We start from the raw sequence: 230,686 nt of genomic DNA on the forward strand, positions 1-230,686 counted from the left end.
AACTGCGTTAGTACAAGTATATATACCTGCCTCCAGGTTTATGAGAGCTTTCGTCATCTTCCTTACTATTATTGTACATGCAAAATCACCTAATTAACAGATTTATCAATTACGCAATTCGCTAAAAAAATAAGGCAGAACGGATAATTCCGCTCTACCTTATTGTGAGTTTCTCTAATTATGATTGCCATCTTTCGGTTGATCGCCGTTCTTATTCATCTTGTCCTGGCAACGGTAACAGATGCCCTGGAAATCAAGACGGTGATCGAGTACCGTAAAATTAAATTCCTTCTCCAGACGTTCTTCTAATGGCCCAAGCCAGTCCTCACGTATCTCATCCATCGCGCCGCACTGCACGCAGATCAAATGATGGTGGTGATGCTTGCTTGTATCGGTTCGCAAGTCGTATCTGGCGACACCGTCTCCGAAGTTGATCTTCTCAACGACATGAAGTTCACTAAGTAACTCCAAAGTCCGGTATACGGTAGCCAAACCTATCTCGGGAGCTTTATCTTTAACGAGCATGAACACATCTTCAGCACTAAGATGATCCTCTTCATTCTCGAGCAATACGCGAACCGTGGCTTCCCGCTGGGGCGTCAATTTATAGCCATGGGATTGTAATTGTTGTTTGATTTTCTCGACTTTCACTTCCACGTTCTCCCTCCCCCAAGCATCGCCGACATGAACTAGCTTTAATAATTCGCTTCTTTCATTATAGGGGGAGTTAAAGTACAAAGTCAAACATTTTACTAGAGTGAGAACCTATATCAGCAGCGGGGTCACCCAACTCATAATCTCGGGAGATATCCAAGTCTCAAAGGTGGAAATCGCCAGCAAAATCAACGCCATCGTCAGCGTCAACGAAGTGTAAGAGAGGAATGGCCGAGCCGCATTTCCCGTCCGGTGCAGCAGCACCCTGTTGCGGATAATACCGAGTGAGAAACCGACCGCCGCCACGCTGGCGATCATAAGCGCCGGGATAACCACCAGATTATGCGGTGCCACCGAGACAATCGCGAAAAGCAGCCCCTTCCATGTGAACTGCCCGACCAGACAGCCTACCGTAAATCCGATCAGAACTCCCTTGAGAAAATCGAGAATCAGGATCCCCGGCAGCCCGATTACCGAGAGTCCGAGCAACCAGATCAGCCCGAGCCATTTCAGGTGCAGACTGGCGATCGCCCAGAAGGATAGCGGTTGAAATGCCGCTCCCCCATCATTTACAGATACGAAGAAATCCCCCAGATAGTGGGATAAATCCTGCTGCTGCTCTAATGTCAAGGCATTAACCATCAAGGCGCCAAACACGACTCCCATCAAAAATAACACACTCACGAACACATACAACGGCGTCTGATCCCGTAACGAATGGCGTATCGGTTGCAGCATAGGCATAGGCAGCCCCCTTCTTATCCAGCTTCATTAAGAGTAAGGCTTCAAGCTTATAGGCCTGAATCTCCTGATAATACAAGCTATGAAGAAGTTGGCTGCCTTATGCTTCTTGCTTCGAGTTTCCTGTTGCCGTGCGGGCGGCAAAGCCCTATTCCTTCGCTACTTTACCGTAGATTCCACCACCGCCGGCTTGCAGATGCAGCGTCCCGGCCCGGGCAGCACTGATCTTATCGGCCAGCTCCTCGCCAACCACCTCGGATAACTGTGAGCGCGACACTTTATGCAGAATATTCATCTCCGTGCCGAAAGCCGCTAACAGCTGATTCAGCTTCGCCGGTCCCAGACCCGGGATAAATTCCAGCGGTACCTGATAGTGATATGGCGGGCGACATGCAGGAACGCTCGGTTCCGGACGATCGGCGAGCGACAGAATCCGGTCCAGGACGCCGCGTACAAGCTTGCTGCTACCGCAATATGGGCAGCGTTCCACCGAAGCCTCCGCTTCATCGATAATATAGCTGCAGTTCCCACAGTAAGTCCGGTGATATTTCCCGAGCCGAGGGTTAAGACCATAATTGCCCGCGACTCGCCGACCATTGCGACCGCCTAACGCTTGCTCGAACTCACGGTAAGTCGGCGCCTGCAGAATCAATTCATTGTATTCCCGGCCGATCTTCCCGAGGGAATGTGCATCTGAATTGGTCAGGATCGTATACTGGTCCAGCTCGCTGATCAGCCCGGCCATCTCCGAATCCGCGCTCAAGCCAAGCTCGACCGCACTGATCAAACCGGGATCAAGCACATCGGCCATCCGCGGGGCACAGCTACCATATATACTCCGATGCGGGGTGAAGATATGCGCGGGGATCACGAGGCCACCCCGGGCGTACACTTCTGCTTGTAGCTCACGCGCAGGCACATACACTCGCTGCGAGCTGAGCTGCACATTCTTCATCCTCGGCTGCAGCCATTCTGTGAAGGAGCGCATCGTCTCGAAATACGGGAAGAACACGAGTAAATGCGCTGGCCCCATGCCAGGCTCCCGGATCTCCAGTTCGCTCCCCAGCAGCAGTGTCGTTCCCTGGTAAGCGATGCCTCCGTCTTCCAGCTCCCGCATCTGCCCCTGTTCCAGACTATCTGCAATGTCGGCCTGAACCCCGGGGGAATGGCAATCGATAATACCAACCAGTTGAATGCCCTTGCGCTCGGCAGCCTCTTTAGCGATATTGGCGAAGGTCAGATTACGGCTGCCGCTAATTTTCACCGGGGCACCTTGTTCGGTTCTTCCGATATGAATATGCAAATCCGCAAAATAGGTGGACATACCTGTATTCTCTATATTTTTTTCACTCGTGCTGTTCGTACTCTTCATGCTGTTCATGGTGTGACGATCCTTTGATTGAAGTGTTCCATATCGGCTGCTCATCAGTTATTACTTCCCGGCAACTTGGCTTAGTCTTTGCTGCCAAATATAGAAGGCCACCATCGTCTTGGCATCGGCGATCCGCCCTTCAGCGATATATTGCTGCGCCTCTTCAAAGCTGACCTCATAGACCTCCAGGAACTCATCCTCATCGGGAGACATCTCCCCGCTCGTTAGTTCCTCCGCCAAATACAGATGGATGATCTCGTTCGAGAAGCCGGGCGCGGTATAGAACGAATGCAGATGCGTCATCCGCTCACAACGATAGCCGGTCTCTTCTTCAAGCTCGCGAGCCGCCGCCTCCATCGGGTCCTCGCCCTTCTCCAATTTACCAGCCGGAATTTCCAGCTCACAGCGCCCCATCGCTTGACGGTATTGATCTACCATCAACAGCCGATCCTGATGAAAAGCGAGCACAGCGACAGCCCCGGGATGCTTCACGATCTCCCGTGTCGCCTTGCTTCCATCCGGCAGCTCCACCGTATCCACCTGCAAAGAAATGACCTTGCCCGTAAATACAGGCTCTGTCGAAATCGTGGTCTCTATCAGCTTATTTGTCATTTATAAATCATCCTCTCCTGAGATTCACTATACATAACTTGTCCGTCTCGAACATATGGTGTTATTATACCAAACCTCCCGGAAAAGGAGCAGCGCCTATGAAGAGCTATTTCTCGGAAAAATCGATTCGCGTGCAGGGCAAGGCCTGGCAGGTCCGCATCCTGCTGAATCAATGGCAGAGACAGGCCGATAAATCGGCCAAAGTCACGGATCTGATACAATCCCGAATCAACAAATCATAGTAAAATAATTAACGAGGTGACTAATATGGTACCCCCTGAAGCAACTCATATCCACGATTCAAGCGGTACACCGCAAAATGACGATGATATCGCGTCGCTGCTAAGCCGTCTGGAAGCGGATGGCGACCCCGCCGAGGCTCAGCAGTATAGCTATTTCGAGCGTGCAGAGTGGATCTGTCGTTCCGTATCCGCTGGTATGCTGAATGCAGCTGCCAAGCTGGCTGGGAAGTCGGATGCTGCGCTTCACTGTGCCTTCATCCACAGTCTGTACTGTGAAGGATATGTGGCCTTGGCTGAGCAAAACCTGTCCGAAATCCCCCCTGCCCTGCTTCGTAAACCCAAGCCGCCATATCAAGAAATATCCAGAATCTATGGTGAGATTCTATACGATCAGGCTCGATATGAAGAGGCAGGCTCCTTATTTATAGCCTTAGCCGAGATCTGTCCAACTATGCCCACTGTTCGCTATGCCGCCACTGCCTGCCATCTTCAGGAGAAAATTCAACGACTCAGAAGGCGGATGGAGCTATACCATCCTGACCAGGAAGAGGTACGGAAGATCGAGAAGTATATTCATGGGTTCATGAGCATGATCGAGATCATCGCGATGACCCAATGGCATACGAGTTGGAATGAAGCGCAGAGTCGCAATCTGCCTGAATATCTCAAAACTGATCCACGTACAATAAAACCGCTCGTAAGCCCGTAGGCTGACGAACGGTTTTATACGTTTACTTGATAGTCTGGGCGATGATCTCCAGTGCCATCTCGGCGGTTTTCACAATATCCTCGCTCTTGATCCGCTCGCGTGTCGTATGAATATCTTCATAGCCGACAGCCAGGTTCACGGTCGGAATTCCGAGCCCATTGAAGGTATTGGCATCACTGCCGCCGCCGGACATGAATGTATCTCCTGACAGGCCCAGCTCAACCGCCGCCTTCTGCGCAAGCACGACGACCGGCTCCTGCTCCGATAGACGGAAGGACGGATAGACAATCATGCTATTGAACTCTCCACGGGTATGATAATCCTGACAAGTGGATTCCACCGCTTCTTTCATGCTGGCGATCTGCTGCTCCAGCTTCGTCTGAGAGGTGCTGCGAGCCTCTGCATACAGCTTCACATGATCGGGAACGATATTGGTCTCTCCTCCGCCTTCAAACTTGCCGATATTAGCCGTAGTCTCTTCATCAATCCGTCCCAGCGTCATCCGTGCGATCGCCTTGCCCGCAACTTGGATGGCGCTGATACCATCTTCCGGATTAACCCCAGCATGAGCCGATTTGCCATAGATATCTATAGTAATCAGGGCACGGGAGGGCGAAGCTACACAGATGGTACCCACATCTCCGTTGGAATCGAAGGCGAAGCCGAATTTGGCATCCAGCAAGCTGGCATCAAGTTCTCTGGAGCCTGCCATGCCCATCTCTTCACCTACAGTGATTACAAACTGGATTTGACCATGCGGCAGCTGGTTCTCACGCAGCACCTGGATCACTTCCAGCAATGCAGCCACCCCTGCTTTATCATCAGAGCCTAGGATCGTAGTACCATCGCTGCGGATCCATCCATCTTCTCCAACGATCGGTTTGATTCCGGCTCCTGGAGCTACCGTATCCATATGGCTGGTGAACAGGAATGGCTGCGCATCCGTCTGAACGCTCGGCTTCAAGGTGGCAATCAAATTCCCGGCGCCATGCCCCGTTCTGGACATGGAATCATCCTCAACCACTTCTAGTCCGAGTTCCGTAAATTTATCGATCCAATAATCAGCAATTTGCCGTTCATGCTTCGTCTCACTATCAATTTGTACCAATTCCAGGAAGCTGTGAATCAATCTTTCCTTGTTGATCATTGGACTTTCCTCTCCTTCACGTTTACGCTATTATAGAAGATAACTAACCTGACAAATTTATTGTAAAAAGGAGTTAAGGTATGTCTAAAAAATGGTTAAAAATCGTAGTCTATCTGATGTTATTTGCCATGGTAGGTTCTACAATATTCGCGCTGCTTGAGCCTTTACTCATGCGTTAGCATCTTCCCATATCGTTTCATAGCCAAAGACTTCATTAAAGTAGGGTACGATGTCGCGGGCTACCTGTTCTACGGTGAACGTCTGGCCCGTGACATCCTCCAACGAAGTTACCCCGTACTCTTCAATACCACAAGGAATAATCCCGCTGAACCCTTCATTCTGAATGCCTGATTTAATATTAAAAGCAAATCTATGACTCGTTACAAAGCCACGGGCATGACGGCATTTATTAAATTTGACGCCGATCGCGGTAATCTTGACATCCCCGACCCATACACCGGTGTATTCCGGTTTCCTAGAGCCTTCAACGCCGAACTTGGCCAGATAATTGATAATGACCTGCTCCAAATTGCGTAAATAGCCGTGCAAATCAAGGCCATGCTCCCCATTAAGCAGCAGCAGCGGATATCCGACCAACTGTCCTGGTCCGTGATATGTAATATCTCCGCCACGGTCGATCTGGAATATGGAGATTCCTTGCTCTTTAAGCTGCTCCGGACTAAGCAATAGATGCTCTGGATGCTGTTGGGAACCAATCGTATAAGTCGGCGGATGCTGAAGCAGCAGCAGATGCTCCTGCTGCTGTCCGTCGCTGATCGCTTTTACTAATTCCTTCTGTTTATCCCAAGCTTCACCATAATCTATCATAGGAGTATAGCTGACTAATAATGATCTGTTCATGATGATTTCCCCCAAAGAATCAATAAACTTGCGTATCCAACGTATAACCTTCCAAGTTATCCTTCACTCGCTGCATAAACCGTCCACAGATAACACCGTCCAAAATCCGGTGATCCAGGGAAAGACAGAGGTTAGCCATCGAGCGTACTGCTATCATATCATTAATCACGACAGGCCGCTTCACAATCGATTCAAAGGTCAGGATTGCCGCTTGCGGATAATTGATGATCGGCTGGGTCAGAATCGAACCGAAGGAACCTGTATTATTGACGGTAAAGGTTCCGCCCTGCATATCATCCAGCTTCAGCTTGCCCGCGCGCACCTTGGAAGCCAGATCTTCTATCGATCGAGCAAGGCCAGCGATGCTCTTCTGATCGGCATTCTTGATGACTGGAGTCAGGACAGAATCCTCAGTGCCTACCGCGAGGGACAGATTGATGTCGCGCTTGACGATAATTTTGTCAACCGCCCACACGGAGTTCATGATCGGGTAATCCTTGATCGCTCCGACCACTGCTTTAAGAACGAAGGCCAGATAAGTCAGATTGATGCCTTCTTTTTGCTTGAATTCATTCTTAAGCTTATTGCGCAGCTGAACGAGATTGGTCACATCGACCTCAATCATCATCCAGCCATGAGGAATCTCCGACACACTTTGACGCATCCGGGTGGCAATCGTATTGCGAATCGGCGTTACATCGATGAAGTATTCAGAACGTCCGCCCTCGACTTCAATCGTCGGAATCCGCGGAGTCTCGGTTAAGTGTAAGCCGGAATGGCGCACTGGCTCTGAAGACGGTACAGTCGGGATCACGCCTGGCGTGACGATCGCTTGAACCGGAGCTACCTGTGGCTGCGTATTAAGCGGCGGCGTTTGAACAGCCGCTGGGGCAGCAGATGCCGAGTTGGCGGAGTCTTGGTTCTCAATATATCGCAGGACATCCTTGCGTGTCACTCTGCCCCCAAGCCCCGTGCCGGTCACAGACTGCAGATGAATGCCATGTTCAGCCGCCAGCGTCTGAACCGCTGGTGAGTATCTGGCTCGTAAGGAATCATCGCCATGAACTTCAGTATCCGGGGTCTCGGCAGATAACACTGCGCAGGCTTCATTTACCGGAGCAGTAGCGGCTTGTTCTGTTTCGATCCGGCAAATGACCGTACCTACGGCGATTTCCTCCCCTTCCTGAACCAGCAATTCTCCCATAATACCATCCAGCGTCGACGGTATCTCCGCATTTACTTTATCAGTAATGACTTCGCAAATCGGCTCATACTGCTCGACAGGATCGCCTGGCTTCTTGAGCCATTTGCCCACGGTAGCTGATACGAGCGATTCCGCTAATTGCGGCATGACGACATCATTTAATGTTCTATTGGATAACATGCTCTCACTCCCATTTAGAGTTGTTCAAAAAGATCCACTTCTGAACAGTTGCACTTTTAATATAGTGCTAATTGAAGCATGGCTTCTTTTAACTTGTCTTTGTTCAGCATGAAGAACTTCTCCATCGGCGGACTGATCGGCATCGCCGGAACATCCGGCCCGCATAGCCGCTGGATTGGAGCATCGAGATCATATAAGCATTCCTCTGCGATGATCGCCGATACCTCAGCCCCGATCCCACCGGTTTTATTATCTTCATGAACTATCAGCACTTTTCCTGTCTTCCTGACCGCAGCAATGATCGCCCCGCGATCGAGCGGCTGGAGTGTGCGCAAGTCCAGAATATGCGAAGTAACGCCTTGCTCGGCCTCTAATTCCTCGGCGGCTTGCATCGCGAAATGAAGTGGCAGACTATAGCTAATCACCGTAATATCCTCACCTTCGCGGAGGAGATTGGCTTTACCGAGCGGAACCGTGTAATCCTCCTCTGGAACATCGCCTTTAATGAGCTTGTAGCATTTCTTATTCTCGAAGAACAGCACCGGATCAGGATCACGGATCGCAGCCTTAAGCAGCCCCTTCGCATCATAAGCAGAATAAGGAGCCACGATCTTCAACCCCGGCGTTCCGAAGAAGATCGATTCCGGACATTGCGAATGATACAGACCGCCGAAGATCCCGCCACCAATTGGCGCTCGTACGACCAGCGGACAGCTCCAATCATTGTTGGAGCGATAGCGGATTTTGGCCGCTTCACTAATAATCTGGTTTGTGGCTGGCAGCATGAAATCGGAATACTGCATCTCAGCGATCGGCCTCATGCCGTACATCGCGGCCCCAATCGCCACCCCAGCGATTGCCGACTCCGCAAGCGGCGTATCAATGACCCGTTCCTCGCCGAATTGCTCCTGCAAGCCTTTAGTTGTGGTGAACACGCCGCCCTTAACGCCAACGTCCTCACCTAATACGAACACCCGCTCATCGCGCTCCATCTCTTCCTTCATCGCAAGGCGAAGTGCGTCTACATATTCCATTACCGGCATATCATTGTCCCTCCCCATCATTCGCGTATACATGCAATAACGTATCTTCCGGGTTCGGGAACGGATCGTGCTCGGCTTCTTCAATCGCAATCTTAAGCTGCTGCTTAATCTCCTCCAGCAGAGCCGCTTCCTGCTCCTCGCTCCATAGGCCGCATTCCATTAGATAAGCCTTCATTCTTGGGATGCCGTCCTTCTTCCAATTCTCATCGACCTCTTCTTTGGTACGATAAGCCAGATCGTTATCCGAAGTCGAGTGTGGAGATAGTCTGTACATCATCGCTTCAATCAAGGTCGGTCCTTCACCGCGAACCGCACGCTCACGCGCTTCCTTTACAACGCGGTATACTTCAAGAGGATCATTACCATCCACGCGAACTCCCGGGAATCCATAGCCTAAGGCGCGATCGCATACCTTGCCGCCGAGCTGCTTCTTAATCGGAACCGAAATGGCATATTGATTATTCTCACACAGGAAAATAACCGGCAGTTTCTGCACGCCGGCAAAATTAAGCCCTTCATGGAAATCCCCCTGGTTACTGGAGCCTTCACCAAAGGTTACGTAAGAGACGATATCCTTCTTCTGCATCTTAGCGGACAACGCCACGCCTACTGCATGTGGAACTTGCGTTGTCACCGGGCTGGAGCCCGTCACGATCCGTAGCCGTTTACAACCAAAATGCCCGGGCATTTGGCGCCCGCCGCTGTTCGGATCACCCGCCTTGGCGAAGGCCGACAGCATTAATTCCTTCAGAGTCATTCCAACGGATAGCACGAACCCATAATCCCGATAATAAGGGAGAAAATAGTCGCGCTGCCGATCAAGCGCAAATGCCGCAGCAATCTGCGTGCATTCCTGACCGATGCCGGAAACGTGAAAATTGATCTTACCTGCCCGCTGTAGCAATAAGCAGCGTTCATCGAATTTGCGAGCGAGCACCATATATTTGTACATGTCGACTACTTCGGTTTCTGATAATCCGAGCTGCTCATGTTTTAGCTTCGTTTGCATTGAACTTTTTGCGTTCATGGAGTTACCTCCCTAATTAGGTTCCCATATCTTCAGTTCTTCTGTTCTTATGTTGTCTAATCTTAACACCTGGTACTAAGACTTGGGTTAACCTTATTATAAACCTTTTGCTTACAAAAAGAAAATATCGCTATTGTGCAGACTGATGGGTATCGCTATTCGAGCAAATAAAGGGCTAAATAGCGGATTTTCATCCAAATAGCGATATGATGTTTCGTTAGATTTGAATTGATGCTGATTTTGCGGAAATAACGATATAGTGTTTCGTTAGAGTTCGGAAGTCTTGCCAGTGCGCTTGCAACAGCTTGATTTCTGCAAGGATTCCCAATAACAGGTAAGCTTGAGCGAAAAAGCCTAATATATTGGACAAATTTGATCATTTTCCATCAAAAGTTAATATTCTGTCCGTCCACAGCCAACGCCGCTTCCCCGATAATTTCCGACAGCGAAGGGTGAGCGATGACCGCCTGGCCCAATTCCCAAGGGGTAGCATCAAGCAATGTAGCCAGAGCAGCTTGGTTAATCAGCTCTGTAACTTGATTGCCGATCATCTGCACGCCAAGAATGTCGTTGCTCTGCGCATCGGTCACTATTTTTACGAAGCCTTCCTTCTCACCATGTACCAACGCTTTGCCGATAACAGAGAATGGCGCTTTGCCGATCTTGACCTGATGTCCTTTGGCTCTGGCATCCTTCTCTGTTAAACCAACCGAAGCCACCTCCGGACGGCTATATACACAGCGTGGTACCTGGTTCTCGTCATAATGGGCCACTTCGTCCGCGATATGATGGGCAGCGACCAATCCCTCATGGCTGGCCGCATGAGCCAGCTGTAGTCCGCCAATACAATCGCCAATCGCGTAAATATGCGGTTCCGTTGTCTGCATATGCTCATTTACTCGAATAAAGCCATGATCCAGCGCGATATCTGTATTTTCCAAACCGATATTCTCCACATTAGCCTGTCTGCCGATCGAGATCAGCAGCTTATCGCCACTCAGTTCAATCGTCCGATCGCCTTGCAGAGCCGAAATATGTACTTGGCCCTCCGAGACAGAGTAGGTATCCGATAATACCTTCACCCCCGTCAGCACAGTAATTCCACGTTTCTGCAATTGCTTCTGCAGCTCGCGAGCGACCTCTTCATCCTCAGCTGGCAACAGTTGATCCGCAGCTTCCACAACCGTTATTTCCACTCCAAAATCATGAAGTAGAGAGGCCCATTCAACACCGATCACGCCTCCGCCGACAATAATCATAGATTTCGGCAGTTCCTCCAGCAGGAGTGCTTCATCACTGCTCAGAAGATACTGCCCGTCAGGAGTTAGTCCAGGCAAGATGCGCGGACGCGACCCAGTAGCAATGATCAGGTTAGCTGGAACAACAGTTTCCATCTCGCCGTCGCTTAATTCAACCGCTACAGCACCGCTCTTTGGAGAGAAAATCGATGGCCCGATCACACGCCCTTTACCTTGGATGACGGTGATTTTATTTTTTTTCATCAAATATTGAACGCCCTTATGCAATTGCTCCACAATCGCTTGCTTTCTCTCCTGCACCTTCGGGAATACGAGGGTCAAGCCGCTCGTCTCTATACCATAGCTCGCGCTCTCCTTCATTTGTGCATACAGCTCCGCACTTCGCAGTAGCGCCTTGCTCGGAATACAACCGCGGTGAAGACATGTCCCGCCCAGCTTGTCCTGCTCAATAATTACGACTTCCTTGCCGAGTTGAGCAGCACGAATCGCGGCAATATAACCGCCTGTACCTCCACCAAGCACAGCTACATCGCATGTAATCGCCATAAATCCATCTCCACCATTTCTATTTCAAATAATTGCTTTTACTATTAAAATTTCTATCTTTATTTTACCTTGTTTTTGAATGATTACAAAGGTATGATGATAATAATTCCAATTCATTACTTTTCGCGAAAGGAAAGGGATACATACTATGAAGCTTATGATTTCCCGCTTTATTGCGATTATCCTTCTCGTCATCCCCGGCATCGCAGCTGTGACCGGTTTCTTGAAAGTCAAGGACGCCGTCTTCCACTATTATTCCCAGCACGGTAATAGCGCGCTAGTGCAGCCTTCCTTCGAATGGCTCAATTTCATAGTAGGCATCCTGTTATTCGCAGCAGGTATGAGCTTCCTAGCGGGCTGGATCTATTTTCGCGACCGTAAACGGGGCTATGGCAAACGTAACAAGCAGAGAACCGTCAGTGAATAGATGCTCAATCACAAAAGACCCTTTCCCCGCCTTTAGATCATACAACGTGGAAAGAGTCTTTTTCTATTGTTAGTTAATTGCTCATTCATATAGTGCATCCTTCAACTTACTAGACATCCGCGGACTACTCTTGGCTGAGATCCGGAGAATTGTTTTCTTTAAGCGGATATTTTCCTCTTCTAGACTTTGCAATTGTTCGATCAGTTCTCCGACCCATTCCCTACGGCTGTCCGCCTCATCCATCTGCCCCAGCAATTCTTTATATTTTTCGAGCTTTAAATTTACGTCCTTGGTGTCTTCCAGCATTCTTCGTCCTCTCCAATCACGTTAGATACTACCACTACACCCATGTCCGCTTCTCATTAATCTTCATCTTCTGCTTAAAAGCCTGTTCCAGATCAATGTCCAGCTTATTAGCCAAATCGAATATATTCCACACGACATCATACATCTCGAAACCGAGATTCTCTTTCTTTGTTGCAGCAGGATCAAAGGAAACCGCTAATACTTCCTTCGACAACTCGCCGACCTCAGTCATCAAATAGAGCATTCTCTGTTCAATACTGCTCGTATCGAAGCCCTTCTCCTTACTGTAATCTCTAACATATTGCTGAAACTGTGCTGTATTCATTCCATGATCCCTACCTTTTATTGAAAACAGTGGTACATAAGTACATGACACAGTATAGACCGGAGGGGTCAAATTGGCAAATTAGTTTTGATGTATACTGGCTGAGTTGCAATCAAAAATGAGTGGCAGAAAACGCCACTCATTTACAAATTATGGTACAATCAAACAAGCAATAGAATAGGCTTATATGGGCGGTCGGCTAGCCTCTCGGAAGGGAGGTGACGCCTACCTCTATTTCTTATCCTTTCACGACACCTTATGCTCAATTCTCAGCTTATCTGCCACCATCGCGATGAATTCGCTATTGGTAGGTTTGGACTTGCTAATATTGACGGTATAGCCGAACAGGTGGCTAATGGAGTCGAGGTTGCCACGCGTCCAGGCGACTTCGATCGCATGGCGGATAGCACGTTCAACGCGGGAAGGCGTTGTTTTGAATTTCTCGGCGATCGCCGGATACAAGGTCTTAGTGATGGAGCCAAGAATCTCAATATTGTTGTAGACCATGGTGATGGCTTCCCGCAGATATTGATATCCCTTAATATGTGCTGGCACACCGATTTCATGTATGATACTTGTTATATTCGCGTCCAGATTTTTACCTTTGCCAATCGGCACAACGTTCGACTTGCTAAAGGATGAAGATTGCGCAGTTCCCGAGGTTACAGTCGTTACGCCCACCAGTTGACGAATCCGATTGACGAGAACCTCCATATCGAATGGCTTAAGGATATAGTACGATGCACCAAGCTGTACTGCACGTTGCGTAATGTTCTCCTGACCAAAAGCGGTCAGCATAATAATTTGGGGCTGCGGATTTAAATTCATTTCGCGTAACCTTTCCAATACGCCCAGACCGTCCAGATGCGGCATGATAATATCCAGAATCAATACATCTGGAATTTTAGAAGCGTTGTCGATCATCTCCAGCACTTCTTCGCCATTATAAGCAATTCCCGAGACGATCATATCGTCCTGCTCCGAGATATACTCAGCGAGCAAATTCGTAAATTCCCGATTATCATCCGCCAACAACACTTCAATTTTCTGCACTGACGACGTCCTCCTTAAGAAACTCGAATAAATTTTACTATTCTCCCTTTCCAGAATAAGGATTCGACACGCAAAAGTAAATTCCTTCTGTCGAAAATTTTTTTTCTTTAATTTTTTATTGGTTTAAGCTATAATTAATTGTTTACTTACACATTACGTGTTGTTTCATTTTAATTCGACAATCACTAACAAAAATCATCCCTCGCCGGCGACAATTTATTTAAACAAAAGATCCTAAGGCTTAGCTAGCCTTAAGATCCTGAAGAGTTGATTTATGGTTAAGAACTCCTGCATCCTGTAGCATCCACTCGATAAAGCAGCCATAGCCCGAACGCGGATCGTTCACAAAGACATGGGTCACTGCACCAATCAGTTTACCATTCTGGATAATCGGACTACCGCTCATCCCCTGTACGATCCCGCCAGTCTTCTCAATCAAACGGGAATCGGTAATTCGCAGCACTAATCCTTTGGTCTCTGGAGCACTCTGCCTGGATACATGGATGATTTCAACTTTAAATTTCTCCACCCGCTGGCCTTCGACTACTGTCAGAATTTCAGCCGGACCTTCTTTCACTTCCTCAGCAAAAGCGACGGGAATTCCATTCTTATATACACTATGTTCAGGATTCTCCGTCATCTTACCGAAAATGCCAAATGGAGTGTTTCGTTCAATCGTGCCGAGAGTTCTTCCTTCTTTGATAAAATGCGCTCTTTTCTCACCGGGTTCTCCGCTCTCGCTCTTGGAGATCGAGGTTACGCTGGACTGCAGAATTTGACCGCTGCCCACAACGATCGGTGTCTGAGTATTCATGTCTGTAATAACATGCCCCAGAGCCCCGTAAACACCTTTCTTCGGATCATAAAAGGTCAAAGTTCCCACGCCCGCTGCCGAATCACGGATATAGAGCCCTATCCTCCAGGAGCGATCCTCATTGTCAAAAGCGGGAGTTAATGTAGTGGTATAACTCCTGCCGCCACGCTTATAAGTAACCTGGATCGGCTGCTTGCTCTTGCCCGCCTGATCAGCAATGCCGGCGACATCCTTAACATCCTTCAGTTCAATTCCATTCAGATGTGTGATTAAATCCCCAATCTTCAAGCCAGCCACTTCTCCAGGGGACAGCTTCTCATTGTCAGTCGCCACCTGATGATGGCCGACGACCAGAATCCCAGCAGACTTCACTTTAACTCCAATTGTCTGCCCTCCGGGGATGACCTTCAAGTCGGGAATAACATTCACTTTCACGGTTTTGAGAGGAATTTGACCGAATAATTTCATGCGGATGTTGGCTTCACCGCTGCCTACAGAATCAAGCTTGAGCGGTTCGCCTAATGAGACAGTCATCGTAGGAACCGCCTGTCCATTCAGCGTAAGTACATCAGGCCGATCGATGCTGACAGAAGCTTGTACGGGCAAAGCTAAATGCAGCTGTGTCCCCTGCCCTTGGAACAATCGCAATTCATCAGGCAAATTGAAAGACTGTCCATTGGCTGCAGTGGCACCGAAAAAACATAAGAAAAAAGCAAATAAAAGACCGAGTAATCTCTTGGTGAGGTTCGGGTTCAATGGCTGTCACACTCCCTTAGCTTCTTCGCTTGACGAAAAGGTGGTCGCCAATTGCGTACCTATAAGATACCCCGGGGCAGGTCTTTTATTACTGTCAATCATTGTTCCGGCCTCAAATTGAATCCTTTTGGGCGACAGCCAGCTTCAGCATTTCCTGAGCATGATGCTGCGTCTTCTCAGTAATCTCCACACCGCCGAGCATACGTGCTAATTCATTCACACGACCGTCTTCGTTAAGCTCCTCAATCTGCGTCATCGTCCGGCCATCCGCAACAATCTTCTCAATTAAATATTGCCGCTCCGCCATACATGCCACTTGCGGAAGATGGGTAATGGAGAAAACCTGACAGGTTCTCGACAAACGGAAAAGCTTCTCCGCGATGGATTGGGCTGCCCGTCCGCTGACACCGGTATCCACTTCGTCAAAGATAAGCACGGGCACATGGTCATGGCGGGCGAAGATACTCTTAAGCGCGAGCATAATCCGTGACAGTTCCCCGCCAGAAGCGATCTTGCTAAGCGGTCGCAAGGGCTCTCCAGGATTCGCAGATATTAAAAATTCGGCATTATCGATACCTTGCTTACCCGGACGAATTTTCCGTCCATGCCATTCAACACCTTGAGCATCTTCATTCCAGGCCAGCCGCACCTCGAATGAGGTTCGTCCCATCTGCAGCTCCTTAAGCTCATTCTCGATTTGAACAGCCAGCTCATCGGCCCTCTTGCGGCGTTCTGCACTAAGCTTCTCAGCCACCTGGAACAACTGCTCTAACATCTGCTCACGTTGCGCCTCCAGCTTATCCAGTAATTCATCCTTATTCTCCAAGGTCTCGGTCTCACGGAGTATTTTATCGTAATAGGTCAGAATATCCTCTGAATTATCTCCATACTTACGCTTCAAGGTTGACAGTAAATCAAGCCGTTCCTCTACTTCCTCCAAACGCTCCGGATTAAACTCGATGTTATCCCGGTAAGTCCGTAGCCCGAAGGAGACATCCTCCAGCTGATAATACGCATTCTTCAATTGCTCCAGCATGGGCTCGATTCTGCGCGGATCGAAGCCTGTGACATCGCTGAGCTTGGCTATGGCCTTGGCTACAGCCTCCAGTCCCTGTTGACCATACAGCAAATCATATGCTTGAGAAACCGAGTCCATCATTTTCTCACTATGGGATAGCTTGTTCTTTTCCTCCAATAATAATTCATCTTCACCAGGTTTTAATCCGGCGGCAGCGATCTCTTCGATTTGAAATCGGTAAAGATCAAGCATCTGTAGCGCCTGCTGGCTAGTATTGCGAAGCTCATGATATTCTCTATCCACTTGAATATAAGCGGAATATGTATCCTGATATTTCGCCTTAATGGGACGGATTGTATCAGCACCATAAGCATCCAGCAGTTCAAGATGCTTCTCGGGCTTCAGCAATGTTCCATGCTCATGCTGTCCATGCAAATTAATCAACTGCTCGCCGACTTCGCGCAGCATGGACAAATTCACAAGCTGGCCGTTAATTCTGGCCGTACTCTTGCCTTGGGCGCTGATCTCTCGACGAATGATTAACAGTTCATCCGTGGCCGCGCTAATGCCAAAATCCGCAAGTGTCGTCCACACCGAATGCGCTGCAGGCAGATCGAAAGAAGCCTCCATCTCGGCCCGCTCACACCCATAACGAATCAGGTCCGCCGAGCCCCTGCCTCCAGCGATAAGACCAAGGGCATCTATAATAATTGACTTACCCGCTCCGGTCTCCCCAGTAAGAACATGAAACCCGGAATGAAACTTAACGTCAACAGCTTCCACCACCGCCAAGTTCCGAATCGATAAATGGACTAACAACGAACGACAACCCCTTCCCAATTAAAGCAATATTACGAAATCAGGAAATAAAGCCCATAATCTGATCGATTACATAATGGCTATAAGCTTCATCGCGACAGATCAGCAGGATGGTATCATCCCCACAGATCGTGCCCAGAAGATCAGGCCATTCCATATTATCAAGCAGAACTGCAACCGAATTAGCCGTCCCTGGCAAGCATTTGATGACGACCAGATTCCCCGTATGATCGATGCTTACAAAGCTGTCGACCAATGCACGCTGCAGCTTCTGAATCGGGTTATAGCGCTGTGCGGTCGGCAATGAATATTTATAACGCCCGTCATCCGTCGGAACCTTAATCAGCATTAGTTCCTTGATATCCCGCGATACGGTAGCTTGCGTGACCTGGAATCCAGATTCCCTAAGCGCTTCCACTAATTCATCTTGGGTCTCCACTTCCCGATTTGATATAATCTCTCTTATCTTAATATGTCGTTGACCTTTCATAAACATCCTCCATGTTCCTTCATTGGCTTATTTCATCCTCTTCGGATTCTCCTGCTGTCAAGGCGATCTCCCGTATGGCCCCCTGCTCCAGATCAATATACAATACTCCGGCGCAGTCCGGATACAACAGCAGAAAACTAAGAAAATCCTTACGCATGCCGCTGCCTGTCCATTCGATGGGTAATCGCTCGCGGGATGTTCTAACTATATAGAATTCCCCATTCTTGACGACAATATAGTCGATAAAAAGGCGGCTATGCAGAGCCTGATCATCAACTTTGAAGGTTAATGGAACCTTCAGCTTGTCGCTGACCACCTCATATCCTGCCTGTTCCAGCAAGTCAACCGCCGGATGCTCCAGAATCTCTTCATTCATCTCAAAACCAATACCTGATCTGAGCGTAAAGGGCTTGCGCACCCAAGAACGAAAAGTCCGGTAAATTAAATACAGAATAATTCCCGTAATCAGCAGCATTAACAGCCCGTCAGAGTAATCTCCCATCGAAATCACCTCAAGAAGATTAATTCGACGAATGAAGGCCAGCTCCTGTTCATGAAGGCAACATTTTATTCACCTTCTATTATAGGGAACGTCTGTTCTATTTTCAAGACATGCTTATCAAAAAAAATCATGACCACCCGTCCAACGGGTGGTTTGCACTTGGGGTATAACCCCCTGTTGCCAAACTGCGCCTAAAGACGCTAGCCTGACCACAAATCTGTTCAGGCTCAGTGTAATTTGTCACTTTCACTAACCAGTTAAACTGGTTTATTTCTTTTTGCTCCTGTTACTGCTAAACGGATCTTCGTACTCTTTTACACTCAACTTATCTATTGCTTGGTCATGTGCTTCTTGTTCACGAATGTATTTTGCTACGGTTGCTTCATTTAGGCCCACTGTACTTACATAATAGCCTTCTGCCCAAAATTTTCGATTCCCATATTTATACTTTAGTTGCGCGTGCTTTTCAAAGATCATTAGCGAACTTTTCCCCTTCAGATATCCCATGAATGTGGACACGGCTATCTTTGGGGGGATCGCTACCAGCATGTGTACATGATCTGGCATCATATGACCTTCCAGGATGTCCACTCCCTTATACTTACATAAACGTTTGAAAATTTCGATTAAGTCTTTCCTCACTTGATTATAGATCTCTTTCCGTCTATACTTCGGGGTGAACACAATGTGGTATTTGCACATCCACTTCGTGTGAGCTAGACTATAGCTCTTGTTTGCCATCTAAGACCATTCCTTTCAATTGAGCCTGAACATCTCAATTCTATCGGGATGGTCTTATTGGTCAAACCCTCGATCCCTCCACCCGCATAGCGGGTGGTTTTTTGTTTCGCGCGTTTCACGCACTCAACTGGCTAAAGCCATAATGAAAAACCCGTCATTTCGACGGGTTCACACTGAATATGGCACCAGCTTCCTCTACAACCTGACGCACAAGCTTGGAAATCGCCGCTGAATCAACCTCAGCAGCCCGTTCCTCCTCCAGGCGAAAATGCGCCAAAAATTCCACATTTCCCTCTCCACCCGTGATCGGCGAGAACGTTAAGCCCTGAAGCTTGAACCCAAGACTTAGTGCTTCCTCCAGTACCTGCTCCAGCACCTCAATATGAACCTTCGGATCACGCACAACTCCGGATTTGCCAACCTTCTCGCGACCGGCTTCAAACTGAGGCTTAATCAATGCGGCAATGTCTGCCGGACGCTGAAGCAGCTGCAGCAGTGGCGGTAAAATAATTTTGAGGGAAATAAAGGAAACATCAATGCTAGCGAAGTCAGGGGCAGGTCCATCCAGATCTTCCGGGGTCATGTACCTGAAGTTGGTTCGTTCCTTGACATTCACCCTGGCATCATTACGCAGCGACCAATCGAGCTGATTGTAGCCTACATCAATGGCATATACATAGCTGGCCCCGTTCTGCAGAGCGCAGTCGGTGAAACCGCCTGTTGAAGAACCGATATCGAGCATGACCCGGTCCTTCATATCGATCTGGAACCATTTCAGCGCCTTCTCGAGCTTCAAACCACCGCGCCCGACATAAGGATGAACAGCTCCCTTTACCGACAGTGCCGTATCCCTGGGAATCTTCGTGCCTGCTTTCTCAAGCCGCTCCGTTCCGCTATATACTAGGCCTGCCATGATGGCTGCCTTTGCTTTTTCCCTACTATCAAAATACCCCTGCTCCACCAGCAGGACATCTATTCTTTCCTTAGAAACAGACATGTAATTCTCCTGACTGAAACAATCTCATCAGCACAAAGTTGGATCATCTTCCATTGTTACTGATTTTTCTGCGTATATGCAAATTTCTGAGCGGCTCTGAAGCCTCTAATATTCTCCACCAGCTTATCGGCGGTCAAGCCGACCTCCCTTAGCTGATCCTTGACACTGCCATGCTCGATGAACCGGTCAGGGATGCCCATTAAGCTGATGTCTAGTCCAGCGATCCCTTGCTCGGCATAAAACTCAAGTATAGCGCTGCCCAAACTACCAGCCACGCTGGCTTCTTCCATCACGATCATCTGTCTATTGTATTTGGCCAATTGCAGCAGCATCTTCTCATCCAGCGGCTTAATAAAGCGCGCATTGATAATATTCAGATAGATGCCGTCCCGCTTCAAAGTAGTCGCCGCTTCTTCAGCCACTTGGACCATAGGACCGACTGCGATGACGATAGGTCCCTCTCCTTCGCGTACTGTCTCCCAAGTACCGATCGGAATCGGTGCCAGCACTTCATCAAGCTGCACACCTGGTACGCTGCTCCTTGGATAGCGGTAAGCAATAGGTCCGTCATTATATTCTAACGCTGTCTTCATCATATGACGCAGCTCATTCTCATCCTTCGGCATCATCACCACAATATTCGGGATATGACGCAGGAACGCGATATCAAATACCCCTTGATGCGTCTCGCCATCAGCACCGACAAAGCCTGCGCGGTCAATGGCGATCATGACATTCGCATTCTGACGGCAAATATCATGCACAATCTGATCATAGGAGCGCTGCATAAATGTCGAATAAACTGCGAATACAGGCTTCAAGCCCTCCATAGCCAGCGCAGCACACATCGTCGCCGCATGCTGTTCAGCAATTCCGACATCGATCATTCGATCAGGGAAATGCTTGGAGAATTTAATCAGACCTGAACCGCTCGGCATCGCCGGAGTAACAGCGACAATCCGCTTATCCTCTTCGCCCAGCTCGATCAGGGTCTGGCCGAAGACATCGGTATAAGTGGGATTCCCCACCGCCTTCAATACTTGACCGGACTCAATTTTGTATGGGCTAATCCCATGCCATTTGATCGAATCCTTCTCCGCTGGCGTATAGCCCTTACCCTTTGTTGTTAAGACATGGACAAGTACAGGACCCTTCACATTATTGGCCTGGGTAAATGCTTCGATCAAGCCTTCTACATCATGTCCGTCTACCGGCCCCAAATATTTAAATCCGAGCTCCTCGAACAATATGCCGGGAACCATCATATATTTCAGACTATCTTTAACTCTCTCCGCCGTCTTGGCTAACTTTCCGCCGATGGCCGGGATTTTCTTAAGCAACTGCTCAACCTCGTCCTTGGCCCGCAAATAATTGCGATCCGAACGAATTTTCGTCAGATAGTTATGCACCGCACCAACATTCGGAGCGATCGACATTTCATTGTCATTTAGAATAACCATCATATTCTTCTGCTCATGACCGATATGGTTCAACGCTTCGAACGCCATTCCTCCGGTCAGAGCGCCGTCGCCGATAATCGCGACGACCTGATTGTCCTCGCCCTTCAAATCCCGGGCCAGGGCCATCCCCATGGCAGCGGACAGCGAAGTGCTGCTGTGTCCCGCCTCCCATACGTCATGCTCGCTCTCGCAGCGCTTTACAAAACCGCACAAGCCGTTATGCTGACGCAGGCTGTCGAATCGATCCATCCGGCCTGTTAATATTTTGTGGACATATGCCTGATGGCCTACGTCAAAAATAAATTTATCTCGTGGACTGTTGTAGCAATAATGAAGAGCGATCGTCAACTCAACTACACCCAAATTGGATGCCAGATGCCCGCCGGTCACCGACAGCTTCTCAATCAGAAATTGTCGAACCTCTTCAGCCAAAATCGGCAGCTCATCTACAGTTAACTTCTTCAGATCGCTCGGATCATTTATTTGCGAAAGCAGCATTACTCTTCCCCGCTTCCTTCATGGATTTCTCACTATTGATAATAGTCTACATTATATCACACGATTGACGAATTAATGAAACAAACCTGCAATTTAATGATCTCTGCGCAGCAAATAATCCGCAATCTCCAACAGCATTTCAGGCTTGGTAATCAAGCCTCCCGACACCGTCTGCTTGGCTTCCTCAGTAAGCCGCTGCATCTCTGCCCGTGAGGCCTCCAGCCCGATGAAGTAAGGATAAGTGACCTTCTGCTGCTTGACATCGCTCTGCGTCCGCTTGCCAAGCTTGCCTTCATCCCCGACAAGATCGAGGATGTCATCCTGGATTTGGAAGGCCAGACCGATGTTGCGCCCGTAGGTCTCCAGCGCTTCGAGCTGAGCTGCCGAAGCTCCAGCGATCCGTCCGCCTGCCTTGAGACAGAATACGATCAAATCTCCGGTTTTATGCTTATGAATATATTGCAACTGCTCCAGACTGGTGAGTCCCTGTTCGCCTTCCATATCGGCAGCTTGTCCGCCGACCATGCCGGCAGGCCCGGCAAACAGCGACAGTTCCTCCACGATCGAGAGCACGGCCTCGGCCGGAATCCCATGCTTGCGCTGGGCCTCAACAACACTGTAAAAAGCATGAGTCAACAGCCCGTCCCCGCCCAAAATCGCCATCGCTTCACCAAACACCTTATGATTGGTAGGCTTGCCGCGCCGGAAATCATCATCGTCCATCGCTGGCAGATCATCATGAACCAGGGAATAGGTATGTACCATTTCTACGGCACAGGCCACGGGCAGAGCCGCCTCGCGGCTTCCGCCCAGCGCCTCCGCCGCAGTGATGACAAGCAGCGGACGAAGCCGCTTGCCCCCAGCCATCAGGGAATACTGCATCGATTCCCGCAAATTCACGGGAATATCCCAATCCGCCGGGAAGATCGTCTGCAAGCGGGAGGTGACCAGACCGGAAATTTCTTCGATATATTGTGTGATCAACGTGTTAGCCAAGCGTCTCGCTCTCCTCTGTCTGCGGAATGAACGGCTGCTTTCTCATCTCGCCGTCCTCCTCCACAATCATCTCGATTTTGCGTTCTACCTGGGCCAGCTTCTGGCCGCATAATTGCGACAACTGCATCCCTTGCTGGAACAGATCGATCGCTTTCTCCAACGGAACATCGCCATGCTCCAGCTGATTCACGATCGTCTCCAATTGATTCATCGCTTCCTCGAAGCTCATTTCCTGTTTATCTGCCATGATCGTCCTCATCTCCTTCCCGTCTCATGCCCCAAACCTGGCAATCGAGCTCGCCATCGGTTACCTTCACCTTCACCATATCTCCCGGTTCAACATCATTCAAAGACTTGATTATCGATTCATGCTGTTCATCATAGACCAAGCTATAGCCCCGAGCCATCACCTTCAACGGACTGAGCGCATCCAATTGGCGTATGCCCGCCTGAAGCCGCTGCGTATTCTCCTTAAGCAGCCGGGTCATCGCCTGCCGGAGCTGCCGCTCCATCTCACTCTGCCTGCGCGCAGCGAAGATCAGAGTCTCCTGTGGGTGATAACGAAGCAGGCGTCCGCTCAGGCGGTCATGCGCGCTGGCCGCCAGCTCCTTGCGAGCCGACGCGCGCGCCTTGAGGCGCGTCGTCAGCATGTCCAGCCGCTCTGCGTGCTGGAACAGACTGCGGCGCGGCTGCAGCAGCGCCGGCGAATTGGCCAGGCGGCGCAAGCGCTCGCCCGCCTGGGCCAGCTGGTGCTGCAGGCTGCGCTGCAGCACGCGCTCGCATTGGCCGAGCTGAGCCTTCAGCTCGGCGCGGTGCGGCACGGCGAGCTCTGCCGCCGCAGTGGGCGTTGCCGCGCGCAGGTCGCTGACGAAATCGGCGATCGTGAAATCCGTCTCGTGGCCTACGGCCGAGATGACCGGGATTTCCGAGGCGTAGATCGCCCGCGCGACCTGCTCCTCATTGAACGCCCACAGCTCCTCGAGCGAGCCGCCACCCCGGCCGACGATCAAGACGTCGGCCTCACCCATCCTGTTCAGCGTGCGAATCGCTTTCACAATGGAAGGGGCCGCTGCCTTGCCCTGCACCAGCACCGGATATAAGACGACCGCTGCCTGCGGATAGCGGCGCCCGAGCGTCGTAAGAATATCACGCACGGCCGCTCCGGTAGGCGAAGTAATAACTCCGATCACCCGCGGATAGCGCGGAATCGGCCGCTTGCGTTCCGAAGCGAACAGCCCCTCCGTCTCCAGCTTGCCCTTCAGCTGCTCATAGGCGAGATATAGACTGCCGATCCCGTCCGGTTGCATATGTGTCGCGTAGAATTGGTACTGCCCGTCCCGCTCATAGACAGATACATTGCCGCGGGCAATGACCCGGGCACCTTCCTTCGGAATGAAGGGCAGCCGCTGGTTATGCGAAGCGAACATAATCGTCCGGATCCTACTGTCCTTATCCTTCAGGGTAAAATACATATGTCCGCTGGAGTGATGTGTGAAATTCGATATTTCCCCGCGAATCCACACGTCCCGCAGCAAGGAGTCCGATTCCAGCTTCATACGAATATAACGATTCAGTTCCTTGATCGATAAAATACGCTGCTCCATAGGAAGGACCTCCCCCTTTCCAGCCTGAGATCACCTCTAACGATACGCAGTATCTCTATTTTACCCAAAAAAGGCTCCGCAAAATGGCAACGAAACAGAGTACCGCTATCTGGGCGATTCAGAAGCTTTAAGCTCGCTTTTCCTTGAATAGCGATATGGTGTTTTCGTTTGATTTCATTTACGGCTATTTTTGATAAAATAACAATCTGCTGTTTCGTTAGAGATTGAAGCGAATGGTCTATTAAGCCAACCCAGCTAACCGCTTGGCGGCAATCAGCGTATTATGCATCAGCATCGTAATGGTCATAGGTCCAACTCCGCCTGGAACCGGAGTGATCGGCCCGGAAATCTCCTTGACACTCTCGAAATCCACATCTCCAGCCAACTTGCCATTATCAAGTCGATTCATGCCTACGTCAATCACTACTGCCCCCGGTTTAACATAAGAAGCGTCCACGAAGTTAGCTCTGCCGATCGCTACGACGAGAATATCCGCCTGCTTCGTGATTTCCTTCATATTCGCCGTGCGGGAATGACACATTGTAACCGTCGCGTTCTCCCGCTGCAGCAGCAAGGATACCGGCTTCCCGACGATATTACTGCGACCGATAACAACAGCATGCTTGCCAGACATTTCGATGCCTGTGCGCTTGATCAATTCGATCACGCCTGCCGGAGTGCAAGGAAGCAGACTATCATCGCCGATGACCAAATTGCCGACATTGACCGGATGGAAGCCATCCACATCCTTCTCTACAGCAATCGCGTTGATAACAGACTTCTCATCAATATGCTTCGGCAGAGGCAATTGTACAAGAATCCCGTGAATATCGGCTTGCTGATTCAGCTTTTCTACCAGCGCCAGTAGTTCCTCCTGAGATGTAGAGGCAGGCAGACGATGAACCTCAGAATAGTAGCCTAGATCGTGGCAAGCTTTCTCTTTATTGCGGACATATACTTGCGAGGCAGGGTCCTCACCGACAAGAATAACCGCCAGACCCGGTGTCAAACCTTGCTTCACCAGAGACTCAACTTCCTGGCGCAAATTCCCGCGAATCTCTTCGGATACTTGTTTACCGCTAATAATTGGTGCTGTCATCTATCTATCTCCTTTTCCACGCAATACTATAATTTCTGTTTAATCTGATCAATCTCGTGAACCATCTTGCCCAGTACGCCATTGACAAATTTACCGGACTCGCCAGTTCCGAAATGCTTGGCCACCTCGATCGCCTCATTCACAGCTACCTTGCCAGGTACATCATCGCGATAGACCATCTCGAAGACAGCAAGCCGCAGCACTTGACGATCCACCTTGGATAAGCGGCTAACTTGCCAGCCCTTCAGATACTCGGTTAGAACGCGGTCGATATCTTCCTTCCGGCTCCAGGTTCCCTTGACCAGCTCAAGCACGAAGGTCTCCGCTTCATCCACATTAGTGATTTTCACTTCGCCTTCGTTCTCCCCAGTGGCTTCAGCGATCAGCATGCGCACCGCTTCTTCCGCTTCTACCTCATTCATTTCCATATGATACAGACTTTGTACGGCAATTTCTCTTGCTAGTCGACGTTTCATGTATTTCCTCCTTGATTAATGGCCTCCTTCTCCCCAGCTTTGCCAAGGAGAGCGATCAGCCTCATATCCTGCATATCCCTAGATTTATTATGAACTAAATTACAACCGATTCTCATTATATTTCTTATAATCTTCTCATTCAAACAAAAAAAACCTGTGACGTGCTTTCTCCACAAAAAATAATACACAAACTCTTTTCCGGAGAAAACATATCACAGGAATCATTTAAAAGGGCGCCAGCGCGTATCCAGCCATTCTCTTACTTCTTTCCACGGAATAAGCGGACCTTCATCTAAATCTTTGTATTTGCCGAGCGTATAGCCTACAAATAACAGAAGCGCGCAGAATAACATATTCCAAAATCCGAAAAACAGATAGATCGGGCATAGAAACAAAGCCGACGCTACACCCAGTAGCCGTCCCTTATGACTCTCCCATAATTGCTTCCAGAACACAGCCACTCCCCCTATTCGACCCGACTTTTAATAACAGGTGAATGGACAAGGTTAGCTATATACACTGAAACATAGGCTACCGGAATACCTGTAATCTCCTCCACGTGATCGTGGACTTGCTTCTGCACTTCCTCAGTCATAGCCGGTATCGACGATTCACCATCAACGACAGCTCGAATCATAATCTCCAGACCCGACTCCGCGATCCGAATTCTCGTCTTGACCTCTCTAACCCCGCGCACCCGTGAAGCTGCCTTGTAGGACAGGTTCTCGATCGTATCGACGGAGATTTGAATATCCCCATAGTCCGTACGCTGATCAATCGAGGATTGATGATTGCGCTCGCGGCGCACAGAGATGTAGAAGAAACGGATGCTGAGCAAGATCAGTACAGCAGCCACCACTATGGATGATATCAACAGGGTGTGCCCTTGCTCTTTATTAAGGGTTAATGTGTACGAGCCAGTCATTAGTAGAATAGATAGTATAGATAATACTCCAACAACTAAGCTGTAAATGAGCAGCAAGATTCTGTCCAAAATTTTGGCCACGACAGGAATAGCCTCCTTCTCAGTGCTGAAAACCGACCTTTTCGAACACACTTTCATATACAAAAAAATTATAGTAAACCCCTGACACATACGGTCGGGGGTTCGTTACTTGATATTATTTCACCCTGTGGTTAGGCTCTACTTCCTCAGGTTTCTCGGCTGCCTTGAAAATAACATCGTGAATCTGAACGTTCACCTCAATCACCGTCAGACCGGTCATCGTCTCGATCGAACGCTTCACATTACGTTGAATTTCAGTAGCAACCTCCGGAATACGGTTACCATATTCCACGATTACGGATACGTCAACAGCCGCTTCACGCTGGCCAACTTCCACCTTAACGCCTTTGGATAAATTCTTCTTGCCAAGCAATTCGGCAATGCCTCCAGCAAATCCACCGCTCATGCCGGCGACGCCCTTCACTTCAACTGTAGCAAGTCCCGCAATGACCTCAAGGACTTCTGGTGCAATTTGAATCTCGCCAATCTCAGTCCGTTCGAACTCCGTAGGCAATGCACTCATTCTATTCATCCACCTCTCAATAAGTCTTGCGCTATTCTCTAAGTCTTAGAAACTGCGCACTTATTATACATACTATATCATTTCAAGAACATTATGACAAACTCGGTTCCGAACTAAATCTCGTGTTCTTCCAGAAATTTAATATCAAAGTCACCGCGGCTAAATAGCGGATGCTCCAGCAGCTTCTGGTGAAAAGGAATGGTCGTATGAATCCCTTCGATCACGAATTCAGACAGAGCCCGTCTCATCTTGGCAATCGCTTCTTCACGGGTCGGAGCCCATACAATCAGCTTGGCGATCATCGAATCATAATGCGGCGAGATCAAATAACCCGGGTAAGCGGCGCTATCGATCCGCACTCCTGGGCCACCCGGCGCCAGGTAAAAGCCGATTTTGCCGGGAGATGGCATGAAGTTGCGCGACGGGTCCTCGGCATTAATCCGGCATTCGATCGCCCAGCCATTCAATATGACATCTTCCTGTGTGAAAGAGAGCGGATTCCCCTCAGCCACGGAGATCATTTCCTGGATCAGATCGATCCCGGTAATCATTTCGGTCACGGGATGCTCGACTTGAATCCGCGTGTTCATCTCCATGAAGTAGAATTGTCCGTCAGGACCGAGCAGGAATTCCAGCGTGCCCGCCCCGGAGTAATCCACGGCAAGCGCAGCTCTCACTGCTGCCTCTCCCATTTCTACGCGCTTCTCGGCAGACAATACCGGGCAAGGCGCTTCCTCTACGAGCTTCTGACGGCGGCGCTGTATGGAACAGTCACGCTCGCCCAAATAGACGGCATTACCATGCTTATCGGCCATAATCTGGATCTCCACATGCTTCATGCCTGTCAAATATTTCTCCAAATAGACGCCAGCATTGCCGAAGGCCTTCTCCGCCTCCTGCTGTGCGGTCGTAATCTGCTGGATCAAGGATGCCTCATCTTCAGCGATGCGGATACCCTTGCCGCCTCCGCCGGCGGTTGCCTTGATAATGACCGGATAACCGATATCGCGGGCGATCATCACAGCTTCCTCTACATCCTCGATGAGACCGTCCGAGCCGGGAATCACCGGAACCTTCGCATTCTTCATCGTCTGCTTGGCCACCGATTTATCTCCCATTCGAGTGATGGCATCCGGGGATGGTCCGATAAAGGCCATATTACAGGAGCTGCAGATCTCCGCGAAATCCGCATTCTCTGCCAGGAAGCCATAGCCTGGGTGGATCGCATCACACTCGGTCAGGGTAGCTACGCTCATCAGATTGGTCAGATTTAAATAGCTGTCCTTCGAGGCCGTAGGTCCGATGCAATAAGCTTCATCCGCCATGCGGACATGCAGGGACTCCTTGTCTGCCTCAGAATATACAGCTACTGTTGATATACCTAGCTCGCGGCATGCGCGAATGATTCGAACCGCAATCTCTCCGCGATTCGCGATTAATACTTTATTAAATTTCACAGTCTTCCATCCTCCTTGGAAAAGCTAGCTGACACACCTATAGACTACAAGGTGCAAGTGGGCCGCATTTACTCAGGCTTCACCAAAAAGAGAGGCTGTCCATATTCCACTAGCTGTCCGTTCTCAACTAAAACATCGGTGATTTGACCCTTAACTTCGGCCTCCAGCTCATTCATCAGCTTCATCGCTTCGATGATGCAGACGACGGTCTTTTCCCCAACCCGGTCTCCAATGTTGACATAAGGATTGGCGTCCGGGGATGAAGCGCGATAGAAAGTTCCTACCATCGGCGACACAATGGTATGTAGATTAGGATCCTGCTCAGCCGGTTGGGCTGGAGCCTGCTCACCGGAGGCCGGAATGCCCGCAGCAGGGCTGATGGACATTGCTCCCACCGATTGAACTACAGCGGATTCGGCAACGGGCTGAACATGCACCACTTCACTCTTGCCTGGTTTACGGATGCAAAGTCTGGAGCCTTCATTCTCAAGCTCTAATTCATGTACGGACGTCTTGTCCACCAATTCAATCAATTCTTTGATCTCATCCAAATTAAACATCATCTTCATTATCACTCCTTCAGCTTCGCAAAGCCTTGGCCTTATTCAGCATTTAACTTTATGTATTATATCACAATCAATCAAAATGGAAAGAGTCCAGGCTCCCCTGGACTCTCCCGGCATCATCTGTAGAAATTTGCGGGATTTTGCCGTTTTTTCGCTTATTTCGTCACGTATTGAACGCTTACTTTATCCTGGGAAATGCCCAGTTCCTTGATGACCAGATCCATGATGCTGACAGCATCCTTGGCTTCCAGCTTCTCACTGGCGACGAGCACTTGATAGTTATCGCCATTTTCAGCTACCACCGCATTGGAATATTTCTGTTGCAGCTTCTCCTCGATGTCGTAAATTTTATCTGCTTTCTCCTCAAGCGCACTGAGCTCCTGCTGAGCCATCGCTGCTTCTTCCAGCGGTTTGGATTCATCATTGATGATCTTCATCAGCTGATCGTACTTTTTATTGTTGCTGTCATTACGCTGAAATTGATAAGCCGTCAAGTTGTCGAGTCCGGTAGTCCCTTGCGACTCCAATTGCTTCAATACGTCTTCATCGCTTGAATTTTCCTTGGCCGAGCTGTCTTTCGTCGATTTATCGTCTTTATGATCCGGCTGCTGGCCTTTGTCATTCTCCTTGCCCTGCGGAGCAGGCTCCTGTCCATCATCGGCGGCGTCGCCCTTAGTAGCATCGTCAGCGATGGTTCCGGCGGCCTTCTCGTCTGCGGCAAGCTTGTCATCCTCCGTCTGTCCCGGCTCCACTTCAGTAACGAGCATATCATCCATATCTTCTGTAGTATCCAGCCCACCTGCTGCATCTGTTTTGCTATCCAGCGTCGCTACTTGGCCATCCGGATTCTTTCCTTTCGTCGAGCTGTCCTCGGTGAATAAATAATAGGCGGACAAGATCACCATCAAGCTAAGCATAGATACGAGCCATATCGTCTGTCTTTTCGATTTCATACTTTAATTCCTCCTAAACATTTTTTATAGAAAATAGGACAAATCTACTTTGCAATCAAAAGCAACTACTTGAACTTCCTCTATTCAAATCGTTGTTCAAAAAAGTTGGTTTTCAGTACCGAGAAGCTTGGATGAAGCTAGGCATGAGGAGCGCAGCGTACGTTGTTTGTACGTGAGCACCGGAAGGCCTAGCTGAATTCAAGATTCGACGCCGAGTTCACTCCCAGAGATGCTTCGTAATCAAAAGCGACTTTTTTTGACTTCCCCTACTGGGATTGTTTGCGAGGGACGACGGATATACGATAGGCCGGCACATTCAACCCCTTCTCCACCGCATCGACAATCAACCCCTTCACGGTCTTATTCTCGGCACCTTTCGCGACGATTAATACCCCGCGCACCTTGGGCTTGATTTTCTTCGTAACGATCGGCTGCTCATTGCCCCCAGCTTCATAGGTCATAATCTGTCCATCTCGCGTGTATTGCGTGACGTGGCGCTTGCCGCCATCCTTATCCGTCTCCTCGGTCAGCTCCTGTGTATCCTTGACATTGCGCTGCACGACGACCTCCTCGGTGGAGTCTACAGTAACCAGCACATCGACTGCGCCAACTCCCACGATTTTCTCCAGGATCTCCTTCGTCTTGTTTTCCAGCGAAAATTCAATCTCGGCAAAAGGTCCTTCACCAGCACCCCCGGGTATTACCGGAGCGGATACATTCTGCGATGCTGGTGGTTCTCTCCCCTCACCTCCAGTATCAATCTGCTTCACATTGACAAAGGAATATAGCAGCATCAGCGCCAGTCCGACCAGCCCAAGAATCAGTACGAGACGGAAGGTCTGAGTTCTCTTCTTGCCATCTGCTCCCTTGCCGAGCCATTGCTCCAATTTCTTAAACCATCCGGGCACCCGCTTCACCCCCCACGATATAATGTTCTATCATTGATCTAGCACAGTTACAGCTTCGCGTGGAACGCCCCACTGTCTGCTCAGCAGTTCCTCGATCTGTCGCTTGATTCCGGCTTCAGCCTGCTTCGGTTGCTCAGGCTCTCCAATGGCAAGCTCAGCTCCTGGAGCATCTTTATTAGCGATCACCGCTTGAGTCTGCTCCTCCTGCTGTCCCATGCTCTCAGGGCTAGTAGCGGTTTGTCCGGTCTTCAACTTGACATCGATGTTCACCTTATCTACCGGCTGCACCGATATTCCATTCTTCGGCTGCTGTTCTCCGCTGCCCGCTTCCTCTGTTCCCGCAGCGGCCATCACAACCTCGACCATGGAATAGGCTAGCTGGTTCGTCTGTGCAGCCGGTACAGAAGGAGTTCGGGAATCCTGCGCTTCACTGATCAGCTTAACGGTCACGCGCCTCACAGCCTGGCCGGTCTCCTGCTCAATCGACTGCTTCATCTGTCGGGCCGCTTCCTCCGCCGCATACTGCAACGCTTCAGCCTCTTGCTTTTGTCTTAACTTCTCACCCTGCTTCAGAATGGACTGCGTGCTCTGGCCCGTATCCTGGCTGCCAGGAGCGATGAACTCATCCATAATAGCTGTCTCAAGCTTCTGTTTGGCCTCAGGGGCAAATATGCGGACAACCGGAGCGATTAACGTTAACAGGATCAGCAGGCTGACGACAAAACGCACATATCGTTCCATCGCCCGATTCGGCAGCAGCAGGTCGACAAAAACCGCGAATAGCACGATAATTATAATTTGCTTAAGCCACTCTCCCAGAAAACTCACACTTGCCTCACCGCCTTACCTCAATTAACGTCTAACGTCGCTGGTAAACCGCTACTGCCACGGTTAGCGCATCATCACTGTAACGTTGCCTGCTGTCAGCATGATCGTAATTGCCAGGAAGAACATTAGTCCCACGGCGGCCAGAGCCGCGAATACGTAGATCATGCTCTTGCCGATGGTGTCCAGACAGATGACGATCGGTGTATCCCCTAATGGCTGCATTACAGCAGCGGATAGATTAAAGATCAAGGCCAGAACTAATATTTTGATCGCTGGAAAAGCACATAAGAACAACAGAATAATAACTCCGACCAGACCGATTGAATTCTTGACTAGCAGGGAAGCCGATATCACGGTGTCGGTCGCATCCGCGAACACCTTACCGACGACCGGAACGAAATTTCCGGTTAAATACTTCGCAGTCCTGAGCGTAACTCCATCCACTACAGAGCCGGCGATCCCTTTTATCGATATGACTCCGAGGAAGACGGTCAGCAGAACACCCAATAGACTCATGCTGAGCGTCCGCAGCAGATTCCCGAGCTGGGTCAATTTATATTTGTCGGACAAGGTGCTGACGATATGCAGGATACCCGAGAAGAATAACAATGGGAAAATGATCGTATGAACCAACGTGCCTACGGTATGAACCATGAATACGACGAGCGGATGGGTAACCGACACGGTCGCCACATTTCCCATGGAAGCAAGCAAGGTGAACAACAGCGGAACCATCGCCATCATAAAGTCGATCATTCCGGTAATAGCCCCCGTGGCATAACTGATCGCTACATGGAAGCTGTTGATCGCCAGCACCAGAATCACCATGAAGCAGATGGAATAGGCTACCTTACTTACCTGCTTACGCTCAAATGCCGATTGCAGCGTCTCCAGGATCATACTGAAGATCGACAGCAGGACAATTGTGACGAGAATATGACCGTTGTACAGCACTTCATGCCACATATATCGCATCAGACCGAGAAAGCCTGTCTTCATGGAGAAGCCCTGACCTTCCTGAACCAGCATGTCCATAAAGGAAGGAACGTCCCGATCCGGAAAAAAGCCTCCATACTCCTTCATCAGATTATGCCAGTATGTCTCCACTTCATCGGTTGGCAACTGTTCAGTCTGCCGCTCGATCCACCTACTATCAGGCCCTTCGGCCATGACCCGGACCGGCCACAGAATTAGAAAACCAAGGACGAGCAGGATCAACGTCCTATGTTGATAGCTCAATTGGATTGATCTCATCTCGCACCCACCTTAGCTATGTCGGCAGCAGCTTGATGACTGTCTCGATAATAATGCTGATGATCGGAATCGCCAGGACCATTATCATCACCTTGCCCGCCAGCTCAATCTTTGAAGCGATGCCCTCTTGCCCGGCATCCTTGACGATCTGTGCTCCAAATTCAGCGATGTAGGCGATTCCGATGATCTTGAGGATCGTCTTCAGGTAGATCATCTGCACGCCGGAGGAGGTTGCCAGTTCCTCCAACACATCAATAATTCCGCCAATTTTACCGATCAGGTACAAGAAGATATATATTCCCGTGCTTGCCCCTATCAGAAAGGCAAACATCGGTTTCTGTTCTTTAATAACGAGGATCAGCACCGTCGCCAGCAATCCGATGCCTACAATCTGAATCATTTCCACGGCTCTTCACCTACTGGAATAGAAAGATCGATTTGATTTCCTGGAACAAATTGTCCAGCAAGCGGATGACCATGAACAGCACAACGACAAATCCGATCAACGTCACCCAATGGGCCATGTCTTCTTTTCCCATCTGCTTCAGTACCGTATGGATCATGGCGATAATGATTCCGATGCCTGCAATTTGAAAGATCGCGTTCACTTCTATGTTCATTGAAATGGCACCTCACAATTAGTTTCACCGGTGACAATTGGATAAGAGGGATGCTCTTCAATAGAGGATGATTACGATAAAAGCGCCGAACAGCAGCCCCAAACTTCTGAACATTTTCTCGTACCGATTCTGTTCTTCACGCGCTTCATGCTCCTCACTCTCCAACTGACGGACCGCTGTGGCAATATGTCCAAGCTGGTCCTTACGATCGCTTGTCCCGAGCGTATAGCTGAACTGCCTCATAATATCCTGCTCTACCGCTTTCATCGCCGTGGTCTTCCAGCCAGCCTCCAAGGCTAGCTGCAGCGCCTCCTGTGCGGTTCGATTATCCGGCGGCTTCATATTCTGCGCTGCCCTATGAAAGATCGAGCCTACCGCCCCTCCGCTCTGTTCCCCGATTCTATCCAGTGCGTCCGGCAGCGGGGTGAAACCATACATGATCTCGGTTTCCAGCCGTTTCAGCGCGAGAATCAGACGACGGATCTGTTGCGGCCGGTTCGCATACTGCCTGGCTTGAAGCCATCCGGCCAGCGTCGTAGCTGCGATGACGAGTACAGCTCCCAGCATCTTAAGCATCCGCTTCCCTCCCCTTCATGCCTGGGGGAATCAGTGGAATCCCTCTCCGCTTCGCATCCCAGAGCCGGAAGGTCAAGCCTTGATCGCTGCGCCGCAGAGTGACATACATTTGAAAGAATCCGGAGTCTACCAGCTTCGAGAGTACCGGACGGGAGCCGATATCATCGATATCCGCACCATGGGCGGTAGCGATCACGCGAACTCCCGCATGCAGCGCTTCGACGAGCGCCTCGGCATCCTCCGGCCTGCCGATTTCATCCACCACCATGACCTCCGGCGACATCGAGCGAATCATCATCATCATGCCTTCCGCCTTCGGGCAGCCGTCCATCACATCGGTTCGCGGCCCGACATCATAGCTCGGGACTCCGTCCCGACAGCCAGCGATCTCGGAGCGCTCATCGACGATGGCCACCTTCAATCCCGGCCACCTCGCTTCGGGATGCCGCCAGGTTCCGCTGCTGATCTGCCGGGCCAGATCACGGATCAGGGTAGTCTTCCCTTGCTGCGGCGGAGACAGGATCAAGGTGTGCAGCACGCTTTTCTGCTTGAAATCGAGTAGAAGTGGCAATACCTGATCGGCAGCCCCGCATACCTCGCGTGCAATGCGGATATTGAATCCGCTGATGTCACGGATATGCTCTACCTTACCGCCACCGAGCACCGTCCTGCCAGCTAGTCCAATCCGGTGGCCGCCGGGGATTGTAATAAATCCCTTACGAAGCTCTTCCTCCATCGTATATAAGGAATGATTCGTAATCAGATCGAGCAGGCGGCTGCTGTCCTGCTTGTCTGGCTTGAACGCCGCTTCGGCATCGCGCGTAATCCCGCCGTCAGCCGTCAGGAAATAGAATCTTCCGCCTGTATTGACCTCTAGCGGACGGCTTTCCCGAATGCGGACCTCCTCCAATCTCGTAAAGACAGAGGGCGGTAGTTTCTGCAGCAAATGTCGAAGTCTGTCCGGAAATACACTTAACCAGTTCGGGTCCATTCTCGTACCCCCAACGCCTTTTCTCTTTCATTTCTTATATGTTGTGAATTGTCATATCTCATGTGTATGCCTGTACTTGATGTTTATGACGGGAAATCTATCATTTTTTCAAAATACCGATTAAGAGACAAACAACTCCGATAGCAATCCAAAGTATCTTCCCCCACGACAGCTTGTAAGCCATCCCGGCTAGTCCAATTGAAGTCGTCAGGATCAATACGGTTGGCCCGACCAGAGCCAGCGCCGAATTGACGGCTAATGCCCGGTCGACCCGTCCTAACCTTAGCATCAGCAGGGCCGCCATAATTTCAATCGATCCTGACATCAATCGGATGAACGACATACTGCTTACGTATTTATCAAGCATATGAACCTCCTTCTTGTCCCATTTACACTCTCTTATCTATATGCCCGAATATCTTTTTTTATTAAAAAAAGAAAGAAGCCGCACAACCGTCTACCGGTCATACGACTTCTCCCTCTATTTCACTCTCGATTTATAAAAATAGCTACTATGGATGCCTATCGGCGATCCTGTGGACCGCCTACGAATACTTGGCTCTCCGTATCCAAGCCATAAGCGGTATGCAGAGCTCGAACTACCTCGTTCAGCCTGGAGCCTTCGATCACACAGGATACCTTAATCTCGGAGGTGCTGACCATCTTGATGTTCACGCCTTGCTCCGAGATCACCTTGAACATTTCCGCCGCCACCCCCGGGTGACTGACCATACCAGCGCCTACAATCGATATTTTGACCAATCCATCCTCTGAGGTAACATCATCATAAGGAATCTCGTCGCGAATGCCGCCCAGCACTTCCAGAGCTCTCTCCCGATCATCCAGTCCAACCGTGAAGGAGAAGTCTGCTTTGCCAGCCTGTACACCGCTCTGTACAATAATATCTACGTTAATCTTCGCTTCTGCCAGAGAGCTGAACACTTTCGCCAGCACACCCGGTACATGGGATACTCCCAAAATACTAATCCTTGCTACATTCTTATCATAAGCGATCCCGCTTACAACTACGCCTTGTTCCATTGTAGCCTCCTCCTTCACAACAGTACCTTCATTATGATTAAAGCTCGAACGAACAACGAGACAGACCTGGAATTGCTTCGCATATTCTACAGCGCGCGGATGAAGCACGGCGGCGCCTAAATTGGCCAGCTCCAGCATCTCATCATAGGAAATCTCATTTAATTTACGGGCATTCTTCACTATTCTTGGATCTGTTGAGTAAATGCCATCGACATCGGTATATATTTCGCAAAAATCCGCAGACGTTGCAGCCGCTAATGCCACTGCCGTCGTATCGGAACCGCCACGTCCAAAGGTCGTAATCTCGCCCTCATCTGTCATCCCCTGGAAACCGGCGACGATGACGATATTGCCTTCGCTCAGCGCAGCTAGTACGCGCTCCGGTTTGATATCTGTAATCCTCGCCTTACCATGCTCCGCTTCCGTACGAAATCCGGCTTGCCAGCCTGTAAAGGAGACTGCTTTGCGACCGAGCGCATGGATCGCGATCGATAATAGCGAAATTGAGATTTGTTCTCCCGTAGTGAGCAGCATATCCATCTCACGCAGCGGTGGGTTACTGTTGAGCAAATTCGCCTGATCGATCAAATCATCAGTGGTGTCGCCCATCGCCGACACGACCACCATCACCTGATGGCCTTCATCCTGTTTCTCTACTACCCGGCGAGCGACACGCTTCATGCGCTCAGTATCCCCAACTGAGCTGCCCCCGAATTTCATAACATATACAGCCAAACTGATTCCCTCCCTGGTATCCAAGCCACTTAATCTGAACTGCTTCTCATTTCTCTTGCTTCACTAATGCTTTAAAACAGTATAATACGGGAAACCCGAATGAAGTCAATGCTTTTTACATACATATTTCAGAAATTTCCGTACAAAAGGACAAACATTGCCGTTAATATTCGATCCTGAGCCCGCCAATATCTGTATATGTACAAAAAACTCTCCACCTATTAATTTAGATGGAGAGGCAAATAAGCGATACATATCCAAGCTATAGCCCTTGCAGATTATTGCAATACGACTACGCGCGGGAGATGTATTTACCTTCACGAGTATCGATGAGCAATACGTCGCCTTCGTTAATGAACAGCGGAACTTGAACATTCAGGCCCGTCTCCACCTTCGCATTCTTGGTAGCACCGGTCGCCGTATTCCCCTTGATCCCAGGCTCAGTCTCAACTACCGCCAGCTCTACGCTATTAGGCAGGTTAATCCCGAGAATTTCGCCTTGATAGCTAACGATCTTAACGCCCATATTCTCTTTCAAGAATTTAAGCTCCCATTCCAGTTGCTCTTCAGGCAAGCTGAATTGATCGTAAGTCTCGTTATCCATGAATACATGCTCTTGACCACTGGAATACAAATATTGTACATCGCGGTTCTCGATCATGGCCCGTCCAATAGTTTCACCGGCACGGAAGGTCTTCTCCACGGTATTCCCGTTGCGGAGGTTTTTCAATTTAGAGCGTACGAACGCTGCGCCCTTACCAGGTTTTACGTGCTGGAAATCAAGCACCGTATAAATATCGCCGTCCACCTCGACGGTCAAGCCTGTTTTAAAATCATTTACTGAAATCACTAAAAGAACCTCCTCAAATAGGGTTAAAGAATAATCTACGAAATTATCGTAAAGTCTTTGCTCGATTCCGTCAAACGGCGGTTCCCGTTCTCCGTCATAATGACATCATCTTCAATCCGTACCCCGCCAAAACCCGGAATATAAATCCCCGGTTCAACGGTAACAACCATACCTGGCTGAAGTACGGTATCGCTTCTTAGAGACAGGTTAGGAGCTTCGTGAACCTCCATGCCCAGTCCATGACCTGTACTATGGCCGAACTGTTCTCCGTAGCCGTAGCGCGTGATCACATCACGGGCGAGAGCGTCCGCTTCACGTCCGGTCATACCTGGTCGTAAATGCTCCAGAGTATGCAGCTGAGCTTCAAGCACAATGTCATATATTTCACGTTGTTTGGCATCAGGCGTGCCTACCATTACCGTGCGGGTAATATCCGAGCAATATCCGCCCAGCAGCGCCCCGAAATCGAGGGTGACCAGATCCCCGCTCTCAATCACCTTGTCGCTAGCGACACCATGCGGCAGTGAAGAGCGAACCCCGGATGCTACGATCGTATCGAAGGAGCTTGAAGTCGCTCCATTCTTGCGCATGAACATCTCCATTTCTAGCGCCATGTCATGCTCCGTGACTCCCGGCTTAATTACGTCCAGCATATGAACGAAGGTCCGGTCTGCCAGATCGGCAGCTTGCTTCATAATGGAAAGTTCATCGGCATCCTTGAATGTACGCAGACCTTCAACGAGTCCTTTGACAGGAACGAACTCACAAGGAGCAAATGCTCTCTCATAAATGCGATAAGCTGAATAGACCACATTATCCTCTTCAAATCCAAGCCGATTGATCTGTTCTGCCGCAAGCAATTCCTTGATTGTATCCGTAACAACCGGGGCATGCTTCACGATCTCAAATCCTTTGGCTTGCTCTGCTGCTTGCGCTGTATAACGGAAGTCTGTTAACAGATACGCCTTCTGCTGTGTAACCAAGACATAACCAGAGGTCCCGGTAAAGCCCGTCAAATAGCGGCGGTTCACATCACCGGTAACTAAAACGGCTTCCACATGATGGGTTTCCATCGCTTCGCGGAGCCGAGTAACACGTGTGCTCACCATAATTAAACTCTCCCTTTAATATCAGCTTTCTTGTACTAATCCATTCGTCCTTCATCACTTGCTTAGATGACGCTTCAGTGCCAGCAAGCCCATCTCATAGCCGAACGATCCGAATCCGGAAATCTGTCCAAGCGCAATCGGTGCGATCACCGAATGATGCCGGAACGCCTCCCGCGCGTGAATGTTGGATAGATGCACCTCGACTACCGGCAGCTTCACTGTCGTCAAGGCATCACGCAGAGCATAACTGTAATGGGTAAGTGCCCCGGGGTTAATCAAGATGCCCTCGCATGACCCATAAGCCGCATGAATCTTGTCGATAAGTTCGCCCTCATGGTTCGATTGGAAGAACGTAAGGGACAAATCCTCTGCTTCAGCCAGCTTGCTCAGCTTGATCTCGATATCGCCTAAGCTTTCGGAACCGTAAATGCCCGGCTCGCGAACACCAAGCATATTCAGGTTAGGCCCGTTCAGCACCAGGATGTTAAACATCGCTGATCACCCTTCCTTTGATATAACCAGTACGATACCGTCCAAAAAGAGATTACCCGTACTTTTCGAACATGAACCAAAAGTAATTTTAACATAGGAGGGAGTCAGTTGAGAAGCTTTTTGTCCTTAATGCCGCGGATTCTCGGCCGGAATCTTCATAGAATTCTGCCCTTGCTTGTCTGATGATTTCTCGGGCTCTCGCTTTCTCTCATCAGTAAATTCATGGGCTGTAGAATAACCGATGAACAGGCCCCAGAGCAAGTAGAGGCAAAATTCACTGATGATCGTAGTCGTTGACAGCTTACGAAGCGGCTCGATCATATGAAAGGTCGGACCAACGAGCATGAATATAATTCCCCACCAGACGACACCGTAGAGCATGCCGGGATACGGTCCCCTAAGCTTGCGTAAGAGAAGCACGTACAGGAGGGTTGCCAGCAGCGAGAAGAGAACGAAAAACCCCCATCCGACATAATAACCAGGCTGGCTGTTCAGAAATTGATGCTTAAAGAAGGGCTCCACCAAATACCCGGGCACGACCGTCGTTAAGTGCAAAAAATATAAAATAGCCTTTATCCCTCCCCAGATGAGTCCGGCAAATAAACCCACCTCCAACGTAAACAGCCACATATTCGTTCCGTTCTTTGGATTATGTCCCTGTGGATCCATATTACATTTTCCTTTCTATAGAGGTAATGAACCTCTAACGAACGTGGTAACGTCTTAGAAGAAATAACGATAACCCGTTTCGTTAGAAGAGAAACATGATCAGTTTGTAGATTAGTATGTACAATTTAGAAGGCGCTAATCTAAAGCAAACTAGAATTTGACCGCAAATTCCTATACAATGGAATCATTCCAGTTAGACCCTTTCGTCCTCCGGAACGCAGATCGATGATCTGCAGCAAATAATTATTACTTTAGGGAAGGTGAAGTATTTGCCTGAAGAATCAAAACCCGCAATATATGGCGGTCAGGCCGTCATTGAAGGAGTAATGTTCGGCGGTAAACACGTCAATGTTACGGCGGTCCGCCGTAAGAGTGGAGAAATTACATTTCTAGAAGTGCCGAAGCAGGAGAAGAACTGGGTGAGGAAGCTCCGCAAGATCCCACTGATCCGCGGCCTCGTCAGCATAATTGATTCCAGTGCCAAGGGCTCGAAGCATCTGAATTATTCAGCTGAAGCGATGGCCGATGACGAGATGGAGCCGGAAGAACGCGCCAAACAGAAGGAAAAGGAAGAATCCGGCCTGTCCATGGCTATGATTTTTGGCGTCGCCGTCGCCGGAGTGCTGTCTTTTATTGTCGGTAAGATTATCTTTACGGTTGTCCCTGCGATCGTGGAGGAATTTCTGTTCCAGCACGCCTTTGACAATCAGACGCTGCACACGTTGGTAGAGGGGGCAATCAAGATCATTCTCTTGCTCGCCTATCTATGGATCATGTCACAGACACCCGTGATCAAGCGATTATTCCAATATCATGGGGCTGAGCATAAAGTCATTAGCGCTTATGAAGCCGGCGAGGAGTTGACTCCTCAGAACGTGCAGAAATACAGCCGCCTCCACTATCGTTGCGGCAGCAGCTTCATTATTTTGACTGTGATTATCGGAGTTATCATTTATTCCCTGCCGATCTTCAGCTGGGATACGCTATGGGAGCGGGTCTATATCCGTCTTCTGCTACTTCCTCTGGTAATCGGTGTTTCCTTTGAAATGCTGCGGATTACGAATGCGATGAGAGACATTCCTGTCCTTCGTTTTCTCGGATATCCCGGACTTTGGCTACAGCTGTTAACTACCAAAGAGCCGAATTTGGAGCAACTTGAGGTATCGATCGCCTCCTTCAACCGGATGCGTGAACTGGATGCAGTGATAGAGCGCGAAGGAGCGATGGATACTTCCCTGGAGCATTCAGCACTGGATCCCGTGAAAGGATGATGATCAATGAAGAAGCAGGCCATCGTGTTTTGGCTTCTGATCGCTTTTGCAGCTTTTGGTATAATAGGTGGATTATTGGACGGAGGAGGGGCTCACTGGAGTACGATCCTGGTTCCCGTACTTGTCGTGGGGATTATATTTATACTCTATAAATATCCACCACGCAAATATAGAAAGCAGAATCCGAAGGTGAAGCCCTCTGCCCGGACGATGTCCAAATTAGCAGCAGAACGCCGCGCGGCCTCATCCGGACAGAAACGCAAATCTTATCCTTTTCAAGTGATCGATGGTCAAAAGGGTAAAAATGAAGATGATATCCCTAAATATCATTAAACTTCTAAAATTTCATATTAAATGATGATAGCCTGTTGGTACTTTTTGAATTGCGCTTCATAATACTGGGTATTCCAGTCTTTGAAGAAGCGCTCCCCGGATCTGAGTCCGGATTCATAAAGCAGCAGGCTTTCTTCTTGTGTAATATTGAACTGGGTCGTGCCGATGCCAAGCGTAGGGATCTTGATCGTCCGGTAACGATTGGTCTGCTCAATATACCGCTCATCATGTGCGGATAGCATCGTCGCTACCATAGCCTCCAGCATAGAGAACGGGCCGCGGATCAGATGGGGTTGGTTGCTGTTCTTGCCGACCATTTGGAAGCCGACCGTCGGAATTTTTTTCTCCCCGGGCCGCGTCATCTCACGGTCAAACAGCCATAACGGAAAATTACTCAGCAAACCGCCATCGACGATATGGAGAAATTGATCTGCAAACGGCTTGCCCTTGGCTTCCCGAGGGGACAGCCTGAGCAGGACTGGATCGAAGAAATAAGGAATACTGCAGCTCATTCGCACAGCCCGCGCTACCTCAAATCCTCCCGGCTGAATACCGATTTTCTCCAGATCATCCGGCAGCACCAGAATTCTCCCGCTTGTAATATCCGAAGCGATGATTCTGAGCCGCCCTTTCTCCAGATCACTGAAGGTCCTGACCCCTTTTTTGAGCAAAATTTGTCTAATCCAATCTTCTAAGGCTTCGCCCGAATACAAGCCTTTCTTTAATAGCACTCGCAAAGCCGGCCCGATCAGAGCAATATTAAAAATAGGCGCTCTCTTCAGAAACTTGCTGAAGGAGGTCTCTAAAATAAGCTCTCTCATCTCTTCAGCATTATATCCGGCTGCAATGAGAGAAGCGACGATAGAGCCTGCCGACGTCCCTGCGACTTTATGAAATTTCCCGCCGTGGAGCTCAGCTGCCCGGACTGCTCCAGCCAGCGAAATGCCCCTGACGCCTCCACCTTCAAACACGCCGTTAATCAGCATATAAAAAGCCCCCATCCCATACACAAGTCTAATGCTTATGTATGATGATGAGGGCTGTTCGTATGACTATGAATTATATCTATAACCCATAATATGATTGCAAAAGAGGTATAAGACCTAATGGATTCTTGCGAAGCTCCTTGGCGCTGAAGAAGATGCTTCCGCTTACTTCTGATACGCCGCGATTATAGTTCAACTGATTGATAATTTCCTGAGCACTGTTCCAGCCCGCTTCCGAGGTTCCCAGCTTATAAGGGGCATGGCCGATATACAGCTTGACGCGGCTACCAGCGACCTCCTTCGCCCACCAGTCTACCAGAGTATCATATCGAGCGACATTGAAGCTCATACTCCAATAAATCTGCGGGGCTACGTAATCAACCCAGCCGTTCTGAATCCAGGCTCTTACATCGGCATACGTACTATCGTAAGCGGTGATGCCAGCCTTCGTATCCGAGCCGGTCGGGTCCGTGCTCTTGTTGCGCCAGACCCCAAAAGGACTGATCCCATAGGATACCTTAGGCTTCGCCTGATGAATGCTACTGCCCAGTTCCCTCACGAACTCATCGATATTGTCACGACGCCAGTCCCCTTTATCATTCAGCTGCTTGGAGTTGAACTGCTTATAGGTGCTGTCATCGTTGAACTTGCTCGATTTCGTCTCTCCCGTCGGATAGAAATAATCATCCAGATGTACCCCGTCGATATCGTAGCGGTTGACTACTTCCATAATCGCATCGATCACATGCTCGCGTGCTTCCGGGATGCCCGGATTGATATACAGCTTATTGGCGAACTTCACGATCCATTCCGGGTGGCTGTTCGCCACATGATTGTCCGCCAGCTTGGCCGTATTGGTATCCGTGCTTGCCCGGAACGGGTTGAACCAGGCATGGAATTCCATACCGCGCCGATGCGTCTCTTCAATCATGAACTGCAGCGGATCATACCCCGGGTCCTTGCCTGAGGTTCCTGTCAGATAGGTGCTCCAGGGAACGAGCTCCGATGGATAGAACGCATCTGCCGAGGGGCGCACCTGCACGAAGACGGCATTGATCCCCATCCCTTGCAGGTCATCCAGCAGCTTCGTAAATTCTTGCTGCTGTGATTCCACTTTCCCATTGGCAGCACTGCTTGGCCAATCCAAATTATATACCGTGGAGATCCAAGCACCGCGAAGCTCACCGCTTGTCTGCGGCGGATTCACAGGGGGCTGCGGTTGCGGATTCTGTCCTGTCTCTCCCGGCTGCTGGGTTCCTCCGTCCTGCGAAGTCAGTGAGATCGTCTTCGATGCTTGATTCCAGACGACTTCCAGCCCCAGCTGCTCACTGACAAAACGAAGCGGCACCATCGTCCGCCCCTGACTATTCTCCACCGACACATCCAGGGTGACAGGATTTCCATTCACCTCAGCTACACTTTTGCCTGTAACTAGCACGAGCTTGTTGCCGTCCTTCTGGATTGTCGCCGTTCTCGAAGTCTGAGACCAGAGCACATTCGCCCCCAGGCCTTCGCTGACAACTCGAAGCGGCACCATCGTCACATTTTCCTTAGGCTTCAGATAAGGAGCAGTATCGCTCGGAAGCCTCTCTCCGTTCAGGAAGATCTGAATGCTGCCCGATGCTGCCGCCTCGGTCTGCAACGCTCCGGCGAATGGCCAGGCGATCAATAGAACGAGTAGCGGAATAAACCATGTTCGTAATTTCATCTGTTACCTCCGATTAATAGATTGTGACGCAAGAATCGCTCTACCATTCTAACGCACAACCTATGACCGGAGTTGCGGTCTGCTGCAAAATTGGTACTAAAGAAACAAAAGACATCTGCCTAATGAGACAGATGCTAATGTTATGATTCGCCTAACAGCTCCTGATGAAGTTCACGCAATTCCCGGAGCCTAGACTCATCCCGTTTGAAAAATTCTACCAATGAAGCTATACAGGTGATCGAATCCCAGCTAAGATGATGTTCGATTCCTTCTACATCTGTATAGATATTGCTGTCGTCAACGCCGATTAGCTCCAGGAACTCTTCCAGCAGTTGATGGCGATCAACTAGACGTTTCCCTACTCGTTTGCCCTTATTCGTCAATACCAGACCGCGGTATTTCTCGTAAATTAAATATTCGTCCTTGTCCAGCTTCTGAATCATCTTCGTAACGGAAGAAGGATGTACCTCCAGACCTTCCGCTATATCGGACACCCGTGCGTATCCTTTCTCATCTATGAGCTTATAGATACGCTCCAAATAATCCTCCATGCTCGGCGTTGGCATCTAACTACCTCTTTTCCCTGAGTTCACACGGGCTAATTCACCCGTTACTCTGTTAATGATACATGTTATGCTCGTCTATTGGCAAGTACATACCTCCTATTACTGAGATGCTTAAAATTTGAGCCATTCGGGTGTAATTTGCTGGAGCCAAATTGTAATCTTCGTCATTTGATCCGTAAATAGAAGAATACCCATCAGCAACATCAAAACTCCGCCGACTTTCATAACGATTCCGGAATAACGGACAATCCAGCGCGTCTTCCCGATGAAGAAGGCCAGGATGAAGAAGGGCAGAGCAAATCCCAAGGTATACGCCGTAATTAGACCTAGCCAGGCACCCGGCTCGCTGACCGCCATCGCGATGATCGCCGCTAGTATAGGGCCGACGCAAGGTGACCAGCCCGCCGAGAAGCCAATACCGAAGATAAAAGAGCCTATGTATCCCGCTTTATTTAATTTTAAGTCCATTTTGCGCTCTTTTAATAGAAACTGAGGTTGGAAAATGCCTAGCAAGAACAAGCCCATCGCGATGATCAATACGGCAGAGAGCTGCCGGATCAAATCACGATTCTGATTGAAGAACTCGCCGAACATCCCGGCACCGAAGCCAAGGGTATAGAACACAACTGAGAAACCAAGGATGAAAGCCAGTGTATGAGTCAAGGTCCGGAAACGGACATCCCTTCGCTTCTGCTCCGTCTTCAGCGTCTGCACTGACATGCCTGTAATATAAGACAAGTAAGACGGATACAATGGCAAGCAGCAGGGAGAAATAAACGAAGCCAAGCCCGCCGCGAAGGCGACCCCTAAATGGATCTCGGTCATAACATCCTCCCTATTTCATCTTTTCTATTAATAGGTTGCGCTCAAGCTGATAAACCGCGCTTGCCGATAATCGTCAGAATCAGCATGGCGATCAGGAATAGCACAATCGTCGCGCCGGGAGCGAGATTCCAGATTCCGGCGATAACGAGACCAACCACGACAGCAATCTCGGAGATCACTACCGAGAATACGACCGATTGCTTGAAGCTTCTAGCTAGAAGTAAGCTAGTCGCCGCCGGTATAGTCAGCAATGCAGAGACTAGCAACGCACCGACTATCTTGATCGCTGTACTGATTACAAGGGCGGTAAGCACCGTAATGAGCATATTCAGGAACTTGACAGGCAAGCCGCTGACAGAAGCCGCATCCTCTTCGAAGGTGAGTAGGAAGAACTCTTTAAATAGAAGAGATATAGCAACGATGACGATCACGGTAATCGCACCGACGACATATAAATCGACCTGATCAAGCGTATAGATACTCCCGAATAAATAACTGTTAACATCTGTATTGTAACCCATTCCGAGGGTAAAGAACAATGAGGCCAGCGCAACTCCTCCGGACATGATAATCGCAATAGATAGCTCGGCATAGCCTTTATAGGCTTTGCGCAGCTTCTCGATGGCAAACGATGCCGCTACAGCGAAGGCCAGCCCCACCCCGATCGGATAAATATTGATCAGGAGGCCAAGCGCTACGCCAGCAATCGTCACGTGAGCCAGAGTATCGCCGATCATAGACAATCGCCGCAAGACAAGAAAAATGCCGATCAGGGGGGCGGTAAGACCGATGAGCAGCCCGCCTGTCAGCGCACTAAGAAAGAAATCCGCAGTTAATATTTCCAAATAGAACATCTCCTCTTTACATTTCAAACTGCATGGGCGGTTTTATTCATAATATTGAATGACTCAAATCAGGGATAGCACATTCAGGATCATGAGAGTGGCGGACATAGAGATCAATCGCACCACAGCAGCCTTTGGGCTCAAAGCCCATATACCCATGAATGAAATCGAGATCATGAGACACCATCAGGAACGTCATTTGGTGATGGGCATGCAGATGGCAGATCAACTCGAAGAAGTCGGCCTGTGTCTGGGCATCGATCCCGACCGTCGGTTCATCAAGGACGAGCAGGTCAGGATGATTGATCATCGCTCTTGCCAGGAAGACACGCTGTTGTTGTCCGCCGGATAGCTGTCCGATCTTTTTGCCAGCCAGATCACTTATCTTCATGACTTCAAGTGCGTCATCACACTTCTGCTGCTCCGCTGCCCCAATTCGTCGGAACATCTTCTTGTTGCTGTACAGCCCCGATAGTACGACTTCGCGAACTGTAGCCGGGAACAGCGGGTTGAAGGAATTCTTCTGAGGCACATACCCGACCCGCTCCCAATCACGGAAGCGGCGGATCGGTTGGCCGAACAGTCTGATTTCCCCCGAGCTCGGAGGTAGAAGCCCGACCATCATGCGCATTAACGTGGTCTTGCCTGCCCCATTAGAACCGATAACCCCTACGAAATCCCGTTCTTTGACTACAAAGCTGAAATCGGTTATTACCTTTTGATCCTGATAAGCAAATGAGACATGATCCATTTCTATTATATTGTCATGGCAGTATTCTTTGGATATAGATACTTGTGGTTTCATAGATAAATCCCTTTCTGCTGCAATCTTATGACTTCTTTTATTGTAGAGCGAGAAGCAGATTTTGCAGATTTTTCTCCATCAAAGTGAAGTAGTTCTCTCCAGCCTTGTCCTGCTCTTTGGTCAAGCCCTCCACCGGGTTAAGCACTAAAGTCTGTACTCCCGCTTCACTAGCCAGTGTCTTGGCCAATCTATCGGATACCAATTCTTCAAAGAAAATATATTTAATGCCTTCTTCCTTCACCATGTTGGATAGAGCCACGATATCTTGCGCTCTCGGCTCCGCCTCTGGAGATAATCCCATGATCGCATGCTGCGTTAATCCATAGTCACGGCACAGATAACCGAAGGCTTGGTGGGATACGACGATTTCCTTCTTGCTTGTATTCGCCAGCTCGGTAGTAAATTTACTGTCCAGTTCATCCAGCTTTTTAGCCAGCTCTGCGTATCTGTTCTCGTATTCCGCTTGATGCTCCGGATCGACTTCAATGTAACTGTTCTTGATATTCTCGGCGATGATCTTGGCTGATTTCGGACTGACCCAGGTGTGGGGATCGATATGATGACTGCTGTCATCATGATGTTCTTCTTCACCATTCTCAGCAGCTTCCTCGCCGTGATGATGCCCATCATCCCCCTCTGCGGTAATCAGCGAAACGCCATGGCTCACTTCAACCGGCTTCACCACCGCATCACTGCCCAGCCCTTTCAAGAAATTCGGAACCCAGCCCTCAAGCCCGGCGCCATGGTACAGGAATAGCTGCGCTTTCGATGTATTCAGTATTTCCTTGCTGCGCGGCGTCCAATCATGCGGCTCGACCCCCGTCGGCAGCAAATTAGTTACATTCGCCTGATCCCCACCGATCGCCTTGGCAAATTCATAGATAGGATAGAAGCTCGTCACAACATTAACCTTGCCTGGAACGATGTCAGAACTACTGTTCTTTCCACAGCCTGATATGACAACAATAAGCATTAGCATGATCAAGATAAATCCCTTGTTCACCCATCTTCGTTTGTTCAAAAACATATAATATACAACCCCTCGCCTTAATCGTAATAATTACTATTAGGATTATATGTTCTCTTTTAAACTTTTGTCAACTATATTCTTTAAAAATTTTGCTAATGACCCGAAGTGGGGTACATGAAAAAACCGCCAGAGTATAAATCTCATGGCGGTTTAATCTCAAGTCTCTTACTTCACAACTGCTCCGTTCAGCATGGAATCCGACACTGTAGCCAATGTAAGCTGCTCCCCTTGCGAAGCTGCAAGAATCATACCTTGCGACAGCTCGCCGCGCAGCTTCACCGGCTTCAAATTCACGACGCAGATGACTTTGCGGCCAACCAGCTCTTCCGGCTTATAGAACTTGGCAATCCCGGACACAACCTGGCGTTGCTCAAAGCCCAGATCGAGCTGCAATTTCAGCAGCTTATCCGCTTTTGGTACCGGCTCGCAAGCGAGTACCTCCGCCACTCTCAGCTCTACCTTGGCGAAATCATCGATACCGATCTCCTCTTTTAATTCCGGCTGCTCCATTTCTGGCTTATCAGCTGTAGGTGCGCCTCCAGTCATCGAGTTATCGATGTACTCAATTTCCTTCTCCATTTCCAGACGCGGGAAGATCGGCTCACCCTTACCTAGCTTCGTTCCCGCCGGAATCAGGCCAAAGCTCTTGATGCTATCCCAAGCTGTTAATTCTCCCGGAGTAATGCCGAGCTGCTCCCAGATCTTCGCAGGAGCCTTCGTCAGGAACGGCTGCAGCAGGATCGAAATGATCCGCAGCGCTTCAACCAGGTTCACCATGACGGAAGCAAGCTCATCACGCTTGGCTTCATCCTTGGCAAGCACCCACGGCTGCGTCTCATCGATATATTTATTGGTACGGCCAATGAATGCGCTGATCGCTGTTAGAGCAACGGAGAATTCCAGCTTCTCCATCACTTCCTCTACCTTCTCAACGGTACGCTGTGCCATATCAGCCAGATCCGCATCATAAGCTGTTACATTCGGACGATAGGCAGGTACGACGCCGTCAAAATATTTTCCAACCATCGCTACGGTACGATTGAGCAGGTTCCCCAAATCATTAGCCAGATCGGAGTTCACCCGCTGTACGAAGCTCTCCGGTGTGAACGAACCGTCAGCGCCAAACGGCACCTCACGCAGCAAATAGTAACGGGTCGCATCCAGGCCATAGCGATCAATCAGCACATTCGGATCGACGACATTGCCTTTGGATTTGGACATTTTGCCGCCCTTCATCAGCAGCCAGCCATGCCCGAATACCTTCTTCGGCAGAGGAAGATCGAGCGCCATCAGCATGATCGGCCAGTAAATCGTATGGAAGCGGACGATTTCCTTGCCCACGAGGTGAACATCCGCAGGCCAGTAGCGATTGAACAGCTCTTCGTTATCGCTGCCATAGCCCAGAGCCGTAATATAGTTCGTCAGAGCATCGATCCATACATAGACAACATGCTTCGGATCGCCTGTGACTTTAATGCCCCAATCGAAGGTCGTACGCGACACCGCCAGATCCTCCAGCCCCGGCTTGATGAAATTGTTGATCATTTCATTCTTGCGGGATTCCGGCTGAATGAAGCCAGGGTTGTCCTCGTAGAACTTCAACAGACGATCCACATATTTGCTCATGCGGAAGAAATAAGATTCTTCCTTCACTAGTTCTACCGGGTGGCCACTCTCCGGACTTTTGCCGCCGATGACCTCGCCTTTCTCATTGCGGACTACGTCCACCAACTGCGACTCCGTATAATAAGTCTCATCCGGGATGCTATACCATCCTTCGTATTCGCCTTTGTAGATATCGCCCTGCTTCAAGAGGCGATCGAATATTTCAGCGACGACCTTTTTATGACGAGGCTCAGTGGTACGAATGAAATCATCATTCGAAATGTCAAGCTTCTTCCACAGCTCCTTGATCCCGACAACGATATCATCGACGAACTGCTGCGGAGTTTTTCCTTTTTCCTGGGCCTTCTGCTCGATCTTCTGCCCATGCTCATCGGTGCCAGTCAAATAGCGGACATCATATCCGCGCAGCCGTTTGTAGCGCGCTATAGCATCGCCAGCTACGGTCGTATAAGCATGACCGATATGCAGCTTATCGCTCGGATAATAGATCGGTGTGGTGATGTAGAATGTTTTCTTGTCAGACATACTGTCATCTCCTTAGATATAATAAAACAAAAAAACTCCCGCCCCATCATGGGACGAGAGATCTCTCACGTGTTACCACCCAAATTCCCCGTGCCTTCACAGGCAAACGGACTCAGTTGGTTGCTGCCGCAACCTTCCGTTAACGCCGGAACCCGCGCCGCTCCCTTATCGGCTAAGCTAATCCACAAGCTACCCGACTCGAAAGCAGTTCCTCCAGGACCATATTCCAAAGGTGTTCCAGACCGGTTCTCAGCTCCCCCGGCTCTCTGCAGCTGGACGCGACACTTCGTACTTATCCCTTCACTGGATATATTTGAGTACATGCATATAGAACTATATTAAGAATAGATGTATCGGTTGTCAAGTTATACCCGCCCGGTCTTATCTTTAACCTCGCTGCGCACCTTCTTCGGAGGTACCATATCAATTCCCCCCGGATGAAAAGGATGACATTTCACGATCCGCTTGGCTGCCAGCCAAGACCCTTTCAAGGCGCCATGTACTTCGATCGCTTCCAGGGCATACGCCGAGCAAGTCGGATAGAAGCGGCAGGTTGGAGGTTTAAGTGGCGAAATAAACTTGCGGTATACATGAATCGGTGCTTGAAACACCTTGCGAACAACGCTCATATTATGCGCCTCCGCCTTGATCCTTACCCGCCTGCGCGTCTTGACCCGAGCATTTGTCGGGGCGGCAATTTTTACAATAACCGAACACCTCGAATTTATGCTTCACAATCTGGAACTCCTCCGGAGCATCCGTCATCGGCATCGGGCAGAAATGGATCGGGTACGTCTTCTCACACTGCAGACAAATCATATGGTGGTGGTGATGGCCATCCTTGTCGCAGCCAACCCGGAACTTAAGTCCATCTTCAAACACGACCTGCTCAAGCACTCCGAGCTCTTCCATCACTCTAAGATTCCTGTACACGGTATCAAAGCTGAGCCCACTGTATTGCTTGCCCATATATTCATAAACATCCTTAGGTGTCAAATAACCTTCCCGTTCTGCGAACAGTTTGGCCAAGCTTTTGCGCTGGTCGGTGATTCGCAAACCTTGGGCTGACATCACACCGATAATATCCTCTGTCGACAGCATGTGACATTCCTCCCGTCTGAACTACCCTTCCATGCGTCTTCACACTCTATCTCTCTTAATAATGCCGCAAAAATTTAACAACGTCAATGTGAGTTGGTGTACCCGCGTGTTAAATGTACTTAAATATGATATTATTTTCCTTGTAGTCGACCTAATGGTCATTCTAAATCAGGAGGTTTTATGATGAAAAGAAAGCTAATGATCACTGTCTTACTTATTTTTACACTTACCTCTTTGCTAATCGGCGGAGCACTCGCTAGCGGAAAAATCTCGATCGTTGTGAATGGGCAAACCATTAAGACTGACGTATCCCCCAGAAATGTGGATGGACGGGTCATGGTGCCTATTAGTACAATCTCCAAAGCATTAGGTGCAAATGTAAGCTGGGATTCCAAGACTCAAACCGTAGTGATCAATCAGAAAAACGCTGCATCAGCTTCTGGCTCTGATTTATGGAAGGAAGAACTGGATTTGACTGGAGGAGATTGGGCAGAAATCGCCTCCCCCATCTATCAATATCTGGTTGCCTATAATATCCGAGACGAAGCGTCTGAAGAAGTTTGGAACAAAATTGTATCCCCAGATTACAAAGGGATCTCTTTTCCAGGAGGCGGAGTCTATCCTTCCATCTTAGACATCAAATTCATAGATGCCAAAAAAGTGGAAGGTGCAGAGCAATACAAAGTTCGTGTAAATGTAGTCCATTATATGAACTTATCCACGCCATTTATAGCCGAATGGGAATTCCTGATAACGTCCTATGTTGGAAAAGGAAACTTAATTGATGATGCGAACATCATTAAAGACACCCAATTAAAGAATTATACCGTTTTTCCTGGTTTAACGTTCGTTGATGTTTCGGAGGAATAAATACACTCTTGTAGGAGGAAAATAAAAAAAAGAAGAACGCAAGTGAGGATTAATAACTCATTTTGCATTCTTCTTTTTTTAATAATTATTCAGTAATAATATCAACAGTTTGATTTTTTATCGAATGAGACTTGAGCTCCTAATGCCTCGCTTACAAAGCGTAATCCGACAAGCACAGTACCCTTTGCATGAATTGGCCCTTGAGCTAAAAGGGCCTCCCCTGTCATCTTCGATGACTTACTGGGAGAGCCCGCTGGTTAATTTAATTTAAAAGAATAATTGCAATTATTGCTTCACTTCTGGCAGTGGTTGGAGCAACAAGTTGACAGACAAGTTACTGCCCGGTGCAGCTGTGAATACAAATTCAACTGTCTGCTCGCGATCCCCTGTGCGGAACAAAACATTATTGTCATTCGGCCCGCTGAGCGAGCTTAATTGCACAATATCGCCATTCACCATAATAGAGCCAGAGTATCTTCCCCCACGTGGGTTAAATGTGATTAGTGTATTTGGAGCGACACGATTCAATTTAATCTTGTACAATACCCCAAAGTTACCAGCATTCAGCTTATACTCATTATTCTTAAGTGGGTCATGTCCTATCAGGTACGGGTCACTTGAATTATCTCCAATAAGAAGTCTAGTACGAGTAGTCCCCACTAGATCATTGTATTGGAAATAACGAGTTGAATCCTCATACGTCCCTCTGTTGTGAACATCCGTCTCTAAATTTACAAGCGTTGGCTGTGCAGTAAATGGATCCTTATTAGGATCTATCATAATTACATCAAATTCTAACGATTGATCGCTATACATATCAGCAAATAGAGATATTACATCACCTTGCTTCATCGTAATAGCGTTAAGCTCTGTCAAGATGATTTTACTTTCACCTGGAGCAATCCAGATATCTTTATATTTATCACCAGACTGTAAAGATTTATAGTAGCGTTCAACCGAGACCTTGCCTGCAGCCGTAGCGTACTGACTAGGTCCACCAAAGCCAAGACTGGTTTGGGTTAGGCGAGTTGTCGTCTCATTCTTATTCGTAGCAATAACATACATCTTCATGTTCTTACCAGTAGAGTTTACATGGTGAACCATGAAACGCATAGAACCGCTCGCTGTTTCCTTATAAACTCTCCCCTCCGAATACACCGTCTCCGGGCTATTGCTGCGGATCAAGGTTACGGGATCGGAAGAAATGGAGTAGTTCACTCTTTCCCAGGATGGAACTGAGGAGCCATCGAATGTGAATTTCTCTCCGACTGGAACGAATAACTTATTGAAGTCATCACGTTCATACAGGGTCTCGTTCGTAATCATAATCGTCTTCTCTACAGTGGATGACAGGCCGAAGGGGTTCACAACCTTCAAGCTAATTGTCTTAGGTCCTGGAGTAAAGAAGGCAAGCGCCTTGTTATCCCAAACCCGTTCCTCAATACTCACTTCATCCGTACTTAGGTCCGTATAAGTGATCAGTTCCCCCATCTTATACGTATCCTTGTCAGTCGAGAAGTTAGCTACCGGTGGGGTATGCGGCTTAGCAACTTTAATCGTCATGGAGAACGGGTCGCTCCATTGTCCATTGGAATCCTGTACTCGGTAGGTTACCGTATAAGTTCCCGGCTCCATGAACATATCCTGACGACCAGTCCACTCTTCATTCACAATCGGAAGCCCTGAAGGTGAAGATGAGCTAGTCACATATTGAACCTCTGTCTCTCCAGCGACTACTTCCTTATTGCCAATTGAGAAAGAAGCTACAGGCTTCGTGGACAGGTTCAGAATGACGCGCTTCCCTACATTATCGACACTATATGGAATACCAAGCGCCTTCGTGATCGCCGTCAATGGCACCATGAAATTGTTCTTGGCAGAATAAGACTTACCTTTCATCTGAGTCACAACGCCATTAACCCGATAGTTCGTGGTATCTAGCTTGAAGCGAAGCTCGTCCGTGCCTCGCGTAATAATCGTCTCTTTGGTCTTATTGTCAAAAGAAAGCTGTAAACCGGCACGCTCCACGATCGCACGGATCGATACGTAGGAGACACCCTCCTTCACTTCCATCGGATAGCCGGCTTTGTACTCCTTGCCATTCTGGTACATTTTATTGCTATTCATCATCAGGACGAGTTGGCCACCTGTGCTGGTCGCATTCACGCTGTTGTCTGGGGATGTAACAGGCTCGGTAGAGCCATTGTCTGAACCATCGGCAGCATTACCATCCTGGCTCTCCTCCGTTCCAGCTGGCTGTTCCGCCTGGTTATCATCGACTGTTCCTTCCTTGTCTGTCCCCTCTGTCTTGCCGTTCTCTTCCGTAACAGATGTATCTTTATCGGACGACTCACCCTTATTCAGACCATCCTCTTGCGTGGGATCAACCGAATTGTTGGCCTGAGCCTGAGTATCCGCTGCATTCGCTCCTGCATTATTCGATGTAACAGCAGCCCGCTGTTCAATTGCACTAACCGGATCCTGCTTAACCACTTCTTCAGCACTTACAGGAATAACCATTGCTAATTGTGAAGCAATAAAAATCGTCGTTATAATTAGTCTCTTGAAATTCATGTTAAGCTCCTTCTACTCCCATTTTGTCTCTTTCGACAATCACATAAGGTTAAACGCATATAAACAGAAAAAGTTGCTTTTTGTCTGAAATTTTAAAAAGGCAGCAACGAAATCATTGTATCTGACATTCCAGCACTTTTCCAGCCTTAAGATCTCTAACGAAACACCATATCGTTATTCTAGCAAAAATGAAGGAGATGGGATTCTAACGAAACTCCGTATCATTATTCTGATGAAATACGGGGATAAAGGCTTAGATTGGTCTCAATAGCGATATCCAGTTTCGTTAGATTTCTAAATTGGCCTTTTTGGCGCAAATAGCGCTACCCAGTTTCGTTACAACTTACAACCAACCATTTCTCGCAAATAAAAAGGCTGGCAAAGAGAATTCTCTGCCAAGCCCAGATTAGATTATGAAATTATTTGGTGACTTCATCCAAATTCAAGCTGACTGGAAGTTTTCCCTTGGCTGTGAGCTTGCCCATCAATACTTTGGCAACAGCATCCAGAGAGAACTGGCGATTCTCATACAAGCAAATATAAGTGCCTACATCCTTGAAGGACTTCAAGTCATATGGATTCCGAGTAGAGACCACAACTACCTTGGAGCCATGCATACGGATCAGCGCATTCACCAGATGGCTCTGTCCCTCTGGAATTTCGCCTTCCGCTGTATAGGTGACCACCACGATTTGTTCAAAATCAGTGCTCCGCTTAAGCACCTCCAGCACTTCCTCTTCTTCTGGACGTGTTCCAATCACGGATAGGCTGATATTATTGCTATAAGGCTGCAAGGCGTTATACAAAGTATATTGATGTACCGAAGGCTCATCCACTTCGGTGCGATGCCGCAGCTCCGGCCAGATCACGAGCGTGGATTCATCCTTGCTAAGCGGCAGATTACCGGAATCATGCACAAGCGTCACACTGCGCTCTGCAGCTTCCCGCAACAGCGCCTCGCTCTCAGCTTGCGGTGTAAGTGGAACGGATACGCTCAAACGGTTCGTCTCTACCTCTGCATCCGCAGCAGCTGCAATCCGCTTAGCCTTCAGCTCCAATACCCGCTCTAGCGATTCATTGATTCTGTCCTCGCTGATTCGACCGCTAAGCACCGCTTCGCGCACGGCTTCTAAAGCCGCAACCTGATCAGTTAGGGTATGACTGACCAGAATAAGGTCAGCACCTGCTTCAATCGCCCGTACCGCTCCTTCGGCAACGCCGCAGCTCTTAGAGATGGCATGCATCTCAAGGCAATCTGTTACGATGACGCCTTCGAAGTTCATCTCCTCACGCAGCAGTTCAGTTAACACACGGTGCGATAAGGTAGCCGGAATTTCCTCCGGTTCAAAGGCCGGAAATATCACATGCGCTGTCATGATCGCATCGGCTCCCGCTTCGATTGCTCTGCGGAACGGCAGCAGCTCGATATTACGTAGCCGCTCCTTGTCATGAGGAACTACAGCTAGGCCAAGATGCGTATCTACCGCTGTATCTCCATGACCCGGGAAATGCTTAACCGTCGCGCTTACGCCCTGATCCTGGTACCCTCGGGTCGCCGCCACCCCATGCTCAGCTACCTTCTGCGGGTTCTCGCCGAAGGATCTCACCCCAATTACCGGATTCGACGGATTATTGTTCACATCCACACAAGGAGCAAAGTTCATATTGATGCCTAATGCCAGCATTTCTTCGGCAGCTAGCTTGGCTACGTTATACGTCAAACGAAGATCATCCACGGCTCCAAGCGTCATATTTCCCGGAATACGGCTGATTCCATCATGATCGAGCCGGGCGACCATCCCGCCCTCCTGATCGATCGAGATGAACAGCGGAATATCGGAATGGCTGCGTGGAAGCTTCTGCAGATCGCGGGACAGCGCTGCAAGCTGCTGAACCGATTCAATATTGCGGCGGAAATAGACGACTCCGCCAACATGATATTTCCCTGTCAATGTAGTTATTTGCTCATCAGGAGCCAAGCTCTGAAATCCACAAATAAATAATTGGCCAATCTTCTGCTCGAGGGTCCACTGGGTCAAATCCAACATTATTCACCTTCCCATTTTGATGTAATTCAAAAAGCATCCGGCACTATAAACCGGTCTTTTTGAACCCATAATTTTAAGATGCGGGTGAATCCTTCAGGCGATATTCCGAAGGAGTCATTCCGGTATATTTTTGGAACACTTTCGTAAAATAACGGCGTTCCTGATACCCTACCTCAGCGCCGATCTGTGTGATCGACTTCTCACTGCCGCTTAACATAAACTTGGCTGTCTCGATTCGCTGTCTGGTCAGATACTCCACAAAAGTCTCCCCGAAATGATTCTTAAAGAGCAAACAGAAATAGCTGCAGCTGATCCCCAGAAAATCGGAAATCTCCTCAATGCCAAAGTCGGCCCCCAAATTCTGTTGAATAAAGTTCTGCGCCGACATCATCAGTACCTCCGATGATTTCTTGGTGGAGAGTGAATCCTTAAAGCGCTCGATCATCGAGACGATCAGTGATATTAATTCCTTCACACTCAGCGATTCCTGCAGTCTTAACCAGACGGCTTCCTCTTGTTCCCCAGGGAGCATCTGCATCTCACGCATCTCACGCAGTAGATGGATGAGCAAATAATATAGCAGCTTCTCAGATCTGCCGACTGAGGTCTCATTCAGACGACCGACATAAGCCTTCAACTCGCCAATCATTTGCGTCATCGCCTCATAATTACCGTTGCGAAGCCCGCTTCCGAATTGTTCAATCCAGTGCCACTGCGCGTCGACAGCTCCAAGATCCTCGCCAGGAATCGGCTTAAGCAGATCCGATGTAACGGACTGCACATCCGTAAACCAGCCTTGCGGTGGATCGAGGATCAAAATTTGCTGCATACGCTGGTATACAGCAGACATTTCAGCCAAAGTAAGCGGTTCTTGTTCCAGACACATACGTATATGCATATGCAGCTTATCTGCAACTAATGTCTGCAGACTCTCATAGACCAGACTCAGTTCATCCTGCGTCAACTGTGGATTAATTACCGTATCGTAGACGACACACCATTCCCCTTCACGTACCTGCAGCACCGTAAAATCGCGGAGAAGCGGGAGGAACAGCTCCTTCAATTTCTGCTTAATGTCCAGGTTCCAGGCTTTCCGCTCAGGAAACGGCCAAGAGATAGACTCGTGGGCGTAACCGTCCATATCGAGCAGCAGCACAGCATAGCTATGCGGATGGTCTGATTCCTCTTCATCCTGCCATAATATATCCTCTTTCGCGGTCTCTTGACCGAGCAGAGAGTGCAGCAAATTGTTCTCATTGGCCAGATTGGCCATCCGGTTCAAGAGCTGCTCCTTATTCTTCTGCTTCTTCTTCTCGACAATTTGCTTCGCCAGCTTCCGCACCGTATCTTCCAGCTCATAATAATTGATCGGCTTGCAGATATAATCGCGAACTCCGTAGCGAATCGCCGTACGGGCATATTCGAACTCCTGATAGCCTGTCAGAAGGAGAATCTCCCCGGTTAGTCCTTCCTCTCTGACTTTCTGGATTAAGGTGAGCCCATCCATAACCGGCATGCGGATATCGCTTAAAATCAAATCGGGTTGATGCGTAATGGCCGCCTCCAGAGCATCCACACCATTCTTCGCCAAGCCGACGATCTCAAAGCCCAAATCCTCCCAAGGCAGCACTTTGGATAGATTGTTCAGGATATGGACCTCATCATCAACCAATAACGCCTTCAGTCTCATTTATATCACCCAATTCATATTTAGGAATCACACATTGGATTACCGTACCCTGTCCGGGATGCGAACAGATGAACAGCCCGTATCGATTCCCATATTTAAGCCGCAGACGATCATAGACACTTCGTAATCCTAAGCCCCTTCTCTCATGATTAGGATAAGAACCGGACTCTTGATGGACGGGATCATCCAAATCTACATATTGGATCTTGGACAGCGCTTCATTCGTCATCCCAATTCCATTATCTTCAACCCGAAGCGTGATCCGATCCGCCTCCATCCGTCCTGTCACCTTGATCATGCCATGATACTCAATTCCTTCAAAGCCATGCTGGATGCTGTTCTCTACAAGCGGCTGCAGCGTGAGCTTCAGAAGCTGACAGCTCATCATTTCATCCGGTATGTCGATCTCATAATCGAATAACTCGTCAAATCTGAATTTTTGAATCTCCAAATAATTCCTTAAGTGCTCTATCTCCAGGCTGAGGCTAATCTCTTCCTTATCCTGAATACTAATCCGCAAAATATTAGCCAGCCTAACTACCATTTCGCTAACCTTGCGGCCTTCGTTCTGAACAGCCAGTACATTGATAGATTCCAGTGTATTGAACAGAAAATGCGGCTTGATCTGGGCCTGTAGCACCCGCAGCTCGGCATTCGCCTTCTGGAACTGCTCTTTCTTGACCTGCTCGAACAATTCATTGATCTTAGCCATCTGATTGTTGAAGCCCTGCTGCAGAAGCAACAGCTCGTCATCGCCTTTCTCCTCCACGCGCGCGCTCAAGTCTCCATCCTCAACCTTACGCATAAATCGGACGATAACGCCGATGGTGCCGGTAATCCGGTTCATGAACACCAGATTGAACAGAAGAGCCGTCAGCACACAGACGAAGAAGATCACCACGAACCAGTTCGCGAACGTAACCACCTCGCGTGATAAATAACGCCATGAGGTTACCGATACAAGCTTCCAAGGATACTCCTTCAAATCATACGCGGAAATTACGCTCTCTTCCCCGTTGAACTTGGCTTTAAAGCTCTGATAGCCCGCATCCTGCTCCAGCTTCTGCAGAATGCCCGGCTCCAGAGATTGGCCGACCATCTCGGACTGGAAATCATATAATACCTGACCTTTGTTATTAATCAGCATAAAGCGTGTATCCTTCATGCTGCTGCCGAGCCTAAGATTCTGGAATATTTTCTCAAATTCCCAATTTTTGATCTGAACAACCAAAATCCCGACGCTGCGCAAATTGTTCAAATCCTTGATTAAGCGAATTTGTGTGAACACATTGTCCGAGCCGGTAAACTCCGGATATTCATGCGGGGCAATCCACAGCGGCACTCCCCTGAGAGAAACGACCTCATTATACAGTGGATGCTCCTTGAATTGCTCGTAGGGCAAGGTCTGGAAATTCTCCTTATTAAAAATCGTGATCACATCCGAGCCCGCCCGCCCATGTACATTGTACAAGAACGCATAGTCGATCGCCGGATGATTGTATAACAAAGATCGGAAATTCTTCTGGTTGGCATTAAGCTCAAGCTGGGTCGTTGCCGTCAAATCCTGCGAATCCGGGTCCTTGGCGATCAGCGCCTGCTGGAATACCCCTTTGGCAATCCCGTTATCCGTCACATTATCCATCTCATGGAACACATTCTTGATGCTGTATGCAATCGCCTTCAGTGAATATTCCGACTGTTGGCTGTATTTCGATTCGATTGAGTTGAAGCTGACGAAGAACGTAATAAGACCAAGGATAAACAGAGGGATAATCACCAGCCCCAGAAAAGCCGTAAACAATTTAATTCGCAGATTCATATGCATGAGCTCCCGATAAATCTAGTAATTAGCCCTTAACGCTGCCCGCCGTAACCCCTTCAATAATTTGCTCTTGCAAAATAGCGTAGATAATCATGACTGGCAGAACGCTAAAAACAATCCCAGCGGACATTTGTGCGTAGTTCGTGTTGTAGGCGTCTCTAAAGCCTACCATACCTACCGGAAGCGTTCTCAGGGCATCATTGGACAGGAAGTAGTTCGCAAGCAGGAACTCGTTCCAGTTGCCCAGGAAGTTGATGATAAAGACGGTTACGATTGCCGGTATAGTAAGCGGTACTATTATTCTAACAAACAGTCCGGCAGAGCTCAATCCATCCATGACCGCCGCTTCTTCAATTTCTCCCGGAAGCGAACGCATAAAGGCTGCTAGAATAATAACCGAGAATGGAATGGCGTTAGCTATATAAGGGAGCAGCAAAGCCATATGTGTGTCGAGAATGCCCAGCTTACTCATAATCCCGTAGATCGGAAGAAGCAAGGAGTTGTTCGGGATCAGCATCCCCAGCAGGATTAATTGAAACACGATGGCACTAATTTTATTATAACGCATTCTTGTTACCGCGAATGATAGCATGGCCGCAAACAGGATCGATACACAGGCAGCTAGAATCCCGATATACAAGCTGTTAAAGAAATAAACGCTGATCTTTGCATTGACCCAAGCATTTACATAGTTATCGAATGTGATCGAGCTTGGAAGTCCAAATGGATTAGAAGCAATGTCCTGATTGTTCGTCTTAAGCGAAGAGAAAATAACGAACAGAAATGGATACAGGATGACCAGCAAGTAGCCCATTAGAAATATATGTGGAATGACCTTCTTTGTTGCTCTCATCAGTATTCAATCCTTTCTGTCCGTTTTGCAATCAAGACTTGATATAATACCGTGATGATAATCGTAAATACAAAGATCAATACAGCGATGGCATTACCGAAGCCGTGTCTAAAGCTTGTAATCGCATAACGGATCATATATGTCGCCATAACATCCGTCGAGCCTGCAGGACCGCCCTTGGTCATAACAAGCACAATATCTGCAGCCTTCATCGCACCAGCGATGGACAACATAATAACGACCGATACAATTGGCATAATGAGCGGAAGAGTAATTTTCATCGCTCTTTGGACTCCGGTTGCACCGTCGATCGCCGCCGCCTCATCCAGTTCTTTAGGAATGGAGAGAATAGCTGCAAGCACCATGACGATGTAGAAGCCAGTCCATTGCCAAGCATTCGTAATCAGAATCGAGATCATGGCCCAGTTCTTGTCAGACAACCAGTATATCGGCGACACGCCGAACAGTCCCAACACTTCATTGGCTAAACCGAAGTCCGGGTTGTAGATGAAGCCCCACAGAATCCCGATGACTGCGGTAGACATAATCGATGGCATGAACACTGCCGTCTTATATAGCCCTTTGAATTTCTTCACATTCGCGATTAACAGCGAGAATATAATGATCAGTGGAACCTGAATCAAACAGGAGAAAAGAATAAAATAAACATTATTCCTCACCGATTTCCAAAATGCGTCATCATTGAACGCCTGCACATAGTTATCGAATCCGATATAATTAACGGTTTTGGATATACCGTTCCAGCTGGTGAAGCTATTATTGATCGCTGTAAATACCGGATAGATAAAAAAGGCCAGAAACAGTATGAAGGCAGGCAATATGAACAGAACATAAACCACTGGATTTCTTAGCGCTTTATTCATGGTAACCTCCGTTGTAATCTTTTATCATCGTTTCTTCTGCTCCTAAATTTCTATCTATCATTCATTTAACAGAAAGGGCGCCCCCACAAAGTCGAGGCGGGTGGCGCCCTTTCTTAACTACAAGAGGATGTTCAACAATTCATTACTCGCTTGCCGCGTTAGCTGCATCTTGAGCGGCCTGCACATTTTCCAGCATCTTCTGAGGTTCAATTTCTCCTCCGATGATTTGCTGGATACCCATGCCGAGCGCCGTGTTAACTTCTGCTTGAACAAGGGCGTCAAAGGCAGGGAACGCATTTCCGATTTCACTTACAGCTTTGAAAATATCCTGCATCAAAGGATCGTCAGACGCTGTCTTCATTTGCTCCAGATCCATCTTCATTGCAGGAAGCACGCCGTCTTCCTTCAAACCGCGAAGCTGCATTTCGTCCGTCCACATGTTCTTGATAAATTCCTTAACCGCTTCCAATTTACGAGGATCTTCGCCAACAGCACTGGAGAAGCCATAACCGTTATTCGAGTCCTGCATGACTACAAATGGGTCTCCTTCTTTCAGAGGAGGCATATTGAAGTAGCCGATTTTACCTACCATCTCACCAGCTTGTGCCGGGTCTCTAAATACGGAGTTCGCCCATGATCCGTCCATCATCATGATCGCTTCGCCGGTAATCACTTGGTTTCTCATATCTGCATATTCAAAACCGAGCTCGCCCTTCTTGAAGTAACCTTTTTGCACCCATTCCTGATGCTTGGCAATCGCCTTAACCATGTTCTCGTCCGTCCACTTCGTCTCACCACTCTTGAATCCGTAAGTGATATCTGCACCAGCGTAGTAGGACCACAGGTTGTTCGTCGTCATCAATGGAATCCATGCATCCTTAGATGCTTGAGCGAATGGAATCTTGCCGTCAGCTTTGACCTTCTCAGCAATCGCTTCCAATTCATCGAGCGTCTTAGGAACTGTCAGACCTTTTTGCTCAAAATATTCTTTATTATAGAAAATACCTTCGATCGAGCCGCCGATTGGCAGACCATAAATTTTGCCGTCATGTGTAAATGGACCTAAGTCACTGAACTTATCTTTAATACCTAATTCATCCAGAATTGGTGTAAGGTCAAGCATCAAGCCTTCCTTCGCATACAATTCTGCGTCCGGGCTACCGAATACGTCGAACACTTCTGGCGGCTTGCCCGCAGCCATTTCGCCTCTCAGCTTCTCCTTGCGGTTAACCTCGGAATCAACGCCGTCCAGCTTGATCGTCAGACCAGGAACAGCCTCCTGTGTCTTTTTAACCACATCATCCAGAATGGCCAAACGGAACTTCTTCGCTTCCCCGATCTGTGTGTGACGAATCGTAATTTCAAACGGTTCATCACTGACCTTTGCTTCGTTGGCAGGTTTGTTGTTCGCCGCGGTGTTTCCTTCATTTGCCGTGTTTTTGTCATTGGAACTTCCACAGCCTGCGAGCAATGTCGAAGCTACAAAAAACAGGGAAAGTAGCATTGTCACACTCTTTTTCATATTTCTTTGGACCCTCCTTAAGATCGGTTTGTCTTACATCTTCATTATAGAAAGCGATTCCATTTTTGATAAGGAGGACATTTTTCTATAATGGGGATAATATCATCTAGTCGTAAATTGAAAAAACGGTTAAATCTGACAAACTGCGTCAAATTTAACCGTTTTGTTTTGGGTTAGTAATATGTTAAGTCATGTTTACTGACATCATTATTACTTCGCTGAAACTACCTGCTGCCGACCCTCTTCAATCAGACGATTCGCCCGTTCAATCTCCTCTTCTGTCGGAGAAGGAACGCCTTCCAGAGGGTAATCCCAACCAAGCTCCTGCCATTTAAAAATACCCATGGTATGATAAGGGAGAATTTCGAACTTCTCTACACCATGCAGCCCGCCGATGAACTTGCCGAGATTGATCAGATCCTGTTCATCGTCATGAATCCCCGGAACAAATACGTGTCGAATCCACATTTTACGGTCATGCTCAGATAGCCAACGGGCCATATTCAGCATCCGCACATTCGGCTTGCCAGTTAATTTGATATGCTTCTCATTATCGATATGCTTCAAATCAAGCATGACCAGGTCGGTCACATCCAGCAAATCGCGGATTTTGTCACCTTCATTGTATCCATTCGTATCCAGACAGGTATGCAGGTTCCAGCGCTTCTTCACCTCACGGAATAATTCGGTGACGAATGGAGCTTGTAAAGTCGCTTCTCCACCAGATACCGTCAACCCTCCGCCTGACGAGCGGTAGTAGTTGATGTAAGGCTCAATCTCAGCCAATACCTCTTCCAAAGTTACTTCTCGGCCTTCCGTCAGGCTCCAGGTATCAGGGTTATGGCAATATTGGCATTGCAGCAGGCAGCCTTGCATGAAGAGTACGAAGCGTATACCCGGTCCATCTACTGTGCCGAATGTTTCTAATGAATGAATACGACCTTTAAGCATATTGTTCGTCACCCTTTCTCATTGGGCTGCCTGATGTATAGCCACAATCTTAAGCTAATTAGATTACGCTATTACATCGAACCGTGGAAAGTACGGTGAATAACGTCAAGTTGTTGTTCGCGAGTCAGCTTGATGAAGTTAACGGCATATCCAGATACACGAACTGTCAATTGAGGATAGTTCTCTGGATGATCCATCGCATCGATCAATTGTTCACGGTCGAATACGTTAACGTTCAAGTGGTGAGCGTCGCTGCCGAAATATCCATCCATCATCGATACGAGGTTGGATTCACGAGAATCGATGTCTTTACCAAGAGCCTTAGGAACGATCGAGAACGTATTGGAAATACCGTCCAAGCTATGTTCGTAAGGAAGCTTAGCAACCGAGCTCAAGGAAGCAAGAGCACCCTTCTTATCGCGGCCATGCATTGGGTTAGCACCTGGTGCGAATGGTTCTCCGCCTTTACGTCCGTCTGGAGTGCTACCTGTTTTCTTACCATACACAACATTGGAAGTGATCGTCAGGATCGATTGTGTTGGCAAGGAGTTACGATAAGTTTTATGCTTGCGAATCATGCCCATGAAGCTTTCAACGAGCTTGACAGCGATTTGGTCAACCTTGTCATCATTGTTACCATAGCAAGGGAACTCGCCTTCGATTTCAAAATCAACTGCGATGCCTTGTTCGTTACGGATCGGTTTAACCTTAGCGTATTTAATAGCGCTCAAGGAGTCGGCAGCTACCGACAGACCAGCGATACCGCAAGCCATCGTACGCAGAATGTCACGGTCATGCAATGCCATTTCAATGCGTTCGTAGCAATATTTATCATGCATATAGTGAATTACATTCAAGGAGTTAACATAAGTCTTGGCCAGCCATTCCATCATCGGAATATAACGTTTCATCACTTCATCATAATCCAGATATTCGGAAGTAATCGCTGGGTATTCAGGACCCACTTGTACGCCGGATTTCTCGTCCTTACCACCATTGATAGCGTACAGCAATACCTTCGCCAAGTTAGCGCGAGCACCGAAGAATTGCATTTGTTTACCGATTCTCATCGCGGATACACAGCAAGCAATACCGTAGTCATCGCCGTAGATCGGACGCATCAGATCGTCATTCTCATATTGAATCGAACTGGTCTCGATCGATACTTTTGCCGCAAATTTCTTGAACGCTTCAGGCAATTTCTCGGACCACAGTACAGTCAGGTTCGGTTCTGGTCCTGGTCCCAAGTTGTACAGTGTGTGCAGGAAACGGAAGCTGTTCTTCGTGACGAGTGTTCTGCCATCTTCGGCCATACCGCCGATCGATTCAGTCACCCAAGTTGGGTCACCGCTGAACAAGTCATTATATTCAGGAGTACGCAAGAATTTCACGATACGCAACTTCATTACGAAGTGGTCAACCAATTCTTGAGCACTTTCTTCATTCAATACGCCTTCAGCCAAGTCGCGTTCCACATAGGTATCGAGGAAAGAAGATACACGGCCAAGAGACATCGCTGCACCGTCTTGCTCTTTGATTGCAGCCAGGTAACCGAAGTATACCCATTGGAAAGCTTCTTTAGCATTTTCAGCTGGTCTGGAAATGTCGAAGCCGTACATTTGGCCCAATTCTTTCAATTCTTCCAAAGCGCGGATTTGCTCAGACAGCTCTTCACGAAGACGGATTACATCTTCATCGATAACATCGACTTCAAGGCTAAGCTTTTCTTGTTTCTTTTGCTTGATCAGGAAATCAACGCCATAGAGTGCTACACGACGATAGTCGCCGATGATCCGGCCACGGCCGTAAGCATCTGGAAGACCTGTGATGATCCCTGCTTTACGGCAAGCTCTCATCTCAGTGGTATATGCATCGAAAACACCTTGGTTATGCGTTTTGCGAATTTTTGTAAACAGATCTACGATTTCGCCCGGCAGTTCAAATCCATAAGCTTTACAGGAATTGAGAACCATGTTAATTCCGCCGAATGGGTGAATCGTACGTTTGAACGGCTCATCTGCTTGCAAGCCAACGACTTGTTCCTTGTCTTTGTCCAAATAACCTGCAGCATGAGAAGTGATTGTAGAAGGTGTGTTCACATCTACATCAAGTACACCGCCAGCTTCGCGTTCTTTCTTGGACAGATCGGAAATGATATCCCAGAGTGCTTTAGTATTGGCTGTAGCGCCTTTAAGGAATTTGTCATCTCCTTCATAGGATGCAACGTTCTTTTGAATAAAGTTACGAACATTAACCTCTTTCATCCACTTGCCAGCTTTGAAGCCTCTCCATGCGGATGGAACTGCTTGACTACCTTGTACTTCTCTTTCAATCACCGACATCTTTATTCCCTCCATATATATAGTTTGGAGCACGCGGTTGAAGGATATACTCGCGCCTCGTGATCCCTAAAATTTGTGATAATTTTCACATTTCATACACTAATAAATCTGTGAGTGTTGTGAAAACATATCACCTATTTCAAAAATTTATGCGGGATCATTTATGTCATAATCATACCTCAATCCCCCATAAATGATTGTGACAAATATCACAATCGAGGTGATATTTGTCACGAATTTCCTTGCGTTTGTTCAATTATTTGTCAAATCTTCCGTAGAAGGCATCGCGGTAAATTTCAGCCAATTCCGTAACGAGCGGCAGCTTAGGATTCGCCGTTGTACATTGGTCTTCAAAGGCACGGTCTGCCAGATAATCTACCTTCGATTCGAAATCCTTCGGATCAAATCCAAGCTCTTGGAAGGTCTCTGGAATTTCGAGTTTTCTGTTCAGTTCGCGAATCGCATTGATCAGGCTCTTCACGCCTTCTTCCGTAGTGCGAGCCGGCAATCCAAGAATACGAGCGATCTCCGCATAGCGTTCGTCAGCGATGAAATGTCTGTATTTAGGCCATGCTGCGAATTTGGTCGGCTTCTTGGCATTGTAGCGAATGACGTGCGGCAGCAGGATCGCATTCGTACGACCATGCGCTGTATGGTATTGTCCGCCCCATTTATGCGCCAAGCTGTGGTTAATTCCCAGGAAGGCGTTAGCAAAGGCCATACCAGCCAATGTCGAAGCATTATGCATTTTCTCACGAGCCAGCTTGTCGCCGGTAAGCGCCGATTTCTCAAGGTTCTGGAATACGAGTTGGATTGCCTTGATGGCAAGACCATCTGTATAGTCATTAGCCATTACTGAGACATAGGCCTCGATCGCATGGGTCAAGACGTCCATACCCGTGTCGGCAACTGCGCTCTTAGGCAAGGTATATACGAATTCAGGGTCGATAATGGCTACGTCTGGAGTCAGCTCATAGTCAGCCAAAGGATACTTCGTATTGCCTTTTAGCTTATCGGTAATTACTGCGAAAGAAGTTACTTCAGAACCTGTACCCGAAGTGGTCGGAATCGCTACGAATTGAGCTTTTTGACCGAGATGCGGGTATTTGTAAATCCGTTTGCGGATATCCATGAATTTCTGCTTCAGGTTATTGAAGCTGGTCTCTGGATATTCATAGAACAACCACATGCCCTTCGCAGCATCCATTGGCGAACCGCCGCCAAGTGCGATGATACAGTCTGGCTGGAATTTGTTCATCAGATCCGTACCGCGTTCTACCGTAGTTGTCGATGGATCGGGCTCAACATCCGAGAATACCTTGATGGCTACTGGATTTTGACGCTGATTGAGGTAATGCACTACACGATCCACATATCCCAGTTTAACCATCATCGGGTCAGTAACGATCAGTACACGGCTGATGTCAGGCATTTTAGCCAGATATTGAGTCGCACCCTTTTCAAAATAAATTTTGCTAGGAACCTTGAACCATTGCATATTCACAGTACGGTGGTTCACCCTTTTCACGTTGATCAGATTAATAGCTGTTACGTTCGACGATGTGGAGTTACGTCCATATGATCCACAGCCTAGTGTCAACGATGGCAGGTTCGTGTTATAGATGTCACCGATACCGCCTTGCGAGGATGGCTGGTTGACCAGAATCCGGCAAGTAGGCATACGATCCGAATATTTTTTAATAATATCTTCATTATTGGAATGGATTACCGAAGAGTGACCCATACCGCCGAAGGTTACTACTTCATGAGCCAGCTCGATACCTTGCTCTGCAGTCTTCACTTTATAGCAGGCCAGGATCGGGCTCAATTTCTCAGCAGACAGAGGGAACTTAGGACCGACACCCTCGATTTCTGCAATGAGAATCTTAGTACCCTCCGGTACATCAATACCGCACATTTCAGCGATTTTCACAGCAGGTTGACCTACGATCGCCGGGTTCACTGCACATTTATCTGCAATGATCGCACCCTTAGTCAGCTTAGCTGCCTCCTCTTTATTTACGAAATAGCATCCGTTAGCTATCATTTTTTTCTTCACTTGGTCGAAGATCGGTTCTTCGATAATTACCGCTTGTTCGGAAGCACAGATCATACCGTTATCAAACGTTTTGGACAGGATCAGGTCATTCACCGCTTGGTCAATGTCAGCGCTCTTCTCAATGAAGCAAGGAACGTTACCAGGGCCTACACCCAGAGCTGGCTTACCGCAGCTATATGCTGCTTTTACCATGGCGGAGCCGCCGGTTGCCAGGATACAAGCGATGTCTTTATGATTCATCAGCGCATTTGTACGATCCATGGACGGATTCTCAATCCATTGAATACAGTTGGCAGGAGCACCATGCTCGATCGCTGCGTCCAGCAAAATCTTCGCTGCTTCAGAGCTACAACGTTGAGCGGATGGATGAAATCCGAAAATAATCGGGTTACGAGTTTTAATCGCGATAAGAGCTTTAAAGATCGTCGTAGATGTCGGGTTCGTTACCGGAGTAATCCCCATGATGGTGCCGACTGGCTCAGCGATTTTCTGGAAGCTGTCATATTCATTGTCTTCAATCACACCGACGGTCTTATCATACTTGATGCTGTGAAAAATGTACTCGGTAGCGAACATGTTCTTGATGATCTTATCTTCGTACACACCGCGGCCTGTTTCTTCTACAGCCATCTTCGCCAGATACATATGTTTGTCCAGACCGGCTAATGCCATGGCTTGCACAATAGAATCAATTTGTTCCTGATCCAAACTCATGAAGGCTTCTTGTGCTTTTTTCGCTTTGTCGATCAATGTTTGTACATACTCTTGCGCAGTAGGTTCTTGTACCTTGGTCGCAACTTCGTTTTTAACGGCCATGTCTCTCATCCTCCTAAAGATTATGGATTCGCCTGTCTTTTAGATCGTGAAATAAGATCGTGAAATATTTCACTTGAAGGTTCATCCCTTGGAAGCTCTGTGCTTCTCTTTTATGATTTGATCATAGCATATCGATTTTATTTTGTATAGTGAATTTTTTCACAAACTATAAAGTGGTTGAAAACTTTCATGTTTCGGTGTATATTTTCATCATGTTCTTACATATAAGTGTTTATTTTTAAAGCTACTTTCGACCTTGAATGATAAAATAGACGAAGTTTGTTCTCCTAAAATTCCCGGTTGACAAGTGGCAGCTGGGTAACGCTTCCAAAGTGAAATTAGTCACAATGTTAAAAATTAGACACTTTTAGACGTATTAGAGACGACCCAAAATCAAATAATCGTTATATAATTAATTTAAAATAATTTAAAATTTTCAGAAAATTAAAGACAAATTCGGATACAAAGGGGAAATCGATGATGAGTGAAAGTGTAAATACCACCATGCCCCGCGGCAATACAAGTTGTTTCTCCGAGCAAAACTTCAACCGACTTCTGGTTACTATGAAGGATAAGTCTTATCCCGAGGGGACGCATCTGTTCTGGGAAGGTGATCTTTCCGATAAATTGTTCTATATTAAGCGCGGGCGTGTTAAATTAACCAAATCAACGGATGAAGGAAAAGAACTCATTCTATATATGTATGGTCGTGGCGATCTGGTCGGACAGGCCGATCCGTTCTTTAGCATGAAGCATAGCTTCACCGCTGAAGTGATCGAGGATAGCGAGGTCGGCGTAATCGAGCAAAAAGATCTGGAAATTATGATTTGCCAGCATTGTGATTTTTCAATTGATTTCATGAAATGGATGGGGATTCACCATCGTCTTACCCAGACCAAATTCCGTGACTTGATGATGTATGGTAAGCCCGGTGCGCTGACCTCTACTTTAATTCGCCTTAGTAATACTTATGGTGAGCCGTATGGCGACTCTATTCTCATTAATAAGAAAATTACACATACGGATCTTTCCAATATGATCGGCGCGACTCGTGAGAGCGTCAACCGCATGCTCAGTGACCTTCGCAAGAAGGATGCGCTCGAGTACGTGAATGGCATGATCGTCATTAAGGATCTGGTCATGCTGCAGGATATGTGCCACTGTGAGCTATGTCCGAATGAAATCTGCCGGATCTGATGAGTCAGTCCGGCGACCATCCCCTACCCTTCGATTTCCTGAACCGGAATATCGAAGGGTATTTTTTTGCCTAGCTAAATGGTTAATCCCTCCAGCCCAGTGCATTCTTCTCCACCAGCCCAGCCAGAAATTCCAGCCAATCGGCTTGATCATTCAAGCAGGGGGCTGCAGTGAATTGCTGCTCCTCTCCGCCTCCGGCGGCAAATTGCTCTCTGCCCTCGATAGCTAGCTCATGCAACGTTTCCAGGCAATCTGTGACCAGCCCTGGTGAGAAAATCAGGGGCCTCTTGATCCCCCGTTCCGCTAATTGTCCTAGCACCTCATCCGTAGCTGGCCCTACCCATTCCTCTGGCCCAAAGCGCGACTGGAAGGTGACTTGGTAACGGTCTGAGCTCCATCCCATCGCCTCCGCCAGCAGCCTGGCTGTCTCCATACATTGCAATGGATAAGGATCGCCAGAATCTACATATCGCTTCGGTATGCCGTGGAAGGTGAGAACATAAAAATCGGGGTCAAGCTTGTGATCTTCAATATAACGGTGCAGATGCTTATGCATAGCAGATATGTAATCAGGTTCCTTGTAATATGCGTCCACAAACCGCAGTGCGGGAACGAAGCGCTTTGACACCGGCCCGCCGACACTCCTTCTTCCGAGCGCAGCGAAGCAGGCTTGATCATATACGGACGCGCTCGTCGTCGACGAATATTGCGGGAACAAAGGAACAATAATAATGCGTGTGACCCCCGCTGCTTCCAGCTTAGCCATGGTCTGCTTCATGCTCGGCTCACTATAAGCCAGCGCCAGCTCCACCTGATAATCGGTGCCAAGCAAGGCCTGAAGACCCGACTGCTGCGCCAATGAATGAATCAACAGTGGCGAGCCGTCCGCCTGCCAAATCTCACTGTACAGCTTAGCCGATTTACGCGGTCTCGTGCGCAGAATGATCCCCCGCAGCAGCGGCTGCCAGAACCATGGAGAATAATCGATAATCCGCCGATCCGACAGAAATTTGCGAAGATATGGGCGTACCGCTTGGGCTGTTGGCTCCAAGGGCGTGCCGATTTGCGATAATATAACTCCGATCGGAGACATTCCAGAAGACTCCTTCCTTGTAACATAAGCTCAACGTAGCATATAAGCCCCGAAATATACAGTATATGAGATCACAGGGACTTGTCGCCGCCAAAAAGAAAAGGCCTTCAAAAACTGAAAGGCCCCTCCCATAGTAATTTGCTTGTTATTGTTTATTTTAAAATATCATGGTCAACATAACGTTCACCGTTCAATTCGCTAATCAGCTCAATCGCGACCTTGGCTCCGTCACCGGCAGTTATAATAGTATGAACGCTAACACCGGCTACCGTCCCTGCTGCCCAAATCCGTGGCTTGCTGGTCCGTCCATCGCCATCGGTCTCAATGACTGTCTTGATCCGCGGCTCTCTTCCATCCTTAAGTGTAATCCCGATCGACTTGGCCAAATCCGTAAGCGCGCCTGTTGCCAGGATAACATGAGAAGCTTCATAGCTGCGTCCTGATTCGGTCTTGACGGTCACCTTGGTCTCGCCACTTGTATCCACAGCGATCACCTTCTCTTCGATGAACTTCGCGCCGAATTTCTCGGCCTGTTCACGGCCTGTCTGCAATAAATCAGGTCCGGTCGCTTCCTTCACGCCGTAATGATTCTCAATCCAGGCTCGTCTCGTCATACTCGCATTACTGTCCAGAACAAGCGTCTCTTTACCTGCCTTAGCTAGAAACAAAGCTGCACTTGCTCCCGCAGGTCCTGCTCCGATTACTATTACCTCAGCCAAAATTACACCTACTCTCTGAAATATTAGAGGTTGTTCAAAAAGTTTTGAACACACACTATTAGTGCCGCTCCCCCACAGGCAGCGGCACAACAGCTTTACTCAATCCATTCTTCCGCCCAGCACTGAACCTGATCCATAACAGGACGTAGCGCACGTCCCTTATCCGTCAATTCGTATTCGATCCGAACCGGTGTTTCTGGGTACACATGTCGTACAAGAATGCCTTCGTTCTCAAGATCCTTCATCCGTTCGGATAGCATTTTATCACTCATCGACGGAATACCATTGGAGATATCCTTGAATCTTTTTGGCCCGTCCATTAAAGTTCGAATAATCAATCCATTCCAACGTTTACCTAGCAAGGAAAAAGCCGATTCAAAGCGCGGACAGAGCGGACATATGGATGTACCGTTATCATCCATTACATTTCACCTCTTACATAATTAGAAACCATAACTCCATGACCAATAAAGTCAGTATGAAGCTTACGATAAGTTAGTTTGTTTCAGTTTATCATATTTTTAAATAAAATAACACTGAGATTATAATTAAGCGCAACATTCTTTACAAATCCTGTCCTCCCCTGGTATTAAAATAACCTCGGCTTCGCAATCTATACCCCGAATGAACTCTTCGATCTCTCGGATGAACCCTAAGGAAACTAGGTATCGCTATTCAAGCCAAAAAGAGCCTCGGAAAACTGTAACGAAACGGGGTAACGCTATCAAGTGCAAATAGTTGCTTAAAGTGTGGATTTAGCCCAAATAACGTTATGGTGTTTCGTTAGAATCAGAATGGGCCTGTTTTGGAGTAAATAGCGATCTGTAGTTTCGTTAGAGCACACGGGTGGGCAAATGTCCTGCTGCGCCCCGCTAATCGCAAAAAAATAACGACCGTCTAAACAGACAGTCGTTATTTCCTAATCTATAATTATACCCACCACATATCAGCGGCCGAGTCTTCGATAATGATCTGCTGCAGATTGCGAACCGCCTTGGTGAAGCCTTCGTCGATCGACATCAGTCCATCTTCATGCTCGATGCTCACGGCATAGTCATAGCCATACAAGCGAAGCGCGCTAATAATATCGGCCCAGGTCTTCATATCATGTCCATAGCCTACCGTGCGGAACTGCCATGCACGATCCTGCATCAAAGTGTAGGATTGCATGTCGGTAATCCCGTGCATATTGACATTGATCGGATCGATCGTCGTATCCTTCGCATGGAAGTGATGGATCGCGCCCGCTTTACCCAAGATAGCTACGGCCTGAACAGGGTCGATGCCTTGCCACCACATATGGCTAGGGTCCAGGTTCGCCCCGATGACTTCGCCAGCTGCTTCGCGAAGACGGAGCAATGTTCCCGGCGTATGCACGGAAAAGCCGCCATGCAGCTCAAGGCCGATCTTGACATGATGCTTCTCAGCGTAAGCACCCCATTCCTTCCAATAAGGAATGACCTTGTTCTCCCATTGCCATTTCAGCACTTCCTGATAATCATTCGGCCAAGGAGCCACCGGCCAGTTCGGGTATTTCGCATTCTCATGGTCACCTGGGCAGCCAGAGAAAGTATTAACCACCGGTACTTCGAGCAGCTCAGCCAACCGAACTGTCTTAACGAAGTCATCGTGATCCTGCTTCGCCAGTGCCTTCTGCGGATGAAGCGGATTCCCATGACAGCTCAAGGCACTGATGATCAGGCCGCGGGATTCCACCGCTTTCTTGAACTGCTCGCGAGCTGTTTTATTCTCCAACAGAAGATCCGGGTTGCAATGAGCTTTACCAGGATTACCGCCTGTTCCGATCTCTACAGCCTTCAACCCGCGGGATGCCGCCATATCCAACGCTTCTTCGAACGAACGATCTCCAAACAGAACCATAAAGACGCCTAATTTCATTTGTAACTCCTCCTACCTGTATTTCTTCAATTTATCGTAAATAGAGCGTAAATAGATGCTACCCGCCTACGCATGAATTAATCAAAATAAACTGCTTTACCCGTCTTCGCCGATTCATAAATCGCTTCAAGGATCTCCGTAACCACGAGAGCCTGCTCCGGTTTTACGACTGGCTCCTTATCTTCGATAATCGCTTCAATCCAGCTCTTCGCTTCACGTACTGCTTCATTCTCTTCCTTACCATCATAGAAAGCTACACCGCCAGCACCGAGATCGATCTTCGTGTCGTACAAACGGCTGTTCTTCTCGCCGTTAATACGCAGGCCGTTCGTCATATCCGCTCCGCCTTCTGTGCCGCACAACATCGTTCTAGCTTCGCCGATATCGACCATATTGATCGCCCAGCTCGATTCAAGAATGATCGTTGCACCGTTCTTCATCGTAATGAATCCGAAGGCCGAATCTTCAACCTTGAATTCTTCCGGATTCCATGGACCGAAGGCATTCGCTGCATTTTCACGGTCGCCCAGCTTATGGAATACCGACCCAGTCACACTCTTCGGCTCATAGTTATCCATCATCCACAGCGTCAAGTCCAGAGCATGGGTACCGATATCGATCAACGGGCCTCCGCCTTGCTTCTCTTCATCGAGGAATACGCCCCAGGTAGGAACGGCACGGCGACGAAGAGCCAGCGCTTTACCAAGATAGATGTCCCCCAGCTCGCCTTCTTCGCATAATTGCTTCAAATACAAGCTGTCATTGCGGAAGCGGTTTTGATAAGCGATGCTCAGCTTCTTGCCTGTGCGCTTCGCAGCATCAAGCATTTGACGAGCTTGCTCGGTGGTCTTGGCCATCGGCTTCTCACACATCACATGGCGACCAGATTCTAATGAAGCGATCGTAATCTCCGCATGGGAATCATTCGGCGTACATACATGAATCACTTCTACGTCGGTTTCGGCAAGCAGCTTGCGGAAATCCGTATATACCTTGGCATTCTCTACACCATATTCAGCGGCTGCTTTCACTGCGCGTTCCTCAATAATATCGCAGAAAGCGACCAATTCAACCTGCTCCACCTGCGACAAACTTGGCAAGTGTTTGCCGTTCGCGATCCCACCGCATCCGATAACTGCTACTTTTAATTTCTTAGACATTCAATTTTCCTCCCTTTTGTGCATAAGCGCGTATAAATTCCATACTTGTCGCAATGCTCTCTAACGAGTCATTCGCGCAATAATCCTGTTCAACGACCAGCCATTCGACTCCGGCCTGAATAGCGGCATCGGCGATGGAGCTAACCTCTACCTCTCCTGTGCCAAGCTCCACCGTTTCCGGAGATCCATCCGCCTTCTTAATCAGGTCCTTCCAATGAAGCAGCGGCATACGTCCGCTATATTTAGCAATATACTCAAGTGGATCAAAGCCGGCGAAATACACCCAGCATGAGTCCAGTTCTACCTTGAGCAGATCTTCAGATACCTCGGAGAATAATGTATCAAGTACAGGCTTGTCCCCTAATTTCTCGGTTAATTCAAAATCATGATTATGGTAGAACAATACCATTCCTTCGTCAGCGCAGCGCTGACCGATCACTTTCAAATCCTCTATTACTTCACCCCAGCGTCCGCGATCCTCTTCGGCCAGATAAGGCATAGCCAGATAGCGATTACCGATCGCCTTATTAAATGCGATTTCCTCATCGAGTGCGTGAAGCAAGCGTTCATAAGGGGTATGCGCACCCAAAGCGACAAGTCCTGTCTCCTCCAGAATAGCCTTCACCTGCTCAGATGTACGCCCGTAGAAGCCGGCGAATTCTACCCCTTGATAGCCAAGCTCGGCTATCTTCCGCAGCGTCCCTTCAAAATCCCGTTCCAAATAATCTCGAACCGTATAAAGCTGTAATCCTACTTTCGCCATTATGATACTCACCTCGTATGAATGATTGTGGCGGTAATTTCAAGTTACTGCAAATTTGTACTTTATAACTTGTAACACTTCCGGACGCGCCGAGTTCAAGGGCATACTAACTTATCTCTTATCTCGACATTCGGCCAAAGACACCACTCCTGAAAAGGATTTTTTATATAATGACTACAAATCCATAGTATTTCAAATCGCTTTCATTTAAAATGAATAATATGATTCAAACATGAACAATCTGGTCATTATTTTAATTACTCACAAAGGAGAATCATCAATGGATTGCCGAAACTTGCATATGTTTACTGCCAACCCGTCTTCTCAGCCCAAGCAAGAAACAGCGGCAAAAAACACGAACCTGCAAATATTAACTGCCGATTATTCGTCTCATCGCAAACCATTTCATATGGTCAATCCCGAAGGATTGCAGAGCTATCTGATTCGTCTGCAGTCTTTTGGACGCTGTCGGGCACGTCTGGATGGCAAGCTCGAGCTCCTTGAGCCAGGCGATCTGCTGCTGTTCAAGCCAGGGGAGCCCTATGAGCTCAGAATCGAAGCGGAGCAGAATCAGCTTGGCGAGAAGATCGTCTCCAGTGCTGACTATCATATTTTCCTATATGGAGGCTGGATTGAAGATTGGTGGAAAAAATACAACCGTCCGCAGAAAATCAAAGTGCCCCTGTCCGAGGGAATGATCGGTGCCTTCCGTCAAATCATGCTGGAGCAGCGGCGGATCTCCAACCCTACGCCTGAAATAGCAGAGTATTACTTGAAAATATTATGCCTGGATATCGACCGAAACTTTCTGCAGCAGCCGCTGCCCACCTATCCGTCCTATCTCGCCCATCGCATCAAGAACTACATTGAAGAGAATGCCGCCTCCCCTTTCAAGCTGGAGGATGCTGCGGGCCATGTCGGTATCAGTGTGTCGCGCGCTGTCCATTTATTCAAGGAGACCTTCGATACGAGCATCATTCAGTATGCCCTGGAGGTGCGGCTAAATATGGCGCGGGAGCGAATTACTTTCAGTCCGATGTCACTGGAGCATGTCGCTGAGAGCTCGGGATTCCCAAACTACAATTATTTCCATAAAGTATTCCGCAAGAAATTTGGCATGTCCCCGAAGCAATACAGACAAGAATCGCGAAATCATGGCATGCATTAAAAAAACGCTGCTCTAGGCCCATTTAACGGCTTATAGCAGCGTTCTATTATGGTCGAAAATTCAGGGCAATGCATCCGCCTGAACCATGATCCAGAAGTTATCCGTTCGCCTGGCCGCTCTGCTCCTCTCCGGACTTCTTGCCTGACAGGAACCAGGCACAGACCGCGATCAGCACCAAGACGATATAGAATGTCATCTTCCACCCCGTACTCTCCGCGAAGGCTTCAGGAATAATGTGGAGCGACGGATGCGCCAAAGTATGGACAGCCAGCTTGATACCTACCCAGCCCACGATCAGGAAAGCAGCGATCTCCAAGCCCGGACGGGAATGCAGCAATTTCACGAAGAAGTTAGCGGCAAAGCGCATAATAATTAACCCGATGAAGCCTCCGAGCAGAATCACGATGAATTTACCGCCATCCAGGCCGCCGATATTCGGCAGACTGGTAGATGGCAAGGCAACAGCCAGTGCGACCGCCGCCAGAATGGAGTCCACCGCGAATGCAATATCCGCTAGCTCCACCTTCAGCACCGTTCCCCAGAAGCCGGAAGTCTTCTTCTTTTTCCCTGCGTTATCTTCGTCCTTCTGCTCCGCTCCATCAGCGGTCTTGTGAACCACCAGTTTGCGGACAATATGATTAATTGCCATATATAAGAGATAAAGTGCTCCAATGGCCTGAAGCTGCCATACATCGACGAGGAATGAAATTATAAACAGCGAGGCGAAGCGAAAAATAAATGCCCCTGCCAATCCGTAAAATAATGCCTTCTTCCGCACATCCTCATCCAGATGCTTCACCATAATCGCCAGGACCAGCGCATTATCTGCAGCAAGCAATCCTTCCAGCACCACCAGCACAATGAGCACCCAACCATACTCCATAAGCAAGCCGATATCCATCTTTTTTCCCCCAATTAGTTTAGTGTTGTTGTTATTTTGGCTTATTGTTAAGAAAAAAAGACCTTTACCGATTGCGGTAAAGGTCTTCAATGGATAAACCTTTACCCTGCAATGGTAAAGGTCTCGCTAACAACCGTAAGTTGCCAATAAAGCCGGAGATGGTAATCTCGTAATGACGACTTTACTGAAAGCAGCTACTCCCCTTTAATCATTCAAACCAACATATGTTGTATTTCATAATATTATAGGATATAAATTTGCCTGTCAATATATAACTTCGGAAGCCATGTTTATTTCGAATTTTATCTAAAAAAGTTATAATAAATATCGGAACAACGGATACTTACTATTATTGAAACGGAGGGAACTACATGAACCAAGCATCTAATCTGGAATTGGCTACTTTTGCCGGCGGCTGCTTCTGGTGTATGGTATCCCCATTTGAAGAGCTTCCGGGTATTCACGGGATCATCTCGGGATATACCGGTGGCCATAAGGAAAATCCAACCTACGAGGAGGTATGCGCCGGGAGAACAGGGCATTACGAGGCTGTGCAAATTACTTTTGATCCGGCCGTCTTTCCATACCGGAAGCTGCTTACTCTATTCTGGCAGCAGATCGATCCGACCGATGCTGGGGGACAATTCCATGACCGCGGGGAATCCTACCTTACGGCCATATTCTACCATAATGAACGCCAGCGCGAGGAAGCGGAACAATCCAAGCTGGAGCTGGAACAGAGCGGACGCTTCGATAAACCGATCGCCACACAAATTCTTCCGGCTAAGCCCTTCTATCCAGCTGAAGATTACCATCAGGGCTACCACAAGAAGAATCCGCTCCATTACAAGCGTTACCGGCTTGGCTCTGGCCGCGAAGACTTCATTGAACGCCATTGGTCCGGGCCTGCTGACCGTGAGCAATTGAAGCTGGCTCTGACACCGATCCAATATGAGGTTACCCAGAACAGCGCTACTGAAAGACCGTTCACCGGGGAATACTGGGATCATACGGCGGATGGCATCTACGTGGATGTCGTCTCCGGCGAGCCTCTGTTCAGCTCACTCGATAAATATGATGCTGGCTGTGGCTGGCCGAGCTTCACGCGTCCACTGCAGTCCTATAATATCAAAGAGAAGCTGGATAAGAGCCATTCCATGGTCCGTACGGAAGTCAGAAGTCGGCAGGGCGACTCTCACCTGGGACATGTATTCGATGATGGCCCTGGCCCGACTGGACACCGCTATTGTATCAACTCCGCTGCGCTCCGCTTCATACCGAAGGAGGAGCTGGAGAAGGAAGGTTATGGAGAATATCTGCCGCTGTTTGAGGAGCAGAGCTAATTCAGAGTTAATCGCTTTTATATGGAAACGGCGGCGCCTTATTAGGATTAGGGCGGCGCCGTTTTTTATATTTTTATATGTGACAAATTTAATTGCATATCCCGCAAGTTCACGGTTTGTAAATAATTGAAGTGACGGCAATCACAATTAGCTCTATTTCGGTGCGCCTATACTTATAACTGTAAGATTTATCACACAGAGAGAAGGTGCCCCCTATGCTAGATCCCAAGACAATTGAAATCATTAAATCAACGGTTCCTGTACTAGAGGTTCATGGGCAGGCAATTACCCGGAAATTTTACGAGACCATGTTTAAAAATCATCCCGAATTACTCAATGTGTTCAACCACGCAAACCAGCGTCAAGGCAAACAGCCTACAGCTCTGGCCAACGCAGTCTATGCTGCCGCCGCCCATATCGATCATCTCGAAGAAATCCTCCCTGTCGTCCGAGGAATTGCCCAAAAGCACCGGGCGCTTGGCATTCTGCCTGAACAATATCCGATCGTCGGCGAGAATCTGCTCGCAGCGATCAAGATGGTGCTCGGCGATGCCGCGACCGATGAGATCATCGAGGCCTGGGGCAAAGCTTATGGCGTCATCGCTGATGTCTTCATCCGTGTTGAAGCGGAGATATACCAGGCGGCTGAACAAGAGCCCGGTGGCTGGCGCGGATTCCGCCGCTTCATCGTGGATCGCAAGGTTAAAGAGAGCGATGTTATCACCTCTTTTTACTTGAAACCGGAAGACGGCGAAGAAATCGCCAGTTACCTGCCCGGACAATACATCACGGTACGGGTTAAACCGGAAGGGCAAGCCTTCACCCATCTGCGCCACTATAGCCTGTCCACCTCACCCGGCCACGCTTATTACCGCATCTCCGTAAAACGTGAGGAGGCCGAAGGCGATAGACCAGCCGGGATCGTATCCACTTATCTGCATCACGATATTCAGGAAGGAGACATTCTGGAGCTTAGTGCGCCAGCCGGTGAATTTACACTCGATCCTGCTGTCCAGCTTCCGGTTGTGCTCATTAGCGGCGGCGTAGGCCTGACACCGATGGTCAGCATGCTTGAGACCTTGCTAGAGCAGGACCCCGCCCATGATGTCGTCTATATCCACGCTGCTCGTGACGGCAGCCACCATGCGATGAGAGAGCATATTATCCAATGGACGGAGGCGCATTCGTCCTTACGTTCCTACGTTGTCTATGAATCTCCAGCCGCAGGTGAAGAATGCGACAAGATCGGCTATATCGATCTTCCTTGGCTGCAAACCGTAGCTAGTGCCAACGCCGATTTCTATTTCTGCGGGCCTACTCCGTTCATGAGAGCCATTCATCAAGCGCTTAAGCAATGGAAGGTTCCTGAAGAGCGAATCCATTTCGAGTTCTTTGGGCCAGCCGATAGTTTGGATTAGTTGTTGGACTAAAAGGCCTTGTATTATGGTGCCCGAGCAACTCTAACGAAACGTGGTAACGCTATTTGCACCAAAATGGGCCTCCGCCGATTTTAACGAAACTGGGTATCGCTATCGGGGCCATTTTGGCGTCTAAAGCCGGGAATTCCCTGAAATAGCGATATGGTGTTTCGTTAGAATTTTTTGACCGCTGTTTTCGCGGAAATAGCGCTCTGGAGTTTCGTTAGAGCTAACTTCTGTCACGCCACGCCCCTGCGGGACCAGGTCGGTGCTTCACACACACCACCAGATTCGTGGGGGTTTTATATTTTTAGATTAATCCCTGTTCATCTCTCGTAGCAAGCGATTGACCGTCTCACGCCGAATCCCGATCAGTTGACCGATCTCCTCCTGCGTCAGATAATCCGTCAACGGAACACCATTCGCATGCTGATTTAACCATTTATTCAACAATTTCAACCGCTCAGCAGGCGTTCCTACCGTTAAATGATCCAGCCTTTCCTGCATAAACCTGATCTTCTCCTGCAATAGCTTGGCGATCTCAAGCGCCTTCTGCGGATCTTCCTCCAACTCGCGGTACCATCTCTGTGCAGGAATAATCTCTACTTCGCTGCGCACAAGCGCAATAGCCGTGCCATGCGTCTCCTTCGGAGAAATTAAGGAATGATGCGGAACCAGCTCCCCCGGATAAAGAATATTAAATAACACCAAATTCCCGTTCTCATGCAGCCGAGTTACCTTGAACAATCCGCTCTTAACATGATATAGATTCAGGCCTTCATCCCCTTGATGAAACAGAACCTCCCCCTTATGTAAAATCATATGTGATCCCCCCATTCCCGCGAACAACTATATTCCATATTATAGCAGAATCCCCCAGAGCCTGTACTCATTCACCAGCCTATAAGCCTTATAAAAAGAAAAACGGCGCTGCAGCCCGGGGGCTCACGCCGTTTTCTGTTTCATGCCGTAAGAAACCTTGCGCGATGCCACATCTTCACGACCGTATTGAACCGTCCAGGTAATCATCTTACCCGCGATCAATACCGCCATAATGGTGAACATCGTCTCTTTAAATGGCAGGTAGAACAAAGATACCATCAGCACGACCGCATCCATCAGGATGAACATCGTACCAATCTTGATGCCTGACCACTCACTTAACATTAGTGCCAGAATATCGTCTCCGCCTGATGCTCCGCCAGCACGTAGAACAAGTCCGGCGCCAACCCCTGTCAACAGACCCGACAGCAACGCTGCCAGCGGCAGATTGCCCGTTAAATCCATCGTCAATGGGGAGAATTGCTCGAACAGCTCATAGAATGCCGAGAATAGCAACGAAGCGAATAATGTATTTCCAATAAATTTCCAGCCTCTGAAAAATAAAGCCACAATCATCACGAGGACATCCAGCACGAGCATCGACAGCGCCGGGGACCAATTTAATAAATACTTGCCCAACAGCGCCAGACCGACGAAGCCGCCCTCTGACAGACCATTCTGAAAATTAATATGATAATACGCAAATGCCAATATAAAAGAACCAAACATCAAAATTAATAACTGCTTACCTTCAAATTTCCTTCTTGCTGCTTTCTTCCTCATAAAGAATCCCTCTTATCGCAGATTGGTTGACCTTACGCCAACACCCTGCGAAGAAGATCCTGGAGGACTTCGTACTTCGCATCATCACTCGCTTCTTTCGTAGGGTATTGTCGTAAACCGACGTTCCACGTAAGAAGCTAAGTGTAAGAGAGATCACAACGTTTCCAAATCGTCCTTTGGGGATTCGTCCTTAAGGGACACATGGTATCCTGATCCTTTCTGTTTTTTTAATTCTATAATTATTATAGCACAAATCCGTTCATGACAAAAAATGTTTTATGAACTAATGATTGTGTAAATAAAGGCAGCCAGGCAAAATAGTCCATTCACAAAAATGAACCTTAGCCTAGCGTCTTAAGCAGGCGATTGACCGTCTCGCGTCTAACTCCGATCAGCTGACCGATCTCCTCCTGCGTTAAATAATCGGTTAAATGCATGCCTTCGACATGCTGACTCAGCCAGTTCCCCAGCAGTTTCAGCCGTTCGGCTGGCGTACCGACAGACAGATGATCCAGCCGCTCCTGCATAAACCTCAGCTTCTCCTGCAGCAGCAGGGCGACCTCCAATGCCTTATCCGGATTATTCTGTAATTCCCGGTACCATACCTTCGCCGGAATGACCTCTACCTCGCTCTGAACGAGGGCAATCGCCGTTCCAAGCATTTCCTTTGGTGAAACCAGAGAATGGTGCGGAACGATCTCATCGGGATACAAAATATTAAACAATACCACATTTCCGTTCTCATGCAGTCGTATTACCTTAAATAATCCGCTTTTAATGCGATACAAGTTTACACATTCATCCCCTTGGTGAAATAAAACATCACCTTTGTGCAAGATCATTAACTATCTCCCCATTCACTCCAAAATGCTGTAACCCATATTATAGCATAATATGCCTGCAGCACCATGGGACGACCTTACCATACTTCAACTGGAAATTCGTCATTCCCCTCCATATTCTTCCGCGCATTCAGCGCTAACAATATCACGCCACAAAACCCATATCTGTTCGGAGCCCGCCCGCAGACAAATCCGCCGCCGACCAGAATCTACACGGATCACCGTTCCGCGAAGCTCCTGATCTTCATACTCCCCAAATAAAAGGAGCTTCACCTCTCTTCCTTCCTCCAGAGATTCCATTAAAATCCGCGAGACTCTCTCCAGCTCCTGCTCATCCAGCTCTGCCCGCAGCTTCTTCTTCAGAACGCGATTGCTGCTCAGAATCGCTTCCTTATGCTCCGGCAGCATCATTCGCGAGGATTCCCACAGCCCGTTACCATATAACTTTCCTGTTCTCGTCATCTATAATGTCCTCCAATCTTGCCGGCCCGGTCTCTGGCCTGACCCGAAGCTGTCACTGAAGCTGCTCTAAGGATCGCGGATTCTCCGTACCTCCGCTTGATCTCATCCGTCGCACGCTCTAAGGCCTGATATTTGGGGCGCTCATCGAACAGAGTCAGTTGATATTCATCCGCCCGGGTCAGGTCCGACAGGCTCACCCCCACTTTACGTACAGGCAGATCATCCCAATGCTTGCGGAACAGCGTCATCACCGCATCATACACTTGATTAGTCACATTCGTTGGATCAGCCAGCTTCCATTGCCGCGAAAATCCGCTAGGACGGTCAAAATCGGCTCCCCGGCAGCTTACATGGACCACACTGCCCATAACCCCTTTATCCCGGCAGCGGCGGCAGACGAGTTCGGTCAACTCTAGAAGCGGGATCGCAATCGTCTCCAGAGAATAGTAGTCGCGCGGCAAGGTCATTTCATGGCCGATCGACTTAAGCCCCTGATGACTGTTCGGGTTCACAGGGGAAGGATCGATCCCGTTGGCCAGCCGCCATAGTACCTCTCCATTCACGCCAAAGCGGGCTTTGAGCCTGGACAGCGGCGTATTGGCCAGATGACCAATCGTCGGCAGGCCCATGTTGAGCAGATGCCGCTCCATCTGGGAACCGACCATTAGCAAGCTGCGGATCGGCAGCGGCCAGAGCGCCTCCTCCAGCTTCTCTCTCGGCAGCAGATAAATGCCGTCGGCATTCTTTTTCGCGTAATTATCGCAGGCCATCTTACTGACCGCCTTGTTATAACTGACACCGAAGCGGCAATATACTCCCGTCTTACGTGAAATCTCGGCCTGAATCATACGGGCCAATGTATCCGGGTCCCCGAACAAGGACAGACTACCGGTCACATCCAAATGCTGCTCATCGATACTATAAGGCTCCACCAGATCGGTAAACTGCCTCATAATATTCGTAATCTGCATCGACACATGAATGTATTTCTCCATTCTGGGCCGCATCACAATAAGCTCCGGGCATTTCGCCAGCGCCGTACCTACGTTCTCCGCCGTCGTCACCCCGTACCGCTTCGCTATCGGGCAAGCTGCCAGCACAATGCCGGAGCGGCGTTCAGGATCACCAGCAACGATTAACGGACGGTCTTCATACTGCGGATAATCCGCCTTCTCCACACTGGCGTAGAACGACTGGCAATCCCCCATCATAATGACACGCTCTCTCTGCTTCATGAGCGATTCCCTTCTTTCACAGGCTGGATCTTCAAGTACCTACGAAGCCGCTGCAGAATTTCCGCCTTGACGAGCCCCCATAGCATGGAGAATTCATAATGATATCCGCGGCATAGATAACTGGCTTCAATACCAAGCGTCGTCCTACGTTCCTCATATACCTTCATGCCATGCTTACGCATCCTTTGACGAACCAAGGACAAATCCGCCGTCGCCCTATTCTGCAACACTTCAATCAGTTCGCCGTACAATTCAGGCAGCTTCAATTCCGCCCGAAGGATCGCCGCACGGTCTCTCTCCAGCACATCCAGCAGGATCGGAAGCAGGACGGATTCTTTAATGAACTCCGCCTCTTCCGGCGTCTGCCAAGGAATTGGATTCATACCGGGTCACTTCGCAAGCTATAATTCATACACTCACCTTCTACAAGAACGTTTGTTCTTATTATATTCATAATACGAACAAATATTCCCCATGACAACAGGTGATTACTGGATATTCAGGCAAATTGAAAACCGGCCAGAGACCTGGAGGTCCCTAACCGGTTCAAGTTACCTATAGCGCTATATTAGCTTTGCAGCTATCTTAATGTGCTGTGAGAATGATTGGCCCATCTGCGGTTAGCGCCAAAGTATGCTCGTATTGAGCAGAGAGCTTGCCGTCAGCTGTTCTGGCTGTCCATTGGTCATCATCGATCGTAATCCGGAATGTACCTTGGTTAATCATCGGCTCGATCGTAAATACCATGCCCTCTCTGAGACGCAGGCCTTTGCCGGCCACGCCGATATGCTCGAAGTTCGGATCTTCATGTAAGCTACGCCCGACTCCGTGCGCCAGCAAATCGCGTACCACCGAGTAACCATTTGATTCCGCATGCTGCTGAATAGCCGAGGTCACATCGCCAAGACGATTGCCAGGCAGCGCCTTACTAATGCCAATATCGAGGCATTCCTTCGTAACCCGCATCAGACGTTCCGCTTCTGGACTGATCTGGCCGATGGCATAGCACCAGCAGGAGTCCCCGAACCAGCCTTCATATTCAGCGACGATATCCAGCTTCAGCAGATCCCCTTCCTTCAGCGGCTTCTTGTTAGGGAAGCCATGGGCGACGACATCATTGACCGAGGCACAGGTTTCAGCCGGGAAACCGTTATATCCCTTAGTGAATTGTTTACCGCCAAGCTTGGTAATATGTCTGGCTACGAAATCGTTAATCTCCTGGGTCGTGATCCCCGGCTCGATCAGCTTGGCAACCTCTCGGTGACAGTCAGCCACAATTTGACCAGCGGACTTCAATTCTTCAATTTCTCGCGCTGATTTCAGTATAATCATCTTACTTCCACCCTTCTTTTCCTAAAAAAGCACATTTTTTAAAATTTCCAAACCCGGTTTACATCAGCCCTGCGCATAAAAAGCTGGCGATCCCCTCCGCCTCAGAGCGCAGCGTCCCCCGCCTAAGAGGCAACAACGTACATCCGCACATCGCAGATAGCAGCATTTGCGCCTTGTTCTCTGCATCTATAGTCATCATATCGGATGGCACTCCTGCTTCACCTTGCTCAAGCACAGTGGACAGAGGAGCGATAATATACTCCAGGTACACCTTGGCCAGGGGAGAAGCCTGTTCCTCGGGCAGTTGACGGTAGGCCTCATTCCCCAGCTGACATACCAGATACGCGGCATGATCCTTTGACCAAGCCTTCAAAATACCGGAAACCAGCACCATCAGCTGCTGATTCTCCTGTTCACTTTCTATCGGTCGGTCTCCAGTTCCGGATACCCTAGCTTCCTCATAAGGAAGTTTGCCACCTGAGAGCCCCTGTGATTCATCAATCAACTGCTGCACGGTCATAGCCATCCGTTCCATCGCCTGCCACAACAGATCATGCAGCAAATCGATTTTGTTCTTATAGTAATGGTACACCGTCCCATACCCCAGTCCGGCCACGCGGGCAACATCGCGGATCTCCATCAGCATGCCCTTGTCTAAATACACATCCGCCGCCGCCGCGACGATTTGGGCAATTCGCCGATTTCGAATTTCTTCATTTTGCGCTTTCGTTCGTGGAGTCATGTCTGCCTCCTTTTTTGACCTACTATCATGTCAATATAAAAATACAGCAATTTCTGTAAAAAAGCAAGCCGGAGAGGTAAGATGATGAAGCCCCATTTCCATAAAAAAGAGGTCGCCTGTTGAACCAGGCTAACCCCTTATCCCTCCCCTGCGGATCACGTCCGTCTGCCGATTAATCCGTTTGCGGAGCAGATTTAACAAGAATTTTTTTACAGTGCCCTTAACATTGTTATGCTTGGCGAAGAATTCATCAGGATGGTCGAAATACCCTAAATCCTCGGTGATCGAGAAGCTCTGAATATAGGTGCTCTCACCGCGCCAGCATAGATTGATGCTCCCCTTATCCTTAATGGCGATTCCGTAGCCGATATACCCTCCATTATAGCTACAGAGTCTATCCTGCACCTGCTTGAGATAAGGGTCATCGATAATGACCCCCTCCAGAGCGACCCATTTCCCTTCGAACCATACTTCTGTCCACGCATGAACGATATTCGCAGGGGCAAAGGTATAGACGATACCGGTAAGCGCGCCCTTTTGCATTTTTTTATCGATATAAAAACCATGAATTCGGCACGGAATCCTCGTGCCCCGCAGCAGCGCCATCAACAGAATGCTCTTCGTGTTACATTGCCCGTAGCCGTCAGCAAGCACCTCCGATGCAGCGATATCATCGCCGCGGTTGTATCCGAATTTGATCTGATTTCTTACGTAATCGTAGATTTGACGGATTTTTTCGTAGTCGCTAAGCTTCTTCCAGCCCTTCTCCGCAATGAGCTGCTGAATCGATGGATGGTTATAGTCGACTAACGCTGTCGCTTGCAGGAATGCTTCCATGATCATCACCCCTTTTGCTTATAAGTATAAGGTAGAGGGGAGCGTTACACTTTCAAAAATCTGCTATTCTGCACGATCACACGCGCGGGCATGCCCAGCTTATCTCGGACGGTTCTGGAGAAATGCGAGGAACTGCTGAAGCCAGCCTCCATCGCCGCCTCGGTCATCGACACCCCATTGAAGATCGCCTGGAACGCCGTTCTTAATTTATGATGCACGATGTAGCTTGCGAGGGATGTACCTACCTTTTGTTTGAAAATATGAGATAATCGGCTCTCTGAAATATACAGATGCTGACTGAGCGCTCTCACGGTTAGTTCATGGGGCGGAAATCTCTCAATAGCAAGCAATACGTCACCAATGCGGTCATCCTCCGGGTCGGGCTCCAACTCATGCTCCTGTTCCTGCAGCCGTAGAATTCGCATAAACTGGCTCATGCTCTGATTGTAATTATCCTGGCTAAATACCGAATATAATTGCTGAGTAGCAAGCTGTCGAAGTTGATCGACCTGATCTTGTCCGAATAAAAAGACATTTGAATCCTGCAGGTACATCCGCTTCACTCGCTCACCCAAGCTGGATTCAGGATTGATCAGCATATACCATTGCCACTGCTGGTTGCCCTGCAATTGATGGATGATGCTGGATTGAAGAATAAGGCCCGGAGCTTGTATGGGTCGGTCTTCTAGTGCAATACACACTGGTTGCTCCAATCCTACGGTAAACTGTATGTAGTAATGGCTGTGATCGGCGGCATCTACCTTGTTCGTCAGAAAAGAGATATGGTCCTCGCTAAAATACAATATAAGCTCATAGGGGGTACCCATCATGTGCAATTCCGGCCTCTCCTTCTCGTCCATAGAGTAAATTATCCATATAAGTGCTCATTGGTTCGAATTATACCGATCGACCACTATGAAGTAAAGCCTGTACTAAAAGCGGAATATGCAGGTGTGAGTGTCACAGTTAAATGGCCTGGGTGCTCATTAAATATGCAGTACCTCGTTCGGTGAAGGGCGGCGGTGGAGATACCCGTAATACGAAAAAAGGTGAAGGCTCTTTATGCAAGAACCCTCACTTTTTGTTCATAGACTATGCTGAGGCTGCGGAAAACCGCTATCGGAACATGCCCCACAGTTTAATCAGGTGAAATGTATTGCGTGGATCAATCTTCTGAGCTATGACAAAATGTACGATCTGCTCCTCCTGTACCCCCGTCAAGCGCTCATTCAGAATACCTGCTGCCGATTTCACCAGTCGGCGTACCTTCGAGCGATCCTGCAAATCCGATTTCGTTAAACCATCGACCAGAGCCTTGATCCGCTCTTTCGTCGCCGGATTTTTCATTTTATGCTTCACCCGCTCCACCAGCTGTGGGCTAATGCCAAACTGTTGGTAACTCAAACGCTCATTGCACCTCCCTCATTCACACCTACTCTCTAGATATATGATGGGAGGCCTGTACAAGTGTCTCGAAAAATGAATTAAGGACGCAGGCATTCGTTTATTCGTGCATATGGCGAAGGTTTTGGCTCGAACCCGTGCGCTAGTACATCCCCCGCCCCGCCCGCTAGTCCCTCTAGTACTGATAGTTCCGCTAGTACCTACCTAGTGTCGTACTAATCCTGTGCTTGGAAAGGACCCGTACCTCAGAAAAAGCCGCGCACCTCGAAATAAGCCTGCAATTTTGCAGAAATTTAGCCCATATTTCGGCCTGTGAGGATAATTCCTGCGAAAATCAGGCTACTGAAAACGCATTGAGAAGCCCTTCCGAGCTCTAACGAAACTCCATATCGCTATTTCCCCGAAATCAGCCCCCATTCAAATCTAACGAAACACCATATCGTTATTCGGGTAAAAATCCGCCTTTTCGCCCCATATCTGCCCCAATAACGATCCCCAGTTTCGTTAGATTCTGAAATGGCTCCTTTTGACGCAAATAGCGATCCCCAGTTTCGTTACAAAGTTAGGGCAGCTTAGATCAGCCTCTGTCTCGCGTTCTCCAAGTCATATCTTCATCAACAACCTGCATATTTGGAAAACCTGCATCGCTCTCCCGGCCACCACCATCGTAAAAACATATATTAAAATAGGCCAACCCGAAATCTCTGGCTGACCTAATAGGAGATCCTGAATATTTGCAGCTTTGGAGCGGGCAGTGGTGGCGGTGGGCGGAGCTCAGCAAGCTTACGGAGCTTGCAAGGCTACACGGCCTGCGAGTACACGGCCTGCAGGGTGCATGGCCTGCGGGGCGCACGGCCTGCGAGTGCACGGCCCGCGGGGTACACGGCCCGCAGGCCGTGCACCGATCGATTGCCCCCCGGCGGGGGGTCAATCGATCACTTCGCCCTGCAGCACCTGCTCCCGCTGCAGGTAGCCGCGCAGCGGCCCATACGCAGGCGAGGTCCAGAAGGCCTCGCCTGCGACCAGCCGGGCGGCGTCGTCACGCGCCGCCTCGAGCACCGCGAAATCGCTGACCATGTCCGCGATTCGGAATTCCGGCACGCCGCTCTGCTTCGTGCCGAAGAAATCCCCGGGACCGCGCAGCTCCAGGTCCCGGCGCGCCACTTCGAAGCCGTCGTCCGTCTCGGTCAGGACCTTCATTCGCTCCTGACCTACCTCCGTCTTCGGATCGGCGATGAGCACGCAGTAGGATGCGTGCTCCCCCCGCCCCACGCGGCCCCGCAGCTGATGCAGCTGCGACAGGCCAAAACGGTCGGCGTCCATGATGATCATCAGCGTAGCATTAGGCACATCCACGCCGACCTCTACAACCGTGGTCGACACGAGTAGTTGCACCTCGTTCGCATAGAACGCCCGCATGACCTCATCCTTCTCGCCCGGGGTCATTCTGCCATGCAGCAATCCGACACGAAAATCCGGAAACGCCTGCTGCATCGACACATACAGATCAATCGCATTCTGAACGTCCAGCTTCTCCGATTCCTCAATCAGCGGCGTAATCAAATAAGCCTGTCTGCCCTGCATTATTTCACGGGAAATAAAACCGAGCACGCGGTCCATCATCTCATGCTTCACCCAATAGGTCGAAATCGGCTTGCGGCCCTTCGGACGCTCCGAGAGCGTGGAGACATCCATATCGCCGAAGGCGGTGATCGCCAGCGTTCGCGGAATCGGCGTGGCCGTCATCGTCAACACATCGGGATTGAACCCTTTTCTCCGCAGAACACTACGCTGATTCACCCCAAAACGATGCTGCTCATCCGTAACTACGATGCTGAGCGAACGGAAGAACACGTCCTCCTGAATCAGGGCATGGGTACCGATAATAACATCGGTCAAGCCCATTTGCAGCGAGGCGAGCAGATCCTTGCGCTTACGGCCCGTCACACTCCCGGTTAATAAGCCTGCCGAAATACCGAACGGCTCGAACATCGCCGCCAACGAACGGGCATGCTGCTCAGCCAAAATTTCAGTCGGCACCATGAACGCCCCTTGATGCCCTGACTTCACCGCAGCAAACAGCGCGATCGCAGCAATGACGGTCTTCCCGGAGCCAACATCACCTTGCAGCAGCCGATTCATGCAATAAGGAGAGCGCATATCCTGCAGGATCTCCAGCTCTACCTTCTTCTGCGCATCTGTCAGCTCAAACGGAAGGCTGCGCACAAATTCCCGGATCGCAGAATTCTCAACGACATGGGCCACCCCATCCATCCGCTCATGATTAATCGCGCGGTAAGCCTGCAGCTTCAGCTGGAATAGGAATAACTCTTCATATACCATGCGGCGACGAGCCTGCTGCCCTTCGGCCTGATCCTGTGGCAGATGAATCCGTTGGATCGCCCGCTTCCTGGACATCAGATTATAATGCTTCAACAGCTCCTCAGGCAGAATTTCGGGAATCAATTCCCCGTATTGCTGCAAGGCCTGCTTGATCGTCTTGCGCATCCAGCTCTGCGTTATTTTGCCGCCAACCGAATAGACCGGCTGAACCGTACCGCTTCGCTGCACCCCTTTATCCGGGAACTCTGAATCTGATACCGTGAGTTGATTACGCCTCAGATCCCATTTCCCGGTCAATATAATCTCCCGACCAGCCACCAGCTGGTCGCGCAGGAAATGACGATTGAACCATGTCGCTGTGAACATCCACTCCTCGGCCACCATTTTGCAGGTCATTCTTGATTTGCGCCCATAACGCTGCAGAACAGGAACACCCATAATTTTGGCCTGAACCGTAATTTTGTCGCCGTCCTTGACCTCTGTCAGCGATTTAAGCCGATAATCTTCATAACGGAACGGGTAATATTCAATTAGATCATTCACCGTAAAGATGCCAAAGGCGTGAAGCTCTCCTGCCTTGAGAGCACTCACGCCGCTGACTTGTCTAACGGGGATTTCATGCAAATCCATCTGTTTCAAACCCCTTATTTTAAGTACATATTCAAAAAGTCAGCTTTTCATCATTCCAAGCAAAGCTTAACGATGTGTGTCCTCTAAGCAGCCTCAGCTCAGACTAAGGTGCTGCTTCATGATCAAAGGCGGACTTTTTAAAACGACTTCTTTAAGCAGGCCATACGAATATAGCCACGGTACCAGGTCCCACATGCGTCCCGACTACAGAACCGATGCTGTTACGGACGATCTCATGCAGGGTAAAATGCTCTGACAACAATTGAATAATCTCTTCCGCTCCTTCAGGATTCACACAATCGCATACAGCGACGTTCAGATCCTTGTGGTTCGGAAAATCATTCCTGAACAGTTCAATCACGCGGGATACCGCCTTCTTGCGGCCCCTAACCTTATCTACCGAATAGATAATGCCTTCATGGTCTACAGACAGAATCGGCTTGATGTTCAACAGTGTGCCAAGAATGGCCGCCGCTTTGCCGATCCGACCACCTTTCTGCAAATATTCCAATGTATCGACCAGAAAATAAAGCCGGCGCCCCTGTCCGAGACGCTCTAACTCCGTGCGAATCTGCTCAACGGAAGCCCCTTGCTTCGCCAGTCTTGCCGCATGCACGACCAGCATGCCAAAGCCGTAGCTGGCGCAGAGCGAGTCAATCACCGTGATATTCACCGGCTCCGCCGAATCCTCCTCGACCATCGACTTGGCCAGCAGAGCGGATTGATAGGTGCCGCTCATCCCCGAAGAAAGATGTATCGAGACGATAGGAGAACCGGGGTACTGCTTCATTAGATTCTGATATACCTCGACGTACTGAGCAGGCGAGGTCTGCGAAGTCGTCGGCAGATCCTTGGACTTCGCCAGCCTGTCATAGAACTCTTCTACCGTGATGTCGATTCCTTCCAAGAAAGACTCATCCCCAAAGGCAAGCCGCATCGGTATTATATGAATACCGTATTCAGCAACCAGCGCTGCAGGAACATCGCCCGTACTGTCTGCTACAATAACGATCTGACTCATAGGTATCTTCACCCTTTCATCATTCCTCTTTTGCAAGAGGTTGTTCAAAAAGCTCATTCCTGATTACGCAGTGAATCACGGAGTAACTCGGTACTGAAAACCAAACTTTTTGAACTCAAACTATTAGACGATCAGGATTCAACCGAGAATAAATAATAATAGATCGGTTGTCCGCCATCATGAGTCTCTACTTCGACATCTGGATAAGTCTCATTGAGCCAGTTCACCAAAGACTCGGTAGTCTCCTTGGCAGCGTCCTCTCCAATTAAAATAGTAACGATCTCATCTCCGCCAACCAGCATTTTGGTCAGCAGCGCCTGACTTGTCTCAAGCAAATGTTCTTCCGTAGCCACGATCTTGGAATTCTCGATCCCGATATAATGGCCTGCCTTGATTTGCAGATCATCGAACATCGTATCGCGAATCGCATAGGTAACTTGTCCAGTTTTGACATGGGATACCGCGTTCAGCATATTCTCCGTATTAACCTCTGCGCTCTCATCTTCCTGGAAAGCAAAGGCAGCAGCAATCCCCTGCGGGATACTCTTGCTCGGGATTACCGTTACGCTTCGCTCGTCCTCCAGTAAATCACGAGCCTGCTGAGCGGCAAGCACGATATTCGAATTGTTCGGCAGCACGAATACATGCTGTGCAGAGATCGAATGGATCGCCTTCACGAAATCCTCCGTGCTTGGATTCATCGTCTGCCCACCGGACAGAACTACATCCACGCCGAGGCTCTTGAAAATATCAGCAATCCCTTGGCCGGAGGCTACAGCGATAAATCCATAAGGAGCCAGCTCATCCGCTGGAAGCTCAGCCGGATCTTCAGAGCGCGCCGGTTCAGCCGGGATATCAGCGAACAGTTCCGGCATCGGAGCGGCGTCCAGTCCGGTCGACAGCAATTCACGATGCTGTTCACGCATATTCAGAATATGAATCTGTGTAATCTCCCCATATCTCAGCGCCAGATTTAACACTTCACCCGGTGCTTTGGAATGCACATGAACCTTAACAATTTCATCATCTGCGATAACGATAATCGAGTCTCCATTCACTGATAACGCTTTCCGGAATTGATCCTCATCAAAATTCGCATGCGGTACGCCGCCTAAAGTACGATTTATGAAAAATTCCATATCATACAGAAATTCAATATCCTCAGTAATCAGCTTGGCCTGAGCGGAGACATCATGATGATCCTCTATATGAGGCACTGCGATCGCAGAGACGGCCCCTGTAGGAACCTGTGCTGGCTGTGCAGGCATCGAATCGAGCGGTTTGACTTTCCCCGTCAATTGCTCTACGAAGCCTTCGTAAATATAGACGAGCCCTTGGCCGCCGGAATCGACAACTCCGACCTGCTTCAATACAGGCAATTGCTCCGGTGTATTCGCCAGAGCCTCCTTGGCCTTAGCTAATACATCCGTCATCAAATCTACGATATCTGTAGTGCGTCTGGCCTGATGAACCGCATGTTTGGCAGCTTCCTTCGCTACCGTAAGGATCGTGCCCTCTACCGGCTTCACAACCGCCTTATAAGCGGTGTCGACCCCGCTCTGCAGAGCGGCAGCGAACTGCATAGCATTCAGCTCTTCATACGAAGCAGAATAGCGGGCGAAGCCGCGGAATAATTGGGACAGAATAACGCCAGAGTTCCCTCTGGCCCCCATCAGCAATCCCTTCGACAGCGTATTTGCCCGGCTGCCAAGCCCGCCCGATCCGTTATTATTCAATTCGGCCACTCCGGCCGTCATCGTTAGATTCATATTCGTTCCGGTGTCTCCATCAGGAACCGGAAAGACATTCAGGGAGTTAACATGCTCGGCATGATCTCCTAATCGCTTCGCCCCGGCTAGTACCATGGCTGTAAAATCTGTTCCGTTAATAGAACGCTTACTCAATGAGAATTCCCCTTCCTAGCTTGATACACGAACGCCTTGAACTACAACGTTGACCTGGGCCACCTCGAGTCCAACGACTTCATTTAATACGTATTTTACTTTTCGCTGTATGTTGTAGGCAACCTCGGAAATTTTCGTACCATAACTGACTATGATATAAAGATGAATTGCCAATCGCTTATTATCGTGTCTCACTTCCACACCTCGGGCTAAATTCTCACGCCCCAGCAATTCAGCAATGCCGTCCTTGAATTGTTTCCGGCTTGCCATCCCTACCAGTCCATAACATTCCATGGCGGCCGATCCGGCGATCACAGCTACTGTTTCCTCCGAAATATCGATTCTTCCATATTCGGTCTCCAGTTGTATAGTCACGCCTACGCTCACTCCTCCCTTGAAATTATTATGGGCTAAACCATATTGTACTATAAGAACAAAGATAAATAAATAAACAAAGCGCAACAAGCACACTATAGAAATAAAGTTTGTCGATCGGTTGACGGACGTTTTTTTACTGTGATATTATATGTAAGTATTGTTTTATGCGGTTTCCTATACATTTATAGGTTTACAAGAAGGAAATCGACCGGCTTATGCCGGCTTGAACAATAACTGTTAACTTCAATAATAAACTGTTATTTTCAAGACAGGTGTATTGGAACAGGAGGTGTAATGAATGTCTCGCAAATGCTATGTAACTGGCAAGAAACCAAGCAGCGGTAACCATGTATCCCACGCAAACAATCGCAATCGTCGTTCTTGGGGCGTAAACGTGCAAAAAGTCCGGATCTTGGTAGACGGTAAACCAAAGCGCGTATACGTCAGCACTCGGGCTTTGAAATCCGGTAAAGTGACTCGCGCATAATGGTGAGAATAAGCATATAGACAAAAAGCACCTTTTCTTAAATAGAGGTGCTTTTTTCGTATTCTTCCGCCGCTTTTCTGCAACCATGAAAACAGCTATTCGCCACAAACCGCGTGATGGAAGGCAGGATTTGCGTAGCGCCGTAATCCATGGTAGCGGCAGCAGTTGTCACTGCTTAGTTTTTGTGAAAAGTATTCAATACGGCCTTAACGAATCCTCCCAAAAACTTAGGCAGCTTGAATGTATAAAATTTCATCGTTCACCCTCCCCATCATTCTCATGCCCTCAACCATATTGTATGTTCTGCACCCTTTTCCTGTGTATTCCCCGTCAACAAAAAAAGGCCACATGAGAACCCGCTCATGTAACCCATTGTATGCGCCTTAGTGAATCACTATGCCAATCAGACAAGACGAAGCCATGCAAATATCCTGCTAACGTGCAAACTTTACTAGCAGGCCTACTATTGTAAACTGCTGCGAATCTCTTGAATAGCCTCGCTCCGGTCACTGCGGCCGAATACCGCATTGCCCGCTACCAGCACATCCGCTCCTGCCTCCACGACAAGCGGCGCCGTAGCTGCCGAAATTCCACCATCTACCTCGATTCGAAGCTGCTTCAGTCCCAGCTCTTCCCGCAATTCCTTCAATTCCTTGATCTTCCGCAGCGTTGACGGAATGAAGGCCTGTCCTCCGAAACCCGGGTTCACCGTCATGACGAGCACCAGATCTACATCCTCCAGCACCTCGCGAATGGCAGATACCGGAGTCGCCGGATTGATCGCTACGCCGGCCTTAACCCCATGCTCCTTGATCAGATGCACAACGCGATGCAGATGGATGCAAGCCTCCTGATGCACTGTAATGAGATGTGCTCCCGCCTGAGCAAAGGCCGGAATATACTGTTCGGGATTCTCGATCATCAGATGGACATCCAGTGGCAGCTTGGTCAGAGGGGCAATCGCTCCCATCACCGCTGCTCCGAATGTAATATTAGGGACGAAATGACCGTCCATGACATCGACATGAAGCCAATCGGCGCCACTACGCTCTACCTCGACCACTTCTTCACCTAACTTGGCAAAATCAGCTGACAATATAGACGGTGCAATATAGATGTCGTTCATGAAGTCAATACCTCCGTTTTTTCTCTTTCATTTCCTCATAAAATTGTACGTAGTGCTCATAGCGCCCTGCCGCAATAGTCCCCTCATCAAGCGCTTGCCTTACCTTACAGCCAGGCTCATGAAGATGGGTGCAGCCTCGGAATTTGCATCCTTCCGCGAAATCGCGGAACTCACGGAAGCAGGTGGAGAGCTCCTCGACTCCAAGTTCCAGGAAATCAAGCTGGCTAAAGCCAGGAGTATCCGCCACATATCCGCCATTCTCAAGTTCGATCAGTTCCACATGACGAGTCGTATGTCTGCCGCGGCCCAGCTTCATGCTGATCTCGCTCGTCTCCAGCGACAAACCGGGGAACATCGCGTTCAGCAGTGTCGATTTGCCGACCCCGGATTGACCGGATAACACACTGATCTCCCCAGCCAGCCGCGACTTCACCGCTCCCGTTCCTTTTCCAGTAATTGAACTGGTAATGAATACTTCGTATCCAATCTGTTCATATAGCCGGGCTACTTGCGCTGTGATGCTGGCCGCATCCTCTTCCTCGGCTTCGAGCAAGTCCTCTTTGGTCAGACAGATCAACGCTTGCAGCCCCGCATGTTCGATATGTACCAGGAACTTGTCCAGAAGCTGCAAATTCAGATCCGGCTCTTTCAGAGAGAAGAGCAGAACTGCCAGCCTGGCGTTGGCGATCGGCGGACGAATCAATTCTGTCGTACGCGGCAGAATCTCATCCACCATCCCCTCGCCATTCTCGGTCGGGCTATACATTACCCGATCTCCAACTAGAGGTGTTATTCCCTTTTTCTTAAAAATACCGCGTCCCCGGCACTGGACAATCTCATCCAACGCCGGGTCAGCAGGTTTCACATAGTAATATCCGCTTAGCGCCTTAACGATCAAGCCTTTAGGCATTCTTGGCAGGCCTCGCTTTCATATCTGTCTCTTGTATCGATTCAAGCTCTGCTGTTTATTTTTAACGATGTCTGGATCCTCTCATCTTGCTATTATCCAATTTCCCGTTAGCTAATTTCCCGGTATATTTAGAGGAATCTGACAGATTCGATCTAACTGAGCTATCATTCAACCCGGTATCAGGAACACCCTGATCAGCATCCCCGTTGCCGTTATTGCCATCGTTAGAGTCCGTATTTGAATCATCCGGGTTCGGATTCGTTACAGGCATCGACGGTACCGGTACCGTCCCCTGCTTGGCGTCAATATACGAGATCGTGTAGTTCGTTAATGCCCCATCACAGTACACATTGACAAAGCCGTCCTTGTTCGGCGCCAGTACCAAATCTACCGACATATATTGCGGCTTGGAAATTGTCCTTGTGTCCCCTTCCCGATTCTCACCGCGGGCATCCGCGTAGATGATGCGAATCTTGCTCTTCTCACCATCCGTTGCCGGAACTACCGGGAACTCGAAGGTATACTCTATCGCTTCCGGCGGATATCCTGAGCTGACGAATATCGTAACATCGGAGTTTGGCGCTACATCATGGCCTTCAGGAAATGGCCACTGCTCCATAACTTCGCCCGCTTTAACCTCATAGCTCGATTTCTGCTTAATTCCATCCTTGGCGAGCTTCAGTCCCGCCCCCTCGATTGCCTTCAGCGCTTCGTCCTGAGTTAATCCGGTTAGCTTAGGCATCTTGATATTTTCCGGCCCCTTGCTCACCTTCAGGGTGATCTCAACCTTCTCTGGATCAAACGAAGAATTAGCGGCTGGATCTTGCGAGATGATTCTCTCTGCTTCCACCTCATTGGAGGGTTCATCAACCCTTTTAATCTTGTCCCGTGACACCCCGAGCTGCACTAGCTGATCCACAGCAACGTCATAGGTAATATTCGAATCCGTCAGCAATGGCATTTTCGCCAGCTCTTTCTCAATGCTTACCGTTAAATCAATCGTTGAACCCTTTTTCACCAAGGTTCCCTCAGGCTTGCTCTGATCGTAGACGATTCCTTCATCCACGCCTTCTTTGTATTTCTGGATAATCTCGCCGACAACAATGCCCACGTTAGAGAATTCCTCTGTCGCCTCTTCAATAGATTTATTAATGACATTTGGTACTGTAACCTCAGGCACTGTGACGAGCTTATTCACATACCAAGCGATACCCAGCATCGCGACCAGAACAATCAGTGTAATACCAACCCACATTTTAACTTTGCTGCTTGACGGCTTCTGACTCGCTTTCTTTTTCTGCCGTTCATCCGAGCCTTGATCATCACGGGACAGCTTCGAGCCCCCGCCAGACTGTCTGCCCTGAGGCTTAATGGCTGGAACGATGCGAGTGCTATCCTCATCATCATCCTCGGCAAAAATAAGCTTGGACTCCGTCCTCCGCTCCGGTAGCAGGCTAGTCTCCAGATCACGCCGCATTTCCTTGGCAGATTCATATCTTTCCCCTGGATTCTTGCGCATAGATTTCAATATAATATTCTCTACGCTCTGAGGAATCATCGGATTCACGGAACGCGGCTCATCAAAATGCTCCTGCAGATGCTTCAGCGCAACGCTGATCGGGCTTTCTCCCAGGAATGGAAGACGTCCGGTTAGCATCTGATAGAGTACGATCCCGAGGGAATATAAATCGGACTTCTCACCGGTGGCCACTCCTTTGGCGTGTTCAGGCGAGAAATAATGCACCGACCCGACGACCGAGCCTGTCTGCGTAATCGTGGTTGAGGTCACAGCCCGCGCGATCCCAAAATCCGTTACCTTAACCCAGCCATTCCGGCCGATCAATATGTTATGCGGCTTAATATCGCGATGAATAATATGATTCATATGCGCATGATCCAAAGCATCGGCAATCTGCGAAGCGATCCGAACCGCCTCATCCACCTGCAGTGGGGCACGCTCTTTAATAATTTCATTCAGGTTACGGCCTTCAATATATTCCATCACAATATAATGCACATCGCCCTCTTGTCCTACATCATAGACGCTGACGATATTCGGATGTGATAGAGATGCAGCTGATTGTGCTTCACGGCGAAAGCGGCGAATGAATTCCTCATCATTCACAAATTGCTGACGCAGGACCTTGATAGCCACATTGCGGTTTAGCAGAATATCCTGTGCCCGGTATACGAGGGCCATTCCTCCCCCGCCAATTCGTTCAATAATTTGGTAACGACCACCTAGCTCGTGACCGATCATAAATTCCACCCCTTTGCGCTTGACTCAGACTCATCATGATATTCCAATAATGCGACAGTAATATTGTCATCGCCCCCCGCATCCAGGGCAAATTGAAGTAACTGATTCGCACGATGGTCAAGAGGAAGCTCACTGGCTTCAAGCGTATGAATCATTTGTTCCGGGGTTACATAATTGCTGAGACCATCACTGCAGAGCAGCAATATATCCCCTTCATCCAATGTCACCGGATACATGTCGGCGGCAACCTGCTCATCTGTCCCCAATGCCCGGGTAACGATATTCCGATGCGGATGCACATTCGCTTCCTGCTCACTGATCTGATTACTCTTAAGCAGTTCATTAACTAACGAATGATCCTCAGTAATCTGAGCAATATCGCTTTTTCGGAATTGATACACTCTGCTGTCGCCGATATGGCCAATTACCCCTATCCGTTCCTGCAGGAGGACGGCTACGACCGTAGTGCCCATGTTGTAATATTCCACATGCTCCTTCGCCTCGCGAAATACGATTTCATTCGCATGCAGAATCGCCCGCTGCAATTCATCTCCGAACTCCTGCGGAGAGAGACCAGCAGGCAAGGACCGCAAATCCTGAACAATCGTCTCGACTGTCAGACGGCTGGCTGTATCTCCAGCTCGATGTCCTCCCATACCATCAGCAACGATAGCAAGCGTATATCCTTGTTCCAGACCTGCCACCCAACTGCTGTCTTCATTTACAGAGCGAACTCGCCCTACATCACTTACATAAGCCGTTTTTATCAAAACTTATCACCTCGTACCAGACTGCATATGTTTGGCCCGCAGTTGTCCACAAGCCGCCGCAATATCATGTCCTTGCTCCCGGCGAATCGTCACATTGATGCCCTTATCCGCCAATGCGCGCTGAAACTGAAAAATATCGTTTCTTGAGGTTCTAACATACTTGCGTTCCGGAACATGGTTCACCGGAATCAGATTTACATGGCAGAGCATATCCTTGAGGACCTCCGCCAGTTCTTCCGCATGCTCCACCTGGTCATTAACCCCGCCAATCAGAGCGTATTCAAACGTTACCCGACGTCCAGTCTTGGCGATATAATATCGCAGCGCCTCAATAACATCGGCAAACGGAAACCGCCGGTTGACAGGCATTAGCTTGGAGCGAAGCGCATCATTCGGAGCGTGAATCGAAATCGCCAGATTGATCTGAGTATCCTCATCAGCAAATTTATATATATTGGGAACGATACCGCTCGTTGATACAGTAATATGCCGTTGTCCAATGTTCAAGCCCTTCTCATGAATCATAATTCGCAAAAATTTCATCGTTGCCTCATAATTCTCGAAAGGTTCACCTGTGCCCATGATCACAATGCTGCTGACGCGCTCGCCACGGTCATCAAGAATCTTCTGTGCTTGAACGACCTGAGCAACGATCTCGCCTGGAGTAAGATTACGCTTGAGCCCGCCCAAGGTAGACGCGCAGAACGTACAACCGACTCTGCAACCGACCTGCGTAGTAACACAGACACTGTTACCATAGTTATGCTTCATGATGACCGTCTCGATCGCATGATCATCATGCAGACCGAACAGGAATTTGACCGTCCCATCCTTGGATTCGAACTTCGTAATTTCCTTCAAAGTGACGAAAGAGAACTGTTCGTCCAATTTTTGACGGAGCGTCTTAGACAAATTGGTCATCTCATCAAAAGAGTTTACGCGCTTCACATAAAGCCAGTCAAATATTTGCGCACCGCGAAAGGCAGGCTCCCCTTGCTCAACCACCCATTGCTGGAGCTCTTCCAAAGTAAGATCATATATAAAAGGTTTCATCTTCACACACCTATTCTTATAGTATCAATTACACCATCATACTCATTCCACCTATTTTAGCATAAAATATAATAACACTAAAGAGGAAGCCCTTGACAAGGCTTAACGTCTTAAAAAGATAGGACCAGGCCCTCATAAAACAGCTATTGCCCGGCATTAATCTTCAGATTGCTAAAAGCTAATGAGTCACCATCGATTGAAAACCATCTTGGCTCGATTGGTCCGGATGGTAGAATACCACACCCCCGTCTAGTAATGCAAAATTACGTCCCTGCAGGTCTGTTAATCCTGCGCCGCGTCGGAAGCCCTTCATTTGCTGCCAATGGTCCATCAGCGGAGCATGGATATACGGTAGATGCGACTTGTCCATCTGTCCTGCACGGAACTTCTCCATATTAAAAATCACGACAATATACCCCAATTATATTATTTCTCTTTAGTTCCAAGAATCATCCTTATACGTTCTCGTTCTTCGTATTTATCCAGATACTCAAAAAATCCAAGACGATTTCCCCAAAGATCTGTAAAAGTCCCCCATTTAACTGGAACCTCTGGTCTTGAGTAAATTTCAAAATCATCGATCTCTAACACTTCAACAAGTCTAACTTTTTCAGCTTCAATATTCGTTGTTCCAAAACGTAATGGTCCATTGCCTTCAGTAGGCATTCCTTCTGCAATCTGTAACCAACATCCGGGAACCAGTTCCCACTCCGCAAAGCCTTCATGTGGTATAACATCAGGCTTTCTATTTAAAAGTGCCTCATACCATTTCTGCCCCTCTTCAATGTTTGATACCCGAACTTGAGTGGTCATTTCAAAAATCATTGCTATCCCCCTCCAGAATAAGTATGTTCTACTATTTTCTCATATAAACAGTAACTCCAATCCCTTATGTATACAAAAAAGCACACCCCTATTATCGCTTCACAATAGTAGAAGTGTGCTTCACCAAATTCCAGTATATAACATTTATAGATGTCTAGCAAAGGATGGCTTTAATCCACGTAGGATGCGACATTAAATCGTCCAGAGAGCGAAACTGGTTTGCCATTTCAATCCACGCATCCGCGTAGGATGCGACGCTCCAGCTATAAAGCTGATAGCCAGGGCTGGAACCTTTCAATCCACGCATCCACGTAGGATGCGACTACATACCCGATTCATTTCCATCCGTCTCCCCTATCTTTCAATCCACGCATCCACGTAGGATGCGACGACTTACATACTTCGGTTTCTGATCTGAATCTACTTTCAATCCACGCATCCACGTAGGATGCGACGACATTCCGTATTATGACAACGAAATTATCGAGCACTTTCAATCCACGCATCCACGTAGGATGCGACCGTGTTGCCCGCGAAGACATCGTATTGATCGAGCTTTCAATCCACGCATCCACGTAGGATGCGACGGTACAACGTCGGGACCACGATGACCCTCGCAAAGACTTTCAATCCACGCATCCACGTAGGATGCGACGATCTTTTTTATTATGTTTTACGGAGTCATTGCTTTTGCTTTCAATCCACGCATCCACGTAGGATGCGACCCGTAATCGTCTGGGCAGTGCGTCGGTGAAAATGCTTTCAATCCACGCATCCACGTAGGATGCGACGAGCGCAGTATACTAAAAAGGTTAAACGGTTCACTTTCAATCCACGCATCCACGTAGGATGCGACAAATAACTTATCGGCAAGACGGTTGGTGGATACATCTTTCAATCCACGCATCCACGTAGGATGCGACCTGATCCATCGTATTTTATTCCCCGCAATGATAAAGCTTTCAATCCACGCATCCACGTAGGATGCGACCAGGGGAGGAAAACGGTGTGTATGGCTAAAAAAACTTTCAATCCACGCATCCACGTAGGATGCGACGTAATGCTGGCTGCCAAAAAACATTTAACCTAGAACTTTCAATCCACGCATCCACGTAGGATGCGACGTATTTTCCGAGTACCACGCGGCATCCTTGCGTCTTTCAATCCACGCATCCACGTAGGATGCGACATGAACAGGGCGATGACGTTTTAAACGGTGTTCATGCACTTTCAATCCACGCATCCACGTAGGATGCGACTCGGAAATTAAGACGAAGGTATATTGTCATCCATCTTTCAATCCACGCATCCACGTAGGATGCGACCTTAGCCGCTAGTTGCGGGAAAGTATCGCTGCCTCTTTCAATCCACGCATCCACGTAGGATGCGACGATTCGATCAAGACGTTACACTGTCTAGACTACATCTTTCAATCCACGCATCCACGTAGGATGCGACTGCCAGCTGCGATTGAGCCAAACATAGGTTTAAACTTTCAATCCACGCATCCACGTAGGATGCGACCTCAAAGCTCAGGAATACTTGAGCAAAGGGTACACTTTCAATCCACGCATCCACGTAGGATGCGACGAATAGGTATTCGCCAGAATCGACATCCTTATCACTTTCAATCCACGCATCCACGTAGGATGCGACTGTCAGTCAGCTCACGGATAAACCCGTCAGCGCGGCCTTTCAATCCACGCATCCACGTAGGATGCGACGGCCAGCTGCCTGGTATCCATCGCCAAAGTCATCCACTTTCAATCCACGCATCCACGTAGGATGCGACTGTCGCTGTGCTGACTGATTGCATAGCAGCTCCAAACTTTCAATCCACGCATCCACGTAGGATGCGACTACGACGTGCGCCCTTTTCAAGTTGTTCATTAAACTTTCAATCCACGCATCCACGTAGGATGCGACAGTAGCAGCGACCGGGATTTCTTTGGACATATTGCCTTTCAATCCACGCATCCACGTAGGATGCGACGAGATCACCATCTATGCCAGCCTTGTCTACGTAAAGGCTTTCAATCCACGCATCCACGTAGGATGCGACTGGTCATGATGACGATCAAGGAGATCGAAAAAAGCTTTCAATCCACGCATCCACGTAGGATGCGACGAGGTTGGTTTTATGACGAACCAGTTGAGGAGGTACTTTCAATCCACGCATCCACGTAGGATGCGACGGATCGCCGGATGGATCGCTAGAAGCTCTAGTATCTTTCAATCCACGCATCCACGTAGGATGCGACGCTAACGGATAACGAAAGAGACTGCTACAAAATCTTTCAATCCACGCATCCACGTAGGATGCGACGAAATGATCATTCTGGAGAGACCGGTTCATTTCAACTTTCAATCCACGCATCCACGTAGGATGCGACGCCTGAAATGGCTCTCTAAGCGATTTTATGCATTAGAGCTTTCAATCCACGCATCCACGTAGGATGCGACGGCGCATGAAGGTGATGCTAAACCAACAGCAACTTCTTTCAATCCACGCATCCACGTAGGATGCGACCAGTCTGTGAACAAAACAGTATGCATTCACAACATCTTTCAATCCACGCATCCACGTAGGATGCGACAAAGGACCTGACATATGCCGTAAATAAGGACGGACTTTCAATCCACGCATCCACGTAGGATGCGACGACTGGCAAGCAGAGACGCTAATGGATATTGCTGACTTTCAATCCACGCATCCACGTAGGATGCGACAGTTCCAAAAATACAATGCAGCATCCACTTTCACACTTTCAATCCACGCATCCACGTAGGATGCGACATCAAATATGTTTGTCTCTCCCGTTTCCTTGTTACTTTCAATCCACGCATCCACGTAGGATGCGACCGGATTGGGATTACGAAAACGGACGACCAAAAACCTTTCAATCCACGCATCCACGTAGGATGCGACTTGACTGCCCGGATTACACCTTCGAAGACCTTTTCGCTTTCAATCCACGCATCCACGTAGGATGCGACTATTATGAGGATCATGACCGTTTCATGGAAAGTCTTTCAATCCACGCATCCACGTAGGATGCGACGGGAGACTTTGGGGCTGATCTCGTTATTTCTAAAAACGGCTTTCAATCCACGCATCCACGTAGGATGCGACGTAAGGTGCTGTCATCTTTGCGTTAGCGTGTATCCTTTCAATCCACGCATCCACGTAGGATGCGACATGATTTCTCGTCGTGGTCTGGGCGCCATTTTTGGGCTTTCAATCCACGCATCCACGTAGGATGCGACGCGGAGGCAAACGAATAATTATGTACAGGGTAGAGCTTTCAATCCACGCATCCACGTAGGATGCGACTAGCAGGCATTTTGTCACGACCAATTGAAAAGGACTTTCAATCCACGCATCCACGTAGGATGCGACAACGCGCTTTATTGCTATCACCGTTTGGATCACACTTTCAATCCACGCATCCACGTAGGATGCGACTGGTTCTTTTCCCTCCCTCTGCAGCCGGTGATGTCTTTCAATCCACGCATCCACGTAGGATGCGACTCCGAAATTAGGGCGGATAAGCCCAGAAATCGGTACTTTCTTACTGAAATAAAAATATTGATAGTTTGAAAATATTCTTTATTTTCCATTTATGGATAAAAGCCAAGAGATTCTTGGTGCGAATCCCCCGGGGATTTCATGTTCGCTTGGGGTTCGCACCAATCAACGTTACAGTCTATATTACGTCCTTTGCTCTTATTTTAGCAAAATTTCCTCTTGAAATCCGAAAAATCTGCTGTCAGATGCCTATGAATTTTATCAGCCATCTCTAACGAAACGTCATGTCGCTATTCGCGTTCAAAAGGGCTGTTTCTAATTTTAATGAAACTGGGGATCGCTATTGGAGCTAGTTTGGGGACTAAAGTCGAGATTTCCAGCGAATAACGATATGGTGTTTCGTTAAAATTTTTTTACCGCTGTTTTTGGGAAAATAGCGATCTGTAGTTTCGTCAGAGGTTCGGGGAACGATGGTTGATCCAAATGATTGGTTCAAACGTTGCAAAATTCCGCTAAGAAGAGCTCCGTAATTGCAGAAAGTACAGTTAAACCCGCAGCAATCAGTATGAAAGCAGATTTTAATGCAGAACATGCAGTTAGAATAGCAGAGTCCCCCCAATTTACAGAAATGAGCTAGTTTAAGTGTACTAAATACATTAGTAAAAGAAATTTACCTGCTACTTGAGACTTTAAATGTATATATTGCAATTACCCGATCATTAATCCATCTAACATGCCAAGAATGGCAGCTATGATTGGGCACATTCGAACACTAACAACTTACAGTGAACTAACATGAACTAACTACAACTAACTACAATATTCAACCAATCCGCTCAATTCTCCTCTATTTTAACCGATTAACAATGGAAATGGTCTCGATCCAACTAGTTCAATAATGCATGGTCACAAAAAAGCACACCTCTACATCGCATAACTTTAAAGTAGAAGTGTGCCTCATTCATCCAACGCATGGTAACGCTGACATGACCAATCATTATTTACTTAGTTTGATCACTGGTCTTCTTCACAAGGCGGGCAATGTAAAAGCCATCGGAGTGAAAGTCCTGCGGCAAGATTTGCAGGCCCGTCTTCTCTCTGACATTTGCCTCCCTTAAGTTATCCCCGTCTTCCGGGAGATCATCAGCAAGGGAGAACTCTGGATGTCGCTGCAGGAAGGCTTCCACCATCCCGGCATTCTCGCTTCGCTCGATCGTACAGGTACTATAGACGAGAACCCCGCCCGGCTTGAGCAGCCCGCATACCGCATCCAACAGAGCATGTTGAATCGCGTTAATCTCTGAAATATCCCCAGGGGTTTTCGACCATTTTAAATCTGGTTTGCGACGGATAACCCCCAGACCAGAACAAGGCGCATCCAGCAAAATACGATCGAACGACTCTGGAGCAAAATGCTCAGACAATGTGACAGCATCGCTGGTCATGGTCTCCACAATCTGAAGACCCAGACGCTGAGTCTGGTCTGCGATCAGCTTCGCTTTATGTGGATGGATGTCATTGGCAATCACTTGGCCACGCCCCTCCAGCCTCTCAGCGATATGGCAGGTCTTGCCTCCAGGAGCCGCGCAGCAATCCAGCACCTTCATCCCAGGGTGAGCATTGACCGCCGCACCAACGAGCATCGAGCTCTCATCCTGAATGGAGATCAGCCCCTTGCTATACCATTCAGTCAGCGCCATGTTACCGCCGCTCTGCACCAGAATGCCGTCCGTCGTTACAGGAGAGGGAGTAGCCTCCAGCCCCTGACCTTGCATAATTCCCAGCATTTCCTCCCGGCTGATCTTCGACCGATTCACTCGGACGCTGACCGAAGGCGGTTCATTGTTCGACCGACATATGGCTTCAGCCACAGCTTCACCATACTGCTCAATCCAACGTGCGACCAGCCACTCCGGATGGGAATACGCTAGCGATATCCGGGCTGCCGCTGGCAAATCACTAGGCAGGATCAATTCCTCTTTGCGGCGGAGCACATTGCGAAGCACCCCGTTCACCATTCCAGAGATGCCTTGATGACCCCGCCGTTTCGCGATGTTTACCGCTTCATTCACTGCCGCATGAGCAGGGATTCGATCGAGATAATATAATTGGTAGAAGCTTAGCCGCAGTAAATTTCTGACCCACGGCTGCAGCTTGGCCAAGCCCTTGCTTACGAAAGACTCCAGGAAGTAGTCAATTGTATTTAAGCGGGATATCGTACCGTACACCAGTTCAGTAGCCAGTCCCGCATCCGGGCCGCTCAATCCAGACTTCTGCAGTGCTCCGTTAAGCAGCAGATTGCTATATGCCCCTTCCTGCTCAACAGCGGTCAGCACATCCAGTGCAGTATCCCGCGCCGTAGGGTGCGTCTTCTTGCCTCTTTGTCCTGCGTTCGCACCTCTACCCGCTCCTGCCTTATCCCCTTGTCGTCCCTTGCTGCTGCCAGCCTGACTGGAACTACCTTTCTTGTCACTCATGACAATACCGTACCTTTCTTCATCACGCCGCCGCGAATAAATTCGGAAGCTTCCATTGCTTTTTTGCCGGCGGGCTGCACGCGAGTCAGCCAAACCGACCCATCGCCAGTCTTCACTTCGATCCCTTGCGCGGACAGGTCAAGCACCGTTCCAGGAGCCACATCAGAGCTCGAAGCCGAACCAGATGGCTTGGCTATAGACCATATTTTGAACACTTCATCATTCCACAGTGTAAATGCACCCGAGAAAGGAACTAACCCTCTAACCCGATTAAAAATATCCCGGGAAGAAGCCGTCCAATCGATCCGTTCATCCTCGCGCGATAAGTTAGGAGCATACGAAGCCTCCGCATCATTCTGCGGAATCCGTTTGGCGGTGCCGTTCAGAATCAGCGGCAGCTGCTCCATCAGCAGCTTTGCCCCAGCTACGCTTAATTTCTCGAACATCGTTCCTGAATTGTCTTCATCCTCAATCGGAACTACTACTTTCTCAATCATATCGCCCGTATCCAGGCCTTCAGCCATATACATCAGCGTGACACCCGTTTCCTTCTCGCCGTTGATGATCGAACGCTGGATCGGCGCTCCACCGCGATAAGTTGGCAGCAGGGATCCATGCACATTCAAGCAGCCAAGCTTCGGCAGATCAAGCACCGCCTTCGGCAAGATCTGTCCGTAGGCCGCGGTTACAATGAGATCCGGACACAGCGCAGCCAGTTCCTCCACAGCTTCCGGCGCGCGCATCTTCTGCGGCTGCAGCACAGGTAGCCCATGACGTAAAGCCGCTTCCTTTACAGGAGTCGGGGTTAGTATTCTTTTTCGCCCTTGCGGACGATCCGGTTGTGTTATTACACCTACTACTTTATAGCCTCCTGCAAGCAACGCCTCCAGAGATGGTACGGCAAAAGCGGGCGTGCCCATAAATACGATATTCACCCTATACTCACACCTTTTCTTCACCCTCAGGGGTAATTTCATATACTCTTTCTGCAACATCCGTATATAGAACACCATTCAGATGGTCAATTTCATGCTGAAAAGCTCTTGCCAGCAGATCCGTTCCTGTATAAGTAACTTCATTACCGTTGCGGTCGAGACCTTTTACAGTTACCTTCTGGGCACGACGCACATCACCGCGCAGCCCCTGAATGCTCAGGCAGCCCTCGGCTCCGAATTGCTCTCCTTCCTTGCTGACAATCTCAGGGTTGATCAATTCAATCAAGCCATGCTCATCCCCAACATCCACCACGATGGCACGCTTAAGAATGCCAACCTGGGGAGCCGCAAGTCCGACTCCTTCGGCGTCATACATTGTATCCGCCATATCTGTAAGCAATTTTTTCACGTTAGGGGTTATTTTCTTGATCTCTTTTGCTACCTGATGCAGCACTTCGTCCGGTTCTTGGACGATAATCCGCAACGCCATACTTCACACCATCCTTTTATAGAGGTAATTCAAAAAACCCACTTTTGATCACGAAGTAAATCAAGGGAGCATATTCGACTTCGAATCTTCTTTCAATTGGTAATTCAATAATTTCACTTTGGAGCTCGAACCAAACCAAGGAGCGTTCTCGACATAGAATCTTGAATTCAGCCGGATCCTCTGGCGCTCTAACGAAACTCCATATCGTTATTGCCACGAAATCAGCACCCATGTAAATCTAACGAAACACCATATCGTTATATGAGTGAAAACCCGTCATTTAGTCGCTTTTTGGGCCCAATAGCGATGCCCAGTTTCGTTAGATTTTGAAATCGCCCTTTTTGGTGCAAATAGCGATACCACGTTTCGTTACAATTTAGGGCATCCGAAAAATCCCCTGTTTCGCACCCTTCAAGTCACATATTTATCAAAAACCTGCACTTCTTCTGCAGGTATTTCGCATTGCTTAGGTTTCTGAGAGTTAAAGCCTGCACTTTTGCTCGCTTTTTCTCACTCTTGCTCACTTTAGCAGCTTTTCACTATACTCGCTCCTGGCATCCATACCATACTTACCATACTCACCATACTTATGCCACCCAAGTTACTACCACTCGTCCCCCGCATATTACATTAGCATCTGCGGGTCGACATCGATACTGATCTGAAACGACGAGTCGCGCATATCGTTCAGCATGGTCTCGGCTACACTGCGTACCAGCTCGGACGCGTCCAGCGAGCCGCGATACTTCACCATACATTGGAATCTGTAACGGTTCTTGATGCGGGGGATCGGCGAAGCGACAGGCCCTAGAATGTCCAGGACATCCCTCGTAAAACGGTCCATATTGCCGAACCATCCCAACTGCTGAGCCTTGCCACGCAGGTTCGCCGTGAAATTCTCGGCCATGCGCAGCAATAAAGGCAGCTTCTCATGGGACAGTGTTACGAGAATCAGGCGGCTGTATGGCGGATAATGCAGCGCCTTGCGATGCTGTAATTCCTCACGCACGAATGAATTATAATCATGCTGACTCGCATGGATGATCGAATAATGATCCGGTATATACGTCTGGATCACCACTTCACCCGGAAGCTGGTGACGGCCAGCCCGCCCGGCGACCTGTGTCAACAGCTGAAAGGTCTTCTCCGCAGAGCGGAAATCCGGAAAATTAAGCGATGTATCCGCCGCAATGACGCCTACTAATGTAACATCCGGGAAATCAAGTCCCTTAGCCACCATTTGCGTGCCCAGCAGCACATCCGCCTTCTTGTCGCGAAAAGCCTTCAGCAGCTTCTCATGGGAGCCCTTCTCTGTCGTCGTATCCACATCCATGCGGATGACCCGAATGCCCGGGAAGAGCTTGGAAAGCTCACTCTCCACCCGCTGGGTGCCGGTGCCAAAATAACGGATATGCTCGCTGCCGCACTCCGGGCATACCGAAGGCGCGGGAACGGCATAGCCGCAATAATGGCAGCGCAAATTATTCGATTTCTGATGATAAGTCAACGAAATATCACAGTCCGGGCAGCCGGCCACATAACCGCAGGTGCGGCACATGACAAAGGTCGAGAACCCGCGCCGGTTCAAGAATAGTACGCTCTGCTCTCCGCGTTCGAGCCTGGCGGCGATTCCGGCATGAAGATCCCGGCTGAACATCGAACGGTTCCCTTCCCGCAATTCTTCCCGCATATCTACGATCTGTATACCTGGCAGCTTACTGCCTGAAGCTCTGGCATTCATTTCAAGCAGCATCGGCGCATATTGCTCATTATTCAGGGATCTGGCAGCGTGATAGCTCTCCAGCGATGGCGTGGCCGAACCGAGAATCACAGCAGCATGATGCTGCTTAGCCCGGCGAATCGCTACATCCCTTGCATGATATTTAGGAGTCTCCTCCTGCTTATAGGAGGTCTCATGCTCCTCATCCATGACGATCAAGCCGAGATCCGAGAAAGGGGCGAAGACAGCGGATCGGGCACCGATCGCAACCTGTACACGTCCCTCCCTGATTTTGCGCCATTCATCATAGCGTTCCCCGGTTGACAGTCGGCTGTGCATAACAGCCACCTTATTGCCAAACCGTCCTTTGAACCGCTCTACCATCTGCGGGGTAAGGGAAATCTCCGGCACCAGTACAATAGCCTGGCGACCCAGCGAGATACACCGCTCGATCGTCTGCATATAGACCTCTGTCTTCCCGCTCCCGGTAACCCCATGCAATAAAAAAGCGCCATAGGCCCGGTTATCCAGCACTTCGCTGATCTTGCCATAGACCCATTCCTGTTCCGGGGTCCGCGGCAGCGGGTCCGTCCGTTTGAAGCGTCTATCCTGATAAGGATCACGGAATACCTCCGCATCCTCCATCACGACAAATCCCTTCTCCACCAGCTTCTTGACCGTTCCTGCTGTGACATGCAGAGTCGACAGCACCTCCTGCAAAGAGAGCGTAACGCCGACCTCAAGCAGAAACTGCAGAACCTCCTTCTGTCTCCGCGCCTGGGCGCTGAAGGAAGCGAGCACCGCCTCAGCCTGCTCTCCGCTCACTGCTGCGGTGACGGTCTTGACCGTCTTCTTGCGAACCTTGTCCTTGATCATCTGCGTCTCCGTCAGGACACCCGTCCGCAGCAAGCCCTTGATCGTCTCTCCCTGTCCCGGAAAATGAGCACTCAAATGAGCGGTCGTCATCAGCATAGAACCATTCGCTTTAATGTAATCGACGATCCTCTCTTCCTCTCCGGTCAATAGCGGAGGCGCCGCATACACAGCTTCCTCCGTCTGCTCGGGATCCGTCGTCGATTCAGAAGGCTCATTGAGCTGAATATACCTCTCCGCCTTGCCTTTTAGCGCAGTTGGAATCATCGCCTGCAGCGCGGAAATCATGCTGCAGGCATACCTGTGGCTCATCCACTCGGCAAGCTTGACGAGATCCATCGGAAGCGGAGGAATAAGGTCAAGCAGCTCCTGGATCGGCTTCATACGAGCAAAATTCAACTCGGAATCAGGACGTAAATCGATGACGAACCCCTGCACCGTCCGATGTCCGAAGGGGACACCTACCCGGCTGCCGATCTCAATCCAATCGCGCATCTCATCTGGAATAATATAATCGAAGGGCCGATCCGTCTGACGGCTCGGAACGTCAACGATGACCCTGGCGATTTTGAAGTTCATTTGCCAGCTCCCGCCAGTCGTTCAGCGGCCAGCTCCATAATGCGAAGCCCCGCCTCCTCCTTAGTGATCATAGGCAGGGATTGTACCAGCCCCGCTGCGTCATAGATATTGACTATATTCGTATCGGTTCCGAATCCAGCCCCCGTCTGTGTCACATCATTCGCCACCAAGAGATCGCAGTTTTTGCGCTTCAGCTTATCCTTCGCATACTGCTCCAGATGATCGGTCTCTGCTGCGAATCCAATCAGGAACTGCGTTGTCTTCTGCTCACCTAGCGTCTGCAAAATATCGATATTCTTGACCAATTCCAGCTGTAGCTCGTCGCCTGATTTTTTTATTTTATGCTGCGCAGGGCTCTTAGGTCGGTAGTCCGCCACAGCGGCCGCTTTCACAAGAATATCTGTCTCCCGCCATCGAGCAGACACAGCCTCGTACATTTCCACAGCTGATTCAACATGGACCGCATTGATCTGAACCGGAGGGTCCACCTGAGTACGGGCAACAATCAGCGTTACATCCGCCCCCAGCTCCTGTGCGGCCTTCGCTACAGCGAAGCCCATCTTGCCCGATGAATCATTCGTAATATAACGGACCGGATCGATACGCTCTATAGTACCTCCGGCGGTAACGACAACCTTCTTGCCAGCAAGCGGCAGAGCAGCCCGTTTCGCCTGACGTGCAAAAAAGAGCTTCGCCTCTTCCACAATCGCTTCCGGCTCCTCCATTCTCCCCTTACCGGTATACCCGCAGGCTAGCAAGCCTACACCCGGTTCAATCATATGAACCCCGCGTGATCTCAGTTCAGCCATATTCCGGGTTACTGCCGGATGGGTATACATATGCACATTCATAGCTGGAGCAAGCATAATTGGGGCCGTAACAGCCAGAAGCGTCGTCGAGAGCATATCATCGCCGATCCCGGCAGCCATTTTACCGATCATATTCGCCGTAGCCGGAGCGACCAATACCAGATCAGCCCAGTCGGCTAATTCGATATGAGCGACTTTCTCAGGTATTTTCTCGTCAAAAGTATCCGTATATACCGCGTTCTTGGACAAGGCCTGCAATGTCAACTCACTGATGAACTTCGTAGCGGATTCGGTCATGATGACCCGAACCTCCGCCCCTTCCTTCACTAGCTTGCTACACAGAGACGCCGCTTTGAACGCTGCGATCCCTCCCGTTACGCCGAGCAATATTTTTTTGCCGATTAACATCGTCTTATCCCCCGCTTTCAAGTTATCACGAAGTCAGATTTTATCCTGCTGCGCCTTCATGATCGAAGTAACAGCCCACCGCAGACGAAACTTGCAGAAAAAAATAACAACCTCGCGGTTGTTTCTAAAGAGGTTGTTCAAAGTCAACAATGACCACGAGGTCGATCTATTTTATTTCTCGATTGTTTCCGGCTCTTCTGTGACCGGTTTAAGCTTGATGTAACCGCCATAAATCTCTTCCAGAGCAAGCCCTACTTGCTTATGGGATCTTGGATGCTCCAGTTCGCTCTTGGAGCCCTCTCTAAGCTGTCTAGCTCTGCGGGAAGCAGCTACCACGAGAGAATACTTACTACCGACAATACCTAGCATCTTGTCAATGGATGGATATAGCATGAAGCAACACCTCTTCTATTAGACTCATTCACCGAATGTTTATACTTCGGCAGGTTTTCTTATTTTGCAATGTTCCGCCGTAATGATCGCCTGGATTCTCTGACATGCCAGATCGATCTCATCATTAACTACAGCGTAATCATACTGTTCGAGCAAGTTTATCTCATCGGCTGCCACTGACATCCGGTGATCGATCGTCGCCTGGCTCTCCGTACCCCGGCCTTGAATCCGGTCCTTCAGCTCATCCAGGGATGGGGGAAGCATGAACACGAATACACCCTCCGGGAACTTCTCCTTCACCTTGAGCGCACCTTGCACCTCGATCTCAAGAATGATATCGCGACCGCTCTCAATCGTCTTCTCAACGAAGTCACGCGGGGTACCGTAGAAGTTACCCACATATTCCGCATATTCGAGCAGTTGATCCTTCTCGATCATATCGAGAAATTGTTCACGTGTCTTGAAAAAATAATTAACCCCGTTCTCTTCCCCTAACCGGGGCTGGCGCGTCGTAGCAGAAACAGAGTATACAAGCTCTGGCATACGTGCCCGTAATTCATTACAGACCGTCCCTTTGCCTACACCGGACGGCCCTGATAAAACAATTAATAACCCTTTAGCCATAGTTCTCTCCATTTTACTCGTCGTTGTCATCATCTTTGGTGGATAAGCGATGCGCAACCGTCTCCGGCTGCACCGCCGACAATATGACATGATCACTGTCGGTAATGATTACCGCGCGCGTACGACGTCCATAGGTCGCATCGATCAGCATATGCCGGTCTCTTGCCTCCTGAATAATCCGCTTGATTGGAGCAGACTCAGGACTCACGATTGAAATGATTCGGTTGGCTGACACGATATTACCAAAGCCAATGTTAATAAGTTTGATTGCCATATTCAGGTACTTCCCCCTAATTTACTTGACTCTAAGTTTCGTTATTCGAGATTGGCCGCCTGTTCACGAATTTTCTCCAGTTCTGCTTTCATCTCGACAACATGGTTGACCAGAGCCAGGTGATTGGCCTTAGAACCAATCGTATTCGTCTCCCGGTTCATTTCCTGTATCAAAAAATCCAGCTTCCGTCCAACCGGCCCTTCCGATTGCAATAATCCGCGGCACTGCTCGAAGTGACTCTTCAATCTAATTAGCTCTTCGTCGATATTGGACCGATCCGCAAATACGGCGACCTCCATCGCGAATCTCTGTTCATCAAAAGCCCCCTCCAACAGTTCGGCGAGTCGCCCTCGGAGCCGGTTGCGATAGTCCACGACTACTTCCGGCGCCAATCTGACGAGGTCTGCGTGAATCTCCTGCAGCCTGGACAATCGCTGTTCCAGATCAGAGACCAGATGAAGACCTTCTCGCGCCCGCATAGCGATCATGCCGTCTAAGGCTTCTGCAAGACCTTCCATGAGAACCGTCTCCCACTCTTGATCCGTTGCAGCTCCGTCCATTAGAGGGTCCGGAGAAATCACCGCCTCCGGTAGCGAGAGCAAATCCTTGGCGCTGAGTGAGGAGTCAAGTCCATAATTCTGCTTCAGCTCTTCATTCGCCCGTAAATAAGCTTCAATGACCGGACGATTTAGTACGAAGGGTGAGGAGGTGTCATCTTCCTTCTCCTTACCTATGAACACGTCAATTCTACCACGCTTGACATGTTCCTGTACTAATCGTCGCAGTTTATCCTCATAGCACGTCCACTCTCGGGGCATCCGAAGTACAACCTCAGAATACCGATGATTGACAGATTTGATTTCAAATTGAATGTTATAGCCGCCGTAATGTCTGGCGGAACCACCGTACCCAGTCATACTGTGAGACATGAACATCACATCCGTTACCCTATTGTAATTGATAATTATGAACGAGACAAGTGGGAAGCCCGGTGTAATGACTTCTCATGAACATAATTTGTGAGAGCTACCGTCATTTCATAGAACATGAACGGAGTCATCAGATAAATACCATTAAAATGCTGCAGCGCCGTATCCAACAGTTCCTTGGCTATCTCAACGCCCATGGCGCGTCCTTCCGCTCCCTGCAGGCCTTCCATCCGCTTGAGGATCGACTCAGGCAAGGTAATGCCCGGGACCTCATTATGGAGATATTCAGCGTTCTTGCCACTCGCAAGCGGCATAATGCCAAGGAAGATCGGAATATCCAAATGAGCGGTCGCCTCGCGAATCGCCACGATCAGCTCAGGATTATAGACCGGCTGAGTCATGATGTAATCCGCACCAGAAGCGATCTTCTTCTCCAACCGCTCCACCGCCTTGTTCAGATGCTTCACGTTCGGGTTGAAGGCGGCGCCGATGATGAAATTGGCCCGATGCTTCAGCGGCTTGCCCGAGAAGGCAATCCCTTCATTAAGCTGCTTGATCATGCGTATAATTTCAAAGGAAGTAAGATCATAAACCGAGCTTGCTCCGGGCAGATCCCCGAAGCGGGCCGGATCTCCGGTCACGGCAAGGATATGATCGATGCCGAGTGCGTCGAAGCCCATCATATGCGACTGTGTACCGATCAGATTGCGATCCCGGCAAGCGATATGAATCAGCGGTCTTAGGCCCAAATCGGAATGTACCTTGGAGCCCAGCGCCATGTTGCTCATCCGTGTTACAGCCAATGAGTTGTCCGCCAGCGTCAACGCATCGATCCCCGCCTCCTTAAGAGCCGCTGCGCCTGTCATGAACTTGCCAATATCGAGATCCCGCGGAGGGTCGAGCTCGACAATGACCGTATGGCGCTCCTTCACCAGCTCCACAATGTTCTGAGCCTTGCGTGCCTGCTGGCAGTCACAACGGTCATTCTCATTCTTTGGCCCATATTCAAGCGCCTGTATTGATTCACGGATTGCCGGAAGGGGGTGACCTTCATCCAGTGGCACAGGATCGTACTCTTCGAGCGCCCTGGCTACAGCTGCAATATGCTCCGGTGTTGTCCCGCAGCAGCCTCCGATAAATCTTGCGCCCAAATCAGCAAAAGTTACCGCACATTCCCCAAAGTAAGCGGGAGTGGCCCCATATACATATTCTCCATCTACATAATCCGCCAAACCTGCATTTGGAAATACGGACAATGGGATATTCAGCGGACCGTTCAATTTCTCCATGACACTCATGATACCCTTCGGACCGGAATGGCAATTGAAGCCGAGCACATCGGCACCTTCCGCCTGGAGAATCCCGAAGGCTTCTTCAATGGAATACCCGTCCAATGTTCTGCCCAGATGATCCACCGCAAATTGGCAAAAGACCGGAAGCTGTGTCAAATGACGAGCCCGTCCCAGCGCCAGACGCATCTCTTGCAAATCATAGAATGTCTCCAGAATGAGCGCATCCACATCCTCTGTCAGAAGGGCGGACATCTGCTCCTCGAAATAGTTCGCCAATTCCTGGTTGGTCACGTTAATCCGCTTCCCGCCCCGGATTGTACCTACGGCACCGGCGACAAAGCGATCAGCTCCGGCAGCCTGCCTGGCAATCCGCACGGCAGCACGATTGATATCCGCTACCTGCTCCTCCAGACCAAATTTGGATAATTTATAGTAATTGGCGGAGAATGTATTCGTCTCTATTAAGCTCGCACCTGCATCAATATAGCGGCGGTGTACATCCTGAATTACCTCAGGACGGGTCAAATTCATCTCTTCATAGGAAATGCCGACAGAGAAGCCTAGCTGGTACATATACGTACCGAGGGCTCCATCGCCGATCAGAACTTCATTCTGCCAAGCTTGACGCAGATCTGGCCTCATAAGAGTACCTCCTTATTGTAAGATAATAGAACGAATAACGAATGGTATATATGAACTACCTATCTAATCTTCGCCTTAGTTTCATATTAATTTAACATAATTTCCGCCAATTGATAAGGAGAAGGCAAAAAAGGCCCGAAGGCCTTTTTCAGTACATCATCCAATTAAATTATTCAACCGCGCCATGGTACACGATTTCCGCCGGGCCCGTCATATACACATGATTATCGCTGGGGTCCCATTCGATATAGAGATCTCCGCCTTGCAAGCCGACCCAAGCCTTACGCCCGGTATAACCGTTCAACACGGAGGATACCAAGGTGGCACAGGCTCCGCTGCCACAGGCCAGCGTTGGGCCAGCACCACGCTCCCATACCCTCATCTCAATCCGTTCAGGTGAAGTCACAGTCGCGAACTCTACATTCGTTTTTCTCGGAAAATAAGGATGTGCCTCCAGCTGCGGCCCCCACTTCTCCAGCTCAAAGCGCGGCGCATCATCCACATAAATGACGCAGTGCGGATTCCCCATGGATACCGCCGTGAAGCTGAACCTGCGCCCGGTAGTCTCGATTGGATGGCCTATAACGGCTTCTCCCTCCAATGTGGTCGGAACCCTCCTCCCCTCCAGAATCGGTTCGCCCATATCGACTCGCACATTTTTCACAACTCCATCCTCTATCTGAAGCCGAACCTCCTGCACCCCTGCGCCGAGAGTCTCGAACGTCATCACTTGCTTATCCGTATGGCCTGCTTCATAGACATATTTGGAGACACAGCGGATCGCATTCCCGCATTGCTCAGCCTCCGTGCCGTCCGAATTAATAATCCTCATTCTATAATCGGCCCGATCCGACGGCAGTATGAACACCAGACCATCCGCCCCGACGCCAAAATATCTGTTGCACCATCTTATAGCTAACTCCGAAACGTTCTGCGGCAATTCCTTCTCCCCATAGAACACCAGGAAGTCATTGCCCAGCCCGTGCATTTTCGTAAATTCCATCTAACCCCACTCCACTCCCTAGAACTTGATGTACATCCAAAAAGGCGAGTTGGTCTTCAGCACAGAAGCTTGTGCTTCTTCGTGATCAAACACGGACTTTTTGAACTAACTCTGTATGGGGTTAGTCTATATTTCACGGGGAGCAAAGGGTATTGATTTTATGCACGAATATTTGTACTTTTCGCCGAGATCATCTGTCTTGGGCCATTATACTTGCGGCGGCGCCCCGACCAGACACTACCCGCTCCGAGCAGGAAGGTAGGAATGCCGGCAGCGACCAGACTCAGCGCCCATTCTCTGGCTCCCAGCGGAACCGTCTTGAAGATCGGCTGCAACGCCTCAATATACATAACGCCGAGCAGCAGCAGTATAGAGGATAGCACCGCGACTACCAGATAACGGTTCTGCAGGATGTTACGGTGGAAGATGGAGCGTGAGCTGCGGCAATCGAACACATGGATAAGCTGAGCCATGACCAGGGTTACAAAGGCAACCGACTGCGCCTTGGCAAGCTGCGCCGGATCATCCGGCGCAAGACGCAGCGTCAGCCAGAAAGCCCCGAGTGTGCAGAAGCCGATGAGCAGGCCGCGGCTAATGATCTTCCAGCCCAGCCTGCGGGCGAATATGTTCTCCCTCGCTCCGCGCGGCTTATGCTCCATCAAATCCTTCTCCGGCTGATCCACGCCCAGCGCCATGGCCGGGAGCCCGTCTGTGACGAGGTTCACCCACAGAATCTGAATCGGCAATAGCGGTAGCGGCAGTCCAGCCAGCATGGCGAAGAGCATCGTCAATATTTCACCTACATTAGAAGCGAGTAAATAACGGATAAATTTCCGGATGTTCTCATAAATATTGCGGCCCTCTTCAATCGCAGACACGATGGAGGAGAAATTATCATCGCTTAGAACCAGAGACGAGGCTTCTTTGGTTACATCCGTCCCCGTAATTCCCATCGCGATCCCGATGTCCGCCGCCTTAATTGCGGGCGCATCATTCACCCCATCGCCCGTCATCGCAACGACATGGCCTTTACGCTGCAATGATTTCACGATCCGCAGCTTATGCTCGGGGGCAACCCGGGAGTAGACATAGATCTGGTCGACTTGGCGATCCAGTTCGTCGTCGCTTAGCGCAGCCAGCTGCTTCCCTGACATAGATTGTCCGCCCCGGGGGATAATGCCCAGATCGGCAGCGATCGCTTCGGCAGTCAATCCATGGTCGCCCGTAATCATCACGGTCTTGATGCCGGCGCGGCGGCAGACAGAGATCGCTTCGCGCGCTTCACGGCGCGGCGGATCGATCATCCCAGCCAATCCGATGAAGATGAGCTGACATTCGACATCATCTTCATGATCTGCCGGATCATCCGGCCGCAAGTCGCGATAGGCCATTCCGAGCACCCGCAGCGCACTCCTGGCCATCCCTTCGTTAGCAGCCTGCACACGCTGGCGGAAGGTTCCTGTAAACGGGACGACCTTGCCATCCCATAGAATATACGCACACTTCTCCATCAGCATATCAGGCGCTCCCTTGACCAGCGCCATCTTGCCGCCCTGGTGAGATACAATCACTGACATCCGTTTGCGATCCGAATCAAAGGGCATTTCCTTAACCCGGGTATACATGCTACCGAGCGTTCCGGGTGACAATCCCATCTTCGCAGCCAGTGTTACAAGTGCACCTTCCGTCGGATCACCTTTTAGCTTCCATCCTGATCCTAAGTTCTCTTCCCGATCCTTGCCTTTGCTCTTCGCCTGCTGCTCACTATCATCTTCATAGATGACTGCATTTCCACACAGAGAGCTGACCTGGAGCATGCGACGCAAGGTCTGATCCTTCTTAAGATCGACCGCTTGACCCTGCTCTAATATATGACCGACCGGTTCATAACCGTCTCCGGTCACCTCCAGCGTTCTACCTTCAAGCCAAATTTGGGTCACCGTCATTTTGTTCTGCGTCAAGGTTCCCGTCTTATCCGAGCAAATGACGGAAGCGCAGCCGAGCGTCTCTACGGACGGCAGCTTGCGGACGATCGCTTTGCGCTTGATCATTCGCTGCACCCCTAGCGCCAGCGCAATGGTTACGATGGCAGGCAATCCTTCCGGAATAGCGGCTACTGCCAGACTCACCCCGGCGAGGAACATCGACCCCATCGGCTGCCCATGCATAATGCCGACAAGGACAACCAATATAGTTAGTCCCAAAGAAAGGTAAATTAAAATTTTGCCCAATTGCTCCAGGCGCCGCTGTAGTGGGGTTTCCTGTGAATCGGTGTTCTGAATCAGATCGGCTATTTTACCCATTTCAGTGTTCATGCCTGTACGTATAACAATCCCTCGTCCACTGCCACGGGTCACCATCGTTCCCATGAAGCCCAGGTTTTTCTGATCTCCCAGCGGTACCTCCGCTTCCCGGAGTACCCCGGCATGCTTGCCCACAGGATGCGATTCTCCGGTCAATGCGGACTCCTCAACATCCAGGCTGTTCGCGGACAGCCATCGCACATCTGCAGGAATGCGGTCGCCGCTCTCGACCATAATAATGTCGCCGGGGACAAGTTCCTTAGCTGGAATATGCTCGACAGACCCATTGCGCAAGGCTTTGGCGCTGGGGGCAGATAACTGCTTCAGTGCGCGCAGCGAGCGCTCGGCCCGGAATTCCTGAATGAATCCGAGCACCCCGTTCAGGATCACAATAGCAATAATGGTAATGGCGTCTAAATATTCGCCGAGAATTCCTGATATGAGCGTCGCGCCCATCAATACGAGCATCATAAAATCCTTAAACTGGTTCAGAAATAGCAGCAGCGGAGAGATTCGTTTCCCCTCTGACAGTTCATTCCAGCCGCTCTGCTCCCGTCTCCTCTGCGCCTCATCCCGGGTCAGGCCCTGCTCGCGCTTCACATTCAACAGCTCCAGAAGCTCTTCCCCATTCCACTGGTGCCAGTTTTTTTGTTCCATCTCCTTCTTCCCCTCCCGTATTTTGTGCGATAAACAGCGTGAGGCTTTTCCACCTAGGGTAAATGTATTCCGGCTAGTCCCGAATTATCACAGAAGAAGCTCTTAAGTTTTTCACACAAGTATGGCATCATAGAAGAAGCAAGATATCGAAGAGATGAGGATATGCTCAAAAAGTCGCTGTTCAGCGTTGAAGCTGATGCATTCGATATGCGTTTTAATGCGTTTTTTGTCTAACGAAACTACATATCGCTATTTCCGCGTAAACAGTGGCAAATTGAATCTAACGAAACACCATATCGCTATTCAGAGGAAATGAGGGCGTTTAGCCTTTAATTTGCTTCAATAACGATACCCAGTTTCGTTAAAATTTCTGTCAGCCCATTTTGGCCCAAATAGCGATACCACGTTTCGTTAGCGGAAGGCCCGGCTGAATTCAAGATTCGATGTCGAATAGGCTTCCTGATTGACCTCGTGTTAGATATAGAATTTATTCGTTATCAGCGGAGGCTGATGAAATTCTATATCGCAAGAAAGCCTACCTTTGAACCGCGGTCGCTCATCCTTGAATTGCTTCGATTGGTTTTCTTATCAAAAGTGGCTTTTTGAACTACCTATTTCGATGAATGTTCAAAAAGCCAGTTTTCAGCACCGAGAAGGTTGGATGAAGCTAGGGACTGAGGAGCGGAGCGTACGTAGTGGGTACGTGAGCACCGGTAGGCCCGGCTGAATTCAACCTTCGACGCCGAATACACTTGCCTGAGTTACTTCGGGATCAAAAGTGGCTTTTTGAACTACCTTATTAGACAGGAGAATAGATTTGTATGGCACTTGACGGAATAGTAACCCACTCCATCGTCCACGAGCTGCAGATTTGCGTCGGTGGACGCATCAATAAAATACATCAGCCTACCGATAACGACATCATTATTCAATTACGCTCCAGAGAAGGGACCCGGCGCTTGCTGTTGTCAGCTAACCCGACTTATCCGCGCGTGCAGTTCACCGAGCAGTCCTTCCCGAATCCGCTGGAGGCCCCCATGTTCTGCATGCTGCTGCGCAAGTATTGTGAAGGTGGCGTTATCGAAACGGTTACGCAGCAAGGGATGGAACGGATCATTCATATCGATGTGCGGCATCGTGATGAGCTTGGAGACATATCTTTAAAAAGAATCATCATCGAATTGATGGGACGGCACAGCAACATTATTCTGATTGACCCAGCGACAGGAACCCAGTTGGACGGAATTCACCATGTAACCCCGGCGATCAGCAGCTACCGGGTCGTCATGCCCGGATTCGCTTATACAGAGCCGCCGCAGCAGCATAAGCTGCATCCGCTCGAAGCTACACAGGAGCAATTTAGGGAGGCTTACCGGCAAGCGGAGATTGGAACAGAGGACAAAGGCTGGTTAGTCTCTACCTTCAGTGGGCTAAGCCCGCTGATTGCCGAAGAAATTTGTCTGCGGGCGGACGAAGCAAAGGGTAAGGATGCCTCTGCTCTGACAGACGCACCCGACAGGGCGACTACCCTCTGGCATTCCTTCGCCGATTTGATGCAGCAAATCCGCGAGCATCGCTACGAACCGGTTACCGGCGAAAATGCCAAGGGCAAGAGCGTGTTCTCAGCCATCAAGTTGACCTTGATCAAAAATGGCCTTCGCACCTATGATTCCATCAGCGACTGTATGGAGGAGTATTACGGGGACAAAGCGCTGAGAGACACGGTCAAACAGAAGACCAGCGACCTGCTGCGCTTCCTGCACAATGAATTACACAAGAATGTGAAGAAAATGTCCAAGCTGGAAGAGGACCTGGCCGAAGCCGGGGATGCGGAGCAATACCGCATCTGGGGCGAGTTGCTGCTCTCCTCCCTGCATCTCGTTCATAAGGGAGACAAGACGGCAGAATTGGTGAATTACTATGACGAGAACCAAGGAACCGAGACGATTGCCCTCGATCCGCTGCTGACTCCGTCCGAGAATGCCCAGCGTTTTTTCAAAAAATACAATAAGTACAAGAACAGCCTGGCGGTCATCGATGAGCAAATGACGATCACCCGCGAGGAGATCAGCTATATGGAGCAGTTGCTACAACAGCTCAATCACGCTACCCTTGACGATATCGACGAAATCCGTGAGGAGCTGGTTCAGCAGGGGTATCTACGGGACCGGAGCAAGAAAGGCAAAAAGAAGAAGAAAAACGACAAGCCGACCCTGCATGTCTATACTTCTTCCGAAGGGATTGAAATCTATGTAGGCAAGAACAATCTGCAGAATGATTACGTGACGAATCGGATCGGCAAGCCGAACGATACTTGGCTGCATACGAAGGATATCCCTGGCTCGCACGTGCTGATTCGCAGCGACTCCTACGGCGAGGCGACCTTGAACGAAGCGTCGCAATTGGCTGCCTATTACAGTCAGGCCAAGGAATCCAGCAGTGTACCGGTCGATTATACGCTCATCCGTTATGTCCGCAAGCCGAGCGGGGCCAAGCCAGGATTTGTGATCTATGACCATCAGAAGACTCTTTTTGTTACTCCAGACGAGCCAATGATCAAGAACATGCCGAATGTGGTGAGAAGCTAGCTCGCTAGCTTCCTTTCGAATTTACGAGTAACACGGCTGGCCTAGCAAAATAACTGCATAAAATACACTTAGAAACGCAAATAAGCGGACCTTATGGAAAATAAGTGTATTTTGTACATTTAATCATCCGCGAAATCGTAAAATGGGCAAAAACAGAAAATATAAGTGTACTTTCTGCAACTAAATCGCCACCTTCAGAGATTGCTGCGCAATTAACTGTACTTTGTGCAATTAAATCGCACTATGTTGTACACAGCTGTAGACAAGAAGAGGACTCTCGAATAGAGAGCCCTCTTCTTGTCTTATTTATTCCAGAATTAGTCCAGCTTCTTCTCATTAGCCTCGATTTGTTTGTTTCTCTCTTCTACCAATTTGTCGTAGCCATTGTCCTGGCGATATTTAATGAATTCATTCATCGCCTGATCGACTTCCCTATCCGATTTGGCGTCCAGAATCTTGGCGATGGTCTGAGACCAGTTCTGATTGATTTTCTCTGCGTTTCTCGAAGATTCCTTGGACAGATAGACGTCCAGGCTCGCTAATTCGAATTGTGGCATCACGTAATCCAAGGTCCACTGCTTCGCTTGCTGCAATGCCTTCGGGAATTGATCAAGTCCCATTTGACGAGAGAGCAGAGCGCTATCCTGTACCCACAGATGCGTTGTCAAGCCGATCTCCTTCTCGAAGCCAGCCGGATCGGTCTGCTTGAACTCTAGCAAATCTGCATTCAGTACAGGTTTGCCGTCCACCATCGTATAGGTTTCACCCTCACGTCCATAATTCATCACTGTGTTGCCATACTCACTCACCATATAGCTCAGGAACTCCATCGCTTTTTGTGGGTTTTTGCAGTCCTTAGTAATAAAAGTCTGCGTCCAGCCTTCGATCGATGTGCCTGGCAGGGCTGTCTTATTCCCTGTCGTTGAAGACGGTCCATTAACAGCGATATATTCCTTGCCCGGATTCTCATTCGCCCATAAGGTCAGCGTATCCGTCTCACTGTTCAGATCTGAAGCGAAGTAGACGAAGTAGCTGCCGTTCGTGACCCGCGCATCCTTGTCGTCCTTCGTCATCGTAATCATGTCACGGTCGGTCAGCCCTTTCTGGCGGGCATCGACGAACACTTTAAGCCATTTCTGAAAGTCTGCATCGGTATAACGATCATAATATTTGCCGTCTTCCGTCAGCATAGGAACTCCGATAAAATCGGCCAGCGTCCTATTGAATACTCCATTTGGTTCCGAGCCCTCATTAAATGGAGAGACCCCAATCGGAATAACCGCTTTGCCCAGTTCATCCTTCGCGTCCAGTTTTTGCGCGGCTTCCAAAGCGGAGATGAAGCCTTCCGGCGTGGTCATATCCGGCTTGCCGAGCTGCTCATAAATATCTTTGCGCACCAGAAAGCCCTGGTTCGCATAAATGCCGCCCTTCTCATAATCCGACTTCGTATTCGAGAAGTTAGGATACCCGTAAATATGACCGTCATCTCTGGTGAAGAACTTAAGCGTCTCCGGCTTGGCTGACTTTTCCAGGAAATACGGGTCATACTTCTCGGCCAGCACGTCCAGCGGAAGAGCGAACTTATCCGCATCCTTCACAAAAGGATTGCTTCCATCTACCGTAATGATATCCGGTAGCTCTCCAGAAGCCATCATCGTATTGAGCTTGTCGTCGCTGCCGCCCAAGTAAGTGATGCTGACTCCGGTATCCTCCGTAATATATTGTGAAGATACATCATTGCCCCAGGTCTGGGCGAACCAATCGAAGTTAATATACCAGTCAAGCTCAGCCGTAGCTTTGTCATTCTTCCAGCTTGGAGTATCTTTATCCACTTCAATCGTTGAATCCGGCAATTCTGCGCTTGTATTCTTACCGCCGCAGCCAGACAATGCGACTACGAATGCAACCAAAGTCAGAAGTATGATCGATTTTTTCATAATGTGCTCCCTCGCTTTTATCATTATTCTTTAACGCCTCCGACAAGCATGCCGCTAATAAAGTATTTCTGAAGGAAAGGGTAAATCAGCATAATAGGTAAGGTCGTAACGATCATCGTCGCTTGTTGCAAAGACTGGGTCGTAAACGCCTTGGAGATATATACCCCTGCTTTGGCCGTGTTCGCAGCGCCAGCGCTCGTTAACAGCTGATACAAATAATATTGAATCGGATACAAGGTCTTATCTGTCACATAGAGCTTGGCCACGAAGAAATCATTCCACTGGTACACTCCATGGAACAAGGCGATGGTCGCCAGCACCGGGAAAGACAGCGGGATAATAATTTTGAAGAACACCTGAAATACGTTAGCCCCGTCAATCTTGGCCGATTCCTCAATCGATTCCGGCAGACTTCTGAAGAAGTTCATCAAGATGATCATGTCATAGAAGCTGAATAGCACAGGGATGATGTACACCCAGAAACTATTCGCCAGACCGAGCGATTTGACGACCAGAAAAGTCGGGATCATTCCGCCGTAGAAGAACATCGTGATGACGCCCATGCGGATGAATATCTTTCTGCCCAGCAGATAAGGCTTGCTCATGGCATAGGCGGCAGCCCCGGTGATGACCAAGTGTCCGATGACCCCGATCACGGTCTTGGCCGCCGTAACACCAAACGCCCGATAAATCGTCGAATCCTTCAAGATCGTCTCATAGTTGACGAGCGTGAATTTTCGCGGAAACAGGTAGATGCCCCCTTTCATCGCGTCATACCCGTCGTTGAATGAAAGTGCGATGATATTGATCAAGGGAAATACGATGATGGAAATGAAGAATAGCATGAATAGCGCATTGAATACGTTAAATATTTTCTCGCCTTTATCCAGCCCCATATAGCTCCCTCCCTTCTAGAAAATTGAACTGTCGCTAAGCTTCTTGGTCAAGACGTTGGCGATCATCAGCAGTGTGACGGAGACGACGGACGAGAAGATCCCGACCGCAGTCGCGAAGGAGAAGTCTCCTTGTGTCAGACCCAAATGATAGACATAAGAATCAATCACTTCACTGCGCAGCATATTCGAAGAATTTTGCAGGACGAGAGTCTGCTCCAGATTCGCACCCAGCACAGAACCTACGCGCAGTACAAACATCAGGACGATAATATTTTTGATGCCAGGGAGCGTGATATACCAGATTCTCTTTAGAATTTTCGCCCCGTCGACCTTGGCTGCCTCATATAACGAAGGATCAATCCCCGCGATAGCTGCAAGATAGAGAATCGTGCCCCAGCCTACCTCTTTCCATATATCCGACAGCGTCGCAATCCACCAATAGGCATCGGGATTGGACAGGAAGGAGAGCGGTTCAGATATGAGGTGCATCGACAGCAGGAAGCTATTCACCAGCCCTGTCGAACCGAGCCAGGAGATAATCATGCCGCCAAGAATAACCCAGGACAGAAAGTGCGGCAAATAAGATATCGTCTGCGTAAATTTCTTAAATATACCTAATCGGATCTGATTGATTAATATAGCCAGGACGATCTCCAGCGGGAAACCGATCAACAATTTCATCAGGCTGATCGCTAGCGTATTCGTCAGCACATTATAGAAATCTTTGTCTCCCAAAAAGGCTTTGAAATTGTCCAGACCTACAAATTCCGAGCCCGTAAAACCGGATAACGGAGAATAGTCCTGAAACGCGATGATCAATCCGAACATCGGCACGAAGCAGAAAATAATCATCAAGATGATGCTCGGCCAGACCATGGCCTGAAGCTCCCACTGTGACAGAAACTTATGTTTAAACTTGGACTTCATCCGTATACCTCCTCTCTTTTCAGGTACAGCATTGTCAGTTTTTTCGAGCATGAAAGCGTTATCCCAAAATCTGCTAGGCTCCCTCCAATATTTCGAATTTGTACCATGGATAAATTTTACACAATTAATTAATTTAATTTAATAATTGGGCAAGCCTAGCGATCTTTTCGAATAAATGTGGTTATTCAGGAGATTTATCGATACTCTATCGTGAACACAGGGCGGTCAAGATCATTGATATAAATATGAAATTTCCCCGGTTCAATCGAAGGCTGTAAGCTAGCGTCCAAGTATTGAAGATCCTCCAGAGCGAGTGTCATCTGAACGGCAACGGTCTGATGCGCCGGTACATCCACAACTTGATATTTCTTCATTTCGCGGATAGGACGAACCGCCTTGGAGACGAGATCCTCAATGTAGAGAATAGCGATTTCAGAATAATCGTATTCACTTGGATTGCTCACCTGAAAAGAGATAGTTAACTGCTGATCCGCAGCCAAATGATGACTCGATATTTGAAAATCAGAATACTGCGCACCAGTATAGGTCAGCCCGTGCCCGAACGGGAACAGCGGTCCTGCCTCGCAATCCTGATACCTGCTGCTGTAGCTCGATTCATTGGCCGGACGGCCTGTACTGTACTCGTTGTAATAAATCGGTGCCTGAGCCGAATGACGCGGGAACGACATCGTCAATTTCCCTGACGGAGTGTCTTGGCCCGTGAGCAGCTCGGCAATTGCACGGCCAGCCTGAGTACCTGGATACCAGCACCATAAGAGCGCAGGGATATCATCGATGATGTTCTGAAGCGCCAAGGGCCGTCCCGAGAAAAAGACGCAGGCATACGGTTTGTTCGTCTGCTTCACATCCCGGATCAGCTGCTGCTGATCGGCCACAAGCTCGATGTTCACGCTGCTATGCCCTTCGCCGCTCAGTTGCCAATCCTCTCCGACCGCTACGACAATATAGTCGCATTGTTCCAGCGTAGCTTGAGGGCAATCCTCCAGGGATTCGTAGACATCCAGGTCGAATGAATCGTCCACCCGCTTCATCCCTTCCGCCAAAGTAACTACATCCTCGAAGCTTCCTTTGCACTGCCAGTTACCCAGCAGCTGATTATTGTCAGCAAAAGGGCCAACGATGATGATCTTTTTGCAATCCTGGCGTATGGGCAGCATTTGTTCATTTTTCAACAGCACACAGCTTCGCTTGGCCGCTTCCTTGGTATGCTCCTGAAAGCTTGAATTTAGAATGACTTCATGCTCGACCGCTTCGTCCACATAGGGATTTTCAAAAAGACCGAGTTCATTTTTCAGCTGTAAAATTTTCAATACCGCCGCGTCAATATCTTGAAGCAGTTCCGGATTCTCTTGCACAATATGTTCGAAATGCTCCAGGTACAAGGTCGAGACCATCTCGATATCGATGCCCGCCTTCAAGGCCAATTCCGCAGCTTCCTTGCCATTGCCAGCCACACGATGATTCTGCAGCTCAGCTACAGCGCCCCAATCGGAAATGACGATATCTTTAAATTGGTAGTCGTCTCTTAGAATATCCTTCATCATCTGTTCGCTAGCGCTTACAGGAACCCCGTTGAACGTATTGAACGAACTCATCACGAATCTGGGCTTCTCTTGCAGCGCTATCTCATAAGGCTTGCCGTAACAGGCATAGAATTCTCTCCACGACATATCCACCGTGTTGTAGTCCTTACCGCCAATGCCAGCGCCATATGCAGCAAAATGCTTCAGACAAGCTGCTACTCCCGACTCGGCGATCCTGCCATCCTCGCCTTTCTGATAGCCGCGGATCATCGCCCGGCCAAGCTGTCCCGACAATAGATGGTCCTCACCGAAAGACTCCATCACTCTGCCCCATCTGGAGTCGCGCACCAGATCAACCATGGGCGAGAAATTAACATGGATGCCCGTAGCGCGCAGTTCCGAAGCGGTATCCTCGGCTACTTGCTGCACAATCCTCTCATCCCAAGTACAAGAGAGCCCTAAGGGGATCGGAAAAATCGTCCTATATCCGTGTATCGCATCATGCATGAACAGGAGCGGGATCTTCAGCCGTGATTTCTGCAAGTATTCACTTTGAATCAGATTTGTGATCTTGGCGCTCGACACCCCGATGATGCTTCCTATCGTGTACAGCGTATTTCCCTCGAGCATATGAGCCGGGAAGCCGGGGCCGGTCTCTACCATCTCGCTGTCGATTTTGCCGACATAATGTTCTCCCGTCGTCTGAGAGAGCTGCCCGATCTTCTCAGCCAGCGTCATCTCCTGCAGCAGTTCAATGATCTTCTTGTTGTCCATATCCACGATTAACCCCTTTATTTCCACTCCAGCTTAGGTAAAATATCCTTCTGCAGCTCGCACATCTCGTCGATCATGGCACAGGCCTGGTAATAAGTCGGAGCCTGCGGATCCAATAGAATCGCCTGCAGCAGCTTCGTCTTGGACTGTTCCACATAAGCTTCGAGCAGCAATTTATGAATCGTGCCCTGAATGTGAATCGTTCCGATAATCGCCGTTGGCAGTTCTACGGTCATCGGCTTCAGAGTAATTCCTCGGCCGTTAACAATCGCCTGCGTCTCAACGACCATATCATCCGGAAGACCCTTGATCGCTCCATGGTTCGGCAGGTTCACCGCGTTCAGCTCAATCTCATCATCGAAGAAGATCGCCTCAATGATCGGAATTGCATATTCATTACTGCGGTTCACTTTCTCTTTATCGAAAATATAAGCCTCTTCCACCCACAGCTCCTGAGTCTGTACCTTCGAGAACAAGCCTTGATCCAGATTGTTGCCGCTGGCACAATATACGAAATCAGGCGTTCTTGAATCCTTCTCCCACAGCGTCTCGCGGATCGGATCATAACGGTACTGCAACGACAGGCCAGCGTAGAAATCCTCCGCGTAGGAGACATACTCGCCGCAATGGTTGGTGCCGGGGTATGGGTAATAGCCATAAGTGCGATACATCGTTCTGGATAAGGCAACATGATCGAATTGCGCCAGACGATTGGCCTCCCGTTCCTTCTGATCGAATAACGGGTACAGATCCTCCCCCGTCTTCTTGTTCCATATCTTGGTGAAGAAGCCGAAGTGGTTCAAGCCGCCGCCTTCCATCCCGATATCTTCGATATCCATCTCCAGGAATTGGGACAGCTGTTCAATCCCCATATCGAGTCCATGGCACAGGCCGACGATTTTGATCGAGGTCAGCTTCGAGATCGCTTCGACCAATTTCGCCTCCGGGTTTGTATAGTTAATGAACCAGGCATCCGGGCAGACTCTCTCCATCGTACGGGCGATCTCGAGCATCGGACCGAGGTTGCGCAAGGTATGGAACATGGAGCCAGGACCGCCGTTCTCGCCATAAATTTGCTTGCTGCCAAAGCGGCGCGGAATATGGAAGTCCTGCGACCAGTAGAAGTAGCGGTTCACCTCAATCGCCACGATGACGAAATCCGCAGCTGTCATTGCAGCTTCAAGATCAGTCGTCTGCCAGATTTTCGCCGGATGTGAGAAAGCTGTAAACATATCTGTGGCATATTTGTAGGTTCTTGCCACATTCTCTTCCTCAATGTCCATGAGCGCGATTTCCAGTTCAACTTGCGACTTCAAACGCTCAGACAACACCATATCCTGCAATGCCCCCAACGCAAAGGACACGCTCCCAGCTCCGATTAACGCAACTTTCATTTTTTTCATGATGTTCTTACTCCTTTTTCGTTTTTTAAGGCCATGTACCCCGCCCCAATCACACCGGCATCAGGACCGAACTTTGACAGGACTACATTGACTTTGTCGCTTAAATGCTCAAACACCTTGGTTTTAGCGCTTTCAACAATTTTATCTATCAACCATTGGTTGTTATAGACGACCGCTCCGCCAATCACAAATATATCCGGGTCAATCGTCTGCATTAAGGAAGCAATCGCATTGGAGAAGTACTCAATCCAGGTGTTTACCACCCCTACCGCCTTCTCATCATGCTGCTTATACTTATCGAACAATAAATGGGCCGTAGCCTCGCTACCATACAGCTTCTTACTCTCTTGCTCCAGGGCCCGGCCGCTGCATAGAGCTTCGAGCGTACCGGGATGCAAGGTCGCATGGCTCTTGCCGTGATCAGATATCACCATGCTTCCGATCTCGCCAGCATAGCCATGGGCCCCGTGGACCACCTCGTTGTTGAGCACAATTCCGCTGCCGATTCCCGTACTGACCGTTATATACATCGATTGTCCATACGCCTGAGAAGCGCCGCGCTCTGATTCAAGCAGAGTTACGACATTGACATCATTCTCGAAATGAACCTCATAACCGGGAAAAAAACACTTTATAAATTCGATATTGATGCCATCCAAGCAGGGAATATTGGTCGCATCATAGATAATCTCCGTCTGCTCCTTCCAGGGAACAGGCAAGGCAATACCAATCTTGTCAGCCGTCTTATGAGGGTCCACCTTCCCGATCATGCGCTGGACATATTCGAAAATCGCTTCGGCGTTGTGAAACTGGCTTGTTAATGCTGTCTCTTTTCGGACTAACTCCAACCGCTCATTTACTAATCCGACACGTATGTTTGTTCCTCCAATATCTACTCCAATAACGCTGTTACTCATGATTTGAACTCCTCAGTTATTATCGCTGTTTGATATATTTCGCTGCCTCCGAATCCAGGAAGAAATCGATATGTTCGTAACCAAGCAGTTCCTGAGCCGGCAGCTTCGCTTCCGGGTTTGTAAATATCTCTCTGACGATCTCGGCTTTGCGTTCACCGGTAATCGCTACAATCACCCGCTTGCTTCCTGCTACCTGATTTAGCCCCAAGGTAATTCCCTTCTCCAATACCGTAGGCTGCCGGAAATACTTCTGAGCCACCGTCCTGGTCGTCTCCGATAACTCTACGACACTGCTATGACCTAGCACCGGACAGCCTGGCTCATTCAGGCCGATATGGCCGTTCATCCCGACTCCCATCAGACTGAATGTAATAGGATGCTGGGCAATAAACCGGTCGATCCTCTGGCACTCCTGCTCCAAATCCGCCGCCATCCCTTCAAAAAATTCGATCTGCTGAGGCTCCAACTTCACCAGGGAGAATAAATCCTGTTTCAGCATTTGATAGCAGCTTCCCTCGGACTCCCTGCTTATGCCGACCCACTCGTCCAGACTAACAATGTTGAGCTGCTGAACTTTAGCTTGAATATCAGCGTCAGCAGCAAATTTCATATAGCTCTTCTGTGGCGTACTGCCCGACGCCAGGCAGAATACCGGGTGCTCATAGGCCAAATGCTCCTTCATCTCCCTAGCAATCGCCTCTGCCACTTCTTCTTCCGTTGCAAAAACTTGAATCATCATGTCCACTTCCTATCCGGAAATTACTTTGATCATCTCATGCTGAAGCGATAATATCGCCGCGCCGACAGCCGCCGAGTGCTGCGAATCGCTGTAAGTGATCGTTGGGGTCCACTCCGCGTATTGCTCTACATAATAGCTTGTCCTATCCAGAATCCGCTCCGGGAACAGGGCGACCGTCTTGCCGCTGATAATAATCCGGTCAATGTCAAGCACACTGATGATATTCACCATCGTCAGGGCCAGATGCTTGGCTACATAGTCCGCACAGGCTTCGATATCTGACTCGGAGTTAAGATCATAATGGCTTAGCAAATGCTGAATCCCCAGCTTGCTCTCCAGCCAGCCGACAGAGGAAGGCGTTCTTCGGTATTCCGGGTCAAAGCACATATACTCCAGCTCACCTGCGCTCGCATTGAAGCCTCTATGCAGCTCTTTATTAATGATCAAGCCGCCACCGATCCCGTCTCCCACGGCAATATGAACCAGATCGGCCGGCGATTGCCCGGCGTTCTCCAGATTGCGGAATTCAGCAACGGTAGAAGCGTTTACATCGTTCTCCAGAAAAATCGGCAAATCCACCCGATGAATCAGATTCTCGATGATCGGCTCATAATTGTAATCCTGCTCCTTATTGTCCTGAATCCTCATCCGGATCTTTTTCTTTCTGGTATTTATCGCGCCGTCAACCCCAATCCCGATCCCAAGGACGACACTATTCGTTCGCTTCGCTACTTCCTTCATCCGCGTAATAATGTCTTCAAAAATCGAGACAAACTGCTCGCTATAAAACGGAATGTCTGTCTCGATCGAGTACGAATCGATGACCTTGCTGTATAGATTGATAAGCAGGGCGGTAATTCTGCTGCCTATGATCTGAATTCCGACGGTGACATAGCTGTTCTCATTAAAACGGTATACCGTTCTTTTTCTCCCCAAGCCGCCAGAGCCTTCCCGACTTTCTCCGGTAGCGGTCAGCAGTCCGATCTCTTCAAAGAAATTGACGATTTTACTCACCGTTACAAAGCTCATCGCCGTCTTCTCTGTAATTTCAACCTTGGCCAATTCCGGGTTCTGTATCACAATATCAAAAATGATCTTCCGATTCTCATCCTTAATGTCATTGGGCAAAAACGACTTCATCCTGTCACTCCTCTCAATTTATTCAATGTAATTAATTAATGTTCTTAAATAATTAAAGAAAAATATAAAGGCCTGATCTGACCTCTACAAATTATTATATACATACTGGAATCTGTGTCAATAGAATTTCTCTCACGGTACGCTGGTTAAATTTGCTTGTCCTCAATAATCTCCACGAATTTCTTGGCCGCAATGGACAAGGGGACTCCCCGCAAAGAGCAGACACCGATACTTCTCGGCGGAATGGCTTCGAGCAGTTTCACTTCATGCAGAATTCCCTTATTTAGATAGTCTCGGGAGAACTCTCTGGTCACGCAGGCGACCCCCAGATTGGTCTTGGCGAATTCCAATAACAGATCATGCGAGCCCAATTCAAACTCGGGAGCAATGGCGATCCCTCTCGACAGCAAATAATCCTCGACATATCTTCGTGAATTGGCTTTTTTCTCCAGCAATATCAACGGCTGCTTCACGACCTCATCCAAACCCACCGGGCCGGATAATAGCTGCCTGTACTTCTCGCCACACACGAAAATATCATGGATATCCATGCAGGGCCTTAACTCCAGAGTAGAATCATCCAGCGGGAAATTGCAGACCGCGATATCGACCTCGCCGGATTTTAGGATCGAGCATAGCTCCCGGGTCGTCCCGTTGATAATTTTGAATTTAATATTAGGATACTGATTATGAAAAGCCTCCAATTTAGGCAGCAAAAAATATCTCGAGATCGTATCCCCCACACCTACTTTTAATTCGCCTACCGTCAAATTTTTGAATCCCAGAATTTTCTCCTCTCCGACCTGAATCAGATTGATTGCGGAGTTGACATATTCAAACAGCAGACTGCCTTCATTCGTTAAAGAAACCCCTTTGGGCGATCTGTTGAATAAACGGATGTCCAGTTCGCCCTCCAGTTGCATAATCGCCTGACTGACCGCCGGCTGTGTCATATAGAGATCCTTAGCCGCTTGGGAGAAGCTTTCACTCTTTCCGACCTTGCAAAATATTTTGTATAAATCCAGTTTGCTTGACATATAACCATTCCTTATACCCGACATATGATATATTAATTTTACTTATATCACTAATGCGATGTATATTACAAGTGTAGGATTTCAACTTATACAAGGAGCGATTATTTTGGAAAGAGTAGTTGGAACTGTTGTTAGAGGCCTGCGCTGCCCGATCATCAATCAGGGCGATAGCATCGAAGAGATCGTAGTGGACAGTGTGCTGAAGGCTTCTGAAATCGAAGGCTTTGAAATTGGTGATAAAGATATCGTAACTATAACTGAATCGATCGTAGCCCGCGCCCAAGGCAACTACGCCACGATTGACCATATTGCGCAAGATGTTAGCTCTAAATTTGGTGATGACACCATCGGGGTTATTTTTCCTATCCTGAGCCGTAACCGCTTTGCAATCTGCCTCCGCGGCATCGCCAAAGGAGCCAAAAAGGTCGTTCTGATGCTTAGCTACCCTTCTGATGAAGTGGGCAACCACTTGGTAGATCTGGATCAGCTTGATGAGAAAGGCGTTAATCCTTGGACTGATGTGCTGACTGAGGAGCAATTCCGCAATCTATTTGGATATAAGAAACATACCTTTACTGGTGTGGATTACATCGATTATTATAAATCGCTGATCGAAGAGTATGGCGTTGAATGTGAAGTCGTCTTCTCCAACAATCCGAAGACCATTCTGAACTATACGAAGAGCGTTCTGACCTGCGATATTCATACTAGACTCAGAACGAAGCGGATCTTGAAGGCGAACGGCGCAGAGAAGGTGTACAGCCTCGATAACATCCTGGCCGAGTCCGTAGACGGTAGTGGGTTCAACGAAGCCTATGGTTTGCTTGGCTCGAATAAATCGACCGAGAACAGCGTGAAGCTCTTCCCTCGTAACTGCCAGCCGATCGTGGATAAGATCCAATCCGTACTAAAGGAGAAGACTGGCAAACAAGTCGAGGTCATGATTTATGGGGACGGAGCATTTAAAGATCCAGTGGGTAAAATTTGGGAGCTGGCTGACCCGGTTGTATCTCCGGCTTACACCGCGGGACTGGATGGCACGCCGAATGAAGTTAAATTGAAGTATTTGGCCGATAATAACTTCTCTCATCTGAGAGGGGAAGAGCTGCAGCAAGCGGTCGCCGAATACATTAACAATAAAGATGCTGATCTTGTAGGTGCGATGGAATCGCAAGGGACTACACCTCGGAAGCTTACAGACCTGATCGGCTCCTTGTCCGACCTGACCTCAGGTAGCGGCGACAAAGGTACGCCTGTCATCTACATTCAAGGCTACTTCGACAATTACACGAAATAATTATATGGAAAACCGCCCGGCGATGTATGCCGGACGGTTTTTTTATGTGATGGATGGTCGATATGTGTCTAAACTCTTCTCCAGCAGTTCCCTCACCAGCTCCCGTAATGGCTCTGGCTGGACAACCTCCGCTTCCGGACCGTAAGCGATCAGTCTGCGGGCCATGAACGGGAACTCCTCCGGCGGAACCTGCCCCTTCCATTCATGATCCTTCACCGACTTGAAATGCATATCTGATTGCGCAAGTCTTGTCCCGAAATCAGTAAACCGCACCGTCACTTCTGTCCTCTCTCTATCATCTGTTGAGGTTAGCCATTCCTTCAGTGTGGGGACGGAAGTATCCGTATAGTGAAGGATTGCCAGCTCCTGCATTCGATCAAGCCGATATAACAGCACCCGCTCCCCCTTCTGAGCCGGCATATACCAGTAACCATGCTCATAATAAATGCCAATCGGGTAAGCCTCTACATCCTTCCGTCCGCTGCGTGATGCGTAAGTGAATCTAATCTGTTTTTTCTCGATGGCCGCATTGATGATCTGCGTTGTCAAGGCTTCCGATTGTTCGGAGTGATTCTGTAAAAAGGCAATATGCTCGCTCATTCCGCTAATCCGATCCTGGACGTCGCTTGGCAAGCTGGAGAAATAGTGATCCGACAGCTGATCGCGTATGGAACCGTAAGGAAAGTCGGGAACCTGCTGCAAATATTCCATCATCATGAACAGACCGAACGCCTCATGCTCGGTAAGCTGCAAAGGTGGCAATATCCGGTTTGGCAGAACCCTATAGCCGCCGTTGGCACCCACCTCGGTGTATAAGGGAAAGCCCAGCTGCTGTAAATAATCGAGATCCCGCTGAATGGTACGAACTGATACGTCAAATCGTTCAGCCAGTTCGCGTGCTGTGAATTTCTTTCTGGCGTCGAGTAGGCGCATAATCATTAGTCTGCGTTGATTCATTCGCCTCACCTAATTACGTCAAGTTTTGTCATAATTATAATGTAACATAGTCCATAGAAAGGAGCGATAGCAAATGAAAAACAAAGTCGTGTTATACCTCGCGGTGAGCTTGGACGGTTATATTGCCCGAAATGATGGTGCTGTCGATTGGCTGTTTGATGTGGAAGGAGACGGAGGCGATAACGGGTATAGCAAGTTTTACGGAACAGTGGGCACGCTGGTAATGGGACGGCTTACGTATGACGAAGTACTCAAGCTGGCCGATGAGTTCCCTTATGCAGATAAACCATGCTATGTCTTGTCCCGGGCAGAGCAGCCTCCGGCCCCACACGTCACATTTACGAATGAGGCCCTGGACACTCTGATCCCACGCTTAAAGGCCGATTCGGAAGGCGATATCTGGCTTGTCGGTGGCGGACAGCTTGTTGCGGCTTTCCTGGAAGCCGGGTTACTGGATGAACTCCGCATTACCGTTACCCCAAAGATCCTCGGGGAGGGCATCCCGCTGTTTCCCCGGGGAACGGTGCCAAGCACTTTTCACTTAAAGCATATAGAACAAATGGGACAATTCGTCTCGTTAATCTATACAGCCTAAGCAGGTTCGCCTTAGAATCAGAAAAATGGGGCTGTCCAATCAGCCTCTAAACTCATTATTTAATCGCGTCGGCTTCGATCCTTGTACCATCTATTAAGCTTACGTGGCGCAAGAGACAAACACGGATAGTGAGGACTCTCCACGGATCTAGCGGTCAAAAATGTCCGTTAGAGCATGGAAACAACAACTACGCTCCTCTAACGGACACTTTTGACCCTTAGAAGCGAAAAATGCCATTTTTCGCGGCCATTTCCCTTGTAACGGACAATGATGTCCATTACAAGGGCGGGGTGCCACAGAATCAACGCTAACGGACAATGATGTCCGTGTCCGAATGATCCGCCCAGAACAGGGGGATGTTCACATTTTTGGGCACGCAAAAGGGGCGTCTTCAAGTCGGAAGATCGACTATAGGACAGCCCCATCTGCATATGTTGGTATGGTTTATGCTGTTGGGATCAGATCTCTCAGAATAAATGATTCCACAACCTGGGCTACACCATCATTCATATTCGTGTCGGTGACATAATCGGCCAGCTGCTTGATCTCCTCCGGCGCATTGCCCATGGCAACGCCCAGACCTGCAAATTCAAGCATCGCTACATCGTTATATCCGTCGCCCATGGCGATCACTTCGGAGCGTTCGATTCCCAGCTGATCGATCAAGTGCTGTAAGCTGGTTCCTTTATTGACGCCATTCTCCGTGAACTCGAGGAAGAACGGCTTCGAGCGCATCACGTTCAGTTTACCGGCCAACTCCACTTTCAGCTTCTCTTCAACCCGTACCAGCCTGTCCGGGTCTTCGACCATTAACACCTTCACGACCGGAATTTGAACCGCTTCGATGAAGCTAGGCACCTCGGCAATCTTCATGCCTGTAATTTGCGCTTCAATATGGGTATACTGATTCGCCTGCTCTGTCACAATGTCGTCGCCAACATAGGTCAGCGCGGATACGCCCTCCTGAATGCTCATCTCGTAAAGAGCATGGGCTGTCTCTGGGGTCAAAGTACTGCTGAACGGCTCCTCTCGCGTCTTCCAATTGATAATCTTCGCTCCGTTGAACGATAGAATATAGCTTCCGAACCGCTCCAGTTCCAATTCATCGGCCAATGCCTTCATGGCATACGTAGGTCTCCCCGATGCCAGCACAACCTTTACGCCAGCCTCCTGTGCAGCCATTAGCGCTTGCTTGTTGCGGGGCGAGATCGTCCCGTCATCACGAAGTAGAGTATCATCTAAATCTAGTACTATCATTTTATATGTCATCATACAGCCATCCTTTATAGAGAAATAGAGAAAATTCGAAAAGTCCGCTTTGGCTAGAAAATCCATCGGGGCCAATGCATGAATGAGGCTCTAGCACACGATTCTGTCATTTCTACTATATCAGATATTTCTGGCGATTACCCTCTCAATTGTTGGGCAACTTGCCTTATTCGTTCCACGGTCTCTCCTGTAACGTAGCAGCTGCCTAGGTCGCCATGGAATACGACGCCCTGTCTCACGCCATGATAATCCGAGCCCCCGGTTGGAATCAGATGATATTCATCGGCGATCGCTAAATATCGTTGTTCCTCCGCGGGTCCATGGTCCGAGTGATATACTTCGATTCCGGCAGGCTGGCCCGCTTCGATAATCGTACGGACTAGGTCGTCATCCCCGTACAAGCCAGGATGGGCGATCACCGGAGCGCCGCCCGCTTCGCGAATCCACTCCATCGCCTGCTGCGGCGATATTCTCGGCTGGGCTGCATAGCCCGGCTTGCCCTCCGCCAAGTAACGGTCGAAGGCGTCGCGCAGATCGCGAACATAACCTTTGCGCACCAGTGCATCTGCTATATGCGGGCGCCCCAGGCTCTCATCTGGACGCAGCGAACGTCCCAGACCGTCGATCACCTCTTGGAGCGTAATCGACAAGCCCAAGCCCTGGAGCTTCCGGATAATCTGCTCATTACGGGCATCACGTGTTGCACGAAGTCCGGCTAACCGCTCCAGCAGAGCGAAGTCCTCATAATTCAGATAATAGCCGAGCACATGAATGTCCTTACCGCCAGCTTGAGTGCTGATCTCCACGCCCGGTATGACGTGAATACCTGCTTTTTCCCCTTCTGCCAAAGCGGAAGCTATTCCGGCCACGGTATCGTGGTCAGTCACCGCAAGTCCGGTCAGCCCCTTCTCCTTCGCTAATCTGACATTCTCCTCTGGGGTGTTCATCCCATCAGAGACACAGCTATGCGTATGTAAATCATATCGTGCTTCTTCTCTAGTCCCCTGCATTACATATCACATCCTCTACAACAATTGTCCATATTCTCTCAAGAAAGTCAGAAAAGTAACCGCCGGAACCGGCAGCAGGGTTGATTTCAAATGAACGGAATAGAACTGTCGTTTGAACTCGGCATCCTCAATATCGATCACCTTCAGCAAACCTAGCGCCTGTTCATGCTTCACAGAGGATGGTGAAATGATCGTAATACCGATTCCCGATTCTACGGCCGACTTTACCGCACCTGTGCTTCCCAGTTCCATCATCGCTTCGATCCGATCCGGCTCAAAGCCTCTATCCATCAATACCGCTTCCATCACCTGGCGCGTCCCCGAGCCTTTCTCTCTTAACACGAAAGGGTAGCCGACTACTTCCTGCAGCGTGACTCTTCTCCGCTCTGCTAATGGATGTCCGGCAGGAGCGATCAGCTTCAATTCGTCCTCCATCACTGGTTCGAACATCATATCCGGGTGATGCACCGGAGCCTCAACAAGGCCAAAATTCAACTGATGCCCTACGATCTCATCGATAATTTGCGTTGTGTTCATCACTTTAAGCGCGATTGAAATATGCGGATACTGCTTGGCAAAAGGCCCGAGCAAACGAGGCAGCACATATTCTCCGATCGTTAGGCTCGCTCCGAGCTGCAGACGACCCTCTAGCATATAGGTAAGCCGGGACATCGCCTTCTCGGCATCGCGCATAAGCTCGATACTCCGTTTGGCATATGGATACAGGACTTGGCCCGCTTCCGTAAGCTCAACCCGCTTGGTCGATCGAACGAGCAGCTTGCTGCCGAAATAATCCTCCAGCGACTGAATCTGCATCGTTACCGCCGGCTGGGTCATATGAAGCGCCTGAGCCGCTGCCGAGAAGCTCGCCCGCTCAGCAACGGTATAAAAAATATGTAGCTGGTGAAAATTCAAGGCCATTCCTGATCCCCCCTACTCCTACAATAGCATGGAGGACATGATAAAAAAAAGGGGCCGTCCCCAATAGCTATACTATCGAGGGATGGCTCCTCATGAGTCCAGAAACTTTTAAACGCTGATCCTTGCCGGCTATTTCCGCTTGCGGCTGTTCTTCATTAATGTCATGCGCCGCGAATGGCGCAGCCAAGAATAATAAGATTTCAAATCACGAAGCTCGATCGTCTCTGACATTAAACCAAGAAAAGTAACGATGATCATACGATGCAGCGGACGTCCGGCAAGATCATATTCACCGGTCAGCTCACTGAATTCGGCAACCATTACAATATCATCATCTACCAAATAAACGTCTTCTTCTTTTCTATAATAAGGGGATATTCGATTCTGCTTCAGACATTCCCACAGCCAAAGAGCGATATCTTCATACCGGGCCTTGGTATCCTTAATTCGATCCTCGTACCTAGCCTTGGCATGATTGGTTATCACGATATCAGCGACTCGTTTATCCCCTAGTGGAACATGGAAAGCTTCATAGGTCCCCCACCGTTCCGTTGCTCTGTCTCTCATGCCGCACCTCGCATTGATAGGACTTTATAACTATGTATATTTGCCTATTATATTACAATATAACCTATAATTCTACAAGGCGAGTATACGGGTGTTATGGATTTATAAGGAAATAGGGAGTAGAACTTTCATACTATGATCATTTTTCCGTAAATGAGGTCAACAAAAAACAGCGACATCACTGCCGCTGCTTTCAATAATTGTCGTCCTCTATAATCCGTAGTATTGCGTTTTATCCGGAACGTCCTTCGTGTATTCCGTTTTGATCTCATTTCGATACGAACGCTCGATTCTGCGTACATAGGGGAGCCGGCGAATATTCTTGATCGTATCCTCAGCACGCTCTGCATTTACATACATAACGACATAATGCATCCGTCGGGACAAATAGTGCACGCTCCCGTATTTCTCCAAATTTCTGGCCGCCTTCAGATCACTAACCCAAATAATGTAGCCTGTACGCTCCGGGAACATATTCGTTCCTCCTCTCATCTATCTCTATACAACCTGCCTCTGCGCTTCCCATTATCCGCAGCTGCACTTCCCACCATTACCACAACCGCATCCCGATGAAGGATTCGGGTCATTACTGGGCACCTTGATCGTGTCAGAGACCGAATAAGCAATCATCTCCGATATCTGGTGCAGAATATCATCCAGCTCTGCTTCAGCTGCCTTGAATTTACGCACGGCCTCATGCTGCTCCAGCTCCAGTTCCACCGCATTGACCCTATCCTTGGCCTCATGATAGTTGGGGTGAAAATGCCCGAAACGCTGCGTCTCCTCGAACAGCTCTTTTTGTGCGTTTAATTTACGGACCAGAGCTTGAATCTCTGCACTCTCCTCCACACGGCGCTTCCAATATAAATAATCGGAGACCGCGGCAGAATTATTTATCATATCGCCCAATTCATAGGCGTATGTCAGTACTTCGGCCATATCAACCGTAACCGTCTCTGTTACGCTCATGAATGATCAACTCGATTCTATTCAATTCTTCTGCGGTAGCTCCAGCTCACCAAGTCCGGGTAGTCTCGATGAATGGACTCTAGCCGACGAAATAATCATATCATAATCCCTACCCGAGCGAAAAGAGGCCTTCCAGAACTGGCCTTATATTTCCGGCAGAAGGATGCGCATTCCATCCCATTGGTCCGGAGATAACTCCACTTCCTGCTGAGGCTCCTCTGCGTCCAGGCTATCCTGTTCTGCCTCGAAGAGACGACCGTGAATTCGCCATTGCTCCTCTTCCTCCAGCCGATCCGGAATGAATTCCACCAGCCTTCCCTCGACCTGAAGCATAAGCTTAGTATTCCATTGCAGAGCTTGTTCAATCATTCTCCGCGCCGTCGAAGCATGATAGGTCCTCAGCTCCCTAAGCCATACACCAGGTATATCCTGCATTCCGGGAAATAGCTGTTCCCGCCGCGGTATCGACAGGTCGCGTTCGTAGAACTGGTAACCTCGCCCGTTGTATATCCAGGCCTGCTGAGCATCCGAATCCGGGCGGGAAGAACGGATCGACTCCGTGCTACCCACTTCAGGCTCCAGCCGTAAATACCGCGGTTCCTGAGACTCGGAGCCGCGCCATTTCGGCGGAGTCAAATTCAGCTCTGCCAGCACTTTCTCCACCTTGTCCACCCCTGCCGGATCGACGATGAAATCTAGTGGACCAATGGGCTCCAGCTTGTCCTTCACGCCCGGGTGGGCGGCGATTCTCCTCGCCGCCTCCTCGTCCTTGCAGCGAAGCAGAAGCACTTCCGCGAACGAGGTTCGCCCCATCTCCTTCGCCCATTGCGTAAGCGACAGCAAGACATTGTCGGGGATGCCGGCAGAGTTCATACGAAGGAAATCGACCACTTCCTCTACCGATCTCCCTTGCTGCGTCGCAGCCTCTATACTGGATCTGCTGATCCGGTAAATGGACATCACATCCATCGCTACGATCTCACAGCATAGCTCAAGCTCCCAGCGCACCTGGAAGGACACCTCCGGCGGCACGATAATCTCGAAGTCCGGCTGGATATAAAATAACTCGACCGCACCGGGATCAGCCAATTCCTGCTTGTCCAGCACCGGCTTCATACTCCAGCGAAACATAAGCTCTCCTTCCCGATCCTGCCCGAGATCCAGCCAGCCGAAGCCGCTTAGCGCGGCAAGCCAGCTGCGCATCCATGTCCGCTTGCCTTCAGATATAGCTTCAGGCAGCATGCCCTGCACCTGCAAGGAGGCCAGCACCTCCTGCATAGAATACCACTGGCCTTCTTCCATATCGGCAGCGATCAATCGGAAGGCAAAATGCGACAGGTACACATCATCAGGCACATAGCGCAGCAGAACCTCAATCAGCAGCTCATGGTTCATTTTCTGCAGACTATTGCTTAGCCAGACGGACAGTTCATGGGCATTCAAGCTCCAGGAACCCCTTTCTTTGCGGGTAAGGCCTAGCGCCAGCATCATATCGAGCACGACCGCCGCATGGGCAGGATAGACCTCCTGATGAGGATAAGGCAAATTCAAGCCCGCTACATCCTCCTCCTTAAGCTCCACTTGCTCCAATATTTTATGCAGCGATTTCTGATGAACCGTTCCTTTTGCCGTGAGTGGCAGTCCATGCTGAGCTATCCAGGTTAAGCTACGGAATAAATCCGTGGCAAGCCCAGGTCTGGCCGCCTGTAGAAGAGTGACCGCACCGGGATCAGCCGATTTAAGGCCATAGTGGTCCCAACGGCTCCAGTAAGCGAGCAGCACCTCCCCGGGAATATAATAGAGTCGATCTCCCCAGGACTTCTTGACGGCGGCTACCTCCCCTTTTCGAAGCATAGCAGGCAAGGCCGCCCTAAGATCAGCCCCACTCACCCGCTCTGCCGCCGCAGTATTCAATTTGCTCAAAGTAAACGGCGAGCTGGCGAATTTGCGTATCAACCATTCAATCACGCTTCAGACACCCCCTTGATCCGATCCGTGTGAGAGCTTGAGTTGAACATATCGATATGTCCGTCCTCCTGTTCCCGTAGAATCGCATATTCATATCCCTGTTCAATCAGAAATAGCTGCCTTCGTACCGCAAATTCCTGTTCACGAGTACCCTCCGAGACAAGAGTGTAGAAATACGCGGTCTTCCCGTCCTCCTTCGGACGCAGTATTCTGCCGAGCCTCTGCGCTTCCTCCTGTCTGGAGCCAAAGCTGCCCGATATTTGAATCGCGACTGCAGCATCCGGCAGGTCGATTGCGAAGTTGGCTACCTTGGATACAGCAAGCACCGTGATCTGTCTATGGCGAAAAGCATGGAAAATTCGCTCCCGTTCATCCTGCGGCATCCTTCCCGTAATCAGTGGAACTCCCAGCTCATCTGCAACCTGGTTCAGCTGTTGCAAATATTGGCCGATGATTAATATTTGCCGTCCGGTATGGCGCTTGAGCAATTCTCTTAATACCGCTATCTTCTGCGGGTTCTCCGCAGCGATTCTGAATTTCTCCCTCGCTCCGGCCAGATTATAGCGATCTTCAAGCATAGCAGACATCGCCACTCTTATCTCCCGGCACAGCACGGTCGCGATATATCCGCTGTCCTCCATCTCCTTCCAAGGCACCTCATAGCGCTTCGGTCCGATCAGGGAGAACACATCCCGCTCCTGGCCATCCTCGCGGACCAATGTAGCGGTCAAGCCTAATCGGCGCGTGGCCTGAATATCGGCCGTAGCGCGAAATACCGGCGCTGGCAGAAGATGGACCTCGTCATATATAATCAGCCCCCAGTCCCGCTCATTGAACAGGCTCATATGCTTGAAGCCTTCTTCCTTCCTGCTGCGATGCGTCAATATTTGATAGGTGGATACCGTGACCTCGCGGACTTGCTTCTTCTCCCCCGAGTATTCCCCGATTCTATCCGGAGTAAGGGTCGTCTTATCCAATAATTCAGCGATCCACTGCCGTACTGAAGTTACACTCGAGGTCAAGATCAAGGTTTCACACTGGAAGCACGCCATCGCTGCAAGACCGATGACCGTCTTACCTGCCCCGCAGGGCAGCACCAGTACGCCACTGCCGCCCGAGCCAACATCCTGATCGCGGGTAAACGCGGCGACACTCTCCTCCTGATACGTTCTCAGTTTGAACTCTTTCCCGCCGGACGATACTTCCCGCAGCGAGAAGGGAAGAGATTGGCCCTCATGGTACCCGACCAAGTCTAGGACGGGATACCCCAGCCGTGCTAATTCCTGCTTAATGCTGCCACGGTAATCAGCAGACAGCTTCATTCGCCGTTCATCTATATGAATCAGATGGAAGTCGGATAGACTGGATTCCAGCTCCAACTGACGCATAATGTCAGCATCCTGACCCTCCAGCCATAGCATGTCTTCCTCATCGTCAACCCGCTGCAGCTTTAACCTTCCATATCTCGATACCGCGACCTGAATATCCGCGACTACCGCTGGAGGCAGGGCCCATCTGGAGACCGACTCCAGAGCAGCCACGATCTCAGCGGCCGAGTTGCCTCGAGCCGCCGCGTTCCATAGCGATAATGGGGTAATGCGATATGTATGGTAATTTGCCGGACTTTTGACAAGCTCAGCAATTTGTATCAACAGGGCCCGCGCTTCTTCAAAGCCAGGATGATTCTTCTCCAGCAACACCGTACCATCTCTTTGTACAATACATGCCCCAGCCGTATTCAAGCACAGCAACCTCCCTCAAAATGAATTAGCTCCCTTAGATCATAGCTTCTCCAAACCGCATGAAATAAGACAGAAGCTAGACTATAACAACAACTATTATCATAACAAGAGATACGGCAACCTCCAACAACCCGCAACCCATTCATTTACTGATGCTGACCCATCGCCGAGCGCTAACGAAACACCATATCGTTAGCGATATCCCGTTTCGTTACCATTTTGAGTAATCGATTGTCATATTTTGTATCCTGAAGATTGTGAATAAAATCACTATCCCTTGTCCGATCCTATATTAAAATAAAGTGAACCTAAATATAGAAAATGGAGGGGTTAAACCATGAGAAAGAAAGCAGCAGCACTGCTTGTTCTTGTTCTCTCTTTCGTGCTCGTGATCGCGGGCTGCGGAAGCGGCAACCAGAACAACGACAAGAATCAAGGTCAAGAAAACACCAAGAAAGAAGAAGCCGCAGGCAATGAAGCCGTATCAGGCGCTTCTAAGACTAGCTACACACCGTTGGATCAATTGCAGGATAAATACGATATCATTATCGTAGGCGCTGGCGGTGCCGGCATGTCTGCCGCACTTGAAGCCAAGAGCAAAGGCTTGAACCCGGTTATTTTCGAGAAAATGCCAGTTGCTGGCGGGAATACGTTAAAAGCGTCTTCGGGTATGAATGCCTCTGAAACTAAGTTCCAAAAGGAACAAGGGATTGAAGATAGCAATGATTTATTTTATGAAGAAACTTTAAAAGGCGGCCATGGGACTAACGACAAGGAATTGCTTCGCTTCTTCGTCGACAATTCTGCAAGTGCCATCGATTGGCTGGATTCCATCGGCATCCGCTTGAACAATATTACGATTACAGGCGGTATGGGCGAGAAACGTACGCACCGTCCTGAAGATGGTTCAGCCGTTGGACAATATGTCGCTAACGGATTGCTGAAGAATGTGCAAGAGCAGCAAATTCCGCTATTCGTGAATGCAAATGTGAAGGAAATTACAGAACAAGACGGCAAAGTGAATGGCGTTAAAGTTCTCTTTGACCAAAAAGATGAGAAAACAATCACTGCAGACGCTGTTGTTGTAACGACCGGCGGCTACGGCTCTAATATGGATATGATCTCCAAAGTTCGTCCTGATCTGGAAGGACTCGTAACTACGAACCAAGAAGGCAGCACCGGCGACGGTATTCAAATGATTGAAAAGCTCGGCGGCGTAACGGTTGATATGGATCAAATCCAGGTTCACCCAACAGTACAGCAAGATAAATCCTATTTGATCGGGGAAGCTGTGCGCGGTGAAGGCGCGATCCTCGTCTCTAACGAAGGCAAGCGTTTTGTCAATGAACTGGACACTCGCGATAAAGTTACGGCAGCTATTAATGAACTGTCTGATAAATCAGCTTATCTCGTATTCGACTCCGGTGTGAAATCCCGCGCCAAAGCGATCGAGCAATATGACAAAATGGGCTTTGTCGTCGCAGGCGATTCGATCGAAGCACTGGCTAAAGAAATGGGCGTTCCCGAAGATCAATTGAAAACGACGCTCGATACTTGGAATGAAGCAGTGAAGAACAAGAATGACGCAGAATTTGGCAGAACGACAGGTATGGACAATGACTTGTCCAACGGACCTTTCTACGCGATCAAGATCGCTCCTGGGATTCACTATACGATGGGTGGCGTGAAGATCAATACGAACACTGAAGTTGTAAATAAAGACGGACAACCTATCGCAGGCCTGTTCGCAGCGGGCGAAGTGGTTGGCGGATTGCATGGCGAGAACCGGATCGGCGGTAACTCCGTGGCTGAGATCATCATTTTCGGTCGTCAAGCTGGGGTTAAATCAGCTGAATACGTTCAAGCACAATAAGATTTGACCATTTATCATTACAGTAAAAGGGTTCGAGAATCAGCAATGATTGTCGAGCCCTTTTGCCTATTTTGGTGTTTTGCATCTGGCGTACTTTCATACTTCATGATAGTATTAAATATCAAGATATTTGAATATATGAATAATTGAAGGTTTGAAAGGTGGGGGGAATTCTATGAATACCCAATTGCAAGCGTTCAAGGCCGAATTCTTCAAGGCTTTGGCCCATCCGCTTCGCATTCGTATTCTGGAGCTACTATGTGAAGGAGAGAAAAGCGTCAACGAAATGCAGACCTTGCTTGAGAGCGAAGGCTCAGCCGTATCCCAGCAGCTTAGTATTCTGCGGGCCAAGAATATCGTGGTCGGGGTTAAACAAGGCAAGCAGGTCATGTACTCGCTAGTCGACCCTATGGTCGAGGATTTATTAGCGATTACCAAGGATATTTTCAACAATCATTTGATCCACATTATTTCTATTTACGAACACCAGAACTGAATATTCTTAGAAAGAAGGCTCAATTGTGAATACTCTGTTTACGGGTATTTTCAAGAAATACTCACTTCAGCAATTTCAAAAAGACTTGATCGCCGGCATCGTTGTCGGCGTTATTGCGATTCCGCTAGCTATGTCCTTCGCGATTGCATCCGGCGTCAAGCCGGAATACGGAATCTACACCGCCTGTATCGCCGGGATCCTGATCTCGATATTCGGCGGCTCGAAATTCCAGATCGGGGGGCCGACAGGGGCCTTCGTACCGATTCTGCTTGGGATTGTGCTCACTTATGGCTATCAGAATCTGTTGATCGCAGGCATCCTGGCCGGAATCATACTATGTCTTATGGGTGTATTCAAATTAGGGTCATTAATCAAATTCATTCCCCGTCCGGTGACGATCGGCTTCACCTCCGGGATCGCGGTGATTATCTTTACAGGTCAAATCGCTAATTTTCTAGGGCTTACAGGTATCGAGAAGCACGAGACCTTCATCGCTAACATGAAGGAGATCATCATTCATATAGGCAGCGTAAATCTATACAGCGTCATTACCGCGCTGATTTGCCTGGCCATCCTCATCATTATGCCGCGCATATTGCCGAGAATACCTGCACCACTGATCGGAATCATCGTATCCAGTCTGATCGCTGGCTGGCTATTCTCCGGTCATATACCGACTATAGGCACAACATTTGGTGAAATCCCAAGCGCGCTGCCTAAATTCCAAATCCCGTCATTTAGTTGGGAGAACCTTCAACAACTGATCGGCCCGGCCTTTGCCATCGCCATGCTCGGCGCCATTGAATCTCTGCTGTCCGCCGTAGTTGCGGATGGTCTGACCAATACGAAGCACGATAGCAACCGCGAACTGATCGGTCAAGGGATTGCTAATATCATCACTCCGCTATTTGGCGGCATCCCTGCTACCGGCGCAATTGCGCGTACGGCAGCCAATGTCAAGAGCGGAGCAGTATCGAAGATGTCCGGTGTCATCCATGGGGTGTTCGTCCTGCTGACACTTCTGCTCCTGGCTCCACTCGCTTCGAAGATTCCGTTAGCCAGTATGGCACCGATCCTGATGATCGTCGCTTGGAATATGAGCGAGCGGGCCCATTTCAAGCATATTCTCAGAATGAAATCCGGTGATTCCCTGATCTTGGTCGTCACCTTCCTGCTTACCGTATTTACAAGTTTGACCATCGCCGTCGAGGTAGGTCTCGGGCTGGCCTTGCTTCTGTTCACCAAGAAAATGAGTGAAGCCGTGACCGTCAAGAAGTCGCTGCCGAAGCATTTTCGTGAGAAGCGGGAGAAAATCTCTCACCTCTGGGGGGGCTCCGACAAGAACTCACCGATCGGCGTTTATACCGTGGATGGGCCTTTATTTTTTGGGGCTGCGCAGGATTTCCATGAAGCCGTGACCGATTATATCAAGCAAAAACCAAAGTTTCTCATCCTGCGGATGGGAAATGTACCCTTCATCGATACGACGGGGGAAGCTTATTTCCGCAGTATCCTCCATCAATTCAGAGCTCAGGGAGGCAGGCTGCTGATCACCGGGCTACCGCCGCATGTCAAGGAGACTTTGATTCACAACGGATTGTATAACGCGATCGGCAAGGATCATTTCTTCGAACATGTGAATGAAGCGATCACATTCTCCTTGGAGCAATTGAAGCAAGACAAATTCGATAATCTGCAATCATTGCGTCTTTCCTAAAAAAGCAAGAGCGTCCAGAGGCCGATCAGGGCTTCTGGACGCTTTTTGGTTAGCAATGAACTATGGAGGTACTGTTTGTGTCCCCGCCGAATATAGATCTTAAGTAGAATCTTATAAGATCAACGGGAGGGATCGATATGTACAAAAAACTTCTGTCCTTGCTCATCCTCGTCATGGGGCTCATCTACATCTTCGTAAGCTCTGCGCTTCTCTTCAAGCTGATCCCGATGTGGCTTATCCTTCTATATGCTTACGCACATAGAACACAGCTTAACAAGCCATACTTCCTGCTTATCTTCACAGGTCTCTTCTTCTGTATGCTGGGCGACGGCCTATTGATTTATTTTGTGGTAGGCTTATCCGCTTTTCTAGTAGGGCATCTGTTCTACACCGCCGCTTTCATCACGAGCTGGAGGTGGTCCTGGCTCAGATTTAGCAGCATCCTCCCCCTCCTGATCCTTGCAGGAATCATGGGAACGCAGCTCTTCCAGGCGATGCAGAACACCGCTAATGAAGCGCTCATTATTCCGGTTATGATCTATTTGCTCGTCATTCTGTCGATGGGCTGGACCTCGATAATGACAGGCAATGTCTCCTCTATGCTCGGCAGCATCCTGTTCATCATTTCCGATTCTATTCTCGCCTGGGATAGATTCATTTCCGATATTGCTTACGCCGGGGTGTTCATCATGCTAACGTATTATACCGCTCAGTTCTTGATCGCGCGCAGCCTCGGTCAGACGAACCGCCGACCGGACGCCGACCGAACAAACAGCCTCGCCCGCTAGACAGGACGAGACTGTATCCATTAGCTGCTGCTCTCCTCCTGATAAGTCTCGGCCATGGAGATCAGCAGAGCTGCGGCATGCAGCATCGCTTCTTCATCGATATCAAATCGCGGATGATGATGAGGGTATATAATTCCCTTCTCTTCATTGCCTGCTCCTACCAACACGAAACAGCCCGGAACCCGCTGTAAATAATAAGCAAAATCCTCCGCAGGCATAATTTTGGGGGAGACCTCCACCTTCAGCCCGGGAATTTTATGAACCGCCCTGCTCAACCGCTGGAACTCCACTGCATCATTGACCACACTAGGATAGCCGGTCACATAATCGATCCGGGCCTCCGCGCCATAGGCTTGGGTGATCCCTTCCACCAAGGCATAGATTCGTTCACGAATCAGCTGTCTGGTTACCTCGTCGAAGCATCGGGCCGTACCGGATAGCCGGCAGCGATCAGCTATGACATTCTGAGCCATCCCGCCCTGGATCGATCCGATCGTCACCACGGCCGGATTCAGTGGATCTACGGAACGGCTGACCACGCTCTGCAGTTGCATCACAAGGGACGAGCCAGCGACTACACTATCCACCGCTTTATGCGGCATTCCGCCATGACCCCCACGCCCTTGAATCTCGATGAGGAAATCATCTACCGAAGCCATTAACGGTCCTGCGGCGCTCGCTACTGTGCCGAGCGGCAGCGGAGTCCATAGATGCACTCCGTAGATCACATCCACCCCCTCCAGCGCGCCCTGCTCGATCATGCCCACTGCGCCCCCGGGACAGGCCTCCTCAGCAGGCTGAAACAGAAAGCGAATCTCCCCGCGAATCTCCTGCAGGCGGTGGCTGTAATACTCCGCTACTGCCAGCAATACCGCAGTATGACCGTCATGACCACAGGCATGCATCACACCGGGAACCTGTGAAGCGTACTCGCATGACTTCTCATCCTGGATCGGCAAGGCGTCCATATCAGCGCGGAGCGCAACCGTCTTGCCCGGCAATAGACCACGCAAGCAGCCGATAAGCCCATAGCCGCCGACTCCTTCTCTAACCTCCACCCCAAGCTCGCGTAGAATACCCGCTACATACGCCGAGGTCTCCTTCTCTTTAAATGATAATTCCGGATGGCGGTGCAGATGTCTCCTTCGTTCAACCATCTTCGGGTACAACGTCTCCAAGTCCGTCAGCTTCACAGAATTCACTTCCTTAATCTGATCTGAGTTATAGGTAAGTTATCCACTAAATTCCAACCTGATTTTTAAGTTATATTGTAGCAGAAAACCCGTTTATGCGAATAGCATAGCGTGCAAAGAATCTATGGGAAATCCTGCTAATTATCTTGAACAAACCTTGCGCAAGAGGTGGAAACATAATATCATGAGAGAAGAACTTTTAAGGGGGCATATTGGACGATGATTGTTGAAAATACGGGTTTAGACGGATTAAAAAGCGATTTGGCCTATTTGGACGAATCTGCGGAGAAAGTCGGCTTCATCCGCTGGCAATGGGAATATTACCGTGCTACATACGATTACAAAATTGAATTCAACAATGATGCTTACTACCTCCGAATTAATACACGTGCCGTTGAAGGAAAACTGGAGCGCCCTGACGCGGTTCTGGCCATCGAAGCAGTTTATATGGGCCGGGCTACCTTTCCACACAGTCTAGAATATGAATCGGAAATTCCGGCACCCGTGATGAAGACAGCCACTAGCAAATTAACCGAGCTGAAGGAATTGCTCGAGGCTTGAGCCACTATAGATGAAAGACAGCCAAGAAAGACCTAGACGCGGAACGCCCGATTTCCAACTGCTCATCCTTACATTATTACTCGTTGGATTCGGAATTGTCATGGTGTTTAGCTCCAGCTCCAGCGTGACTCAATTTAGCGATAAATTCAATTACAATCCATTCTATTTTACGAGAAAGCAAATTATTTTTGCCGCTATCGGCGTCATCGGGATGTTCGTCACTATGAATATTCCGTATGAGAAGTTCCGGAAGCTGTTTGCTCCGGTATTCATATTAGCTATCATTCTGTTAATGATCGTTCCCTTCATGAACAAGATCAATGGGGCCAGCAGTTGGCTCCAGATCGGCTCGCTCGGCATCCAGCCGACTGAGCTGGCCAAGATCACGACGATTATGTATCTGGCGGCCTTGATCTCCAAGAAGGGAGAGCGATTCCGGGACCTGAGAACCGGTTATATTCCGGTTATGGTTATCGTCGGCTTCGTCGCCGGACTGATCATGCTGCAGCCGGATTTAGGCTCCTGTATGATCCTCGTAGCTACAGCCGGATTGATTATTCTTGCTGGCGGGGCTAACATGAAGCATATTCTCGGATCGATTGCGCTGCTTATTTTCGGTGCCAGCATCGTCATCGGGATCAGTGCGCTCTGGGACAAGATTAACCCCGGATCGCCCGGTGAGACGAGCAATCAATACCAGGTTGCCCGGATCAAGGCTTATCTCGATCCTTGGGCCGATCCGCAGCATACCAGCTATAACCTCATCCAGTCCCTAACCGCGATGGGCCATGGGGGAATGACGGGAACCGGTTTCGGGCAAGGGATTCAGAAGCTGCACTATTTGCCGAATGCTTATAATGACTTTATATTCTCGGTCATCGGCGAGGAGTTCGGCTTTATCGGAACTTTTATATTCCTGCTTTTCTATCTATATTTCATCTGGAGGGGACTGCTTGTCTCCCTGCGCTGCTCCAGCGCCTTCGGAACGTTGTTAGGGGTCGGCATTATGGGACTCATCGCCATTCAATCCTTCATCAATATCGGTGGGGTCACCCGTACGATTCCAATTACCGGGGTTACGCTGCCGTTCATCAGTTATGGTGGTTCTTCACTAGTCGTCATGCTGGTAGCGATGGGCATGGTGCTTAGCATTTCCAGGGAATCCTCTTCGCCTGCAAAACAAGAAAGAACCAAATCGGTCGTGGTGAAGGAAGCTTCGGTGTTCGAACGGAACCAGCGCCGCAACCGTCATATGTAAAATGAGTAAGAGGGGCGATCAGCCCCTCTTATTATTTACTCAAAACCCGTCATCTCCGATTGCAAGCGCAGTGAACGTAATAGGACCGATGATTTTAGCACTGGACAAAGGATTGCGGTCTTCTACAATTAACTGATAGTTCTGTACTCCAAGCGGAGCCGTATCGATCATTTGCACCGAAACTAGTGAGAAGCGGTCTACTCCATTAAAGGCATTTCCAGCCAATCCATAGTAAATTTCTGTTCCCGCTCTCCAGATCCGTACAAGAACCTCGGGGCTGTCCACTAACGACTGATATCCTAAGGTCGCTGTAAGCTCCACTTTGTTCGTGAAGGAAGCCGGGTTGGCTGGATCAATGAAGACGGAAGTCGTAGCGATTGAGACACCTGCAGGCGAATGCGGTACCGGGATGTTAACTCCATTCGAGATCGGGGTAACTACCGTTGAATTGTAATCGATGATTTGTTTAGCCATCATGTTCATCTCCTTTCTCAGGTCATACTCTACTATATGAATATTCCAGAGAAATGCATGAACTAGTATCATTTACTATAAACACATTTTTACCATTTTTCTAAGTGTCGCTCCATATAAACTAAAAAAAGGACTGCCGGATACCATCCAATTCCGCAGTCCTTTTCTAATTAAATTTTGAAAGCCTGATAGTGTCGTGTCAAAAACTATGTAATCCATAACCTTGATATCCAATCAGCCAGTTATGCTTCATCGTCTTTAAAAGCTACACCTTCAACCTTCACATTTACTTCAACGACCTTAAGACCGGTCATGCTCTCCACCGCTTCCCGCACATTCTGTTGCAGCATACGGCAAACCTCATGGATTGGAGTTTCATAAAGCACGATGATCCGCAAATCGATCGCAGCTTCTAATTGACCGACTTCTACGGTAACGCCCTTTTGTACGTTTTTACCGCTTAGCCGTTTTGCCCAACCTTCCGACAATCCTCCGGACATTGCAGCAATACCCGGTGTTTCCAAGGCGGCCATACCAGCGACTTTGGACACAACATCGTCTGAAATCTTAATCATACCCATATCTAACTGCAGTTGCTCGGTCATGGTAATCCCTCCTTCAAGCTACTTAACTTTATTTTAAATGGTAATACCTCGTAAAGCAAATATAGACCGTTACATTCATTTGAATTATAATCATCAATTGTTGGAATATTAATGGAGAGTTACGTCGTCTTTCCATTATTCAAATCTGGATAACTGAGGTGCAGCTTCATGAAAAAATTAGTATCGCCCGGATTACTCATTCTATTCTTCCTGCTCAGCGCAATTGGACACTATGCCCACTGGTCCGACACGCTACAATTCGCCATCTCCGCTATAGCGGTTATTTTTGTGGCTGGATTCCTCGGCAAAGCGACCGAGAGCGTAGCTCATTACGCCGGGCAGCGGCTGGGAGGATTTCTGAATGCAACCTTCGGTAACGCGGCAGAGCTCATCATCGGAATTCTACTCGTCCGTGAAGGCATGTTCGATACCGTAAAAGCGAGCATCACCGGATCGATTATCGGTAATCTGCTGCTTGTACTCGGACTTAGCCTGTTCGCCGGCGGATTGAAACACAAGGTTCAGCGCTTCAATGTTCCGCTCGCCAACATGAACGGATCATTGATGATCGTGTCTGTCATCGCCCTATTCATTCCGGCGATCTTCCTGCAGACTCATGTACTTCATGAAGACGACCGCACCACCCTGAGCCTTGTCGTAGGCGGAATTCTGATCATCTCTTATATCCTCTGGCTCGTCTTCTCTATGATTACGCATAAGAAATACTTGAGTGATGTGGCAGAGAGCCACAGGCTTGAGAATGAAGAACCGGAGGAGGAGCATGGGCCCGCCTGGTCCAAAAAGAGCTCCATCCTCTATCTGGTCATCGCCACGATTATGGTCGCCTTCGTCAGTGAATGGCTCGTCCATACCCTGGATACATTTACTGAGAAATTTGGCTTGAGTGAAATTTTCGTAGGTGCCTTCGTCGTTGCCATCATCGGGAATGCAGCCGAACATAGCGCCGCTGTGCTGCTCGCCATGAAGAATAAAATCGGGGCTGCCGTAGAGATTGCTATTGGGAGCAGCCTGCAAATCGCCCTGTTCGTCGCGCCGGTACTTATCTTCGTCAGCCATCTGTTCGGCAGACCGATGGATATCGTCTTCACGATCATCGAACTGGCTGCCATCGGCGTATCCGTCTTCATCGCCAAATCGATCACCCAGGACGGCCAGACCAACTGGTATGAAGGACTATTGCTGCTCGCCGTCTATGCGATCCTCGGTGTATCCTTCTACCTGGTCTAGACCTTCGACCACTTATTCATGTAAATACAAAAATAAAGCGCAGACCTCGGAGCAACCGAATCTGCGCTTTATAGATTATCGACATTAAACTCCTCTGTTATTCATCGCCTCATACAGGGAAGCCAGATTCCGTTCCAGTCTGCTTATGATCTGCTTACCCTCCTGCTCCTGTACCAGGCCAGCGCGCACTGCGTAGTCCACCTGTCTGGAGAAACCATACATCTGGGTATCTAGAACTTCCTCATAGAGAGGGCAATAACGAGTAGCGAGATTCTCCATCTGTACTTCGATCAGTTTCTCTATTTTATCAGCATCTTCCTTCAGAAGATTTAGCGCTTTGAGATTTATTTGCTCCTGTATATCAGATGAAGTCATTGTTTCTTCCCCCCTATGTCCTTATCACTCATCAACTCTATCCTTAATATTAGACGAAATTCAGGGCCAATACAAGAACCTCTCCAAATAATCAGTCTCTGAAAAAATTATACGCTAAAATATGATATATATACAAAAAAGCACTCCCGCCCGTAGGAACAGAAGTGCTTCCATGTATTGACTTATTCAGCCACGACCTGCACGTTCAAACCATGTTTTGCAAACACTTCTGCTACAGCCTTCTTAGCTTCGTCCGCATCCGGTCCATGGACATGCAATTGATAGTCCTGCGTATTTACGAGTGTAGTGAAAAGTCCAAGAATACTCTTAACATCGATGTACTTGCTGTCCGCCTGCAACACGATGGAAGAAGTGAATTTACCAGCCGTTTGTGCAATTTCAACAATCGCTTGATTATTCTTATTAGTTGCCATAGGGATCCCTCCGCGTTCGTTACTATGGAATTATTACACTATTATGATACCTTGAATCCGCTTTCCAGGCAAGGAATTTCCTCTCAGTAAGATTGTCAAAAAGTACGCCTTTGATCCCGAAGTAATTCAAGGAGTGGACTCGACATCGAATCTTGAACTCAGCAGGGTATTCCGGTGCTCTCGTACACACTACGTACGCTCCGCTCCTCATACCCTGCTTCATCCAACCTTCTCGGGGCTGAAAACCGAACTTTTTGACCTCGATCTTAATTAAGGTTGTTCAATAAATTCCACTTTTGATCCCGAAGTAATTCAAGGAGTAGGTTCGACATCGAATCTTGAACTTCCTTCCGTCCGTTTACTTCAGGTTCTCAGGGTTCAGGCCCAGAAGCTCCGGCAGCACAAATATCCCGTCCTTACGGATCAATACATCGTCGAAGTAAATTTCCCCACCGCCGTATTCAGGACGCTGGATCAGCACCAGATCCCAGTGAATCGAGGAACGGTTGCCGTTATCTGTCTCATCATATGCTTGACCCGGTGTAAAGTGAAGGCTGCCGGCGATTTTCTCGTCGAACAGAATGTCCTTCATCGGATGAAGGATATACGGGTTGAAGCCGATCGCAAATTCACCGATATATCTCGCTCCTTCATCAGAGTCGAGAATATCATTAAGACGGGCCGTATCATTGCTTGTCGCTTCTACAATCTTACCATTCTCGAAGCGGAATTTAATATTCTCAAAGGTGATGCCATTGTATAAAGTTGCGGCATTATAGCTGATCGTGCCATTGACCGAATCACGTACCGGCGCGCTATATACCTCACCATCAGGAATATTCTTCTGTCCAGAGCACTTCTCCGCCCCGATGCCTTTGATCGAGAAACTAAGATCTGTGCCTGGGCTTACGAGACGAACCTTGTCCGTACGCTTCATCAGATCCGCCAGCGCGTCCTGGGCACGATCCATCTTCGCATAGTCAAGATTACATACATCAAAATAGAAGTCCTCGAACGCTTCCGTACTTATATTGGCCAGCTGCGCCATACTTGCATTAGGATAGCGGAGCACAACCCATTTGGTATGCTTCACGCGCTGCTCGCTATGAACCGGATGCTGATAATAGGCGTTATACAATTTCATCTTCTCTTCCGGTACATCCGACATATCATTCACATTCGATCCAGCACGGATCCCGATATAGCAATCCATCATTTTCATTCTGTGCAGGTCATACTCGGCCCACGCCTTGATGCCCTCTTCAGTAGCATACTTCAATTGCGCGCTCTGCAGCGCTTTGTCCGTCAATTCGACGAAGGCATGTCCGCCCTTCTTGCCGACCTCTTCGACAATCGCTTTAATTAAATCACGCTCATCGCCGATCATCTCGATAAGCACATTCTCTCCAGGTTGAACATCGACGGAATAGCCCACAAGATTCTCGGCTAATTTTTGAATTCTAGGGTCTCTCATTATACTGCTTGCGCCTCCTCATCACATAATGGACATCACTGCCCATTACCATACAGAATCCCATTTGTTGAACAATGGTTAATTCTTCATTATTGTACCACTATGGACCCGCTAAGTCAGCACATCTGCAGTGTTACTTGATCTTCGAGAACTGATTGTCTGTATAGAGAACTTCATGCTCAGTAATTCCCAGCAGATTAGGATAGGATAGCCTGGTCTCGGATACCAGCCTGGCTGGCAGCCCGGTCTTGCGGTTAATGGTCAAATAATACAGAACCTTGGCATCCGCCCGATCCAGCATCTGCTCCAATTGCTTATTCCCGTTCGCCCATAAATTACTCACTTCGGTCTTCATCTCAGGCGAGCGCTTGGAGCCGATCCGCTCCAGCTTATTGCTCCAGTCAGAGCGAAGCCCCTCCATCTCAACCGCCAGCTTCGCCTTCAGCTGCTGCTTGGCCACCTCAGGATCAAGCTCGATCCGCAGCACCTTCGTGCCTCGGCCAGCTCCCTTCTCTAGCGTAATACTCTTCTTGTCCGCCTTACGGATATCCTCTAATTGATCGAGCGGGTTCAGCCGGGCGATCCCACGGGTATAAGCGTCCGCTTCGGAGGAAGCCGCCATCCAGACTCCCCCCTTCCAGCGTAGATTAGCTTCAAGGCTCTGCCCCGCCTTAACGCCCGCAGTCTGCAATCCGGATTTCTGCCCCTTCGGCAGCACGGCGCGCATTTTTAGCTCATGATGATCGCTCAGTTCACCTGTATAAGCGAAGCTATCCTCAATCTTCTCCTGCTTCCCGCGAGTCAGAACTGCATTTCCCTGGAACGTTAAATGCTCATGTCCCGCCAGCCCAGCATAAGTAAGATCGAACCATTCCTTCGCCGTCTTCGATTCCCCGACCTGGCAAGCGGACAAAGACATAGCCAAGCATACTATAGCAGTCAATTTAGCAACCGATAACCGTATTCTCATCTATATCAAACTCCTTCTACTGCAAGCTTATAGAACGTATTGGTGTTGCAGTAGTAGGCTTTCCTTCCCTGACAAAAGTATTCATTATACCAAAGGAGGAACGTCCGTCTGGCCGTCCCTCCTTCTGCTGCAACGAACCTTCTATATCTCCGGGTTCAGACCGATATGCGTCTGGTTCCGGCCGTTGTTCTTCGCTTTGTATAACGCCATATCCGCATAATAGAACAAGGATTCAACGCTGATCTTCTCGCTGTCCCGAGTCCACTCGGCGATCCCGCAGGAGACCGTCACCTTGGGATCGGTCTCACTGGCAACCCGCAAGCGAATCGTCTCAGCGATTTGATAGCCGCTCTCAACATCGGCACCCGGCAGGTAAATGGCCAGCTCCTCGCCTCCCCAACGGGCAGCGATATCCGTCTTGCGGATCGTGTCCCTAATTATCGAGCTGACCTGCTTCAATATTTTATCGCCAATTTGGTGTCCATAGGAATCATTGACCCCCTTGAACTGGTCGATATCGACGATAATCAGTGATCCGCCATCATCCTTGCCTTGATGCTTCTGCACCGACTCATTCAGGTAATGCCGCGCGTACAGCTCGGTCAACATATCGCGGTTAGCCATTCTGCGCACCTCGGCATGCAGCGAGGCGTTGGCGATAGCCAGACCGATATGCTGGGTAAGCACCTGCAGCAGCTTGTAATTATCATAGGAGAAGAAACGCTCCTCGCGATGGGCCAGCATGATCGCACCGTTCACCTCACCTCGTACAATGATCGGTGCAGCGATCAGCGAGCGCGACTTGGTCTCCTCCATGAGCTTGGACGATATTTTGCCGTAGGCCTGGTAATCCGAGAGGATAATCGGTTCACGTGTGGAATAGACCAATCCGTTGAAGCCGTAGTCCTTCGGGAAGAATTCCTTGAACAGCCCGGGAACATTCGAAGACATAATCTCAAAGCAATCGTTGACTTGATCGAGTTGCGAAATACAGCAGTATTCCGCCTTGAAGATCGACAGCAGTTCCTCAGTAGCAAATTTGAACACTTCCTTGAGCCGCAGGCTCTGATTCAGTCGCTTGACCAGTTCATTAATCAAACGCAGCTCACTGATCAGTAAGTTCGACTGCTCATACAGCTTGGCATTCTCAAAGGCCGTCCCGGCCGTATCTCCGAGGATTCTGATCAACTGCAAATCGGCTTCCTCAATCTCATCGCACAGGAATAGATGCAGCACGCCATATGTACCCTGCTTCCCGATTAACGGAACGGCTATCTCGGTATAATTGGCCCCGTCAGCTCTCTGCTTGTCCTCCCACAGCATCACTCCGTCCATGAAGGCTCTGACGCATATGCTGTCATGCTCTCCCTGCAGCTGCAGCGTTCTGACCCGCGGGTCCCGGCTTGGATGATCCTGAGACATCAATAGCTCTGCCCGAGCCTCGGGGTACATCCCTGCAATCCGCTCGAATACTTCCTTCAGCACCGAATCGACGTCGATCTTGTCGGAGAGCCGCTGGATGACCTGGAACAGCATAGCACGCCGTTGCTCCTCGCGCTTCGCTTGATTCTGGGCATTCAACAGATCTTCTACGAACAGCGCCTCAAAGCGCTTATAGAAGCAGGTCATCAAATGCTGGGCTGCCGTGCTTACCATCATCTGAGCAAAAGCAAACTGGCTCTCGGAAATCTCCGTAATATAAAAGCCTAATATAGCAAATGTCTCATGGTTATGACGCGTCTTGACCGGCGATAGAACATAAGCACCTGCATCCTCTGTAACGAGCATCGTCGTTTGCCGTTCCAGGGCCGCAGCCAGGCCACTAGTTATAATAGGTTGATTATCATCATTAAGCTGGATAAGCGGTTGAGACATTAGAATAGCTCCGAGATGGTTGGCAAGGAACCAACCTGCTTGATAGGGTTCAGGAAAAGTGGGCTGCTGCAGGAGCAAGTCCGAGTAGGATTCCTTCAGCAGTGAATCGAGGTATGGGAAATCGAAGTCATTAATATCAAGCCGCTCCAGCCAGTTCTTCTGTCTCGTACTATCTTCCCCTTCAGTCCTCAGCGGCAAAGGCAATTCTGAATTTGCTCTGAACGTCATCGTCACGTCATCGCGTGATTGTTCTGCCATAGTAAAAAGCTCCTTTTCACTGCCGTCCCAGCAGCGACTTAATATACAACGAAGCTATAATGACTCTGCCCGGAGTAATGAATATCACATAATATTGTTAATTATAATAGTTGTTTCAAAAAAATAAATTTCCTGAAGTTTGCTATCATTGTTCATTCTACTATCAAATTTGCCATTTTGCATTAAAATTCCTTCATTTTGTCCCATGTTTTTGGGACTAATGCCCTATCGACAATTTTCACGCTTTTTAAACAAAAAGCTTGACTTGACATTTGATAGCTATTTCATATAATATTTATTGTTGATTAAGACTGGATAGAGTCTTACTTAGGGCATACCACATGCGACCACCCTCTCGGATTTTGTTGCTGACAGGACAGCGGCTGAACTTTCTTGTCAGAGAGCGTATCTATCCATCGCCCGAACAAACAAAATCCGCGCAAAATAGAACCCTATCATTAAATTTAAAACAAAAAGGAGTCTATTATACAATGGCACGTTACACTGGTCCTAAATTTAAACTCAGCCGCCGTCTTGGCATTTCCTTGAGCGGTACTGGCAAAGATTTGAAACGCCCTTTCCCTCCGGGACAACATGGTCCTAACCAACGGAGAAAAGTAAGCAACTACGGTATGCAGTTGATGGAGAAACAAAAACTGCGTCATATGTACGGTTTGGGCGAAAAGCAATTCCGTACTTTGTTTGAAAAAGCACAAAAAATGCAAGGTATTGCCGGTGAAAACTTCATGATCTTGCTGGAAAGCCGTTTGGATAACCTCGTATATCGTCTTGGCTTCGCTAATTCCCGTGCAGGCGCACGTCAATTGGTATCCCATGGACATATCACTGTTAACGGCAAGAAGGTAAACATTCCTTCCTTCCGCGTAAGCCTGGGCGATGTAATCAGCCTTCGCGAAAGAAGCCGCGGCCTGTCTTCTGTTAAGGAAGCTTTGGAAAACCGCTCGCATCTTCCAGCATATATTGAGTACAACGACAACGCAATGGAAGGTAAATTCATTCGTTTGCCTGAACGCGCTGAATTGTCCCAAGATATCGACGAGAAGCAAATCGTCGAATTCTACAACCGTTAATATTCACTTGCTGATCGAGCTGCCCCAAGGTCTTCGCGACCCTGGGGCAGTTTTTTATGATGGCGTCCACTGTTAACCCCGCCTTGCTCCCCTCCCGATTAACTCATTCTCCCTTTAGTTTTGCATAGTTATTAATTTGTCATAACCCATGATCTGGAGCCGACAATAAAGGTGAAAAAACAGTCATTTCCTTATTTTTATGCTATAATGTTGCTGTTATAAAGGAGGATACTGCATGGTTCATGAGAACGATAAAAGCTCCGGACGAGACCAAAGAAAAGGAATCTCACGGAGTAACAAGAGCGAGAAGAGCAAGAAGCCTTCCCGTAAGCGCAGTAAGTGGCGTTGGGTCTGGACAGCGTTCAGCGTTCTAATACTGCTTATTATTGCTGGAGTTCTCTTTGCAGGGGGGGCCGTATTCGGCTATGTAACCTCTATCGTTAAAGATGACCCTGTACGATCACGGGAAGACATTGAGCAGAAAATCGCATATAACGAAATTACCGGATTCGCCTATTTCCGCAATGGCGAACCGATCGGTCAGCTTCGTACGGAAGAGGATCGACGGCCGATCAGCACCGAGGAAATTCCCGCTACCGTTATCGATGCCCTGCTGGCTATCGAGGATAACCATTTCTATACCCATAAGGGAGTTGACTACAAAGGCACGATGCGCGCCGTCAAAGAGAAATTGCTGAATGAGGACGTGCAGACCGGTGGCAGTACACTGACACAGCAGTTGGCACGCCGCGTCTTTCTGAATCTCGATCGTACCAGCGACCGTAAAATCAAGGAGATGCTGCTCGCACTCCGCCTGGAGCGCTTCCTGTCCAAATCGGAAATCCTGACCGCGTATTTGAACAAGGTGCCGTTCGGCAACGGTTCTAACGGCTATCAAGTGTACGGTATTAAGGCGGCAGCCAAAGGTATCTTCAATATTTCTAATCTGAATGATCTGAATATCGCCCAAGCCGCATACTTGGTCGGTTTGCCACAGCTGCCATCCAGCTATTCTGCGTATAACGGCAAAGGCGAATTTAATCCGGATGCCTTCGAACGGGCGATGAAGAGACAGCGCCTTGTTCTGCAGCGGATGCTGGAAGAGAACAAAATATCTAATGAGCAATATCAAGAAGCGCTCGACTTCGACATCAAAGGGACACTCGCTCCGCAGACCAAAAAAGCGTACGAGACCTTCCCATACCTCATGCTGGAAACGGAGCGCCAAGCGGCCATCGTCATCGCGATGATGAACAATCCGGAGATGAGCAAAGAGGAAGTTTCCAAAAACACACAGATGATCGAGGAAGCACGTCAGGAGTTATTAACCGGAGGCTACCGGGTATACACCACGATTGATAAGAAAGTATATAACTCCATGCATAAGGTGTCGGATAATGCCGATAACTTCTCCCCTTTCAGCAAGACCAAAGGGCTTGAGCAGGTTGCCGGAATTATGCTCGACAATCGCAGCGGTGCGATTCTCGGCATGATTGAAGGCCGGGATTTCTACACCGAACAGATGAACTATGCGACGCAGATGGTCCGTCAGCCGGGTTCAACCATGAAACCGATCGCCGCCTATCTGCCAGCGATGGAAGCCGGACTAATCCAGCCGGCCAGCATTATCGATGATTCGCCGATGATACTGCGCGACTATCAGAAGGGATATCATATTCCAGTGAATGCTAGCGGAGGCTATAAAGGTCTGGTAACAGCCCGCACAGCTCTGAATGAATCACGCAATATCCCTGCATTAAGGGTGTTTAACGAGGTTGTAGGGATCGAGAAGGCTTGGGAGTTCTCAAGAAAGCTCGGGATCACCACTTTAGATGAAAAAGACAACGGAGCGACGACAGGCGTGCTTGGCGGGCTTACAAGAGGGGTTACCGTCGAGGAGCTATCCAACGCTTATGCGGCGATCGCCAACGGTGGCGAGTTCACCGACTCCTATATGATCGAGAAGATCGCCGACTCCAAAGGGAAGATCGTATACAAGCATAAAGTAGAGCCGCAGCGCGTCTTCTCCGAGCAGACCGCCTATCTGATGACGGATATGCTGCGTACCGTTATTACCGATGGTACAGGTAAATCGATCAGATCCTCGTTCAAGAATTATGGCAAAATTCCAGTTGTCGGCAAAACCGGGTCTACGCAAAATTATGCCGATGTCTGGTTCATGGGATACACTCCGGACGTTACGCTCGGAATATGGATCGGCTACAAAGAGCCGGCGAATACTCTGTCTACAGCCGGCAAATCCCGGGCACGTTCGATTTGGGCGCAGGTCATGAATGAGGTGACAGAGAACGAGAAGGAACTGTTCGTTACGCCTAAATTCACCAAACCCGAGGGTATCGTATCCAAGACGGTCTCCGGCTATAGCGGCAAGCTACCGACGGAGTTAACCAGGGCTGCAGGCAAGCTGGTCACCGACATCTTCAATGCGAAGTATGTGCCGACCGAGCCCGATGATGTATTAGTACGGATGAAATATATCACCTATGAAGGCATCAATTATATACCACAGGAGGCCACCCCTTCCGATATGGTTCGGGAGAAGGTTGTGGTAAAGCGAGCCAAACCGATCAAGGAATTGATCGAAGAGCTGCAGCATGCTTTCTCTGTTATGAAGGGCAAACGTAGATCCTTAGACTACTATATCCCTAGAGATGCTGGAGAAGACGCACCGAGCAAGATCGATCCGCGAGTCGATGACGGTGCTGCGCCAGCAGCCCCTGCGAACGTCAAGCTGGCCGTTGAGAATGGCGTATCCATGATTAGCTTCAGCAAGAATAGCGAGCAGGATGTCGTAGGGTATCGCTTATACCGTTCCACAGACGCCATTACTTACCAATACACCGGTAAGGCTGCGCTGGCTGGCGAAGCTACCCAGATCTCCGATCCTGGCGGATCGGCACTCGCTTATTATGTAACGGCAGTCGATGTGGCCGGTAAGGAATCCGAGCCGAGCGCTATCGTGAGCAGCGCCTGGATCCCCGATCAGACCCTTCCGGGAGAGGAGCAGCCAGGAGATTCGGAGGATGCATCCGGTGAGCAAGCCCTGCCAACCGCCCCCGTTCAGGTTAATATCCAGGGGGAAAAGGGACAGTATACCGTGAGTTGGGCAGCCAATGCAGCTGTTGATCATGTAACAAGCTATGGAATCTTCTATTCCGATGCTGCGGACGGAAGCTACTCGAATATAGGCTCCACGCCGGGAACCCAGTTCAGCTTCCAGAGCGAAGCGAACAGCGGCTGGATCAAGATTATCGCCTATAATAGTGCAGGGGAATCCATCCCATCGTCACCAGCGAAATTCGGCAGCTAAAGTCGATATCAACAGAGGGTTCCAGGAGGACATGTCTCATGTCTTCCTGGAACCCTCTTTATTTAGCAATGATTAATCTTCGATTGTAGACAGATCTCCCGTCGGGAGGTTGAGCTCCCACGCCTTCAGTACACGGCGCATTATCTTACCAGAGCGGGTCTTAGGCAGTTTATCCTTGAATTCAATCTCACGTGGAGCGGCATGAGCCGATAAGCCTTCCTTCACGAAGCGGGAAATTTCAGCCTTGAGCTCATCGGTAGCCACATAGCCCTCGCGCAAAGAGATGAACGCCTTGATGATCTCACCACGGATTGGATCTGGCTTCCCGATAACCCCTGCTTCAGCAACCGCAGGATGCTCTACAAGCTTGCTCTCCACCTCAAACGGTCCGATACGCTCGCCCGAAGAGTTAATGACATCATCGATCCTTCCCTGGAACCAGAAATAACCGTCCTCATCCATATAGGCCGTATCTCCAGAGATATACCAGCCTGGAATACGGAAGTATTCTTCATATTTCGGTGCATTATTCCAGATCAGCCTCATCATCGACGGCCACGGCGTACGGATGGCCAGATTGCCCATGCGGTTAGGTGGCAACTCCTTCCCATTATCATCGATAATCGCCGCTTCGATCCCGGGCACTGGCTTACCCATAGATCCCGGCTTGATCGGCATCGACGGATAATTGCAGATCAATTGCCCGCCTGTCTCCGTCATCCACCATGTATCATGGATTCGATGACCGTATACTCGGTGTCCCCAGCGGACGACCTCCGGGTTAAGCGGCTCTCCTACGGAGAGTACATGCCTTAGCGAAGAGAGATCATACTGCTTGACGATATCCTCTCCGGCACCCATCAGCATGCGGAAAGCGGTCGGAGCGCTATACCATACCGTTACCTGATTGCGGGCGATCGTCTCATACCAGTCACCAGGACCGAATCTGCCCCCGCGCACTACATTGGTCACTCCATGCAGCCATGGAGCAAAGATGCCGTAGGAGGTCCCCGTTACCCAGCCTGGATCGGCCGTGCACCAGTACACATCTTCCTCATGAAGATCGAGGACGACTCTGCCCGTATGATAATGCTGGATCATCGCATTATGAACATGGTATACGCCCTTCGGTCTGCCTGTGGAGCCCGAGGTATAATGCAGGATCATTCCATCTTCACGATTCAGCCATTCGATCTCCGCCTGCGACGATGCCTGCTTCATTTCCGCGTGATAGTCCAGCGTGTTCTCATCTGTCTCGACATTCTCGCCGACGACGAATACCGTCTTAAGCAGAGGGAGTTCATCCCGCTTCACCCGCGGCAGCAGAGCCGGAGTAGTGACGATCGCGGTTGCCCCGCTATCCTCCAGCCGATCTTTAACCGCCGTCTCCATGAAGGCCTCAAACAGCGGGCCTACCACCGCACCGACCTTCAATATCCCAAGCAGAGTGATATACAGCTCTGGACTGCGCGGCATGAAGACGAATACGCGGTCTCCCTTGGAAATTCCACGACTACGCAGCACATTAGCGAACCGATTGGTCATTTCCTTCAGGTCTTTAAAGGTATAGGATTCATTGCGGTTTGCATCGCTGAACAGCAGAGCGGCCCGATCCCCTTTCCCCGCGTCGACATGGCGGTCTATCGCCTCATAAGCCATATTCACCTTGCCTGTCTCATACCATGAAAATTGCTTCTCTACCTCTTCCCAATTAAAATTCGCATACGCTTCTTCATAGTTGCCTAGATGGGATGTGGCGGCTTCCACCCAAATAATTTCCCCTTGCAGTTGACTCATTGTTCCATCCTCCTTGAATCAGTAAGATTGAAATAAATGAAAATAAAAGATGAAGATATGAAAACGGATACAAAAAAAGTGAATAGAGAAGTTATTGTGGTTCGTCAATTAGATAGGCTAGTATCCGTCCTATGAAGAAATTGATTTGGGGAGAGAAGTTGTAATTAATATCACATTGTCAATGTATAATTGTGATCTTTTTGTGTCGGATATCATTATAGCACACGTTATTATAGAACGGCTATACTTTTCAAATTTTCATTTTTCTGTTATAAGTGAGAGGAAAGAGCTAAGGAGGCGGTTTCATGGAACACCGTAAAACTTATATCCGCCATACTATACCCTACCAGAAGTATGAGATCGTCATTGAAGGTCCGGTCTCCCCTTCTCATCTGCAGACCCTGCAGATGCATCCCGAGCTGGACGCCTTCCGCAGGCCGAAGGATCAGCATGAGGCCCTGATCGAAATCGCCGGACTTCCGGAAGGGCGAATTATTCTGGCCAGAGAGAATGATGTGATTATCGGCTACGTCACCTTCCATTATCCCGATGAGTTGGAACGTTGGTCACAGGGGCATATGCCGGACTTGATCGAGCTCGGTGCAGTCGAAGTTGCCAATGCCTATCGTTCGATGAAACTGGGCTCCCGGATGATCAGCACCGCTTTTGAAGACAGTCAGATGGAGAAATATATCGTATTCACTACTGAATATTATTGGCACTGGGATCTGAAGAGCAGCGGCCTCAGTGTCTGGGATTATCGTAAGATGATGGAGAAATTAATGAAAACCGTAGATATGGTCTGGTATGCAACCGATGACCCGGAAATTTGCTCGCACCCGGCCAATTGCTTGATGGTACGGATCGGCAAAGAGGTTCCAATCGAATCGGAGGAGCAATTTGATCGTATCCGTTTCCAGCAGCGCTTTATGTATTAGAATTGCAGTTTTCGAGTTCGGTTACTTTTCGAACTAAAAGGAAGGAAAGTGAGGCTATGTCTGGGGACGCTTTATTCGTGCATCATGATGAGCTGCTCAATTATTGTTTTCATAACAATCATCCCTTTCATCCGATCCGTCTGCAACTTACCTTGGATCTTCTGAAAGAGATTCAGGCACTTGCGCCTGAACAAATACAGTCATCGCGAGCGGCAGTGTTGGGCGAGCTGGAATGGATTCACCAGCCGGGCTATGTAGAGGCTGTTCAGCAATTAAGCAAGAATCCCCCGGCCTCCAGCTGGATTGAGCGCGCAGAGCAGTACGGGCTTGTTGGTGAAGACACGCCATTCTTCAGCGGTATGCATGAAGCGGCTAGCTATGTTGTAGGCGGCTCGATCACCGCCGTTGAAGCCGTCCTGTCCGGACGGACAATGCATGCCTTGCATCTGGGCGGAGGGCTGCATCATGCCCTGTCCGGCAAAGCTGCCGGATTCTGCGTATATAATGATGCCGCAGTAGCCATAGAATACGCCAGACGACAATACGGCGCACGAGTGCTCTATATTGATACAGATGTCCATCACGGAGATGGAGTACAATGGAGCTTCTACTCAGAGCCTGAGGTTTGCACTTATTCCATCCATGAAACTGGCAAATACTTATTTCCCGGAACCGGATTTATCCATGAACGCGGAGAACATCACGGCTATGGGGCCTGCTTGAATATCCCGCTGCAGCCCTATACAGAGGATGATTCCTGGATGGAATGCTTCGAAGCGTCGGTCCGCAGGCTCATCGCTTACTATAAGCCGGATATGATCTTCAGCCTGCACGGCTGTGATGCGCATGCGCTTGATCCGCTATCCCATATGCAGTGCAGTATGAGAATCTATAATGAAATGCCTGCGCTGCTGCATCAGCTAGCACATATGTATTGCGAGGGGAGATGGGTCGCTGTAGGAGGCGGAGGCTATGACCTATGGCGGGTCGTTCCGCGGGCCTGGAGTCTGCTCTGGCTTGAAATGAGCGAACATCCGCTGAAGCAGCAGCTACATGCTGATCCGGGCCTACGTCTGCCAGAAGCGTGGCGTGAACGCTGGCAGGACCAGGCGGAAGTGAAGCTGCCTGTAACCTGGCTCGATGATCTGTCCCATTGGGAGGGAATCCCGAGGCGGCCTGAGATTACAGCAAAAAACCGCGATAGCCTCGCGGTTGCCATGCAGGATTACCCTGAAATCTGATATTGAATATTGGTATAGGGTGTGGTCTAGGATCGGTCAGACGAGTCTTTGCAGCATATCATCGATGATCTCGAAGGAACGTCTGGCCGCCTTTACCGTAAATTCAGCAAAATTCACATCGGCTGTACCGTCCGCTTTATCCGACATCGAGCGCAGCACGACATAAGGAATTTGGTTCATATAGCAGACTTGGGCGACAGCCGAACCTTCCATTTCAACGCAGGCCCCTTCCATCTTCCTATACAGCTGGCTGACAAGCTTATAATCTGCGATAAACTGATCTCCGGACAGCACTCTGCCGACGATATAGCGATTGTCTGTACATAGCTTGTCACAAGCCTCTTGAGCCAGTTGAATCAACTCCTTGGCCGCGGGGAAATCAGACACCTCCTGATAAGGAATGACCCCACGCTCGAACCCGAGCGGCGATGCATCCATATCATGCTGCTGGCAGGATGATGAAATGACGATATCCCCGATATCAAGCGTGGGATTGACCGCCCCGGCTACGCCGGTGAACCAGATCATATCTACCTGAAAAGAGTCGATCAGCACCTGGGTTGTCATTGCCGCGTTCACTTTGCCGACTCCCGATTTGCATACAACGACATCTCTGCCATGAATCTGGCCTTGTACGAATGAGATGCCTGCCCGCTTCAATTCCTCTTTGCTATCCATTCCTTGCAGCAGCAGAGCGATCTCTTCATCCATCGCCCCGATCAGTCCAATTTTGCCCATACAATCCAGCCCCTCCGATCCACTTATTGCGGTGCAGTATTCTACCTAGCACCCCTTAATAACCCTAAAAAAGCCCCTTCCAGAGAAGGAGCTTTTTCCCGTTTAACCTTTTTCATATATTTGTGTATTATTTTTTATCTGATTGTCAGCAGGTCTAAATGATCATGCTCTAAACATGACTGACTGAGAGACGCAGAATCGTCTCATGCGGCAAAATCACATGAGGATTCTCAACGGCTTCCTTCTTCATCAGCTTCGTCAACAGACGCATAGCTACCGCACCAAGGTCGTACATCGGTTGAGCGACAGTCGTCAATTGCGGACGTACCATCGAAGCCATACGAATATTATCTACACTAATAATTGAGAAGTCGTCAGGAACCTTAAGTCCTTCGTCCTGAATGCTATGGATTGCGCCAATCGCCATTTCATCCGTAGCTGAGAAGATCGCCGTCGGCCGCTTCTTAAGACCGAGGAAATATTTCATAGCTTCAACACCGGATTCATAGCGGTAGTTGCCAATCCGCACCAGATCCTCTTGATATTCGATTCCAGCCGTCTCAAGAGCACGCTTATAGCCTTGGAAACGTGCATATCCATTCGCCGGATCCTGCAAAGTACCGCTGATCATAGCGATATTGCGATGTCCATGACGAATCAGCGTACTTACCGCATCAAAGGCAGCCGCTTCGTGGTCGATATCCACGGAAGGGAACATCCCCTTCTCATCGCTGGTCGCACAAAGTACGATCGGCACCGATGAACTCTGGAATGCCTGCACATGCTCATCTGTTACTACTCCGCCCATGAAAAGGAGCCCGTCCACCTGCTTCTCAAGCAAGGTGTTCACAACGCGAATCTCCTTCTCCTTCTTCTTGTCCGCATTACATAAGATAATGTTATAGTGGTACATGTTGGCGATGTCTTCTATACCCCGCGCAATCTCCGCAAAGATTGAATTCGAGATGTCTGGGATGACCACTCCGACCGTGGTCGTCTTCTTGCTGGCAAGACCTCTTGCCACCGCATTTGGACGATATCCCAAACGTTCAATCGCTTCGTATACTTTCTTCCTGGTCTGCGGCTTGACATTCGGATTATTGTTAACAACCCGAGAAACCGTCGCCATCGAAACGCCCGCTTCACGTGCCACATCGTAAATGGTAACCGTCACATTCTTCTCTCCATTGCCAATAGATTTTCACTCGTTCATCCGGTAAGGTCCAGTACCCCAATTAGTTTAATGATACGACAAAATATTACTTTGTGCAATGACAACGCTTCACTTACCCCAGAATTCCTTGTAGAGCTTCTGAAGTAATCTGTGAATGGGAGGTGTTCCATACGGCTTGCCCATTCTTGACGAGTATTGCCTGTGGGGATGCATGCTTCACGCCAAGCGAATCGGCAGCAGCATTAGATACCTCCCGATCTTCAATCACATAAATCAAACCATATATCACTCCCGGATTGGGAGCCCCATTCAAATATGCTGTAAGCTCTCGATGCGCCCCGGCGCTGATCGGGCAACGAGTGCTGTGTTTGAATAACAAAAGCGGCTGACTAGTGGATTGCTGCAAAGCGCTATGAAGGTCTTCTATGGATGTTATTCTTAGCAAATTATACATGACATATCCATCCCTTCTTCATTTAGAGGTAATTCGAACACGCACTTTAAGTATCTGTACCTGTTGTACCTTGCCATATGTTATATTAACAAAATGCGCCCCAAAAAAACAACTTTATTCGTCATTATCTTTAAATTCTTTTACTAGGTTTCTAAAAATTGGCGTGTCTTCACAAAGGAGGATAAACCAGACAGGCGAAATGATATTTCCTCCATCCAGTCACAATCTCCTGTCTTCTTCGCATATCCGTAGAGATCCAGCAGCAGATTAATCCGCTCTTCGCATTTCTCGATCACCACGGCTTCAAAGGACGACAGCTCCACTTCACCCTGCCCGGATTCATAAATATCATATAAAACCGCCGCAAGCTCATTCACATGCGTAAAAACTACCCTGCCCTCCCGATGCTCCTGCTTCAGCTCAGCCAGCAACTTAGTCACATCCTGCTTAATGGATGGCACCAGTTCAAAAGAAGCACAGTTCTCACATTCCAGTATAGGAACTAAATCGATTTGATAGACATCCTCAAAAATAACCATTCGAAAGCTAAGTATCATTGTTTGACCGCAACTGCAGAGTAAACGCACGGTATCACCTCATAATCCTATCTGTGCTGTATGTAATGTTGATTCTATATTTGATACAATTAAAATATTGAAATCGATTTTCGTCAAGGTTCATTTGAGACAGGAGGAGACTGTATTGAGACTAACTGGAAAAAAAGTTATCGCATTGGTTGATGATCAATTTGAGGATTTAGAGCTATGGTATCCGATTTACCGCGTCCGTGAAGAAGGAGCCGAGGTGCATCTGGTCGGCCCGGAGAAAGGCAAAAAATACATCGGAAAATATGGAGTTCCTGCAGAAACGGAGTTCTCCTTCGAGGAAATCTCTGCAAGCGAATATGATGGTATCCTCGTTCCCGGAGGCTGGGCGCCGGACAAGCTGCGCCGATATCCGAAGGTACTTGAGCTGATCCGTGAGCTCCATGCCGCCAGGAAGCCGATCGGGCAGATCTGCCATGCCGGCTGGGTGCTGATCTCGGCAGGAATTCTGCGCGGCATCACGGTAACTTCCACCCCGGGCATTCGTGATGATATGGAGAATGCCGGTGCGATCTGGAAGGACGAGGCTGTTGTCGTGGACGGACATATCATCTCCGCCCGCAGACCACCGGACTTGCCGCCTTACGGCAAAGCATTCGTCGATGCGCTCGCATCTCAATAAACTAATAGCGCCAGAGGGGTTCCTCTGGCGCTATTAGTTTATATATTAAGATAGCAATCAGCGGGTCTCGGTTCCCAAGTAGCGAACCAGTTCCGCTTCGACTTCACTGCTTGTCGATAGACGATAACAATGGGCGGCTAGCTCCCGACTCTCACTGGCGTAGATATTCAATATCCGGTGCTTGACACGGAGAAGGGATTGCGATGACATGCTCAGATCGCTTACACCCAAATAGATCCATATAGGCAGGGCCTTCTCATCACTGGCCAATTCCCCGCAGACACTGATCGGTATTCCCGCTTCCTTCGCTGCCATCACAGTCTGCCGAAGCATACGGAGAACCGCTGGATGATAAGGATGATACATATGAGCGATCTTCTCATTCATCCGATCGACAGCCAGCACGTATTGCACAAGGTCATTGGTGCCGATACTGAAGAAGTCTACTTCCTGTGCTAGAAGATCGGCGATGGCAACTGCTGCTGGCACCTCGATCATGGCCCCGACGGGTATATTATCACTATAAGGGATCCCTTTGGCTGTAAGCTCCTGCTTCGCTTCCTGCAGAACCTCATTCGCTTTACGTACTTCCTCCAGTGAGGAAATCATCGGATAGAGAATTTTTACATTACCATAAGCACTGGCACGTAGAATGGCCATCAATTGGGTCTTGAAGATTTCTTGATTATCAAGACTGATCCGAATAGCCCGGAAACCGAGTACCGGGTTATCCTCATCCTGCATAGAGAAATATTCAAGCTGCTTATCACCGCCGATATCCAGCGTGCGGATCACCACCGATTGCTCCCCGGTCTTCTCGACGATTTGGCGATAGATCTCGAACTGCTCCTCCTCGCTCGGGAAGCTTAAACGGTCCATATACAGAAATTCCGTACGAAATAGCCCGACCCCTTCAGCTCCATACTTAAGTGCTATCTCCAGATCCTTAATCGAGCTGATATTCCCGGCCAGACGCATCCGCACATTATCCTTCGTCACCGCATCTACAGAAGCCAGCAGCTGAAGCTGTTCCTTTCTCTGCCGCTGCCGCTCAGCTATCGCTGTATATTGATCGATAATAACATGATCCGGATTCAGGAAGATCGCTCCTTCATCCCCGTCGATAATTAACAGATCGCCGGTCTTGAACATCTCTGTCAAGGAATCCTCAAGGCCTGAGACGAGCGGAATTCCGAGCGCCCGGGCCATTATCGCTGAATGTGATGTTTTGCCCCCGGCTATCGTTACCATGCCGAGCACATGCTTCGGATTCAGGTGGACAAGCTGTGAAGGAGACAACTCCCGCGCTACCAGAATATAAGGTTGTGTATCGGAAGGCAGCGTGATATCAGGAGTGCCGAGCAAATGCTTGAGCAGCCGGTTACCGACATCCTTAATATCTAGAGCCCGTTCCTTCATGTACTCATCATCCAACAGATCAAACATCGTCACAAAATGATCGATCGCTTCTTTGACAGCGACCTCGGCCGCCTTGTATTGACGCTCTATAATCCCCTGGATTTCGCTCATAAAAACAGGATCTTCCAGGATGGCGATATGTGCGTCAAAAATGTTGGATTCCGCAACCCCAACCGTCTCTTTAATCTCGTTCTTCATGAACTCGATCTCCGTCTTGGAGGTTTTAATCCCCTCATAGAGCCGTTCGAACTCCTTGGCCAAATCCACACTTTCCATTCGCCGATCTGGAACATCCCATTCCCAGGTGGGCAGCACAAATGCCTTGCCGATAGCTACACCCGTCGCTGCACCAATACCTTGTATCATGTTTCGACCCCCTAAACCTATTTAACCCTTATAGAGGTAGTTCAAAAGCCAGTGCCTCACTGTGGAAGTCTGACTTTTGAACACGCTTTTATAGGATAGTCTCTCTCTAGTTCTTAATGGTAAGCCCACCCTCATTCTTTTGTCAAAGCAAATACTGGTTATTATATCAGCTGCGCTTGCCGATCAAGAGGCTATCCTCGACCTTGATGCAGCGATCCATAATCACCTTAAGACCGCCCTTGGCAGCGATCTCGGCCGCTTCCTCGTTAATGACTCCCTGCTGCAGCCAGAGCACCTTCGCGCCGATCTCGACCGCCTCCTTGGCGATCTCCGGCGTAAATTCACTGCGGCGGAACACATCGACGATGCCGACCGGTTCTGGAATATCCTTGAGTGAAGGATAAACGGTCTCGCCCAGAATCTTTCCCGACACCCCGGGATTGACCGGAATAATCCGGTATCCGTTGCCTTGCAAGGCCTGAGCGATCATATGAGACGTGCGATCCGGCTTATCAGACAAACCGACGATCGCCACATTGCCTGCGTTGATCAGAATCTCTTTAATTTCGTCTCTGCTTGGATTTTCAAATGCCATTTTAATTACCCCTTTCTAGGTATGAATCAGGCTTCAACCCATTCTACATGGCCGCCGAGGGCGGTGATATCGTCGAAGAATCCCGGATAGGATTTGGCAACATGATGCGCATCCTTGATCAAGAGCGGCTGCTTGCAGCGAAGCCCTACTACAGTCAAGGCCATGATCACCCGATGATCATAATGGGCATTAATCGTTACGCCACCCGGCAGCTCATCCGGATGTCCATGTACAATAATCTCAGCCTGGCGTTCTTCCACGTCAGCACCTGCTTTTCTCAGCTCGTTCAAATAATCGGTGATCCGATCGCATTCCTTGTATCGCAGATTCTCCACATTGTAGAAGCGGGATGTGCCGTCAGCGAATACCGCCGCAGCGACCATGGCCAGTACGGCATCCGTAGCCGCATCGCCATCGAATTCAAGCGGCTGCAGGCGGCCATTGCCACGCACATGGACGATGCCATTCTCATGGGTCAGAGGCACCTTCATCATGCGCAGAACATCAACAATCGCCCGCTCTCCTTGCTTACTCCGTTCCATCAGTCGATGCACCTTCACATCTGACTGGGTCACGGCGGCAGCGACGAGAATCGCCGCTGAGCCCGGATAGTCGCCCTGTACCGTATATTCTCTCGCTTGGTAGGATTGACGTCCAGGCACTTTATAATGCATCAGATCCTCGCTGGCATGGATGACAATCCCCGCTTGCTCCAGCACCTCCAGCGTCTGGCCGATGACGACCTTCGATTTCAGATCATTCACCACCTCGATCTCGCTGTCCTCTTCAAGCAAAGGGGTCAGGAACAGAAGCGCACTGAGAAATTGAGAGCTGACCGCACCAGATACACGGATCTTGCCGCCCTGGGCCGCCCCTCCCCGAACTGTGATAGGTAAGCGTCCATCTCTATGCTCTATTTCTACGCCCATACTCTGCAGCGCTTCGATCAAATCATTATGCGGACGTCGACCGAGTGAATCTGGATACGTATTGACGAAGGTAACCTCCGGACACAGCGCAGTAATCGCCAACAGGAAGCGCAGCACGGCCCCGGCATTGCCTACATTCAGTTCTTTAATATCCCGAGGCTGCCGTCCGAAGCCCTTGATGATGATCTTCTCCTCATCCTCTGCCAGTTCAGCACCAAGATCAGTGATGCAGCGGCGCATCGCATCGCTGTCTTCACTGTGGGCCGGATAATAGATCGTACTCGTCCCTTCGGCAAGTGCGGCGACCAGCAAATAGCGCGTCGTATAGTTCTTTGAGGATAACGCCCCGATCTCGCCTCTTAATAAAGGCGTGGGTCTAACGATAACGTCCATACTATGAGTTCTCCTTTTTGAATTGATGATTAACCGCGGCAACGCATTAAAATCTCGGCGGAAATTTGTTCCACAGTTTTGCCTGTCGTGTCCACTTGATGCTGGGCGAACAAGTAAGCGTCCTGGCGCTCTCTCATAAGGGCCTCGATGCGCTGCTTCGCTCCTCCAGCCAGCAATGGGCGATTCTGATCCTCACCGACTCTGCTCAGAATCTCCTCGGCCGTTGCTACAAGCGCTACGACCTGACCGTGACCGAGCATACATTGGCAATTACTCTGCCGCAGTACCGCGCCTCCGCCTGTCGCAAGGACAATGCCGCTCTCCTGCAGCACCTTGTCAAGCACCAGCGACTCCAGATCACGGAAATGAGCCTCCCCCTGTTCCGCGAAGATTTGCGGAATGGAGCATCCGGCCTGTTGGACGATCTGTTCATCGAGATCGACGAGACGGTAGCCGAGTTTGCTAGCGAGATGAGCGCCTACTGTCGACTTCCCGGTTCCCATCATGCCGATGAGTATAATATTATCTCTATAATTGCTCAAGAATTTCACCTACTTTAAGACCCAGGCTCTAGTAAAGCTCTCTGGCAGCTAACTTTTTTTCATATCATAACATAGAGAAGGCGATTGTGACACCGCCTCTGGAGCTTCGCCAGAGCTTTACAGTACATCTATTCTAAAAAGACGCCGCAGCAAGCGGTCATCCGCTGAGTGCGACGTCTTATTCTGCTCTAAGGGCTATTAGAACCAGTGGTGATGGAACACGCCTTCTTTGTCGACACGCTTGAAGGTGTGAGCGCCGAAGTAATCCCGCTGTGCTTGAAGCAGGTTAGCTGGCAGGCGTTCAGTACGGTAGCTGTCATAGTAAGCCAGAGCGCTGGAGAAGCCGGGTACTGGAATACCGTTCTCAACCGCAGCAGCAATCACTTTACGCCAAGCGTCCTGATAGCTCTCGACGATATTTTGGAAATAAGGATCGAGCAGCAGGTTCTTAAGCGCAGGATCGCGATCATAAGCATCCTTGATATTTTGCAGGAATTGTGAACGGATAATGCAACCGCCACGGAAAATCATAGCGATATTGCCATATTTCAGATCCCAGCCGTACTCATCGGAAGCAGCACGCATTTGAGCGAAGCCTTGGGCGTAGGATACGATCTTGCTGGCGAACAACGCTTTACGTACATTTTCAATGAACTCTTGCTTGTCGCCTTTGAATTCCTGCTTGGCCGGGCCGTTCAGAATCTTGCTGGCAGCCACGCGCTCCTCTTTCATCGCGGACAGGAAGCGGGAGAATACAGACTCCGTAATCATGGACAATGGCACTCCCAGATCGAGTGCGCTTTGGCTTGTCCATTTACCGGTACCCTTCTGGCCAGCTGCGTCAAGAATAACGTCCACCATAGGCTTGCCAGTCTCTTCGTCGTACTGCGAGAAGATATCAGCTGTAATCTCAATCAGATAGCTATCCAGCTCGCCTTTATTCCATTCGTTGAAGATTTCATGTAATTCCTTGGCATCGGTGCCGAGGACATCCTTCAATAGATGATATGCTTCACCAATCAACTGCATGTCGCCATATTCAATCCCGTTATGCACCATCTTCACATAGTGGCCGGCACCATCCGGTCCAATATAAGTGCAGCATGGATCGCCGTTCACTTTTGCCGAAATAGCAGTCAGGATAGGTTCTACAAGTTTATAGGCACTCTCTGGTCCGCCAGGCATAATGGAAGGTCCATTAAGCGCTCCTTCTTCACCACCGGAGACACCGGTTCCGATGAAGCGGAAGCCTTTGGCCTCAAGGTCCTTGCTGCGGCGCTGAGTATCAGGGAAGTAGGCATTGCCCCCGTCGATGATAATATCGCCTTGGTCCAGATGAGGGAGCAGGCTCTCGATGGTCGCATCGGTAGCTGCTCCGGCTTGTACCATGATTAAAATCTTACGTGGAGTTTCAAGAGATTGAACAAACTCTTCAATGGAGAAAGTACCCACCAGATTTTTGCCTTTCCCCTCGTTTTCGAGTAAATCATGAGTTTTTTGCGGAGAACGGTTAAATACCGAAACGGTAAAACCTCTGCTTTCAATATTCAGGGCTAAATTCTTGCCCATAACGGCAAGGCCAATAACACCAATTTGTTGTTTTGACATGGTCTCCATCCTTTACTCGCTGTTTATTTTTTTCAATACTATCATTTTAACTGTTTTGTGTATAGAAGTGAATACCTTCATCATATCCTCATGAGTTATGGAGTTGGCCAGCCCCGCCATCTATAAAACAAGCCCCAGGTTCTCAGGGGGCCTGCAATGATCTTTCGCACAGATCGCTAACATTATAGTTATAGTCTAGACTCTCGGACTCCCCCTAAGCTACCACTCCAGGCGAATCAATTCGAGCCTGATTCTCCGCAGCTTCTCTTTGCAGTCCTCAGCACTCTGCTCATCCCCCTGATGCAGCGCTTCATACAAATTTTCCAATTCTGAATCCAGCTCCTTCAGCAGCTGTTCAAGCTGCTTCTCGGCGAACTGAGCCATATATAATTCAGCCATTTTCTTCACATCCACCACAGGCCCTTTTTGATAGATAACTTTGTGCTCAACCCCGTTAATTTCGACTTGTCTAATCACTTCGCCGAAGAGAATGTTCTCGACGACGATCTGCCGATCTTTAAACCGCTTCACGACAGCATGCCCGCGTAAATCACCGATCAATTTCTCCAGCCATTCGGCTAGTTTGGCATCCTTTATGGTATAATCGCCGACCAGCTTGTATCCATTCGCTATACGCTGAAAACGCAGCTTGGTCAGCCTGCGGCCGGTGCGGACAGAAATAATGAAGATCGTCTCATTCTCGCTCCAATATAAAGAATACCCGTCTTGAATCAAATCTCGGATCAACTGCTGAATGTGCCGACGGTCGAATCGGAGTTCCAGGTTGCAATATTCCACTTCATAACTTTTATTCACGGCACTCCCTCCTCATAATTTGTGAGAAGTGCTAAACAGCGGATGATTCCTATATTTAGCTCTCACCTTCATCTCCCGATTGCGGCTTACCCTATCTTATACTTCATATTATGTAACGGAACTTGGATTATTGATTAATTTTCCCTTCTTATTACGCCCGATCTATTGTAAAGGAACAGAACACGAGGAAATAAGGAAATATTACGGAATCGAATGGATAAGCTAGGCTTAGATCCAGCACCAGTTATGCTATACTAAAAACAGCTATTTTGTGACAAATTACGGAGGTTTAACAGTATGACAACTTTTAATGGATTTAACGCGCAGGATTTCGATGTCTTTCACGTACCCGGCCTGGAACCCCGGATGGAGGCGATTATCCATCAGGTAAGACCGAAGCTGGAGTTTCTGGGTGAGACCCTTGCCCCGTATCTGTCCGCGATTTGCGGAGAAGAGATGTATCCCCATGTTGCCAAGCATGCCAGACGCACCGTTAACCCGCCGATCGACACCTGGGTCGCTCTGGCGAGCAGCAAACGAGGCTATAAAGCGCTGCCGCATTTCGAGGTTGGCCTGTTCTCTACGCATCTGTTCATCATTTTCGCCGTCATTTATGAGAGCCCTAACAAGCTTGTATTCGCCGATTTTCTGGACAAGCATGCAGCCAAGGTGAAGGCGACTGTCCCTGATCATTTCTTCTGGTCTATGGATCACTTCAATCCGGTGGGGACGCCACAGGCAGAAGTCACCCCGGCGGAACTGAAGAAAATGGCTGAACGGCTCAAAAACGTCAAAAAGGCAGAAGTGATGTGCGGGCTGCGGATCGAACGGGATGATCCTGTTCTGCTCGATAGCGACAAGTTGATTGCCAAGATTGAGGAGACGTTCACCACACTACTACCTTTATACAAAGCCTCCTTTTAGAGGTAGTCAAAAAGTCCGCTTTTGATCCCGAAGTAACTCAGGGAGTGGATTCGACATCGAATCTCGAATTCAACCGGGTCCTCCGGTGCTCACGTACAAACTACGTACGCTCCGCTCCTCATACCCTAGCTTCATCCAACCTTCTCGGGGCTGAAAACCGGACTTTTTGAGCTTACATTGAAGAGGTAGTCAAAAAGTCCGCTTTTGATCCCGAAGTAACTCAGGGAGTGGATTCGACATCGAATCTTGAATTCAACCGGGTCCTCCGGTGCTCACGTACAAACTACGTTAGGTACTTAACTATGTCGGGGCCGGGAGAGGATGAGGTGCACGAAGAAGAGTAACCCCATCGCACAGGCACTGGCCAGAAACGGTGCTGAGGGGCCGAGCCAGTCCCATAGCTTCCCGGAGACGATCGGTCCGATAATCATGCCGAATCCCTGAATCGTCAAGAAAAATCCCCACACTGTCCCCTTCTCCCGCTCCGGTATCAAATGCGAGAGCATTGTATCCCAGGTTGGGAGAATGAAGGAATAGCTGATTCCGATCAGGATGACAAGAACCCAGACGATAGGAATCGAGCGGGTAAGCGCGAAAAAGCCGATCGAGATAGCTGCAGAAGCGAAGCCGATGTTCAGAAATAAGCTTGTCCCAAACCGATCCACCATTTTACCCACCGGAATTAAACCGGCTACCGCGATCCCCCCGCCGGCGATCAACATGGCACTGTAGGCTTCCGGGGAAAGGCCCAACTCGGTTCTTACATACAGAGTGATCACTGGCGTCAGCAGGCCGATCGCAAAAGTCTGCAGGAATAATGCCGGGTATAGAAATGGACTTACCTTCAAATTATGGCGGATATGATGCAGCGTACGACGAATATTCTGCAGCAGTGCCCGCAGCCTGGTCTTCTGTCCGTCTAACCTTGCGGAAATCTCCAACTGATTGCTCTTGGCCTTACCAGGCAAGAACAGCGATGTAAGCACAACGACTGCCATGCAGGAGAGCAGAAACCAGAATACTAAGGTATATGACTTGCTGACGAGAAAATTAATAATGATCGGTCCCAGCCCCGTCCCGCCGAGACTGGACATCTGGATGACGCCCATCGCTGTTCCGAAATTGTTATTTTCCTTGGTTACAGCCGAAATCCCCATCATTACACAGGGCCATAAAGGCGCTGTTCCTATGCCTAGCAGCGTACAACCGAGAATGATAAAGCCTACGGTCTTGATGAAACTGAGGATCGTCACTGCGCTGAGCGTAATGATTAATCCGGCTGCCATCGTGGCCCGGAACCCGAGCCGTTCCACAAGCCACCCGGCCGGGCTGCGGAACAGATTGTCTCCGATGTATTGGAGCGAGAAGGACAGACCGATCACAAATGCGCTAAGCTTCAGTACATCCCCCATATAAACCGGCAACACGGCTACCAGTAATGATCCCTTTACGAACTCAACCAGAAACATGATGATCCAGAGACACACAAAGGTCGGAGTCAACAACGATTTATTAACAAGCTTCGATGTCAGTTTCATCTGTTCTCCCCTCCCTCGAAATCTTTGGCTTTTTCCCAAGTCATTGCTATCAGTTTGCCCAATTTACTGCTGCCTTTTACCTGTTTAAGTCAGAATGGAATTTAAGGCTGTAATCTTTTCTTGCATTCCGGTCGCTTTTTGCTATACTCAAGCTTGTTAATTTTTTATGAAAGGCGGAAGACGACTAAATGGATCATCAACGTACGCCGTTGTTTACTGCTCTCAAGCAGCATGCGGCCAGTAACCCGGTACAATTCCATATCCCTGGGCACAAAAAAGGACAAGGTATGGATCAGGAATTTCATGATTTTATTGGCGATAATGCTCTGTCTATTGACTTGATCAATATCGCCCCGCTTGATGACCTCCATCAGCCGTCGGGCGTAATTGAACAAGCCCAAAACCTTGCAGCCGATGCCTTTGGGGCGGATTATACCTTTTTCACGGTGCAAGGCACCAGCGGAGCCATCATGACGATGATTCTGTCTATTTGCTCACCTGGTGACAAGATTATCGTACCAAGAAATATCCATAAATCGATCATGTCGGCGATTATTTTCTCGGGGGCGAAGCCGATCTTCGTATCCCCTGCCCAGGATCCCAATCTCGGAATCGATCACGGAATTACGACGTCTTCGGTACGCAGAGCGCTTCAGCGGCATCCGGATGCCAAGGCCGTCCTGGTCATTAATCCAACCTACTATGGAGTATGTGCCCATCTGAAGGAGATCGTTGATCTGGCTCATAGCTACCATGTTCCTGTTCTCGTCGATGAGGCGCATGGGGTTCATATTCATTTTCATGAAGACCTGCCGATGTCTGCGATGGAAGCTGGCGCCGATATGGCCGCCACAAGTGTTCACAAGCTTGGCGGCTCAATGACGCAGAGCTCTGTGCTTAATTTGAATACGAAGAATGGTTATGTGAATCCACAGCGTGTGCAGACCATTCTCAGCATGCTTACGACGACCTCGACGTCTTATTTATTGCTGGCTTCGCTTGATACATCACGAAGGAATCTCGCTCTATACGGTCATGAGCAGGCTGCGGAGTCAATGAGGCTCAGTGATTATGTGCGTCGCAGTGTGAATGAAATTGAGGGTTTGTACTGCTTCGGGCGTGAAATTCTGGGTAGTGAGGCTACCTATGATATGGACCCGACGAAAATCACGATACATGTTCGCCATCTCGGCATCACCGGGTATGAGACAGAGAACTGGCTCAGAGAGCATTACCGTATCGAGGTTGAGCTTAGCGATATGTATAATATCCTGTGTCTGATTACCCCGGGGGATAATCAAGAGACGGTAGATACATTGCTGACCGCCTTGCGTGAGCTATCCCAGCTGTACTATAAAGAAGGCAATGCCAACGAGCTGATCGTAAAAATACCGGAAATACCGCAATTATCGCTTATTCCTCGAAATGCCTTCTATGCAGATACCGAGGTCATTCCGTTCAAAGAATCAGCCGGTCGGATCATCGCCGAATTCATATATGTTTATCCGCCAGGAATACCGATCCTCTTGCCTGGCGAGGTTATTTCACAGGATAATATTGACTATATTATGGATCATGTCGAGGTGGGATTGCCTGTTAAAGGCCCCGAAGACCGCTACATCAAAAATGTAAAAGTTATTGTAGAAGCTGATCCGATCTTCTAAATGAACAGAGGCAGGGCCTGTAGACGATGATGCAAATCGCTTAAGGCTCTGCCTTTATTATAATAGAAAAGAGCCATTCCAGGCATCTGCAGGCCAGAAATAGCTCTTAGTTATCGAAAATTTACGCTTCGTCCAGTTCAGAAACAAGCTGGTTATAAGCTTCTTCCACTTGACGCCACTCATCTTCGTCTTCAATATTGTAAAGCACCATTTCATCATTCTCTTCTTCCATACGGAGAATAATGCCGTCGGCTCCCGGATTGTTGCGTTCAAGCAGCAATGCGTACAGCTTCTCGCCTACATCAAAGGTCTCAACGAGAACCATGTCTACGTCATTTCCGCTCTCATCCGTTAAAGTTAACACGAACTCTTCATGCTCGTGATCATGATCATGTCCGCAACCGCATGCTTCACCATGCTCGTGATTGTGTTCGCTCATTCAAATACCTCGCTTTTAAATTTAAGTTGTCAACCTTGTGGTATCGTAACATTTTCAGGCGGACAGGTCAATTTAGAACATCGCATATTCTACTTAAGAACGTTAATGATTTTCTCCGAGACGAGAATGAACTCTTTGCTGTCCGCCGGCTTCATATAGAACCCGATCTTATATTTCCCCGAATTTTTAAAATCATAGGTGTAATCTTCCGTACGGAACCAGAAATTCTCCTTCTGTTCTTTAATGTCGCTCGTCTGGATCACATTCGAATTGCCGTCAGGCGAGGTGATCGATACCCGCACCGCTGATATATTCGTCTTCAAATTATCGATTTGTGAGAAAACATTGAACTTCAGCTTCCCCGTCTTGTTGATATCCCCAAATGCATTGCCATCGGAGGATTGGAACAGAAACATATGTACATTAGGTTTATAATAATAGACGGTCTTCGTAGCTTCATCATAATGAATCAGCCCTTGCAGCTCACGAAGAGGAATATACGTTTTGCCATCCACGATATAGCTGCCGTCTTCGAGTTCTCGGCCATTCATCAGCAGCCGGACTTTCTGAGAAGCCGAGTCTGCAAATAGTAGCGAACCTCCCATCAGGGAGAATATAGTAACGAGTACTGCAACTCTTCTCCATTTCATAAAAAATACCCTCCATAAGATTCATGTTGATGTAAATTTATACTCCAAATAACGGGCCAAGTTGCGCTTTTTTCATGAAAGGTTTTATTTTTTTGAAATGATTACGGGATAAAAAGCGAAAATGATATAGTAATACATAGTGAAATATTGAAAAATACGAGGTGAATAAATATGTCATTACATCTACAGATGTTAGGTACGGGCGGCGCTTTTGCCAAACGGTTCTATAACAACAATGCGCTGCTCAGCACAGAGGATTTCACATTGCTGATCGATTGCGGCATTACTGCCCCGCTTTCTCTGCATCAATTAGGGAAAACGCCGGATCAGATCGATGCCATTCTGATTACCCATATCCATGGCGATCATGTCGGTGGATTGGAGGAATTCGCCTTCCGGATGAAATTTCAATATGGACGAAAGCCCGTTCTTTATATCAGCGAGAAGCTGATCAAGCCGCTATGGGAAAATACGCTAAAAGGCGGTCTAACTCAAGAGGGAATATCTTCGATCGAGGACGCTTTCGAGATTCATCCGTTAAGTGAAGGGGTACCCTATCATATATCTCCGGGCCTTACGCTCGAATTAATACAAACTCCACATATACCGGGAAAAGATAGCTTTTCTCTGTACATTAATCAAGAGATCTTCTACAGTGCGGATATGACCTTTCAGCCTGAGCTACTGACGAAGCTGGTTCAAGAAAGAGGCTGCCGCAAAATAATGCATGAGGTACAATTCATCGCCCCCGGAGTGGTGCATACGACATTGGACGAGCTGCGCAGCTTGCCACAGGAAATCCAACAGATGATCTATCTGATGCATTATGGGGATGAGATGGAGAGTTATATGGGACAGACAGGTGCTATGAAATTTCTCCGTCAGCACGAGATCTATTCGTTATAAATACAAGCAGCCGCCGGCGAAGAAGGGCCAGCGGCTGTTTTGATGCAGACGATCAAGTTTATTTATTCAAATCTCGGCAATGCGTCCAGGTTGTTGCTAGGGTCCCCATCTGCATCGCCACGGATATACATTTCTCCGTCTCTGCCCTTGAATACATTGACTCCGCCAATCGCACCGGCCTTCACTTCTTGCAGAGCCTGCTCGTAATCGAGTACCCGGCCGCTGGAGGTCTTGAAGGCGGTAAGATCACCGTCTCCGTTCTTTTGGACTGCAATAAACGTCTCGCGTGTGTTCATTCCCATCACATCTCCTCTACGTTGTTTCCCTTCACAGGGTCCTCCTGAGAGGGATGTATATAGTTTGTCCCAAATAACGGAATGTATGAGATTAGAGCTTCAGCGATTTCTCCATTCGCACATGGGGAATATTCGCATCGAGGAAGGTTTCCGTAGAAGTCGTCACATAGCCCAGCTTCTGGTAGAAGGCTTCGGCTTGACACTGCGCATCCAGCACGGATTTCGTTAATCCGAGCTCACGGGCCAGCTCCTCCATGGCGATCAACAGAACTCTGCCGATCCCTTGCGAACGATAAGCTTTGCGAACAGCGATCCGCTGCATTTTGGCCGCATTATCCTGATAGTAGATTAGCCGGCCTGTGGCGGCGTATTCCCCATCAACCTCGATCAGAATATGGTGGGCATCTGGCCCAATTACATCATATTCATCGATCTCCAATTCGACGGGGACCTTCTGCTCCCCTACGAATACCTCTTTACGTATACTGCATGCTTGCTCCAATTGTTCTTCCGTCTTTACAGGTATAATTACAGCAGCCATTCCTATCCCTCCCGATGGTGTAAACTTTATACTATGCATTAACAATAAAAACTTGCATCATTATACAAAAATTTTAATTTAATGTATAGTTGGGGTGAAAGATTAAATGGAAGGAAGGAGCTGTTCAACCGATGTACGGTCTTACGATTGTTGCAGCTATCATTATTTCCGTTCTTCTGATTGTCCCGATGTTCTATGTTACGCAAAAAGCTTACTCCCGCAAATGGGAAGATGAGTAATCGAGGCGATCAGGGCTCTGTGGAATATACCTCTTCCTCTACAGCTGGAGCATATACACCGTCAGATATCGAAGGAACAGACCACCACAGGGCCCTGGCCTGCCTCTCCATCGTCTGCTGATCCGGCCCCAGCCCGCAGCCAGCCATCGGCAGCAGCAGAGCCGCGAGTGCGACGCCCATGGCGATGACCGTTGTCAGCGCCTTGCTCCGGCGACTGAATATGGAGTGAGTTGGATGGTTGGAATGAGTTTGGTGAGTTTGGTGACTCGAATGACTCGATTGACTTGATTGACTTGGATGGCTTGAATGATTAGATCGGCTTGGATGGCTTGAATGACGCTGGCCCGTTGGGTTTAGCTCAATCTGTGGCTTATCAGACTTCATTTTTGGGTTAACCTCCGCTCTGAGTATAGTATATAATTATAATCTCCAATAAATGGGGATTGTATAAGGAAGTGACTGTATGCACATAGAATCATGGCGGGTGGGCACAGACTATGGCGGACGGGCGAAGCAAATAACTGCAAAAATACATCTATTCTCAGGCATTCAGCTCGGAGATTGGGAATAAATGCGAATATACAACTATTTCTCGGAATAAGCCTTAATTAGGCGAAAACTCATCAAAATAGATGCATAATAGCACCTATCCCCGCTGTTGAGGGGCTAAAGCGGCGATATAGTTGCACATTTGCACTTATGGACTGGCATGGACGGGGATGAGCTAACGTTTCGCGATTGGGGATGGCATCGGAGATCGAAATGTAACCTCCGTTCCTAAAGTAGGAATCATCTCTAATTGCATAAAGTACAACTAAAACAACACTAACTGGCTCCGACCTCACTTTAACTGTAAAATATACACTTATAACTGCAACTTTCCTCTATAAATCGAAAACAAACTAATTTAAATGTACAAATTACACTTACAACAAGGTACTTGCGATAATCCGGCAGAATAAATGTACTTTTTACAACTAACTTACCAGATATAGCTCTTGATGGACCATCCGATAGACGTAAGGCATCCTGCCGAAATAAAAAAATCCGATGCGTTGGCACCGGACCGTTCGTTATTTAATTCTCTTCAGCTCCGCTTCCTGTTGGATCGAGCGTAAAGATAGCACTTCAATAATACTATGTTGGTTCTCCAAAACAGTCTCCATTTTCATGACACGTTCGTTCGTGTCCAACACTGCACGTTTAATCAAATGTTGATCTTCTTTGATTTCATGAACATCTTGTTTAATCCCGTTCAGATCTTGTTTCACAAGAACCTGGTCAGCTTTTATACCCTGTATATCCTGCTTCATAAGAGACTGGTCTTCTTTTATGCCCTGTATATCCTGCCTCATGAAGGTCTGATCATCCTTTATGCCCTGTATGTCTTGCTTCATGAAGGTCTGATCATTCTTTATGCCCTGTATATCCTGCCTCATGAAGGTCTGATCATCCTTTATGCCCTGTATATCCTGCTTCATGAAGGTCTGATCATCCTTTATGCCCTGTATGTCCTGCTTCATGAGAGTCTGGTCTTCTTCAATTCCCATTAGTCGATTATCAATACCATCGAGTTTTTGATCGAGAGAATCAAATCGCTTCTCAAATTGATTCATAGTAGCCTGCAGCAATTCCTTCAAATCATTACTCATCTAAAGCCACGGCCCCCTCAAACTATAATTACCTCATATTTTAACAAACATTACTTGTGAGTTCTAGCTGAAAAATGTAGAACCTTGCTACTTTATTTGTATAAAAAAGGTTTGACATATTGGGCTCTTCTTGATAAGATAAATTTTGTCTTCACTTATATTTGATCTGTTAGCTCAGCTGGGAGAGCACCATCTTGACAGGGTGGGGGTCAGTGGTTCGAGCCCACTACAGATCATAGCTGGTAGCCCTTGCGTAGCAAGGGTTTTTCTTTTTTTTTGAAGAAGTAATAAAACCCTTAAAATCATAAGTGGGGACAAAACGGGGACAAAACTTTAATTCTTATGCTTGTTTCTAGATTTATTTATATTATTTACGACTGATTTCTATAGAATGTACTACTTTCACAAAAACTTCAAAAATAAACCACAGAAGCATTTTTCCTCTGTGGTTTATTTTATTATTTTATAGCCCTTATTCTTCCTGCTTTAATGAAATTATCTATAGTTTGATAGATATCTATACATTTTCCCTCTTTCCAAACTTCCATTATTTTATTAACTCCTTCATTTTTTAAGTATCTTGTAAATGCGTCATTAAATACTGTCGTAACAAGTAAATTTTTCCTATGCCTCTCTTCCAATACAACAAACGTTTCAAAATCAATATGCAATGTTAACAACTCCTTTTATATTGCCAATTAATTGGAGCGCCCTCGGCTTGCTCGCTTCTCTCCTTATGTATCCTTTTTGTTCCAAATTGCTTAAATATCCATGAATAGTTGATGTAGATTTTACTTCCATTAAAACAGCCAGTTCTCTTACGGTAGGAGGATATCCATGTTCTTGAAGATATTTATTGATTACCGACAACGCTTCCTTTTCTCTTCTGGTAATTGTATTCATATTCCTTCTTGCCTCCTTATCTAGTTGTATAATTAATTATACAAGAACATATGTTTGTGTTCAATACTTGAATAGAACCTTTACTTTGATATAAAATGTGAACAAACGTTCTGAAGGGGCGATTATATGCCAATCGATCATACTCCTACTGATATTCAATATGTAAAAATGTACTTACTGCTGCCGATGATCTTGAGCGCGTTTGAAAGGGATAAGAAAATAATAGAAAGACACTTGAAAACTCCTGGTCCATATATAAGTTCTATTGACAGTGCAATGGATCGTGTGGCAGTTGATTTAAAAGAGGTTAAACGCAAGTTTAGATCGCTTGGGATTAAAGTATACGAAGAGGCTCGCACGGAGAAGGGAATAGAGGCTAAGTATCTGTGCCGGGGATATCATCATGATTTTGATATGCTGTGGAGCCGAATAGCAGCGGAATGTGGTGTCTTAATGGAAAGTTATTTAGGTTTAGACATAAGTAAATATATCGACCCAGCAGTCCCAGGATCGGATGGCATTTATGGCTTGCCTAATGACATAGAAAGTACCACTTAGGACTATTCCTCGGTGGTCTTTTTATTAAAAATAGTGAATTTAACCTTATGCGGTTGATTAACAACCTTACAAGGTTTATAATAGATGTAAAATATCAGGGGAGGTTGAATAAAGTTGGCTAGAAAGCTAATCGATCTTACAGACGAGCGTTACGGGAGGCTTATTGTTTTAAAAGAGGCTGAGCGCAAAGGTTATACAAGGCGTTGGTTATGTAAATGCGATTGCGGAGAAGAACGGATAATTTCCCAAGCACAGTTACGCTCTGGAAAAACAACATCATGCGGTTGCTACAATAGAGAACGATCTTCTCAGGCCAATATAGTTGATTTGGTTGGGGAACGTTTTGGTAGGCTTGTAGTTTTAGAAGATACGCATGAAAGGTTCCAAAATAAAGTCGTCTGGCTATGCCAGTGCGATTGTGGCAGTGATCCTATAAAGGTACCAAGCACATATCTAACAACTGGCGACACAACATCGTGTGGTTGTTTAAGGAGGGAAAACGGAAGCAAGCTGCAAGATTACAATGAAAAAAATTTGCGCACCGATGGAGTATTTACGCCACTACTTAAAAGCAAATTACGTTCTGACAATTCTACGGGCGTAAAAGGTGTAGCAATCAACAAGAAAAACGGTAAATACAGAGCTTATCTCAGGATCAAAGGCAAGCAGTATTATTTAAAGGAGCATTTCACCCTGGAGCAAGCAGAAGCAGCAAGGAGAGTTGGGGAAGAAAAGCTTCATAGACCCTACTTGGAGGTACCCGATGAAGACAACTAAACCGATCAATAACTATATGACCCCGGCAGAAGCAGCATACCGCTGGGGAAAACCACAAGATACTGTTAAGAGCAGGCTTAAGCCGTCACTGTACGAAAAACAGTTAAAAGAGATGATACAAGCGGGATTGATAAAGTATTTTCAAAACCCAGAAAGACAACGTAGGGAGTGGATTGTGAGCGTGCAGGCTATGGAAAAATGGTTCGGTCCAGAGCCGAAAAAATAAAACAAATTAGTTAACCTTAAAGGGTTGACTGTAAACCTTATATGGTTTATAATAGAATTAACAACAAGGAGATGACGCAAACAAAAACAAGGGAGGAAAAACAGATGAACATCATCCAAATGTACGAAAAGATAAAAGAAATCCACGAAGCAAACGAGGACAAATACTACTACATCGGTCTTCGCTTCGAGGATAAGGACCGCGAGATCGGCGAAGAGTGCGAATGGAGCCGTCACAATCCTGACCGCGAGGACGAACGTGAATTCCCGGAGTACGGTTCGGAAGAGTACGACGAGATGGAAGAGCTTGACGGTACTAGCGCTTGGGACTTAGCAGCAATGACTACCCGTTACTTGCCGGGATTCGGAAGACCCGGTGAAGCCGATCCAAACAAAGACTGCGAACGCTACTTCTTTTCAGATCATTGCTACATCATCGCTAGCAATAACAAAGGGCAGCACGATGACCCGGACGACGGTGAGATATTGATCCAAGATGCTATCGTTATCGCAAAAATATTTTAATACAGGGGCTTCAGCCCCTCTCCAATAAACCGGAGATACCGGGTGAGGACGAAAGGAGATATTAAAATGTATGAAGGATTGTTACGCACAAAACTAGAGGGACAAGCAAACTGGACGTATTTGTATGGGTACGAGCATAAAGGAGGCGGTGAGGTGACAGAACTTGTTCCAAAACATGATCCTGTTTTCGGAACAAGGCATGATGCAGTAATCCATAGAGTTCAAAAGGATTCTTCGGGCATGTGTACATATAGAACAGATGTGGATGGGAATGTCTTGTTCGATGGCGATGTCGTCGATGTTTTGGTAAACGGAAAACACGATACGTATGCTATGATAGCATACAATTACACTCACGAACGATTTGATATCCTCCCCCAGTGGCTAGGAGACCATGTAGACTACGATCGTTGCATGGACGGGTTAGCACAGGACGGAATAGAATTAAAGCTAGTAAGCGATTATTGGAACTGGATGGAGCAAGTGGAGGCAAAAGTCGACACGTGGGTAAGAGAAAAACGAACAAGTGTTGATATAAATCAATAACACAAAACCCCAGAGCAAACGCCCCAGGGTTTTGTACAAATTAAAAGTATGAACCTTTCAATCCACATCCGCACTAAGCGGATGACACACCTAAAATATAACATATACTATAAAACAAGTAAATCCCACCAACCAATTAAGGTCAGTGGGATTTTAAAATGTAGGTAGTGTTTATAATTACAAACTTATTCCTAGAGATGTTGCAAGAGCCGCCCCGGCCGATGTAACTTTTATTGCTTCGGAAAGCAAACCGAAGAATTTCTTCGCTCGGTCAAGTTTATTTTCCTGGACGCATCCTTTAATTGTTGCCAGATCCGATAAATTATCATTCCGCTCTTGGGAATCAGTTAATTTTTCAATTTCAGCCTTTAAATCTAAAAACAGTTGTTCAAACTTACTATCCAGAGGGACTTGATATGTTTGAGTATTGGCATCACCTTGAAAGTTGCTGTTTCCATTGAAAGTCGCTCCATCAAAACTTATATCTTTCATTTTTCTTGAGTAATCATTATTCTGCACATTTATACCTCCGCTAATAATTAGTTCATTAATTGTTATCCCTGCCTTATAAAGATCTGATAAGAGCGTACCTTGTGTATTGCCATTTAAAAGTGGGATACTTGTCTTACTTTCTTTTTTTTTACATAATCTTTGTACTGAGGTAAAAAATCAAAAGAAACCCAAACCCTATCAGGGTCTGGTCTATATTCTATTCCACATACACTGCATCTACGAAGTTCACTTATAATTTCAACCGGTGAATCGACTAAAAAGTCACTATCCCCTTCTGGGCATTCCACCTCATAATAAACCTTAAGTTTTCTATTAACTTGAGACAACAAGTATTGTGTTACAATTTTCAGGTCGGCAATACCACTCAGGGCACATATATAGTGAGGAGAAAAATGCTTTTTATCATTAAAGGCCATTTCTTCTAAAATATCATCAAGTCGAAATTCATATTCTAACATTATCCCTCACCCCCTTGAAGTTATATATTCTCTACAGCCTCGATTAATTCCTTCTCAGTTGCAGACTCTCCAAACTTTATTTTTAATATCACATTAAAAACGAAACTTATAACTTCTTCTCCAACATTAGATCGAAACCACAATCCTTCGTCAGTAATTACATAAGAGATCTCATCCTCAAAACCAAAAGAATATTTATGTTTGAACAATAATGTTTTTTTCTTAACTGGTTGGTTGTTAAATTCCCTCTTATAATCCTCTTCAGATTCAAGGTCTTCTACTTGAGGTTTTGCAGTCACTTCTTTTGTTGAGTACACTCCTTCAGTCATCTTGTGTTTTGCAGATCTCAACTTAGCATTCAATTCTCGCGCCAATTGTTTTGCCTGTTCTTCAGTAAGCTTGGTTAACTTTTCCCAAGTAACCTCTTGATCAATTCCCATAATACTGAGAATAGTCCTTTTGAATGTTTCATTTTGCGACTGGCTAGCTCTGATTTCGACACAGAAAGGTTCGAAGTGAATAACTACATAATCCAATATTTGTTGTCTCCGCACCACAATTTCGAAGTTTTCTAAATAGCGCCTTGAAGAGCCGAGATACGAAAATGCCAGTACTAACCTATTGCCCACTTCGTGGGCCTTTATTATTTTAGGTTCATCGCTTAAAGTCGGTCTAAGGCCTCTACCAAAAATATCATTAGTATATTTTTCAATTAAAAATCCTTTAAAATATTCTTTGTTCCTCCATTCTGGAGATATTTCGGAAGTAACCATATGTATGTTTACAGCTGTTGCCCCAGCATACTGAAATTGATCTGCTATATCTTGTCCAACAGAAGGCTTTTTATCTGCTATTATATTTGCCATGTCTTCTATTACAGATAATTTTGTATCTTTATCAAGTTTTTCATTTTTCACCACTTGTTTTAATACGCCTGAAGGAACCTGCATAGCTAAAATATCTCTTAGTCGCATCCGTCTTCCCCCACTAATATTCCATATTTTATAGTATCATTACATAGAAGTATAGTGGAATTGGAACATTGTGTAAACAACTAATAGTTCGCACGGACTATTATATGAATCATAAAAAAGCCCCACCAACTAGATGCTGGCAGGGCTTTTTCACCGATGCTTTCGGATTTGAATCTAGTATACTAAAATTCCATAATATTACAAGTTATACCCCTGACCGCCGGGCTTGGTTGGATTACTGATAATCCCGAGGGTTGCGAGCAATCCAAGCAGCACATCCGTTACAGCCAAGATATCATTCTTCATTACTTCGGTTAAGTCAAATAATCCTGTCAGGTGTCCAAGAAGCTGTAAAAGCAATAACACCTGAGATACGATACTGACCCACAGTGCATAGTTCCGCCATCTTTTCTTACTCATCATTGTAACTCCCCTCCCTTCTCGATTACTTCAAGTTTCCTTTCCAACTCGCTGATCCTCGCCGTATTGCCGGCGATCAGTTTGAGAAAGTTGGTACGCAGCCGGTTGATAACGATGGCTGTCTGTTCCCTAGTAATCGGTGCTCCTGGTCTTGTCCCATCAAAGTAACCATTCGCCTTGGCCTCCGCCCAATCTTTAGCAGCCCACTCGCTTACCTGGTTTATATCCCGTTCCGTCACCTTAGGTTCCTCCTTCTTAGGTCCGTATTTTCTCATCAGTTCCGCCTTAGAACCATTAAACTCGTTGAGGTCAACATTACCATTAATGCCGTTTACCTTCCTTGTCCCGTTTGCTCTTACGCCACCCTTATCATCTCCGCTATATTGGAAGAATTCCCATTGCTTCCAAGCGACTACATCCCATGGAGCCGATGTAGCGTAACGCGCTACCCATAGTGGATACTTACCTAGATCTTTTTCAAACTTTTCAGCAAAGGAGTTTCCAGTATAAATTCCCGGAGTCACGTTCAGTCTTGCCTCTACCCGATTTAAGAACGCTCGTGCAACTACGTTAATTTGAGCTGCTGTAATGCCCTTAAACTCTTCGTAATCTAGCATTGGTGGTAGATCAAATACTTTAGTACCGCCTGCTTCTTCAATTGCATCGCAAAACAGATCTGCAGCAGCAACAGCTAGTGCAGCAGTAGTTACTTTGGCGTCAAGGTAATGATATGCGCCAATCAATAGCCCGACAGACTTTGCTCCTTTTACTTGCTCTAAAAACATCGGAGCAATAGAATTTTGTGTAGCTTTGATAAAAACAAAATCAATCCTGTCTTTCGCAACTTTCGCCCAATTAATGTTTCCGTTATGATGGGACACATCAATTCCTTGTGCGTTACTTGATTTACGTTGTTGCATTTCTTACCCTCTCCCTTCTATATTCTCTAATCGATCCAAACGCTTGTGAGCTTGTTTGGATGACTCTTCAACCCTAGTAACACGTTCAGATACCGTTTCTAAACGTTGCCCTTGCATTCGAACATCAACTCTAATATCATCAACGCCACGTTTGATATACTCCACATCAGCACGCTGGACAGCTTCAGCTGTGACCTCTGAAGCAATGTCTTTTTTCACTGTTCGCGCCTTCCCTGTCCACCCAAGAATGAAGGTGCTGACTCCGGTAATGACAGCAATTACTAATCCCCAATCCATACACTCACCTCCAGTACAAATAGCCCTTGGATTAATTCAAGGGCAGGAAAGCTAACCATACCTATTCTCCTTTTTCTGGAGAAGAAATTAACTTATCATCTTCCAGTTGCAACCTCGATAAAGCATCACCAATCTCTAAATCTAAACCTTCGAGTATTTGCTTCTGTTTTTCAACCGGAGAATACATAAGCACGAAATTGATTACTTGAATAATTTCTTCTACTGGCCTTGTTGGGTCAAGTTTAATATCCAATAAAGATGTTATTTGAGCCAATTCATTCGCCTCCATTCTTTTGAACACAAAAAAGAGAACACTCCCAAAAGAGAATGTTCTCTAGTTATATTGTAGATTGTTTATAATGCTGAGTTACTACAGATTATCAGTCTTTAACTCCCAGTGTCTTTTCGTGAGGTTTTGTATTAATAGCCCGCTTCTGGCTTGACTCTTCTTGCTCTCCGGTTAGATGGACTTGAATCTTGTGTACAGATTCAATCAATGAGCCAAATCCTATGAAGAAAAGGCCTCCAGACAAAGCGGAAACAACTACAATTATTACCGTTTCTATTGGTTGGCCAGATACCAATATAAATATTCCAAAAAGAATTCCAAGAACAACCATGACCGAACCGAAGCGCTTCAATATATTGTATATCATGATTTATTCCTCTAACTTAGAAAGAGCTTCTTCTACCAACTTCAAATCTTGTTGGCATTTTTCTAACTCAGGATCGAATAGTGTTTTAATTTCGTTATTTATCTTCTCTATTTTTTCTGTCCCTGATTTTATTAGGTTGATATCAGTTGTTGAAGAATTGGTTTCCTGAGTTTTTTCGATCAAGTCTAACAATTCCTGTTTACCTGAGTTCAAAATCTTAATCTGGTTTTCGAGATCTTTCTTTTTCTCATCTAGCCTTTCCTTAGACATATCTAAATATTTGTTGGAAGATTCCGTTTTTGACTGATCGGCATTCCCTGAATCGGTTGTAATATAAATTGTGTCACCATTCAAGGTTAATACACCTCCTATTGCATCTGAAATTGCACGAACAGGGGCATTTGTTCTACCTCCAATAACAGCTCCTTTATCTTGCAGTTTCTGTCCATTTATTACAACGTTTAATTCTCCAGATACTTTTTGCCCGACAAGACTCTTAATCTGTGCAGCAGCCGCACTTCCAGACGTTGCTATAATCGCCCCAATTAAGATGCCGACCAGTAAGTAAGACCATTTTTTCACAGAACTCGCCCTCCATTGGTAGTATTATCCTACCATTATACTATCATGATGGACGATTAGTTGTGAAGTAAAGACCACTAGGAGGCCAGTTTTGATTTTCTGTCCTTCCGTGATTGTGTGTAGGCAAAGCGAAATTGTGTCCATGACTTTCGTAGTCATTTCTCAAAGAATTAATTTGTGATTGTAGATAATTTAATTGTGATGATAAACCAGATATATTTGAAATAGACAAATCAAGCCCACTTACCGAATACCTAAAATTAACATTCCCTTGAAATGTTGTTTCACCTTGTACATATATCGGATTACTTGTGCTGTTTGAACCCAAAAACAGATTGTTTGAGAATAGAGTTAGCCCACTACTTCGATAGGCATTTATTTCACCTGCATATCCTCCATTAGAACCCCAAAAGGATATAGAAGCAACATCATCATTTGAACTAGTAGTTATAGCAATTCGGTTATTTCCGTTACTATCGAAAGTCCCAAGTCCGGTTGAATTGATCTGAATCATCCGTCCAGAAGCTGCTGTTCTCAGAGTAGAACCTGTTATTAAAGAAGCTGATATATTGCCTCTGAAATCTCCGCTTTGCGCTACCATGTGTCCTGATGGATCTACCGTAAACGTTCCTCCACCAACATTAATTGAGGAGCCTATAATAGCCCCTCCTTGAAAGTTAGAGCTATTAATCTGAGCTGAATTAGCTGTAAGCTTATTAGCTACTAAGTTACCTTTCATATCAACTCTAAATGGTGCGCTGTTGAAATTAGCATGACCAGCAGCAATGCCGTTTGTATTGATTTGGGTAACGTCGTTTCCGCTGCCTATCAACATAGAAACGAAATCACCAAACTGGCCTGTTACCGTTTCGGCTAATACGCCTTTAGCAGTGATTGCAGCCCTAACCGTTTTCCATCCATCAGTTGAAATCCCAATTCCTTTGGATGTAAGCCGAACCTGTTCTAATGGATTTGTTTTCTCTTGGGCTAAAATACCGCCCTCTGGAGGATATATAAGTTCCGTTTTACTATTGTTAATATCAGCTATGACTTGTTTTGCGGCAGCTTCGAAAACCTCTGTTCTTATCTTGCCGTTAGAGAACATATTATCGACCAGGTCTTTACTCTTTTGGAGATCCGCTATGATATCCTCGTAATCATGTGGCCTGACGTTTGAAATGGTTGGTTGGCTATGTTTGTCTTTACTATAAGGATATTCAATCAATTCAGTTATTCGAGCCTTAAGCTTGTTCATATCCATTTTAGGATCGATACAGGTTACTACATCGCCTAGATTCGGCTTAGGCTCTGTTTTATCGATCTTAAAAAGGTCTGCTGAAGATATAGTTGCTTCAAGCTCTGGCTGCTCTTGCTCACGTAACTTATTGCGCATGGCTTCCAGCAGGTCTTCTGGATCTTCGATATCCTGATTGATAAGTTCTCCATCATAAAAAGGAACGCTATCACTCGCCCAATATGAAGCGTAAGGAGAGATCAGATAGTTAACCTCCAGCTTACCATTCACTATGGCTCCTGGGACTTGTGAGAGCAGCGTACGTTCTTCTTGGGTCAATTTAGATGCGTCCATTCCTATGAATGTACGACCATCCTTCATCTGCCCGAATAAGCGAGTAACAAGCTTTTCACCAATATCCTTGAACGAGCTACTAACGATGTTTTTCTTGAGCCGGTACTGTAATCCGCTGTCGGTTCCGATCTTCTTCTTGAGGTGGATAACGAAATTATCCGGTTCCACTTCACATTCATACATCTTGATTACATCGTTAAGAGCCTGTAGGCAGTCTCCGCGCCCCCAATCCTTAACGTCATGCAAGGCGAATGTATCATGAATCTGAAACTTGAAACGCCCACCTGTAGCCGCTGTAATAGAGTCTGTAAGCGTTGTAATATGAACACCATACGCCTCATCGATATAACTGGAATAAGGGAATTTAAAGTCATTAAGTTTGAACATAACATGATTGCAATAGATGTTCGCTGTAAGTTTTCTTCCTTCCCGTGATCTACTTCGGGACTGAATGACATAAAACTGGCCACGCTCATCTCGAACGTGGCCTTTGATTTTAATCTTCTCCTGATAATCTTCGCTTGTCATCGGGACCATGAATGTTAATTCATAGTCGCTGTTAATACGTCTTCGGCGTTCTATATCATATGCATCTATTAATGTGCCAGTGCGCCTCATGTTTTTATCAAATACTTGCATAGTTTTATTAGGCAAAGTATCACCCCTTTTTAGTACAAGAACTTATCTCGATGGGTTATTCTGAATAAGATCGTTCTTCCGGTTGCTGGGTCTGTCCAGGTAAGATTGTTAGTCCCTAGATTAAGATCAAAGAAATCACCTTCATACAAATGTGACGCATTAACTCCGTTCTGTGTGATTTTAAACTTTTCAGAATCGATCACGATCTTATCTCCAGGAGAAAACGGGCCAGTAAATTCAATCTCATCGACATGATATCTACTAGCCTTTCCCTGCAAGGAAGAAATACCATGCATAATAGCTGATGCCATTCGTTCTAAGTTGCAGGAAGCTGACACGCCACTTTCAGCGTCCATTCTGGCTACAAAGAAAACTTCACGAGTAAAGTCAGATTGCATCCCGCTATACCCGCCTAATACGGCTCTACCACCTACCTCTACCGTTGATTTTGATATCATACCAGCGCATCCGTTAAGCACTGCTCGACCAAAAACAAATGTTGTTAGTGGACGATTATAAGGCGTTCTGTTGAATGGTCCTCCAAACATATTCCCACTTCCTTTAGGTCAGGAAAATTTTCCTTGGCTATTCAAAATCAATTCCGGTGATCTCCTTGTACTGCTCCGCCGTGATCTCTCCAAACGGATTGGACTCAGTGATCACCGCACCCTTCAGGGCATCCGCTGTTACCCATTTCATCGTAAATGCTAATGTCCAAAACTTCATGCCTGATCCGCTCCTTTTAATTTAATGACTTCAAGCTTGGTTGCCGCCAGCTCCGCACCTAAAGCACCGATAGTCTGTTGCTGCTGTATACCCTCTAGCTTGGACTGTACAAGCTGTTCTCCCATACTACCGACTAACGCCTGCTGCTGAATGTTTTGTAGCTTCATGGCCGTCAGTTCTTCGCCTAGCAGATCGGTCGCCGTTGGCTCCTGCGGCTGCGGCTTAGTCAGCTCCTCTATTTCCTCCGCGCTCAATCCTTCCGACCAATACCCCGATGGATCGGTCTGCTCGCCCTCTTCCCTCGCTTCCCACGCCGCCAAATCAAACTGCGGCAGATAAAGCCCCTGCGGTACCGGCACACCAACGATGTACCCCGCAATCTCTGGTTCGGTCTCTTCCTCTTCTTCGTCAACTGCCGCCTCGATATCGGTTTCCGTCTCTGGCGGATCGGCATAAAAAGGGACGACACCGGAAAAGGCATCGTCCACTAGCGTATCCTCTATATAGAGGCCGTCTGTATTTACTTTAGGTACTGCTTTCAAGTTGATCACTCCTTATTGTTCGGCTTCGAATACAATCCCATCTAGTGACGTCCACTCATTGGCAGTTCCCTGCACAATAATCTCTCCTGTTGGGTTAACACTACAATGCATAGGAACTTTTGTTCCAATATTTGACCCAACTATGCCGAAATTATACTGTAACTTAGGGCGGTAACCAACAGGAAGCTGAAAAACAACTGTACCAAGTACCCCATTTGAAATAAGTCCTACTATATGAACTAAGCCAAATTGATCCTTATAGTATTTAGCAATAGTGCCTTTTGCACCATATCTTATCCATCCATTTAGTAATGTCGGCGTAATCCACCCCGGCGCATCCTTCTCCGCTTTCTCCATCGCCAGCACCGATACACCGTGTAACGCTTCGGCTACGCCTGCGGTCAAGTCAACAAGCTGCGCCTTTTCGTTAGCGGCTATCTCGCCAGTGATCGGGACAACTGGCGATTTGTCGAGCTTGAGGTAAGTGACGCTGTAGGCTGCGGATGGGTCGTAGCTTGATAGACTTATATCAGCGTACTCGTTCCCACCGCCATAATTTGCTTTTTGAACATTCCATCCCTTATCAACAGCACTGTTTTTAAAGATTTCCAAGAATCTGTCTAACTTATTTTTAAGACCTGAACCGGGATAGTTAGGAGAACTTGGAGCATTGATTCCGACGTATCCAAGTCCAGTGTTTATATACGGATTCGTCCGTTCCCGCAACACAATCCCCGTACCTACTTCTATCGCGTTATCTCCCTCAGAAAGAGTCAGGCAGCCTTCATGCGCGACAGGTTCGACTACATCGGTGCCTAGGCGGTATAGGAGATTATATGGATGGTATTCATATCCGCCTGTAACCGGAGCTATACATGTCGGAACGTCATGAAGGACATAACCAAACCAACCATTAGAACCTATGACGTTTGATGGATGGGCGATGGCTCCCCAACATTTAACCTCTCCAACAGCTCCTGTATATAGTTGCGATGTATTACCATCACACATCCTCCACCCGTTAAAATACGCCTTAATCTCGTCTGCTGTCGGTGTGTAGGCGTCTCCCCATCCGCTGTCCGCGTTAGAGATTGATAGTAAAAGAGAATTTATATCTAAATATATCTGACCTGCTGGAAGATTTGCAGAACTACCAAATTTCATTTGAGTTCCATCATATTTAATAGCAAACGCAGCATTGCCCTGGTTAGCCCACCTCAAAGAATCGTCTATCCAAACTTCTTTAAGTCCAGGTCTGCTTTGACGAAATGTAAATGGTTGTGTTCCATCCAGTACAACCTTCCGCCATTTCGCCCGTCTAAAATACTGACCGTTCTTTTCATACAGTTCATCGGCATCCGCGCCAGTATCCGGGTTAGCGTGTAACTCCGTCTGAAACGCCAGCATAGACAATATCTCGGCATCCGCGCTCTTACTCGCCCGGCGGAAGATATACGGATTCTCGACCCCAATAATACCCCTTCGCCCTTGCCCGTTGATCTCTGATTTACCTTTAATTGACCCGATGTTAAACCGTGCGTCACGGGCTGCCTTGATCGTCTGTAATCCTGGTTGGAGCGTGAGTTTAGATGTACTGGCGGCATTAAGTCGATCTGATAGAGCATCGATATCCTTCCGGTTATTCTCAACATTGGCCTGGATATAGGTATCCGCAAAGTCCTGCCGATCATTCTGCGTTTTAAGCTCCGAAATATTGCCAACTGCGTCAGATAATGTAGCACTAATCCCCGCTTTGTAGCTTACGTCTAGCTGCGTTACGTTGGCGGTGTAGTCGTATTTGTCTAGGGTTGTATATGTCACGTAGTAATCGGCGTTAGGGTCAACGTCTTTTTCCGCCGCTTCGGCGTAAGCCATGCCGTTGTTACTCGCGACATATATCCACCAAACCGGATCAGGATCGGCCTCTTTATAGACTTGTAGAATTCGGTTTGTTCTCTTGCTCGTACTAGTAACACCAGAAATAAAATACACACCGTTAGCGTTCTTTTGCAGCTTTACTTTCTCCCGCTGAATAATCCCTGTCGCTACCGTCAACTGATTACCGCCAGGATGCAGCGATATAGCGCCCTCAGTCTTAATAGGCTTGATCTCCGGTTTGTCTAGCGCATAGTCTAGTGTGGCGTAGCAATCCCAGTTAGGTGCTTTGTTAGTGGATACGTAAGCTTCCGTGTTGGTTGCTGGTGCTTTTCCATCTAGAAGTGATATCCATGACGTATATTTGCTACCGTCGTTGGCTGCAGCCTTCCAGCCATTCATCAAGGCTTTGATGGCGTTGGGATTTGGATTTATACTATCAACCCAGCCACTTTCGCTATTGGCAATTGTCAAAGCACAGCCGCCACTATCAGCACCCATGTCCCAAACTAGCACCTGATCAGATTCTGTCCAGGTTCCTGTGCCGCTTGCGGGAGCTGAGTTCAATGCTTTTCCCGTGTATTTTATTGCTCTCTGAATGTTACGGATAAAATTATTACTACCTAATAAATAGCGAACTTCTTTAAATCCAATATAATCTCTATAGCCCATCTTCCAAGGAAAATCACCCGTTAACTTAATACCTCTCTCAACACGCCTAATCAACTCAGCTTTATCTAACCTGACCCTTACCTCGTCACGATAACCTGCTACCTCTGCAAGCGTCTCAGGGATTATAAGCTGCTGCGGCTTAGCAGGTTCAAACGGCGTGGCTTTGTCTCCTATTTCCAATTGCCAGCTATTAAAGGTGTATGTGCCAGCCGGGAGTGAGCCAGAAGGAGCGTAGTTGGTAAAAGCTATCGTAACGGCTCTGTTTGACCCTGTATTAAATTTAACCTCTTGGTTCGATGTATGCGCCACTATGTTAGACGATCTATCTTCTGTAGCTACTGCTACTTTGCCGTTATGCTCCACCTTGAGAACCATCGTGGTGTTAGGCATAACAGGTACAGTGATATACGAGGCGTCATTAGACCCTTTTGCATTCAGCATCAACTCGTAAGGTGCTGTCATCTTTGCGTTAGCATGTAGGGTATCCGGCAGGCTAGGCAATAAGTTTTTACTAGGGTGATAGACAGACGCTCCCTGTACATGCTGCACACCGTCCACATGCGGCAGATAGTCCCGTATGTTAGTCTCATTGATATCTACACCTATACGGTTATAGAGTTCGTCCGAAACCTCGTACAGGCCTGCGCCGTCCCACTGTGTCCAAGTATCTGCGGGCACAGGAGAGTTGTTATAAAGGAGGAGCATAAGGTCACCGCGATCTTCGGTCGGAGCGATCTTTACAAAGTGTGTTTTATTGGCAGAAGATGGGTCTGTACCACCAAGTTTGTTGCCTCCTTGTGTGTTTGTTTTAAACACAGCCATAAATGCCAGTCCCGCCCCGTCAGTGACCGCATCGGCTATAAGCACATACTTCTTCCCGGCGGATATAGGGATGCTTTGACGATAAATGTACCGATAAGAAGTAGTGTTACTAGCTTTAGACAATAACCTTTGAGCCTTGATACCATAGGCTACTTTTTCGGAAGATAATAGTTGGCTTGCCCCTCCACTAGAGATCCATCCATCCGCCAGCCCGTCATTATTACTATCAACCTCAAAATTACCGTAACTCCCGAGCAAATTGACCCTAGTCTGGCCATACACCGTCATATCTACCGCACTAGCCTGATCCGTATTGATTACGGATGTACCGGGGCCTAGTGTGGTGGTTAAGTCTGTAGCATCTATTTGTTTATATAAGTCTTCTATATTTTCTTTAAATGTATCATGGTCGTAAGCTGTTACATATCTAGCTACTTTAATACCAGTTCCCCAACTCTGAGCTTTGCCCTGATACCCTCTTGTTACTCCCGTAAGTACAGTACCGTTCTTTTTCGTATAAAGTATTGTTTCAGAGGATTCATCTGTTCCTATTGTTAAAAGGTTTGGGCCGTCAAGTACAGCAGATGGATCTACAACTTTTATTGTTGTTTGCTGAGCAGTGATTGCTTCAGCAAGCTCAGTACCCGGGCTATTGGCTTGAGCGGAATACATAGTTTTCATCAAAAATCCTCCTTATTCCAGCGTTAAAACGATTTGTCCCGTAAGCATTTTAAAAATGTCATTAGTCAGTATTGAGCGCGGGGTATCTAGCGCACCGAAATAGAGCAAATTTCCGCCAGTTGCTGCATCTCTAATGCCAATGTGGGTTATTTGTCCCCAATTAGCTGATGCTGTAGGCATAACAACATCAATGTTGTTCTTGATTGTCCTTTTTGATATTGAGACTTGCTGGCCTGTTGTTGGATGGAAGATTGTATAGTTCTCAGATGTAGGCGCTCCAAACGTAACCTCCTTGCGTACATAACCACCTCCAGACACCTCTTGTCCTGTATCAGCAGCTGTTGGATTACTTGTATAAAGGGCAAGATAAACTTTACTAGGCCTTGTATAGGCGGAATTTCTAAACACCTGATTTAGCAATGCGGTCGATAAGTAATTAGACATGTTCATAATAAGATCACCCTTCCATTAGGTATTCGTTCTTTATTTTGAAGCTCTGTAATGTTGTTGTTCCTATGTTGGTTAGTACAATCACCGGGCTGGCTCGTTCATCGCCGATAGACTGCACTGAAATAACTTGTGGTGAACTAGTAATTGTCACCTCAGTGATTCTCTCATCGCTCACAGGGAACGGGTTCTCACCCATTTTGATAGGGATCGTAATATTTCCATCAAAGATCAACTTTTCAATGGCTATTGTTCCAGCATATCTTCCGATATATCGCTTTCCCGGACGATCCGAAAAGGTGAACACGATATCCCCTTTTTTTGCATTAAAAAGAGCCGCCACTTGGGCGACTCTGTTCTGGTAATCAATTGTCGTATCGTTTGCCATGATTACACAATCAAGGTCAAATGTTCTCGGGCCGTATGCGCTGCCAAAATCTATTTCTCCATCTCGTTCAGCAAGTTCAATGCTGTTGTCCCTAGTAGGTGGCAAGGGAGGAATATTGTGCTTCTTCACACCTAAGCCGATCGATTTTAGATCAACACCGTCGGCAGTAACTGTAATCATCCTTTACCTCCTCCCCTGGCTTGCATGCGTCTAACAAAGGAATCTCGTTCTGACCAATACGCCCTTGCCGTAGACTCATCTTCAATATAAGTATCGCCTGAATTTACTGTGAAGTAATTATGGTTTATCTGCGGATTTGAGCCTCCAGAAACAGCTGGTAGTGTAAAACTTGGCATAGTGAAGTTAAGTGACGGCATCTTGAAGTTTAAGAGCTTGAACAAGTTACTCTGTTGTTTTTCATTAAGAAATGCCTCGCCAGCATGAGCAATTACAGGGACTTCTTGCCCCCTAACTCCTTGTACCACTCCACCTGTACTGAAATGCTGAAGCTTCTTACCGGGATCTTTTTCTAATCCGTATTTCTTTCTTAATGATTCGTTTTCAGCATGAGCAGCCATTTTCTCTTCTTTCGATGCTTTCTCATTATGCCACTTATCTATGTTGTTGTTATAACGGATCAAGTCCTGTTCTTCTTCGGATAATCCGCTTTCTAAACTTCCTGATGGAGAAGGGGCAGAAAGTGAATTGATCCTGTTCATTTTAGCTTGATAGTCAGCGATAAATTGGTCGAGCTGCGCTAGGATTTCGGCATTCTTCTCGCTCTCTTTCATAATCTGTATTTGCTTAAGGTCTTCTGCCTTAAATTCGATTTCGGAAGAGAATGTATCGAAGGCACTGGATAATTCGCGATAATGATCATTAGCGGCCTGGATTTGATCGTTATAATCCTTTTCCTTCTGCTTTTTCTCGTCTTGTAGCGCCTGCTTTTGGTCTTCAAGAGACTGCTTTGCAAGATAACGTTCATGCTCCCGCTGCATTTCCTCTATTTCCTTCTGAATCTCTTCTCTCTCTTTAATGCCATCGGGACCAACTGCTGACTGTAATTTCTCCAATCTTGCTTTCTTCTCAGCTAACTTTCGTTCATAGTCTTCTTCTACATATATTCGACCCATAGCCTCTATCTGAGCATCGATAGCTTCGATCTTAGCATCTTGCGCAGCCAGAAACGCATCTCGTTCAGCTTCGATTGCCTTTACCGCTTCATTTCGTACGGATTCGATTTTAGTCGTAATTGTCTTTGCGGTGACAGTGACTGATTGTTGTTCGTCCTGAAGCAGCTTCTTTCTTAGGGCATAGATCTGTTCATCTGCTTGCATTCGCTGATCGGTGCCTTCGCGATACATCTCCTGAATCTTTTCCCAAGCCTTAATCTCATCCTCTGTTGAGATTTGCTCCATCGCTTTTTGATGATTAAGGCGCTTTGTAAATTCCGAGAAGTATTCTTGCTCTACCGCCTTCTTCGCTGCGTATACTTGCTCGTCAAGCTTCATCCGCTCCTCTGTTCCCTCTTTATAACGGGCTTGAACACGCAAGAGCATCTTAAGTTCTTCTTCTGCTGATACTTCCCTTATCCCCTTCTGGTGGGAAATCCACTTCATCGAAGCATCATAGGCTTCTTTTTCTTTCTTGGCTATTTCCTCTGCAAGTTGCTTCCTCAAGGCGTATACTTTCTCATCCGCCTTAAGCCTTTGCTCAGAACCAGCCTTATACCTAGCCTGGACACGTTCCCAAGCTAGAAGTTCCTGTTGGGTATTCATGCGTCCAATAGCTTTCTGATGCTCGATATATTTTTGTGAAGCATCAAACTGTTTTTGAAGTGGATCGTCCTTCTTACTCTTGCTCTTTGACTTATCTTTTGAACCGCCTGATTTCGAGGAGCTTACACCAAAGTTTTTATCTTCATACATGCCTGATAGTGCCTTAATCTTCTCATCATACATATTCATTTCTTTTTCAAAGTCGTTGTAAATAGCATCGAAATCATTTGCCATGGTCTGTTTAATGAGTTGAGAAGAATAACCTGGTACAAACATTGACATTAAATCATTGCCTGCTCCTACTGCCGCCTTGACCCCGTATAGATTTGACTTTAAGTCAGCCAGGCTTTTAATTGCCTTAGCTTCTATTCCATAAGCCTTAAGTCGTTCATCTGTGGCAGCCTTGACGTTAAATGCTGAATTCTTCTCCGCTTCAAGTTCATCAATTGCTTTCTGTATTTTTGCTTTGCGAAGAGCATCAACAGCCCCTTCTTCAAACTTCCAACCATCAGCAGTTTTATAGATGGCATCTGCAAGTTGAGGGTACTTGTTAATCAAATCAGCGGCATTGGCGGCATTGAGGGACTGTCCTTCAGCAAGATCTTTTGAGACAGAATTAAGCTCGCTGATCGCCTTGCTGTTCCCCTGAATCTGAGATTCAAGGTTTTCATGAGCTTTAATCAAATCGTCAGTAGATTGATATTGTTCATCCTGCGCGTCTGTAGCATCGTCTAAGCTGTCTTCGTAATCATCCATGCTGCCAGCAAGATTATCAGTGCTATCAGCAGCCGAAGCAGTCTTACCGTTAAGCATATCGAGACTGTCTTGACTGCTTTGAATTTGACTGTCTAATTGCTGCAATTTCTCACTGACATCAACTAGCTTTCGTGAGAATTCTTCGGTATTGTTGTTAGGATCGAAGTCTACATATAAATCATTTTTGAAAATACCTTCGATACCTTTTAAGAGTCCGTGAAAATCAAAAAGACCGATTGTTCCATCGATCTTTCCTTTTAGATAATCAAGCTCTTTTTGAAGTTTTTCACGGTCAACAACCAAATCACTAAGCCGTTTTTCTTCTATTACCTTTAATGCGTTCTTATATTCCTCAGAAAATGAAGACATCTTCTCGGCGTTAATTTCCATCGCCTTTCCATCTTCATCCCATTGAGTTACCATTTCAGGCATGATCTTGCTTAGTTTTTCTATCACAGCAGTCAGTTCTTCTTTTGCCTTTTTGACCTCATTACTGGATTTTGTATTGTCATCAACGATGCTCTTTAACTCTTTGTATTTCTCCGTGAGTGCATATGCATCACGTTCGTTTTGCTTAGTGGTATCAATTGCTTGATTCTGAGTCCCGTTGTAATAGGACCAAGCGAGAGTAACGCCGCCAATAATCGTAGCCAGTGCGGTTAGGGTCGCTCCTATTGGAGTAGCTACGAATGCTTTTTGAGATAAATTGGCCGCATCAGTAGCCGTCTTCATCCCTAACATAGCCTTAGCTGCATTGGCAAGTCCTGTTACTAATGAAACAAGGCTATACCCTGTAAATAGTTTTGTTCCTGTGTTAAGCGCTGTTATTGCTGCACCCAGCAAAAGAGCGCTAGTCATGGTGTTACGAATAGGATCTGGAAGGGAATTGAATCCATCTACTAGAGTTGTTGCTGTTTGTGTTAGTGCCTTTAGGATATTTAATAATCCACTATCACCCATTGTCACAATCAATTCATCCCATGCAGCCTTGAGTTGTAACGATTGCTTTTCAAGAGTCGTCATAGCAAGGGCGTTTTCTCGTTGTGCTGATCCGAATGAGTTTTCTGATGTGACTGCTACATCCAAAGCCTTTGAGTAGTTATTCATTAGCGCGATAAATCGCGAAGCTTGGTCTCCACGAGCGACAGCTTGTGTAATTTCTGCACGCTCAACGTCAGTTAGTACGCTCCACTTCTCTGCAATCTTGCCAAGAAGCTCAGGGAACTTCATCATTTCACCGTTAGCATGCTTCATTACGCCCACATATTTCTCAAGTTTATCAACTGCGATATCCCGGCTAGAGAAAGAAATGAACGATTTAATAGCATTGCCCGCAACTGATCCCGTGAATCCTGACTGGTTAAGGACTGTCAAGTAACCTATCAGAGTGTCAATATCTACCCCGGCATTTTTAGCAGCTGCGCCGACACGGTTAATCCCTTCAAGCAGCTTTTTAGATGTTGTCGGATAGTTATTAGATACCTCATTAAGCCTGTCCAGTAATCGTTCTGATTCCTCGGCTGCCATACCATAGTTAAGGACGGCTCCAGTCATCATTTCCTGCGCTTGTGCCGCGCTCTGGAATGATTGCTCTACGTTAGCTGCCATTAACGCCGTTTGGGCTAGAGATTCCGTCTGACGTTCGTCAAAACCCTGCTGAGCGATAAGAGTATATACTTCTGCTACCTCGGTTAAGGCGTAACCATACTCTTTAGCGTTAGAAATCATTGATTCTTTGACAAACTCAACGTCTGCCAAATCGCCCATGATCCGCTTGATATTTACCAGTTCGTACTCAAAATCTTTAAGTACAGAAATAGCTTCTGTTGCCCCTCGCATGACAGCATAGTACATAGTACCGGAGAGCATGTATTGAGATGACTTTTCCAGTACACTGGTCGGACTGAGCATTTTATTCATGCGCGCAGCGTGCCGCTCTTCTTCCATTTCAAGCTTACGGTTTCCATTGCTAATGAGTTGGAATTCTCGATCAATCCGCGCCTGAATCAGATTCTCTTGTGCGCCAGCTCCCATTGTCTTTTGTTGCAATAGAGCCATCTTTTGTTGGTGTTGCTGCTCCTGCCGCTCGATCTTTGCTTGACCTGATTTTAATGCCTGTTGCTCTTTTGTAAGCTTTGATTCGATAACTCGAACTGCTGCATCATTCTTGGTTTGTAGATTAAGCATGCGTTGCTGATGTTCGCGTTCTTGCTGTTCTATGCCTGCTTGCCTCTTTGCTACCAGAGCCTGTTGCGCCTGAAGCTTCGACTCAACAAGATTGTTCGTCTGGTCAAGCTGCTGCTTCTTGGCATTTAATAACTCAGCTTGAGCGGTTCTTTGTTTTACCAGAGCTTCTGATTCGGCAAGAATCTTTCTACGCCGTTCTTCAGAAGACAAGGCTATCTTATCCGCTGCACTCGCTAAAGCGGTGTAGTTCTTTTGAGTAATCGCAAGTTCTGAATTAAGAACCTTGAACGACTCTGCATTACCGCGCGCGCCCTCATCGATCGTCTTAAAAGATTGCAACATTTTAGATGTATCAAGGTTAATCCTGGCCCCGACAACATCTTTATTTAATTCATCCGCCACATGGTCACCTTCTTGCTAAGGAAAATTTTCCTGACCTGAAAACATAAAAAAAGCCCACTCCGAGGAATGGGCTATCTGAAGATTCCCAAATCCGAGAGGAACTTGGCTTTCTTCGGTTTCTTATTTATTTCTCCGCCATGCAAAATAACTTCAAGTTCATTCTGCTGCTTCTTGATCTTGGACAAGGCTCTGATCTTAGGTATTGTCATGTTCTCCCATTGGTCATCGGGAACACCCATGCTTATGCATAAAGCCCATAACTCCATCCAATCGGTTGAGTTTCCCTTATCCTGATCATCATCGTCTTCGTCCTCCTCATCATCCGAAGGAGGGAACGACTCATTATAGAAATCGGGTCAGTAGTTCATCCAATTCTTTCAAGCCGTTTTCATCGACATTCTCATACTCTTCTTCTGTCAGGCCTTCAACTAACACGAGATTAAATGCTTCTTTGTATGCGGCTTCGACCGCCGGAAAATCAATCTCTGGTCGTGTGTCAGTAGCTGGCATTTTGTCACGACCAATTGAAAAGGAGAATTTGTATTCCTTCCCTTTCATGATCTGCCTAACTTTACGAATCATTCCAATGGTTCCGATCCTCACATGCTTAACAATGCCTTCTCCTAGAGTAATTTCAGATCCTATATTCAACGTTTGATCCAAAGATTGTTCGTCTTTAACTTCGCTCATCGTGATTCCTCCTTAAAGTGAGAAAGCCCCTTGTCCAAAGACAAGAGGCCTTATATTTGTTACATAGAGAAAATGATTTCTGCTGCGTATCCGTTTGGGTTATCTGGAGTAACATCTGGTTCCAACACTTCCAACGCCAGTGTGCTTGTAGAAGGTGTTTTTCTTGTAGCTCCGACATTGAGAGTTCCGCCGCCGATAGCCTTGTAAACAGTCAACTGCACCTGGACAGGCTCACCAGTTCTATCATTGGTCAACTCAAAACGGTGGATGAACTTGAACGGCTTAGGCTTACGAGTGCCCTTGAATCCGTTTCTCGTACCTTTATCCTTTTTCCATTTATAAACTACGATGATATTGCTATCATCATTAGCAGTATCGGAAGTAATCTTTCCGTCTGCTGTAATGGTGTATTGATCCTTTGTCGGTGTCACCGCAGCTCTCTCCAGTTTCGTCAATTTCCCTTCTGGAGATTTCATGTAAACTTCCTCGCTACCATCCACGAACGTCCCATTAAACTTTTCTGGAGCTTTAATCTGGTATCCAGAGGAAGTTAGGATTCCTTCCTCATTCTCATCAAATGTGACTTCTCCTTCTTCTGTTGCCGCGCCTTGGGACAATTCCGCAAGTAATGGGGAATAACGCGGAACCTCGATACTTAGCGTGTCAGCCAAGTCTTGGGCCGTCAGGTGAAACGCATATCCAGACTCGCCGCCGAATACCTTTTCCCATGCAAATTGTGGCGCAAACATAACGCTGTTAATCTTCTCGTCAATATACTTCAACGTTCCGTCGAGTTCTCTCGTCCAGATCTTCCCGACTCCATCAAATACCAATGGTTCTGACATAATAATTTATCCCTCCTTAGGTAATAAAAAAGAACCTGTGAATATCACTTCACAAGCTCCCATAATTGCTTATCGATTACCTGAATACGTTTGTATTCCTCGGTTTCTTTGTAGCCTTTAATCGGCTCCAAATCGCCCATAATGCCAAGCTTTTTAGATAAGGTGATCTTCTCGTTAATTAATCTTTCAAGTTCAGTAGGCTCCTTCTTATCCCGGACTTGCTTAGCTTCACCCACCATATTCACCTACTTTCAATTTATTCTGTGGTAATTTACATCAAAGATGCTTTCATACCCCTTTACGCCAGAGATTCCAGTTGCAAAATAATCAGCATAAGCCAAAAAGCAACGAGACGACATGAAGTTCTTGTCCCGGATATGCTTATCATGGAACAATTCGAATACTCTATCTGCAATCTGTTTAGCCTGATTACTGTTTTTACCGTAGATGTCGAGAATGAATTTACCTTCATAAACAAGATAGTTACGACTAAAACGACCCGGCTTAAGGTATATCAGCATCATAGGTACATCCTGACTTGTTATGGCCTTGTCCGGTTCTATGCCTTTAACCATCCGTCTCACAATACTTTCCGAAGGCGAAGATGGAGTCAGCCCAAAGAACGCCATGAATTGCTCATCGCGCTTTAATGTATTGTATATAGCATCAATAAGCTTGTCTCCCATCAGATCACCTCTGAATAAAGTATTTGTGATACGGAAAATTAGTTATGACTTGGCTGATCCCCTCAAGGATTCTGTTCCTGTTCGATTGCAAGGCAATTCTTAGAAAGAATGTAGGTGGAGTTGGTCCATAGCTCGGATCAATATCCCCACGTGCTGCCAGTTCTTCCAAGTCTACTCCGATATAGGAACCACCTGAGCGGCGAACCTCTCCGTCAATGCCTTTGTATGTTCCTTGCGGACGACCGACAACCACCCTCGATCCTTTTGACCGGACACGGTTCCAATACTCACTATTCATGTAAGTAATCAATCCAGGGTTCTCACTCGGACCTGCCATCAATGACCCTTTACCAAACTGTTCTAACCATGCTTGCCAGTAATCCGCTGTTATTTCTCCTTCGATCATTCGATTCGCAAGGTTGGTCAGTTCCATCTTCAAGTGATTCCTGACCTCTGGATAATAGCGTATATTGCTTTTAGCTGTAAGCATGACCAATTTGGTAAGTCCTGCAACCTCTACCGTTAAACTCCTTTGCAAATCATAGGCTGCCCTCTCTGCATCGTATCCGGCAATCATCGCATATCATCCGATAGTTGGACATGCAACAGATTTGGATACTTCAGATCGTCAACATCATCAACCTGATATGGGCGGCCATTCAGAAATACGCGATCTGGAGATTGTAACTCTTGATCTTGTGGCCGCTTTACATCAACAGATGTTTGCAAGATAAGAATGTGAGTTGTAGTTGATAGAAGCCCAGGATCTTCAAGTCGAAGCTTTGCCGTCACGAATTGAGCAAACCCGTTCACCGTTTGAACAGTGATAAAGTCAGGATCTCCCTTCGGGTTGTCGTTATCGTCATACTCTTGTTTGTAGCGTTGTATTTCGGCCGTGACGTTCGTTTTGAGTAAGGAGCAATACTTATCCTTCTCCGTAGTCAAACGCATCGTCTGAACCAAATAGAGGCCGTCTGCTTCAATGTATGAGCCAGCAGTAACATCCGAAGTTGGAGCAAACAGGCCGTTGTATAGATATTCCTTGCCTATAATCGTTGTTGCTTTAGTTTCCCTCGACAAGATAACGACATCTTGATTCCCATCCACTGTACACGGCGTATGACGATGCGAGAAATCATAAAACATCTGATCACCTACCTAAATGACCGTATCTTATATTCTGATAACAGATCGGCAATTTCGGGATTGACCATTCCACTACCGAAGTATTCAATGCTAAAATCAAAGTCCTTCTTCGCTTTAACATTACAGTTTGGATTTGAAGCAACTTGACCAACAAGCAACCCACAAGCTACCTTTACCTTTTCAGGTATCGGGTCCCAGCCACTTGAATAGGTAACCTCCAACTCTGTATACGGTGAGCCGAATAGATTGCCTCCGCACATGACTGTTCCAATTCGCCTGTCAATATCAACATAATTAGGATCAACAGTTTCGAATTCTGAAACGCCAAAGAAGTTATCTCCTGTCCATCCGTATGCCGCTCTCCCCTTGACTTCTTCGACATTCATCACAGGATAATAGGATAGATGACCCCTGCCGTTTGTTAACGGAATGCGTTCGGTATATGTTGACAATGAGATTGATCGTTTACAGTATCCATCTATAATGGCGGATGCCCGAAGTATTAAGCTTTCTGTCGGAACTGTGCCGGTAGGAAAATAGTCGGTATCATCAACCGTTAGATACTTGCTCATTCAATGTATCCAGCTTTCTGCAAATCTTCGGCCAACTCAGGAGTAACGTCAGATCTTCCATCGACAAAGCTCACGATTCTATTTTTCAAGTGAATCGAATGAGTCCCTTTTCGTCCTTCATGCCAGCCTTTCAGGATAACGCCTTTTAATTCAAGATTTTGATTATCAGCAACCACTTTATTCTGTCGTTGTTCTCGTTCTTTCGAGTCTTGTATTGCCGAATCTTTGAACGCCTTTACAGACGATACCAAACTGGCAAGCGCTTCTTCGTAAACCGACGGTTCACTATCCTTCACTTTCGAAACTGTGTCAGCTGCCCCAATTGCAGAAGTGAATTCATCGAATGACTCTTTGGTAAATTGACCAATCTCTTCACCAATCGCCGATTCGCTTTTGATCTTGTTAGCGGCTTCTATGGCTTCTAGCAGCTTATCAAACTTTGACTTAGCCATTGATACTCCCTCCCTCACAAAATAGAATAGGCGACCGCGTAGGCCGCCATTTAATCGATTATTAGCCAATTTTAGCTATAGTAGGACGAATAATCTTGCCGTATGCATGAGCATATGAGGCTCCTTTAGCAACCGGAGCGCCGTATTTGATACCAATGTATTTCATTTGAAGGTCTGATACCGTTCCAAGTTCAAACAGGAAAGCATCTTTACGACCAACGTAGTGATACTCAATCATCGGCTCTGTTACAATTGCAATACCATAGTCTGTCATTGTATTGTCTGTAGAGTTTGCCTCAGATAAAATGAACGGTTCTGGAATAATAGGTAGAATGCCAGCAGAAGTCATTACAGCTCTTACTTCCAAACCAGCAACCGTAGTTTTTGTAAGTCCAGCAATTTGAGTGTTATTGTTTGCCGCCTCGCGCTCTTCCTCTTCGAGGTAGTAGTGACCGATTGGGTCGATGTAAATAGCTGTAGGTCGAAGTTCGAATTTCTCTGAAGCAACCATCGCGGCAACTTTTGCGCGTATACCTGCAACAATAGAACCATCTGGAGCGATTTCAAATGTGTTCGTGATCTGTTTTGCGATTCCCACATATTGAAGAGTAGTCGGAGCTGCCAGACTCGTGTCAGTCCCCCTCCAAAGCGCCTTGCCGTGCGTCAGCGTAATAGCGTTGATCATATCGTTCAGATCCTTCGCCTTTAACTCGGGGAAGTTGTTTTGCTGCCTAGCTAACTCCAAATCATAGTGACCAAAATTTACTTGGTTAGTCAAAGCCTTTACTTTCAGAGACTTTGGAGAACGGTTATTACTTACTGCTGTAGCCGAAGGATTGCGAGGATCAACGAACTCGCCGCCATTAATTTCTGTTTGTTCGTAGTAAGTTGAGAAGTCGCCTGTAGCTGGAACATAGTTCAAGCGTCCATCCAAGATGGAATTACGGCGCAAAGCGTCAGTGATTTCCTTTTGATAATCGTCAGTGATCAATGCACCAGGGGCTACGATCTGAGCCGCTGCCGCGATATCTACCCAAGTTGTTGAAGATACTCTACTCATGCGTTTACACGCTCCTTATTAATTTTTGGCAATAAAAAAGCAGCAATCCGAATGGATTACTGCTGTTGTTGAGTCAACTCTTTATGTTTGATTTTTAGTGTCATGGACTGCACAGAATCAAGTCCCATCTTATCGACTGCCGCACAGAACGAAGCGTGATCATTACCTTCACCATCATCCAGCTCCTTGCCATACTTCGCAAGAAGTTGAGCTGCCGTAGCAGTCTTTCGTTCCGGCTCAGCTGGTGGCGTTCCTTTAGCTTTCAAATCAGCAATCTCTTTCTTAAGCCTTTCAGCTTCATCTTTAGCAGCTTGAAGTTCAGCGGCAGCCTGTTCCTCTTCCGTTTTCTTGTCTTCGGCTTCCTTAGCTGCCTTCACACTTTCAAGATCGGTTTTGATTTCCCCGACTTCAGTCTTTACCTCACCGATTGCTTTATCAAAGCTTGCCGAAATATCGGACTTAAATCCTTCAAGAATTTCTTTCAGTTCTTTTGGGTCCAAATCGGACACCTCCCCATTTGTTTTATGATTCTTTGCAGCAAATGTCGTTGATTTGAATGCAGCTGAATCAGCGAATAATATTGCTGCTCCAGTTCCACAGAATTCAATAACATCCAGAACATTATCATCATCTTCCGCATTTTTAACGGATGCTGTCATTTCAAGCGAAGCACCAAACTGATATTCAGTCCATCCGTACTCTTCCACTAATCCGTTATAGTAGCGAATCGTCGCGATTACGTCCGGGAAGTCCTTTCCATAGACATAACCATCTACCCATGCATAACCATCAATTGAGCGGTATGCCTTCTCGATCACGGCCACTTTAAACCGTGGATCGTGGTCTGTCATACCATTAACGTAGTCGATATTAAATGCCATCCCAACGAATGTTTGAAGGTATTGATCGCATACGCTTGAACTGATGCGGATCTTCTTACCATTCGCTCCCATTGGTGAGCCATCGCTTGGCTGATCAACGGCGAATAGAGCGCACTTGAAAGGAACCTTATTGGGATGTTCGCTAGCATCCGCTAACTGAAAGCTTTTTACCTTAAGCTTCTCTGTACTCATTTTCAGCGTCTTAAGCAATTTGTCTCACCTCCTTTCAAGGCAAAATAAAAACACCGTTATTCATCGGTGTTAGGTTCGTCAATATTCGGTTCAACAGGATCGTCTGGCGGCTTTCCCTCTGCTGGTTCATTAATGTTAATGACTGCTGTTTTACCAGGCATCAGCAGGACTTCACCATGTTTATTAGGAAGCTCTTTCATTGCCTTGCCGTCTCTTACCTCATCAGGAGTGACAACACGTCTATCAAGGTAAATGGCATCAATATCAGCCTTAAGCTTCTGATGTTTAAGAGATGTCTCGTAATGAAATTTAAATTCCACGGCTCCGCCTAGATGAAATATTCCATCTATGATGTGGTTATTAATATGTTCAACGATGTTTTCAGCGATGGATTGGATTGTGTCGTCGGTATCGTCATCCTCACTGTCTGCTGTACTACGGTTAACATCTTTGGTCTGACCCAGTTTCTTCGGCGAGATATCAAACGCTATAGCTACAATCTCGATTAAGAATCTCTGCCATTCTATGAATAACGCCTTGTCGTCGGTTGCTCCCAAGTCAAGAACAGAAGTTCCTTCGAAACCGCCTATAACAGGCATTTTACCTTGTCCCATTACTTCAGAAGTCCAGTATGAAATGAATGCTTTTACAGCTTCTTTATCTGCGCCTTTTCCGAGATTAATTAACTTCTTGAGAAACGTATTCTTTGCCTGTTTACCTGCCGCACGGTGAGATTCAATGAAGTTATTTACCGATTCCCAAACCGTTTCTAGCGGCGCAAGTCCAAAAGGTGTGTTTGTTCTCGGATTCATTCGGATATACATCATTTCAGAAGCTTTTAATGAGACATGTTTGCCATTAACGCGCTGTGCATAACGGTATGAATCTGGTTTCCCATCCCAATCTGGGTACAAATCAATTGAGAAGCTATCTGTCGGATACATCCTGAATGGTCTCTGCGGATCTCCAGCCTTAAGGATCTCTGACGACCCAGCGCTGCAAACAAGCATATCTTCAACAATTTGTTCAAGCCACGTGCGAAATGAATCAGCTGGGTTAGGCTTAAGGAGTGACCTTTCAATAATCTTACATACTTCTTTGTATTTATCAGAGTCATTCTCATCAATTGCAGCTACTGACCAGTTAAGCTTTGTTATCCCGTTCTTAATGACGTTGATCGCGCGACGAGGAATAGGTGATTCTGATAATAATCTAAGGTTAGCCGCAGTCCTCTTCGGTACAGGCTGATTATTGCCCTTGCTCATCATAATTCCGAAAGGAAAAGGAAAACTCTCTGTCTGCCGATCCGGTTCATTCTTAGTGCGTCCAGCTTCCAACCAATCTATTACCCATTGTCTTAAACCCAACTCATCCCCTCCTTCCCAGAAACATAAAAAAGAGGCTCAGGAAAATTCCTGACCTCAATTAGTCATTCTTATCTGTATAAAATATATCATTTGATTATTGCTAGATTACTACGGATTTTATTGATTCAGTTTCTTCTTAACATAAATAGCCCCAGCAGCTTGCTTCATTTCAGTCCATGACTTGAATTTTGTGTATTCAAGCACGTATTCATCTAGTTTTGACTCATCGATGCTTTCAAAATCTTCTTGAGTTTTGATTTGGAAAGGACTGTTATCAAAAAATTCCGTTATGTTGCTGAAACTTGTATTAGCAGACATGAAATCAGCGTTGAATAATTCTTCAAACTTAACTTCACCATCAACTTGCTTTTTGATATTTTCTGTTATTCTTTTTAGTTGCTTCTCTAGATCGTTCAAACCAGTAATTTTCATGTGTATCACCTCCTGCTACTATGTTCGACATATGTTAACAAAAACCTTTAGGATGTTATCGAACCAAAAGCGAATCCAGTATCAGTTTTACGATCATTATAAATAGCGTATCGCTTTGAGTCTTGTGTATGATTATTCTTGTCTTCTGGAGTTTCAGAGTGCTGCCCATCTCTATTTTCTTTCCATTTATAGTTTTCAGTTTCTTTGATCTCATTTTTACATTCGCGATTAACGTACAAATTTGGTCTGCCGGTTCCTGATTTTACCTTATACAGACTTGCAACTTCCTTGATACCGGGGCCTATAGCATTATCCGCTTCCTTAACTGGTAAATCATACTTTCTATACGTACTAATGTATTCCGGTTCTGAAGGATCGGCCCATATTTCATCAAAATGATATTTGGAATCAAACTCCTTGTAACGCTTAACCAAACAATCTTCTAGTTTTCCGTTATCATCTACAACCAGGACATTTATATGCTGGACATATGATTCTTCTACAATGTAATAATCTTCATCAGTACAGCCTATAACAAGCAACACGGCAGGATCGTTCCATCCATGGTCCATCCCTCCGATAAATCTATTGAATATAATGTCCTTCTGTTCTCCGTTAGCATAGGTTACTTCATACAAGTTCATTCCGGCATCAATGCATTTCATAGATACTAAATGGACATCACGCCTAAATTCATCATAAACTTGACCATGAAACACGTTAAACTTCGCGTATATTTCGCGCTGAACATACCTATCTGGATAGGTTTCAATCATTCGTTGAATGTTTCTTTGTAACTCTGGGATCGGGTTATCAATAGAGGTCCAGTAGAAGTTTCGCCACTCTGGATCATTTTGATATTGTTCATCTTCTAATCCAGCATCGATCCATTGCCCCTTAAGAACGATTTCTTCTGCGAACCAGTTAATACCCTCCGGAGTAGTAGTCCATACGCTCCAACCGCCTTTATCTGCCAATGCATAGGCTAAATAACCAGACCAAGTTTCTGCTTTCATCTTGGACGCTTCATCCAACCAAACGCCATCTAACCCCTTACCTACGAGCGATTTTGGTTTATCTGCTGATTTAAATTGAATAAGGACCCATCCTTTTAACCATACACGGTTTTTGGACAGGTCCCATGATTCAATCATTTCTTCGGGTAATACATCTGATAATTCTTCTTGTTGGATTTCTGACATAGCATATGTTGGAGAAATACACCAATATTCAAGTCGAGGTTTAGGCTTCTTCATCTTCTTCAGGTTTTTAGGTGGTCGATAGGGAAGTCCTTTTCCGTGTTCAATATCATCAAGAATATTATCGAAGAACTTGCGCGCCCCAACATTCGTTTTTCCTCCGCGTCGCCCACAATTCAGAACGTTATTACGCGCTCTGCTTTCCATAACCTCAATTTGCTTGTCGTGAGGTTTCCAATCGGCAAAGGGATCAACTTCAACAAGCGTCATTTAGACCACCTTCTTACAACAACCTCTGTAGGTTTATCTTCTTCATCCTCTAATTTGGAACGCTCCAATTCAAATTTTTGTTGATCTTTCTCATCAAGAATTCGAAGCGTCTGGCGTTGAGCCTTCTGAATTTTTTCGAATGAATTCACAACATTGACCAACTTAGCATCATTCAAAGCATCTACGGTTTCCACGATGATCTTTTCATCAAATTCACCCGGACCGTATCCGGTACGTAATTTTTCAACTACCTTATAAAATTCGCGGTCGTCGTTGATTGCATCCTCAACGATTTTGAGAAGCTTGTCAGAGATGCGTAAATGTCGTGCTGTTGCTCGCGCAATGTCGTTACTCAATAGATGTGTTGTAATTTCAGCACTTTTTTCCTTCACACCCTCTGTATGCTTTCTTCGCTTCTCCACCCAATTATGTTCTGCTGAATATTTCATTATAGAACTAGAACTGATTCCGTATTTTTTTGCAAGCTGCTCCAATGTCCAACCTTTTTTTCTGATATCAGTGACATAATCATTTTCAATTTCCGCCCAAGATATTCCTTCTAGCTCCGTTCCGTTTGATTCGGAACGTTCCGTATTTATTGGAGCGTTCTTTTCTTCAGATTGGAACGTTCCGTTCCGTTGGTCATCCCATTTATCTTTAGCCTTCCATCCTCTAATCGTTCCATCTGCAACGCCTAGCTGTGTGGCGATGTCAATTAGACTGATTTCGCCATTAGAGGATAAGTATATTTCTTTTGCTTTATCTCTATTAGGATCTCTTTGACGGCCCATATCTTATTGATCACCACCTTGTTATTATTCGGCCCCCGCTGCGCTAAGCTGATTCGGTCGATTCGGGGGCCTTCGGCCAATTACATCAGTTTTACGATGGTAAGGTAAATTTTCCTGAGCAAAGAAAAAGCCGCCTATTGGCGACTGAACCACTTCAACTTCTCTTCTTCATTCAATTCCTCTTCGATCTCTTTTTCGTACTCTTCCAAGTCTTTGATGGCTTCCTGATGCACCCTGTATGCCTCATCGCTATTAAAGCTATTCTTAGCAAACCACATTAAACGTTCTTTCATGAATGCATTGAGTCGTTTTAACTTCTCTTTTTTCTTTATCCACTATATCACCTCAAGTGTATTTTAAATTATGTACGCCGACACTTATTTACGCGGTCGGCAGCGCCCAGGATCTCACTCTTTAACCGTTCTGGTCACGGCCTGTTAAGGGAGGAGTGGATAACAAGAGTGGAGTAACGAATATGTTAAGGTTAGAATTACCTGTGTTGAATGTGATCTAATGAGTATTGTTTGGTGCAATTAAAAAATCTTACTTTCACGACTTTTATGCCGTCCATCGTTTTCCGATTCACACTGATAATCTCGCCGTATTCATGTGTAATCTTGTTACCCTTCTGGAATCCGAACTGTCGTTTATCTCCAACTTTCATTCGATCACCTCACGGGTATAATTAAGCGGTAATTATACGGATACCGCCAATCCGTCCGGTTCAGGCTTTTTGTGGAGGGAAAACAGCACCAGCCAACGCGAAACCCTCACAGTAATAAGATGTGGGCAAGGATTTGCACCTTGCACGATGCTCTACCTTATCCGAGTGATCAAACCGCTATGTCGCGACCATAACGGTTGGAGCATCCACTCGCCAGCGTCTACCTATTCCGCCACCACATCATTCAATATTCTTATTTCATGTTTTATTATAAATCCTATTCAATACGTTATCGCTACGGATTATCAGGTCGTTAGCTCGCTCCGGGCAATCGTAATCCTATTTCTCCTTCTTCGCTGCGCCCATTTCCATAGGTGATTATCACACAATCCAAAGTGCGATTGATCTTAAGGCTGTTTGCTAAGTTAGAAATAGCTTTGCGGCGCTTGTCTGCGAATGTTGTCGCGGAGATAGGATAGATATCTTTCCTGTACCCTTTGCTCAAGTATTCCTGAGCTTTGAGATACTTCATGCCATCCAGAAATAGAAGCTTTGCAATCAATCCTTCATGCGGATCTCTCAGGTTATTGATTGCGAATTTAATATTATTTGAAATGAAGAGATAGTATTTATAATTGGTATGCCGCTTGTCTTTGAGTACCACGGAATTTGCCGTTACGTCAGCGGTCAGTTCTTGGCCTGTTTCCCTTTTTCCGGCTGTCCCCTCAGCCGTGAGTAGCTGGTATGCATCCAAGCCGTTCTCGATCTGGCTCAAAGCGAATTCATAGTTCTTGATGATGTCGATCATGTCAGTGTACTTGCCTAAGAGCCATTTAGTTTTACGAACATCATCGGCATTTATATCATCGAAGAATGTTATTTGAATGATTTTATCTGTATCTAATACATCATCGTTAATTTCACTTGATTGCACTTCTTGATGACTGTTCATGTCTACTCCTCCCCTGTAAACCAATCAAATCCTTCTGTCGGATCAGGGAGATTTAACTCTGCATAGTGTGTAACGTTATTGATTAAAGTAATGCTGTCCTTTTGCTCCCAATATAATTGTGCGTGTTTAACATCAAATAAAAGTATGGCACTAAATACGCTACCATCTATACGATGTACTAAAAATGCTTTGCCTACTTCTGGCGGATTGTTTTGATTATATATTTTCCAATTAATCATTCCTCTTCCTCCCCTAATACAGCTAATAGAGCAGCTTTACAACGTTCTTGTATCTCTTCATGTGTCATGCTTCTACCTCCTCAACTGGTTCGTCATAAAACCAACCTCCACAACCGTTAATACACTCATAATCCGCAAACTCACTTTCCGACATTTCTTTTCCGCATCCTGGACAAATTGGATTGCTCACTTTGTTTCTCCCTCCTTATCTAAGGGATACAGGGATGATAATAAATCCATTGCCCTGTTCTCACCGTCTGGAATCATCAATAAACCATCATCGATAAGGCTTTCTATTGCTTCACGTAGTTTCTTTTCCCGAATCTGCAAATTTAGTATTTCGCGCTGTTTCTGCTGATTCACTTCGCATAATTTTTTTGTTTCTTGTAGCCAGTATTCTAATGCATATTCAATTGGTTCAGACGGTGCGAACTGACCATGAAACATTGGTTGAATCCCGTTAACAAGCGTTTGAGCAAATTTAAAGTTTTCAACTATCTTCATATCCTTTTCCCAGTCTCTATCCATGGGATATTACCTCCACATCATTCGCAGGAACAACTTGCATATGTCCATGCGGATTGCACTTTGTACATGGCACAAGAATATTAGTACCTTCAATGCGCAAATATTGCTTATCGTCACATTTTTCGCATTTGTCAGTCATGGGATACCTCCAAATCACTTAGATATACCTCGTACTCATCTTTGTCCTTTAATGCAGTAACCATCGGTTCACTCATGATTCTTACCCGACCTAAATCGGAATGAATTGCCTTATCTCCCGGCTTTATGGTTGGTAAGGTGATAGGATCAACATCGAACTTACCTGACTCAATTTGCCTAATAATGTCTGTCAATACTGTTTCACGCCCCAAGTAAAAACGAGTATTCTTTTCGTTAAACTTCTCCTTGATGCAAAACTCTGCTTCCTTTTTTAAGCATTCCAGTAGCCAATCTGCATCTATTAGTCTTAGTTGTTTATACATTACTCTCTAACCTCCCCTAAAACTTGATTCATATAGTGATCCCTGCAAATCTAGTCTGCGTAGATCCTGTAAAAAGTCCTCAATGGCATGTTTGTGGACGGCGTGGTTTTCTTGCTCCAGTTCATACGCCCCCTTTAGATCGGGATCGGTCGTTGCGTGCTTTAGGCGCCTAGCTTCTTCGTACTTTTCCATGTGTAATCTCAAAAGTTCAGTATATTTTTCGATTAACTTCTGCTTAGTCACGCTTTGTATCCCTCCTGGTATGGATAGGAGAGGCGTTTATACCTCTTCCTAAGACTTTTTCAATAGGTTGCTTGCTGATTGTTTTACCACTTCGATTTTTTCTCTGCCTGAAAGATCCGAAAACGCCTCACATACTTCATCTGGTACGCTATCATAATACCCTTCCAGTTCAACGAGATCAGATAAAAAGTCATATCCAGTATTAGATAGCCAATCTACTACAACCCTTTGATTTTTTGTCATATGACTCCTTCCTTTCTAATGCTCCTTTGTAATAGGACAGAGGCTTGGTTATGCCTCTATCCCGACAATAAAATCTTTATACGGCCCCCGCTTCGCTAGGATTATTCGGTCGCTGTCGATGGCCTTCGGCCGTTTTAAGCGTGTGTAAAATCTCTAGCATCAATCCAGCAATCCTCTGAACCATCGTCCCAAACTACAAGAATTTCATGTTCCATTAGTCCATCTGGCATTTCATTAGACTTGATATCAATTACAAATCCCGTATCTTCTGAATAATGTCCGCTGTCCTCATAACTGCTTGAAGTCAGCTCAACGCGGTCATTGATTCCAAACGGCGGTTCTTGAAGATGCTTGATAGCCTGATTTAAATCACATCTATAGTGTCTGATCGCTTGTTTAATGATGTCTGGAGTATCTGGATTTTCTGTATCCCACGTATTCAGATCAGAAAGTGTTTTTTTCATTCCGATAATCATGTGATTCATATCTATCAATCTCCCTTTGGTTTATTTGATGGCCTTCGGCCTAGTGCATCATCGCTTACTCTTCTATAGCCGATCGACAAAACCTTACAAAACTAACCTCTATCATTCTGCCGCTGGCCATATTAAAATTGATGCGAGGTGATATAAATGAATAACAATATCAAATTCTTGCATGAATTATCTTTATTGGGCGACTCAGGAGTCGACCCATACGAAGAATTCAAACAATCTCTTCTAGCTCAAGGCGTCAATGAACTTGATGCCACACACGAAACCGCATTATTCATGAATATGGTCTGCGATATGATGGATTAATGGGCAATCTGCCCATTCCATCTTCGCTATCCTAGGGCTACTTGCTTACCCTGAATAATCGTTTATGACAACCTGCACAGTATGCGTATTTACCGCCCCTATAGGTCAAGCCTTCATACATTTCTCCATTCTCTGCTTCTGTGCCATCGAAATTGGAATACGCTCTAGAAGGCCCGCTGACTTGATACTTTTGATAATAAGAACCGCCTCCACAATGTGGACACTCTTTCATTTGTTTTACATCCTCTATACTCATTCCTTATCAGCCTTTCTCAGTACTCTGTACGCAATGCCTAAAGCGTCACCCATCGCATAGCATTCCGGTATTTTTCGGGCATATTTGTCATATAAATCTCTATCTGCAAAGTACAAAGAGTGCCAAATATCACTTCTACCTGAAAGATGTTTTCCAAATAAGTTCTTGCTATAATCCATCTGAAATTCCCTATAGTCTGGGTTTCTGAACATTGCCCAAATCTTCCCGATATGTCTCCTGTGATGCCACGCAGCATATGTCTTAATCAGAAGCATTGCTAACGCCTTGTTATCCTCGCATCTTTCCAACAACTCACTTTTAAATTCGATCCTTGATTGTTTGTATCTTCGCTTTAGGATTTTACTCATTCCTTATCACCTTCCCCTAACGTAGCGTCAATTTCCTTGATAGCATCCTCACCTGTATTAATTACTAAATATGGACTTTCTGCATAGAGCCCTATTCTTTGGATGTTGCGCTTTGCTTCTTCTAGTGCTTTACGTAGGCCAGAGCATTCCTCAATCATTTTGCTCAGACGTTCATCACGCCTATCAATCATTCGTCTTAACTCCGCTGCTTCTTTCTCTTTCTTTAGGTACTGCCGATCTGCATTATCAAATGCTTTTTCCCACTTTTTAGATTGTTCTTCCAACCGTTCTATGGTTGCGTCCTTCTCGGTAAGCTGCCGCTGAGACTTTTCTGCAATTTCGATCAGCATGATTACATCCTTTGGTTCAAGGCTTAAAACTTCACCAGTGCTTAATAATGCCCTAAAATCGCTAGTAGCCTGATTCAACGCATTTTTGACTACTTCCCATTCCATTCCTTTCACCTCTCCCCTCTATGGGTTTATAGTGTTCAGTCAATGTAATTTCCGTTTTCATCAAGTTGCATCACGATGTTTTCTTTTCCATCAATCACGACTTCCGCTGTGCCAAGTTCTCTCAAATCTTCGCTTTCATAGCTGTACAATTTCCCACGGAGGGTAGTTTGTAATGATTGAGGCTCGAATATCATTTTAGTGCAGATCACAAATTGATAGCAGCTATCTACTTGATATAAAAATGGTACTGGCAACTTTACATAACCGTTCATGTGTTTATTCATCCTTTCAGGTGGGATAAAGCCTGTGTCCGGTCTATATTGTTACTCATGGGTATTAGCCTCCTTGTAGATAATGAGGG

At 47.8% G+C, this 230,686-nt stretch carries 234 protein-coding genes, 1 tRNA gene and 1 CRISPR repeat array (1 of these 236 only partly in view); of the genes, 37 read left to right on the top strand and 198 right to left on the bottom strand.

The window, feature by feature from the left end; all coding sequences use genetic code 11:
- Positions 1-174: 174 nt before the first annotated feature.
- The 4 genes from fur to BFJ94_RS08910 all read right to left on the bottom strand — a co-directional run bounded on the left by fur (position 175) and on the right by BFJ94_RS08910 (position 3,379).
- Entirely contained in the window at positions 175-657 is a 483-nt protein-coding gene (gene fur / locus BFJ94_RS08895; RefSeq protein ID WP_120462338.1) for a ferric iron uptake transcriptional regulator, read from the bottom strand.
- A 108-nt stretch (positions 658-765) separates the two neighbouring features.
- The gene (spoIIM, locus tag BFJ94_RS08900) at positions 766-1,392 is read right to left on the bottom strand and encodes a stage II sporulation protein M (RefSeq protein ID WP_188831524.1); all 627 of its coding nucleotides are present in this window, start codon (positions 1,390-1,392) and stop codon (positions 766-768) included.
- Positions 1,393-1,543: 151 nt separating this feature from the next.
- A complete protein-coding gene (locus tag BFJ94_RS08905; protein ID WP_188831526.1) occupies positions 1,544-2,767 on the bottom strand; it encodes an endonuclease Q family protein in 1,224 nt (407 codons plus the stop codon).
- A 60-nt stretch (positions 2,768-2,827) separates the two neighbouring features.
- Positions 2,828-3,379: an NUDIX domain-containing protein gene (locus BFJ94_RS08910; RefSeq protein WP_120462339.1), complete on the bottom strand. Its 552-nt coding sequence runs from the start codon at positions 3,377-3,379 to the stop codon at positions 2,828-2,830.
- 98 nt (positions 3,380-3,477) lie between these two features.
- On the opposite strand from BFJ94_RS08910, the gene mciZ reads away from it, so the two are divergent.
- Both mciZ and BFJ94_RS08920 read left to right on the top strand, forming a co-directional pair.
- Entirely contained in the window at positions 3,478-3,621 is a 144-nt protein-coding gene (gene mciZ / locus BFJ94_RS08915; protein WP_120462340.1) for a Z-ring formation inhibitor MciZ, read from the top strand.
- Between the two features lie 25 nt (positions 3,622-3,646).
- Entirely contained in the window at positions 3,647-4,330 is a 684-nt protein-coding gene (locus tag BFJ94_RS08920) for a tetratricopeptide repeat protein (RefSeq protein WP_120462341.1), read from the top strand.
- Positions 4,331-4,352: 22 nt separating this feature from the next.
- Here the strand turns inward: BFJ94_RS08920 and BFJ94_RS08925 are convergent, their stop codons facing one another.
- The gene (locus tag BFJ94_RS08925) at positions 4,353-5,477 is read right to left on the bottom strand and encodes a M20/M25/M40 family metallo-hydrolase (RefSeq protein ID WP_120462342.1); all 1,125 of its coding nucleotides are present in this window, start codon (positions 5,475-5,477) and stop codon (positions 4,353-4,355) included.
- Between the two features lie 80 nt (positions 5,478-5,557).
- On the opposite strand from BFJ94_RS08925, the gene prli42 reads away from it, so the two are divergent.
- Positions 5,558-5,656 carry a stressosome-associated protein Prli42 gene (gene prli42 / locus BFJ94_RS26060; protein WP_120462343.1) on the top strand — a complete coding sequence of 33 codons (99 nt, stop codon included), beginning with the start codon at positions 5,558-5,560 and terminating at the stop codon, positions 5,654-5,656.
- Here the strand turns inward: prli42 and lipB are convergent.
- From lipB to lpdA, 5 genes are all read right to left on the bottom strand, one after another.
- On the bottom strand, positions 5,646-6,338 hold the full coding sequence (gene lipB / locus BFJ94_RS08935) for a lipoyl(octanoyl) transferase LipB (protein ID WP_120462344.1): 693 nt from the start codon (positions 6,336-6,338) through the stop codon (positions 5,646-5,648). The genes prli42 and lipB overlap by 11 nt on opposite strands.
- A gap of 19 nt (positions 6,339-6,357) precedes the next feature.
- Entirely contained in the window at positions 6,358-7,722 is a 1,365-nt protein-coding gene (locus tag BFJ94_RS08940) for a dihydrolipoamide acetyltransferase family protein (protein ID WP_120462345.1), read from the bottom strand.
- A 56-nt stretch (positions 7,723-7,778) separates the two neighbouring features.
- Positions 7,779-8,765, bottom strand: coding sequence for an alpha-ketoacid dehydrogenase subunit beta (locus tag BFJ94_RS08945; RefSeq protein WP_120462346.1), 987 nt, complete (start codon positions 8,763-8,765; stop codon positions 7,779-7,781).
- 1 nt (position 8,766) lies between these two features.
- Entirely contained in the window at positions 8,767-9,792 is a 1,026-nt protein-coding gene (locus tag BFJ94_RS08950) for a thiamine pyrophosphate-dependent dehydrogenase E1 component subunit alpha (protein ID WP_120462347.1), read from the bottom strand.
- 386 nt (positions 9,793-10,178) lie between these two features.
- Positions 10,179-11,597, bottom strand: a complete 1,419-nt coding sequence (gene lpdA, locus BFJ94_RS08955) for a dihydrolipoyl dehydrogenase (RefSeq protein ID WP_120462348.1) — start codon at positions 11,595-11,597, stop codon at positions 10,179-10,181.
- Positions 11,598-11,745: 148 nt separating this feature from the next.
- Here lpdA and BFJ94_RS08960 point away from each other — a divergent pair, with 148 nt between their 5' ends.
- Positions 11,746-12,024, top strand: a complete 279-nt coding sequence (locus tag BFJ94_RS08960; protein ID WP_120462349.1) for a DUF2627 domain-containing protein — start codon at positions 11,746-11,748, stop codon at positions 12,022-12,024.
- Positions 12,025-12,105: 81 nt separating this feature from the next.
- On the opposite strand, the gene BFJ94_RS08965 is transcribed toward BFJ94_RS08960, so the two are convergent.
- The 34 genes from BFJ94_RS08965 to BFJ94_RS09130 all read right to left on the bottom strand — a co-directional run bounded on the left by BFJ94_RS08965 (position 12,106) and on the right by BFJ94_RS09130 (position 40,556).
- Positions 12,106-12,330 carry a hypothetical protein gene (locus tag BFJ94_RS08965; protein WP_120462350.1) on the bottom strand — a complete coding sequence of 75 codons (225 nt, stop codon included), beginning with the start codon at positions 12,328-12,330 and terminating at the stop codon, positions 12,106-12,108.
- Positions 12,331-12,364: 34 nt separating this feature from the next.
- Positions 12,365-12,655, bottom strand: a complete 291-nt coding sequence (locus BFJ94_RS08970; protein WP_120462351.1) for a MazG nucleotide pyrophosphohydrolase domain-containing protein — start codon at positions 12,653-12,655, stop codon at positions 12,365-12,367.
- A 246-nt stretch (positions 12,656-12,901) separates the two neighbouring features.
- Complete coding sequence (spo0A, locus tag BFJ94_RS08975) at positions 12,902-13,708, bottom strand: sporulation transcription factor Spo0A (protein WP_120462352.1); 807 nt, start codon at positions 13,706-13,708, stop codon at positions 12,902-12,904.
- A 241-nt stretch (positions 13,709-13,949) separates the two neighbouring features.
- On the bottom strand, positions 13,950-15,278 hold the full coding sequence (gene spoIVB, locus BFJ94_RS08980; protein WP_120462353.1) for a SpoIVB peptidase: 1,329 nt from the start codon (positions 15,276-15,278) through the stop codon (positions 13,950-13,952).
- Between the two features lie 112 nt (positions 15,279-15,390).
- On the bottom strand, positions 15,391-17,115 hold the full coding sequence (gene recN, locus BFJ94_RS08985; protein ID WP_120462354.1) for a DNA repair protein RecN: 1,725 nt from the start codon (positions 17,113-17,115) through the stop codon (positions 15,391-15,393).
- Positions 17,116-17,155: 40 nt separating this feature from the next.
- Complete coding sequence (ahrC, locus tag BFJ94_RS08990) at positions 17,156-17,605, bottom strand: transcriptional regulator AhrC/ArgR (protein WP_120462355.1); 450 nt, start codon at positions 17,603-17,605, stop codon at positions 17,156-17,158.
- Between the two features lie 19 nt (positions 17,606-17,624).
- Complete coding sequence (locus tag BFJ94_RS08995) at positions 17,625-18,107, bottom strand: hypothetical protein (protein WP_120462356.1); 483 nt, start codon at positions 18,105-18,107, stop codon at positions 17,625-17,627.
- Positions 18,108-18,374: 267 nt separating this feature from the next.
- Entirely contained in the window at positions 18,375-18,848 is a 474-nt protein-coding gene (tnpA, locus tag BFJ94_RS09000) for an IS200/IS605 family transposase (protein WP_120460925.1), read from the bottom strand.
- Between the two features lie 154 nt (positions 18,849-19,002).
- Positions 19,003-19,845 carry a TlyA family RNA methyltransferase gene (locus BFJ94_RS09005; RefSeq protein ID WP_120462357.1) on the bottom strand — a complete coding sequence of 281 codons (843 nt, stop codon included), beginning with the start codon at positions 19,843-19,845 and terminating at the stop codon, positions 19,003-19,005.
- Positions 19,846-19,901: 56 nt separating this feature from the next.
- A complete protein-coding gene (dxs, locus tag BFJ94_RS09010; protein WP_120462358.1) occupies positions 19,902-21,803 on the bottom strand; it encodes a 1-deoxy-D-xylulose-5-phosphate synthase in 1,902 nt (633 codons plus the stop codon).
- A gap of 93 nt (positions 21,804-21,896) precedes the next feature.
- Positions 21,897-22,799 carry a polyprenyl synthetase family protein gene (locus tag BFJ94_RS09015; RefSeq protein ID WP_120462359.1) on the bottom strand — a complete coding sequence of 301 codons (903 nt, stop codon included), beginning with the start codon at positions 22,797-22,799 and terminating at the stop codon, positions 21,897-21,899.
- Positions 22,792-23,046, bottom strand: a complete 255-nt coding sequence (gene xseB / locus BFJ94_RS09020) for an exodeoxyribonuclease VII small subunit (RefSeq protein ID WP_120462360.1) — start codon at positions 23,044-23,046, stop codon at positions 22,792-22,794. The genes BFJ94_RS09015 and xseB overlap by 8 nt, the downstream gene beginning before the upstream one ends.
- Positions 23,036-24,403, bottom strand: coding sequence for an exodeoxyribonuclease VII large subunit (xseA, locus tag BFJ94_RS09025; protein WP_120462361.1), 1,368 nt, complete (start codon positions 24,401-24,403; stop codon positions 23,036-23,038). Before xseA ends, xseB begins: the two co-directional genes overlap by 11 nt.
- Before the next feature lie 241 nt (positions 24,404-24,644).
- On the bottom strand, positions 24,645-25,502 hold the full coding sequence (gene folD / locus BFJ94_RS09030; RefSeq protein WP_120462362.1) for a bifunctional methylenetetrahydrofolate dehydrogenase/methenyltetrahydrofolate cyclohydrolase FolD: 858 nt from the start codon (positions 25,500-25,502) through the stop codon (positions 24,645-24,647).
- A 26-nt stretch (positions 25,503-25,528) separates the two neighbouring features.
- A complete protein-coding gene (gene nusB, locus BFJ94_RS09035) occupies positions 25,529-25,978 on the bottom strand; it encodes a transcription antitermination factor NusB (protein WP_120462363.1) in 450 nt (149 codons plus the stop codon).
- A 221-nt stretch (positions 25,979-26,199) separates the two neighbouring features.
- Positions 26,200-26,433, bottom strand: coding sequence for a DUF2273 domain-containing protein (locus tag BFJ94_RS09040; RefSeq protein ID WP_120462364.1), 234 nt, complete (start codon positions 26,431-26,433; stop codon positions 26,200-26,202).
- 11 nt (positions 26,434-26,444) lie between these two features.
- Positions 26,445-26,984 carry an alkaline shock response membrane anchor protein AmaP gene (gene amaP / locus BFJ94_RS09045; protein ID WP_120462365.1) on the bottom strand — a complete coding sequence of 180 codons (540 nt, stop codon included), beginning with the start codon at positions 26,982-26,984 and terminating at the stop codon, positions 26,445-26,447.
- Positions 26,985-27,099: 115 nt separating this feature from the next.
- Complete coding sequence (locus BFJ94_RS09050; protein WP_120462366.1) at positions 27,100-27,507, bottom strand: Asp23/Gls24 family envelope stress response protein; 408 nt, start codon at positions 27,505-27,507, stop codon at positions 27,100-27,102.
- Positions 27,508-27,620: 113 nt separating this feature from the next.
- Positions 27,621-28,964 (bottom strand): acetyl-CoA carboxylase biotin carboxylase subunit, encoded by a 1,344-nt coding sequence (gene accC, locus BFJ94_RS09055; RefSeq protein WP_120462367.1) that lies wholly within the window; start codon positions 28,962-28,964, stop codon positions 27,621-27,623.
- A 68-nt stretch (positions 28,965-29,032) separates the two neighbouring features.
- Positions 29,033-29,524 (bottom strand): acetyl-CoA carboxylase biotin carboxyl carrier protein, encoded by a 492-nt coding sequence (gene accB / locus BFJ94_RS09060; protein ID WP_120465169.1) that lies wholly within the window; start codon positions 29,522-29,524, stop codon positions 29,033-29,035.
- A 161-nt stretch (positions 29,525-29,685) separates the two neighbouring features.
- Positions 29,686-30,483, bottom strand: coding sequence for a SpoIIIAH-like family protein (locus BFJ94_RS09065; RefSeq protein ID WP_120462368.1), 798 nt, complete (start codon positions 30,481-30,483; stop codon positions 29,686-29,688).
- Positions 30,484-30,749: 266 nt separating this feature from the next.
- Complete coding sequence (gene spoIIIAG, locus BFJ94_RS09070) at positions 30,750-31,391, bottom strand: stage III sporulation protein AG (protein WP_120462369.1); 642 nt, start codon at positions 31,389-31,391, stop codon at positions 30,750-30,752.
- A gap of 30 nt (positions 31,392-31,421) precedes the next feature.
- Complete coding sequence (gene spoIIIAF, locus BFJ94_RS09075) at positions 31,422-32,219, bottom strand: stage III sporulation protein AF (RefSeq protein WP_120462370.1); 798 nt, start codon at positions 32,217-32,219, stop codon at positions 31,422-31,424.
- Positions 32,220-32,282: 63 nt separating this feature from the next.
- On the bottom strand, positions 32,283-33,473 hold the full coding sequence (gene spoIIIAE / locus BFJ94_RS09080) for a stage III sporulation protein AE (RefSeq protein ID WP_120462371.1): 1,191 nt from the start codon (positions 33,471-33,473) through the stop codon (positions 32,283-32,285).
- 16 nt (positions 33,474-33,489) lie between these two features.
- Entirely contained in the window at positions 33,490-33,879 is a 390-nt protein-coding gene (gene spoIIIAD, locus BFJ94_RS09085) for a stage III sporulation protein AD (RefSeq protein ID WP_120462372.1), read from the bottom strand.
- Between the two features lie 10 nt (positions 33,880-33,889).
- On the bottom strand, positions 33,890-34,093 hold the full coding sequence (gene spoIIIAC / locus BFJ94_RS09090; RefSeq protein ID WP_036621734.1) for a stage III sporulation protein AC: 204 nt from the start codon (positions 34,091-34,093) through the stop codon (positions 33,890-33,892).
- A 57-nt stretch (positions 34,094-34,150) separates the two neighbouring features.
- Entirely contained in the window at positions 34,151-34,669 is a 519-nt protein-coding gene (spoIIIAB, locus tag BFJ94_RS09095) for a stage III sporulation protein SpoIIIAB (protein WP_120462373.1), read from the bottom strand.
- Positions 34,662-35,660, bottom strand: a complete 999-nt coding sequence (gene spoIIIAA, locus BFJ94_RS09100; protein ID WP_120462374.1) for a stage III sporulation protein AA — start codon at positions 35,658-35,660, stop codon at positions 34,662-34,664. The genes spoIIIAB and spoIIIAA overlap by 8 nt, the downstream gene beginning before the upstream one ends.
- 100 nt (positions 35,661-35,760) lie before the next feature.
- Positions 35,761-36,027: a YqhV family protein gene (locus BFJ94_RS09105; RefSeq protein ID WP_120462375.1), complete on the bottom strand. Its 267-nt coding sequence runs from the start codon at positions 36,025-36,027 to the stop codon at positions 35,761-35,763.
- Positions 36,028-36,182: 155 nt separating this feature from the next.
- A complete protein-coding gene (locus tag BFJ94_RS09110; RefSeq protein WP_120462376.1) occupies positions 36,183-37,436 on the bottom strand; it encodes an aspartate kinase in 1,254 nt (417 codons plus the stop codon).
- 292 nt (positions 37,437-37,728) lie between these two features.
- Positions 37,729-38,286, bottom strand: coding sequence for an elongation factor P (efp, locus tag BFJ94_RS09115; protein ID WP_120462377.1), 558 nt, complete (start codon positions 38,284-38,286; stop codon positions 37,729-37,731).
- Positions 38,287-38,321: 35 nt separating this feature from the next.
- Entirely contained in the window at positions 38,322-39,395 is a 1,074-nt protein-coding gene (locus tag BFJ94_RS09120; protein ID WP_120462378.1) for a M24 family metallopeptidase, read from the bottom strand.
- Between the two features lie 54 nt (positions 39,396-39,449).
- Complete coding sequence (gene aroQ, locus BFJ94_RS09125; protein WP_120462379.1) at positions 39,450-39,887, bottom strand: type II 3-dehydroquinate dehydratase; 438 nt, start codon at positions 39,885-39,887, stop codon at positions 39,450-39,452.
- Between the two features lie 126 nt (positions 39,888-40,013).
- Entirely contained in the window at positions 40,014-40,556 is a 543-nt protein-coding gene (locus BFJ94_RS09130; protein WP_120462380.1) for a YqhR family membrane protein, read from the bottom strand.
- A gap of 269 nt (positions 40,557-40,825) precedes the next feature.
- On the opposite strand from BFJ94_RS09130, the gene BFJ94_RS09135 reads away from it, so the two are divergent.
- Positions 40,826-41,827: a DUF1385 domain-containing protein gene (locus BFJ94_RS09135; protein ID WP_120462381.1), complete on the top strand. Its 1,002-nt coding sequence runs from the start codon at positions 40,826-40,828 to the stop codon at positions 41,825-41,827.
- A gap of 6 nt (positions 41,828-41,833) precedes the next feature.
- The gene (locus BFJ94_RS09140) at positions 41,834-42,160 is read left to right on the top strand and encodes a hypothetical protein (protein WP_120462382.1); all 327 of its coding nucleotides are present in this window, start codon (positions 41,834-41,836) and stop codon (positions 42,158-42,160) included.
- 17 nt (positions 42,161-42,177) lie between these two features.
- Here the strand turns inward: BFJ94_RS09140 and BFJ94_RS09145 are convergent, their stop codons facing one another.
- The 10 genes from BFJ94_RS09145 to BFJ94_RS09190 all read right to left on the bottom strand — a co-directional run bounded on the left by BFJ94_RS09145 (position 42,178) and on the right by BFJ94_RS09190 (position 52,177).
- Positions 42,178-43,146, bottom strand: coding sequence for a patatin-like phospholipase family protein (locus tag BFJ94_RS09145; protein WP_120462383.1), 969 nt, complete (start codon positions 43,144-43,146; stop codon positions 42,178-42,180).
- Positions 43,147-43,225: 79 nt separating this feature from the next.
- Positions 43,226-44,854, bottom strand: a complete 1,629-nt coding sequence (locus tag BFJ94_RS09150; RefSeq protein ID WP_120462384.1) for a family 10 glycosylhydrolase — start codon at positions 44,852-44,854, stop codon at positions 43,226-43,228.
- Positions 44,855-44,994: 140 nt separating this feature from the next.
- Positions 44,995-45,420 (bottom strand): transcriptional regulator MntR, encoded by a 426-nt coding sequence (gene mntR, locus BFJ94_RS09155; protein ID WP_120462385.1) that lies wholly within the window; start codon positions 45,418-45,420, stop codon positions 44,995-44,997.
- 111 nt (positions 45,421-45,531) lie between these two features.
- Complete coding sequence (locus tag BFJ94_RS09160) at positions 45,532-46,245, bottom strand: cytochrome c biogenesis CcdA family protein (protein ID WP_120462386.1); 714 nt, start codon at positions 46,243-46,245, stop codon at positions 45,532-45,534.
- A gap of 41 nt (positions 46,246-46,286) precedes the next feature.
- Complete coding sequence (locus tag BFJ94_RS09165) at positions 46,287-47,090, bottom strand: metal ABC transporter permease (protein WP_120462387.1); 804 nt, start codon at positions 47,088-47,090, stop codon at positions 46,287-46,289.
- A gap of 46 nt (positions 47,091-47,136) precedes the next feature.
- Positions 47,137-47,895, bottom strand: a complete 759-nt coding sequence (locus tag BFJ94_RS09170) for a metal ABC transporter ATP-binding protein (RefSeq protein ID WP_120462388.1) — start codon at positions 47,893-47,895, stop codon at positions 47,137-47,139.
- Positions 47,896-47,932: 37 nt separating this feature from the next.
- Complete coding sequence (locus tag BFJ94_RS09175) at positions 47,933-48,922, bottom strand: metal ABC transporter substrate-binding protein (RefSeq protein WP_120462389.1); 990 nt, start codon at positions 48,920-48,922, stop codon at positions 47,933-47,935.
- Positions 48,923-49,090: 168 nt separating this feature from the next.
- Positions 49,091-51,076 (bottom strand): methionine--tRNA ligase, encoded by a 1,986-nt coding sequence (gene metG, locus BFJ94_RS09180; protein ID WP_120462390.1) that lies wholly within the window; start codon positions 51,074-51,076, stop codon positions 49,091-49,093.
- A 365-nt stretch (positions 51,077-51,441) separates the two neighbouring features.
- Positions 51,442-51,705, bottom strand: coding sequence for a membrane protein insertion efficiency factor YidD (gene yidD / locus BFJ94_RS09185; protein WP_120462391.1), 264 nt, complete (start codon positions 51,703-51,705; stop codon positions 51,442-51,444).
- A gap of 1 nt (position 51,706) precedes the next feature.
- Positions 51,707-52,177, bottom strand: a complete 471-nt coding sequence (locus BFJ94_RS09190; protein ID WP_120462392.1) for a Fur family transcriptional regulator — start codon at positions 52,175-52,177, stop codon at positions 51,707-51,709.
- Between the two features lie 180 nt (positions 52,178-52,357).
- On the opposite strand from BFJ94_RS09190, the gene BFJ94_RS09195 reads away from it, so the two are divergent.
- Positions 52,358-53,047 (top strand): copper amine oxidase N-terminal domain-containing protein, encoded by a 690-nt coding sequence (locus BFJ94_RS09195; protein ID WP_120462393.1) that lies wholly within the window; start codon positions 52,358-52,360, stop codon positions 53,045-53,047.
- A 101-nt stretch (positions 53,048-53,148) separates the two neighbouring features.
- On the opposite strand, the gene BFJ94_RS26195 is transcribed toward BFJ94_RS09195, so the two are convergent.
- From BFJ94_RS26195 to adhE, 11 genes are all read right to left on the bottom strand, one after another.
- The gene (locus BFJ94_RS26195; protein WP_120462394.1) at positions 53,149-53,274 is read right to left on the bottom strand and encodes a stalk domain-containing protein; all 126 of its coding nucleotides are present in this window, start codon (positions 53,272-53,274) and stop codon (positions 53,149-53,151) included.
- Between the two features lie 58 nt (positions 53,275-53,332).
- The gene (locus BFJ94_RS09205) at positions 53,333-55,621 is read right to left on the bottom strand and encodes a stalk domain-containing protein (RefSeq protein ID WP_120462395.1); all 2,289 of its coding nucleotides are present in this window, start codon (positions 55,619-55,621) and stop codon (positions 53,333-53,335) included.
- Between the two features lie 419 nt (positions 55,622-56,040).
- Positions 56,041-57,669 carry a beta-N-acetylhexosaminidase gene (nagZ, locus tag BFJ94_RS09210; RefSeq protein ID WP_120462396.1) on the bottom strand — a complete coding sequence of 543 codons (1,629 nt, stop codon included), beginning with the start codon at positions 57,667-57,669 and terminating at the stop codon, positions 56,041-56,043.
- Positions 57,670-57,742: 73 nt separating this feature from the next.
- Entirely contained in the window at positions 57,743-59,359 is a 1,617-nt protein-coding gene (locus BFJ94_RS09215) for a response regulator transcription factor (protein ID WP_120462397.1), read from the bottom strand.
- Positions 59,334-61,178 carry a cache domain-containing sensor histidine kinase gene (locus BFJ94_RS09220; protein WP_120462398.1) on the bottom strand — a complete coding sequence of 615 codons (1,845 nt, stop codon included), beginning with the start codon at positions 61,176-61,178 and terminating at the stop codon, positions 59,334-59,336. The genes BFJ94_RS09215 and BFJ94_RS09220 overlap by 26 nt, the downstream gene beginning before the upstream one ends.
- A gap of 28 nt (positions 61,179-61,206) precedes the next feature.
- The gene (locus tag BFJ94_RS09225; protein WP_120462399.1) at positions 61,207-62,034 is read right to left on the bottom strand and encodes a carbohydrate ABC transporter permease; all 828 of its coding nucleotides are present in this window, start codon (positions 62,032-62,034) and stop codon (positions 61,207-61,209) included.
- Positions 62,034-62,918, bottom strand: a complete 885-nt coding sequence (locus BFJ94_RS09230; protein WP_120462400.1) for a carbohydrate ABC transporter permease — start codon at positions 62,916-62,918, stop codon at positions 62,034-62,036. Before BFJ94_RS09230 ends, BFJ94_RS09225 begins: the two co-directional genes overlap by 1 nt.
- A gap of 142 nt (positions 62,919-63,060) precedes the next feature.
- The gene (locus tag BFJ94_RS09235; protein WP_120462401.1) at positions 63,061-64,440 is read right to left on the bottom strand and encodes an ABC transporter substrate-binding protein; all 1,380 of its coding nucleotides are present in this window, start codon (positions 64,438-64,440) and stop codon (positions 63,061-63,063) included.
- A gap of 210 nt (positions 64,441-64,650) precedes the next feature.
- Positions 64,651-65,391 (bottom strand): pyruvate formate-lyase-activating protein, encoded by a 741-nt coding sequence (pflA, locus tag BFJ94_RS09240; protein WP_120462402.1) that lies wholly within the window; start codon positions 65,389-65,391, stop codon positions 64,651-64,653.
- Positions 65,392-65,462: 71 nt separating this feature from the next.
- Positions 65,463-67,733, bottom strand: a complete 2,271-nt coding sequence (gene pflB / locus BFJ94_RS09245) for a formate C-acetyltransferase (RefSeq protein WP_120462403.1) — start codon at positions 67,731-67,733, stop codon at positions 65,463-65,465.
- A gap of 256 nt (positions 67,734-67,989) precedes the next feature.
- A complete protein-coding gene (adhE, locus tag BFJ94_RS09250) occupies positions 67,990-70,608 on the bottom strand; it encodes a bifunctional acetaldehyde-CoA/alcohol dehydrogenase (RefSeq protein WP_120462404.1) in 2,619 nt (872 codons plus the stop codon).
- A gap of 480 nt (positions 70,609-71,088) precedes the next feature.
- On the opposite strand from adhE, the gene BFJ94_RS09255 reads away from it, so the two are divergent.
- Positions 71,089-71,805, top strand: a complete 717-nt coding sequence (locus tag BFJ94_RS09255) for a Crp/Fnr family transcriptional regulator (RefSeq protein WP_068781879.1) — start codon at positions 71,089-71,091, stop codon at positions 71,803-71,805.
- An 82-nt stretch (positions 71,806-71,887) separates the two neighbouring features.
- Here the strand turns inward: BFJ94_RS09255 and hemH are convergent, their stop codons facing one another.
- From hemH to BFJ94_RS09285, 6 genes are all read right to left on the bottom strand, one after another.
- Positions 71,888-72,898: a ferrochelatase gene (gene hemH, locus BFJ94_RS09260; protein ID WP_120462405.1), complete on the bottom strand. Its 1,011-nt coding sequence runs from the start codon at positions 72,896-72,898 to the stop codon at positions 71,888-71,890.
- A gap of 152 nt (positions 72,899-73,050) precedes the next feature.
- Positions 73,051-73,617: an FAD-dependent oxidoreductase gene (locus tag BFJ94_RS09265; protein WP_120462406.1), complete on the bottom strand. Its 567-nt coding sequence runs from the start codon at positions 73,615-73,617 to the stop codon at positions 73,051-73,053.
- Between the two features lie 95 nt (positions 73,618-73,712).
- Positions 73,713-74,039 (bottom strand): winged helix-turn-helix transcriptional regulator, encoded by a 327-nt coding sequence (locus tag BFJ94_RS09270; RefSeq protein WP_120462407.1) that lies wholly within the window; start codon positions 74,037-74,039, stop codon positions 73,713-73,715.
- 508 nt (positions 74,040-74,547) lie between these two features.
- Positions 74,548-75,516 carry a sugar phosphate isomerase/epimerase family protein gene (locus BFJ94_RS09275; protein WP_120462408.1) on the bottom strand — a complete coding sequence of 323 codons (969 nt, stop codon included), beginning with the start codon at positions 75,514-75,516 and terminating at the stop codon, positions 74,548-74,550.
- Positions 75,517-75,593: 77 nt separating this feature from the next.
- Positions 75,594-76,676 (bottom strand): Gfo/Idh/MocA family protein, encoded by a 1,083-nt coding sequence (locus tag BFJ94_RS09280; RefSeq protein WP_120462409.1) that lies wholly within the window; start codon positions 76,674-76,676, stop codon positions 75,594-75,596.
- Positions 76,669-77,439 carry a sugar phosphate isomerase/epimerase family protein gene (locus BFJ94_RS09285; protein ID WP_120462410.1) on the bottom strand — a complete coding sequence of 257 codons (771 nt, stop codon included), beginning with the start codon at positions 77,437-77,439 and terminating at the stop codon, positions 76,669-76,671. The genes BFJ94_RS09280 and BFJ94_RS09285 overlap by 8 nt, the downstream gene beginning before the upstream one ends.
- 409 nt (positions 77,440-77,848) lie before the next feature.
- Here BFJ94_RS09285 and BFJ94_RS09290 point away from each other — a divergent pair, with 409 nt between their 5' ends.
- Complete coding sequence (locus BFJ94_RS09290) at positions 77,849-78,607, top strand: AraC family transcriptional regulator (RefSeq protein WP_229716821.1); 759 nt, start codon at positions 77,849-77,851, stop codon at positions 78,605-78,607.
- Between the two features lie 97 nt (positions 78,608-78,704).
- On the opposite strand, the gene BFJ94_RS09295 is transcribed toward BFJ94_RS09290, so the two are convergent.
- On the bottom strand, positions 78,705-79,508 hold the full coding sequence (locus BFJ94_RS09295; RefSeq protein WP_120462411.1) for a TerC family protein: 804 nt from the start codon (positions 79,506-79,508) through the stop codon (positions 78,705-78,707).
- A 371-nt stretch (positions 79,509-79,879) separates the two neighbouring features.
- Between BFJ94_RS09295 and msrA the strand changes: the two genes are divergently transcribed.
- Both msrA and hmpA read left to right on the top strand, forming a co-directional pair.
- Complete coding sequence (msrA, locus tag BFJ94_RS09300) at positions 79,880-80,851, top strand: peptide-methionine (S)-S-oxide reductase MsrA (RefSeq protein WP_120462412.1); 972 nt, start codon at positions 79,880-79,882, stop codon at positions 80,849-80,851.
- A 215-nt stretch (positions 80,852-81,066) separates the two neighbouring features.
- Positions 81,067-82,269: an NO-inducible flavohemoprotein gene (gene hmpA / locus BFJ94_RS09305; RefSeq protein WP_120462413.1), complete on the top strand. Its 1,203-nt coding sequence runs from the start codon at positions 81,067-81,069 to the stop codon at positions 82,267-82,269.
- Between the two features lie 315 nt (positions 82,270-82,584).
- Here hmpA and BFJ94_RS09310 read toward each other — a convergent pair whose 3' ends face one another.
- The 15 genes from BFJ94_RS09310 to BFJ94_RS09380 all read right to left on the bottom strand — a co-directional run bounded on the left by BFJ94_RS09310 (position 82,585) and on the right by BFJ94_RS09380 (position 97,001).
- On the bottom strand, positions 82,585-83,091 hold the full coding sequence (locus BFJ94_RS09310; RefSeq protein ID WP_120462414.1) for a Crp/Fnr family transcriptional regulator: 507 nt from the start codon (positions 83,089-83,091) through the stop codon (positions 82,585-82,587).
- Between the two features lie 123 nt (positions 83,092-83,214).
- Positions 83,215-83,874: a YitT family protein gene (locus BFJ94_RS09315; protein ID WP_120462415.1), complete on the bottom strand. Its 660-nt coding sequence runs from the start codon at positions 83,872-83,874 to the stop codon at positions 83,215-83,217.
- Between the two features lie 341 nt (positions 83,875-84,215).
- The gene (locus BFJ94_RS09320; RefSeq protein ID WP_120462416.1) at positions 84,216-84,716 is read right to left on the bottom strand and encodes a Crp/Fnr family transcriptional regulator; all 501 of its coding nucleotides are present in this window, start codon (positions 84,714-84,716) and stop codon (positions 84,216-84,218) included.
- A 102-nt stretch (positions 84,717-84,818) separates the two neighbouring features.
- Positions 84,819-85,178 (bottom strand): YolD-like family protein, encoded by a 360-nt coding sequence (locus tag BFJ94_RS09325; protein WP_120462417.1) that lies wholly within the window; start codon positions 85,176-85,178, stop codon positions 84,819-84,821.
- Entirely contained in the window at positions 85,175-86,413 is a 1,239-nt protein-coding gene (locus tag BFJ94_RS09330; RefSeq protein WP_120462418.1) for a DNA polymerase IV, read from the bottom strand. The genes BFJ94_RS09325 and BFJ94_RS09330 overlap by 4 nt, the downstream gene beginning before the upstream one ends.
- Entirely contained in the window at positions 86,410-86,796 is a 387-nt protein-coding gene (locus tag BFJ94_RS09335) for a YhjD family protein (protein ID WP_120462419.1), read from the bottom strand. Before BFJ94_RS09335 ends, BFJ94_RS09330 begins: the two co-directional genes overlap by 4 nt.
- A 202-nt stretch (positions 86,797-86,998) precedes the next feature.
- Positions 86,999-87,745: a type I methionyl aminopeptidase gene (gene map, locus BFJ94_RS09340; RefSeq protein WP_120462420.1), complete on the bottom strand. Its 747-nt coding sequence runs from the start codon at positions 87,743-87,745 to the stop codon at positions 86,999-87,001.
- 58 nt (positions 87,746-87,803) lie between these two features.
- Entirely contained in the window at positions 87,804-88,487 is a 684-nt protein-coding gene (locus BFJ94_RS09345) for a TetR/AcrR family transcriptional regulator (RefSeq protein WP_120462421.1), read from the bottom strand.
- 129 nt (positions 88,488-88,616) lie between these two features.
- A complete protein-coding gene (locus BFJ94_RS09350) occupies positions 88,617-89,324 on the bottom strand; it encodes a transglutaminase-like domain-containing protein (protein ID WP_120462422.1) in 708 nt (235 codons plus the stop codon).
- Between the two features lie 44 nt (positions 89,325-89,368).
- Positions 89,369-90,184: an AraC family transcriptional regulator gene (locus tag BFJ94_RS09355; RefSeq protein WP_229716819.1), complete on the bottom strand. Its 816-nt coding sequence runs from the start codon at positions 90,182-90,184 to the stop codon at positions 89,369-89,371.
- A gap of 256 nt (positions 90,185-90,440) precedes the next feature.
- On the bottom strand, positions 90,441-90,728 hold the full coding sequence (locus BFJ94_RS09360) for a stage VI sporulation protein F (RefSeq protein ID WP_120462424.1): 288 nt from the start codon (positions 90,726-90,728) through the stop codon (positions 90,441-90,443).
- A gap of 927 nt (positions 90,729-91,655) precedes the next feature.
- Positions 91,656-93,701, bottom strand: a complete 2,046-nt coding sequence (gene recG / locus BFJ94_RS09365) for an ATP-dependent DNA helicase RecG (protein WP_120462425.1) — start codon at positions 93,699-93,701, stop codon at positions 91,656-91,658.
- Between the two features lie 151 nt (positions 93,702-93,852).
- Positions 93,853-94,722: a DegV family protein gene (locus BFJ94_RS09370; protein ID WP_120462426.1), complete on the bottom strand. Its 870-nt coding sequence runs from the start codon at positions 94,720-94,722 to the stop codon at positions 93,853-93,855.
- A 131-nt stretch (positions 94,723-94,853) separates the two neighbouring features.
- On the bottom strand, positions 94,854-96,626 hold the full coding sequence (locus tag BFJ94_RS09375; RefSeq protein ID WP_120462427.1) for a DAK2 domain-containing protein: 1,773 nt from the start codon (positions 96,624-96,626) through the stop codon (positions 94,854-94,856).
- Between the two features lie 15 nt (positions 96,627-96,641).
- Entirely contained in the window at positions 96,642-97,001 is a 360-nt protein-coding gene (locus tag BFJ94_RS09380) for an Asp23/Gls24 family envelope stress response protein (protein ID WP_120462428.1), read from the bottom strand.
- 301 nt (positions 97,002-97,302) lie between these two features.
- On the opposite strand from BFJ94_RS09380, the gene rpmB reads away from it, so the two are divergent.
- The gene (gene rpmB / locus BFJ94_RS09385; RefSeq protein ID WP_120462429.1) at positions 97,303-97,491 is read left to right on the top strand and encodes a 50S ribosomal protein L28; all 189 of its coding nucleotides are present in this window, start codon (positions 97,303-97,305) and stop codon (positions 97,489-97,491) included.
- 175 nt (positions 97,492-97,666) lie between these two features.
- Here rpmB and spoVM read toward each other — a convergent pair whose 3' ends face one another.
- From spoVM to BFJ94_RS09490, 20 genes are all read right to left on the bottom strand, one after another.
- A complete protein-coding gene (gene spoVM / locus BFJ94_RS09390) occupies positions 97,667-97,747 on the bottom strand; it encodes a stage V sporulation protein SpoVM (RefSeq protein WP_036621610.1) in 81 nt (26 codons plus the stop codon).
- A gap of 207 nt (positions 97,748-97,954) precedes the next feature.
- Positions 97,955-98,617 (bottom strand): ribulose-phosphate 3-epimerase, encoded by a 663-nt coding sequence (rpe, locus tag BFJ94_RS09395; RefSeq protein WP_120462430.1) that lies wholly within the window; start codon positions 98,615-98,617, stop codon positions 97,955-97,957.
- Between the two features lie 4 nt (positions 98,618-98,621).
- Positions 98,622-99,527 (bottom strand): ribosome small subunit-dependent GTPase A, encoded by a 906-nt coding sequence (rsgA, locus tag BFJ94_RS09400; RefSeq protein WP_120462431.1) that lies wholly within the window; start codon positions 99,525-99,527, stop codon positions 98,622-98,624.
- Between the two features lie 61 nt (positions 99,528-99,588).
- Positions 99,589-101,787 (bottom strand): Stk1 family PASTA domain-containing Ser/Thr kinase, encoded by a 2,199-nt coding sequence (pknB, locus tag BFJ94_RS09405; protein WP_120462432.1) that lies wholly within the window; start codon positions 101,785-101,787, stop codon positions 99,589-99,591.
- Positions 101,784-102,557 carry a Stp1/IreP family PP2C-type Ser/Thr phosphatase gene (locus tag BFJ94_RS09410; RefSeq protein ID WP_120462433.1) on the bottom strand — a complete coding sequence of 258 codons (774 nt, stop codon included), beginning with the start codon at positions 102,555-102,557 and terminating at the stop codon, positions 101,784-101,786. Before BFJ94_RS09410 ends, pknB begins: the two co-directional genes overlap by 4 nt.
- 6 nt (positions 102,558-102,563) lie before the next feature.
- Positions 102,564-103,610, bottom strand: a complete 1,047-nt coding sequence (rlmN, locus tag BFJ94_RS09415) for a dual-specificity RNA methyltransferase RlmN (RefSeq protein WP_120462434.1) — start codon at positions 103,608-103,610, stop codon at positions 102,564-102,566.
- A 178-nt stretch (positions 103,611-103,788) separates the two neighbouring features.
- Entirely contained in the window at positions 103,789-104,016 is a 228-nt protein-coding gene (locus tag BFJ94_RS09420; protein ID WP_162944223.1) for a hypothetical protein, read from the bottom strand.
- A 20-nt stretch (positions 104,017-104,036) separates the two neighbouring features.
- Positions 104,037-104,435: a VOC family protein gene (locus tag BFJ94_RS09425; protein ID WP_120462436.1), complete on the bottom strand. Its 399-nt coding sequence runs from the start codon at positions 104,433-104,435 to the stop codon at positions 104,037-104,039.
- 224 nt (positions 104,436-104,659) lie between these two features.
- A CRISPR array of direct repeats spans positions 104,660-107,967; the repeat unit is 32 nt; unit sequence CTTTCAATCCACGCATCCACGTAGGATGCGAC.
- A 998-nt stretch (positions 107,968-108,965) separates the two neighbouring features.
- On the bottom strand, positions 108,966-110,441 hold the full coding sequence (gene rsmB / locus BFJ94_RS09430; protein WP_120462437.1) for a 16S rRNA (cytosine(967)-C(5))-methyltransferase RsmB: 1,476 nt from the start codon (positions 110,439-110,441) through the stop codon (positions 108,966-108,968).
- Positions 110,438-111,376, bottom strand: coding sequence for a methionyl-tRNA formyltransferase (gene fmt, locus BFJ94_RS09435; protein ID WP_120462438.1), 939 nt, complete (start codon positions 111,374-111,376; stop codon positions 110,438-110,440). Before fmt ends, rsmB begins: the two co-directional genes overlap by 4 nt.
- Positions 111,377-111,383: 7 nt before the next feature.
- Positions 111,384-111,866: a peptide deformylase gene (gene def, locus BFJ94_RS09440; RefSeq protein WP_120462439.1), complete on the bottom strand. Its 483-nt coding sequence runs from the start codon at positions 111,864-111,866 to the stop codon at positions 111,384-111,386.
- Positions 111,867-112,491: 625 nt separating this feature from the next.
- Entirely contained in the window at positions 112,492-115,038 is a 2,547-nt protein-coding gene (priA, locus tag BFJ94_RS09450; protein WP_120462441.1) for a primosomal protein N', read from the bottom strand.
- Positions 115,035-116,255: a bifunctional phosphopantothenoylcysteine decarboxylase/phosphopantothenate--cysteine ligase CoaBC gene (gene coaBC, locus BFJ94_RS09455; RefSeq protein ID WP_120462442.1), complete on the bottom strand. Its 1,221-nt coding sequence runs from the start codon at positions 116,253-116,255 to the stop codon at positions 115,035-115,037. The genes priA and coaBC overlap by 4 nt, the downstream gene beginning before the upstream one ends.
- Positions 116,256-116,426: 171 nt before the next feature.
- Complete coding sequence (gene rpoZ / locus BFJ94_RS09460; RefSeq protein ID WP_120462443.1) at positions 116,427-116,648, bottom strand: DNA-directed RNA polymerase subunit omega; 222 nt, start codon at positions 116,646-116,648, stop codon at positions 116,427-116,429.
- A gap of 39 nt (positions 116,649-116,687) precedes the next feature.
- Positions 116,688-117,272: a guanylate kinase gene (gmk, locus tag BFJ94_RS09465; protein WP_120462444.1), complete on the bottom strand. Its 585-nt coding sequence runs from the start codon at positions 117,270-117,272 to the stop codon at positions 116,688-116,690.
- A gap of 13 nt (positions 117,273-117,285) precedes the next feature.
- Positions 117,286-117,546: an extracellular matrix/biofilm regulator RemA gene (remA, locus tag BFJ94_RS09470; protein ID WP_005548256.1), complete on the bottom strand. Its 261-nt coding sequence runs from the start codon at positions 117,544-117,546 to the stop codon at positions 117,286-117,288.
- Between the two features lie 41 nt (positions 117,547-117,587).
- On the bottom strand, positions 117,588-118,475 hold the full coding sequence (locus BFJ94_RS09475; protein ID WP_120462445.1) for a YicC/YloC family endoribonuclease: 888 nt from the start codon (positions 118,473-118,475) through the stop codon (positions 117,588-117,590).
- Positions 118,476-118,510: 35 nt separating this feature from the next.
- Complete coding sequence (locus BFJ94_RS09480; protein ID WP_120462446.1) at positions 118,511-120,409, bottom strand: bifunctional homocysteine S-methyltransferase/methylenetetrahydrofolate reductase; 1,899 nt, start codon at positions 120,407-120,409, stop codon at positions 118,511-118,513.
- A 169-nt stretch (positions 120,410-120,578) separates the two neighbouring features.
- Positions 120,579-121,412: a diaminopimelate epimerase gene (gene dapF, locus BFJ94_RS09485; RefSeq protein ID WP_120462447.1), complete on the bottom strand. Its 834-nt coding sequence runs from the start codon at positions 121,410-121,412 to the stop codon at positions 120,579-120,581.
- Between the two features lie 158 nt (positions 121,413-121,570).
- Positions 121,571-124,372 (bottom strand): cation-translocating P-type ATPase, encoded by a 2,802-nt coding sequence (locus BFJ94_RS09490; RefSeq protein ID WP_120462448.1) that lies wholly within the window; start codon positions 124,370-124,372, stop codon positions 121,571-121,573.
- An 821-nt stretch (positions 124,373-125,193) separates the two neighbouring features.
- Between BFJ94_RS09490 and BFJ94_RS09495 the strand changes: the two genes are divergently transcribed.
- The gene (locus BFJ94_RS09495; RefSeq protein WP_120462449.1) at positions 125,194-126,960 is read left to right on the top strand and encodes an Rqc2 family fibronectin-binding protein; all 1,767 of its coding nucleotides are present in this window, start codon (positions 125,194-125,196) and stop codon (positions 126,958-126,960) included.
- 317 nt (positions 126,961-127,277) lie between these two features.
- Here the strand turns inward: BFJ94_RS09495 and BFJ94_RS09500 are convergent, their stop codons facing one another.
- The 9 genes from BFJ94_RS09500 to BFJ94_RS09540 all read right to left on the bottom strand — a co-directional run bounded on the left by BFJ94_RS09500 (position 127,278) and on the right by BFJ94_RS09540 (position 138,274).
- Complete coding sequence (locus tag BFJ94_RS09500) at positions 127,278-128,897, bottom strand: type 2 periplasmic-binding domain-containing protein (RefSeq protein WP_229716818.1); 1,620 nt, start codon at positions 128,895-128,897, stop codon at positions 127,278-127,280.
- A 23-nt stretch (positions 128,898-128,920) separates the two neighbouring features.
- Entirely contained in the window at positions 128,921-129,793 is an 873-nt protein-coding gene (locus BFJ94_RS09505; RefSeq protein ID WP_120462451.1) for a carbohydrate ABC transporter permease, read from the bottom strand.
- Between the two features lie 15 nt (positions 129,794-129,808).
- Positions 129,809-130,720, bottom strand: coding sequence for an ABC transporter permease (locus tag BFJ94_RS09510; protein WP_120462452.1), 912 nt, complete (start codon positions 130,718-130,720; stop codon positions 129,809-129,811).
- Between the two features lie 194 nt (positions 130,721-130,914).
- Positions 130,915-133,038, bottom strand: a complete 2,124-nt coding sequence (locus BFJ94_RS09515; RefSeq protein WP_120462453.1) for a glycoside hydrolase family 3 N-terminal domain-containing protein — start codon at positions 133,036-133,038, stop codon at positions 130,915-130,917.
- Between the two features lie 17 nt (positions 133,039-133,055).
- Positions 133,056-134,441, bottom strand: coding sequence for a family 4 glycosyl hydrolase (locus BFJ94_RS09520; protein ID WP_120462454.1), 1,386 nt, complete (start codon positions 134,439-134,441; stop codon positions 133,056-133,058).
- On the bottom strand, positions 134,438-135,358 hold the full coding sequence (locus BFJ94_RS09525) for an ROK family protein (RefSeq protein ID WP_120462455.1): 921 nt from the start codon (positions 135,356-135,358) through the stop codon (positions 134,438-134,440). The genes BFJ94_RS09520 and BFJ94_RS09525 overlap by 4 nt, the downstream gene beginning before the upstream one ends.
- Before the next feature lie 19 nt (positions 135,359-135,377).
- On the bottom strand, positions 135,378-136,097 hold the full coding sequence (locus BFJ94_RS09530; RefSeq protein WP_229716817.1) for a 6-phosphogluconolactonase: 720 nt from the start codon (positions 136,095-136,097) through the stop codon (positions 135,378-135,380).
- 9 nt (positions 136,098-136,106) lie between these two features.
- A complete protein-coding gene (locus tag BFJ94_RS09535) occupies positions 136,107-137,237 on the bottom strand; it encodes an ROK family protein (protein WP_120462457.1) in 1,131 nt (376 codons plus the stop codon).
- Between the two features lie 146 nt (positions 137,238-137,383).
- Positions 137,384-138,274, bottom strand: a complete 891-nt coding sequence (locus BFJ94_RS09540; RefSeq protein ID WP_120462458.1) for a LysR family transcriptional regulator — start codon at positions 138,272-138,274, stop codon at positions 137,384-137,386.
- A 106-nt stretch (positions 138,275-138,380) separates the two neighbouring features.
- On the opposite strand from BFJ94_RS09540, the gene BFJ94_RS09545 reads away from it, so the two are divergent.
- Entirely contained in the window at positions 138,381-139,571 is a 1,191-nt protein-coding gene (locus tag BFJ94_RS09545) for a coenzyme F420-0:L-glutamate ligase (RefSeq protein WP_120462459.1), read from the top strand.
- A gap of 42 nt (positions 139,572-139,613) precedes the next feature.
- Here BFJ94_RS09545 and BFJ94_RS09550 read toward each other — a convergent pair whose 3' ends face one another.
- Complete coding sequence (locus BFJ94_RS09550; RefSeq protein WP_120462460.1) at positions 139,614-140,528, bottom strand: helix-turn-helix transcriptional regulator; 915 nt, start codon at positions 140,526-140,528, stop codon at positions 139,614-139,616.
- A 73-nt stretch (positions 140,529-140,601) separates the two neighbouring features.
- Between BFJ94_RS09550 and BFJ94_RS09555 the strand changes: the two genes are divergently transcribed.
- A complete protein-coding gene (locus tag BFJ94_RS09555; protein WP_120462461.1) occupies positions 140,602-141,123 on the top strand; it encodes a dihydrofolate reductase family protein in 522 nt (173 codons plus the stop codon).
- Between the two features lie 444 nt (positions 141,124-141,567).
- Here BFJ94_RS09555 and BFJ94_RS09560 read toward each other — a convergent pair whose 3' ends face one another.
- The 8 genes from BFJ94_RS09560 to BFJ94_RS09595 all read right to left on the bottom strand — a co-directional run bounded on the left by BFJ94_RS09560 (position 141,568) and on the right by BFJ94_RS09595 (position 149,569).
- Positions 141,568-142,392: a Cof-type HAD-IIB family hydrolase gene (locus tag BFJ94_RS09560; protein WP_120462462.1), complete on the bottom strand. Its 825-nt coding sequence runs from the start codon at positions 142,390-142,392 to the stop codon at positions 141,568-141,570.
- Positions 142,393-142,529: 137 nt separating this feature from the next.
- Positions 142,530-143,402 carry a PHP domain-containing protein gene (locus BFJ94_RS09565; protein WP_120462463.1) on the bottom strand — a complete coding sequence of 291 codons (873 nt, stop codon included), beginning with the start codon at positions 143,400-143,402 and terminating at the stop codon, positions 142,530-142,532.
- Between the two features lie 15 nt (positions 143,403-143,417).
- On the bottom strand, positions 143,418-144,323 hold the full coding sequence (locus tag BFJ94_RS09570; protein ID WP_188831369.1) for a selenium metabolism-associated LysR family transcriptional regulator: 906 nt from the start codon (positions 144,321-144,323) through the stop codon (positions 143,418-143,420).
- 129 nt (positions 144,324-144,452) lie between these two features.
- Entirely contained in the window at positions 144,453-144,890 is a 438-nt protein-coding gene (locus BFJ94_RS09575; protein WP_120462464.1) for a hypothetical protein, read from the bottom strand.
- Between the two features lie 210 nt (positions 144,891-145,100).
- The gene (locus BFJ94_RS09580; RefSeq protein WP_120462465.1) at positions 145,101-145,364 is read right to left on the bottom strand and encodes a YlbG family protein; all 264 of its coding nucleotides are present in this window, start codon (positions 145,362-145,364) and stop codon (positions 145,101-145,103) included.
- A gap of 51 nt (positions 145,365-145,415) precedes the next feature.
- The gene (locus tag BFJ94_RS09585) at positions 145,416-145,859 is read right to left on the bottom strand and encodes a YlbF/YmcA family competence regulator (protein ID WP_120462466.1); all 444 of its coding nucleotides are present in this window, start codon (positions 145,857-145,859) and stop codon (positions 145,416-145,418) included.
- A gap of 144 nt (positions 145,860-146,003) precedes the next feature.
- The gene (locus BFJ94_RS09590) at positions 146,004-147,827 is read right to left on the bottom strand and encodes a helicase-associated domain-containing protein (protein WP_120462467.1); all 1,824 of its coding nucleotides are present in this window, start codon (positions 147,825-147,827) and stop codon (positions 146,004-146,006) included.
- Positions 147,824-149,569: a DNA repair helicase XPB gene (locus BFJ94_RS09595; protein WP_120462468.1), complete on the bottom strand. Its 1,746-nt coding sequence runs from the start codon at positions 149,567-149,569 to the stop codon at positions 147,824-147,826. The genes BFJ94_RS09590 and BFJ94_RS09595 overlap by 4 nt, the downstream gene beginning before the upstream one ends.
- A gap of 337 nt (positions 149,570-149,906) precedes the next feature.
- Between BFJ94_RS09595 and BFJ94_RS09600 the strand changes: the two genes are divergently transcribed.
- The 4 genes from BFJ94_RS09600 to BFJ94_RS09615 all read left to right on the top strand — a co-directional run bounded on the left by BFJ94_RS09600 (position 149,907) and on the right by BFJ94_RS09615 (position 154,443).
- Complete coding sequence (locus BFJ94_RS09600; protein WP_120462469.1) at positions 149,907-151,442, top strand: flavocytochrome c; 1,536 nt, start codon at positions 149,907-149,909, stop codon at positions 151,440-151,442.
- A gap of 175 nt (positions 151,443-151,617) precedes the next feature.
- Entirely contained in the window at positions 151,618-151,938 is a 321-nt protein-coding gene (locus tag BFJ94_RS09605; RefSeq protein WP_120462470.1) for an ArsR/SmtB family transcription factor, read from the top strand.
- A gap of 25 nt (positions 151,939-151,963) precedes the next feature.
- Positions 151,964-153,655: a SulP family inorganic anion transporter gene (locus BFJ94_RS09610; RefSeq protein ID WP_120462471.1), complete on the top strand. Its 1,692-nt coding sequence runs from the start codon at positions 151,964-151,966 to the stop codon at positions 153,653-153,655.
- Between the two features lie 137 nt (positions 153,656-153,792).
- Positions 153,793-154,443 (top strand): lysoplasmalogenase, encoded by a 651-nt coding sequence (locus tag BFJ94_RS09615; protein WP_120462472.1) that lies wholly within the window; start codon positions 153,793-153,795, stop codon positions 154,441-154,443.
- 20 nt (positions 154,444-154,463) lie between these two features.
- On the opposite strand, the gene BFJ94_RS09620 is transcribed toward BFJ94_RS09615, so the two are convergent.
- Complete coding sequence (locus tag BFJ94_RS09620; RefSeq protein WP_229716816.1) at positions 154,464-155,636, bottom strand: M20 family metallopeptidase; 1,173 nt, start codon at positions 155,634-155,636, stop codon at positions 154,464-154,466.
- A gap of 219 nt (positions 155,637-155,855) precedes the next feature.
- On the opposite strand from BFJ94_RS09620, the gene BFJ94_RS09625 reads away from it, so the two are divergent.
- Together BFJ94_RS09625 and ftsW are read left to right on the top strand one after the other, a co-directional pair.
- Positions 155,856-156,197, top strand: coding sequence for a YugN family protein (locus BFJ94_RS09625; RefSeq protein WP_120462473.1), 342 nt, complete (start codon positions 155,856-155,858; stop codon positions 156,195-156,197).
- 10 nt (positions 156,198-156,207) lie between these two features.
- Positions 156,208-157,455: a putative lipid II flippase FtsW gene (ftsW, locus tag BFJ94_RS09630; RefSeq protein ID WP_120462474.1), complete on the top strand. Its 1,248-nt coding sequence runs from the start codon at positions 156,208-156,210 to the stop codon at positions 157,453-157,455.
- Between the two features lie 39 nt (positions 157,456-157,494).
- On the opposite strand, the gene BFJ94_RS09635 is transcribed toward ftsW, so the two are convergent.
- Positions 157,495-157,932, bottom strand: a complete 438-nt coding sequence (locus tag BFJ94_RS09635; protein ID WP_162944224.1) for a hypothetical protein — start codon at positions 157,930-157,932, stop codon at positions 157,495-157,497.
- 239 nt (positions 157,933-158,171) lie between these two features.
- The gene (locus BFJ94_RS09640; RefSeq protein WP_068781950.1) at positions 158,172-158,534 is read right to left on the bottom strand and encodes an Asp23/Gls24 family envelope stress response protein; all 363 of its coding nucleotides are present in this window, start codon (positions 158,532-158,534) and stop codon (positions 158,172-158,174) included.
- A 168-nt stretch (positions 158,535-158,702) separates the two neighbouring features.
- Here BFJ94_RS09640 and cax point away from each other — a divergent pair, with 168 nt between their 5' ends.
- Entirely contained in the window at positions 158,703-159,782 is a 1,080-nt protein-coding gene (gene cax, locus BFJ94_RS09645) for a calcium/proton exchanger (RefSeq protein WP_120462476.1), read from the top strand.
- 84 nt (positions 159,783-159,866) lie between these two features.
- Here cax and BFJ94_RS09650 read toward each other — a convergent pair whose 3' ends face one another.
- The 5 genes from BFJ94_RS09650 to BFJ94_RS09670 form a co-directional block, all read right to left on the bottom strand.
- Positions 159,867-160,157 carry an Fpa/YlaN family protein gene (locus BFJ94_RS09650; RefSeq protein ID WP_120462477.1) on the bottom strand — a complete coding sequence of 97 codons (291 nt, stop codon included), beginning with the start codon at positions 160,155-160,157 and terminating at the stop codon, positions 159,867-159,869.
- 182 nt (positions 160,158-160,339) lie between these two features.
- Positions 160,340-160,591 (bottom strand): HPr family phosphocarrier protein, encoded by a 252-nt coding sequence (locus tag BFJ94_RS09655; RefSeq protein ID WP_120462478.1) that lies wholly within the window; start codon positions 160,589-160,591, stop codon positions 160,340-160,342.
- 358 nt (positions 160,592-160,949) lie between these two features.
- Positions 160,950-162,065, bottom strand: coding sequence for an aminopeptidase (locus tag BFJ94_RS09660; protein ID WP_120462479.1), 1,116 nt, complete (start codon positions 162,063-162,065; stop codon positions 160,950-160,952).
- 133 nt (positions 162,066-162,198) lie between these two features.
- Positions 162,199-163,035, bottom strand: coding sequence for a hypothetical protein (locus BFJ94_RS09665; RefSeq protein WP_120462480.1), 837 nt, complete (start codon positions 163,033-163,035; stop codon positions 162,199-162,201).
- 141 nt (positions 163,036-163,176) lie between these two features.
- Complete coding sequence (locus BFJ94_RS09670) at positions 163,177-165,168, bottom strand: diguanylate cyclase (RefSeq protein WP_120462481.1); 1,992 nt, start codon at positions 165,166-165,168, stop codon at positions 163,177-163,179.
- Between the two features lie 491 nt (positions 165,169-165,659).
- Between BFJ94_RS09670 and rpsD the strand changes: the two genes are divergently transcribed.
- A complete protein-coding gene (gene rpsD / locus BFJ94_RS09675) occupies positions 165,660-166,259 on the top strand; it encodes a 30S ribosomal protein S4 (protein ID WP_120462482.1) in 600 nt (199 codons plus the stop codon).
- Positions 166,260-166,494: 235 nt separating this feature from the next.
- A complete protein-coding gene (locus BFJ94_RS09680; RefSeq protein WP_120462483.1) occupies positions 166,495-169,590 on the top strand; it encodes a transglycosylase domain-containing protein in 3,096 nt (1,031 codons plus the stop codon).
- Between the two features lie 72 nt (positions 169,591-169,662).
- Here the strand turns inward: BFJ94_RS09680 and acsA are convergent, their stop codons facing one another.
- The gene (gene acsA, locus BFJ94_RS09685) at positions 169,663-171,387 is read right to left on the bottom strand and encodes an acetate--CoA ligase (RefSeq protein ID WP_120462484.1); all 1,725 of its coding nucleotides are present in this window, start codon (positions 171,385-171,387) and stop codon (positions 169,663-169,665) included.
- A 305-nt stretch (positions 171,388-171,692) separates the two neighbouring features.
- On the opposite strand from acsA, the gene BFJ94_RS09690 reads away from it, so the two are divergent.
- Both BFJ94_RS09690 and BFJ94_RS09695 read left to right on the top strand, forming a co-directional pair.
- Positions 171,693-172,325, top strand: a complete 633-nt coding sequence (locus BFJ94_RS09690; protein WP_120462485.1) for a GNAT family N-acetyltransferase — start codon at positions 171,693-171,695, stop codon at positions 172,323-172,325.
- 56 nt (positions 172,326-172,381) lie between these two features.
- The gene (locus BFJ94_RS09695; RefSeq protein WP_120462486.1) at positions 172,382-173,566 is read left to right on the top strand and encodes an acetoin utilization protein AcuC; all 1,185 of its coding nucleotides are present in this window, start codon (positions 172,382-172,384) and stop codon (positions 173,564-173,566) included.
- A gap of 36 nt (positions 173,567-173,602) precedes the next feature.
- Here the strand turns inward: BFJ94_RS09695 and BFJ94_RS09700 are convergent, their stop codons facing one another.
- The 4 genes from BFJ94_RS09700 to BFJ94_RS09715 all read right to left on the bottom strand — a co-directional run bounded on the left by BFJ94_RS09700 (position 173,603) and on the right by BFJ94_RS09715 (position 176,489).
- Positions 173,603-174,304: a 5'-methylthioadenosine/adenosylhomocysteine nucleosidase gene (locus BFJ94_RS09700; protein WP_120462487.1), complete on the bottom strand. Its 702-nt coding sequence runs from the start codon at positions 174,302-174,304 to the stop codon at positions 173,603-173,605.
- A gap of 169 nt (positions 174,305-174,473) precedes the next feature.
- Positions 174,474-175,478 (bottom strand): catabolite control protein A, encoded by a 1,005-nt coding sequence (ccpA, locus tag BFJ94_RS09705; RefSeq protein ID WP_120462488.1) that lies wholly within the window; start codon positions 175,476-175,478, stop codon positions 174,474-174,476.
- Positions 175,479-175,590: 112 nt separating this feature from the next.
- On the bottom strand, positions 175,591-175,932 hold the full coding sequence (gene ytxJ / locus BFJ94_RS09710; protein WP_120462489.1) for a bacillithiol system redox-active protein YtxJ: 342 nt from the start codon (positions 175,930-175,932) through the stop codon (positions 175,591-175,593).
- A gap of 143 nt (positions 175,933-176,075) precedes the next feature.
- On the bottom strand, positions 176,076-176,489 hold the full coding sequence (locus tag BFJ94_RS09715) for a hypothetical protein (protein WP_240431902.1): 414 nt from the start codon (positions 176,487-176,489) through the stop codon (positions 176,076-176,078).
- A gap of 145 nt (positions 176,490-176,634) precedes the next feature.
- Between BFJ94_RS09715 and BFJ94_RS09720 the strand changes: the two genes are divergently transcribed.
- The gene (locus BFJ94_RS09720) at positions 176,635-177,159 is read left to right on the top strand and encodes a type 1 glutamine amidotransferase domain-containing protein (RefSeq protein ID WP_188831368.1); all 525 of its coding nucleotides are present in this window, start codon (positions 176,635-176,637) and stop codon (positions 177,157-177,159) included.
- Positions 177,160-177,216: 57 nt separating this feature from the next.
- On the opposite strand, the gene ptsP is transcribed toward BFJ94_RS09720, so the two are convergent.
- From ptsP to BFJ94_RS09750, 6 genes are all read right to left on the bottom strand, one after another.
- Positions 177,217-178,944, bottom strand: a complete 1,728-nt coding sequence (gene ptsP / locus BFJ94_RS09725; RefSeq protein ID WP_120462491.1) for a phosphoenolpyruvate--protein phosphotransferase — start codon at positions 178,942-178,944, stop codon at positions 177,217-177,219.
- Positions 178,945-179,110: 166 nt separating this feature from the next.
- The gene (locus BFJ94_RS09730) at positions 179,111-179,539 is read right to left on the bottom strand and encodes a CoA-binding protein (protein ID WP_120462492.1); all 429 of its coding nucleotides are present in this window, start codon (positions 179,537-179,539) and stop codon (positions 179,111-179,113) included.
- 26 nt (positions 179,540-179,565) lie between these two features.
- Positions 179,566-180,861, bottom strand: a complete 1,296-nt coding sequence (gene aroA, locus BFJ94_RS09735) for a 3-phosphoshikimate 1-carboxyvinyltransferase (RefSeq protein ID WP_120462493.1) — start codon at positions 180,859-180,861, stop codon at positions 179,566-179,568.
- Between the two features lie 29 nt (positions 180,862-180,890).
- Positions 180,891-181,403, bottom strand: a complete 513-nt coding sequence (locus BFJ94_RS09740; RefSeq protein WP_268238149.1) for a shikimate kinase — start codon at positions 181,401-181,403, stop codon at positions 180,891-180,893.
- A 198-nt stretch (positions 181,404-181,601) separates the two neighbouring features.
- A complete protein-coding gene (gene gnd / locus BFJ94_RS09745) occupies positions 181,602-183,011 on the bottom strand; it encodes an NADP-dependent phosphogluconate dehydrogenase (RefSeq protein WP_120462494.1) in 1,410 nt (469 codons plus the stop codon).
- Between the two features lie 219 nt (positions 183,012-183,230).
- Positions 183,231-183,827, bottom strand: coding sequence for a YkzI domain-containing protein (locus BFJ94_RS09750; protein WP_120462495.1), 597 nt, complete (start codon positions 183,825-183,827; stop codon positions 183,231-183,233).
- A gap of 297 nt (positions 183,828-184,124) precedes the next feature.
- Here BFJ94_RS09750 and BFJ94_RS09755 point away from each other — a divergent pair, with 297 nt between their 5' ends.
- Positions 184,125-184,751: a YktB family protein gene (locus BFJ94_RS09755; RefSeq protein WP_120462496.1), complete on the top strand. Its 627-nt coding sequence runs from the start codon at positions 184,125-184,127 to the stop codon at positions 184,749-184,751.
- A 296-nt stretch (positions 184,752-185,047) separates the two neighbouring features.
- Here BFJ94_RS09755 and BFJ94_RS09760 read toward each other — a convergent pair whose 3' ends face one another.
- Positions 185,048-186,289 carry an MFS transporter gene (locus BFJ94_RS09760; RefSeq protein WP_120462497.1) on the bottom strand — a complete coding sequence of 414 codons (1,242 nt, stop codon included), beginning with the start codon at positions 186,287-186,289 and terminating at the stop codon, positions 185,048-185,050.
- A gap of 188 nt (positions 186,290-186,477) precedes the next feature.
- Here BFJ94_RS09760 and BFJ94_RS09765 point away from each other — a divergent pair, with 188 nt between their 5' ends.
- Entirely contained in the window at positions 186,478-187,953 is a 1,476-nt protein-coding gene (locus tag BFJ94_RS09765) for an aminotransferase class I/II-fold pyridoxal phosphate-dependent enzyme (protein ID WP_120462498.1), read from the top strand.
- Positions 187,954-188,074: 121 nt separating this feature from the next.
- Here the strand turns inward: BFJ94_RS09765 and BFJ94_RS09770 are convergent, their stop codons facing one another.
- Together BFJ94_RS09770 and BFJ94_RS09775 are read right to left on the bottom strand one after the other, a co-directional pair.
- On the bottom strand, positions 188,075-188,392 hold the full coding sequence (locus BFJ94_RS09770; RefSeq protein WP_120462499.1) for a DUF1292 domain-containing protein: 318 nt from the start codon (positions 188,390-188,392) through the stop codon (positions 188,075-188,077).
- A gap of 89 nt (positions 188,393-188,481) precedes the next feature.
- The gene (locus BFJ94_RS09775; RefSeq protein WP_120462500.1) at positions 188,482-189,042 is read right to left on the bottom strand and encodes a copper amine oxidase; all 561 of its coding nucleotides are present in this window, start codon (positions 189,040-189,042) and stop codon (positions 188,482-188,484) included.
- A 171-nt stretch (positions 189,043-189,213) separates the two neighbouring features.
- Between BFJ94_RS09775 and BFJ94_RS09780 the strand changes: the two genes are divergently transcribed.
- A complete protein-coding gene (locus tag BFJ94_RS09780; RefSeq protein WP_120462501.1) occupies positions 189,214-189,948 on the top strand; it encodes an MBL fold metallo-hydrolase in 735 nt (244 codons plus the stop codon).
- A 62-nt stretch (positions 189,949-190,010) separates the two neighbouring features.
- Here the strand turns inward: BFJ94_RS09780 and BFJ94_RS09785 are convergent, their stop codons facing one another.
- The 4 genes from BFJ94_RS09785 to BFJ94_RS25820 all read right to left on the bottom strand — a co-directional run bounded on the left by BFJ94_RS09785 (position 190,011) and on the right by BFJ94_RS25820 (position 192,676).
- A complete protein-coding gene (locus BFJ94_RS09785; RefSeq protein WP_120462502.1) occupies positions 190,011-190,250 on the bottom strand; it encodes a DUF3892 domain-containing protein in 240 nt (79 codons plus the stop codon).
- 85 nt (positions 190,251-190,335) lie between these two features.
- The gene (locus BFJ94_RS09790) at positions 190,336-190,785 is read right to left on the bottom strand and encodes a GNAT family N-acetyltransferase (RefSeq protein WP_120462503.1); all 450 of its coding nucleotides are present in this window, start codon (positions 190,783-190,785) and stop codon (positions 190,336-190,338) included.
- A 248-nt stretch (positions 190,786-191,033) separates the two neighbouring features.
- On the bottom strand, positions 191,034-191,408 hold the full coding sequence (locus BFJ94_RS25350; RefSeq protein ID WP_162944225.1) for a hypothetical protein: 375 nt from the start codon (positions 191,406-191,408) through the stop codon (positions 191,034-191,036).
- 689 nt (positions 191,409-192,097) lie between these two features.
- Positions 192,098-192,676, bottom strand: coding sequence for a hypothetical protein (locus BFJ94_RS25820; RefSeq protein ID WP_240431903.1), 579 nt, complete (start codon positions 192,674-192,676; stop codon positions 192,098-192,100).
- Between the two features lie 163 nt (positions 192,677-192,839).
- On the opposite strand from BFJ94_RS25820, the gene BFJ94_RS09800 reads away from it, so the two are divergent.
- Positions 192,840-192,912 (top strand) — tRNA-Val (locus BFJ94_RS09800).
- Between the two features lie 222 nt (positions 192,913-193,134).
- Here the strand turns inward: BFJ94_RS09800 and BFJ94_RS09805 are convergent.
- Positions 193,135-193,347: a hypothetical protein gene (locus tag BFJ94_RS09805; RefSeq protein WP_120462504.1), complete on the bottom strand. Its 213-nt coding sequence runs from the start codon at positions 193,345-193,347 to the stop codon at positions 193,135-193,137.
- Positions 193,337-193,579: a LexA family protein gene (locus tag BFJ94_RS09810; protein ID WP_120462505.1), complete on the bottom strand. Its 243-nt coding sequence runs from the start codon at positions 193,577-193,579 to the stop codon at positions 193,337-193,339. Before BFJ94_RS09810 ends, BFJ94_RS09805 begins: the two co-directional genes overlap by 11 nt.
- A 126-nt stretch (positions 193,580-193,705) precedes the next feature.
- On the opposite strand from BFJ94_RS09810, the gene BFJ94_RS09815 reads away from it, so the two are divergent.
- From BFJ94_RS09815 to BFJ94_RS09835, 5 genes are all read left to right on the top strand, one after another.
- Complete coding sequence (locus BFJ94_RS09815) at positions 193,706-194,137, top strand: YhjD family protein (protein WP_120462506.1); 432 nt, start codon at positions 193,706-193,708, stop codon at positions 194,135-194,137.
- Positions 194,138-194,251: 114 nt separating this feature from the next.
- Complete coding sequence (locus tag BFJ94_RS09820; RefSeq protein WP_120462507.1) at positions 194,252-194,914, top strand: hypothetical protein; 663 nt, start codon at positions 194,252-194,254, stop codon at positions 194,912-194,914.
- Positions 194,901-195,140 carry a helix-turn-helix domain-containing protein gene (locus BFJ94_RS09825; protein ID WP_120462508.1) on the top strand — a complete coding sequence of 80 codons (240 nt, stop codon included), beginning with the start codon at positions 194,901-194,903 and terminating at the stop codon, positions 195,138-195,140. The genes BFJ94_RS09820 and BFJ94_RS09825 overlap by 14 nt, the downstream gene beginning before the upstream one ends.
- Positions 195,141-195,244: 104 nt before the next feature.
- Positions 195,245-195,664, top strand: a complete 420-nt coding sequence (locus BFJ94_RS09830; protein WP_120462509.1) for a hypothetical protein — start codon at positions 195,245-195,247, stop codon at positions 195,662-195,664.
- A 66-nt stretch (positions 195,665-195,730) separates the two neighbouring features.
- A complete protein-coding gene (locus BFJ94_RS09835) occupies positions 195,731-196,210 on the top strand; it encodes a hypothetical protein (RefSeq protein WP_120462510.1) in 480 nt (159 codons plus the stop codon).
- 177 nt (positions 196,211-196,387) lie between these two features.
- Here the strand turns inward: BFJ94_RS09835 and BFJ94_RS09840 are convergent, their stop codons facing one another.
- The 40 genes from BFJ94_RS09840 to BFJ94_RS10030 all read right to left on the bottom strand — a co-directional run bounded on the left by BFJ94_RS09840 (position 196,388) and on the right by BFJ94_RS10030 (position 228,931).
- Positions 196,388-196,729 carry a hypothetical protein gene (locus tag BFJ94_RS09840; protein WP_120462511.1) on the bottom strand — a complete coding sequence of 114 codons (342 nt, stop codon included), beginning with the start codon at positions 196,727-196,729 and terminating at the stop codon, positions 196,388-196,390.
- Between the two features lie 86 nt (positions 196,730-196,815).
- Positions 196,816-197,181, bottom strand: a complete 366-nt coding sequence (locus BFJ94_RS09845; protein ID WP_120462512.1) for a hypothetical protein — start codon at positions 197,179-197,181, stop codon at positions 196,816-196,818.
- A 20-nt stretch (positions 197,182-197,201) separates the two neighbouring features.
- Positions 197,202-198,155, bottom strand: a complete 954-nt coding sequence (locus tag BFJ94_RS09850; protein WP_120462513.1) for a hypothetical protein — start codon at positions 198,153-198,155, stop codon at positions 197,202-197,204.
- Between the two features lie 198 nt (positions 198,156-198,353).
- Positions 198,354-198,578 (bottom strand): phage holin, encoded by a 225-nt coding sequence (locus tag BFJ94_RS09855; RefSeq protein ID WP_120462514.1) that lies wholly within the window; start codon positions 198,576-198,578, stop codon positions 198,354-198,356.
- Complete coding sequence (locus BFJ94_RS09860) at positions 198,575-199,495, bottom strand: glycoside hydrolase family 25 protein (protein WP_120462515.1); 921 nt, start codon at positions 199,493-199,495, stop codon at positions 198,575-198,577. The genes BFJ94_RS09855 and BFJ94_RS09860 overlap by 4 nt, the downstream gene beginning before the upstream one ends.
- A gap of 3 nt (positions 199,496-199,498) precedes the next feature.
- Positions 199,499-199,792 (bottom strand): hypothetical protein, encoded by a 294-nt coding sequence (locus BFJ94_RS09865; RefSeq protein WP_120462516.1) that lies wholly within the window; start codon positions 199,790-199,792, stop codon positions 199,499-199,501.
- 61 nt (positions 199,793-199,853) lie between these two features.
- Positions 199,854-200,066, bottom strand: coding sequence for a hypothetical protein (locus tag BFJ94_RS09870; protein ID WP_120462517.1), 213 nt, complete (start codon positions 200,064-200,066; stop codon positions 199,854-199,856).
- 106 nt (positions 200,067-200,172) lie between these two features.
- Positions 200,173-200,448, bottom strand: a complete 276-nt coding sequence (locus BFJ94_RS09875; protein ID WP_120462518.1) for a hypothetical protein — start codon at positions 200,446-200,448, stop codon at positions 200,173-200,175.
- Between the two features lie 3 nt (positions 200,449-200,451).
- Positions 200,452-201,030, bottom strand: a complete 579-nt coding sequence (locus BFJ94_RS09880) for a hypothetical protein (RefSeq protein ID WP_120462519.1) — start codon at positions 201,028-201,030, stop codon at positions 200,452-200,454.
- A gap of 43 nt (positions 201,031-201,073) precedes the next feature.
- Positions 201,074-203,272 carry a phage tail protein gene (locus BFJ94_RS09885; RefSeq protein WP_120462520.1) on the bottom strand — a complete coding sequence of 733 codons (2,199 nt, stop codon included), beginning with the start codon at positions 203,270-203,272 and terminating at the stop codon, positions 201,074-201,076.
- 14 nt (positions 203,273-203,286) lie between these two features.
- Positions 203,287-203,805: a phage distal tail protein gene (locus BFJ94_RS09890; protein ID WP_120462521.1), complete on the bottom strand. Its 519-nt coding sequence runs from the start codon at positions 203,803-203,805 to the stop codon at positions 203,287-203,289.
- 37 nt (positions 203,806-203,842) lie between these two features.
- Positions 203,843-203,983 (bottom strand): XkdX family protein, encoded by a 141-nt coding sequence (locus BFJ94_RS09895; protein ID WP_120462522.1) that lies wholly within the window; start codon positions 203,981-203,983, stop codon positions 203,843-203,845.
- Positions 203,980-204,525, bottom strand: a complete 546-nt coding sequence (locus BFJ94_RS09900) for a hypothetical protein (RefSeq protein WP_188831366.1) — start codon at positions 204,523-204,525, stop codon at positions 203,980-203,982. The genes BFJ94_RS09895 and BFJ94_RS09900 overlap by 4 nt, the downstream gene beginning before the upstream one ends.
- A 12-nt stretch (positions 204,526-204,537) precedes the next feature.
- The gene (locus BFJ94_RS09905; RefSeq protein ID WP_120462523.1) at positions 204,538-208,575 is read right to left on the bottom strand and encodes a hypothetical protein; all 4,038 of its coding nucleotides are present in this window, start codon (positions 208,573-208,575) and stop codon (positions 204,538-204,540) included.
- A gap of 12 nt (positions 208,576-208,587) precedes the next feature.
- Positions 208,588-209,025: a phage tail fiber protein gene (locus BFJ94_RS09910; protein ID WP_120462524.1), complete on the bottom strand. Its 438-nt coding sequence runs from the start codon at positions 209,023-209,025 to the stop codon at positions 208,588-208,590.
- A 7-nt stretch (positions 209,026-209,032) separates the two neighbouring features.
- Complete coding sequence (locus BFJ94_RS09915; protein ID WP_120462525.1) at positions 209,033-209,590, bottom strand: distal tail protein Dit; 558 nt, start codon at positions 209,588-209,590, stop codon at positions 209,033-209,035.
- Entirely contained in the window at positions 209,587-214,533 is a 4,947-nt protein-coding gene (locus tag BFJ94_RS09920) for a phage tail tape measure protein (protein ID WP_120462526.1), read from the bottom strand. Before BFJ94_RS09920 ends, BFJ94_RS09915 begins: the two co-directional genes overlap by 4 nt.
- Before the next feature lie 71 nt (positions 214,534-214,604).
- A complete protein-coding gene (locus tag BFJ94_RS09925; protein ID WP_162944226.1) occupies positions 214,605-214,742 on the bottom strand; it encodes a hypothetical protein in 138 nt (45 codons plus the stop codon).
- A gap of 133 nt (positions 214,743-214,875) precedes the next feature.
- Positions 214,876-215,223 carry a hypothetical protein gene (locus BFJ94_RS09930; protein WP_120462528.1) on the bottom strand — a complete coding sequence of 116 codons (348 nt, stop codon included), beginning with the start codon at positions 215,221-215,223 and terminating at the stop codon, positions 214,876-214,878.
- 59 nt (positions 215,224-215,282) lie between these two features.
- On the bottom strand, positions 215,283-216,068 hold the full coding sequence (locus BFJ94_RS09935) for a hypothetical protein (protein WP_120462529.1): 786 nt from the start codon (positions 216,066-216,068) through the stop codon (positions 215,283-215,285).
- 44 nt (positions 216,069-216,112) lie between these two features.
- Positions 216,113-216,307: a hypothetical protein gene (locus BFJ94_RS09940; protein ID WP_120462530.1), complete on the bottom strand. Its 195-nt coding sequence runs from the start codon at positions 216,305-216,307 to the stop codon at positions 216,113-216,115.
- A 12-nt stretch (positions 216,308-216,319) separates the two neighbouring features.
- Complete coding sequence (locus BFJ94_RS09945; protein WP_120462531.1) at positions 216,320-216,754, bottom strand: hypothetical protein; 435 nt, start codon at positions 216,752-216,754, stop codon at positions 216,320-216,322.
- A gap of 4 nt (positions 216,755-216,758) precedes the next feature.
- Positions 216,759-217,331 (bottom strand): hypothetical protein, encoded by a 573-nt coding sequence (locus BFJ94_RS09950; RefSeq protein WP_120462532.1) that lies wholly within the window; start codon positions 217,329-217,331, stop codon positions 216,759-216,761.
- Positions 217,328-217,900 carry a hypothetical protein gene (locus tag BFJ94_RS09955; RefSeq protein WP_120462533.1) on the bottom strand — a complete coding sequence of 191 codons (573 nt, stop codon included), beginning with the start codon at positions 217,898-217,900 and terminating at the stop codon, positions 217,328-217,330. The genes BFJ94_RS09950 and BFJ94_RS09955 overlap by 4 nt, the downstream gene beginning before the upstream one ends.
- Positions 217,901-217,908: 8 nt before the next feature.
- On the bottom strand, positions 217,909-218,472 hold the full coding sequence (locus BFJ94_RS09960) for a hypothetical protein (RefSeq protein WP_120462534.1): 564 nt from the start codon (positions 218,470-218,472) through the stop codon (positions 217,909-217,911).
- Positions 218,469-218,924, bottom strand: coding sequence for a hypothetical protein (locus BFJ94_RS09965; protein ID WP_120462535.1), 456 nt, complete (start codon positions 218,922-218,924; stop codon positions 218,469-218,471). Before BFJ94_RS09965 ends, BFJ94_RS09960 begins: the two co-directional genes overlap by 4 nt.
- A 61-nt stretch (positions 218,925-218,985) precedes the next feature.
- Positions 218,986-219,984, bottom strand: a complete 999-nt coding sequence (locus tag BFJ94_RS09970) for a hypothetical protein (RefSeq protein WP_120462536.1) — start codon at positions 219,982-219,984, stop codon at positions 218,986-218,988.
- 56 nt (positions 219,985-220,040) lie between these two features.
- Positions 220,041-221,075 (bottom strand): 3-oxoacyl-ACP reductase, encoded by a 1,035-nt coding sequence (locus BFJ94_RS09975; RefSeq protein WP_120462537.1) that lies wholly within the window; start codon positions 221,073-221,075, stop codon positions 220,041-220,043.
- 38 nt (positions 221,076-221,113) lie between these two features.
- Positions 221,114-222,424, bottom strand: coding sequence for a phage portal protein (locus BFJ94_RS09980; protein ID WP_120462538.1), 1,311 nt, complete (start codon positions 222,422-222,424; stop codon positions 221,114-221,116).
- A 117-nt stretch (positions 222,425-222,541) separates the two neighbouring features.
- The gene (locus BFJ94_RS09985) at positions 222,542-222,856 is read right to left on the bottom strand and encodes a hypothetical protein (RefSeq protein WP_120462539.1); all 315 of its coding nucleotides are present in this window, start codon (positions 222,854-222,856) and stop codon (positions 222,542-222,544) included.
- 47 nt (positions 222,857-222,903) lie between these two features.
- On the bottom strand, positions 222,904-224,325 hold the full coding sequence (locus BFJ94_RS09990; protein WP_120462540.1) for a terminase large subunit domain-containing protein: 1,422 nt from the start codon (positions 224,323-224,325) through the stop codon (positions 222,904-222,906).
- Positions 224,322-225,116, bottom strand: coding sequence for a phage terminase small subunit-related protein (locus BFJ94_RS09995; RefSeq protein WP_120462541.1), 795 nt, complete (start codon positions 225,114-225,116; stop codon positions 224,322-224,324). Before BFJ94_RS09995 ends, BFJ94_RS09990 begins: the two co-directional genes overlap by 4 nt.
- Before the next feature lie 977 nt (positions 225,117-226,093).
- Positions 226,094-226,732, bottom strand: a complete 639-nt coding sequence (locus BFJ94_RS10000) for a hypothetical protein (RefSeq protein WP_120462542.1) — start codon at positions 226,730-226,732, stop codon at positions 226,094-226,096.
- A 2-nt stretch (positions 226,733-226,734) separates the two neighbouring features.
- Complete coding sequence (locus BFJ94_RS10005; RefSeq protein ID WP_120462543.1) at positions 226,735-226,971, bottom strand: hypothetical protein; 237 nt, start codon at positions 226,969-226,971, stop codon at positions 226,735-226,737.
- Positions 226,972-227,035: 64 nt separating this feature from the next.
- On the bottom strand, positions 227,036-227,161 hold the full coding sequence (locus BFJ94_RS26065; protein WP_268238148.1) for a hypothetical protein: 126 nt from the start codon (positions 227,159-227,161) through the stop codon (positions 227,036-227,038).
- Positions 227,158-227,499, bottom strand: coding sequence for a hypothetical protein (locus tag BFJ94_RS10010; RefSeq protein WP_120462544.1), 342 nt, complete (start codon positions 227,497-227,499; stop codon positions 227,158-227,160). Before BFJ94_RS10010 ends, BFJ94_RS26065 begins: the two co-directional genes overlap by 4 nt.
- A gap of 131 nt (positions 227,500-227,630) precedes the next feature.
- Positions 227,631-227,960 (bottom strand): hypothetical protein, encoded by a 330-nt coding sequence (locus BFJ94_RS10015; RefSeq protein ID WP_120462545.1) that lies wholly within the window; start codon positions 227,958-227,960, stop codon positions 227,631-227,633.
- Between the two features lie 6 nt (positions 227,961-227,966).
- Positions 227,967-228,203, bottom strand: a complete 237-nt coding sequence (locus BFJ94_RS10020) for a hypothetical protein (protein WP_120462546.1) — start codon at positions 228,201-228,203, stop codon at positions 227,967-227,969.
- Between the two features lie 48 nt (positions 228,204-228,251).
- Entirely contained in the window at positions 228,252-228,446 is a 195-nt protein-coding gene (locus BFJ94_RS10025; RefSeq protein WP_120462547.1) for a hypothetical protein, read from the bottom strand.
- 134 nt (positions 228,447-228,580) lie between these two features.
- Complete coding sequence (locus tag BFJ94_RS10030) at positions 228,581-228,931, bottom strand: hypothetical protein (RefSeq protein WP_120462548.1); 351 nt, start codon at positions 228,929-228,931, stop codon at positions 228,581-228,583.
- A gap of 147 nt (positions 228,932-229,078) precedes the next feature.
- Here BFJ94_RS10030 and BFJ94_RS25355 point away from each other — a divergent pair, with 147 nt between their 5' ends.
- On the top strand, positions 229,079-229,246 hold the full coding sequence (locus tag BFJ94_RS25355) for a hypothetical protein (protein ID WP_162944227.1): 168 nt from the start codon (positions 229,079-229,081) through the stop codon (positions 229,244-229,246).
- Between the two features lie 37 nt (positions 229,247-229,283).
- On the opposite strand, the gene BFJ94_RS25360 is transcribed toward BFJ94_RS25355, so the two are convergent.
- The 5 genes in view from BFJ94_RS25360 to BFJ94_RS10050 are tightly spaced (at most 51 nt apart) and all read right to left on the bottom strand, a layout consistent with a single transcriptional unit that may run on beyond the window.
- A complete protein-coding gene (locus tag BFJ94_RS25360) occupies positions 229,284-229,478 on the bottom strand; it encodes a hypothetical protein (RefSeq protein WP_162944228.1) in 195 nt (64 codons plus the stop codon).
- Between the two features lie 20 nt (positions 229,479-229,498).
- Positions 229,499-229,870: a hypothetical protein gene (locus BFJ94_RS10035; RefSeq protein WP_120462549.1), complete on the bottom strand. Its 372-nt coding sequence runs from the start codon at positions 229,868-229,870 to the stop codon at positions 229,499-229,501.
- Positions 229,867-230,325 carry a hypothetical protein gene (locus BFJ94_RS10040; protein ID WP_120462550.1) on the bottom strand — a complete coding sequence of 153 codons (459 nt, stop codon included), beginning with the start codon at positions 230,323-230,325 and terminating at the stop codon, positions 229,867-229,869. Before BFJ94_RS10040 ends, BFJ94_RS10035 begins: the two co-directional genes overlap by 4 nt.
- Positions 230,326-230,360: 35 nt before the next feature.
- Positions 230,361-230,597, bottom strand: a complete 237-nt coding sequence (locus tag BFJ94_RS10045) for a hypothetical protein (RefSeq protein WP_120462551.1) — start codon at positions 230,595-230,597, stop codon at positions 230,361-230,363.
- 51 nt (positions 230,598-230,648) lie between these two features.
- Positions 230,649-230,686, bottom strand: the final stretch of a protein-coding gene (locus BFJ94_RS10050) for a sporulation protein Cse60 (RefSeq protein WP_120462552.1). It continues 163 nt past the right edge of the window; 38 of the gene's 201 nt are visible here — the last part of the coding sequence; its start codon lies beyond the right edge, outside the window; its stop codon occupies positions 230,649-230,651.

This window comes from Paenibacillus aceti (assembly GCF_003614185.1).
In the GTDB taxonomy this organism is placed as follows: domain Bacteria; phylum Bacillota; class Bacilli; order Paenibacillales; family Paenibacillaceae; genus Fontibacillus; species Fontibacillus aceti.

Bases quoted from the DNA above. Each gene is read 5' to 3' on its own strand.
- BFJ94_RS09270 (WP_120462407.1), bottom strand. From the start codon at position 74,039: ATGGATGATAACGGTACATCCATATGTCCGCTCTGTCCGCGCTTTGAA.
- BFJ94_RS09855 (WP_120462514.1), bottom strand. From the start codon at position 198,578: ATGATGAGTAAGAAAAGATGGCGGAACTATGCACTGTGGGTCAGTATC.
- BFJ94_RS09760 (WP_120462497.1), bottom strand. From the start codon at position 186,289: ATGAAACTGACATCGAAGCTTGTTAATAAATCGTTGTTGACTCCGACC.
- BFJ94_RS09565 (WP_120462463.1), bottom strand. From the start codon at position 143,402: ATGCAGGGGACTAGAGAAGAAGCACGATATGATTTACATACGCATAGC.
- BFJ94_RS09235 (WP_120462401.1), bottom strand. From the start codon at position 64,440: ATGAAAAAGAGTGTGACAATGCTACTTTCCCTGTTTTTTGTAGCTTCG.
- BFJ94_RS09220 (WP_120462398.1), bottom strand. From the start codon at position 61,178: ATGAATCTGCGAATTAAATTGTTTACGGCTTTTCTGGGGCTGGTGATT.
- BFJ94_RS09660 (WP_120462479.1), bottom strand. From the start codon at position 162,065: ATGAGAGACCCTAGAATTCAAAAATTAGCCGAGAATCTTGTGGGCTAT.
- BFJ94_RS09320 (WP_120462416.1), bottom strand. From the start codon at position 84,716: ATGATCTTGCACAAAGGTGATGTTTTATTTCACCAAGGGGATGAATGT.
- BFJ94_RS09970 (WP_120462536.1), bottom strand. From the start codon at position 219,984: ATGAGTAGAGTATCTTCAACAACTTGGGTAGATATCGCGGCAGCGGCT.
- BFJ94_RS09170 (WP_120462388.1), bottom strand. From the start codon at position 47,895: ATGAAACCACAAGTATCTATATCCAAAGAATACTGCCATGACAATATA.
- BFJ94_RS09350 (WP_120462422.1), bottom strand. From the start codon at position 89,324: ATGGAAGCATTCCTGCAAGCGACAGCGTTAGTCGACTATAACCATCCA.
- BFJ94_RS09810 (WP_120462505.1), bottom strand. From the start codon at position 193,579: ATGAATACAATTACCAGAAGAGAAAAGGAAGCGTTGTCGGTAATCAAT.
- BFJ94_RS09640 (WP_068781950.1), bottom strand. From the start codon at position 158,534: ATGACCGAGCAACTGCAGTTAGATATGGGTATGATTAAGATTTCAGAC.
- BFJ94_RS09790 (WP_120462503.1), bottom strand. From the start codon at position 190,785: ATGGCTGCTGTAATTATACCTGTAAAGACGGAAGAACAATTGGAGCAA.
- BFJ94_RS09690 (WP_120462485.1), top strand. From the start codon at position 171,693: ATGGAACACCGTAAAACTTATATCCGCCATACTATACCCTACCAGAAG.
- pknB (WP_120462432.1), bottom strand. From the start codon at position 101,787: ATGATCGGTCACGAGCTAGGTGGTCGTTACCAAATTATTGAACGAATT.
- BFJ94_RS09680 (WP_120462483.1), top strand. From the start codon at position 166,495: ATGGTTCATGAGAACGATAAAAGCTCCGGACGAGACCAAAGAAAAGGA.
- pflB (WP_120462403.1), bottom strand. From the start codon at position 67,733: ATGTCGGTGATTGAAAGAGAAGTACAAGGTAGTCAAGCAGTTCCATCC.
- spoIIIAE (WP_120462371.1), bottom strand. From the start codon at position 33,473: ATGAGATCAATCCAATTGAGCTATCAACATAGGACGTTGATCCTGCTC.
- BFJ94_RS09535 (WP_120462457.1), bottom strand. From the start codon at position 137,237: ATGAAGTCGTTTTTGCCCAATGACATTAAGGATGAGAATCGGAAGATC.
- BFJ94_RS08965 (WP_120462350.1), bottom strand. From the start codon at position 12,330: ATGCTGGAAGACACCAAGGACGTAAATTTAAAGCTCGAAAAATATAAA.
- BFJ94_RS09780 (WP_120462501.1), top strand. From the start codon at position 189,214: ATGTCATTACATCTACAGATGTTAGGTACGGGCGGCGCTTTTGCCAAA.
- BFJ94_RS25360 (WP_162944228.1), bottom strand. From the start codon at position 229,478: ATGAAAGAGTGTCCACATTGTGGAGGCGGTTCTTATTATCAAAAGTAT.
- BFJ94_RS09150 (WP_120462384.1), bottom strand. From the start codon at position 44,854: ATGAAATTACGAACATGGTTTATTCCGCTACTCGTTCTATTGATCGCC.
- BFJ94_RS09205 (WP_120462395.1), bottom strand. From the start codon at position 55,621: ATGAATTTCAAGAGACTAATTATAACGACGATTTTTATTGCTTCACAA.
- BFJ94_RS09605 (WP_120462470.1), top strand. From the start codon at position 151,618: ATGAATACCCAATTGCAAGCGTTCAAGGCCGAATTCTTCAAGGCTTTG.
- BFJ94_RS09505 (WP_120462451.1), bottom strand. From the start codon at position 129,793: ATGGGGCTGGATAAAGGCGAGAAAATATTTAACGTATTCAATGCGCTA.
- BFJ94_RS09985 (WP_120462539.1), bottom strand. From the start codon at position 222,856: ATGAAAATTACTGGTTTGAACGATCTAGAGAAGCAACTAAAAAGAATA.
- BFJ94_RS09495 (WP_120462449.1), top strand. From the start codon at position 125,194: ATGGCACTTGACGGAATAGTAACCCACTCCATCGTCCACGAGCTGCAG.
- BFJ94_RS09580 (WP_120462465.1), bottom strand. From the start codon at position 145,364: ATGTTCCCGGAGCGTACAGGCTACATTATTTGGGTTAGTGATCTGAAG.
- BFJ94_RS09890 (WP_120462521.1), bottom strand. From the start codon at position 203,805: ATGTTTGGAGGACCATTCAACAGAACGCCTTATAATCGTCCACTAACA.
- BFJ94_RS09275 (WP_120462408.1), bottom strand. From the start codon at position 75,516: ATGAAATTAGGCGTCTTTATGGTTCTGTTTGGAGATCGTTCGTTCGAA.
- BFJ94_RS09005 (WP_120462357.1), bottom strand. From the start codon at position 19,845: ATGTCTGTTTCTAAGGAAAGAATAGATGTCCTGCTGGTGGAGCAGGGG.
- BFJ94_RS10030 (WP_120462548.1), bottom strand. From the start codon at position 228,931: ATGAATCACATGATTATCGGAATGAAAAAAACACTTTCTGATCTGAAT.
- BFJ94_RS09635 (WP_162944224.1), bottom strand. From the start codon at position 157,932: ATGATGGCTAAACAAATCATCGATTACAATTCAACGGTAGTTACCCCG.
- BFJ94_RS09830 (WP_120462509.1), top strand. From the start codon at position 195,245: ATGAACATCATCCAAATGTACGAAAAGATAAAAGAAATCCACGAAGCA.
- adhE (WP_120462404.1), bottom strand. From the start codon at position 70,608: ATGGCCGTTAAAAACGAAGTTGCGACCAAGGTACAAGAACCTACTGCG.
- ahrC (WP_120462355.1), bottom strand. From the start codon at position 17,605: ATGAAAGGTCAACGACATATTAAGATAAGAGAGATTATATCAAATCGG.
- BFJ94_RS09480 (WP_120462446.1), bottom strand. From the start codon at position 120,409: ATGAGGCCAGATCTGCGTCAAGCTTGGCAGAATGAAGTTCTGATCGGC.
- hmpA (WP_120462413.1), top strand. From the start codon at position 81,067: ATGCTAGATCCCAAGACAATTGAAATCATTAAATCAACGGTTCCTGTA.
- BFJ94_RS09910 (WP_120462524.1), bottom strand. From the start codon at position 209,025: ATGAACATGTCTAATTACTTATCGACCGCATTGCTAAATCAGGTGTTT.
- ytxJ (WP_120462489.1), bottom strand. From the start codon at position 175,932: ATGTATAATTTGCTAAGAATAACATCCATAGAAGACCTTCATAGCGCT.
- BFJ94_RS09955 (WP_120462533.1), bottom strand. From the start codon at position 217,900: ATGTTTTATGATTTCTCGCATCGTCATACGCCGTGTACAGTGGATGGG.
- BFJ94_RS09140 (WP_120462382.1), top strand. From the start codon at position 41,834: ATGAAGAAGCAGGCCATCGTGTTTTGGCTTCTGATCGCTTTTGCAGCT.
- BFJ94_RS09995 (WP_120462541.1), bottom strand. From the start codon at position 225,116: ATGGGCCGTCAAAGAGATCCTAATAGAGATAAAGCAAAAGAAATATAC.
- BFJ94_RS09525 (WP_120462455.1), bottom strand. From the start codon at position 135,358: ATGAGTAACAGCGTTATTGGAGTAGATATTGGAGGAACAAACATACGT.
- BFJ94_RS09615 (WP_120462472.1), top strand. From the start codon at position 153,793: ATGTACAAAAAACTTCTGTCCTTGCTCATCCTCGTCATGGGGCTCATC.
- BFJ94_RS08950 (WP_120462347.1), bottom strand. From the start codon at position 9,792: ATGAACGCAAAAAGTTCAATGCAAACGAAGCTAAAACATGAGCAGCTC.
- rsmB (WP_120462437.1), bottom strand. From the start codon at position 110,441: ATGAGTGACAAGAAAGGTAGTTCCAGTCAGGCTGGCAGCAGCAAGGGA.
- BFJ94_RS09695 (WP_120462486.1), top strand. From the start codon at position 172,382: ATGTCTGGGGACGCTTTATTCGTGCATCATGATGAGCTGCTCAATTAT.
- BFJ94_RS25355 (WP_162944227.1), top strand. From the start codon at position 229,079: ATGAATAACAATATCAAATTCTTGCATGAATTATCTTTATTGGGCGAC.
- BFJ94_RS09715 (WP_240431902.1), bottom strand. From the start codon at position 176,489: ATGATACTTAGCTTTCGAATGGTTATTTTTGAGGATGTCTATCAAATC.
- spoIIIAB (WP_120462373.1), bottom strand. From the start codon at position 34,669: ATGCTTAAGATGCTGGGAGCTGTACTCGTCATCGCAGCTACGACGCTG.
- aroQ (WP_120462379.1), bottom strand. From the start codon at position 39,887: ATGTTTAACATCCTGGTGCTGAACGGGCCTAACCTGAATATGCTTGGT.
- BFJ94_RS09490 (WP_120462448.1), bottom strand. From the start codon at position 124,372: ATGGAACAAAAAAACTGGCACCAGTGGAATGGGGAAGAGCTTCTGGAG.
- BFJ94_RS09550 (WP_120462460.1), bottom strand. From the start codon at position 140,528: ATGAATCAACGCAGACTAATGATTATGCGCCTACTCGACGCCAGAAAG.
- rlmN (WP_120462434.1), bottom strand. From the start codon at position 103,610: ATGAAACCTTTTATATATGATCTTACTTTGGAAGAGCTCCAGCAATGG.
- BFJ94_RS09160 (WP_120462386.1), bottom strand. From the start codon at position 46,245: ATGACCGAGATCCATTTAGGGGTCGCCTTCGCGGCGGGCTTGGCTTCG.
- BFJ94_RS09655 (WP_120462478.1), bottom strand. From the start codon at position 160,591: ATGGCAACTAATAAGAATAATCAAGCGATTGTTGAAATTGCACAAACG.
- BFJ94_RS09540 (WP_120462458.1), bottom strand. From the start codon at position 138,274: ATGTCAAGCAAACTGGATTTATACAAAATATTTTGCAAGGTCGGAAAG.
- BFJ94_RS08945 (WP_120462346.1), bottom strand. From the start codon at position 8,765: ATGCCGGTAATGGAATATGTAGACGCACTTCGCCTTGCGATGAAGGAA.
- BFJ94_RS10025 (WP_120462547.1), bottom strand. From the start codon at position 228,446: ATGACAAAAAATCAAAGGGTTGTAGTAGATTGGCTATCTAATACTGGA.
- BFJ94_RS25350 (WP_162944225.1), bottom strand. From the start codon at position 191,408: ATGAAGTCTGATAAGCCACAGATTGAGCTAAACCCAACGGGCCAGCGT.
- ptsP (WP_120462491.1), bottom strand. From the start codon at position 178,944: ATGATACAAGGTATTGGTGCAGCGACGGGTGTAGCTATCGGCAAGGCA.
- BFJ94_RS09960 (WP_120462534.1), bottom strand. From the start codon at position 218,472: ATGAGCAAGTATCTAACGGTTGATGATACCGACTATTTTCCTACCGGC.
- map (WP_120462420.1), bottom strand. From the start codon at position 87,745: ATGATTATACTGAAATCAGCGCGAGAAATTGAAGAATTGAAGTCCGCT.
- BFJ94_RS09315 (WP_120462415.1), bottom strand. From the start codon at position 83,874: ATGAGGAAGAAAGCAGCAAGAAGGAAATTTGAAGGTAAGCAGTTATTA.
- BFJ94_RS09215 (WP_120462397.1), bottom strand. From the start codon at position 59,359: ATGAGACTGAAGGCGTTATTGGTTGATGATGAGGTCCATATCCTGAAC.
- acsA (WP_120462484.1), bottom strand. From the start codon at position 171,387: ATGAGTCAACTGCAAGGGGAAATTATTTGGGTGGAAGCCGCCACATCC.
- BFJ94_RS10015 (WP_120462545.1), bottom strand. From the start codon at position 227,960: ATGTATAAACAACTAAGACTAATAGATGCAGATTGGCTACTGGAATGC.
- priA (WP_120462441.1), bottom strand. From the start codon at position 115,038: ATGAACTTCAAAATCGCCAGGGTCATCGTTGACGTTCCGAGCCGTCAG.
- BFJ94_RS08910 (WP_120462339.1), bottom strand. From the start codon at position 3,379: ATGACAAATAAGCTGATAGAGACCACGATTTCGACAGAGCCTGTATTT.
- BFJ94_RS09255 (WP_068781879.1), top strand. From the start codon at position 71,089: ATGAGTGAAAGTGTAAATACCACCATGCCCCGCGGCAATACAAGTTGT.
- BFJ94_RS09700 (WP_120462487.1), bottom strand. From the start codon at position 174,304: ATGGGCAAAATTGGACTGATCGGGGCGATGGATGAAGAGATCGCTCTG.
- spoIIM (WP_188831524.1), bottom strand. From the start codon at position 1,392: ATGCTGCAACCGATACGCCATTCGTTACGGGATCAGACGCCGTTGTAT.
- BFJ94_RS09815 (WP_120462506.1), top strand. From the start codon at position 193,706: ATGCCAATCGATCATACTCCTACTGATATTCAATATGTAAAAATGTAC.
- gmk (WP_120462444.1), bottom strand. From the start codon at position 117,272: ATGGCTAAAGGGTTATTAATTGTTTTATCAGGGCCGTCCGGTGTAGGC.
- BFJ94_RS09225 (WP_120462399.1), bottom strand. From the start codon at position 62,034: ATGAGAGCAACAAAGAAGGTCATTCCACATATATTTCTAATGGGCTAC.
- BFJ94_RS09325 (WP_120462417.1), bottom strand. From the start codon at position 85,178: ATGACGAGAACAGGAAAGTTATATGGTAACGGGCTGTGGGAATCCTCG.
- BFJ94_RS09310 (WP_120462414.1), bottom strand. From the start codon at position 83,091: ATGATTTTACATAAGGGGGAGGTTCTGTTTCATCAAGGGGATGAAGGC.
- BFJ94_RS09570 (WP_188831369.1), bottom strand. From the start codon at position 144,323: ATGGCCTTGAATTTTCACCAGCTACATATTTTTTATACCGTTGCTGAG.
- BFJ94_RS10005 (WP_120462543.1), bottom strand. From the start codon at position 226,971: ATGATTAATTGGAAAATATATAATCAAAACAATCCGCCAGAAGTAGGC.
- BFJ94_RS09230 (WP_120462400.1), bottom strand. From the start codon at position 62,918: ATGAATAAAGCGCTAAGAAATCCAGTGGTTTATGTTCTGTTCATATTG.
- BFJ94_RS08925 (WP_120462342.1), bottom strand. From the start codon at position 5,477: ATGATCAACAAGGAAAGATTGATTCACAGCTTCCTGGAATTGGTACAA.
- BFJ94_RS09560 (WP_120462462.1), bottom strand. From the start codon at position 142,392: ATGACATATAAAATGATAGTACTAGATTTAGATGATACTCTACTTCGT.
- BFJ94_RS09290 (WP_229716821.1), top strand. From the start codon at position 77,849: ATGGTCAATCCCGAAGGATTGCAGAGCTATCTGATTCGTCTGCAGTCT.
- BFJ94_RS09770 (WP_120462499.1), bottom strand. From the start codon at position 188,392: ATGAGCGAACACAATCACGAGCATGGTGAAGCATGCGGTTGCGGACAT.
- BFJ94_RS09990 (WP_120462540.1), bottom strand. From the start codon at position 224,325: ATGACGCTTGTTGAAGTTGATCCCTTTGCCGATTGGAAACCTCACGAC.
- BFJ94_RS10035 (WP_120462549.1), bottom strand. From the start codon at position 229,870: ATGAGTAAAATCCTAAAGCGAAGATACAAACAATCAAGGATCGAATTT.
- xseB (WP_120462360.1), bottom strand. From the start codon at position 23,046: ATGGCAGATAAACAGGAAATGAGCTTCGAGGAAGCGATGAATCAATTG.
- tnpA (WP_120460925.1), bottom strand. From the start codon at position 18,848: ATGGCAAACAAGAGCTATAGTCTAGCTCACACGAAGTGGATGTGCAAA.
- BFJ94_RS09190 (WP_120462392.1), bottom strand. From the start codon at position 52,177: ATGCTGTCGACAGAGGATATTATCGGTGTGATGTCAGCCCAAGGTTTG.
- BFJ94_RS10045 (WP_120462551.1), bottom strand. From the start codon at position 230,597: ATGAACGGTTATGTAAAGTTGCCAGTACCATTTTTATATCAAGTAGAT.
- BFJ94_RS09355 (WP_229716819.1), bottom strand. From the start codon at position 90,184: ATGGACGAGAAGGAGAGGCCGGAATTGCACATGATGGGTACCCCCTAT.
- BFJ94_RS09555 (WP_120462461.1), top strand. From the start codon at position 140,602: ATGAAAAACAAAGTCGTGTTATACCTCGCGGTGAGCTTGGACGGTTAT.
- remA (WP_005548256.1), bottom strand. From the start codon at position 117,546: ATGGCAATCAAACTTATTAACATTGGCTTTGGTAATATCGTGTCAGCC.
- BFJ94_RS08995 (WP_120462356.1), bottom strand. From the start codon at position 18,107: ATGGGAGATTACTCTGACGGGCTGTTAATGCTGCTGATTACGGGAATT.
- BFJ94_RS09925 (WP_162944226.1), bottom strand. From the start codon at position 214,742: ATGACAATACCTAAGATCAGAGCCTTGTCCAAGATCAAGAAGCAGCAG.
- BFJ94_RS09105 (WP_120462375.1), bottom strand. From the start codon at position 36,027: ATGCTTGATAAATACGTAAGCAGTATGTCGTTCATCCGATTGATGTCA.
- BFJ94_RS09765 (WP_120462498.1), top strand. From the start codon at position 186,478: ATGGATCATCAACGTACGCCGTTGTTTACTGCTCTCAAGCAGCATGCG.
- BFJ94_RS09520 (WP_120462454.1), bottom strand. From the start codon at position 134,441: ATGAAAAAAATGAAAGTTGCGTTAATCGGAGCTGGGAGCGTGTCCTTT.
- spoVM (WP_036621610.1), bottom strand. From the start codon at position 97,747: ATGAAATTTTATACATTCAAGCTGCCTAAGTTTTTGGGAGGATTCGTT.
- lipB (WP_120462344.1), bottom strand. From the start codon at position 6,338: ATGAACAGATCATTATTAGTCAGCTATACTCCTATGATAGATTATGGT.
- spoIIIAA (WP_120462374.1), bottom strand. From the start codon at position 35,660: ATGGACCCGAACTGGTTAAGTGTATTTCCGGACAGACTTCGACATTTG.
- nusB (WP_120462363.1), bottom strand. From the start codon at position 25,978: ATGAAACGTCGACTAGCAAGAGAAATTGCCGTACAAAGTCTGTATCAT.
- BFJ94_RS10000 (WP_120462542.1), bottom strand. From the start codon at position 226,732: ATGAACAGTCATCAAGAAGTGCAATCAAGTGAAATTAACGATGATGTA.
- coaBC (WP_120462442.1), bottom strand. From the start codon at position 116,255: ATGTTAATCGGCAAAAAAATATTGCTCGGCGTAACGGGAGGGATCGCA.
- BFJ94_RS08970 (WP_120462351.1), bottom strand. From the start codon at position 12,655: ATGAATACAGCACAGTTTCAGCAATATGTTAGAGATTACAGTAAGGAG.
- BFJ94_RS09335 (WP_120462419.1), bottom strand. From the start codon at position 86,796: ATGAATCCAATTCCTTGGCAGACGCCGGAAGAGGCGGAGTTCATTAAA.
- BFJ94_RS25820 (WP_240431903.1), bottom strand. From the start codon at position 192,676: ATGAGTAATGATTTGAAGGAATTGCTGCAGGCTACTATGAATCAATTT.
- BFJ94_RS09295 (WP_120462411.1), bottom strand. From the start codon at position 79,508: ATGGATATCGGCTTGCTTATGGAGTATGGTTGGGTGCTCATTGTGCTG.
- rpmB (WP_120462429.1), top strand. From the start codon at position 97,303: ATGTCTCGCAAATGCTATGTAACTGGCAAGAAACCAAGCAGCGGTAAC.
- BFJ94_RS09865 (WP_120462516.1), bottom strand. From the start codon at position 199,792: ATGGATTGGGGATTAGTAATTGCTGTCATTACCGGAGTCAGCACCTTC.
- BFJ94_RS09515 (WP_120462453.1), bottom strand. From the start codon at position 133,038: ATGGACAACAAGAAGATCATTGAACTGCTGCAGGAGATGACGCTGGCT.
- rpe (WP_120462430.1), bottom strand. From the start codon at position 98,617: ATGAACGACATCTATATTGCACCGTCTATATTGTCAGCTGATTTTGCC.
- BFJ94_RS09120 (WP_120462378.1), bottom strand. From the start codon at position 39,395: ATGGTGAGCACACGTGTTACTCGGCTCCGCGAAGCGATGGAAACCCAT.
- BFJ94_RS09785 (WP_120462502.1), bottom strand. From the start codon at position 190,250: ATGGGAATGAACACACGCGAGACGTTTATTGCAGTCCAAAAGAACGGA.
- nagZ (WP_120462396.1), bottom strand. From the start codon at position 57,669: ATGTTGGATTTGACCCAGTGGACCCTCGAGCAGAAGATTGGCCAATTA.
- BFJ94_RS09650 (WP_120462477.1), bottom strand. From the start codon at position 160,157: ATGACTTCATCTGATATACAGGAGCAAATAAATCTCAAAGCGCTAAAT.
- BFJ94_RS09280 (WP_120462409.1), bottom strand. From the start codon at position 76,676: ATGTCTAAGAAATTAAAAGTAGCAGTTATCGGATGCGGTGGGATCGCG.
- ftsW (WP_120462474.1), top strand. From the start codon at position 156,208: ATGAAAGACAGCCAAGAAAGACCTAGACGCGGAACGCCCGATTTCCAA.
- BFJ94_RS09145 (WP_120462383.1), bottom strand. From the start codon at position 43,146: ATGCTGATTAACGGCGTGTTTGAAGGTGGAGGCGTCAGGGGCATTTCG.
- BFJ94_RS09500 (WP_229716818.1), bottom strand. From the start codon at position 128,897: ATGAAAAAATCGATCATACTTCTGACTTTGGTTGCATTCGTAGTCGCA.
- BFJ94_RS09965 (WP_120462535.1), bottom strand. From the start codon at position 218,924: ATGGCTAAGTCAAAGTTTGATAAGCTGCTAGAAGCCATAGAAGCCGCT.
- BFJ94_RS09370 (WP_120462426.1), bottom strand. From the start codon at position 94,722: ATGAGTCAGATCGTTATTGTAGCAGACAGTACGGGCGATGTTCCTGCA.
- cax (WP_120462476.1), top strand. From the start codon at position 158,703: ATGAAAAAATTAGTATCGCCCGGATTACTCATTCTATTCTTCCTGCTC.
- BFJ94_RS26195 (WP_120462394.1), bottom strand. From the start codon at position 53,274: ATGACAGGGGAGGCCCTTTTAGCTCAAGGGCCAATTCATGCAAAGGGT.
- msrA (WP_120462412.1), top strand. From the start codon at position 79,880: ATGAACCAAGCATCTAATCTGGAATTGGCTACTTTTGCCGGCGGCTGC.
- BFJ94_RS09835 (WP_120462510.1), top strand. From the start codon at position 195,731: ATGTATGAAGGATTGTTACGCACAAAACTAGAGGGACAAGCAAACTGG.
- BFJ94_RS09935 (WP_120462529.1), bottom strand. From the start codon at position 216,068: ATGTCAGAACCATTGGTATTTGATGGAGTCGGGAAGATCTGGACGAGA.
- BFJ94_RS09875 (WP_120462518.1), bottom strand. From the start codon at position 200,448: ATGATATACAATATATTGAAGCGCTTCGGTTCGGTCATGGTTGTTCTT.
- spoIIIAC (WP_036621734.1), bottom strand. From the start codon at position 34,093: ATGAACATAGAAGTGAACGCGATCTTTCAAATTGCAGGCATCGGAATC.
- BFJ94_RS09850 (WP_120462513.1), bottom strand. From the start codon at position 198,155: ATGCGACTAAGAGATATTTTAGCTATGCAGGTTCCTTCAGGCGTATTA.
- BFJ94_RS09915 (WP_120462525.1), bottom strand. From the start codon at position 209,590: ATGATTACAGTTACTGCCGACGGTGTTGATCTAAAATCGATCGGCTTA.
- BFJ94_RS09195 (WP_120462393.1), top strand. From the start codon at position 52,358: ATGATGAAAAGAAAGCTAATGATCACTGTCTTACTTATTTTTACACTT.
- rpoZ (WP_120462443.1), bottom strand. From the start codon at position 116,648: ATGCTATATCCATCCATTGACAAGATGCTAGGTATTGTCGGTAGTAAG.
- BFJ94_RS09285 (WP_120462410.1), bottom strand. From the start codon at position 77,439: ATGGCGAAAGTAGGATTACAGCTTTATACGGTTCGAGATTATTTGGAA.
- hemH (WP_120462405.1), bottom strand. From the start codon at position 72,898: ATGTCTCCGATCGGAGTTATATTATCGCAAATCGGCACGCCCTTGGAG.
- BFJ94_RS09895 (WP_120462522.1), bottom strand. From the start codon at position 203,983: ATGAAGTTTTGGACATTAGCATTTACGATGAAATGGGTAACAGCGGAT.
- BFJ94_RS08920 (WP_120462341.1), top strand. From the start codon at position 3,647: ATGGTACCCCCTGAAGCAACTCATATCCACGATTCAAGCGGTACACCG.
- BFJ94_RS09775 (WP_120462500.1), bottom strand. From the start codon at position 189,042: ATGAAATGGAGAAGAGTTGCAGTACTCGTTACTATATTCTCCCTGATG.
- BFJ94_RS10010 (WP_120462544.1), bottom strand. From the start codon at position 227,499: ATGGATAGAGACTGGGAAAAGGATATGAAGATAGTTGAAAACTTTAAA.
- mntR (WP_120462385.1), bottom strand. From the start codon at position 45,420: ATGCCAACGCCGAGCATGGAGGATTATTTGGAGCGTATCTATAAGCTC.
- BFJ94_RS09730 (WP_120462492.1), bottom strand. From the start codon at position 179,539: ATGGCATTTGAAAATCCAAGCAGAGACGAAATTAAAGAGATTCTGATC.
- BFJ94_RS09425 (WP_120462436.1), bottom strand. From the start codon at position 104,435: ATGATTTTTGAAATGACCACTCAAGTTCGGGTATCAAACATTGAAGAG.
- BFJ94_RS09530 (WP_229716817.1), bottom strand. From the start codon at position 136,097: ATGATGATTCAAGTTTTTGCAACGGAAGAAGAAGTGGCAGAGGCGATT.
- BFJ94_RS09475 (WP_120462445.1), bottom strand. From the start codon at position 118,475: ATGTCTCACAGTATGACTGGGTACGGTGGTTCCGCCAGACATTACGGC.
- xseA (WP_120462361.1), bottom strand. From the start codon at position 24,403: ATGGAGCAGCGTATTTTATCGATCAAGGAACTGAATCGTTATATTCGT.
- recG (WP_120462425.1), bottom strand. From the start codon at position 93,701: ATGGATTTGCATGAAATCCCCGTTAGACAAGTCAGCGGCGTGAGTGCT.
- rsgA (WP_120462431.1), bottom strand. From the start codon at position 99,527: ATGCCTAAAGGCTTGATCGTTAAGGCGCTAAGCGGATATTACTATGTG.
- BFJ94_RS09930 (WP_120462528.1), bottom strand. From the start codon at position 215,223: ATGAGCGAAGTTAAAGACGAACAATCTTTGGATCAAACGTTGAATATA.
- BFJ94_RS09860 (WP_120462515.1), bottom strand. From the start codon at position 199,495: ATGCAACAACGTAAATCAAGTAACGCACAAGGAATTGATGTGTCCCAT.
- BFJ94_RS09330 (WP_120462418.1), bottom strand. From the start codon at position 86,413: ATGAAGCAGAGAGAGCGTGTCATTATGATGGGGGATTGCCAGTCGTTC.
- BFJ94_RS08960 (WP_120462349.1), top strand. From the start codon at position 11,746: ATGAAGCTTATGATTTCCCGCTTTATTGCGATTATCCTTCTCGTCATC.
- BFJ94_RS09575 (WP_120462464.1), bottom strand. From the start codon at position 144,890: ATGAGAGACAGAGCAACGGAACGGTGGGGGACCTATGAAGCTTTCCAT.
- gnd (WP_120462494.1), bottom strand. From the start codon at position 183,011: ATGTCAAAACAACAAATTGGTGTTATTGGCCTTGCCGTTATGGGCAAG.
- BFJ94_RS09510 (WP_120462452.1), bottom strand. From the start codon at position 130,720: ATGAAGTCCAAGTTTAAACATAAGTTTCTGTCACAGTGGGAGCTTCAG.
- dxs (WP_120462358.1), bottom strand. From the start codon at position 21,803: ATGCTGCTTTCGCAAATAAATGATCCGAGCGATCTGAAGAAGTTAACT.
- BFJ94_RS09345 (WP_120462421.1), bottom strand. From the start codon at position 88,487: ATGACTCCACGAACGAAAGCGCAAAATGAAGAAATTCGAAATCGGCGA.
- BFJ94_RS09845 (WP_120462512.1), bottom strand. From the start codon at position 197,181: ATGTTAGAATATGAATTTCGACTTGATGATATTTTAGAAGAAATGGCC.
- BFJ94_RS09670 (WP_120462481.1), bottom strand. From the start codon at position 165,168: ATGGCAGAACAATCACGCGATGACGTGACGATGACGTTCAGAGCAAAT.
- BFJ94_RS09905 (WP_120462523.1), bottom strand. From the start codon at position 208,575: ATGAAAACTATGTATTCCGCTCAAGCCAATAGCCCGGGTACTGAGCTT.
- BFJ94_RS09940 (WP_120462530.1), bottom strand. From the start codon at position 216,307: ATGGTGGGTGAAGCTAAGCAAGTCCGGGATAAGAAGGAGCCTACTGAA.
- BFJ94_RS09585 (WP_120462466.1), bottom strand. From the start codon at position 145,859: ATGAGCGTAACAGAGACGGTTACGGTTGATATGGCCGAAGTACTGACA.
- dapF (WP_120462447.1), bottom strand. From the start codon at position 121,412: ATGGAATTTACGAAAATGCACGGGCTGGGCAATGACTTCCTGGTGTTC.
- BFJ94_RS09065 (WP_120462368.1), bottom strand. From the start codon at position 30,483: ATGAAATCGAAAAGACAGACGATATGGCTCGTATCTATGCTTAGCTTG.
- BFJ94_RS09665 (WP_120462480.1), bottom strand. From the start codon at position 163,035: ATGAGAATACGGTTATCGGTTGCTAAATTGACTGCTATAGTATGCTTG.
- prli42 (WP_120462343.1), top strand. From the start codon at position 5,558: ATGTCTAAAAAATGGTTAAAAATCGTAGTCTATCTGATGTTATTTGCC.
- BFJ94_RS09945 (WP_120462531.1), bottom strand. From the start codon at position 216,754: ATGGGAGACAAGCTTATTGATGCTATATACAATACATTAAAGCGCGAT.
- BFJ94_RS09625 (WP_120462473.1), top strand. From the start codon at position 155,856: ATGATTGTTGAAAATACGGGTTTAGACGGATTAAAAAGCGATTTGGCC.
- BFJ94_RS09950 (WP_120462532.1), bottom strand. From the start codon at position 217,331: ATGATTGCCGGATACGATGCAGAGAGGGCAGCCTATGATTTGCAAAGG.
- BFJ94_RS09600 (WP_120462469.1), top strand. From the start codon at position 149,907: ATGAGAAAGAAAGCAGCAGCACTGCTTGTTCTTGTTCTCTCTTTCGTG.
- folD (WP_120462362.1), bottom strand. From the start codon at position 25,502: ATGACAGCACCAATTATTAGCGGTAAACAAGTATCCGAAGAGATTCGC.
- BFJ94_RS08905 (WP_188831526.1), bottom strand. From the start codon at position 2,767: ATGAAGAGTACGAACAGCACGAGTGAAAAAAATATAGAGAATACAGGT.
- BFJ94_RS09825 (WP_120462508.1), top strand. From the start codon at position 194,901: ATGAAGACAACTAAACCGATCAATAACTATATGACCCCGGCAGAAGCA.
- aroA (WP_120462493.1), bottom strand. From the start codon at position 180,861: ATGGACGTTATCGTTAGACCCACGCCTTTATTAAGAGGCGAGATCGGG.
- accB (WP_120465169.1), bottom strand. From the start codon at position 29,524: ATGTTTAATTTGGATGAGATCAAAGAATTGATTGAATTGGTGGACAAG.
- def (WP_120462439.1), bottom strand. From the start codon at position 111,866: ATGGCGTTGCGGATTATCGTCCAAGAACCGGACGAAGTGCTGCATCAG.
- BFJ94_RS09755 (WP_120462496.1), top strand. From the start codon at position 184,125: ATGACAACTTTTAATGGATTTAACGCGCAGGATTTCGATGTCTTTCAC.
- lpdA (WP_120462348.1), bottom strand. From the start codon at position 11,597: ATGGCGATTACATGCGATGTAGCTGTGCTTGGTGGAGGTACAGGCGGT.
- BFJ94_RS09130 (WP_120462380.1), bottom strand. From the start codon at position 40,556: ATGGATCCACAGGGACATAATCCAAAGAACGGAACGAATATGTGGCTG.
- BFJ94_RS08940 (WP_120462345.1), bottom strand. From the start codon at position 7,722: ATGTTATCCAATAGAACATTAAATGATGTCGTCATGCCGCAATTAGCG.
- pflA (WP_120462402.1), bottom strand. From the start codon at position 65,391: ATGCTTAAAGGTCGTATTCATTCATTAGAAACATTCGGCACAGTAGAT.
- BFJ94_RS09050 (WP_120462366.1), bottom strand. From the start codon at position 27,507: ATGAGTGCATTGCCTACGGAGTTCGAACGGACTGAGATTGGCGAGATT.
- yidD (WP_120462391.1), bottom strand. From the start codon at position 51,705: ATGAGCGTTGTTCGCAAGGTGTTTCAAGCACCGATTCATGTATACCGC.
- mciZ (WP_120462340.1), top strand. From the start codon at position 3,478: ATGAAGAGCTATTTCTCGGAAAAATCGATTCGCGTGCAGGGCAAGGCC.
- rpsD (WP_120462482.1), top strand. From the start codon at position 165,660: ATGGCACGTTACACTGGTCCTAAATTTAAACTCAGCCGCCGTCTTGGC.
- BFJ94_RS10040 (WP_120462550.1), bottom strand. From the start codon at position 230,325: ATGGAATGGGAAGTAGTCAAAAATGCGTTGAATCAGGCTACTAGCGAT.
- metG (WP_120462390.1), bottom strand. From the start codon at position 51,076: ATGTCTGACAAGAAAACATTCTACATCACCACACCGATCTATTATCCG.
- BFJ94_RS09175 (WP_120462389.1), bottom strand. From the start codon at position 48,922: ATGTTTTTGAACAAACGAAGATGGGTGAACAAGGGATTTATCTTGATC.